Consider the following 229,398-nt stretch of genomic DNA (forward strand, 5'->3'; position numbering starts at 1 on the left):
CACCATGCGGCAGCGAATCAAGGCGATGCGCGGCAAGATCCACGGCGGACTTGCCGGGCATGTCGACGAAGTGTTGCGCGAACGCTATCAATCGCAGGTTGGCATGTTCACGTACACAGGGCTGAGCGAGCAGCAGGTCGACAGGCTGCGCGATGAACATGCGATCTATCTGCTGCGCTCGGGACGGATGTGCGTCGCGGGCCTCAATCAGCAGAATGTCGACTATGTGGCGTCCGCAATCGCATCGGTAGCCGCGAATCCCGGCGCGAAGGAATAATCAAGACGTTCGTCCGACAAATCGATCGTGCTGGTACGCCCGCGTTGCGTCGTCAGGCCGCTGCAAGGAACTGATCGAGCTGGACGGCCGTCACGCCGACCCCACCGCAGACGATCACGAGCACCTTGCTGAAACCGTTCAGTACGGCCGCGTGGTCGTAGACCGGCGCGAGACTCGCGCCACATGCGGGTTCGACCAGCACGCGGTGATCGTCGAGAAAGCGCTTGCATGCCGTGACGGCGGCGTGGTCCGTGACTGTGACAGGCCGGATGTCCGCGGTCATTGCAAGGGCGAAGGCCTGCTCCGAAACCTGCTTCGCCCCCAGCGATGTTGCGACGCTCCGAATCGCGTCCAGTTCGATTCGCCTGCCTGCCTTAACCGACTGCACGAGCGAGTCCGCACCTTCCGTCTCCACTGCGATGATGGGAACGTGTGCGAGCCCGTTGCGGCGCAGACCTTCGTGGACGCCACAAAGCAGCCCGCCGCCGCCCACCGAAAGCACCACTGCGTCGGGTTCTTCGCCGGCTGCAACGATTTCGTCGATGATCGTCGCGTGGCCGGTCCATAGCAGTGGATCGTCGAACGGATGGATGAATGCATCCGTTTCACCGACCAGTGAAAGTGCCTTGCCATTCGCTTCCTGCCACGTCGCGCCGTGCACGATCACTTCGGCGCCTTCCAGTGCGATCAGGTCTTTCGCCCGCTGAGTGGTGGTTTGCGGAACGATCACAACGGCAGGCAGACCAAGCCGCCGCGCGGCATACGCTACTGCGATGCCCGCGTTACCGCCAGAAGAAGAAATGAAGCGCCGCTTGCCCCGGCGTGCATACTCTTCGCACGCGTAGCCGATTCCGCGAATCTTGAATGATCCTGCAGGCTGCAGTGCGTCGAGCTTGAGAAGGACGGAGGCGCCGGCGGCGAGGCTAAGAGGCTGGGAGGTGAGTAACGGTGTTTGAATATGGAGCGGCATTGGAAATCCGGAAAACAAGGCGTACCTGAGCGTACCTGAAATGCCCGATCGATGCGTCGCCATGGTAACGGGGCGATTCCGGCAGTCGACCGTGGGAGCAGGTTCTGCCATGAGCGGCCGACCCAAAACCGGCCCGCTTTTTATCTGGCTCAGCGTAGACTGGCGGAACGTCGGCGCAAGACTCGCCGCTCGCCGCCTTGAAGCGCCAGTTCCCGGCGGGGCTACCTTCAGCTCGCATCCGTGTCGTCAAACGTCGTTCATCTGAAAGGATTTGCACGATGGCGAAGATCTCTCCTGGAGTGGGTCCGCGGTTTCCACAGGTTGTCGTCCTCTTCGGGGCCACAGGTGATCTGGCGCGACGCAAGCTGTTGCCCGGTCTGTTCCATCTTTCGAGTGCGGGTTTCATTCCGGGTTGCCGGATCATCGCGGTCGCACTCGAGGACATCGCCCCCGATGCTTTTCGCCAGATAGCACGCGAATCGCTCAATGAGTTTTCTTCCCGCAGGATCGTCGAGGCGGAATGGGATACCTTCGCGGGCAACCTCGATTATCTGCCGCTAGGCGCAGGCGCGAGCGCCCTCAAGGGAGCGGTCGAGAGGGCTGAGCAGACATTCGAAGGCGAGTGCCGACGCCTGCACTATCTGAGCGTACCGCCGAGCGCTGCGTTGTCCGCCGTGCGGATGCTGAGTGAGGCGGGTCTTGTCGAGCGCTCGCGGATCATCATGGAAAAGCCCTTTGGCACCGATCTGGTGAGTTCGGTATCGCTGAATGCGAAGCTGCACGAAGTGTTCGAAGAAGAGCAGATTTTCCGGATCGACCACTTCCTTGGGAAAGAGCCCGCACAGAACATTCTCGCGTTCCGCTTCGCGAACGGTCTTTTCGAACCTATCTGGAATCGCAACTTCATCGACCACGTTCAGATCGACGTCCCGGAGACGCTCGGGCTCGGCAAGCGCGCGGGATTCTACGAGCAGACGGGCGCGTTTCGCGACATGGTGGTCACGCACCTGTTCCAGATCCTCGCGTTCATGGCGATGGAGCCGCCGACATCGCTTGAGCCTTCGCCGATCAGCGAAGAAAAGAACAAGGTATTTCGCAGCATGCTGCCCATCCAGCCGGGCGACGTCGTGCGCGGACAGTACACAGGGTATCGGGCGGAGGAGGGCGTCGGCGCCGAATCGGAAACGGAGACCTTCATCGCGCTGAAATGCTCGATCGATAACTGGCGCTGGGCCGGCGTGCCGTTCTATCTGCGCACCGGGAAGCGCATGGCGGAAGGGCAACGGATCATTTCCATCGCGTTTCGCGAGCCGCCAAAGAGTATGTTCCCGGCGGGATCAGGCGTCGGCGCGCAAGGCCCCGATCATCTGACATTCGACCTGGCTGACGCATCGAAGATGTCGCTTTCGTTTTACGGCAAACGTCCGGGTCCTGGCATGCGGCTGGACAAACTGAGTCTCCAGTTCGCAATGCATGACACGGGGCTGATTGGCGATGTGCTTGAAGCGTACGAGCGGTTGATCCTCGACGCCATGCGCGGAGATCGCACGCTGTTCACGACGGCTGAGGGCATCGAGCGGTTGTGGCAGGTGTCGACCGCATTGCTCGAATCGCCTCCACCGGTTCGCTTCTATGCGCCGGGGTCATGGGGGCCGAATGCGATCCATCAACTCGTCGCACCGCGTGCGTGGCGGCTTCCGTTCGAGCGGGCCTGGCGGGATCCAAACAAGGCGGGGAACTGACATCATTCGAGATGCCGGCGAGATGTTGTGAGAGGGGTGTGTGTGCCAGGAAACCGGTTCGAACTGCGGGACAGTTCTCACGATACTTCGGTCCGGTCACCCTTCCGGCTGCGAGCCGGAAGGTGACGATCAACGCGGTGCCTGACAGGAGCCGGGGAGCCGCGTTGATCGACTACGACAGGCGCAACCGCCGCCTTTAACCCTGAGCCGCGGCCAGCGCGGCGTTCAGCGTTTTGCTCGGACGCATGACGGCGTCGAGCTTTTCGGCGTCCGGACGATAGTAGCCACCGATGTCTGCCGCTTCGCCTTGCACAGCCGACAGTTCGCCGACGATGGTCTGCTCGTTCCCGGTCAGTTGCTTCGCCAGCGGCGCGAACTGTGCGGCGAGCGCTGCGTCATCGGTCTGCGCCGCGAGTTCCTGGGCCCAGTACATCGCGAGGTAGAACTGGCTGCCACGGTTGTCCAGCTGCCCGGTCTTGGGCGACGGATTCTTGTTGTTCTCCAGCAGCTTGCCCGTGGCGGCATCCAGCGTCGTGGCCAGGATCCTGGCCTTGCCGTTGCCGGTCTTGATGCCGAGTTCTTCCAGCGACACAGCCAGCGCCAGGAATTCACCCAGCGAATCCCAGCGCAGGTGGTTTTCTTCCACCAGTTGCTTGACGTGCTTCGGCGCCGAGCCGCCTGCACCGGTTTCGTACATGCCGCCGCCAGCCATCAGCGGGACGATGGAGAGCATCTTGGCGCTGGTGCCCAGTTCCATGATCGGGAACAGGTCGGTCAGGTAATCGCGCAGGATGTTGCCTGTGACCGAGATCGTATCGAGACCGCGGATCACGCGTTCCAGCGTGTAACGCATCGCGCGCACCTGCGACATGATCTGGATGTCGAGGCCTTCGGTGTCGTGATCCTTGAGGTAGGTCTCGACCTTCTTGATCATCTCGGCTTCGTGCGGACGGTACGGGTCGAGCCAGAACACGGCCGGCATGCCGGAGTTGCGCGCGCGCGTCACGGCGAGCTTGACCCAGTCGCGGATCGGCGCGTCCTTGACCTGGCACATGCGCCAGATGTCACCTTGCTCGACGGTCTGCACCAGCAGTACTTCGCCCGTTGCATTGTCGACGATGCGGGCTTCGCCGGCTTCCGGCACTTCGAACGTCTTGTCGTGCGAACCGTATTCTTCAGCCTGCTGCGCCATCAGCCCGACGTTGGGCACCGTGCCCATCGTCACCGGGTCGAAGTTGCCGTTCGTCTTGCAGAAGTTGATGATCTCCTGATAGATGCGGGCAAACGTGCTTTCCGGGATCACCGCCTTCGTGTCCTTCGGACGGCCGTCGGCGCCCCACATCTTGCCGCCGATACGGATCATTGCCGGCATCGACGCGTCGACGATCACGTCGTTCGGTGCGTGCAGGTTGGAGATGCCCTTGGCCGAATCCACCATGGCCAGTTCCGGGCGATGTTCGTGACAGGCGTGCATGTCCCGGATGATTTCCTCGCGCTTGGAGCTCGGCAGCGATTCCAGCTTGTCGTACAGGTTGACGAGACCGTTGTTGACGTTCACGCCCAGTTCGTCGAACAGCTTGCCGTGTTTCTCGAAGGCTTCCTTGTAGAAGATCTTCACTGCGTGGCCGAAGACGATCGGGTGCGAGACCTTCATCATCGTTGCCTTCACGTGCAGCGAGAACATCACGCCGGTTTTGCGGGCGTCTTCCATCTGTTCTTCGTAGAAGTCGCACAGCGCGTTCTTGCTCATGAACATGCTGTCGATGATTTCGCCGTCCAGCAGCGGCACCTTCGACTTCAGCACGATCGTCTTGCCGCTCTTCGTGACCAGTTCCATATTCACGTCGCGGGCGCCGTTCACGGTCATGGATTTTTCGCCATGATAGAAGTCGCCATGCTTCATGTGCGCCACGTGCGTGCGCGAAGCCATGCTCCATTCACCCATGCTGTGCGGGTTCTTGCGCGCGTAGTTCTTCACGGCGGCGGGTGCGCGGCGATCCGAGTTGCCTTCGCGCAGCACCGGATTCACGGCGCTGCCGAGGCATCGGGAGTAGCGCTGGCGAATCGCTTTCTCGGCTTCGGTCTTCGGCTCTTCCGGGAAATCCGGCACCTTGTAGCCCTTGCCCTGCAGTTCCCTGATCGCGCCGACCAGCTGGTGCACGGACGCGCTGATGTTCGGCAGCTTGATGATGTTGGTGTCCGGCAGCAACGTCAGACGGCCGAGTTCGGCCAGGTTGTCCGGCACGCGTTGTTCTTCGGTCAGAAACTCCGGGAACTCACCCAGGATGCGGCCAGCCACCGAGATATCGCTGGTGGTGACGTTGATTCCAGCCGGCGCGGTGAACGTGCGGATGATGGGCAGGAATGCACGGGTCGCCAGCAGGGGCGCTTCGTCGGTGAGGGTGTAGATAATCGTGGGTTGCTGGGTACTCATCGCGTGTCTCTAGAACAGAAAACAGGGTGGGAAAAGCCGCCGGCCGCGCACACGCCGGCACCAATGACCGAATTTTGCCTGATTTTGCATTCGCAAGGACTTTGCCTCGCACTGCAAACGCAAAACGCAAATTTTACCTGCAGACGGGGTTGGGCGTGTGAAAGTGTCGTGTGGTGTCGGCGTTGCGTATCGCTGCGCTCAGCGCCCCAACCGGTTTTCGATCCTTCCTATCAACCGTCCGGTCCAGCCACGGATCAGTCTGTCTGACGCTACGACCGGTATCGAATACGCGATAACCTGATACACCGTGTTCCGTTTCACCTTGGAGACCTTCGCCGGATCGAGCCACGCGTCGTTATCGACCAGCAGCAATAGCGTCTCCAGCCCGATCACAATGGGCCACAAACAGGCCAGCCGCAGCCGCACCGAATGCGCCGGAATGGCGAGCGTGTATTCGACCGCCTCGCGAAAATGATCGATCGTCTTGCGGACAAGTTCGAACATGAGCGGCTGCGCGCGAACTGAATGCTCCGGCAGCAGCAGATCCTGCGGACTCAGACCGAACGGGTCCAGCATCGTCGACGGAATGTAGCAGCGGCCGATACGCAGATCCTTGCCGCAATCGCGCAGCACGTTGGTCAGTTGCAGCGCCTTGCCGAAACGTACGCCACGATTCAACGTCGTATCGGGCTGGCCTTTGAGTGTGCCTGGGATATGCGCCCAGGTCATCTTCGTCCAGAATTCCCCGACGCATCCCGCCACCAGATACGTGTACCGGTCGAGCTCCGCGAATTCGCGTAACGCGACAATCTGCCCCGATGACTCATCTGGGAACGTACGGAGATCGAATTCCATGCCTTCGGTCAGCGTCGACACGATCTCACGCACCGCGTCCCGATCGGACTCGCTCAATTGCGCGAGTACGGCCAGAGCAGGGCCGAGCGACTCGAGCAGAACCTTTTCGTCTGAATGCGTCTGCTGCGCCGCTACTTCCACGGCCATGCGGTGCAGGAGCGCATCGTCGTCTGCGGCGCCATTGACCTGCGCGCGAAGCGCCAGCAGCATCTCCAGTCTTTGCCCGGGCGGAATCAGCGATGTATCCGCAATCGTGTCCGCAGCACGCGCCAGAAGGTACGCGAGGCCGACCGGATCGCGCATTTCGATCGGCAGTACGCGCAGCGTGAGGTAGAAGGAACGTGAGACGCCCTTCAGGAGCGGACCGAGAAGGAAGGCCCGGGCAGGGTTACGCATAGAGGTGGGTTCGGGTCGGTATTGGAAAATCAAACGCTGCCGGATTGTACCTGGCAAACTGCTTTCGTTCGCTCTTTCCGCGACCGGCCCGCCCGACCCGTCAACGCGACGGCACCCCCTCGCGCCATTCGCCCCAGTGCGTGGCGATGTCCTGCACGAGCGGATTGCCGGCTCGATAGAGATTCTCGATAGCCGGCCCGAAGCCACCCTGCGCCGCATAGTTGAGGAGGTTATCGGAAGCACTCTGGCCGTCATAAGGCCGATCAAAATCCGAACCCGAACGGAGCGCCGCGACGCGACTCAGATCGACACGCCCGGTGCTCGCCGCGCGCTTGAGCGCCTCATACGTTGCGTTGTCTTCCTGCTGGGTCGTGCAGTACGTGCCCTGGCCATCGGTCAGTAACTTCGTCCAGTACCGCGCGCGCTCGCCGATGTATTTACCCGACCACCAGGTATCGCCCGCCAGCGTGTCGCACTGGATCACCTTCGGCGGCTGGTTGGCCGGCGCGTAGTTGAACTTCGCGCGCGCGTTCTGCGCATCGGGGCTATCCAGCAGCGTCACGTTTTGCGAAAGCTTGTACGCCGTATCGGCAAGCGTCGCGTTCAGCGCGAAGACTTCAGTGCGGTAATCGAGCGGCGGCTTGTCCGTGGGCGATTTCGTGTTGATGCCAAGGAAGCCGCTGGGCCAGCTATCAGGCTTTTCGCGGGCGTCGATTTCCCACTGAATGCCGAAATCAACCAGGTACTTCGCCCATGCCGCCGATCCGAGCGTGCCCTGCGCCGGATCGATTCCCGCGATGCCCGCAATCATGAAGTACGTGCGGCGCAGGTTGAATTTATCGGAGAAGGTGAGCGCCATCAGCGATGCGGCCGCGTTCGAGTGTCCCATCCCCGTCGTCATGACGCAGATGTCCTGGCGGTTGCAATGCACTTCGGGGTAGTCGGGAGAGAGTCCGGGCACCTTGATGGCTTTCCATGGACCGAGGTGGTCGAGCCACACCTGTCCTTCCGGTCCGAACATCGAGATGATCATCACTTTCACGTCGTGGCCGCCACCGGCGGGGCGGCCGAAGGCCTCGGAATCCTGCGCGACACCCGGCAAACACACACCGAATGTGCAGGCTGCGACGAATGTTGCCGCGATTGCGGTCCGTGCGACAGGTGTCCCGTGCGGGTCGCGGTGAACCAGGGCTTTCTTGAACTGCGTTATCACGTTCATCGGGCGGCTCCCTCAGGTTGGAAGGCGGATGCATGAGCGGGCGGTTGGACGTCGCATCCGGGACGCTGTGTCCATCCATGTTCCCGGTTGAGGAGTATAGGACGCAAAAAATCATATGGTTCACTGGATGATTCGATGGCTACGCGACACGGCATGGGCCATGCGCCACGCTTCACCGCCTGGTCAATTCTGCTCATGGATGTGCGCTGATGCGGCATGCATAGTACGAAAAAACATTGTGTCCGCTTCGGCCAGGCAAACGTCGCATTCCGGAACTCCCGAGAGCAGGTCCAGAACATACTGGCTAACGCGTTAAGCGCATGGCAGCATGGCAGCGTTGTCTGCACGTTCGCTTAACCAGAATTAAGCGTTAAAAACATTCTTGCTGCCGCCAAAGGAGACCTCCATGAACCTGCGCCATACGATGCGGTGGCCGGGCTACGTCGCAATATTGTTCCTGATGTCGTTTCTGGCCATGCCCATGTTCGCGCAGGCAGACGACGAAGCAGCGGCAAGCGCCGTCGTGCCACCCCCCGCGTCAAAGCCTAAGACAGACTGGGCGGAGCGATTGCGCGAAGCCACGGTCAAGGAGGGGCAACCCATTCTGCTCGTCGTGCATTCGGCTAAAGACTGCGTGTATTGCACGCGATGGAAAGGATCGCTGGGCGGAAAGGGTGAATTCGAATCGTGGGCGCAAAACCGGCCCGACGTTCATCTGGTCATCGTGGAACGCGGGGCCATCGCGAGTGCCGAACGCGCGGAAGACTACCCCGACACCATGCAATGGCTGTTCAAACGAAATGTGGAACGCACGCAGCTTCAGCCAGGCACACCGATGTTCGAAGTCTTTGTGGTGAAGAAAATGGTCTGGCGTTCCTATGGTTATCATTCCTGGGCGCGCGACGTGTTTCCGGCGCTAAAGGATCTGGATAGTCGCCGGTCATCCGCCGTGTCTGCGACAGACCCGGGTGGTGAGGTGTTATCGAACGCGTCGCGCTAGCGTCAAACGGGAGCTTCACGCGTCACGTGACGTTATCGGGTACACGTACCGTCGATCGACGACGGGCAGGATTCGCGTGGCCGGAAAATGGAAACGCATTCATTCATTTCAGGGCCTGGTTTTCGACGCTCTGCCAGCCGCCACCCAACGACTGGAACAGTGCAGCCGTATCGGCCAAGCGATCGGCCTGCGCGCGGGTCCGGTCGATCGAAGTCTGTAGCACCTGGCGCTGCGTGTCGAGAAGCCCAGACTGGCTGACTCCGCCCGCAGCATATTGCGCATGCGCGATGTCGAAGCTCGCTTGCGCCTGCTGCGCGGCGTCGTCGCGCGCCTGCAGTTCGCGTGCGTCTTCATTTAGCGCTGTCAGCGTATCCGCGACCTGTTGCAGTGCCTGGAGCACCGTTTGCTGATAGCCGGCGAGCGCGGCGTCATAGGCGGCCTGTGCCGAACGCTTCTTTGCCCGCAGCTCGCCGCCGCGGAAAACAGGTTGCGTGAGATTCAGCCCAATGTTCCAGATGTTCAATCCGCTCACCACGTCCTGCACATTTGTGCGCTCCGAACCGATCCCCGCTGAGAGCGAAAACTGCGGATACAGATTGGCCGTCGCCACGCCCACGTTCGCGCTCGCCTGATGCAACAGAGCCTCAGATGCACGGATGTCGGGGCGTTCGCGTGCGAGCGTCGACGGCAGCGTGAGCGGCACAGTGTCGGGCAGATGGAGCGAATCCAGCGTGAGTTCGGCGAAGTCCGCTTTCGATGGCGCCACGCCAAGCAGGATCGCAAGTTGATGATCGGCCTGGGCGAGTTGCGTCCTGAGCGGCGGCAGCGATGCGCGCGTCTGGGCCAGCAGCGTGCGCTGGGTGCGCACGTCGAGTTGCGAAACGCCACCCGCCGCGAAGCGTGCCTCGATGATGGCAAGCTGGTTTGTCTGCGTGTCGGCGAGCTGCTGGGTGAGCGCAATCTGTTGTTGCAACGATGCGCGTCGCACGGCGGTCGAGACGACATTGCCCGCAATCGAAAGCCGCGCTGCGTCAAGTTCGTACCCCGCGTAATCGACCTGCGCCATGGTCGCCTCGAGCGCGCGACGGTTGACGCCAAAAATATCGAACGCGTATGACACGCTAACGGACGCATTGAACAGCGAAAACGGCCCCGGATTCTGCACGTGCGGAATGCCGAATGCAGCGAGATCGACCTGTTGCCGCGTGCCGGAGAGGGTCGCATCGACGCTCGGGAACTGCGTCGAGCCGAACTGTGCGTTGTAGTCTTCACGCGCTTCGACCAGTTTTGCACGGGCCTGTGTGAGAGTGGGGCTTTGCTGCAAGGCCTCGTCGACGATACGGTTGAGCGCATCCGAATGGAATTGCTCCCACCACATCGGCGTGGCGTGCGCGGCCGTAGTCAATGTTTGCGACGATCCTGCCGCGCCACTGGCAGCTGCGGTCGTAGCAGGCAGCGTTTCGCGCGTATAGGTCTCAGTGTCTGGCGCGGCGGGAGCGCGAAAATCCGGGCCGACGGTGCAGCCGCACAGCGCGATGGCGCACAGGAATGCGAGGGGTTTCATCGACGTTTCTCCTAGTCGAGCGTGCGCCGATAGAAGCGCAGCGCAATCGCCATCACGATCACCGTAAAGAGTGCCACCGGCCACACGGAAGGCCAGAGGTCCGCCCATCCATTGCCTTTGAGCAGGATGCCGCGAATCAGCCGGTTAAAGTAGGTGAGAGGCAGCAGGTTGCCAAGGAACTGCGCCCATTTCGGCATGCCCGCGAACGGGAACATGAAGCCCGAGAGCAGGATGTTCGGCAGGAAATAAAACACGGTCAGCTGCATCGCCTGCAACTGGTTTTGCGCAAGCGAAGATAGCGTGATGCCAACCGTCAGATTTGCCGCAATAAACAGCAGCACTGCAAGGTAGATGGCAATCGGGCTGCCCACGAATGGCACGTGAAACACGTAACGCGTCGCGGCGAGAATGATCGACGCCTGAATGAGGCCGATGATCACGTAAGGCACGATCTTGCCGGTCATGACTTCAATCGGCAAAACGGGCGTCGCGAGCAGGTTTTCCATCGTGCCGCGCTCGCGTTCACGCGTGATTGCGAGGCCGGTCATCATCACGAGCGTCATCGTCAGGATCACGCCCATCAAACCGGGCACCACGTTGTATTGCGTGATGCCCTCGGGGTTATACAGGCTGTGAACCTGCACATTGAATGCCGCCGGGCTGCCGTTCAGATGCGCGAGCGGTCCGGTGATGTCCTTGTCTGCGACCGGCTGCACGAGGCCCGGCAGCGCGGCAACTGCGGTGTTCGTCGCGGTTGGATCGGTGGCGTCGGCTTCGACCAGCAATGATGGATGCTCACCGCGTAGCAGACGTCGCGAGAAATCGGCGGGCACATTCAGCACGAACTGCACGCGACCCTGCGCGAGCGCACGGCGGCCGGCTTCCTCGTCGGGCAGCGTTTCGACGATGTTGAAATAGTCGGAGTTCTTCATCGCTTCGACGAAACTGCGCGAGAACGCGCTCTGCTCACCGATGATGAGCGCGGTGGGCAGATGCTTCGGGTCGGTGTTGATCGCAAAGCCGAACAGTGCGAGCTGGATGACCGGCACACCGATGATCATGCCGAACGTGACGCGGTCGCGGCGCAACTGGAGGAATTCCTTGAGGACGATGCTCCACCAGCGCGTCAGCGAAAACAGGTTGAGTGTGCTCACGATGGCGCTCCGAAGTTGTCCTTCGAGTGACTCATCAGATAGATGAACACATCTTCAAGACCGGTTTCGATGGGTTCGATGCGCAGTGTTGTGCCTGCCGTCGCCTGTTTGATTGCGTTTTCAAGCGCGGCATGGTCGCGACCGCTTGCATGCAGCGAAGAGCCGAATACGACGGTCTGGTCGACGCCGGGCGTCGCGCGCAGTTGTTCGGACAGTGTGCTCAGGTGCTCGCCGTGGATCGCCCACGTCGCGAGATCCTGCGATTCGATCACTTCGGTCGACGTGCCCTTCGCGAGCAGTCTTCCATACGCGATATAGCCGAGCTTGTGACAACGTTCCGCTTCATCCATGTAATGCGTGCTGACCAGCACGGAAATGCCGCGTGCCGCGAGACGATGCAGTTCTTCCCAGAAATCGCGTCGTGCGGTGGGGTCGACGCCAGCAGTCGGTTCGTCGAGCAGCAGCAGTCTCGGCTCGTGCAGCATGCATGCCGCCAGCGCGAGCCGTTGTTTCCAGCCGCCTGACAGAGAACCCGTCAGCTGTTTCGCGCGGCTTTGCAGCCCGAGGGATTCGAGCGAGCGGTCGACAGCTTCGCGCCGGTTGCGCATCTGATAGACGCGTGCGACGAAGTCGAGATTCTCGCGAATGGTCAGGTCGTCCCAATACGAAAACTTTTGCGTCATGTAGCCGACGTTGCGCTTGATCTGCGCGCTCTCGCGCCGGATGTCGTAGCCGAGACACGTGCCGCTGCCGGAATCGGGCGTGAGCAAACCGCACATCAGGCGGATCGACGTTGTTTTGCCGCTGCCGTTCGGCCCGAGAAAGCCGAAGATCTCACCACGCGCGACCTGCAACGACACATCGTTGACGACGTGCTTGTCGCCGAAGTGCTTGTTCAGGTTCTGCACGTCGATCACAGGGTCCTGCGTGGAGGTGCTCATTGCAGTGACACCGTGACGGGCTGGCCCGGATGAAGTTTAGTTGCATCGGCAACCGATGGATGCGCTTCGACGAGAAACACCAGCTTCGCCCGTCTTTCGTTGCTGTAGATAACCGGCGGCGTGTATTCGGCCTGGTTCGATATGAAGGTCACTTTCGCGGGTATGTCTGCTGCGCAACCGTCGCAATGGACGGTCAGAGTCCGGCCGGTTGCGAGCTGGCCGACCATCGCCTCAGGAACAAAAAAGCGCACTTTCACGTTTTGCGGTGGCAGCATCTGTACGACCGGACTACCCGCCTGCACCCATTCGCCGAGGCGATAAAGCGTGTCGTAGACGAGACCTTCAGCAGGTGCGTTCACACGTTTCTGATCGAGCTTCCATTGCGCCTGTGCAACGGTGGCCTGCGCGGCGGCAACCTGCGCGGTCTGCGCGGTGATCTGCTGCGAACGGCCGGGCAGTCGTGCGACGTCCACCTGACTGGTGAGCTCGCGTACCTGGGCGGCGGTGGCATCGGCGTTGGCGCGTGAATCGTCCAGCTGCGCCCTGGCAATACCGCCAGCACGGAACTGTGCTTCGTCGCGCGTCAATTGCAGGGACGCCTTGCGTGCATTCGCGATGGCTTCGGCAAGTTGCGCCCGGTTGACGTTGACCTCGGGCGCGCGCTTGCCGGTCTGGATATCCGCGAGCTGTGCGCGCGCGGCAGCGAATTGCTGCTGGGCCTGCTGGAGCGCCGCGGCTTCATCGGTCGATTCGAGCGTGAAGAGCGGCGTGCCTGCCTGTACGGTCTCGCCGCGCGTGACTGACAACTGCGTCAGTTTGCCCGACTGCGTCGAGCCGAGATAGACGAATTCGCCCTCGACGTAACCCTGATATGCGTTGCTCTCGTGGTGTGAGCATGCCGACAGCACAACCGCGGCAAACACCAGCGAAAGCGGGACGCAGTAAATGCGGCTCATAACATGCTCCGTGACGAAGGGCGCGCTTGCAAGGGCGCCCGCTGCGGCAGCATGCCGCCTGGAAAGTGGGTGAGAGGACAAACCTGTTGAAAGGTCGACCCGGCTCGATGGAAACTATTTTCTTAGTTTTAGTTTCCTGGGTCAATCGAAACAATCGAAATCCGGACGGATCGAATGGAATTGAGTGCCGAGGTAGCGCGCGGGCAGGAAGACGAACGGTTTTCGTCCGTTCTGTTTTAAGCGAACTTTGAAATAAGGTTATTGAACAGGATCGCAGCCCGTGTCGTCTTAACGGAGATGTGGAACGTCGATAACCGGGGATGAAGTTCGAATCGTTTAGCTCAAGCGCGGAATGTCCGGTGATCCGCATTCCTGCAATTGGCCTTGAACGTTCGGGGAAGTAATGGAAGGAGGCAAACCTGATCCCGCGCTACTTGAAGCGTTTGGGCGTCGATGGGATGTCGACTTTCTGGAACCGCCGCTCGCGCGGCCGTGATGCTGCGCGATCCTGCTGGCGCTTTTACTGCCCGTTGCTGAGCCCCGCGGCTTTCGCGCGCTGTGCTGCGACGATGCGGCCGGCGCGGATCGCGTTATCTGGATAGTCGAGCCAGTCCAACGGATCGTAGCCCGCGGCGCGCCACGCCACGAGGTCTGCGCGGACCTGAGCGCGCGTCAGCGGACCTGATGGGTCATAAGAGCCCGACGGAGTTTGCGCGAGTGCCGACCCAAGACAGAACGCGCCGACGAGCACCCCTGACGTAATACGAATAGCCGATTTCATGACATCACCTCGAGCGGTGACAACCGCCCTTTCATGTTAGGTGATGCGTCGAACAGAGCAAAGGCGGCGGGTCGTGTGAAGAGGGCATCGCGCAATGCGATGAGTGAGCGATGCCTGTGCCCGTAGTCGCATCGGCGCGGGTCGCTGACTGGTATACCACCCATGAACGACGACACGCTTTAGCTGCGCGGACCCGGCCACAAGCTGCCAATCGCCGCGATCCCGAGCGCGCCAGCTGACTGCGCCTGAGCGATGTGTACAGGCTCCATGCCGCCGAGTGCGTACGCAGGCGTCGATGTCAGCGCAAGCAGATCAGCGAACGCGTCCCAACCTAGTGGCGCGGCATCTGGATGGGTCCGTGTTTTCAGCACCGGCGAGAGCGTGACGAAATCCGCGCCAAGCACTTCGGCCTGAGACAGTTGCGCGGCATTGTGACAGGCGGCGGAAAACAGAATGTTGCCTGAAACAGGGCGTTTTCTTTGCATCATCAGGTGCCGGCTCCCGATGTGAATTCCATCCGCACCTAGCGTGTCGGCAACGAAGGCAATGTGATTCACGATCATCCTGGCGCTAAACGTACGACAGACATCCAGCGCCTGTGTTGCCAGCGCTGCATATTGGTCGGCGCTCATCGTTTTGCTACGCAGTTGCACGAGCGCAATGCCCGACTGGAGCGCCTGCTCCAGTCGATCGAGGAAGAAGTCCGCTTCGAATGCAGCCGGCTCGGGCGTGATCAGATATCGGTCCGGCAGGTTAAGAGTGGTTTTCATCCAGGCATCGCCAGGTTTCGCAAGCGCACAGTGTAAAGGCAGACAGCAACCCGATATCGGCCGTCGCCAGTGTTGTCTGGTAATGCCCGATACATCGAAGCGGTTTGGTAGTATCTGGCTTTATATCCGCGCGTTTTTGCCATGCTTGCACTCAAGCTCACGCTGGTACCTTTGTTTCTGCTGTTCGTTTCGATGTCGGGCAAATGGTGGGGCCCATCGATCGCGGGATGGCTTGCCGGTCTGCCTGTCGTTGCCGGTCCCATTCTTTATCTTCTTGTCCTTGAACACGGCCCCGCGTTCGGCGTGCGTGCCGCGACGCTGTCGCTTTCAGCGATTCTCGCCTCCGAAGCATTCAATTTCGCCTATGCATGGACGTGCCGCTCGCGCCCATGGCCGACCGCGCTACTGGTTGCACTGGCAACCTGGTTCGTCGCCGCCTGCGTCCTGTCGCTTCTGCCCGTGTCGCCAGTATGGGCGGTGTGCGTTGCGCTGGCCGCAGTCCTTTTTGGTCAATCCTTCCTGCCGCGCAGTGCTGCCGTTGCGGCTGGGGCACCGCCTGATCGCACCGATCTGACGGGAAGAATGCTCGCCGGTGCGGCGCTTACGCTATTCGTCACTGCGCTATCGGGACGGGTTGGCGCGACGTGGAGTGGATTGCTTGCGGTTTTCCCGTTACTTGGGATTGTGCTGTCGGTCTCGTCGCATCGTGCTCATGGATCTGAATTCGTTGTCTCGCTGCTGCGTGGCATGGTGCTGGGCCGCTTTTCGTTCGCTGCGTTCTGTCTGTTCCTTTCGCTCGCGTTAAACCATCAAGATCCGACTACAACATTTGCCGAAGCGGCGGTGCTTGCGATGTTCGTGCAGTGGTGCACTAAACGCATAGGCAAGCCCGGCTCGCATGGAAGCACGGCCGTACCGGAATGAGCCGGCCTTTAAAGCAGATATAACCGGCGCTAAAGCCAGTCTGACGACAGCAGAATCCGCGCGCTGGCGATGCCAGACTCCTCGTCGTTTGTGGCGGGAGGCGTCCGACGCAACGCACGTTATGGTGCTTTCTCGCGCGTCTCCTTGATGAAATCGACGAATGCCCGCAGCGGTGCGGGCATGTAACGTCGGCTCGGGTAGTAGAGCAATGGCCCGGTAAAGTGATACGACCAGTCTTCGAGCACGGGTTCGAGTGCTCCGCTATCGATCTCCGGTCGCAGCCACTCCTCAAACAGAAACACAATGCCCAGGCCCGCAACGGCTGCACTGACGCTGACATCCGAGGCCGCGGCCGTCACGATCAGCGGGCCGGTGGGGTCCACTCGTACGATCTTCCCGCGTCGTTCGAATTCCCACAGGGTCATCGCACCGCTGGTGAAGCGCTGGCGTATGCACGCATGCGAGAGCAGATCGCGCGGATGTAGCGGACGTCCTTTGCGGTCGAGATAGGCGGGCGAGGCGGCGGCCACAAAACGTTGCATGCGGGGGCCGAGTGGCACCGCGATCATGTCCTGTTCGACGCGTTCCTCATAGCGCACGCCGGCATCGCAACCCGCGGCCAGCACGTCGACGAAAGTGTCGTCCACGGTAATTTCGAGCTTGATATCCGGATGCGCGAGCAGGAACGCCTCGATGACCGGCGACAGAAAAAGCCGCGCGACGACCGCAGGCACGTTCAGCCGTAACGTGCCGCGCGGACTGTCACGAAAGCCGTTGACGACGTCCATCGCGGCTTCGACCTCGCCCAGCGCTGGCACCAGTCGTTCGAGCATCTGCGTGCCGGCCTCGGTCAACGTGACGCTGCGTGTCGTGCGTTGTAACAACAGAACGCCAAACTGCGCTTCAAGACGGCGCACGGCCGTGCTGAGCGCTGACGCCGAAAATCCGCTTGCACGCGCCGCTTCCCGGAAGCCCCGATTGCGCGCCACGGCCACAAAGGCTGCGAGGTCACCCAGTTCCACCGCCATGATTCGGTCCCTTTAAAGTCTGCACGAGACGCCGACCTTTGCCGCTCGCCTTCCCGCCGGATTGTGCGGATTTTTGCACAACCCGTGCGTAGTGTATGCACTTATCGTACAGCTGGCCAACGCCTATAGTGACCTCACTACGGTGAAGGCAAGGAGGCATTGAAATGACGTCGCATACGAATCTCGGGGGCACTTTTAAACTGGCCGGCGGCGCGCTCAACGTGAACCGCGTCGGATATGGCGCGATGCAGCTGGCGGGTCCGCACGTCTGGGGGCCACCGAAAGATGTCGAGGGCGCGGTTGCCGTTCTGCGCGAGGCGGTGGCTGCTGGAATCAATCACATCGATACGTCCGATTTTTACGGTCCGCACGTGACTAACCAGATCATCCGGCAGGCTCTGCATCCGTATCCAGAGGGACTGGTGATCGTCACGAAGGTCGGCGCCCGTCGCGCGCCGGATCAGTCATGGCCGGTTGCGCTATCGGCAAAAGAGCTGACCGACGCCGTTCACGACAATCTGCGCAATCTGGGCCTCGACGCAATCGATGTCGTCAATCTGCGCGTGGGCGCGGTCGACAGACCGTCCTATGCGCCGCTCGAGGAGCCGCTTTCGGTGCTTGCGGATCTGAAGCGGCAAGGGCTGATTCGCCACATCGGGTTAAGCAATGTCGACCAGCAGCAATTGTCTGAAGCACAGGCGATCACCGAGATCGTCTGCGTGCAGAATCACTACAACCTCGCACGTCGGGATGACGACGGGATGATCGACGACCTCGCAGGAAAAGGCATCGCATTCGTGCCGTTTTTCCCGCTAGGGGGATTCACGCCGCTACAGTCTTCGGTTTTGGACAGTGCTGCGGCTTCGCTGCAGGCCTCGCCGATGCAGGTCGCACTCGCATGGCTTTTGCAGCGCTCGCCGAATATCCTGCTGATTCCGGGCACGTCGTCGGTTGCGCATCTGCGTGAGAACCTCAAGGCCGCTGAGCTCAAGCTTTCGCCGGAGATTCTGGCGAAGCTCGATGCGATCGGGGCGAGCATGTGAAGGATGCCGCGACGTCATGTGTTCTGGGGTTCCCTGCGTCTGGCATTATTGCAGGGTGATTCCAGGCGGCGCCTGGCGCTTTGCTCCATCCGGTTTCGACATTCAGGCCGACACATCCATGACCGCCCGTTTCAATGCCGCACTGACAGCGCTTGTCGCGGCCGCTCTGTTCGGCGCCACCACGCCGCTTGCCAAGGCACTTCTCGGCTCGCTTTCGCCATTCATGGTTGCGGGTCTTTTTTATCTGGGAAGCGGCATCGGGCTTGGCGTCTCAATGCTCATCCGGCGGACGTGGCGCTCCGCGCAAGCGCATCAGAACGAAAGCCGCATTCCAGCGGCGGACGTACCGTGGCTGCTCGGTGCGATCGTCGCGGGTGGAATCGCGGGCCCTGCGCTCCTGATGCTCGGGCTGGCTTCGACGCCGGCGGCAACGGCTTCGCTCCTCCTGAATCTGGAGGGCGTGCTGACAGCCGTCATCGCGTGGGTCGTGTTTCGCGAGAACGTCGATCTGCAGGTGTTTCTCGGGATGGTGGCGATTGTTGCCGGCGGGGTGCTGCTGTCCTGGCATCCGGGCGCAAGCGCCATCCCCGTCGGCGCGCTTCTGATCGTGTGCGCCTGCCTGTGCTGGGCCGTCGATAACAACCTGACGCGCAAGGTTTCCACCCACGACGCAACGGTCATCGCGTGCATCAAGGGGCTGGTCGCGGGTACGGTGAATCTTTCGATCGCGTTGATCGTCGGCGCACATGTGCCTTCAGCGGGAAAGATCCTTGCCGCAATGACGACGGGCTTCGCGGGCTATGGCGTCAGCCTTGTGATGTTCGTCGTCGCGTTGCGTAACCTTGGCACAGCGCGAACCGGCGCGTATTTTTCTGTAGCGCCGCTCTTCGGCGTCGCGCTCTCGCTCGCGATCTGGCCGGAACGTCCGTCGATTTTTTTCTGGCTCGCCGCGATTTTCATGGCGCTCGGTGTGTGGCTACACATTCGTGAGCGTCACGCGCATCTTCATACGCATGAGCCGCTCGAGCATACGCACCCGCATCGCCATGATGAGCACCATCAGCATGCGCATTCGTTTCCGTACGATGGGGAAGAACCGCATGTTCATCCCCATCGTCACGTGAGCGTCACGCACTCACACGCCCACTATCCGGACATTCACCATCGTCACACGCACTGAGTGCGCGGCGGGCGATGCTGTAACCATCACGAAAGCGCGGCGTCAGGCTGTCGCCGCAACCGCCGCTCTCAACCCGAGCAGATAGCTGTCAACGCCAAAGCCGCAAATCTGTCCTTTGACGATTTCGCCGAATACTGACTGGTGGCGGAACGCTTCACGCGCATGGATATTGGACATGTGGATTTCGACGATGGGCACGGTGAGAATCGCCAGCGCATCGCGGATGCCGTAGCTATAGTGCGTCCACGCGCCGGCGTTGATGAGCACGCCGTCGGCCTTGTCGGTGAACGCCTTGTGGATGCGCAGGCACATGTCGCCTTCGCTGTTGGTCTGATACGTCTCCACTTCAACGCCAAGCTCCTTGCCCAGCGCCTGCAGCCTGTTGTCGATTTCTTCAAGCGTGATGGTGCCGTACTGCGCAGGATCGCGTTTGCCAAACATGTTGTGGTTGATGCCGTGAAGCATGACGAACGTTTTCATGAGCCTTCCTTCAGGTGGTCCAGGGACGTCGATGACGTCAGTGAGCAGGGCTTGTATCGACGATCGAACCCGTGTTTGCCGCTTCAGCGATCGCTTCCGTAATCCGCAGATTCTGCAGGCCGTCACGCACGCTCACCAGCGGCTCGGCTTCGCCGCGAATGACGCGCGTGAAGTGCTCGATCTGCAGCTTGAGCGGGTCATCGCGTGTCATATCGGCGACGCTGGTTTCGAACGGCTTCCACCACGAACGGTCTTCCGCCTTGCCATAGGTTTTCATCCGCATCGTGGGCACTGAAAGCGAACCGAACGTTCCCGCGATCACGTAGCAATCTTCGTCCGGGTACGTTGGGTAGGCCTTGTTTTCCTGCGACGTCTGCTCCCAGCTGCGCGCGCTGGCTGCGGTATCGGACAACATGAAACTGCCGAGCGCGCCGCTTGCGAAGCGCAGGTTGATCGAGACCGTATCTTCGACCGGAAAACCGCGGGTGGCGCGCGATGAAAACGCCTGCACCGCGACGATGTCGCCGCACAGCATCCGCAGGTTGTGCACCTCGTGAATCATGTTGAGCAGGATCGGCCCCGCGCCCGGTTGCCGACGCCAGGGCGCATCGGCGAAATAGTGGTCCGGCTTGAAAAATACCGCGCTGCCCATCACGGCGACGAGCTTGCCCAGACGCCCTTCGTCGATCAGCTGCTTCGCCCGCGCCATGATCGGACTGTGCGCGCGATGATGGCCGATCAGCACCTTCACGCCCGTGCGATCCACTTCCTTCGCCAGCTTCTCGGCTTCCGCGACAGTGGGCGTGACCGGTTTTTCGAGCAACGTCGGCACCCGCGCCTGGAGGCACGTCAACGTGTGCTCAAGGTGCAGCTGGTTAGGCGTGGCGAGAATGACGCCGTCAGGGCGATCCTTCTCGAACAGCTCGTCGAGCGACCTGTAGAGCGGAACGCCTTGTTTCGCCGCAATCGCCTCTGCCGCAGGCGATGGATCGACGATGGCCGACAGCGTGCACATGTCGCTCTGCTGCGCGACGGCCATATGAGCGAGGCCGATATAACCGGCGCCGGCTACGGCAATCCGGGTCTTCTCCATTGCACTCTTCCTTTTAGATCCAGACGGTACGGCTTACGCGAGGGCTTTCTTCGTGTCCGCCATGGTTTTCGCGCGCAACTGCTCATAATCCGCTTTATCGATGGGCACCGCATTGGGCTCGCCCAGATCGGACAGCCGGATGCGGTAGCTTTCCCGTGCGGTGAATGCGGCAATCGCAGCGATGATCGTGACGCCAAAGGTGATGGCGCCGATCGTCAGTGGGACATTGTTAGAACCTGGAGGCGCGACCAGCGCGAAGAGCGCAGGCAACAGGGCCGTGATCATCGTGCCGACGTTCTGGCCGATGGCCATGGCGGTCACGCGCGAGCGCGCCGGGAACAGTTCCGGATAGAAGCTCGGAAAAATGGCGTTATAGCCCTGATAGATGATGCCCCACATGAGTATGGACATCACAATCGCAAACGGCACGTTCTTGATACTGATCGCATACAGATAGCCGAACGCAAGCAGCCCCGAACCCAGCGCACCGACAACGATCGGCAGGCGCCGGCCGATCCTGTCGGACAGGTTGCCCACGAACGGAATGACCAGCACCGCAACGATGTTGCCGATCACAGGAATCCACAGATACACGCTCTTGTGAAAGCCAATACCGTATGAAGCCTGCACCGCATACGCCGCGCCAAAGATGGTCGCGACGACCGGGATGACGTTCATGAGCGCGCAGCAGACCACGCGAAGCATGTCTGCCCAGTTATGCCGGAATGCTTCGGCGATCGGCGATTTCGGCACGGCGCCGCTAGCGTCTTCCTTCGTGAAAACCGGCGTTTCCTTTACTTCACGGCGAATGATGTAGCCTGCGACAAGCACGCCCGCGCTAAGCAGGAACGGAATGCGCCAGCCCCATGAATTGAATGCATCCTCTGGCATGTAGTACGCGAGCGGCAGGAAGACGGCGGCGGCAAGGATCTGCCCAGCCTGCACGCCTTGCAGTGTGAAGCTCGCGTAGTAACCACGTCGCCCGAATGGCGCGTGTTCGAGAATCATCGAACTTGCACCCGAGATTTCGCCGGCCACGGCAAAGCCCTGGATCAGGCGAAGCACGACGAGCAACGTGGGCGCAAGCATGCCGACCTGATGGTAAGTCGGCAGCAGGCCGACGGCCATCGTCGAGATGCCCATCAGGAACATACAGACCAGCAGCACGTTTTTCCGGCCATGCGTGTCGCCCCAATGTCCGAGTACTAGCGCGCCGATCGGCCGCGCGACGTATCCCACGCCATACGTCGCCAGCGAGGCGACGATTGCGATCTTTGGATTGCCCGACGGAAAGAACAGCTGGGGGAAAATCAGGGCGGCGGCCTGAGCGTAGATAAAGAAGTCGTAGTACTCGAGCGCCGAGCCGATCCATCCGCTGGCCGTCGCCTTACGCGCCTGCGAGCGATGCTCGCGTTCGCCTGATGCTGTCTGCGTGTTCATGTTGTCTCCTGACCTGAAATGTTGGATCAGCTTCTATGGCTGCTTGATATTCCTCGTTGCAACGAAACCTTATAAGACGGGATTTACCCGACAAACTTATTTCAACTTCCAGCTCAAGGTTTTCCCTGGGTCCAGACTGGCGGGAGGCGCTCAAAAAAGCGCCGGCACGCCGTTTAGCCTGGGGATAACTGGAAGAGCACCCGGACAACGGCGGTCAACACAGCGTGATGGCGCGTCCGGGTGCGTCTCCGTGATGTCATTGTGTGAACCGGCATCGCTTGCGTGATGGAGCGGTTACGGCTAGGGTAATGTGCTTCTGAACGGACACAATGCGGCCAGATGGAAAATCAGAATGCGCTCACAGCCACGAATGATTCCTTCCTGCGCGATCTGCAGCTGTTCTGCAATATCGCGCGAAAGGGGAGCTTTGTCGCCGCGTCGACCGAAATGGGGCTGTCGCCTTCGCATGTCAGCAAGCGCATCGCAATGATGGAGGCGAGTCTTGGCGTCAAACTCTTCCAGCGGACCACGCGAAGAGTCAGCGTGACCAGCGACGGCGAGGCTGCCTTGCAGTGGGCGCAGAAAATTCTCGACGACGTGCAGGGCATGGCCGATACCTTCGCCAACCGTCGCAGCGAATTGCGTGGCGTGCTGCGTATCAGCACGAGCCTGCGGCTGGGGCGTAACCATGTATCGCCGATTCTTTCGATGCTGCGAACGCTCCATCCCAATCTCGAACTCTGGCTGGAACTGCTCGATCGACGCGCCGATGTCGTCGGCGAAAACTTCGACATCGACATTCGTGTGGGTGAAGTGCAGGAGCCGCACCTGATCGCGCACAAGATCGTGGAGAGCACGCGCATTCTGTGCGCCGCGCCGGCGTATCTCGAACGCCGCGGCGTACCGGCCGAGCTGACTGACCTTGCCCAGCACGACTGTCTGCTGTTTCGGGGGCGCGACGACCGTTTCGGCGTCTGGCGCCTCACCGGGCCGCATGGCGAAAAGAGTGTGAAGGTGACGGGCACGGTCGCGTCGAATCACAGCGACATCGTCGTGCAGTGGGCACGCGACGGCTTCGGCGTCGTCATGGTGTCGATATGGGACGTTGCGGACAGCCTGCGCTCGGGTGAACTGGTGCGCGTGTTACCGGATTACGTGCAGTCGGCCGATGTGTGGGCCGTGACGTCGGAACGGCTGTCGTCATCCGCGAAGATTCAGGTCTGCATCGACTTCCTTAAGGCGCAGTTGACCAACGGTCCGTACGCGCTGGTTACGCGGGGCGTTGGCGGGTTGTAAGCCCTGCGGGCAACAAACGCCCTCATACCTGCACCCACCTGCACCCAGCCGGCAAAACCGTGCTGCCGACGCCTCGACACGCATTCGGATAACATTAACGGTTCAGCGGCTTGTTTCTCCAGGCCCGCAGACGGATCGCGGCCTGACATTCCTCACTATCTGGAACCCGACATCGTGACATCGACCTATACCGATACCCGACTCCTGATCAACAACGAATGGTGCGACGCCGCAAGCGGCAAGACGCTTGACGTCATCAATCCCGCAACTGGCAAACCCATTGGCAAGGTTGCGCATGCCGGCATTCCCGATCTCGACCGCGCGCTGGCCGCCGCACAAAGCGGTTTCGAAGCATGGCGCAAGGTCCCCGCCAACGAGCGTGCCACCACGATGCGAAAGGCCGCTGGCTTCGTGCGCGAACGTGCTGCAGACATCGCGCGCCTGATGACGCTGGAACAGGGCAAGCCGTTTGCGGAAGCGCGCGTCGAAGTGCTCGCCGCAGCCGACATCATCGAATGGTTTGCCGACGAAGGCCGTCGCGTGTATGGCCGCATCGTGCCGTCGCGCAATCTTTCGGCGCAACAGATGGTGTTGAAGGAACCGATCGGCCCGGTAGCCGCGTTCACGCCGTGGAATTTCCCGGTCAACCAGATCGTGCGCAAACTGAGCGCCGCACTGGCGAGCGGCTGCTCGTTCCTCGTGAAAGCGCCGGAAGAAACCCCCGCTTCGCCGGCAGGCCTGCTGCAGGCATTCGTCGATGCAGGCGTGCCGCCGGGCACGGTGGGTCTGGTTTTCGGCGATCCGGCCGAGATTTCCAGCTACCTGATTCCGCATCCGGTCATCCGCAAGGTGACCTTCACCGGCTCGACGCCGGTCGGCAAGCAACTGGCCGCACTCGCTGGCCAGCACATGAAGCGCGCGACGATGGAACTGGGCGGTCACGCGCCCGTCATCGTCGCTGACGATGCGGACGTGGCGCTGGCCGTGAAAGCGGCGGGCGGCGCGAAGTTCCGCAATGCCGGGCAGGTCTGCATTTCGCCGACGCGTTTCCTCGTGCACAACAGCATTCGCGAAGAATTCGCCCGCGCACTGGTGAAGCACGCTGAAAGCCTGAAACTGGGCGATGGTCTCGCCGAAGGCACAACGCTCGGGCCGCTCGCCAATGCGCGTCGTCTGACGGCGATGAGCAAGGTGGTCGACGACGCGCGCGCGACGGGCGCCACGGTCGCGACCGGCGGCGAGCGCGTGGGCGCCGAAGGCAACTTCTTTGCGCCGACCGTGCTGACCAACGTGTCGCTCGAGTCCGACGTGTTCAACAACGAGCCGTTTGGCCCGATCGCGGCAATCCGCGGTTTCGACACGCTCGAAGAAGCGATCGCTGAAGCGAATCGCCTGCCGTATGGGCTTGCGGGTTATGCGTTCACGAAGTCGTTCCGCAATGTTCACCTGCTGTCGCAGCAGATGGAAGTCGGGATGCTGTGGATCAATCAGCCTGCAACGCCGTCGCCGGAAATGCCGTTTGGTGGCGTGAAGGATTCAGGCTACGGTTCCGAAGGCGGCCCGGAAGCGATGGAGGCTTACCTCGTGACCAAGGCTGTTTCGGTGATGGCTGTATAACTCGCGCTTTGTCTGCATTGCCGCCGCCTGACGCTTTCCACCAGCCCGGGCGGCGAAGTGAATCTGCTTGACGGCGGCCACTTCGTGCCCGATGAAACGTGCGATGAAGTGGCCGCTTTGACGAAACGGTTTCTGAACACCCGCGCTGAAGAACGCCGTTGCTGGTCGAACCGCAATGGCAACCGTGCAGGAGAGCGATAATGTCCCGTGCTCTTGGTATCGCGCGCGTCATGCTGTTGGCCGCGTTGTTCTCGCATACATGTGTTGCGCGATCCGCCGAGCCGGTAGCGCAAACCGCGTCGACATCGAACGCGAAGGCTGAAACGCCGAAGACGCTGAAAGAAAGACTCAGCGACAAGGCGAGTGACGAGCAGCGCGTTGATAACTGCAAGGTTCCAGTGGAGCTCAGGGGTTCGAAATCAAGACCCGACGCCTGCAGCCATCCGTAACGCCGGGTCCATCGATGAAAGAAGACTGCGTTGCAAAACCGCGCAGCGTGAATATGAAACCATGAGTTCGAATCCAGACACGGTTGCGCTGACAACGGGCAGCGTCGTCATCGGCGAAGATGGTCTCGCGCGTCCGCCGTGGGCCGCTGTCGACCCGCTGTTGCAGCACTATTACGACACCGAGTGGGGTATGCCGGTTCGCGACGAGCGGGGCATGTTCGAACGGCTCGCGCTGGAAGGCTTCCAGTCAGGTCTGTCATGGCTGACGATCCTGCGAAAGAGAGAGGCATTCCGTGCCGCGTTTCGCAACTTCGATCCGGACACTGTCGCTGCATTCACGCAGACCGATGTCGAAAGGCTGCTGGCCGATAGCGGCATCATCCGTAATCGTGCGAAGATTCTGGCCACGATCGGCAATGCCGCTGCGACCATCGCACTGCGGGAGGACGGTTGCCTGGTCGATTTCATCTGGTCGTTTCAACCTCGCACCACGCCCGAGCCTCGTACTATTGCTGACGTTCCGACGACTTCGGACGCATCGACAGCCTTGAGCCTGGCATTGCGCAAACGTGGCTTCGCGTTTGTCGGCCCGACCACGATGCACGCGCTGATGGAAGCGACGGGCATCATCGATACACATTTGCTCGATAGCCATCGTCGCGGCAGTTCTGGCGTCTGGCCACGATCTTCCTGAACCTGCGGAGCTGCCCCTATGACTGATCTTTCGTCGACAACCGAAATCGAAACCACGCCGAACCCTGAGTTTGCCGTGATTCTTCTGCATGGACTCGGTGCCGATTCGAGCGACTTCGTGCCGCTCGCGCCTGAACTGAGCATTGCTGGTTTGCCCGGCGTGCGCTTTGTGTTCCCGAACGCGCCCGAGATCGCGGTCACCGCGAACAACGGCTATGTGATGCGCGCGTGGTACGACATTCTGTCGTTCCAGGGCGTCAACCGGCAGGTCGACGAAGCGGGCATCGAAGCGTCGCGTACGACCGTGCGTCAGCTGATAGCCGCGCAAAATGCGCGCGGCATTCCCACTTCGAAGATCTTTCTTGCAGGATTTTCGCAAGGCGGCGCGATGACATATTCAGCGGGGCTTACGCATCCTGAAGCGCTTGCGGGACTGATCGTGATGTCGGGCTATGTGCCGTCGCCCGGCTTTATTGAAAGCAGTTTTGGCGCGGCAAATCGCGACACGCCGATTTTCGCCGCACACGGCACGCACGACGACGTGCTGCCAGTTCGCCTCGGCGAAGCCGCGCGTGACTTCGCCATCGCGCAGGGCTGCAAGGTCGAATGGCACGCATACCTGATGCCGCATTCGGTGTGCGCGGAAGAGATCGAGGCGATGCGCACGTGGTTAGGGGCGCGCATCGCAGCGCTTGCCTGAGGCATTGCTAAAGCACTTTTTAAAGCGTCCCGCAGAGCGTCTTTTCGTATAGCGCGAGCATCGCCGGTGCGTCGACACCGATGCAGACCTTGCATGCAGGTCGGCTGTCCCAGTCGGGTGCGGGCACGGGCATCGTCAAAGGCTTCTGGATCGTCTGGCCAACCGCGATGCCATCTGTCAGCACGCGCACGGGACCGCTGCGCGTGGTGTACAGATGAGGCGCGAGCACATACGCGACCGCCGACGGGTCGTGCACATAGGTGCCGGACAGTTGCGCGCTCTTCTCGTGGAAGGCTTCGTAATGACGCGACACGTCCCACACGAAACGCCCCGCATCGCCGCCACGATCGCGAATCGACGCGAGATACGCGGTCGTCATGATGGTGTTCTGCGTGACGTCGAGTCCGACAATCGCTACCGGCCACGCCGCGCCCAACACCACATCCGCCGCATCCGGATCGCCGAGCATGTTGGCTTCGGCTGCGGGCGTCACGTTGCCCAAGAGACCATCGGTACCGAACGCGCCGCCCATGATGACAACCTGCTTCACCAGCGTCGCGATTTGCGGGTCTTCGGCGAGCGCAAGCGCGAGATTGGTCAGCGGGCCGACTGCGATCAGTGTGACCTCGCCGGGTTGCGCGCGCACCGTATCGATGATGAAGCGATGTGCCGGACGCGGGTCGAGCGTGGTGTCGGCGCGTGCTTCCAGTTCAATGTTGCCGAGGCCGTTGTCGCCATGAATCCACGCGAGCGGCTCGGGCGCTCTGCGCCTGAGCGGCGCCGCGGCACCCCGCGCGACCGGCACGCCTGGCGCGAATTTCGCGGCCAGATAGAGCGCGTTGCGCGTGGTGGTGTCGATGGTGCCGTTGCCGAACACGCTCGTCAGGCCAAGCAGTTCGATGTCGGGATGCAGCGCCTGAAAGACGAGCGCCATTGCGTCGTCGACACCGGGGTCGGTGTCATAGATGACCTTGTGCGTGCTCATAGGTAGAACGCGTCCGGTAGCTGTTCGCGCGCGGTGGTGTCGCGCGTCGCGCCGCGCAGGTTGCCGAGACGGATCGGCAGCTCCGGGCCACCGAGTTCGATGATGACCTGCCGGCACGCGCCGCACGGTGCGATCGGGCCGTCGGTATCGCCAATGACGGCGAGCGCGGCGAACTGATCGCGTTTATAGCCAGCCGCAATCGCGCTGAAAAACGCGGTGCGTTCTGCGCAGTTGCACAGTCCATACGATGCGTTCTCGACATTGCAACCTTCGAACACATGGCCGTCGCTGGTCAGCAGGGCCGCGCCGACCTTGAACTTCGAATAGGGTGCATACGCCTTCTCGCGCGCGAAACCCGCGCGTTTCAGCAGTTCTTCCATGGTCATATCAGACTCCTCAATTGAGCGTGACGAACATGCCCGCAATGGTCGCGCTCATCAGGTTCGAGAGCGTCGCGGCCAGCACGACACGCAGCCCATAGCGTGCGACTTCCCCGCGTCGGTCATGTCTCTGCACGGTTGTCTAGACGTGGCTCCGATGCTAAACCAAACTGGCGCCGCCATGCGCGATATCATGGGGCTCGCCGTAAGGTACCCGCACGCAGACGCCCACAAATGAATTCCACACCCGAGTCTTTTTCGCGCCCGCCGCTTCGTTCCCTGACGCCGCTCGAAGCACGTGTACTGGGTGTGCTGCTCGAGAAAGAGCACACGGTTCCCGACACGTACCCGCTGTCGTTGAACGCGCTCACGTCCGGCTGTAACCAGAAAACCGCACGAAGCCCGGTGATGAACGTCACCGAAGCCGAAGTGCTCACGACGATCGATAGCCTGAAACGCCTGAGTCTGGTTTCCGAAGGCAGCAGCAGCCGCGTGCCGCGTTTCGAGCACAACATGCTGCGCGTGCTTGGCGTGCCGAGCCAGTCCGCCGCGTTACTGACAACGCTGATCCTGCGCGGACCGCAGACGGCCGCCGAACTGCGGCTGAACAGCGCGCGCCTGCATGGCTTCGCGGATATCTCGTCGGTCGAAGTGTTTCTCGATGAACTCGCTACCGGCGAACCTGCACGTGTGATCAAACTGCCGCGCACGCCCGGCGAGCGCGAAAGCCGCTGGATGCATCTGCTGTGTGGCGAAGTTGTTGTGCCGGAAGCGCCCGAGGGCGGCGCCGTCGATGAATCTATATCGCCGTCTGAGTTCGAAGCATTCAAGGCAGAGCAGAAGCAACTTCGCGAAGAGTTGAACCGGCTTCGGACGATGGTCGAGAAAATGGCAGCAGAGCTTGGCATGAGTATCGACAAGGACGCGAGCCAGCCATAAAACGCCTGGCGATCCGCTTCCCGCGCCTCGTCCCTGCATGCCGCGGCGGATTTGACAGCGCTTCCTGGAGATCAACGCATGTCCAGACTTCGAATTGCGACGTTCAATATCAACGGCATTCGGTCGCGCCTGCCTGCGCTTCTTGAGTGGCTCGAACGCGAGAAACCGGATGTCGCGTGTTTGCAGGAACTGAAATCGCCCGATAGCGGCTTTCCTGTGGATGCGCTCCGGGAAGCCGGCTATGGCGCGATCTGGCATGGGCAAAGCGCGTGGAATGGCGTCGCGATTCTGGCGAAAGGCATCGAGCCGGTTGAAAGCCGGCGCGGGCTGCCAGGCGATCCCTCCGATACCCAAAGCCGCTACATCGAAGCCGCCATCGACGGCGTAATCGTCGCGTGCCTTTATCTGCCGAATGGCAATCCGCAGCCGGGTCCGAAATTTGATTACAAGCTCGCCTGGTTCGACCGGCTGATGAAACACGCTGCGGCGCTGCTAAAAAGCGGCCATCCTGTTGTGCTGGCAGGCGACTTCAACGTCGTTCCAACCGATGAGGACATCTATAACCCGAAGTCATGGTTAAAGGATGCGTTGTTGCAACCCGAAAGCCGCGAACGATATCGAACGCTGCTCGCGCAGGGATGGACCGATGCGTTGCGTGAGCACTTCGGCGATGCACGGATCTATACGTTTTGGGATTATTTTCGCCGTCACTGGGAGACGAATTCGGGGTTGCGCATCGATCATCTGCTGTTAAGCTCCGATCTCGCGCCGCGATTGCGCGAGGCCGGTGTCGACCGTTGGGTGCGCGGCGAGCCGCATGCGAGCGACCATGCGCCCACATGGATCGAACTGGATATGGGCAAACGCACGCGGGCGTGACGTGCCGGATACGGCACCTGGACCAGGTAGCAAATCTCCTGCCTGCGCGTTGTAACCGGGTCGACGAGGGGTGCAACTGCCTGAATCCGCTTGCTTTTGGGGCGTTTAAATCACTGTTTTCAGGGGTGGATTGGCCCCGTTACCCCCCGCCTGAGGCCGCCGGCAGGGCCCGCCCGCCCCATCACAGATTTGCGCAGACGCGCCCGTATGGGTTAGGGTGTCGGTCCGGGCGCCATTTTGCGTGCGCTCGAATCACAATCACCGAACGGGATGAGTAATGAACAAACAGGAACTGATTGACGCAGTCGCAGCAGCGACCGGCGAAAGCAAGGCAGCAACCGGCAGCACGATCGACGCGATCATCGCAGCCGTGACCTCGGCTGTTGCACAGGGCGACACCGTCCAGCTGATCGGCTTCGGCTCGTTCTCGACGGGCGCTCGTGCAGCGCGCGTCGGCCGTAACCCGTCGACGGGTGCCGAAATCCAGATCGCCGCCGCGAAAACCGTCAAGTTCACGGCCGGCAAGTCGTTCAAGGAAGTCGTGAACGCGTCCTGATGGACCGTTCGTGGCGCTGCGTCTTTCAGGGCAGCGCCAGCTTCTGGCTGGCCCGTTTCTGTGGTGTTTCTGCGGTGTTCTGGCAGATGAAACGGGTCAGGCCAGCGCCCGGCTCACTGCGGCCTGTGCATGCAGCGCGGTGGTATCGAAGACGGGCAAGGTCACATCTTTCTGCGCGATCAGTAGCGCAATTTCGGTGCATCCAAGAATCACGCCACCCACGCCCTGCGCCTGCATGTTGGCGATGACGCGTTTGTAAGCTTCGCGCGACGCGTCGCGCACAATGCCGTGGCACAACTCGTCATAGATCACCTCGTGGACGAGCGCGCGTTCCGCTGTGTCAGGCACGACCACCTCGATGCCATGCTGATCCAGCATGCGACCACGATAGAAATCCTGCTCCATCGTGAAAGCGGTGCCCAGCAGGCCGACGCGACGAATACCTGCATCGCGCAGCGCTTCGGCAGTGGGATCCACGATGTGCAGGAAGGGAATGTCGAGCGTGGCCTCTACAACGGGCGCGACACGATGCATGGTGTTCGTGCAGAGCAGCACGAAATCCGCGCCGGCCTGCTGCACCTGCAGCGCTGCCTGCTTCATGTGCTCACCGAGCTCATCCCAGCGCTGCGCGTGCTGCAATGCCTTGATCTCTTCGAAACTGACCGTGACCATCACGCTGCGTGCGTTGTGGTGTCCGCCCAGCCGCTGCTTCATGTCCTGATTGATCAGGCGGTAATACTCCGCTGACGATTCCCAGCTCATTCCGCCGATCAGTCCAATTGTTTTCATGCTGGCTTACCTCGTTGGCCTCGCGCGGGCCGCGATCGTTCGAACCGACGCCAATATGGCAGTGCACGACGTGATGCTGGCATCGTGCGATGCATTCAGCCTTGCATTACTTGAGCCACTTCCGCACGTCGCTTTCCCATGCTGGATCGCCGCATCCCGAAGGATTTTCCGGTCCGAGCACGGTGATATAGCCTTTCGATTTCATGCACGACTCGTAGGCGCGGATTTTCGAGCATTGCCCTGTGCCTGCATTGCGAGAAATCGATTTGCATTGGGCCATGGTCTGATCCATCGCTGCGAAGTCGGGGTCGTCGGTGCGGGACATGGAGGGCGCATTGGCTCCGCCTGCGGAAAACTCAACGGGCCCCGTATGCGTACACGCGACGAGCGGCAACACCGCCGCCATTGCTCCAGCAACCAGAAACGACCTGCCCGATTTCATATCTGCATCTCCACGCGATTGAAGCCGTGATGATACGCCGGCGTCCGCGTACCTGACCGCAGAACGCCGGCGACGCATCGTTACGCGTCGAGCCACGCGCATACGTCGGCCGTGCGGAGTTCGCGTCCGCCGAGCACAAAGCGCGCATTGACCGGAGCGGGCGCAGCGATAACGTCCGGTCCAAAGTTGAACGCGAACGTCACGTTGCCGCGACGACGCAAGCGTAATCCTTCAGGCAGTGTCGCGATTTCGATACGCGCATCGCGCGCGGCGTCTTCGAGCAGCACGCGATGCAGCGCGTGATCGAACCACGCGCCCGCATAGCGCACGCGCCCGTTCGACACGACAGCAGGCCAGCCATCTTCGAAACTCGCCAGAACCTTTGTTTCAGCGCCCGGCTGAAGATGCTCGCGCCAATGGACGGCGGTTCCGTCGACGCCATTGATCGAGGTCGCCGGCGTCAGCGTCGGACGCAGCGATTCGACTTCGAGCACCTGAACCGGTAACGCGGATTGCAGCAGGCCAGGCGGCAGCGCAGCCGGAATCGCGAACTCCGTGGTCCGCGATCCGCTGCGCGGTCCAAACACCCATTGCGCGGACGAACGCCCGATAGCCTCCACGAGATCGTCCGTCATCACAGCGAGGCTCGGAACGACCACGAGCCTGTATTGCGAAAAGTCCGCGTTGCGCGAAACGATATCGACGTCTAGCGACATTTCGCGCAGCGCCTGGTAGTAGTCGAACGCAAGCGTCTGATAGTCGAAAGTCTTGCCGTGACGCTGGATCTCAAACATCCATTGCGTCTCATAGTCGAACACGAGCGCTACCTGTGCGCGTGATGCCGGCGCGAGATCGGACAGTACCGTCGAGTCCGCTATTTCCTTTGCCGCACGCGCGATTTCGAGTCCGCCCGGCGACAGCTGGTTGTCCGGCAGATTCAGTCCCGAATGCATCTGCTCCTGCGCATACGGACACTGACGCCAGCGGAAATACGACACCAGTTCGGCGCCGTGCGCAAACGCCTCATACGCCCACAGCCGCACCATGCCTGGCGCCGGGACAGGATTCCACGGCGCCCAGTTCACCGGACCGGCTTCCTGTTCCATGATCCAGAAGCGGCCCGCGCCGATCGCGCGATACCGGTCGTGGTCGAACGCGGAGACATCAGGATGGCCTGTGCGTGCGTAGCGCGCCTTGTCTTCTTCCGGCAACGCGATGACTTCGGTGCGTGCGAGCGGATAGCTGTCCCACGCGGCAACATCGACGCTACCATTCTCGACGAACCGGTAGTGATCGAAGGTCGTGAAAAAGCCCATGAAGTTGTGCAGCACGTCAGCGTCGGGCGCGTATTGCCGCAGTACGTCAGCCTGTTCACGATGAAAGCTGGCGACTTCATCCGACATGAAACGGCGGAAGTCGAGCAGATGAATCGGATTGGCGTCGGTGGGCGTGAGGTTCGGCAGTTCGATCGCATCGAACGATGCGTACTCCATGCTCCAGAATACGTTGCCCCACGCGCGGTTCAATGCGTCAGCGGTTTCGTAGCGGTGTGCGAGCCATGTCCTGAAGCGCGTAAGCGCAGCCTCGGAATAGCTCGGCACAGTGTCGTGACAGCCGAGTTCGTTGTCGGTTTGCCACGCGATAACCGACGGATGCCGTCCATAGCGTTGCACCATTGCAGTGACGATGCGCACGCATTCGTGGCGGTAACGCTTGCTCGACACGTCATAGTGGCGACGTGAACCAAAGTTCCAGCGCGTGCCGTCGGCGCGCACGGGCAGGATCTCGGGATGCGCGTCGACCAGCCATTTCGGCGGCGACGCTGTCGGCGTGCCGAGTATGATCTTGAGTCCGGCGGAAGCAAGCGTATCGACCGCTTCGTCGAGCCATGCCCAGTTGTATTCATTGGCGCGCGGTTCCATCCGGCTCCACGCGAATTCGGCGATACGCACATGCGTGATGCCGAGTTCGACCATTCGTTTTGCGTCGTCGGCCCACATCGACTGGGGCCACTGTTCCGGGTAATAGCAGACACCTAGCTGCATCAGGATTCTCTCAGGTAAAAGTAGTCGGTCAGCCTTTGCTTGCGCCGAACGTCAGGCCCGCGACGAAGTGCTTTTGCATCGCGAAGAACATCAAGACGGAAGGCAGCGCGGCGAGCACGGAGCCCGCCGCGACGAGATTCCACGCGGTCGTCCACTGGCCTTTAAGCGCTGCGACGCCGACGGTGATCGGCGCGGCTTGATCGCCTTGTGTGAGACACAGTGCCCAGAAGTAGTCGTTCCAGACAAACGTGAAGACGAGGATGCCGAGCGCCGCAAGCGCAGGGCGAATGAGCGGCAATACGATGCGTGCATAGACGGTCCACTCGCTCGCGCCTTCCACGCGTGCCGCTTCGATCAGCTCGAACGGCAGCTGCTTGATGAAGTTGCGCAGGAACAGTGTGCAAAAGCCCGTCTGAAATGCGACGTGAAAGATCACAAGCGCCCATACCGTGTTGTACAGACCGACCTTGAGCGCCATCTCGCGCACGGGGATCATCAGGATCTGCACCGGCACGAAGTTGCCCGCGACGAACGCAAACAGCACGGCCGTGTTGCCGCGAAAGCGATACGTCGCGAGCGCAAAGCCCGCCATCGACGCCAGCACGATCGCGCCGAGCACCGAAGGCACGGTAATCAGCACGCTGTTGGCGAAGTAGTGAAGCATCGGCGTCTGCGTAATTGCCGAACTGTAGTTGTCCCACAGTGCGAAGTGTTTGGGCCACGTCCAGTAATCGCCTTGCGAGAGCTCTTCAGAAGAGCGTATCGAGGTCAAAAGAACGGCCAGCATCGGCAGCAGCCAGACAAACAGTGCGAGCGGCAGCGACGCCTTGTATAAGGCGCGATTGAATGGTTTCCAGCGATCGACAGGAAGCGGATACATGATGAAGGTCTCCGTAGATCAACGTTCTTCGCGCAACATACGGCGCAGGTGGAACACGATGTAGACGAGCATGATCAGGAACAGCACGACCGCAATCGAAGCCGAATAGCCTTCGCGGTAGTACTTGATCGCCTGGTCGTACATGTAATAGGCGAGCACGGTGGAACTGTCGAACGGGCCGCCGCCGCTCATCACCGCGATCAGATCGAAGCTGCGCAATGCGCCGATTACGGTCAGCACGACGGCCATGAACGTAGCGGGCCTGAGTTGCGGCAGGATCACGTGCCACAGGAGCCGTGGGCCTTTCGCGCCTTCCATGCGCGCGGCTTCGACGACTTCCGGATTGATTGCCGTCAGGCCCGTGAGATACAACACCATGCAATAGGGCGTTTGGGGCCACAGCGCGGCGAAGACGATTCCGAACGTGACCGTATGCGCATCGCCCAGCACTGGAATGCCGTGTCCGATGATCAGCTTCAGCAAGCCGAACGTAGGATCGTAGAACCAGCTGAACACAAGGCCGACCACGACGCCGGACAATACAAAAGGCGCGAAGAACAGCGACTTCACGAGACGCATGCCTTTGACCTGCTGGTTCAGATACAGCGCGAACAGCAGGCCAAGCGGCGGCGCGAGCAGGAAAAGTGCAAGCCAGATCAGGTTGTTCTTCAGCGCCACGTAAAACACGTCGGCATGAAACAGCTCGACATAGTTCGCAAAGCCGACGAAGGTCTTCGGCGTCATGCCATCCCAGTCGTAGAAGCTGAGCGAGATGCTGTTGATGACCGGATAGATCACGCACAGGCTGAAGAGCGCGCACGCGGGCAGCAGGAAGAAAAACGCTGCACGGTGCTGTCGTCGCACCGTTTTGGGCGCGCGCCGGCCCCGAGCCGCCGGCAGGGTGCGGGCTGCTGAAGTAGACATTCGAATGGTCTCGTAAAGTCCGCGGAGAATGCGGATGAGCCTTGAATCCGCGCCCGACGCGCGGATGGCCGCGAGTCGGGGCGCCTGCACAAAGACGTTACTTCTTGTAGATGCGTTTGCGCGTCGCTTCGAGTCGCGTAAGCAGCGAATCGAGTTGCGACGGATCGCTATAAAACTGCTGCATCGCTTTCATGCCTTCGTCGGCCATTTCTTTCGTCATGTCGCGATCGTAGAACTGCGCGATGCCGCCTGTTGTGCCCGCAAGCGTCTGGAAGCCGACCTTCGAGATGGGATCATCCGGTTCCGCTGCCTTGCTGTTCGACGGCAACTGGCCCCAGCCGCGTGCGAGATCCGCGTTGATCTGCGGGGTTTCCATGAACGCAAGGAGGCGGCGCGCGTCGGCCTTGTTCTTTGCTTTCGCGGGAACCAGCAGCACGTTGACCGGGCCGTCTTCGGCAGTCGGTACGTTGGCGTCCACAACCGGGAAGCGGAAGAATCCGGTTTCCGGCTTGATCGAAGCCGGAATGCTTGCGGAGAAGAACGTGCCCATCAGCATCATCGAAGCCTTGCCGTTCGCGAGGAACGGCGCGATCGAATCGAGATCGTAGGAAAGCGCGTTGTCGATGAAGTAGTGCTCGTCCATCAACGTCTTCCACGTCGTGTAGACCTTCTTCACGCGCGGGTCGGTGTACGGCACATCGCCAGCCATCAGTTTCTGATGGAACGCATTGCCGTTGATGCGCAGGTCGAGATAGTCGAACCATGCGGCGAGCGTCCAGCTGTCGCGCGCGGCGACGGCGATCGGTGCGACGCCGCTGGCTTTCAGCTTCTTGCAGGCGTCGAGAAACTCGTCCCACGTTTTCGGTTCACCCTTGATGCCGGCCTTCTCGAACAGATCCTTGCGATAGAAGAAGCCGTATGCGTCGTAGCCGAGCGGCGCCGCATACTGTTTGCCCTTGTACGTCGATGCTTCCTTCACCGAAGCGTATTGCTGGCTCCAGCCGTTCTTGTTCCAGTCCGACGAGAGGTCTTCGAGCAGGCCGCGCTGCGCGTAGTACGCCATGCGCTCGCCGTCGTGCCACGACACGATATCAGGCGGATCGGTGGCGAGCCAGCCGCCCATCTGCACCTTGTACGTTTCCTCGGTGATGTACGTCACTTTCAGATCCACGTCCGGGTTTGCTTTCTTGAACTTGTCGAACGCGTCCTGCCATGTCGAGCGCTGGTTGGCGCGTGCCGACACGTTGACGTTCAATTCGCCGGCCTCGGCCGTCACGCCGGATAGCAGGGCGGTGACCATCGCGAGCGCGGCGACGGCGGTGGAAAGACGCGTCGCACGGCGGACAGGCCCGCAGTGTGCAATGCGGCTCAAGTGGCTAAAGCGGCTTGTTTTCATCTGCTGTCTCCTTGACTACGTTGTGTGCCGGCCGCATCGTGCGGACGGTCGATCCTGCCGGCTCTGCGGCCGGCGCATGCCTAAAGCAATCTTCACGCAACCTGAAGCACGGGCAGTGCCGAACCCGTGACTGTACGTTCGAGCGCAATGCCATCGGCGTCGAACAGATGGCACGCGTCAGCGGGAATGCGTATCGCGATGTGCTCGCCCGGCTGTGTCGATATATCGCCAGGGGCCTTGAAGACAAGTGCGCCGCCAGCGTAATCGACGTGGATATAGCTGTGTTCGCCGAGTTGTTCCGTAAGCGTCGTGACAGCGCGAATCGACTGACCGTCGCCATCGGTGCGCACGTGCTCGGGACGAATGCCCAGCGTCACAGGTTGATCGCGCACGAGACGCGTCCCGTCGACATGAACCGCGAGCTTCCCGTCGCCCTGCGCGAGCTTCACGACAACCCGGCCCGGCTCGATCGAATCGACGCGTGCGTCGATGAAGTTCATTCGCGGCGAGCCGATGAAGCCCGCTACAAAACGCGAGCGCGGACGATGATAAAGCTCGAGCGGCGCGCCCACCTGCGCGATGCTGCCAAACCGTTGTGTATCAGCGCCTGCATGCAGCAGCACGATGCGATCCGCGAGCGTCATCGCTTCGACCTGATCGTGCGTCACATAGACGACGCTCGCCTGCGCAAAGCGCTGATGCAGGCGAGCGATTTCGATACGCGTCTGGCCGCGCAACGCAGCGTCGAGATTGGAGAGCGGTTCGTCGAACAGAAACACGCCCGGCTCGCGCACGATCGCGCGGCCAATCGCGACGCGCTGACGTTGCCCGCCCGAGAGCGCTTTCGGCTGGCGCTCGAGCAGGGCGTCGAGTTGCAGAATGCGCGCGGCGTCACGCACCTTGCGATCGATGATGTCCTTTGGCGTCTTCGCGAGACGCAGCCCGAACGCCATGTTCTCGAACACCGTCATGTGCGGGAAAAGCGCGTAGCTCTGGAACACCATCGCGACGCCGCGCTCAGCAGCGGCGACACCGTTCATCAACGTGCCGCCGATATGCAGGTCGCCTTCGCTCAGATCTTCGAGACCGGCGATGATCCGCAGCAACGTGGATTTGCCGCAGCCCGACGGGCCGAGGAAAACGCAGAACTCGTGTTCGGCGATATCGAGATTCAGACGCCGGATCACCGGCACATGGTTGCCGTACGACTTCTCGACATTCGTAAGATTGATCGCTGACATGCTCGCTCCCTGCGATTTAAGCGCTTAAATTTCGCTGCAAAAAAATCGGCGAAGTGCTTGCCGTACGGACATTTAAGCGCTTAAATTCGGAACTGGGATTTGAAATCACGATGTCTGTCTCCGGAGTATTTTCATGAAACTTAACAAAGGCTGCGCCAGCCGCGCAACATCTGGTTGTGGTTCCCTGAATATGGGATGGCGGATCGGCAATGCCTGTGGGTTTTCCCGGATCGGGCAGTCATGGTCACGTTGACTGAAGTCGCGCGCCGCGCGCGCGTCACGGCCGCAACCGTTTCGAACGTGCTGCGCAATCGCGAGAAGGTGCGTCCCGAAACGGCCGAACGCGTGTTGAGCGCAATCCGCGAACTCGGCTACCGGCCGAACCTGAATGCGCGGGCGCTTGCAGAGGGCCGTTCATCGACGCTCGCGTTGATGCTGGGGAATATCGCGAATCCGTTCTATCCGGAGTTCGTGCTCGCGGCTGAACGTGCGGCGCGTCGAGAAGGCTATTTCCTGATGGTCTGCAACACCGACGACGATGCCGAAACCGGCCGCGCCTATCTCACCCAGGTCGCCGGCACCCTTGCTGAAGGCGTGATCGTGTTGAACACCGACATCGCGATCAACGAACTGTGTGCGTCTGCGGCGATCGGTGCGCCGATTGTGCTGAGCCTGTGGGAGCACCCGGAATCGCCGCCAGGTTTGCCGTGCGTTGCCGTCGATTTCGCGCGCGCGGGTGCGCTCGCGGCCGGGCATTTGCTGGAACTCGGGCATCGCAACATCGGCATGCTGGTCGGCGACGGCTGCGGCGGTTTGCAGGACGCGCGCGCGAATGGCTTTCGCGAGGTCGTGCGTGCCGCGGGCATCGAACCGGACGATGCGGCGGTGCTGCAGATCCGCGACACGATCGATGCGGGTTACGAAGCGTGCATTCAGTTGATGTCGAACACGCCCGGCCTCACGGCGATCTTCGCGACGAACGATCTGCTCGCGATCGGCGCGATGCAGGCGCTTGCGTCGCTCGGTCGTCAGGTGCCTGAGGATGTCTCCGTGATCGGCATCACCGATATTCAGCTCGCACACCAGGTGCGTCCAGCGCTGACCACGGTCGCGATCAATACGAGCGAGATTGCCGGGCTGTCCATCGATCTTCTGATCCGCCTGATGCAGAAGGGACGCGTCGATGCCATGCCCGCGATGCTGCAGGGGCCGCCGCCGAAGCTGATCGTCAGGCAGTCGACACGCCACGTTGCGAAGCCGGAATGAGGGCGCGTGGCGGGTTGACACGTCTCCGGCTGGCCTCCGGCTTCCGCAAGCATGGCTTGATGCGTCTGAAAGGCCCGCCAGGCAAGGCTGTGCCATTGGTCTGTTTTCGAGAACAGTGATTTCGCCTTTAGGGTCTTTATCCCGAGGTACTACCGCTCCTACACTCGCCTCAATCGCTGCAAACACACCGGTTTGCAGCCCGGTTAAGGCAAATTATTCGGAGGTAGTTATCATGAAATCGCTCATCAAGGCTGTCGCTCTGGCTGTCGTGCTTACCGCTCCGGTTGTTTCGTTCGCACAGTCGAACGGCCCTGTCACCCGTGCTCAAGTGCGTGCTGACCTCGTTCAACTGGAAAAGGCTGGCTACAATCCGAACCTCGACTCGATCACGTATCCGGACAACATCCAGGCTGCGGAAGCCCGCGTCTCCGCTCAAAAGGCTGCTGCACAAACCAGCGGTTACGGCCCGTCGACGACTGGTTCGTCGCAGGCAGGCGTGCGTCAGGAAGTGACGGTTAGCTCGTACTCGCCGCCGGTCTACGTGGTACATTGATACGAACTGACTAAAACAGTTGTGACAGTCGAAAGCCCGCATTGGCGGGCTTTTGTCGTTTTCAGGGCCGCGAATGCGGCGATAGTGTCAGAGGCGGCTGCAGCGCGTTGAATCCGAAGGGTTGCAGAGGCCTTCGCGCATCACTGACATTTCCGTGCCGACGACATCGAACGTCTGTCGATCTTTCATCAAGCCGCGGACCCGCGGAAATCCTGCCGAAACAATAATAATCGGGGCGCAATCTGATTCGCTCAAGCGCAGCCATTCGCTGCCGTAAAAGCGTACGCATCTCGCATATTGGGACCGCAAATGTCCTGCGCGGCCTGCATTCCGCAGACGAATGCGAAAACCGATTACCTGTAGCACCCATGCTTCAGCCAATGCTTCATCAGGAGAACCGTGAAACTCTCAATCAAACTTCCATTGGCATTTGCCGCTGCACTTTTCCTGATGTTTGCGGGGGCCATGTACGGCATCTTTTCGCTGAACCGGTCGATCGGGCAATACAACACGACCGTGCAGTCGAATGTGGCTAACGAGCGTGTCGTGTCCTCGACATTGACGACGTTCAGGCTGCAGGTGCAGGAATGGAAGGACACGCTCCTGCGTGGCAAAGACCCCGCGAAACTCGACAAATACTGGACCGCTTTTGGTGAGCGTGAACGCGTTGTCGATGAGCGGGTTAAACAGTTGCAGGCCGCGCTTCCGGCTGGCAAAAGTCACACGCTGATCGACCAGTTCGCAAACGCGCATGCCGCGATGGGCATCGGTTATCGAAAGGGATTCGATGCATTCAAGGCCGCCGGCTTCGACCCGACGGTGGGCGACGCGGCTGTCGCAGGCGTTGATCGCGAGCCTGCGCGGCTGCTTGAAGAGGCTGCACGCGAGATCGCAGCGGAAAGCGCCGTCGTCTCTGCCGCGACCTCCGCCGATGCAGCGCGCGCGTCGGAAATCAGCGTCGCGCTGATGCTGGTGGCGTGTACCGGCGGCCTGATCGGCGCCGTACTGTTCAGTCGCACGATCACGCGTCCGCTCGATCATGCGGTGGGCGTCGCGCGCACCATCGCGGTTGGCGACCTGTCCACGCAGTTCGATGCGCCGGGCTCGGATGAAATCGCCATGCTGCGGGCGGCGCTGATGGACATGCAGGGCAGCCTGTCGAACGTCGTGAGTAACGTGCGTCAGAATGCGGAGGCGGTGTCGACGGCCAGTTCGCAGATCGCCGCCGGCAACCTGAGCCTGTCGTCCCGCACCGAAGAGCAGGCCGCTTCGCTGGAAGAGACGGCGGCCAGCATGGAGGAACTGACCGCGACGGTGCGTCAGAATTCCGACAACGCGAAGCAGGCCTCGTTGCTCGCCGCGCGTGCGTCCGATACGGCGGCGCGTGGGGGCGATGTGATGGTCAACGTCGTGCAGACGATGCACGGTATCGCGGAAAGCTCCTCGAAGGTCGGGGAAATCATTGGCGTGATCGACAGCATCGCGTTCCAGACCAACATCCTGGCGCTCAACGCTGCGGTCGAGGCGGCGCGGGCCGGAGAGCAGGGGCGTGGATTCGCGGTCGTCGCGGGCGAAGTTCGAACGCTGGCGCAACGCAGCGCAGCTGCGGCGAGAGAGATCAAGAGTTTGATCGGGCAATCCACTGAGCGTGTCGAAGCGGGCTCGAAACTCGTCCACGGCGCGGGCGAAATTATCGGGGAAATCGTGCGCTCGGTTCAGCAGGTTACGCAGATCGTCGGGGAAATTTCATCTGCTTCGACTGAACAGAGCACAGGCATCGAGCAGGTGAACACGGCTGTCGGCCAGATGGATGAAGTCACGCAGCAAAACGCAGCGCTGGTCGAAGAAGCATCGGCTGCGGCCCAGGCGATGGCCGAACAGGCGGCGTCGCTGCGCGAAGCGGTCGCGTTCTTCCAGATCCGGGGAGATGTCCTGCGTGCGGCATAGTGATGAGGCGTGAGTTCACATCACGCCGCCTTCACGACACCCGGCATCACGCCGCTCTTCAGGAACGCCCGCACCAGTTCATGCGCCTGATGCTTGTGCTTAACCCGACGCGCGGTCAAAGCCCGGCCGCCGCTCGCCCGTCAGCCGGAAGCGCACGAATCCGACGTGCTCGCGCAACACGTAGAACGCGTCCGCGTAAGCGAGCGGCATCTTGAGCCGGTTGATGCTCTCCTCGATATGATCGAGTTCTTTCAGCAGCGCGTCGCGTTCTGCGCCCGATGCCTTCGCCAGCGCGCCACGCTCGATGGCGATCAGCGAGCCATACCAGCGATAGATACGCGAACGCACGCGCCATCGGTAAAGCCCTGGAATCGTGCGCAACGCAGGAACGAGCAGCACCAGCGCGGGCAGCAGCACGACCAGCATCCGGTCGGCGAGGCTCGCGAGCCAGAAGGGCATACTGCGATAGAAGAAGCTCTTGCCGGAGCGGTAGTACCGGGCGGCGTCTTCGCTGATCCGGTATTCATGCGCGATCGGGCTCGGAAACTCGCCGGCGCGCTGCAACAGGCTAGCGGTGCCGTGAACCTGCTGCGCGGCCTCGATCACCAGATCGGAGACCGCGGGATGAAGACTGGAGCGCGCGACGATTTCTACCGTCGGGCTCACCAGATGAACGGTCTCGGGCGGAATTTTCCGGCCGAGGTCCAGCACGCCCGGCGGAAGATCGATCTCGTTCAGGTAGGGAAAGAGCCGCGTATAGGCAGCAGCCTCGGAAAAGTCCATCACGGAGACGCCGGGCACCCGCAACAGCCGCAGCATCATTGCCCGCGAGGCTGAATCCCCGTTAAAGATGGCGGCATCCGCGTTGCCTTCCACCACCAGTTTTGCGGCCTGCTCGCCGTCGAATGGCAACAGTGTCGTCGCGTCGCCGGGCTCGATGCCGTTCGCCCGCAGCAGCGCGAGCGAGAGCCGACGCGTGCCGCTGCCCTCACGGCCGATCGCGATGCGTTTGCCCGCGAACTCCGAGAGCCGGTCTATGCCCTTTCCCCGATAGAAGACCACGACGGGCGCGTAGAACACACTGCCGAGTGACATCAGCGACGACGTATCCACGCCATTGGTGATGCCACCCTGGACGAGCGCAAGATCGACGTGCTGTTTCGGATCCAGCAGGCGTTGCAGGTTCTGCACGGAGCCATCGGAAGTGAGCACTTTCAGCGTGATGCCGTTGCGCGCGAGGATCTGGCGATAGGCCTCGGCGGCGGGCAGCAGCGAGCTTTCCTGCGGCCCCGCGCTCATGACGATGACTTTGGGTGGCGCGGGATCGACGAGCCAGATGAAGAGCCCGACCGCGAGCGCGACCAGCACGGTGGCGGGCCCCCACACCAGGAGAAGGTCATGCCACCACGTCGCAGTGTGGTTATGGCGCCGGTGCGGGAAGTCCTGCTGGTGACGATCGCTCATAGGTCATTCCCCGGATAACTGTTATAGACCCGCCAGTCGCATCTGCAACACGCCGGTCGGGCCGGGCGTTGCCACGCCGGTGCGGTGCAAATACGGACGATAAATCAGAACGGCCTTGATGGGCGCACGGGCAGTCTGGCAGCGAGTGCGACAACATCAAAATGATGCGCTAGTCTTTCTGGAGGCCTGCCGCATGGGCAGCAGGACCACGGTCAACTCATCCACCCACCGATGCATCCATTCAGGGGATCATTTCATGAGCACGATCACGACGAAAGATGGCGCTGAGATTTTTTACAAGGACTGGGGTACGGGACGCCCCGTCGTGTTCTCGCACGGCTGGCCGTTGACCGCCGACGCGTGGGACGCGCAGATGCTGTTCCTTGCCCAAAAGGGCTTTCGGGTCATCGCGCACGATCGCCGCGGACACGGCCGCTCCAGCCAGACATGGACCGGCAACGACATGGACACCTATGCGGACGATCTCGCGGCGCTGATCGAACATCTGGATCTGAAGGACGCCATGCTCGTCGGTCATTCGACGGGCGGGGGTGAGGTCGCACATTACATCGGCCGCCACGGGACGAAGCGCGTCGCGAAGGCCGTGCTGATCTGCGCGGTGCCGCCGCTGATGGTGAAAACGGAGGCGCATCCCAACGGCGTGCCCATGGACGTGTTCGACGGTATCCGCAAGAGCGTCGTGGAGGACCGCTCGCAGTTCTACAAGGATCTGGCCATGCCGTTCTACAGTTATAACCGCGCGGGCGCGAAGGCGTCGCAGGGCGTGATCGATTCGTTCTGGGCGCAGGGCATGCTCGGCGCGATCAGCGGGCAGTACGACTGCATCAAGCAGTTCTCCGAGGTCGACTACACCGAAGACCTGAAAAAGTTCGACGTACCGGCGCTGGTGCTGCACGGCGACGACGATCAGATCGTGCCGATCGACGAGGCCGGCCGTCTGTCCGCGAAGATCATTCCCAACGCCACGTTGAAGGTCTACGCCGGCGGTCCGCATGGCATGTGTACCACCATGGCCGACAAGGTCAACGCTGATCTGCTGGAGTTTCTCCAGTCGTGATGCGGGCAGCCTGACAACGGTCGTTTATCCGTTGTTCACGCAACCGCCGGTGCCGTAACCATCGGCCCGCGCGGTTGCCCCAGAAAAGGGCGGAAAACCGGTGCGATGTGACACGTATTGTGCGTCGCACCATTTTTCCGGATTTCAAGTATAGTGATCGATCAATGGTGTCTTCCCGACTGCAGAGGGCGTCTTACAACGAGCGTCCGACGCATATGCCTTTCGCGTGGCCATGACGCACAGGCAAGGAGAGATCAGCATGTTCGATGCCGAAATTGCAGCCACACTTCTAAACCGATGGGATCGCAAGCCGGCGCGCGCCGGACGCGACGCATACCTCAACCTGTTGCGCGAAGGCAACCTCGACTTTACCCATCAATTGGGACGCGTCAGCGTCGGCGAAGCGGCCGATGACAGCGCGCTCAACATCGAGTCGCTTGTTTTCGTCGACGGCTCGCGTGCTGTGCGGATCGAGGCGCCGGATCAGGGGCCCGGCTGGACCCGCTGGGCCGCGTTCGAGCCGCCTTCCGTCCTCGTACCGGACTTCGCCTGACGCGCAGGCGTCTTTCCATTGCGCTCGCCCTAACTACGCATCATTGCGCGTGCGGCCGCCGCTGCCTGTGAACGCCCCAGATCCGGCGCCTCAAAGTGGGCAATCCTCCGATCCGCGAGACTGACTGTTACGTAGTCGGTGGGTGCTTTTGCTGCCGCGCCATCCGACGCACGGTGGTACTCGATGCGAAGCTGCGTCGCCGTCGCGACGACGCGCAGATAGCCATAGTGGCTGTCGTCGTAGTTTTCCAGTGCGACCTGATCCGTCGTCGCGGACGCAACCTGGATGACCTGCGGTGCACGAAGCGCCGGAGCGCCGTGTTTCGCGAGTTTGATCAGGCCGTGACCGCCATTTCCACACACGACGTAGGGAATCTGCGCACCGTCCGCCTGGCGCGTGCGGGTGAATCGCTGATAGTTGTGCGCGTGGCCCGACAGAAATGCATGCGGCCAGACGTCGTTCGCCCGACACACTTCGTCGATCTGCTCAAGCATTTGCACGCTCGACGCATGAGCGCCCACCGAATACGGCGGATGATGGTCCGCCATGATGAGCGCACCCGCAAACTGTTCGGTCTTGGCGCGTTTGAGCGCCGCGTCGAGAAAGTCCAGCTGGCTTGTGCCGATATGCGGGTCCGCGATCACGCCTGGATCTTCCAGCGTGTTGCTGTATAGCGCCAGAATCCGCACGAACGGCGCATCGAAGGTGAAGAACACACCGGGCTGGATCTGCGCAGTGCGCGACAGACCGCCTGCTTCGGGCGTAACCGCAAACGTCTGCGCGCAGAAGTTGCGCAGCCATGCATCAAGGCTTGTCGCGTGCGCTTCGGGTGACACCATCCCGTCATGATTGCCCGCGCATGAAAGAATCGGCGCGGGATAGTCGCGATACGGGTCGTAAAACTGGTCGTAATAGTATTTGCCCTCGCCGAAGCTATAGACAACGTCGCCCAGTAGCAGCGAGAACTGCGGGACTTCGCCAGGGCTCGCCTCGGCGAAGTCGGCGGTCATCTTGTCCGCTACCTGGTTCTGCGTATTGGGTCCGGTCGTGTTCCCGCAATCGCCCGTCGCATGAAACACGAGTTGCCCGGTTGCGGTGATACGGTCTACGGCCCGGGTGTTGCCGCCGAGCACGTCAGCCAGCGCAAGCCGTGGTTCGACGCCGCCCCTTGGCGCCGGGAACGGTAATGGAAAGAGCTGGTGCTCGGCATTGAGTTTGTCGATCTCCTTGTACGCGGCGTCGTCGGACGGATGAGGGACGCGAAACACGGTCGGATCCGCGGTGGGCTGCGGCTGCGCGAAGACCGGCTGCGCCAGGATCCGGGTGCCCAGTGGCGTCTGGGCCGTGGCCGGGCTCAGTGCGTCACGCGTTGCGGCGGACGATCCACGTGTCGTTTGTTTGCCCGCAGGGGCGGCGACCGGCTTGCGCTTCCGGCTTCCTGTTTCGCCGCTGGCTTCGCTGGTCTCCCGCTTCGTTTTGGCCTTCGTTTTCGCTTTCGCTGCTGCCTTCGATGTCGGTCTGGATGGCATACGACACTCCCAATGAAAATATCGCTGCGTGCGCAGAGGTGTTTAATCTACGCCGGTTAGAAGAGAACTATATGTCGATAGTTTGCCGTCATTCATCGATCCGTCACATCCCTCCCGAATAATCACCGCGCTCGACCATTCGAAATATCTAGAAGGCGACGTGTCCGTTACGCGGACCCGATACGCTGGTTGACCCCGGGGGTTGTACATGACTATCCGTCATCGCATTACGCTGTTGGTAGTTCTGATGTTTGTCGCGTTGTCGGCCATTGGCGGCTATGCCGTCTACCAGACGCGGCGCAGTGCCGCCGAGGTCAGGCAGGTGACGGAAGGCGTCGTGCCAGGCACGCTGGCTTCGGCCGATCTGGTTTCGCAGGTCAAGGACGTGCAGCTGGCTACGATGACGCTTGTCTATGCACCCGACGGCAACGTGGTCGCTCAGGCGCAGGACGAACTCAAGGCGAAGAAAGCCTCGCTGCAACGCGCGCTCGCGGTGCAGGATCGCGCGGCTGCCAGTCACGCGCAGAAAGGCCTGGTTTCGCAGGCGCGAGACAGCCTGGAGAACTACTTCGCGGCGATCAACGAGACGGCGAAGATGAAGGCCGCCGGCAAAAACGAACTCGCGCAGGCCTTCCTGTTCGCCAACGTCGCGCAGTATCGCGATGAACTCGAAGGCATCGTCGAGACGCTACGCGTCGAAAAGAACCGCGAGAAAGACGACGCCATCACGTCGCTCAACAACACGCTTTCGACCACCACTACCGCGATCGCGATCGTCACGGGTATTGCCGTCATTCTGCTGACGTCGATCGGTTCGCTGCTCTATCGACAGATCACCCGCCCGCTGAGCCGCATGCAGGCGATGATGAGCGAGATCGCGTCGAGCCAGGATTTCACGCGTCGCGTGCCGGTGGGACGCATGGATGAAATCGGTCATTCGATCGTCGCGTTCAACGGCATGATCGAAAAGATTCAGGAAAGCTCGGCGTTGCTCAAGCAGAAAACCGCCGACATTCAGGCGATGTTGCAGAACATGCAGCAGGGCATTCTGACCGTCGTCGACGGCGCGGTGATTCATAGCGAGTACTCGGCGTATCTGCAAGCGATCTTCGAAACTGACGATATCGCAGGGCGCGGCCTGATGGATCTGGTGTTCGCCGGCACGGATCTCGGCGCGGACGTCCTGTCGCAGATCGACGCCGCCGCTCACGCGTGCCTCGGTGAAGACTGCATCAACTTCGCGTTCAACCAGCATCTGCTGGTCAACGAAATCAATCTCCGCATGCCCGATGGTCGCGTGAAGACGCTCGACCTCCGCTGGTCTGCCATCACCGACGACACCGACACGATCGTGCGTCTGATGCTGTGCGTGCGTGACGTCACCGAATTGCGCAAGCTCGCCGCCGAAGCGGGCGAGCAGAAGCGCAGGCTGGAAATGATTGGCGAAATCCTTGCCGTGAGTGAAGAGAAGTTCCATCAGTTCATCGAGAGTTCGGCAGGCTTCGTCAGCGAGAACGAACGGATCATTCGCAAGCATTCGCAGGCGGATGGCGCGGCGATCGCCGAACTGTTCCGCAACATGCACACGATCAAAGGCAATGCGCGCACGTACAACCTGCAGTATCTGACCAACGTCGTACACGAAACGGAGCAGCGCTATCACGAACTGCGCCAGGCCGATGCCGATCGCGCGTGGGATCAGGAAGACCTGATGCAGGAACTGTCGCGTGTGCGCGAAGCGATCGAGAGTTACGCGACGATCAACGAGGTGAGCCTCGGACGCAAGGGTGCGGGTCGCCGCGGCGATGTCGAGCGCCATCTCATGGTCGACAGGGCGCACATCCGCGAAAGCCTGCATCTCCTCGAAACCGCGAACGTGGCGAGTATCGACGACCTGATTTCGATGCGCGACGCTGTGCGTCAGACGTTGCGTCTGGTGGGAACGGAAAGCGTGGGCGAGTCGCTCGCAGGCGTGCTCGACTCGTTGCCTTCGCTTGCGCAGGAACTGGGCAAGGTCGCGCCCGTGGTGCGCATCGACGACAACGGCTATCGCCTGCGTAGCCAGGCGGGCGGCACGTTGAGGAACGTATTCATGCATCTGCTGCGCAATTCGATCGATCACGGTATCGAAACCGGCGACGAGCGTATCGCGAAGGGCAAGCTGCCGGCGGGTGCTATTGATATTGAAGTCGGTGTCGACAACGACATGCTTCAGGTCACGCTCAGCGACGACGGCCGCGGCCTCGCGCTTGCGCGTATCCGCGGCATCGCGATCGAGCGCGGCTGGGTTGGCGCCGAAGAAAAACTGGACGACGAAGCCATTGCACAGCTGATTTTCCGTCCGGGTTTTTCGACCGCGCACGCGATCACGGAAGTATCTGGGCGTGGCGTCGGTATGGATGCCGTGCGGGATTTCCTCACCCGCGAAAACGGCCGCATCGAGCTGCATTTCACGGACGATCGCGAGGGTGCTGACTTCCGCCAGTTTCAGACGGTCGTGTGTCTGCCGGACACTCTTGCGGTTGATAGTCTCGGCACGGATGCGCGTCGCGACGTCAGCACATTGCAGACCGGCGCGCTCACGAGCTGAGCCGGAACACTGAGCCGAAACACCGGGCTGGCGACTTTTTTCCTTATCGCTCGATGGCAATTCAGAAGGACAGGTTGTGATTGAACAGTATTGTGTGGCGGCACTGGCCGGGGGGGCGGTGACCGGCGCGCTGGCATTCGTGGCGCACCGGCTCTACAGCATCAATGTGCGGGCGCGGCATCGATCCGAAACAGACGCGCAGATCGAGACGCGCGCGAACGCCGACGCGCAGCAGCGCGCGTTGATCGATCAGGGCGCGCACGAAAAGCAGCAGCTCGAAGCGCTCGTCGCACAGTTGCGTGAAGAACTCGCGCAGCAGTCCGGCGTAGCGGAAGACATCCGCGCGTCAATGCACGCGGCGACGGAAGACCGGCATCAATGGGCCGCGCTCGCGGAACAGATCGGCAGCGAAGCCTCGCGTCTGAAGAGCCTGGGCGCGACGTTCGAGCGCTGGCACGAACAGATGATCTCGCTGATGACGCAAAACCAGGACATGCACGCGAAGAATCAGGAACTGTCTTCGATCGTCAGGCATGTGGTGATCGTCTCGCTGAACGCATCGATCGAGGCCGCGCGTGCTGGCCCGGCCGGGCGCGGCTTCGCGGTCGTGGCGAGCGAGGTGCGAGCGCTGGCGGCGCGCTCGGAAGAACTGTCGAAGAGCTATCGCGACAGCCTGTATCGAAGCGATCTCACGACAACCGGCACGTTCCAGGACATTCAGGCCGGCGGAAAAATGATTACGGCATCGCTTGGCAGCGTCGCATCGCTGGCCAGCCAGTTCCAGTCGCGATTCGATCAGGCCTCGACGTGATCAGCCACCACGCGAAAGAAAGCTTCGAGCGCATTTTTTACAAGGCGGTCCGCGCACGGCTGCCGGTGGATGCGGGCGACGTCTGCGAAATCGTTCCGGTGGGCGAGGGTCACGCTCAGGGGAAGCCAGCGGATAACGTGGTTGTTCTGACGATCTCATCGATCGTGTTCAGGCTGCTGCTGGTGCTGCATTTCGATGAAGACGACACCACACGCGATTACTTCGTCAGGAACGCCGACGGACCATCGTTTCGCGAAGTGTTCCTGGAGATCTGCAATCTCTGCTGCGGGGCAATGAACCAGGAACTGCTTCACTATTTTCCGGATCTCGGCATGTCGACACCCTATGTGCTGAGCGCGCGCTGCCTGCCGCATCTGGAGGAGCTGAAGCCCGGGTATCTGTCCTCGTTCGCGGTCACGATCAACGGGGCTGTTCAGCTTGGCGCGACCGTCTGCGTCTGCGCGCACGCGCCGCTCGACTTCATCGCCGATGTCGCTGCTGCCGAGGAAACCAGCGGCGAACTCGAACTGTTCTGAAACACGTTGCCGCGACGGCGAATGAAAAACATTGCAACTGACGTCACAGGAAAAAGTTATGTCGAAAATTCTGGTGGTGGATGACTCAAGCACCGTGCGCGACGAGGTCGCCGGTTTTCTGCGGAAGAACGGACTGGATGTCGACACGGCCGTCGACGGCAAGGACGGTCTCGCGCGACTGAAGGCAAGCCCCGGCATCCGGCTCGTGATCAGCGACGTCAACATGCCGAACATGGACGGCCTGACGATGGTCGAGAAGATCCGTGGCGAACTCGCGAATCATTCGGTGAACGTGATCATGCTGACCACGGAAAGCAGCCCGGCGATGAAGGAGCGCGGCAAGGCGGCGGGCGTCAAGGGCTGGATTGTGAAGCCATTCAAGGGTGATGCCGTGCTGGAAACGTTCAGGAAGCTGGCTGGCTGATGTGAAGCGGGAAGGGCCGCAGCGCGACGTCGACTGCATACGCCGCCGAACCGGGGCGGCCGGCTAATGAGTTCTAGACCCCGGGTTGGTGAAACATGCCGCAGGTGCCGCGTGCCAGTCTTCAACGCGTCCCAGGCAGCAGGATCCGCTCGTTCACACGGCGGATGTCGGTGTGCCCGCAAAAGGCCATCGTGGTGTCCAGTTCCTTGTGGATGATCTGCAGGCACTGCGTAACACCGGCCTCGCCCATCGCACCCAGACCGTAGAGGAAGCTGCGGCCGATCAGCGTGCCTCTCGCGCCGAGCGCAACGGCTTTTAGCACGTCCTGTCCGCTGCGGATGCCGCCATCCATCCACACCTCGATGCGCGAGCCGACCTCACGTGCGATCTCAGGGAGCGCGGAGATCGACGACGGCGCACCATCGAGCTGGCGGCCGCCATGGTTGGAGACGATCAGCGCGTCGGCACCGCTGTCGGCGGCAAGGCGCGCGTCTTCGACATCCATGATCCCTTTCAGGATGAGCTTGCCGCCCCACAGCTTCTTGACCCATTCGACGTCTGCCCAGCTCAGCGCCGGATCGAACTGCTCGGCAGTCCATGAGCTCAGGGACGATAGATCGCCTACGCCCTTCGCATGGCCGACAATGTTGCCGAAGCTGCGCCGCGGGGTGCCGAGCATGCCGAGACACCAGCGTGGCCTGGTCGCCAGGTTCATGAGGTTCACGAGGGTTAGTTTGGGCGGCGCCGATAGCCCGTTCTTGATGTCCTTGTGACGTTGACCGAGGATCTGCAAGTCCAGCGTGAGCATCAGGGCGCTGCACCGGGCCGCCCGGGCGCGCTCAATCAACCGCACGATGAAATCGCGGTCGCGCATCATGTAGAGCTGGAACCAGAACGGCGTGCTGGTGTGTGCGGCAACATCCTCGATCGAGCAGATGCTCATCGTGGACAAGGTGAACGGGACGCCGAACTTCTCCGCGGCGCGCGCCGCGAGAATCTCGCCGTCGGCGTGTTGCATGCCGGTCAACCCGGTTGGTGCAAGCGCCACCGGCATGGCGACATCCTGCCCGACCATCTCCGTGCGCGTGCTGCGGCCCGCCATGTTGACCGCCACGCGCTGGCGCAACTTGATGCGCTGGAAGTCACTTTCATTGGCGCGATAGGTACTCTCGGTCCACGAGCCACTGTCGGCGTAGTCGTAGAACATGCGCGGCACACGCCGCTGCGCGAGCACACGCAAATCCTCGATGCAGGTGATGGCAGGCACGATCTCTCTCTCAGCGCGGGAACGGACGATGAGTATACGTGCTCGAAGCGGTCGCCCGTCATTATGGGAAACGCAAAGGCTTTTAACGCCGTTCGGTATGTTCTCAGACGCAAACGACTTGCCCGCGCGGCGATCGCGCCCGAGACGGGCCGGGCACAGTCAGATGCATTCAGCCGTGAAGCCCCATCTTGCCGCTGGCTATTGCCGCGATGCGAACGGTGAGCAATCGAGGAAGCAGTCGCGACAACCAGGTAGCGGCTCGCACGCTTGTCCGCCCCGGGTAGACGACGGCTTTCCTTCGATCGAAGGCCTGGAGTGTTTTCTGAACGACCGATTCCGGGCTATCCATGTCCTTGGGCGACACATTGGTCGACACCCCGTCAAAGAAGCGCGTTGCCGTCGGCCCTGGGCAAGCTGCCATCACGTGGACGCCCGTGCCGGCGAGCTCAAATTGCAGGGCCTCGCTGAAGAAGAGAACGAAAGCCTTGGTCGCAGCGTAGGTGGCCATATAAGGGAGTGGTTGAAAGCTCGCGTTGGAAGCGAGGTTGATGATGCCGCCGCTGCCACGTTTTGCCATAAGGCTGCCAAACAGGTGGCTAAGCGCGACAACCGCCTGAACGTTGACCTGGATCGCCGACTGTTCTTTCGCGAGATCGTGCGAGAGGAAGCTGCCGGTCAGACCAAGCCCAGCGTTATTGACCAGCAGGTCCACCTGAATGCCGCGGCGCTCGAGTTCCTCACTGATCTGCATGGCTGCATCCGGATTGCCCAGGTCGGCGTTGAGCGCGACGGATTGCACAGCGTACCTGGCGGTTAGATCTTCCGCCAGGGCTTGCAAAGCGTCGCCGGACCGGGCGACTAGCACGAGGTTCATGCCGCGTGCCGCAAGCGTCTCTGCAAAGACTTTTCCAAGCCCTTTCGATGCTCCGGTAATCAGAGCGGTCGAGCCGCGATAAACAAACATTTGCTGCTCCTTGCTGCGAGGTGAACCGGCATGAGTGCTGCGGACAACCGGGGTTCAGGAAAGGCTGACTGCGTCACGGGCCTGATTGGATAACGCTGCTTGCGGCGAAGGCGGATAGTCGGTGTAACCACGCTCACCCCCGCCGAACAGCGTGCTGCCGTCGAAGCTGGTCATCGGCAGACCATCGGCGAGCCGGCGCGGGAAGTCCGGGTTGGCGACGAATGGCCGGCCGAAGGCGACCAGGTCGGCGTAGCCGCTGGACAGAACCCACTCGGCGCGCGCCTTGTCGTAGTTGCCGGCGACGATGATGGGCCGCGTGAACCGGGCGCGGATGGCCTGGCGGAATGCTTCGGTAAATTGCGGCGCATCGTCCCAGTCCGCTTCGACCAGATGCAGATAGCCAATGCCGCGCGCCTGCAGAAACTCAGCAGCTTCGAGGGTGGTCGGCAGGATGTCAGGGCACGCCATGCCACGCGCAGTCAGAAACGGCGCGAGGCGAATGGCGGTGCGCTCCGCGCCCACTTCGTCCGCCACGGCGTTGATGACTTCCTTGAGAAAACGCAGTCGGTTTTCACGTGAGCCACCGTATTCGTCAGTGCGCACGTTGGACGTCGTACGCAGGAACTGGTCAATGAGGTAGCCATTGGCGCCGTGGATCTCGACGCCGTCAAAGCCCGCATCGATTGCATTGCGAGCGGCCTGGCGGAAATCCGCCACCACGCCCTTGATCTCGTCGCGCGTGAGTGCGCGCGGAGTCGGGGAGGCGACCATGGCGCCGACGCCGGTGGCGGGGTCGACCTTCCAGATCTGGCCGTCGAAGGGAACGGCGGAGGGCGCCACCGGCAACTCGCCGTTGTGAAAATCCGGGTGGGACATGCGGCCCACGTGCCAGAGCTGCAGGAAGATCCGGCCGCCTGCCGAGTGGACCGCGTCGGTCACGAGCCGCCATCCGGCGACCTGCTCGGGGCTGTAGATGCCCGGCGTGAAGGAATAGCCCTTGCCCTGTGGCGAGATCTGGGTCGCCTCGGTCACGATCAGGGCGGCCGAAGCACGCTGCGCATAGTAGCGGGCGTTTATCGCGTTGGGCGCGTCGCCGGGCTGGGTGCTGCGCGAACGCGTCATGGGTGCCATGACGACACGGTGAGCGAGCGGGTGGCCGGCGACGGCGATGGGCGTGAAAAGCGGCGACGCGGTAATCGACATGATGCTGATCTCCGGACTTCGTTGAGGATGTGGCACATTGTGCGGAGCCCGGTGCCGTTTGATAATTGGGATACCATTTGAATCATTTTCAAAAAAAACGGAAATATCGTGGACAACCTCGGCGACATCCGGCTTTTTGTTGAAGCGGCAAACCTGGGTGGGCTGTCGGCAGCGGGGCGCAAGCTCGGGCTCTCTCCCGCAGCCGCGAGCGCACGTCTTGTCAAACTTGAGGCGACCCTGCACACGCGGCTTTTCGAGCGCACGACGCGCCAGTTGCGGCTGACGGAGGAGGGCAGGATGTATCTGCTCCATTGTCAGCAGGCGCTTCAGTCCCTTGACGATGCTCATGCGGCGCTACAGGCGGGTCGCAGCATCGTTCGCGGAAAGATCCGGATCTCGGCGACATCGGACTTCGGCCGTCACGTTCTCAAGGGCTGGCTCGATGAGTTCAACGTGCAGTATCCGGAGGTCAGTTTCGCGATGGTGTTATCGGATTCGTTGCTGAATCTGTTGCACGAGGACATTGACCTTGCCATCCGGTTTGGCGTGCCGCCGGACAGTTCGTTTGTCGCGCGGCGCCTCGCGCCCAATCGACGCGTGCTGTGCGCGTCGCCTGAGTATGTCGCGACGCATGGGGCGCCCGAACGTCCCCAGGATCTGGAGCGTTTCGATTGCATCGTCCTGGGGTCGGCATCCGGGCTTGCAAACGAATGGCGGTTCGCGCGCGGCGCCGAGGTCGAGACTTATACCGTGCCCCTGACAGATTCTCGAGAGACCAACGACGGTGCGCTCGCTCGCGAGTGGGCGGTGGCAGGTCACGGCATCGCGATGAAATCGATATGGGACATCGGATCTGATCTGCGCTCGGGGAAATTGACGATCCTGATGCCGGAGTGGCGGTCTCCGGATGTCCCCGTGCATGCGTTGTATCAGCGTAGCCGGTACATGGCGCCGCGCGTCCGGGCGCTTCTCGACTTCCTGGTAGAGCGCTTTTCTACGGCAGCCGGCGACCTCGATGCCTGGTTGAACGTCGGCACTGCGGCAGGCTGAAAAATGCGACGATCAACGTTTCGTAAAACGAACGAAACGGGCCGTCGCCGATGACCGGCCGCTACCGTCGCGAAGAACGCGCGGCGCGCGAGCGCGCTTTCAGCATGTTGCGTTTTGTCGGACTGGAGAGCGAGCCACTAGAGGGCATGTATTGAAGGCGTCACGGTTGGCGCTTTCGCGGCGCGTAATCGGCGCGTAGCTGGCCCGCAGTGTCCGGCGTCCGCCTGGACAACAGCAATGCGATTGTCAGGAAGCAGAAGCCCGCGCCTGCATGGAACGTGACGGCTGCGCCAAAGTGATCCCACAAGGTGCCGGCTATCACGCTGGACACGAGCGTGACGACGCCGCTCAGCAGGTTGAAGAAGCCAAACGCGGTGCCGCGCAGTTGTGCGGGCGCGGTCTGAGCGACCATCGTGGCCAGCAATCCCTGTGTCATTCCCATGTGCAGGCCCCACAGCGCGACACCCACGAGCACCACGCTCCAGTGCGTACCATGCGCAAGCACCATATCTGATGCAATCAAAATAACGAGGCCCGCGACCAGCAGGCGGGCGTGGCTCATCGTGTCGGCGAGTTTCCCGAACGGATAGGCCGACAACGCATACGCGACGTTCATCGCGACCATCACGAGCGGAACCAGCGCAATCGGTACTCCGCTTCCCATGGCTCGCAACACGAGGAAGGCTTCGCTAAACCGGGCCAGTGCAAACACGCCACCCACGACGACGACCCACCAATAATTTTTGCCGAGCCGCTTCACGTTGTCCCAGCGGATCGGATTGACCCGCTTTATGCCTGGCTCCCGCGCCGGCTCTTCGATACCAAAGGTTAACAGGGCGACGGCGAGCATCCCGGGAATAACCGCGAGCCAGAACGCGAGCCGAAAGTTATCCGCCCACATCAGCATGATGACAACGGCCAGCAGCGGTCCGAGGAATGCGCCGATCGTGTCGAGCGACTGGCGAAGTCCGAATGCCGCACCTCGCAGATGCGGCGGCGTGACATCGGCCACGAGCGCGTCCCGCGGCGCCCCTCTGATGCCTTTGCCCACGCGGTCTATGACGCGCGCCGTCACCACGACACCAATGGTTGGCGCCACCGCAAATAACGGTTTGCTTAGCGCACCCAGCGCATACCCCGCGACGGCGAGCCACTTGCGGTTTCCCAGGTAATCGCTGAGGGTGCCGGAGAACACCTTGACGACGGGGGCCGTCGCCTCAGCGATGCCCTCGATGAGGCCTATTGTGGTTGCACTGGCACCAAGGCTTGCCATGAGGAACATGGGCAACAGGCTATGGATGATTTCAGATGAAACATCCATGAGCAGGCTGACGCAGCCAAGCACCCAGACACTGCGTGGCATTTGTCGCAGAACACTCGCTCGAGGCCCGGTTTGCATTGTCTTCATCCGTAAGGGAATGCGTGTCTATTGAGGGAATCGCACGGTATTCGAATCCCGACTATCGTAACGTCTCACCCAAAGCGCAACTTGTGTGAGGCAGTCATGGATCTCATCGATCTTCCAGCGAAGACCCGCGAAGCTACCATCATGGAGCTCCGTGACTTCTCCCGAAGGCTGGTTCGCGAACTCGGTTTCATGCGAACGACCCTGGCCGATAGCGATCTTGCGCCGTCGGCTGTTCACGCGATCATTGAAATCGGGGCGGCGCCGGGGATCAGTGCAAAGGACTTAGGCAACATCCTGCGACTGGATAAATCGAACACGAGCAGGCAGGTCGCCAGACTGGAGGCGAGCGGGCTTGTAGAGCGCAGGGCCGCAAAAGAAGATGCGCGCTCGTCTGATCTGTATTTGACGGACGCCGGGCAGAAACTTCGAAAAAAAATCGATCGTTTCGCGACGGATCAGGTGTCCAACGCGCTTCGACGCATGGTTCCTGCCGACCAGCAAGCGCTGGTCCGGTCTCTCGCGCTGTACGCCGACGCGCTTGCGCAGGACAACTCCACTAAAGCACCCCCAGAAGGGGGTACGGCCACGCGAATTCTGGAGGGTTACCAGCCCGGATGCGTTGGCGATATCGCGAGCTTGCACGCCCGGTTCTACTCGGCGCATTGGGGCTTTGGCGCATTCTTTGAGAAGAAGGTGGCAACCGAGCTTGGCGGGTTCGCCGACGCGTTGCCGGCTCCTGGCAAGGCGCTGTGGCTCTACACCGAAAATGGCCGGTCTCTCGCCTCTCTGGCCATCGACGGGGATGATGAAGCGGGCGTCGCCCATTTGCGATGGTTTATCGTGGACGATTCCCTGCGTGGTTCAGGTGTCGGACGGCAACTGATGTCGCAAGCAATGAGATTTGTCGACGAGCGTTTTAGCGAGACCTACCTCTGGACGTTCAAAGGTCTGGACGCAGCACGCCATCTGTACGAGTCATCTGGCTTTCGATTGACCGATGAACTAGAGGGGACACAGTGGGGAACCAGGGTCATCGAGCAACGGTTCAGTCGTCGTTCTGCCGGAACCCCGCGGTGATCTGCATTCACGCCAGCGCGAGCGGCTAGCAACCCTGCGCGAGCGGCTGGCCACCTTGCGCCCGGCCAGCGCCACCGTTCACATGTCGACGTCCACGCGAGCGCTGCTTCGATTACCCGCTCGTGGAGTCGACGGGGATTCCGGCGCCGCTGTCGGCCGCAGAGTCTCGCCTGGGTCGGCGGACGGTTCTTAACTTCCCGCTGCCTCCGCCTCCGCAGAAGAACTGATCGCCGCCATCGGACTCGAGCCCCGACACGCCCACTCCAGGCGGCATCTCGAGGCTCTCCAGGACCTCTCCTGTTTGAGCGTCGACTCGCCTCAACTCGCTCGCGTCATCTTCCCAGGTGCCGTGCCAGAGTTCTCCGTCGACCCACGTGACCCCGGTGACGAAGCGGTTGGACTCGATGGTGCGAAGAATCGCGCCTGTCTGGGGATCGATTTGATGGATCTTCCGGTCCCGATATTGCCCCACCCAGAGCGTCCCTTCAGCCCAGGTGAGCCCCGAATCACCGCCGCCGCCGGGAGCCGGGATCGTGGCGAGCACACGGCCGGTTTTCGGATCGATCTTCTGGATGCGGCCCGCGGCGATCTGAAACAGGTGCTGGCCGTCGAAGGCCGTTCCTGCGTCCGCGACGACATCGATCGAGCGCAGCGTCTTTCCGCTCGCCGGATCGAGGGCATTCAGCTTGTCTCCGGAAGCAAACCAGACTTGCTGACCGTCATACGTGACGCCATCCACGTGGTCGACACCCGGAAAGGGTCCATATTCACCGACGATTTCGGCTGCTGATCGATTCATGCTTCCTTCCTGGTTATCCGATAGTGGAATCCTGGTCCCCCAATAGCGGAACGGGGAGTAACAAGGTCGTCGCGAATCCCGGCACGGGTGGCGTCATCCAGCGACGAGCCCGCCCGCGACCAGACGGCTGCACCTTGCCTGTTGCCGCCAGTGAATCGAGTGCCCGCTGCACGGTGCGCTGGCTTGCTCCGAGCACAAGCGCGAGGCCCGAGCTCGACCACGACTCACCGTCGGCCAGGAAGGCGAGCACGGCGGCATGTTTCTCTTCGACGGGCCGCGCCAGCACGACGACCTCCCGTGCGCCGCGCGGCACCAGCGCAAACCCTCGCTTTGTCGCGCTCACGTCGGCCAGCGTTCCAAGCACGGCACGAAGCCGTCCGATTTCGACCCGCAGGCGCGCGCGATGCGACTCATCGGCGAGCTTTGCCCGGAATGCCAGCGCGACGAGCGTGTCCCTCGGCACGTCTGCCGGCCACGCTTCGCCCAGTGCGCGAGCGAGCGCGAACAACACAGGACGTGTTGCGAGCGGGACCACCGTGCGTGCGTCGCGCACGACGTGACGGCACGCGTCCACGACGAGCGCCTTCGAAGCCAGTAACGTTTCAACCTCATCGAGCAGCAGGAACCGCTCTTCGCCGCGCGCAATCAGGCGCGCAGCGGGCGTGTTCAGCACGAGCGATGCGCTTTCGACCTCCGCCATCAGCGCCGGAATACCGGCATGGCGCGCGGCGCGCTCCGCCCGGGCGAGCGCAGCGCGCGCCGTCTTCGTCTGGATGCGTCGCATCGCGATCCCCGCGACGATCAACTCGTGGGCGGCCCTCGACGCAGGCGGGAAAGGCGCGGGGTCGAGCCCGGCGAGCGCACGCCCGGCCTCGTCGAGGCGTCCGATCAGGAAGAGGCGCCGGATCTGGAGATACCGCGCATGGGCGGCGTTCGACCGGTCGCCGTGCGCTTCGAGCGTCGCGCGCGCGGCGTCGAGCGCCTTCGCAGGCCAGCCCAGGTCGCGCGAGGCGAGCGCGATCTCGGCCTCGGCGACGACACACCTCGCGCGGGCCACGGCCTCTTTTGGACCGAAGGCGCGCGCCGCACTTCGCACGAGCGCCTTCGCTCGAACGAAATCGCCGAGCTGCGCCATCGCGATGCCTCGAAGCGCGAGCGCAGCCGCGTCGTCGCGCAAGGCGACCCGGTTCAGTGCGCCGAGTGGGTCCCCCGCCGCAAGCGCACGCGCTGCGGCCGTGACTAGCGAGTCCATGGTCTGGTCGAATCCCGCCACACTTGTCACTCCCACCGTCCGATGTCCGGTACTAATCTAGCACGACCACCAACCGGTACGTCCGACCTGCACGTCGTACCGGAAACTGACCGGACGACGAAGGACACCTAACGGAGGGAAGCATGATGACGACACACACCACCGGAACACGTGAAGAGTGGCTGGCCGCGCGGCTCGAGCTGCTCAAGGCGGAGAAGGACCTGACCCGTCGCAGCGACGCGCTGGCGCAGCAGCGGCAGGCGTTGCCCTGGGTTCGGATCGACAAGGCATACCGATTCGAGACCGATGAAGGAAGCGCCTCGCTGGCAGACCTCTTCCAGGGGCGCTCGCAGCTCCTCGTCTACCACTTCATGTTCGGGCCCGACTACACGGCGGGGTGCCCGTCCTGCTCGTCGATCGCGGACGGGTTCGACGGCTTCGTCGTCCACCTGGCGAACCACGACGTCACGCTCTCAGCGGTATCGCGGGCGCCGCTTGCGAAGCTGCAGACGTACAGGCAGCGGATGGGGTGGACGTTTCCCTGGGCGTCCTCGCACGGCACCGACTTCAACTTCGACTTCAACATCTCGTTCACCGAGGAGCAACAGCGCGAGGGGAGCGTCGAATACAACTATCAGCGCGGCCGCCACGCCATGGACGCGACACCGGCCCCGGAGCCCGTGGCCCAGTTCGCGGCCACCTGCGGAACCGACGCGTCCACGTACACGCGCGACCGGCCGGGCATGAGCGCGTTGGTCCTCGAGGACGGCGTTGTGTACCACACCTATTCCACCTATGCGCGCGGAGTGGACGGCATCTGGGGCATGTACCAGTGGCTCGATCGCGCTCCCAGGGGGCGCAACGAGACGGGCATCTGGTGGCGCCGTCACGACGAGTACAACCCGCGCTGAGCCGGGTCGTGGGTGTGGTGGGCGCAACCGGCAGACGGGCGATCTCACGAAGCAAGGTCTCTGAGCGAGCCCTTTTCAGCGTCTCGGCGCTGCTCTTCGTCGCCAGCGCGGCGGTGACAATCGTCTGGTGCACGTCCATGTCGGCGATGGGCGAGATGCCGATGCCCGGCGGCTGGACGATGTCGATGGCGTGGATGCGGATGTGCGGACAGACGTGGCCCGGCGTCGCGGCATCGTTCCTCGGCATGTGGGTCGTGATGATGGTAGCGATGATGCTGCCATCTCTCGTGCCCATGTTGAGGCGCTACCGCCAGGCCGTCGGCAGGACAGGCGAGACGCGCCTCGCCCGGCTGACCGTGCTGGTGGGCGTGGGGTACTTCTTCGTGTGGACCGCGTTCGGAATGGCCGCCTTTCCGCTGGGTGTCGGGCTGACGGCGGTCGAGATGCAACTGCCGGCGCTGGCGCGTGCCGTTCCGTTCGCGGTCGGTGTGGTCGTCCTGGTCGCAGGCGCACTCCAGTTCACCGCGTGGAAGGCACATCACCTTGCCTGCTGCCGGGTGGCGCCGGGGCGCGGCCGTACATTGCCGGCGGACGCCGGCACGGCCTGGCGACACGGCCTGCGCCTCGGCCTCCACTGCAGCTACTGCTGTGCCGGACTGACCGCGATCCTCCTCGTCATCGGGATCATGGACCTGCGCGCGATGGCTGTCGTGACGGCAGCCATCACCGTCGAACGTCTCGCACCGGCCGGTGAGCGCGTCGCGCGAGCCACCGGAGCCGTGATCGTCGCGGCAGGGTTGTTGCTGATCGCGAGAGCAGCCGGGCTCGGTTGAGGCGTGCCGGGCTGAGACCTGTGTTTCTCGACATCACCTTGTCCGCGGCGGTTGCGCGGGTGGCTGGGAAAGCATCGCGGCCCCGAAATGATACGAATGAGCATTTTATCGAGCATTTAAAGACTTATAAGGATCATTCCTTCGGCTTAAAGTGAAGACTCCTACCCACCTGATGAAGGAGTAACACCATGAGCCGCATCACCGTACCTGCAGTTGAGTCCGCCACTGGCGCGACCGCCGAAGTCTATGCCCAGGTCAAGAAGGCCGCAGGCAGCATCCCGAACCTGTTCGTTGCGCTGGGGGCGCTGGCACCCGAAGCGCTCAAGGCGGTGCTGAATGCCGAAGGCGTGCTGGCTGCCGGCACGCTGAGCAAGCAGGAAGTGGAAACGATCAAAGTGCTCGTCAGTGAACTCACCGGATGCGACTACTGCGTGGCAGCACATACGATGCTGGGCAAGATGACGGGCCTGTCGCTGGAGACGCTCAAGCTGATCCGTGCGGGCCAGCCTACCGGGGACGCGAGGCGCGACGCACTGGTGCGCTTTGTGCAGAACCTGCAGCAAACCAGCGGCACGATCCGCGCAGACGAGTTCGCGGCGATCAAGGCGGCCGGCTTCACCGACGCACAACTCGCGGAGATCACGTTGGCCATCGCGTTGACCGTATTCACAAACACCTTCAACCGCATCAACGACACCGACGTGGACTTCCCGCCGGTCAAGTAAGGCGCAACGGAGCAGGCGTTCCTTGGTTGCGCCTGCTCCTCTCTAACCGAAGAGCGGGATGTGTCACGCGCCGCCTCGACGAATACATCGCAATTTCTACAGACACAGGCTGAAAGATCATGAACATTCGTTTCCGGGTGGCTGAAAAGAGCAGCGGGTCTTATCTGCATCTGGCATTTTTGAGGTGGTCCATGGTGGCCATCTTCATCTGGTTCGGGATACAGAAATTCACGCCCTATGCGGCCGACGCCATCGCGCCGCTGATCTCGCACAGCCCGTTTATGAGCTGGTTGGGCGTGTTCGGCGTGAGAGGTGAAGCCCGGGTTGTGGGGACGATCGAACTGACGACAGCGGCAGCTCTAATCGTCGGATCGGTGATTCCGGCGTTGTCCGCTTTAGGCGCTGCGATGGCGAGCGCCACCTTCCTCCTGACGACGTCCTTTGTTCTCAGCACGCCGGGTATTACTCAAATAAGCCCGACCGGTTTCCCGATCATCTCGACGCTGCTGGAGCAGTTCCTGTTGAAGGACATCGCCCTGCTGGCCGCATGCCTGACGCTGCTTCTCGCCTCGTTGTCGCCGCGTGCCACGGCTTCGTGAGGGGCTCGCAACCAGCTGCCTCAGGGCGAGGCGACCGGCCTCGTCCCGCGCATCGGACAGTGCCGAAGTTTCTTCTCATTCCGGTACACGCGCCGAGCGGCGCCAATCCCCCGGTGTCATGCCCATGCGTTGCGTGAAGGCACGCCTGAAGGCTGCCAGGGATTGATAGCCCACGACTTCGGCCACGGTTTCGGTGGAAGTCGACGGCTTCTTCAATTCGTTGGCCGCCAGGGTCATGCGGATATCGGTCAGCAAATCATTGGCCGAACGCCCCACCTTGTCCTGAAACTGACGAACCAGGGTTGCACGCGACATATTGCAAAGCCGCGCCAGGTCGGGGAGGGTCCACGGATGCGCAGGCTCATTGAACATGGCCGTCAGCGCGGGCGCAAGGCGTGGATTGGCGGCGAGGGCCAACAGGCCGAAAGGCACTGCATTCGACTCGCTGGCCGTGCGCAATGTCAGCGCGAAAAGCGCCGCTGAAAGGGCGTTGAGCATCGCATGGCCGCCCAGGTTAAACGTCGTCGATTCTGCGCGAATCAAACCGACCAGGGTAGCCAACTGGACAGCAGTCGCGTTCTGCTTTGCTGTATCGTCTTGCGCAGATGTTCGCACCACGAGCGTGGCGGGGAAATAGTCGCGCATCAAGCGATCGTGCGGGGGCGTGAGGACGAAGCGTCCGCAGAGCATGTCGAGGTGTTCGCCGGTTCCAGCGTTTTCACTGACTTCCACGTTCAGGCTTTCGCGCGTGCTGGCCGGCGAAGGCGCTGCGCCGCTACCGTCGTGAAGCACGTGCTCCGAGCCGTGAGACAGCAGCACGATGTCACCCGCCACCAGGCGTAGTGGCGCACTGCCGTCTGGAATCTCCAGTACGGCTGACCCGCCAAGCACGACGTGATAGGGCATCTCGCCGGGATTGGCGCGCTCGTAAGCAATACGCCACGGCGCGCCGTAGGAGCAGCGGATTTCAAGCTGGCCTCTGACGGGCATCATGACAAGCAGGCGGCTAAGCCAATCCAGACGAGGCATGGCGTTCCTTGAGATGAGACGAATGAGCATTTTATTGAGTCGGGAAGGACTAATCAAGCTCACACGAGCGGCTTAAAGTGAAAGCTCCCGACCCAGCCGAAGGATTCCACTGCATGAACATCGGACCTGCTTCTTTCCCAATTGGCCTGGTTATTTTCTTTTTAAGTATTGCGGCCGCCGTTTTTGCAGGCTGGCTTGTCGACAGGCGTTGCAAGGATATCGAGCCGGCTATTTTTACCAGCACGATCATCGGATTGATCGCTGCACGCATATCGTTTGTTCTGCACTATCTGCCCAGCTACAACGGTAGTTTCCTGAAGATGGTCGATTTTCGCGACGCCGGTTTCGATACATTCTCCGGGGTCGCGGCAGGCATCGCGGTCATCGCGTTCATCTTCATGCGGCGCAGGAGTATTCGACGGCCGTTGCTTGTCGCCACTGTCGTGGGACTGGCGACGTGGGGGGCGACGAGCACGGCGACCACTCGTTTAAGCCATTCCGCCGCGGTGCCCACTGCGTCACTTGTCAACGAAGCGGGAACCACGCAGGCGCTTGCTCCGCGTGACGGAAAACCGCTCGTCATCAATCTCTGGGCAACGTGGTGCGCTCCTTGCCAGGCCGAGATGCCGGTCCTTGCGAGCGCCCAGGCAAGATACCCGGGATTGGATCTTGTCTTTGTCAATCAGGGGGAGCGGCGCGATACCGTGGATGCATTCATGGAGGCGCTGAATCTGCACATCGCCAATTCGCTGTTCGACCCCGAACTCAGCGTTGCCAAGGCTACGGATACGACCGCATACCCCACCACGCTCTTTTACGATGCGTCGGGGCGACTGTTAGAGCGTCATCTCGGCCGGTTTTCGCAAGCGACGTTTGAGGCGACCATCAGCCATTTGTATCCCGCCTCCGGTTTGCGTCCCGGTCAATGAGATTTCCCGAATGGCGGAAGTCGCGTACGCGGATTCCGCCCCGGATCACGTGCCACAAATCAATGAGTCTCACTGATCGAAGAACGATGAAGAACGATCCGTTTTCCCCGCCAGAGGCAATGCGCGCAATCGCACTTTGCGTCACGCCGTGCGTCTTGCTGTCGATGGTCATCGCAGTTGCGCTTGCAACCGTACCGCTTGACTCCACTGCAGAGCCGGTCGCCGACAGGAATCCTGACGTTGCCGCGATGCACGCTAGATTGGCGGAGGCTCAGAAAGTGTCCGGCACGGCGAACACAGTCAAGGACACAATTGCGATCCGCACATACGGAGCCGGAACCTCAGTGGTTACCGCGAGCGAGCCTGGCGGAAGACTCGGGTACGTGCGCGCGTCGAAGAACGGTCGACGTGCGCATTCGGAATCGATCGACGATGTCGCCTTTGAACCGCGCACATCGCTGAGCAGCCGTCCGTTCACCGTGCGAGAAGGGCAACAGGCGCCTGCGCTGCGCTCGACCATCGCCTACGTGGTTGACCAGACTACCGGGGAGCCGTTAGTCGACAAGAACTCCCAGGCCGTCGTACCGATCGCGTCGATCACGAAGCTGATGACGGCGATGGTCGTGCTCGATTCGAAGGCGCCGCTGTCCGAGCCGCTCGAGGTTTCCGACGAGGATCGCGACTTCGAGAAGCACTCCGGCTCGCGTCTGTCGATTGGCTCGATGCAGTCGCGTGAAGACATGTTGCACATCGCGTTAATGGCGTCGGAGAACCGCGCCGCAGCGGCGCTGTCCCGCTACTATCCGGGGGGGCGACCGGCCTTTATCGCAGCGATGAACCAGAAAGCCAGGTCGCTCGGCATGATGGACACGCATTTCGAAAACCCGGCCGGCCTGTCGAAGCTCAACGTATCGAGCGCACGCGATCTGGTGAAGATGGTCGAGGCTGCTTATCAATACCGGTTGATCCGCGAATTTTCGACGGATCCTGGTTATCAGGTGAATACCGGCAAAGGCGTTCTCAGTTACCACAACACCAATATGCTGATCCACGACCGCGGTTGGGACATCGGCTTGCAGAAGACGGGGTTCATCAACGAATCGGGAATCTGTCTGGTGATGCAGACGACGATCCGGGGACGTCCCGTCGTCATGGTGCTGCTGGATTCCGTCGGCCGGCATTCCGATTTCGCGGATGCGGGCCGGCTACGCGCCATGCTGACGGACGGCGAATCGCACCTCAGTGAGGCCGGCACGGCGCGTAGCAGAAGCTGACGTTGTCCGTAAGTCAACTGGCCGGCGGCCCGCTACCGCTCCATGGCGTGACAGCCCGGGCTGCTGCTACAGCCAGCGCCAGATGCCCGCGGCCCAACCGGTGAGTGGGAGATGGGCCCAGGTTGCGGCGAGCCAGACGATAAGGCCGCCCAAAAGCGCGTGCAAGCCGAACCCGCCCAGCCGCGCACGGCCAGTTGTGATCGCCGCGAACGGCAGGTAGCTCGTCTTCGACTCCCATGCGGGCCAGAGATCGGGCTGGAGTCGCTCCTTCTTCCGGTCCTGCAATGCGGCGCCGACAAGCGCGAGGACGACGATAGCCGCTGCGACGATGACGTTCTTCGCCACCGGGAACACGGCGACGTGGCACAGCCCCCAAAGTGCGAACGACCACATCATCGGGTGGCGCGTCACCGCGTACACGCCGCGCGCCGCCTCAGGGAACGAGCTGGGCCGACCGCCGGTGGGAAGCGCCGGGTTGCGGATCAAGGAACCCATCAGGAGGATCGACGCGATCAGCATGACCGCAGTCACAACCGCCCAGACGCCGTTTCCTACCGGCCATAGTGGTGCCGAAGGGGGCGCCTTTCGGTAAGCCAGGATCAGCCAGCCGAGCGTCAAGATCGCAACCAGCGAATAGACACCCTGGAACGCCGCTTCGCCAATTGCACGGACCAAACGCCCGCGCAGCGGATGGGACAAGAGAAAGTGGCTGCCCACGAAGGCGACTGCCGCCGCCGCAACTGCGTTGGTGCTTCCCATTGGCCCGGCTCCTCAAGTCATATCGTCGGCTGACCGTATCGCCCTCATTGTCGACAGCGCGGTACAGGAATGTCCACTGGCCCTTGACCTTGATACAGGTCTCGCCCATCCGCCACGCTTGCACGCCGGGGGTTTGTTCTTGCCAAGCGCCTTTTCAAACAGCGGCACGAGCTTGATCACCAGCGATGCACGCTCGAATGATCGGTTTAGAGCAGATCTTATCCCAACGCATTACCGCAACAAAACCTGGGCGGGTTCAAAGGTGAAGCGCAACACTGAGCTTGGTGGAACGGAAGTATCAGGTAGAGAAGCAAGTGCAAGCATGCTGGCTGCGATGCGTTACCTCTTTGGCAACACAGATTTTCCGCCTCGTCCGCGTGGTTTCGGTTCAACACCCACACGCCGATCGCGCGCGAGCACGAGCGCCGTCATCCTTTCTGCGATGGCCTCAAACGCCGGATCGTCTTGCGGCACATAAAGCCATTTTCCAAGCACTGGATGCGGCCGCAATGCGGGCATTTCATCAATGAGAGCGGCGTGGCGTTCTTGCGATGTGCACACCAGCAAGCCGTTCCACGGCTTGTCTCGATCGGCGGCAACCAGGCACAACAGACCATCGATATAGGCGGCATCGCAGCCGAACATCCGCTTGTGAATGTAGGTGGAATCGCGCTCGAACGCTTCGAAGATCCAGGCGAGCGAGTTGCGGATGGATGCGGGCATTGGTGTGAAATCCTGCGGTTTTTCAGAACGGCGAAGCGGCCATACAGTGTTGTCTCAGTGACAGTACACGGAGCTTCTCACGAAAAAAAGCTGAGGCCTGCACCAAGGACGCCGGCTGCACACACCACCGCTGCAATACCACAGACAAGCCACAAGTAAGCTCCACGAGGCCGATGCTGATGAGGTAGTGCGGTGACGCTAAGCGCGATGAGTAACCCAACCACAAGTGGCAGCATCAACGCGTTGACCACCTGCGCGGCGACGTTCAACGAAACGAGGTTCGGCGCCAGCCAGACGACATAAGCGCTGCCGGCGACGGAGGCTACATACACGCCGTAGAACCACGGCGCACTCGCAGGCCGGTCTTCAAGCGACCGCCTGTATCCCGCCACTTCACCCAGCCCCCACGCCAGAGACAGTGAGCAGACAATGGCCGCCACCATCGACGCGCCAAGAACGCCAGCACTGAAGAGGACGCGTCCAGCGTGGGGGCCCACTACTGTCGCAAGGGCGAGACTAATCTCGCCCACACTTTGTAAGGCGCGTTGTTGATCGTGTCCCGATAGCGTTGCTGCCGCGGCGACAAGAACCGCTGCCGTCAGTAGCTGCGTGAGGACCGCACCAACGGCCGTTTCGACCCGAGCCGCGGTGTAGTCTCGCGGAGTGAGTTTTTTATCCGCTACCGCCGCCTGCTGATAGAAAACCATCCATGGATTGAACGTCGCGCCAATCAGCGCGGCCGCAAGGTATCCAAACTGACGATTGTCGAGCGGGAGGTGGGTCATTTGCCGGAACAGGTCGTGGATGTCCGGGTGCGCCTTCCACGCCACAACGAAAAACGTCAATTCGAAGGCCCCAATGACAATTGCGGCCTTGTCTACGCGGTTATGCGAGCCGGTGAGCACGACGGCTATCAGGGCAACGACGGCAAGCGGCAATGTGACGGACCGCGAGACACCATACATCTCGCCTACGCCAGCGACCCCCGTGAACTCCGTCACAAGCGAGCCAAGCACGGCAATGACCAGTCCGATCGCCGATACCCAGGCCCACACTGGGCCGAAGTTCGAGCGGATGAGTTCACCGTGGCCTCGCCCGGTGAAAATGCCAAGCCGGACAGTGAGCTCCTGGACCATGTAAAGCAGAGGAATGAGTAGAGGCAGCACCACCAGAAGTTGAAGACCCCATTGCGCGCCGGCCTGCGCCGCCGTTACGACGTTCCCGGCATCGCAGTCGGCTAGCATGACGATCAGTCCAGGTCCCCATAAAGCAACCCAGCGCAGACTGGGCGAGACCTTCGGTTTCAGCAGCGAGGAACCAGCCATGCGTTCTGAAAGGAAGTGAAGGTAGTATCCGGTGACGGATTGTAGCGCGCAAGGTGCTGTCGACAGGCACGCAACATCGAAGCAGTAACGCTACACGTTCGCGCAGTGGCGGTATGTAGCCGACACCGCTGATGCACTGGCCAGCGCAGCAACGATATATCGAGGATTTGAAATGGATACGTACACCCTGTTGGGCATCGGCTTCGGACTGGGCCTGCTCATTGCGATGTGGGGGATATGGAATCTCAGAGACTCCCCAAAACCGCGAGTCGAACAACATGTCACAAAGGGCGCAGCCGGTCATCATGAGGTCGAGCGCTCATGATCCGCGCTATTGGTGCCGCAAACCATTCTCACGAGGCAAATCATGGTCCCGAGTTCTGACATTCATCTGGTCCCGGCGAAACTCACAGCATTGCGCCCCACTCAGATGACAGTGGGTTACCGCGAGGTCACCGAAAAGCGCGACCACTGGAAGACACTCGGCAAGAAGGCGCGCGGCGAGGCCATTGCTGCGCACTGGTTTCCCGCTGTGCTGGGCCCGGAGCAGCGCTATTACATCGTCGACCATCATCACCTTGGGATTGCGCTACTCGAGGAAGGTGTCAAGGAAGTGAAGGTGATGTTGCTAAGGGACCTGTCGTGGCTGGATAACACGATCTTCTGGCGCATGATGGAGCACAACCAGTGGGTCCATCCGTTCGGTGCCGATGGCTCGCGATACGACTACGAGCACCTGCCCAAGACGGTGACCGGGCTCACGGACGACCCCTACAGGAGTCTCGCCGGCGAACTGCGCCGGGTGGGCGGCTTTGCGAAGGATGCGACGCCATTTAGCGAATTCCTGTGGGCCGATTTTCTGCGCTCACGGGTACCGGTTAGCAAGATCAGCAAAAGCTTTGCGAAGGCGCTCGATCAGGCGAAGGCCCTTGCGCACACGCCTGAGGCCCGGTATCTGCCCGGCTGGTCCGGGATGACGGTCGGCCGTTGACGCGTCTGCGCGTCTTCGCCGCCGCGGGCCGGCGGCGGCCGCACTCCCGCTGGGGCGCTGTTTTAGATTTGCCAGACCGGACCCTCAGGAAAGCGATACTGATCGAGCGATGCCGCATGCATTTCGATGCTATAGCCGGGACGTTGCGGCGGCATGTAACGGCCATTGCGGATCACAACAGGATCGACGAAATGCTCATGCAGATGATCCACATATTCGAGCACCCGGTTTTCTAGCGAAGCCGACACGCAGATGTAGTCGAACAGCGAAATGTGCTGGACATACTCGCACAAGCCGACGCCGCCCGCGTGCGGACACACCGGCACGCCGTATTTCGCCGCCATCAGCAGGACGACGATCACCTCGTTCAAACCGCCCAGGCGGCAGCTATCCACCTGACAAAAGTCGATTGCGTGTGCCTGCAGCAACTGTTTGAACATCACGCGGTTATGGCAATGCTCGCCCGTCGCGACGCCAATGGGCCGAAGCCGCTGCCGGATGGCCGCGTGGCCGAGAATGTCGTCGGGGCTGGTGGGTTCCTCGATCCACCACGGATCGAATTCCGCCAGGCGCCGCATGTTCGCAACCGCTTCATCGACATCCCACACCTGGTTCGCATCCATCATCAGCTTCAGGTTGCCGCCGAGTTCTTCACGCAGGATGCGGGCCCGGCGCGCATCGTCTTCGAGATTGCCACCTACCTTCTGTTTGAAGTGCGTCCAGCCCTGAGCGACGCCTTCACGTGCGAGCCGGCGAATCTTGTCGTCATCGTAGCCGAGCCAGCCGGCCGAGGTCGTATAGGCCGGATAGCCGTGAGCGAGCATTTCCTCTTCGCGCACGCGCCGCGTCTGCGCGTGGCGGTGCAACATCGCGAGGGCTTCATGGGGTGTGATTGCATCGGTCACATAGCGGAAGTCGAGACAACGCACGAGTTCTTCCGGACTCATGTCGACGAGCAGCTTCCACACCGGCTTGCCTTCCGCTTTTGCCCACAGGTCCCAGGTGGCATTCACGACGGCCGCCGTCGCCAGATGAATGGCGCCCTTGTCCGGGCCGATCCAGCGCAACTGGCTGTCTGACGTCAACGCGCGCCAGAAAGCGCCCATGTTCGCTGCGATATCCTCGAGCGTTCTGCCAACGATCAACGGGGCGAGCGCCTGTACTGCAGTCACGCAGATCTCGTTGCCACGCCCGATCGTGAAGGTAAGGCCATGGCCTGTGAGCGCCTCCGGCGAATCGGTTTCGAGCGTCACGTAGGTGGCGGAGTAATCCGGCGCGGCATTCATCGCATCAGAGCCGTCGAGTGAACGCGAGGTGGGAAACCGGATGTCCTGAACGAACAGCTTTGTGATCGTGGTCATCTTTGCACCCTCCGGGGGCGATGATTATCGATTTCCGCCTGGCGAACGAAGACAGAGCAGCGGCCTCGTGCATGCGCTCACATACCGGCCGCTCTCCAGGCATTTGCCCGCGTTGACAACGCCGAATCCACCTCCTAGCATGCTAGCATCTTCAATGCAAATCAAGCGCGCCGTGAGCTCTTCATCCGTGGTAGCGAGTGCCGCCAGCAACCCGTATGACGCATTGCACAAGATCAAGGGCGGCGAACGAGGCAGTCTGACCGACGCGGTCGAACAGGCGCTGAGAGAAGCGATCGTGACGTTGGTGCTGGAACCCGGAATGATGATCGACAAGCTGGCGGTCTGTGAACGGATGGGTGTATCGCGCTTTCCGGTTTCCGCCGCGTTGGCAAGGCTTGCGCACGCGGGCCTTGTCGAAGTGTTGCCGCAGCGCGGCACGCGCGTCAAACCGATCTCCCTTGAGGATATCCGTCAGCATCTATTCATACGCAGGGCACTCGAAGTCGAAACGGTGCGCACGGTCGCGCTCATGCGTGATAGTGCGACGCTAGAGGCATTGGCGCTCAATCTCGATCAGCAGCGCGAAGCGGTCACGAGTGGCCAACGCCTGAGATTTCATGTACTGGATCTGGCCTTTCACGGAATCCTCTTTGACTCAGTCAACCTGCCGCGGGTGAAGGAAATCGTTGCGGTGTCGCGCAATGCGCTGGATCGCGCGAGGCAATTGCTGGCGAGTCCTGAGCGGCTCGTGCACACGCTCGAGGAGCACGAGTGTATTTTCAAGGCCATTCGCAACTGCAAGGCCGACACGGCTGCGAAAGCGATGCACGACCATCTCGATCAGGTCGTCGCCGAGTTGCGCCGGTCTGCGAACGAAAGGTCGGATCTTTTCGAACCATAGTGACCCACGCCGGCCGCGATCGGTGGCGGGTAACACTTAACCGTGTGTAATGCAGAGGAATGCGTGAACAGAACCACTGTTGTGCAGCATCACAGGATCGCTGCACATGGGATTAAAGGGGCTTTGGCAATGTGTCTGGCTTCTCGTTGCGTCTTCAGTTCTGAATGGCGGCGTACGCCCTGCGCCTTTCCGGCTCGCTTCTTCGATGCGGCCAGCGCGCATTGCGCAATCGTCGTATCCGCACCATGATCCCGCTCGTTTCCGTCAACAAGCTCAGCAAGAGCTTTCCCGGTGTCAGGGCACTTCATGAGGTCCAGTTCGAGCTCATGGCTGGCGAAGTCCACGCGTTGATGGGCGAGAACGGCGCCGGCAAATCGACGCTGATGAAAATCCTCGCAGGCGTATACACCCGGGATTCAGGCGAAATTCTCTACGACGGCCAGCCAGTTGAGTTCCTGAGCCCGCGTGAGGCGCAGGCCATGGGTGTCGGCATCATTCATCAGGAACTGCAGCTGATGAATCATTTGAGCGTCGCGCAGAATATTTTCATCGGCCGCGAGCCGCGCGGACGCCTCGGCCTCTTCCTCGACGAAGACAGGCTCAACGCACAGGCGCGCGACATTCTCGCCCGCATGCATGTGCGTCTCGACCCACGCGCCATGGTCGGCGCGCTCACCGTCGCCAGCCAGCAGATGGTCGAGATCGCCAAGGCCCTATCTTTCGATTCGCGCGTCCTGATCATGGATGAGCCGACCTCCGCGCTGAACGACGCCGAAATCGCCGAGCTCTTTCGCATCATCCGCCAGCTGAAGGAGCGGGGCGTCGGAATCATCTACATTTCACACAAGATGGATGAGCTGGAGCAGATTTCCGACCGGGTCACCGTGCTTCGTGACGGCGAATATGTGGCCACCGTCGCGGCCAGGGACACGAGCGTCGAAGCGATCATCGGCATGATGGTCGGAAGAACGTTGACCGACGTCGCACCATTTCAGAGCACCACAGACAAGGGCGAGGTCGCGCTCGAGGTGAAACATCTCACCGCTGGACCGCTGGTGAGGGACGTGAGCTTCGCGCTGCGCAAAGGCGAGATATTGGGCTTTGCCGGCTTGATGGGCGCCGGCCGCACCGAGGTCGCCCGCGCGGTGTTCGGCGCCGACCCGATCGAATCCGGCGAGATTCTGGTGAAAGGCGTGAAAGCAGCGATCAGGAAGCCGAGCGACGCCGTAGCGCGTGGCATCGGCTATCTCTCCGAAGATCGCAAGCGATTCGGCCTCGCGACGGGAATGGACGTCGAATCGAATATCGTGATGTCCAACTTGCGCAAATTCCTGTCGCTGAACTTTTTCCTGCGCCGCGCGCAGATACGCAAGACGGCTTCTCATTTCATTGAGCTGCTCGACATTCGTACGCCCTCTACGACGCAGCAGGTACGGCTTCTCTCAGGCGGCAATCAGCAGAAACTCGTCATTGCAAAATGGCTTGAGCGAGACTGTGATGTGCTCTTCTTCGACGAGCCGACGCGCGGCATCGACGTCGGCGCCAAGAGCGAAATCTACAAGCTTTTGCGCTCGCTCGCCGGGCAAGGCAAGGCGATCATAATGATCTCGTCGGAACTGCCGGAAATCCTGCGCATGAGCGACCGCATCGTTGTGATGTGCGAGGGCCGTATCACCGGCGAACTCTCCGCTCGCGAGGCGACGCAGGAACGCATCATGCAACTGGCGACGCAGCGCGAAACCCTGAAAGCGGCGTAAGCCTCAAGAGGTCAAGTACATGACACTGCCATCTGATACTGCGGCGCTGGCCGATGAGAGACGGGCCTCCGGCTTGAGGGCCCGCATCTTTGCGCCGACCGCCCTGCAAAAGCTGCTCGCCTTCGCGAGCCTGATCCTGCTGCTGGGCTTTTTCAGTTTCGCCTCGCCCGCCTTCATGCAGATGGACAATATCCTCGGCATTCTGCAGGCGACGGCGGTCAACGGCGTTCTGGCGATCGCCTGCACGTTCATCATCATTACCGGAGGCATCGATCTGTCCGTCGGCACGTTGATGACCTTCACGGCGGTCATTTGCGGTGTGTTTCTGACCAACTGGCACCTGCCGATGTGGACCGGTGTCGTTGCTGCGATTGGGACGGGCGCGTTCTGCGGAACCGTTTCGGGAACCCTCACGGCGAAAATGAAAATACCGCCGTTCATTGCCACCTTAGGCATGATGCTGCTACTGAAAGGGCTTTCGCTCGTCGTCTCGGCCGACAAGCCGATCTATTTCAATGACACTGAGAACTTTTACATGATCTCGCAGGATTCGCTGATCGGCCATGTACTGCCGAGCCTGCCCATTCCGAACGCCGTCCTGATCCTGTTTTTCCTTGCGGTCGTGAGTTCGATCACGCTTAATCGCACGGCGCTCGGCCGCTACACATTTGCGCTCGGCAGCAACGAAGAAGCCGTACGCCTTTCCGGCGTGAATGTCGATCGGTGGAAGATCGCCATTTACGGCCTGGGCGGGGCCATTTGCGGCGTTGCCGGGCTGCTGATCGCCTCGCGCCTGAATTCGGCCCAGCCGGCGCTAGGCCAGGGCTATGAGCTTGAGGCGATCGCCGCCGTCGTCATCGGCGGCACCTCACTTAGCGGTGGTTCGGGCACGATTCTGGGCACGATCATCGGCGCTTTTATCATGAGCGTGTTGACCAACGGCCTGCGCATCATGTCCGTCGCTCAGGAATGGCAGATCGTGGTGACGGGCCTCATCATCATTCTTGCGGTCTATGCCGATATCCTGCGACGCAAGAAGAGCTGACCCTGCACAGGACAAGATCAAAAACGGAGCGCCCAAAGGCTCCCGCAACGGCTGAAGGTGATAGCCCAACTTAGGAGGAGAACACCATGTTGAAAAGAAGACTTATCGGTGTCGCGATCGGCGTCGGCGCGCTCGTCGGCGGAACGGGTGTTACGTACGCGGATGAAGCCTATATTCCGCTGATCTCGAAAGGTTTTCAGCACCAGTTCTGGCAAGCCGTCAAAGCCGGCGCTGAACAATCGGCGAAGGAGCACAACGTCAGGATCACCTTCGAGGGCCCGGAAACCGAGGCTATGGTCGATAAGCAGATCGACATGCTCTCGGCCGCGCTTGCCAAGAAGCCTCAGGCGCTCGGCATCGCCGCGCTCGACAGCAAGGCGGCCATTCCGCTCCTGAAGAAGGCGCAGGCCGGCAAGATACCCGTTATCGCTTTCGACTCGGGTGTCGACAGCGACATTCCGCTGACAACCTGTGCAACGGACAATCTCGCCGCCGCCGCACTGGCCGCCGACAAGATGGCCGAGGCGATCGGCAATTCCGGTGAAGTCGGCGTGATCGTGCACGACCAGACCAGCCGCACCGGCATCGATCGCCGCGACGGCTTTCTGAATGAGATGAAGTCGAAGCATCCGAACGTCAAGATCGTCTCGGTCCAGTACGGCGGCGGAGACCATCTGAAGTCGGCTGAGATCGCCAAGACGATGATCCAGGCCAATCCCAACATCAAGGGCATTTTCGGCGCTAACGAAGGCTCGGCTGAAGGCGCGGCGATCGGCGTCAAGGAATCGGGCAAGAAACTCGTCCTGATCGGCTACGACTCCGGCAAGGAGCAAAAAGAGGACATCAACTCGGGCCTGATGGCCGGCGCCATTACGCAGAACCCCGTCGGCATCGGCAAATGCGTTGTCGACTCGGCGGTGAAGGCGATGAAGGGCCAGAAACTCCCCACGAAAGTTGACACGGGCTTCTACTGGTACGACAAGAGCAATATGAAAGATCCCAAGATCGCCGCTGTGCTCTACGATTGATTGATGGACGGCGCTTAAGGCGCCATGAGAGCGGAGGAGCTGCGGCTCCTCCTTTTTTTATGACCTGTCTTATCATGTCGGCTCCTCCACGATGACGCCCACAAGGCAGATCGACATGACCGTACACAGCAATCCGCTGTTGCAGGACTGGCAAACGCCGTGGCAGTTGCCGCCCTTCGCGCAGATCAAACCCGAACACTTCCCGCCCGCCTTCGCAACGCTGTTTGCGGAGCATCTGGCGGAAATCGATGCGCTGGTCGCAAATCCAGCCGCACCGACATTCGATAACACCGTAGCCGCGTTCGATGCCGCCGGCGTCCGGCTGGATCGCGTACGCCTGACCTTCGAAAACCTGTGTGCATCCGCGTCGCCGCCCGAACTGCAGGCAGTCGAGCGCGAGATGGCGCCGCTTCTGGCCGCACACGACAGCAAGGTGTCGATGCACGCAGGCTTTTTTGTCAGGCTGGATGCGGTTCACCGGCAGGCGGCCGCGCTGGAGTTGACCGAGGAACAGCGCCGCTTGCTGCAACGCTTGCACACCGATTTCGTGCGCACAGGCGCAATGCTGGAAGGGGACGCCCGCGTGCGCTTTGCCGCGATCGCCGAACGGCTGGCGAACCTGCATACACAGTTCGCGCAAAACATCCTGGCTGATGAATCCAGCTATCAGCTGCCGCTCACGAGCGAAGCCGATCTGGCCGGATTGCCCGATTTTCTGCGTCACGCGGCGCGCAGCGCGGCACAGGAACGCGGCGTCGACGGTTACGTCATTACCCTGTCGCGTTCGCTGGTCGAGCCATTCCTTACGTGGTCCGCGCGTCGCGATCTTCGCGAAACTGCATGGCGGGCCTGGACCAGTCGTGGCGAGACGCCGGGTCGCGACAACCGTCCGATAGCACGCGAAATACTGACGCTGCGTCAGGAGCAGGCGCGTCTGCTCGGCTACAACAGCTTTGCCGATTACGCGCTGGCTGACCGCATGGCCGGCAAACCCTCCGCAGTCTACGACCTGCTCAACCAGGTATGGGAGCCGGCGAAGGCGAGCGCCGAACTGGAGCGGCAGGCGCTAATGGCGCAAGCCATCGCGCTGGGCGAATCCACTGACATCGAACCGTGGGACTGGTATTACCTGGCCGAAAAAGTGCGCGCTGCGCGCTTTGCGCTGGACGATGCCGAGGTGAAACCGTACTTCAGCCTGGACGCCATGCTCGGTGCCATGTTCGATTGCGCAGGCCGCCTGTTCGGGGTTCAGTTCGTCGAGCAGACGGGCGTGTCGTTGTATCACCCGGATGTCCGTCTGTGGGAAGTGCGCCGCGGCGACACCCTGGTCGGTGTGTTCCTCGGCGACAACTATGCGCGTCCCAACAAGCAGGGCGGCGCGTGGATGCACGTGTATCGCAAGCAGACGCGCAACGGTGGCGATGTGATCCCCGTGGTGATCAATAACAACAATTTCGCCCGTGGCGGCGAGGGTCCCACGCTGCTCAGTTTCGATGACGTTCGCACGTTATTCCACGAATTCGGCCATGGGCTGCACGGCCTGTTGTCCAACGTAAATTATGGGCGCCTTTCGGGTACCAACGTCCCGCAAGACTACGTGGAACTGCCGTCACAGTTGATGGAAAACTGGGCCACGGTACCTGAAGTGCTGGCAAAGCATGCGCGTCACGTCACGACAGGTGAGCCGATCCCGGCAGCGCTGATCGAGCGCATCCGTGCTTCGCAAACCTTCAATCAGGGATTCACGACGGTGGCGTATACGTCGTCCACACTGATCGATCTGGCGTTGCACCTGCATGAAGATCCGGGCGGACTCGACATCGCCCGCTTTGAGACGCAGGAGCGCGAGCGTCTCGGCGTGCCGCGCGAAGTGGGTATGCGCCACCGCTTGCCGCACTTCGGCCATATCTTCGGCGGCGCGTATTACGCGGCCGGCTATTACGTCTACATGTGGGCGGAAGTGCTGGAAGCCGAGGCGTTCGATGCGTTCGAGGAATCCGGCAACGCATTCGATCCGGCGCTAGCTGAAAAACTGCAACGCTATGTCTACAGCGCGGGCGACAGCCGCGAACAGCGCGCCGCATTCCGCGCTTTTCGTGGGCGCGATCCGCAAGCCACGCCGATGTTGCGCAAGCGCGGTTTGCTGCCGGCCTGATCCGGGCCAAACGAAAACGGGCACTGCGGTGCCCGTTTTTTTGCGGAAGGCGCTAAAGCGCCGCGTCCACGCCGATCACCTCAACGGCCTTGCGCTCATAACCGCCCGTAGCGAGCAGCAGGCTGCGCGTGTAATCGTCCTTAACCTGCTGCGCGCGGATTGCATCGATGCCAGCTTCTTCGACGATCTCGCCGTTGCGCATCACCGCCACACGCGAACAGAGAAAGCCGATCACCGCGATGTTGTGACTCACCAGGATCATCGTCAGAGTGTGCTCGCGATGCAGCCGTCGCAGCAGATTGAGGATTTCGGCCTGAACGGACACGTCGAGCGCCGACGTCGGCTCGTCGAGCAGCAGCACGCGTGGCTCGACGATCAGCGCCCGCGCAATCGCAACACGCTGCCGCTGACCGCCCGACAACTGATGCGGATAGCGGAACCGGAATGCCGGACCCAGCCCGACTTCGTGCAACGCATCGACGATCCGTTCATCCTGCCGGTCGATCCCGTTGATCGTCAGGGGTTCACGCAATGTCTGGTCGACGGTGAAGCGCGGATGCAGCGAGCCGTACGGGTCCTGAAACACCATCTGCACGTCGCGGCGAAACAGGCGGTCGATCTTTTCTCCCGGCACGTGCGAACCAATCTTCATCTCGCCAGCCGCAGCGGGCGCGAGGCCGGTCAGCGCCCGCAGGATCGTCGATTTGCCTGAACCCGATTCGCCGACAAGCCCGAACACTTCGCCTTCGTCCACGTGAAAGCTCGCATCGCGCACCGCATCGAAGTAACCGCTCTTCGTTTTGAAGCGGACCGTCAGGCCTTTAACATCGATCATGCGACGACTCCCGTCGATTGTGTGAGCCACGCCGGGTCGCGCTTCAACACAGGCAGTTCATCAGGCGGGTTCACAAGCGGGGGATTCGCCGCAAGCAGCCCGCGCGTATAGGGATGCTGCGCATGCACGAGATCGCGCGCTGCGCATGTTTCCACCACGCGCCCCGCGTACATGACCACAACGCGGTCGCAGAACGACATCACCAGCGGCAGGTCATGGCTGATGAAAATCAGTCCTGTGTCGTGCTTTTCGATCATCTCGTCGAGAATGCCGAGCACCTGCATCGAAACAAGCACGTCGAGCGCGCTTGTGGGTTCATCGGCGACCAGAAGACGCGGGCCGGACGACACCATCATCGCGATCATCACGCGCTGGCCCATGCCACCGGACAACTCGTGCGGATACGCATCGGCGACCCGCTCCGGATTGCGGATATGCACGGCGGCCAGCGCAGCGACGATCTTCTCCCGCATCTCGCGGCGATTGAGTTTCTGACCGTGCAACGCGAACGCTTCGCGCATCTGCTGCGCGACCGTCATCACCGGATTCAGCGAGTATTTCGGGTCTTGCAGGATCATGCCCATTTGCCGGCCACACAGCTTCCGGCGTCTGGAAGCGGGCATCGTCAGCAGATCCTGGCCGTCGAACTTCATGGTCTTCGCGGAGTATTGCGCCGCGGGCGGCAGCAGGCCGAGCAGCGCGCGCCCGGTCAGCGATTTGCCGGAACCCGATTCGCCGACGATGCCGAGCCGTTCACCGCGCCTGAGCGTCAGCGACAGGCCGCGCACGGCATCGATCAGTTTGCCGTCGTGCCCGCGAAAGCCGATGCGCAGATCGTCAATTTCGCACAGCGTTGGCGTGGTATCGCCGGTATCCGGTTGCATGTCAGCCTCCATGACGCGGATCGAAGACGTCGCGCAGACCATCGCCGAGCAGATTGAACGCGAGGCTCACCAGCAGGATCGCGAAACCGGGAATGGTGGCAACCCACCATGAATCGAGCAGCACGTTACGGCCGGATGCGACCATGAAACCCCACTCCGGACTGGGCGGCTGCGCGCCGAGCCCAAGGAACCCAAGACCCGCGACGGTGAGAATGATGCCGGCCATATCGAGCGTCGCGCGCACGATGACCGACGACGAGCACAGCGGCACGATATAGCGCAGCAGGATGCGCAGCCGCGATGCGCCCTGCAGACGCGCGACATGGACGAAATCGGCCTGCACGAGCCGCAATGTCTCGGCGCGCGAAAGACGTGCATACGCCGGCCACGCGGTAATCGAAATCGCGACTACCGCGTTGATGACGCCCGGTCCAAGCGCGGCGGCGAAAGCCAGCGCGAGCACGATCTTCGGGAAGGCGAGCGCGACGTCGGTGAGTCGCATCAGTACGTTGCTGACCCATCCCCCGAAGAAGCCGGCCGTGGTGCCGATCAACAGGCCCACGGGAACGACGATCACCACCACGAGAATCGCGATCGAAAGCGTCAGCCGCGAGCCGTATATCAGGCGCGAGAGGATGTCGCGTCCAAGCTGGTCGGTGCCCAGCCAGTGAGACGCCGACCCCGGCGGCAGAAGCCGGTCGCCCAGTACCTGTTGCAACGGATCGTGCGGCGCGATCAGCGGTCCGATCGCGGCGACGATGAGCAGCAACGCAAGAATCACAAAGCCGAAGACCGACAGCGGATTGCCCGTGAAGCGCCGCCAGCGGCGATAAGCCAGCCCGAGCGCCGCCTGTTTGCGGGATGCGGGCGTGTCGCTCAGCAGCCAGTCTTTCCAGTGTCGGGGCGCGGCATTCATCGGCCAGTCCTGCGTTTGTGCAGCGTGATCAAGAGGGGGGCGCAAAAAAACCTCCGGGACATCAGCGGGCACGTGGATCGAATACGCGATACAGCGCGTCAGTGAGCAGATTGAGCGCGATAAACGTGACACCGATCACAAGCGTGCTGCCGAGCACGGCATTCATGTCGGCGTTCAGCAGTGCGCCCGTCAGATACGAACCAATGCCCGGCCATGCGAAGACAATCTCCGTTAGCACCGAGCCTTCCAGCAGATAGCTGTAGGTGAGCGCGATCACAGTCAGTAACGGCACGGCGATGTTGCCGAACGCGTGACGCCAGATCACGCGCCGCTCGGGCAAACCTTTCGCACGCGCAGTCGTGATGTATTCCTGGCCTAGTTGCTCGAGCATGAACGAGCGCGTCATCCGGCTCAGGTAGGCGACCGAGTAGTAGCCGAGAATCGTGGCGGGTAGCGCGATATGCGAGAACGCATTGAAGAACACGTCCCATTCGCCGGCGATCATCGAATCCACAAGCAGGCTGCCGGTGTGCGTATCGACCAGACCGTCGAACACGGGATCGACGCGCCCCGGACCCGAAACCCAGTGCAGTTTTGCGTAGAACAGCAGCAGGCCCATCAGGCCGAGCCAGAAAACAGGCACCGAACTGCCGATCAGCCCGATGAAGCGCGCGACGTGATCGATCCAGCGGTTATGACGCACGGCGGCCATCACGCCGAGCGGCACGCCAATCAGCACGCCGAGGATCGTCGACAGTGTCGCCAGTTCGAGCGTCGCGGGGAATACGCGCTGGATGTCTTCGATGACGGGATGCGCCGTCAGCAGCGACATGCCGAAATTGCCGCGCAGCACATCGTGCGCGTAGATCAGAAACTGCACCGCGAGCGGCTTGTCCAGACCGAGCTGGATGCGCGCGGCCGCATACGCAGTCGCCGACGCCCGATCGCCGAGAATCGCCAGCACCGGGTCGATCGGTACCTTGCGGCCGATCACGAACGTGACCGCCAGCAGACCCGTAAACGTGACAATGAGCGTGACGATCCAGCGAATCAGGCGCAATGTCCAGCGCATGCTGGCGCTTTGACCTGAAAGCGCGCGCATGCGGTCGAGAGTGGTGAGGGGCGTCGACATATGGGTTCCCCGGGCGAAGGCAAAACGATGGCATCTTCGCCTTCTTTCGCCTTCGCCTGATGTGTTACTGCTTGTTCAGATGTCGATACGACACGAGGTCGTTGATCGGACCCACTTCAAGACCCGTGACACCTGGGCGCGCGGCCACCTGCGAGACCTGCTGGAACATGATCACGAACGGCGAGCGCGCCAGCATCTGCTTTTGCATCGTCTGATACATCTCTGCGCGCCTGGCCGTCGAAGACTCCGCAAGCGCCGCGTTCGTCTCTTTGGTCAGATCTGGAATGTCCCACGAATTGCGCCACGCAAGCATCTTGTAGCCCGATTTGTCGGAGTTATCCGGATTCCACGCGAAGCCCTGCGCGTTGCTGTGAGGGTCGATGTAATCTGCGGCCCATTCGCCGATATAGATATCGTGCGAGCGCGAGCGGTATTTCGCAAGCGTCTGCTTGTTGTCGCCGGGGATGATCTGAACCTTGATGCCACCCTGCGCGAGATTGGCCTGCACGGCTTCCGCGATTTCACTGTACGGGTAGCCGTTACGCACATCCATCGTCACGGAGAAGCCGTCTGGAAGACCGGCTTTCGCGAGCAGTGCCTTCGCCTTTGCGACGTTCTGCTGATAGGGATTCGTGTTCAGCGTGCCGAGAAACCCCTCGGGAAGGAACGTTTCGTGCACCTTGTAGGTGGTCTTTGCGACGTTGTTCTGGATGCCGTTATAGTCGATCAGCCACTTCATGGCTTCCTGCACTTCTGGCTTCGCGAGATTCGGATTCTTCATGTTCAGGCCGAGATACAGCAGCGTGGCCTGCGGCACCGCGCTCGTATGCGCCTTGCCGGACTTCGTCAGTGCCGCCAGATCGTCCGGACTCAGGTTGCGCGCAACATCGACATCGCCGTTTTCCAGCAGCAGGCGCTGGCTCGACGCTTCCGGCACATGACGCAGCACGACGCGTTTCATCGCGAGCGGCATACGATAGCCGTCGAAGCGCTGCAACACCATGCTGTCGTTGGCCGTCCACTTCACGAGCTTATAGGCGCCGGAACCGGCCTCGTTCGTGCGCAGCCAGTCGTTACCGAGGTCGTTACCCTTCTGGTGCGACATCAGCACCTGTTTGTCGAGCACGGAAGCGGGCCACGCGCCGAGCACGTTCAGCACGAACGTCGGCGCGTATTTCTGGTCGGTCGTCACGCTGATGGTTGCGTCGTCAACTTTCTTCACGTTGGAGAGCGCGTTGTCTTTGGTGAGACCAATGCCTTGCAGCACCGCCGCCGCGCCCTTGTCGAGCAGGACCGTGCGCTGGATCGACCATGCGACGTCGTCCGCGGTCAACGCGTTGCCTGAGTGGAATTTCAGACCTGGGCGAATCTTGAACGTGAACGTCAAACCGTCGGGGCTCACGGTCCACGATTGCGCGACATCGCCGTTGAATTTCGACGGATCTTTCAGGTCGACGCGCACCAGCCGGTCGTAGGTGTTCGCCACATATTCTTCCGGTACCAGTTCGTAGACTTCGCCGGGATCGAGCGTTGTGAATTCGTCGAGGAACGTCGCCATGACGAACATGTCTTTCGGTGTGGCCGCCTGGGCGCTGCCAGCTGCCGCGAACGACAGGGTCAGGACAGAGGCGACCGCTGCCGCTGCCAGCGCATTGCGCAATACCAGTTTCATATTCGCTCCGTAAGGAATGGTGTAGAGCCTTCAAGTGAACAACAAGTGTTAGAGGATCGACAGCCGCTACATGAGACGGAGCGGACCGCTCTCGCTGTTGTCGATCATCGGCAGGACGCGTGAGCCGGGCAGCTCGTAGTGCCACCATTCGCTCTTGATGTGCGTGAAACCAGCGGCATGCATCACGCCCAGCAGCAGCAAGCGGTTGCGCTGCACGTGTTCGGGCAGGCCAGGATGGAAGTGCTCGGATTCGATCGTCATGGCGTCGAAGCCGGTGCCCATGTCGAGTTCGTTGCCGCTCGCGTCCAGTAGCGTCAGATCGATTGCGGTGCCCCGGCTGTGGTTCGAACCGAGGCCGAGGTCGGCGACATAAGTCGGATCGGGCAGGAAATCCCACAGCACCTGTTGCGCTTCTGGCGGACGGTATGCGTCGAAAATCCGCAGCGTCGTGCCGATGGTCCGCGCGATCTCGACGGCCTTGCGCAAGCCCGCTTCGGCAGGGGTGAGCAGCAGGCAATGCGCGGCCTTGTAAATCGGCTTGCCGGTCAGGTTGCGATCGGTTGCATAGACGAGGTCGATGTCGACACCGTGGCTTTCGGGCGTAACGAGGATCAGGCGGTGTGGTTCTGTCATCGGAGGGGCGCGGTTGCATCCTGCATGAAGAGGGCTGGAGATCGAACTGAACGAGTTCACGCTGCCAATAAAGCCAGCGCCAGCTTAAAAAATCAATGGGAGATGTCTATTGAATAGATTCTCGCAGGTGCCGTAATGAAAGTCGATGCCATGGCCCGCAACTGGGCGGTGGCATACCTGTTCCGCGTCATCGCTACTGCCACACTCATCCGGAGCCTGACGCGAGTAGCAATAGAACAGGCGTCACGCACAATCCGCTCACACACGCGGATTCGCCTCGAACGGGAGACTCGCATGACCCGCACTGGATACCGGATCGCTGTGATCCCGGGAGATGGGATCGGCAAGGAAGTGATGCCCGAAGCCCTGCGCGCGCTCGATGCTGTGAGCCAGCGCTTCAACATCGCGCTGGCGTATCAGCATATCGAATGGGCGAACTGCGGCTACTACGCGGAGCGCGGAAAGCGATTGCGGCACGTCTTGCGCGAATCGCTTCGCGCCTCGCGCGATTCCACTTAAGCCGGAACGTCCAGTTCCTCGATCGCGTCCACGCGGTCCGGATAGAACGCGACGTGGCCCTTGATCGATGCGACTGCGTCGTAGGGCGTCTCATACGTCCACACCGCATTGACCGACCGTTCGCCGCCCAGCGGAATCGAGTAGTACGCGCAATCGCCCTTGTATGGGCAGTAGGTGGCGTGGTCGGTGCGTTCGAGCAGCGTCATGTCCACGTCTTCTGCAGGGATATACAGCACCGCCGGATAGCGGGCTTCGCGAAGCGTTAACGCATTGCGTGTATCGGCCAGCGTGCGGCCGGCGAGCGAGACCACCACACGCGCCGGATTGCGCTCGATGGTGATGGGATGATCGGGGCCCGGAATCTTCACGGATCGGGTCGGCTGCGAGACAGTGTTGGACATGACAACCTCGTAAGGTGGGGCAATCAGGAACTGCGATTGGAGACTACTGAGCTTCAGAAGCCGGGAGGCCGATATGGCTGCGTATGTCGGTTGCGCGCTTTCCGTGAGCATAACCCTGCCTTCGGATTTGCGCTGACGGTCGCAGTAGACCGTCCCGCGGGTTCACGCTGTGAAGGATGATCGGCGAAGAATTTCCGGCAGTCCCCGGTTATGAAACGCGTTCGCGTCAAACCACTGCCTTGATGCGTAATCTAGTTGGGTATTGCCGCAAGGAAAAGGACTTTGCAGGCTGGATGGCATGCCTGAAAAGCATGGCTAACCTGTAAGGCGTGGATGGCGCGGGCCTGTAAGCCGATGCCTGACCATGCTACGCACACCCGTGTGCTGTCAGCCGGTCAGCGCACGCACACGCGGAATGACCTCTTCGGCGAATATCCGCATGTCGGTTTCGAACGGCTGGAATTGCAGCATGAACAGTTCGATGCCCGCGCGATGAAACGCGGCGATGCGCCGCGCTACAGTTTCGTAACTGCCGACAAGGCCCGCTGCCGTGCCGCCATTCGAACCGACGCGCGGCGTCTGCGCGAAGGTCTGGAACATGACTGCTTTGGGATCGATGTTCGCTTTCTGTTGCTGACGCAACGGCGTGTCCTGGGCCGCTAATGAGAAAAGGTGCGCAAGATGCTGCTCCGCTTCGGCGTCAGACTCGCGCGCGATGACAAACCCAGACAAACCGAAGCGCAAAGGCGAATGCCCCACTGGACGCGGCCGCGCGGCCACATCGGCAATCAGCTTTTCGACGTCTTCGAGCGGCTGGCCGTTGATGAACCACACGTCGCCCTTGTCGGCGACCAGATCGCGCGCAGGCGCCGATTCGCCGCCAACGTAAATGCGCGGCCGGTTGCGAAACGGATCGGCGGGGCGCAGCAGATAGTCGTCGATATGAAAGTGCTCGCCGTCAAAGCGCGTACTTTCCCCGCGCAGCAGGGAATCGACCACGGTAATCCACTCGCGGCCATACGCGTAGCGCGCGTCGTGTTCGGCAAAGCCGATGCCGGCGCGCTCCAGTTCCGGGCGATTCCATGCGTTGACGAGATTGATCGCAAAGCGGCCGCTGCTGATGTGCTCGATCTGCTGCGCCATCTTCGCGAGCACAACGGGGTGATACAGGTAAGGCTTGATCGCAGCGATGATCTCGATGCGCGCTGTCAACGCTGCGAGTGCTGCTGAAGCCGTCCATGCCTCAAGCTGATCGAGGTCCGGATTGTGCGGATTGACCGTGTGCTGCGCGACGAGCACCGAGTCGTAGCCGAGGCGCTCGGCTTCGAGCACGAGCGCCTTGTTACGCGCCCACGACGCATCATACGGTTCGTCAGGATCCTGAAGCGCGGCACGGCTGCCGTGAACGAGCGCCCAGACGCCGAAGCGGGCAGGGGATGTCGACATGAAGCAGAAACCTCCGCGAAATAGCCTTTCTATAGACGTTCAATGATGCCTGAGCGATCGCGGCAAAGTATCGCAACGCGATCTAATTTCTCTCCATATCGATCGATGAAATGCGTATTTGGACGGCGCGAAATTGTTTCTATAGTCGGGGACCCTTTGTTCGTCATGGATCCCTTCCTATGCGCTTCTCTTTTGCTGATCTCTCTCGTTTGCGACGGCTAACCGTAACGCTTCTTGTCATCGGCGGCGTGCTTTCAGCGAGCGTCGCGCAGGCGAATGAAACGGTGTCGATCAGCTATCAGCGTTCTTCGACCCTGTTCATTCTGCTTAAGCGCACGGGCGCGCTTGAAAAGAAACTCAATGCACTGGGTTATGACGTCAGCTGGCATGAATTCTCGGCGGGGCTGCTGCAATCGCTGAACGCGGGTAGCGTTGATCTTCACGCGGACGTAGCAGACGCGTTTGCACTTTTCACACAGGCGGCTAACGCGCCTCTTACGTATTACGCTGAAGAAACCTCTGCGCCAACGGCGCAGGCGATCATCGTGCCGTCCGATTCGCCCATTCACACGGTCGCGGATCTGAAGGGAAAGCGCGTTGCCGTAGCGAAAGGATCAGGCTGCAATTTTTTGCTGCTGGCGGCACTCGCTAAAGCCGGATTGACGATTAACGATATACAGGTGCGCTACCTTGAAGCGCCCGATGCGCTGGCCGCATATCGCGGCGGAAACATCGACGCATGGGTGATCTGGGACCCGTTTCTCGCCGCGCAACAGCGCGAAACGCATGCGCGTGTAGTGGCGGACGGCACAGGCGGTGTCGCGCAATACAACCGCTTCTATACCGCCACGACGTCGTTTGCCGAAAAGCATCCGGACGTGTTGCGCGCCGTGTTCGACGAATTGAACGAGACGGGCAAGTGGGTCAAGGCGCATCCGCAGGAAGCTGCACAGATTCTCGCCCCGCTGTGGGGCAACATTCCGGCGCCGACGGTCGAACTGGCGAACAGCCGGCGCAGCTATGACATCGTGCCCGTCAAACGCGACCAGCTTGGCGAGCAGCAGCGCATCGCCGACACGTATCGCTCGGCGGGCCTGATTCCCAACGCGTTGAAGGCCACGGATATCCGCATCTGGACACCGACGGCAAAATGATTGCGGCAAGATGGCGGAATGCCATCTGTCTTCACCTGTCTGTAGATATAAACGCTTTGGCCCGCGAAACGCGGGCCAAAGGTCGCTTCAGCCTTGACTCGACTCAGGCATTTCTCGCTACGCCAAAGCGCTCGTTGTTCGGCGTGCCATTCAGATAGAAATTGCCAATGGTGGCTTCGCGGATGATCGCCGGATTGTGCGATGCGAGCACGCGCGCATTGCGCCAATGCCGGTCGAAGCGGCGGGTTTCGCTGGTCGCCGACGCTCCGCCCACTTCAAACAGGAGCGTCGTCGCCTGCAACGTTTGCTCGATGACGATCTGCTGCGCCTGAAACACCTGGATTTCCAGCTGTATGTACGTGTCTTCGTTTGCGCGACCTTCCGCGCGAGCGGTTGTCACGTCGTCGAAAGTGCGGGCGAGCGCGGACGTGATGCTCTGCGTCGAATACGCGAGACTCGCGAGCCGGCCGACTACGCGATGCACGAGCGGATTGTCGCGCGGGCTGGACTCGCCTGGAATACCGAAAGTGCGTGTCCGCCCCTGCGCAAACTCGACCGCGTCGCGCAACGCTGCGCGTGTAATGCCCGCGAGGTTCGCGATGTGCAAGGTCTGGTAGTACGCAGTAAGCAGCGTGTTGCGACGCGGCTCCGATGCGTTGAAGCGGCGATAGAGGTTCTCGTCTGCAACACGCACGTGGTTGAAGCGCGTCGTGCCGCTGCCCGTGAGGCGCTGTCCGAAACCATCCCAGTCGTCGATGCGTTCGAGCCCTGGCGTATCTGCTTTTACCAGGACGCGCACGTCGCTTTGTCCGTCGTGCGCGGCAACGTCGACCCAGTCAGCGTAGAGCGTGCCTGTCGTGTAGTACTTCTCGCCATCGAGATACCAGCCAGCATCGGTGCGGCTGACACGCACACTGTTGTTCGTTACGCCCGTACGTTCGGAAACAGCGCCGCCGATAATCTGTCCCTGGACGATCTGTTTGAACCAGTGGTCGCGAAACGCTTCGTCGCCACTTTCAATCTGGAATTCGATAAAGCCGCCGTGCACGCGCAGGATCTGCGGCAGATTCGAATCCGCTTCACCAAGGCGCGTGATCAGGCCAAAGAACGACGTGAGGCTGATCCCGTCCCCGCCATATTGTCCTGGCACGCGCAGCTTTGTGAAGCCGGCCTCGCGCAGCCATTCGACAGGCGCCCAGGCCAGATCGCGGCGTTGTTCGCGCTCGACTGCGCCTTCAGCAATGCGCGCGAAAACGGGCGCAAAGCGTCGGTTCAGATCGTCGTCGCCGAAGCGTAGCGCAGCATCGGCGACTGCGGGTTGTGCGGGTTGATCGGTGAGTGCGTGGGGCGCGGCCCTTGAAGCGGAGGGACGTGCGACAGATTCAATCGTGGACATGGGTTCTCCAGAACGGAATGCGCGTGAATGCAGCGCGCACAAAAATGTCCACGGTAAGCGAGGCGGGTGCTGTGGGGCAACGAAGCATTGCTTCGATTCTTATCGCACTTCGGATTAAAGTCGCAGACCTGCGCATCCAACCCGTCGATACACATAAGAAAAGCAGCGAATATTCGAACGCGCTGGAATTTCCCGGCGAAGCGTGCTGAAGTATCTGATGCGGGCAGCGCCTCAGGTGGCTGAGACCCCGGCCCGAATACACGCGACACGCGTCATCCCCGCACCTCGCACGACGGCTTCCGGGGGCGTTTCACCGCACGCGTCAATCGCATCCGGGCAACGCGTGCGAAACGCGCAACCTGACGGCGGCGAAAGCGGTGAAGGGATCTCCCCCCGCAGCAACAGATGCCGTCGCTGACGCTCAACCGCGGGATCGGGCACCGGCACTGCCGACAACAAAGCCCGCGTATAGGGATGCGCCGGCGTCGCATAGACCTCGCGCTTCTCGCCAAACTCCATCACGCGGCCCAGATACATTACCAGCACGCGATGACTGATCGCCTTCACTACCGCAAGATCGTGCGCGACAAACAGCAATGACAACGACAACTCCCGCTGCAAATCCCGCAGCAGATTGACAATCTGCGCCTGAATCGACACATCGAGCGCCGATACCGGCTCATCGCAGATCACCAGTTGTGGCTCGCCGATCAACGCGCGCGCAATCCCGACACGCTGACATTGCCCGCCAGAAAATTCATGTGGATAGCGCCGCAGATGCTGCGCATTGAGTCCCACCCGTTCGAGCATCGTCAGCACGCGCGAGCGCACGTCGGCGCGCGACACGTCAGGTTGATGCGTCAGCAACGGTTCCGCGACGATCTGTTCGATGGTCATGCGCGGATCGAGCGACGCCAGCGGGTCCTGAAAAATCATCTGCACGTCGCGTCGCAACGGGACGATATCGCGACGCGCGCCCTGCACGGTTTCCGCGCCGCGCCAGCGCACGCTGCCACCGCTCACCGGTGCAAGTCCGACGATCGCGCGCGCGAGCGTCGACTTGCCGCAACCCGATTCGCCGACAAGGCCGACGGTCTCGCCGCGCCGTACGTCGAACGAAACGCCATTCACCGCGCGCAACGTCGCTTTGCCGGACCACGGCAGCTTGCCGCGCGGCACGTTGAAATGCACGTTCAGGTCGTTCACTGAGAGTAGCGGTTCAGTGCTTTCATCGTAAGACACGTTTTGGGTCATGACACTGCTTCCATGATTGCTTCTACCGCGCGGTGGCATGCCCGCCGCGCGCCGGGTACGTCCGCCCGCGCTTCGAGTGGAGGTGGCGATACGCGGCATGCGTCCACGGCGTACGTGCAGCGTTGCGCGAATGCACAGCCCGCACCGAGCTGTCCCGGCAACGGCGGATTGCCGGGAATGGTCCGCAGCGGACGATCGTCGTCGTCAGTGAGGCGGGGCAGGGCGTTCAGAAGACCGATCGTGTACGGATGCGTCGGGGCGGCGAACAGCGTTTGCGCGTCGGCCTGTTCGACGGTGCGCCCTGCGTACATCACCATCACGTCGTCGCACAGGCCGGCCACCACGCCCATGTCGTGCGTGATCAGGATGATCGCCGTGCCACGCTCACGGTTCAGTTCGCGCAGCAACTCAATGATCTGCGCCTGGACGGTGACGTCGAGCGCGGTGGTGGGTTCGTCGGCGATCAGGATTTCCGGTTCCGATAGCAACGCCATCGCGATCATCACGCGCTGTCGCATGCCGCCCGAAAACTCGTGCGGATACATGCCGATGCGGCGGGCGGCGTCGGGAATACGCACGGTATCGAGTGCTTCGATGGCACGGCGGCGCGCTTCGCGGCGTGTGATTCCGCGATGCAGTTGCAGCGATTCCGTCATCTGACGTTCGATCGTCAGGAACGGATTGAGCGCGGTCATCGGGTCCTGAAACACCATGCCGATCCGGTCGCCGCGAATCCTGTTCAATGCTGCGCCGTTCATCGCGAGCAGATCGTCTCCGCGATAGCGCGCCTCACCCGACACCTTGCCGTTGGACGCGAGAAGGCCGAGCAGCGCCATCACCGTCTGGCTCTTTCCCGAGCCGGATTCGCCGACGATGCCGAGCGTCCTGCCTGCCTCAAGCGAGAACGAAACCTGTTGCACCGCGTCGACCGGTGGGCCTTCGCGGCGGCTGAAGCGCACGCTCAGGTTCTTTACATCGAGTAGTGCCATTTCAACGGTCCTTTGGATCGAGTGCGTCGCGCAAACCGTCGCCGACAAAATTCACGCAGTAGAGCGTCACGCACAACATCACGGCGGGGCAGAGCAGCAACCATGGCATCGAGTCGAGCTTCTGTGCGCCGTCTTCGATCAGCACGCCCCAGCTCGTCATCGGCTCCTGTACGCCGAGCCCGAGGAACGACAGCACCGATTCAGTCAGCACAATGGTGGGCACCGTGACGGTTGCATACACAACCACCACGCCGATCAGGTTCGGCACGATATGACGCGCGATGATCGCGCGTGAGCTGACGCCTGTCGCCTTCGCTGCATCGATGAATTCGCGCGAACGCAGCGACAGCGTCTGGCCGCGCACGACGCGCGCCATGTCGAGCCACGAAAACGCGCTGATCGTCAGCACCACCAGATAGAACGCACGTCCGAACAGCGTCATCATCAGGATCGCGATCAGCATGTAGGGAATCGCGTACATCATGTCGACGATGCGCATCATGACCGCGTCGACGCGTCCGCCCAGATAACCGGCAGTCGCGCCCCATGCGATGCCGATGAACCCCGACACCAGCGTGCCGAGCAGGCCGACTTCGAGCGACACACGGCCGCCCACCAGCGTGCGCGCGAGCAGATCGCGGCCGAGTTCGTCGGTGCCGAACCAGTGGAGGCTCTGCCATGTCGGCGGGAGACTGATCGATCCCCAGTCGCTATCGACCGGATTGTTGGGCAGCAGCAACGGCCCCACAAAACACGCGATCACGATCAGAAACAGGATCACAAAACCCGCGAGTGCCGCGCGATTGCGCAGAAAGCGGAGCCACGCGACGGCAAACGGACCGCGCGAATGCGGGGCGGCATTGGCCGCACTGGCAGCAGCGCTAGCCAGAGGCGCCGCAAATGCCCGCGCGGCGCCATTGAACAGGCGGTTCATCATGTCAGTACCGGATACGCGGATCGAGCCATGCGTAGGCAAGGTCGACCAGCAGATTGAACAGGACGGCGACGGCCGTGATCAGTGCGACGAGGCCAAGCACGAGCGTGTAGTCGCGGTTGATCGCGCCGTTCACGACGAGTTGCCCCAGGCCCGGCAGCGCGAAGACGGATTCCGTGACCACCGCCGAGGTGATCGACGAAATGCACAGCGAACCGAGCAGCGACACAACCGGCATCAGCGCCGGCTTAAGCGCATGCCGCAAGACGATCGTGCGTCCCGGCAGACCCTTCGCACGCGCGGTGCGAATGAAGTTGCCGGACAGCACTTCGATCATGCTGCCGCGCATCACACGCGCAATCGTCGACACGTTGATGATGACGAGCAGCACGATCGGCAGCACGCGATAGTGCCAGTCGCCGTCGCCCCAGCCGCCGGCCGGCAGCCAGCCGTGGCCGCTGCTTGTGAGCAGGATGGCGAATATCCACACCAGCACGGGGCCGAGCACGAACGGCGGCACCACGTTGCCAAGATTGCCGAGCAGCATCACGCCGTGATCGATCACGCTGTCGCGGCGCACGGCGGCCACGGTCCCGAGCGCAACGCCCAGCACCAGCGCAATCGGAATCGATATGCCGCCGACGCCAAGGCTCACCGGAAACGCTTTCCACACCAGGTCGCCGACGGACCAGTCCGCGTAGCGAAACGATGCGCCGAGGTCGCCGTGCAGCAGCGCGCCGATATACAGCAGATACTGCTTCCACAGCGGTTCGTCGAGGTGGTACTTCGCGTTCAGGTTGGCGAGCGTCGCCGCCGACAGATGCTTCTCCGAATCAAACGGGCCGCCAGGTGTGAGATGCAACAGCAGATAGCACGCGGTGATCACCGCGAGAATCGTCGGAATCGCCCATAACGTGCGGCGCAACGTGTAAGCCAGCATGGCAGATGCTCCTCGCGGTTAGTGCCTGATGAGGTACATGTCCTGCGACTGGCGCTGGTCGACGTAGTTGATCGACGTATAGCCGCCCACGTAAGACTTCACCAGCCGCACCGCCGAATACTGGAACATCGGAATCAACGGATAGTCGTTCATCGCCATTTCGTGCGCCTGCGTGAGCATGGCTGTGCGATGCGCGTCATCCATCTGCTGGTTTGCCTGATCGACCAGCGTATCGACCTTCGGATTGCAATAACGCTGGTCGTTCTGCACGCTGTTGCAGCGGATCAGGTCGAAGTACGACATTGCGTCGTTGTAGTCGACGAACCAGCCGTCGCGCGAGGCCTGAATCTTGCCGTCGTGGCGCATCTTCAGCAGCACACGGTTCTCGACGTTTTCGAGCTTCACGTTGACGCCGAGCTTGGTACGCCATTCCGACGTGGTAAAGAGCGCGACCTTCTTGTGCAGGTCGTTGGTGTTGTACGTCAGCGTGAACGTCAGCGGCTTTGCATCGGAATAGCCCGCCTGCTTCAGCAGATCGCGTGCGTACTCGACACGCTTTGCCATCGGCCACCCCGCCCAGTCCGGCTGATAGACGGCTGCGCCCTGCGTGCCCTTCGAAATCAGCCCGTACAGCGGCAACTCGCCGCTCGCGGTGAGCTTCGACGTGAGCAGGTTGCGGTCGATCACCATCGACAGTGCCTGACGCACGCGTTTGTCCCTGAATGCGGGGTCGTCGTTGTTAAGCGAGTAGTAGTAGGTGGCGATGAAGAGTCCGGTTTTCAGTTCGCCGGTGAACTGCCGGCTCAGCATGCCGTAAACGCCTGACGGAATCGTATAGGTGTAGTCGAACTGGCCGGCCTCATACATGCGCAGCGCCGTTTCGTCGCTTTCGATCGGCAGGTACGTGACTTTCGTGATCACGACCTTGCTGGCATCCCAGTACTTGTCGCTCTTCGTCATCACGAGGCGGTTGCCCGGCTGCCAGTCGACGAGACTGTAGGCGCCGTCGCTGACGATGTTGCCTGGCCGCGTCCATTCATTGCCGAACTTCGTGACGGCTGCGCGGTTCACCGGGGCCATCGTCGACATCGCAGTCAGCTGCGGAAAGAAGGAAGTGGGTGCTTCGGTCTTGACTTCGAGCGTGTACGGATCGACTGCGCGCACGCCGAGGCTGGTTAGCGGCGCCTTGCCTGCGAGCACCGCGTTTGCATTCTTCACGAACTCGACGAGCACGGTGTATTTCGAACCCGTCTTCGGATCGACGACGCGCTGCCATGAGTACACGAAGTCGGCGGCCGTCAGCGGCTGACCGTTGCTCCAGCGCGCGTCGTGGCGCAGCTTGAAGAGCCATGTGTCGGGCGCGGTACGCGTCCACGATTCAGCAACGCCGGGCGCGACTGCACCTGCTGCATCGATGCGCGTCAAACCTTCGAAGAGATCGAGACCGATCGTATTGCCGGCCCACGATTCGATATGAGCGGGGTCGAGCGATTCGGTTTCGACGGGCATCTGCCGCGTGATTTCCTGGCTCGCGGCGAGTGTCACACCGGGCGGGACGGTCACTGCAAGGGCAAGCTGGGAAGTGGAGAAGGCGAGTGCAGTCAATGCTGCCGACAGGGCGTACTTCGATTTCATTGCGTAGTTCAAGTGGCATCCGGACAAAAAAAGGCCGGCGGTGCACGAGGCACCGCCGCCCATCCCCTTCACAGACACGAAGAGGCAAGAGGAGACCTGCATCACATCGATAAAACCGGCTGCTGCGTATCAGAAGCGATACGTTGCGCCCACCTGGAAGAAGCGGCCCATGTCCGTATACAGCGACTGGTCGTAACCGGTGATGTCCGGCGTGGCCTGCCACTCGACGTCGAACGGCGGCTTGCGGTCGAACAGGTTGTTAATGCCACCGTAGATCGTCCAGTTCTTGAAGCCGCGATACGTGGCCATCAGGTTGAACTGGCTATACGACGCCACCGACAGCGTGCCACCATCGCCAAACTCCGCTGCTACCGCGTTCGTGTACGGACCCGTGTACTGCCAGGTCAGCGACGTCGTGAACTTGCGGTAATCCCAGGTCAGGGTCGTGTTGCCCTTCCAGCGCGGATTCGATGCGCCGAACGGCTGCAGCAGCGCGAGGTTGTTGCCCGCGAAGTCCTGCGTCGGCGATCCCGGGCTGTCCAGCTTGAAGTGCCACACGTACGCCCAGTCGCCTGCCAGCGTGAACGTGCCGTACTTCGTGCCAACCGACTTGCGGAAGTTCATGTCGAAGCCATCGGTGTCCAGCGAGCCGAGGTTGACGAACTGTTGCTGGATGTAGCGAATCGTGCCGTCCGGATTGCGGACCACGATGCCCGGATTGTTCGCTGCCAGCAATGCAACCGGATCGGCAGTGCCGATCACGCCGTCGATGTGGATCTTGTAGAACGCTGCGCCGATATCGGTCGACGTATCCGGCGACAGTTCGAAGCCGATGTTGTAGTTCTTCGTGTGCTCAGGCTGCAGGTTCGGATTGCCGACCGTCTGTTCCGTCGTGAAGTGCTTGGTCGGCGTGCCGCTCGGGTCGTTCGGATCGGTCAGGTTCTGGTGGCCGAGATACACGGACTGTGCGTTTTCCACCAGCGTCGGTGCACGGAAACCACGGCTGTACGACGCGTACGTCGTCAGCATCTGCACCGGCTGGAAGCGCAGCGCAAAGCTCGGCGAGAAGGCACCGCCGAAATCGCTGTAGTGGTCGTAACGACCTGCCTGCGTGAACGTCAGGTTGTGGATGATCGGAATGTCGACCTGGTAGAACGCCGCCGCGACGTTACGCTCGCCATCCACGGTCTGAACGTTTGCAGGCGCGGTGATGCCCTGCGAGGCCAGCGTGCGCGGATTGATCAGTGAGCTTTCGTGACGGAATTCCGTACCGAAACCGAGTCCGACCGGGCCGCCCGGCAGGTTGAACAGGTTGCCCGTCGACGTCTTCGCCGTAACGGCGTCGAGCTTCGAGATGGCCTGCTGGTCGTCGTTCGAGAACGCGCCATTCAGGCCGTTCGGCGTTGCCGCGGGATTGGCGAAGTTATAGACGCCGTTTGCGAGGATGTTTTCAATGCCGTTGACGTTCAGCGCATTCTTGAACGTCGTGTCGACCGTGCTTTGCGAATGGCCATAGTCGACGCCCCAGTCCCAGTCGCCGAATTTCGAGGTCGAGTAAGAACCCTTCACGCCCGTCGACGCTCTCCAGTACGTTGAAACCGTATCGGCTTCAGCAACATTGTTCGGGAACGTCAGGTTGATCGGCGTATCCACGCCGAACGGGTTGAACGGATTCGAACCCGAGACGATGCGCGGCAACGGCGATACCGAACCGGTCGCGGGATTGAAGACGTTGGTCGTCGACGAGATCGAAGCCGGGCCCTGGTACTGCACGGTTTCGTTGCGGCTCAACATCAAGTCCGCGTAGGCCTGGGTGTCGTCGTTGATCTTGAACGTGCCATGCAGCTTCGCGTTCAGTCGCGTCGTTTCCGGCATCAGCGAAGTCACGCCGGCGGGGTTGTACGTACACGATGCGCCGCCCGTGTTTGCGGCGCTGCTTCCCGGCGGGCAGGGGCTCAGTGCAGTGGTCGTGCCGTCGGGCAGCTTCCAGAACGACTGCTGGTTCGGGCCGAGCGGGCCGGCGAGACCGCCGGGGTAGCCGGAGAAGTTCTGCTGGCTCGTCATCGGACGGTCGGCGAGCGACGAACCGCTGTCGCGATACCAGCTCGCGGCGGCCGTCACGTTGAAGCGGTCAGCGTTCAGGTCGCCGAAGCCGCCGAGCACGCTGAACTGACCTTGAGCGTCGCCCGGATGCTGGGCCTTGCCGGCCTGGCCGTCGATCTGCAGACCCTGGAAATTCTTCTTCGTGATGATGTTGATGACGCCCGCGATTGCGTCGGAGCCGTACTCGGACACCGCACCCGTCTTCACCACTTCGATGTGGTCGACAACGTTGAGCGGGATGGAGTTGACGTCGAAGAACGTATCGGTGAAGTTCACCGCCATCGCGTAGTTGGCGACGCGTTGTCCGTCGACCAGCACCAGCGTGTACTTCTCGGAGAGACCGCGTAACGCGAGGCCTGCGCCGCCCGGCGCCGAGCTGTTCATGGTCGATTGCGACCAGCTGCTCGCGGAGTTTGCGGACATGCCGCGCAGGAAGTCGGCGACGGTGGTGTAGCCGCTTTGCTGAATTTCCTTTGCGGTGACGGTTTGAACTTCGATGTTGCCGGTCTTGTCTGACGTGCGGATCAGCGATCCTGTCACTTCGACTTTTTCCAGCTTCGTGGCGGGGGGTGTTGCTGCTGTTGCGCTTGCCGCTGTGGGGGCGGCTGCGCTGTCAGGTTGGCTCTGTGCGTGTGCCAGCGGGATGAACGCTGCTGTCAACACGAGCTCGGCTCCTATGATTCTCCTGATGGCCGAGACCAATCGCTTCTGTTTCACTTGCGCTCCTTCTTGTCGTTGAGGCGACTTCTGTTGAACGATCCGAACGCACCGCGCGAGTCGCGCGTGCGTAGTCGTGCGTGGTGACCAGCGAGTTCTTCGCTGCCGATGTCTTCCGACGTCGTCTCGCACTTCCCGTCCAGGGCGCTTCGCCGATTGTGTCGGACGCGCCTTGGTTATTTAAAGCGAGCGCAGCAAAAGCATGAGATGTGCCATGCGAACCCGCGCGACCTCGCGCCGGGCCGGTAGCGAGCAATTGATTCGCATGCAAACGATTGATTGAATTAGGAAATTCTGGATACCTGACTGCTTCGCGACAGGCGGCGCGACATGGGGTCGCCGTTTCCGCGCGTTTAACACAGTGGATAAAAAGGATTAGTAAAATTGAATTAAATTAGAGTGGTTTATCTAACACCGAATGGTGCGGGAATCGCACCGTAAGAATGCGGAAATTCCGCTTTGGTGCATTGGAAATTTTTAATCCGATATATGGAAATTCACTAAAAAAGTGCGATTGAAAAGCGGTCTATTCGCGGTGTAATGTATGTAATAAAGCGACCGGAGATCCTGGTTAAATGGCTCCATGTCAGGCCACACGGTGCTTTTCACGGATGAACTATTCTGACATGTTGCGTAATGTGGAAGTAAACTATAAGTAATAACGTGGTAATATTGTTGTCTATATTGAGAATAAAAATTGCACCAGTTAATTACAAATTCTCTATCCCGCACCAAAGCGGATATCGTTGCCGCGTTTTAAATCCAGGTAAAACACTCTAATCGGGTTAACTGATAATTATCTTTTGCAAATTGATTTGTTAAATGCGTGCGCGAGCACCGCTGCGGCGAAACGGCCAGCGGCGGCCGGGCGCCGCAACTAAGCGCTTGAAATTGCACAGCAAAGCGTACGGCAGCACGCAGACAACGCGTCCGGACCGCAAGCGGCACGGTTGAACCTGGTACGGCCTTTGCATAGGTGGGGCGCCTTTTTTGCCGGCGACCCACAAGGCGGCCGGTACCCAGAAATCCACCGTTACTCGACGGCCGTTCGAGCCTTGTTCTAATCGGAGTCCGCAGTGCTGAATACCCTCATCAACTACTCGATCCAGTCCATGGGTCTGATCCCTCTCCTCGCGTTTATCTTCCTGATCGGCATCGCCATCATCATCGAGCGCTTCATGTTCTTCTCGCGCGCGGTGCGCGCCGGCAGCACGCTCGAACATGATCTGAAGCTCGTGGATGGCAGCAATCCAGACGCAGCCGCCAAGGTTGCCGCGCACTATAGCCAGACCGTGCAGGGCGAACTCGTGAAGTCGGCGATGAAGGTGAAGGGTAAGAGCGAAGCAGTGGTCGAACGCGAGATCGAAGAAACGATCATGTTCCAGATGCCGCGCCTCGACCGTAACCTGTGGGTGCTCGATACGGCGGTGACGCTCGGACCGCTGCTCGGCCTGCTCGGCACGATCATCGGCATGGTCGAATCGTTCAACGTGCTCGGCAATAGCGGTACGGCTAACCCGAACGGCGTGACAGGCGGTATTGGTCACGCGCTCACCGCTACGGCGTGCGGCCTGACGATCGCGATCATCTGCGTGATCTTCCTGAATTACTTCAACAAGCGCATCCGGATGACGGTCAACCAGTTCGACCTCATCAAGTCGCTGCTCGTTTCGCGTTTCGCTGCCTGACCCGGCACGAGGAGAGAGATCATGCGAAACCATCGCAGCCATTACCTCGGCGGTGAAGAGAAAGCACGCATCGAGATCATCCCGATGATCGACATCATGATGTTCCTGCTGGTGTTCTTCATGCTCGCTACGCTGAAGATGATCCAGGGCGCCGGCATCAAGCTGGACCTGCCGCAGTCGAGTACCGCCGAACAGTTGCAGCAGACCGTGAAGGTGTCGATCGGCGTCACGAAAACCGATCAGCTTTATCTCGACGCGAAAGAGGTTTCGCCGGAAGAGCTGACCACGCATCTGCAGGGCCTCGTTCACGACGCGAAGAAAGTTGACGTCGCCATCGCAGGCGATGAAGGTACGAGCTACAAGAATATCGTCAAGGTGATGGACCTGGTGCGCGCGGCGGGCATCAGTTCGGTTGCACTGGCAACGAACCCGACGACATGAGCTCACCGGCCATCGACATGAAAGATCCGCAACGCCGCCTGCAAGGCGCGCTATGGGCATCGAACGCGCCGACGCATCACGGTCGCATGTCCATGAAGGTCGCCATCGGCGCGGCGCTGCTGGTCGAACTGCTGGTGATTTTCGGGTTGTCGCACGTGAGTTTCCATCAGGAACCGCCACCGCCGCCGAAGGAAATGCGCGTGCAGATGGCGCCGCCTCCGCCTCCGCCGCCGCCTGAAGTGAAGAAGCTCGAGCCGCCGCCCGCGCCGGAGCCGCAGAAGGTGGTGCCGAAACACGTCGAGCCGAAGCCGTTGCCCACGCCGAAGCCGCCGCCTGCGACGCCATCGCCGGCGCCGAAGGAAGCGAACATCGCGGCCGCGGTCAATCCGTCGGCGAACGCGCCCGCGCTCGCGACCGCCAACGCGACACCCGGACCGGCTACTGCCGCGACGGGCGCAGCACCCGTCGCGCCACCCGCGCTTCATGGCGTGGTGGACGGCCGCGGACATTGCAGCTCGGTGCAGCCGCAGATTCCGCGGCGCGCGCTGGAGCAGGGCATCTCGGCGAACGTGATCGCGCATCTGGCGATCAACGCGGATGGTAGCGTCGGCGAAGTGAAAATCGTGCGTGTGACGCCACCCACCTCGGTGTTCAACGAGGCGGTGATTACGGCAGGGCGCGCCTATAAATGCGAGAAGAACGCGGAGCCGTACGTCGGCGAGGTGGAGTTCTCGTTCAAGACCGCGCCTTCCGAAGACGACCAGTAATCCGGCAATCCAGGGAAGGCCCTGTCAAGGCGCGAGCGGCGGCTATCCGCTGCCCTCGCGCGCAACCGAAGGTCCGCGCGCCGGTTACGAACCGGCGCGCATCCTCACGCAAGCAGAATGAAAATACTCGACATGATTCGAGGCCCGCGCGCGCTGCCCGACCCGCATCGATGCGTTGAGGCCGCGCTGATGCTTGCCTGCGCAGTCGTGGCCGCGATATTGCCCGCCGCGCCCGCCGTAGCGAAGAGCGCGATTGCGCAGTACGACGAGCCGAAATATCCGGCTGGCTTTACGCATTTCGATTACGCCGATCCGTCGGCGTCGTCGGATGGCGTGCTCAATTTCCAGAACTTCGACGAAGCGCAGAGCTACGATTCGCTGAATCCGTTTCTCGTGCGCGGCTCGCCGGCGCCCGACGTCCTGCATCTGATGTTCGACACGCTGATGCAGCGCAGCTGGGACGAGCTCGCTTCCGAGTACCCGTTGATCGCCGACGACGTCGAGATCGCGCCGGACGGTTTGTCGGCGGTCTTTCACATCAACCCGAATGCGCGCTTTTCGAACGGCGACCCGATCACGGCCACGGACGTCAAATTCTCGTTCGACACGCTGACGAGTCCGCAGGCTTCGCCGCTCTATAACTCGCAATTCGCCGCGATTCGCCGGGCGACCGTGCTCGATGCGTCGCGCGTGCGGTTCGATTTCAAACGCGCGGAACGCAACGCGCCGCTGATTGCTGGCGACCTGCCGGTGTTTTCAGCGAAGTGGGGCATGCAGCCCGACGGCAAGCACACGCCGTTCGACCAGCTGACGAACGTACCGCCGGTTTCGAGCGGCGCGTATCTGATCGAGCAGCGCAGGAACGACAAGCAGATCGTCTATCGTCGCAATCCGCATTACTGGGCGGCTGATCTGCCGTCGCGGCGCGGCATGTTCCACTTCGCGCGCATCACGTTCAAGCTGTATCTCGACCACTACACGCAGCTCGAATCGTTCAAGGCGGGCGATACCGATGTGGAGATCGAGTACAGCTCGATGCAGTGGGCCCGCAAATACATCGGCAAGAACTTCGACAACGGCATGCTGAAACGCGGCATGTTTCCGAATCACGGCCCGCAGATGCAGGGCCTGATGTTCAATACGCGCAAGCCGATGTTTCAGGACGCGCGCGTGCGCCACGCGCTGGCGTTCGCGTTCGACTACGACTGGCTGAACCGGATGACGTTCTACGGACAGTACAAACGTCTGAACAGCTATTTCGACGACAGTCCCTTTGCGGCTCAGGGCGAGCCGAGCGAAGCGGAGCTTGCGCTGCTCGCGCCGTACCGCGCGAGCCTGCCGGCAAGCGTGTTCGGACCGATGGTCAAACAGCCGGACACGATCGCGCCGCACACGTTGCGCGACAACCTGCGCGAGGCGCGCGATCTGCTCGCCTCCGCTGGCTGGCACGTCCAGGACGGCCAGCTACGTGATGTGCACGGCACGCCGATGTCGATCGAGATTATCGACGATCAGCCCGGCATGGACCGCGTGCTGCTTGCGTATATCCGCAATCTCCAGTTGCTCGGCATCGACGCGCATATGCGTGAAATCGATAGCGCGCTGTATCAGAAGCGCATCGATAACTTCGAATACGACATGACGACGTATATCTACCCGACCGTGACGATTCCCGGCGTCGAGCTGGAGCGGCGCTTCGGTAGCGCGGCGGCAACGCAGATCGGCGCGGAGAACTTCCCGGGCGTCCGTTCGCCGGCAGTCGATGCACTGGTTCACGCGGTATTGCGCGCGAATACGCTCGACGAACTGCAAACCGCGACGCATGCGCTCGACCGCGTTCTCATCAACGGCTACTACATGATTCCCGAGTATTACGCGCCGAATGCACGCATCGCCTTCAAAAACTCGCTCGGCGTGCCAGCGGTTTGGCCGCGCACGTATCAGGCCGAAGACTGGGTGATCGACTACTGGTACAGGAAAGCGCCTTCGGGCGCGGGCCCTGTCGCATCGGTGCAGTGAGGAGACCCGTTCATGTTTGTCTACATCCTTAAACGGCTGATGCTGATGGTGCCGACGCTCATCGGCGTCGTGACGCTGACGTTCGTCGTCACGCAGTTTGTGCCTGGCGGCCCGGTCGAGCAGATCATGACGCAGCTTCGTCACGGTTCGCGGCAGGGCGGCGAAGCGGGATCCGGCGGCGGCTATCACGGCAGTCAGGGTGTCGATCCGCAACAGGTCGAGCAGATCAAGAAGCAGTTCGGCTTCGACAAGCCGCCGGTCGAACGCTATGCGATGATGCTGAAGCACTACGCCAGCTTCGATCTCGGGCAGTCGTATTACCACCATCAAAGCGTGTGGGGTGTGATCCGCTCGAAGTTGCCCGTTTCGATCACACTCGGTTTATGGACGGTGATGCTCACCTATCTGGTGTCCGTGCCGCTTGGCATTGCGAAGGCGGTGCGCAACGGCTCGCGCTTCGATACGGTCACGAGCGTGATGGTGCTCGCGGGCTACGCGATCCCGGGCTTCGTATTCGGCGTGCTGCTGCTGATGCTGTTCGGCGGCGGCACGATGTGGCAGGTATTCCCGATGCGCGGCCTCACATCCGACAACTTCGACGATCTGAGCGCGATCGGCAAGCTGCTCGATTATCTGTGGCATATCGTGTTGCCGGTGACGGCTTCGGTGGTCGGCAACTTTGCGATCGTCACCATCCTGACGAAAAACACCTTCCTCGAAGAGATCGGCCGGCAGTACGTGCTGACCGCACGTGCAAAGGGCGCGCCGCGACGCGACGTGTTGTGGAAACACGTTCTGCGCAATGCGGCGATTCCGCTTTTGACGGGCTTGCCAGCTGCGTTCGTCGGTGCGTTCCTGAATGGCAACCTGCTGATTGAAACGCTGTTCTCGCTCGATGGCATGGGCCAGCTTTCCTACGATTCGGTGATCCGCCGCGACTATCCCGTCGTGCTCGGTTCGCTATTCCTGTTCACGCTGATCGCTCTCGTGACGAAACTTATTGCTGACGTCTGCTATGTCCTCGTCGACCCCCGCATCCAGTTCAACAGCCTGGACCGATAAGCTGAAGAGCGGCACGCTGCCGGTCTCCGTGTCGCCAGGGCGGCGCGTATGGCAACGCTTCAGGCGCCAGAAGCTCGGCTACTGGAGTCTGATCGTGTTCGTGACGCTGTTCGTCCTGAGCCTTCTCGGCGAAGTGCTGGCGAATGACCGGCCGCTCATCGTCCGTTATGAGGGCCACTACTACTTTCCGATCGTGAAGGACTATCCGGAGACGCTCTTTGGTGGCGACTTCGCCGCGCGCGCGAATTACCTCGATCCGTTCATCCGGTCGCGGCTTGCCGCAGGCAACAATTTCGCCGTCTATCCGCCGAACCACTACCACTACGACACGATCGACTATTTCGCTTCGCGTCCTTATCCGGCTTCGCCGTCGGGCACGAACTGGCTCGGCACCGACCAGTTCGGCCGTGATGTGCTGGCGCGTCTGTTGTATGGCTTCAGATTGTCGGTGCTGATGGCGATGGCGCTGACTGCGTCGGGCGTGTTCTTCGGCGTGCTTGCCGGCGCGATTCAGGGGTTCTATGGCCGACGCACCGACCTTGTCGGGCAACGGTTGATCGAGATATGGAGTTCGATGCCGGACCTGTATCTGCTGATCATCTTCGCGTCGATCTTCGAGCCGAGCCTGTTGCTGCTGTTCATTCTGCTGTCGATGTTCGGCTGGCTCGTGCTGTCCGACTACGTGCGCGCTGAATTCCTGCGTAACCGTTCTCTCGACTATGTGCGTGCAGCGCGCACGATGGGTTTGAGTAACTGGCAGATCATCTGGCGTCACTTGCTGCCGAACAGTCTCACGCCGGTCATTACCTTTCTGCCGTTCCGTATGAGCGCGGCTATTCTCTCGCTGACGAGCCTGGATTTTCTCGGCCTCGGCGTTGCGCCGCCCACGCCGAGTCTTGGCGAACTGCTTCAGGAAGGGAAGAACAATCTGGATGCATGGTGGATTTCGATGTCGGCATTTGCTGCGCTGGTGATCACGCTGTTGCTCCTGACGTTCATGGGCGATGCGTTGCGTAACGCGCTCGACACGCGCTCGCGCAATTCAGCATTCGGTGGAGGCAAGTGATGAGCACACCGCCGAACAGACCCCTGCTGGAAATCGACAGCCTGTCGATCCGTTTCGACGAAAAGGCGGTCGTACGCAATCTCGATCTGACGATCGCGCGCGGTGAACGCGTCGCGCTGGTCGGCGAATCGGGGTCGGGCAAGAGCGTCACTGCGCTTTCGATCCTGCGTCTCGTCGAACAGGCTCAGGTGAGTGGCCGCATCCTGCTCGACGGCGATGATCTGCTGAAAAAGTCAGAGCAGCAGATGCGTGGCGTGCGCGGCGCGGATGTCGCGATGGTCTTTCAGGAGCCGATGACCGCGCTCAATCCGCTGTTCACGATCGGTCAGCAGATCGCTGAAAGCCTGCGGCTTCACGAAGGGTTGCGGCCCAACGCGGCACGTACGCGCGGCATCGAACTGCTGCATCGCACGGGCATTCCCGAGCCGGAGCGTCGCATCGACAGCTATCCGCACCAGCTTTCCGGCGGCCAGCGCCAGCGCGCGATGATCGCGATGGCGCTCGCGTGCCGGCCGCGGCTGCTCCTCGCTGACGAGCCGACCACCGCGCTCGACGTCACCGTGCGCCAGCAGATCGTCGATCTGCTGATCGAACTGCAGGAACAGGAAGCCGCCGAGCGGGGCATGGCGGTGCTGCTGATCACGCACGACCTGAATCTCGTGCGGCGTTTCGCGCAACGTGTCGCGGTGATGGAGAAGGGCGTACTCGTCGAAACCGCGCCTACCGCGCGACTCTTCAGCGCGCCGCAGCATCCCTATACGAAACGACTGCTCGACAGCGAACCGCGTCGCGTGGTGGCGCCGGTGCCCGACCATGCGCGTCGCGTGCTCGAAGTGCAGGGCCTCGCCGTCGATTACCGGATTCCAGGCAAGGGGTGGCGTTCGCTCGTCGGCAACACGTTCTTCCGCGCGCTGGAGGATGTGGATCTGACACTGCGTCGCGGGGAAACGCTTGGCATCGTCGGCGAATCGGGTTCGGGCAAGTCGACGCTTGCATCGACGCTACTCGGTCTGCAACGCCCGACTGCCGGCCATGTGCATATCGATGGTCAGCCGCTCTCCACACTGCGCACCAGCAGTTCGCGCCGCGGGCTGTATTCGACGATGCAGGTGGTGTTTCAGGACCCCTTTGGCTCGCTGTCGCCGCGTATGACGGTCGAGCAGGTCGTCGGTGAATGGCTCGCCGTGCATCGCCCGGACGTGACGCCAGCGGCGCGGCGCGCACGCGTGGCGTCGCTGCTGGAGGAAGTCGGCATGCCGCCGGAGTCGATGCTGCGCTATCCGCACGAGTTTTCCGGCGGCCAGCGGCAGCGGATAGCGATTGCGCGCGCGCTAGCTGTCGAGCCGCAGTTGATGGTGCTCGACGAGCCGACCAGCGCGCTCGACGTGTCGATCCAGCAGCAGGTCCTGAATCTCCTGACCAGCCTGCAGAAAAAGTACCAGTTAAGTTATCTCTTCATTACGCACGATCTGGCGGTGATGCGCGCAATGGCGCATCGTGTGATTGTGATGAAGTCCGGTAGGATTGTGGAAGCGGGCGACACGCTCGACGTGCTGAACGCGCCGTCACATCCTTATACCCAGTCGCTGCTGGCCGCTTCGATGCTGGCGCCGCAGGAGGCTGTCCCGGAGGTACTGCAATGAGTGATACACGCTGGGCGCAGGCTGCCCGCGCGTTGAGAACAGACGCGGATTTCTGGTCATTGCGCATCGTCGACGAAGAGATCGTCGATCACGCGGTGCGCAACGACGTCGTGCAGCCGTTGCGCACGCAACGGGAACGCGGCGCGATGCTGGTCGCGTGGGTCGGCGCAGGCGCCGGTTATGCGGCGAGCGCGGACATGTCGCTTGCCGGCCTTCAGGCGGCGCTGGACATCGCGGTTCAGCGGGCGCGGGCGAGTGCGGATGTGTCGTTGATCGACCATCGCGCGGTGGCGAGGCATCCGTTGAGCGGACAGTACGCGTCGCCGAATGCGGAACACGCGCTGCCGACCCGGCGGGAGTGGCTCGATCGTCTGTCGCACGAATGCGCGGCCGCGCGGATCGACGACCGGATCGTCGAACGCACGGCATCCGTTCAGATCGTGCATGGCGAGCAGACGTATCTGACCAGCGACGGCGCGCAGATCGACCAGCGCTTTCGCATGCTGATGCCACAGATGAGCGTCGCAGCGCACGAGAAGGGCGACACGCAGGTGCGCACGCTCGGCGGCGACTACGGCACGCTTGCGCAGGGCGGCATCGAGATTCTTGATCGCTATGGTTTCAACGGCGGCGGTGCACGGCTCGCGCATGAAGCATTACACCTGCTTGCCGCGCCGAATTGCCCGTCGGGGCCGCGTGACCTGCTGTTGATGCCGGATCAGATGATGCTGCAGATTCATGAGTCGATTGGTCATCCGCTCGAACTCGACCGCATTCTCGGCGACGAACGCAACTTCGCGGGCTCCAGCTTTGTGAAGCCGGATATGTTCGGTTCGTATCGCTATGGCTCCAACCTGCTAAACGTCACGTTCGACCCGGAATTGCGGGAAGAGGCGGCTTCCTACGCGTTCGACGACGACGGCACCGAAGCGCGCAAACAGTATCTGATTCGCGATGGCATGCTTGAACGGCCGCTTGGCGGCGCGCTGTCGCAACAGCGCGCGCAGTTGCCGGGCGTCGCGAATTCGCGGGCGTCGAGCTGGAACCGCGCGCCGATCGACCGGATGGCGAACCTGAACATCGAGCCGGGTACAAGCTCGCTCGAAGAGATGATCGGCGGCATCGAGCACGGCATTTTGATGCGCACCAATACGTCATGGTCGATCGACGATCATCGCAACAAGTTCCAGTTCGGTTGCGAGTTCGGTCAGCTGATTGAAAACGGTGTGCTCACGCAGATCGTTAAACAGCCGAACTATCGCGGTGTGTCCGCGAGTTTCTGGCGCAGCCTGAGCGCGGTCGGCAATGCCGCGACGCGCGAGGTGTTCGGCACGTCAATGTGCGGCAAGGGCGAGCCGATGCAGATCGTGCGCGTCGGCCACGCATCGCCGCCCTGCGTGTTTCGCAACGTCGATGTGTTTGGAGGCGCGCAATGACAGGCTTCCCATTCGTGAACGAAACGCAATCGCCGGACTGGCATGCTCACTTCGACCTGCTTTCCGCATCGATCGAACGCCTGCTGACGGGCAGCGAAACCGCGCTGACGTGGCTGTCCGCCGAGCGGTCCGACTTTATCCGCTTCAATGGTGGAAAAGTGCGGCAGATCGGCAACGTGTCGCAAGGCAGGCTGACGCTGCGCCTGATCGACGGCGCAAGACAGGCTTACTCGACGTTCACCGTATGCGGTGATCCTGCGGCGGACCTGCGCGATATCGCCGATGTGCTCAGCACGCTGCGCGACGGTCTGTGCGATGCGCCGGATGATCCGCATCTGATGTTTGACCAGTCGCAATGGACGCAGTCGACGCGCCGCAACGGCAAACTGCCCGCGCCCGATGCGTTGCTGCGCATCGTCACTGAATCCGCACGCGGTCATGATTTCGTCGGCTTTTACGCGGGCGGAACGATGGTGCGCGGATTCGCTTCGTCCGCTGGCAGCCGCGGCTGGTATGAGGTGAGCAACTTCAGCTTTAGCTGGTCGTTGTATGACTCAAGCGGTCGCGCGATCAAGAGCAGTTACGCCGGCGATCACTGGGACGATGCGGTGTTCGCCGCGAAAGTCGAAGAAGCGGCAGAGCGGATGCCGGTGCTCGGGCGCTCGCCGCGTGCGTTGTTGCCCGGACGCTATCGCACGTACTTTGCGCCGACGGCGCTTCAGGAACTGCTCGGCACCGCGTCGTATACGTCGTTTTCGGCACGCACGCAGGCCACCGCGCGCAGCGGCTTCTACCGTCTGCATACGGGCGAAGCCGCGCTCGATCCGCGCGTCACGCTGACTGAAGACCTTGACCTGAACATCACGCCGCGCTTTAACGACGACGGTTATCAGCGCGACAGCGTCCCGCTGGTCGTCGCAGGCCGCAGCGCCGGACAACTGACGAACGCCCGCAGCGCGCGCGAATATGGCCTGGAACCGAACGGCGCGCTTGCGGAGGAAACGCCGGCCGCGCTCGCAATGGAAGCCGGCGATCTCGACACGGCCGACATCCTCGCTGCACTCGACACGGGCCTGTACGTCGGCAATCTCTGGTACGTAAATTTCTCGGACCGCATGAATTGCCGGCTCACCGGCATGACGCGCTTCGCCACGTTCTGGGTCGAAGGCGGACAGATCGTCGCGCCGGTCGACGCAATGCGCTTCGACGACAGTCTGTACCGGCTCTTTGGCAGCGAACTGGAGCGCCTCGGCGCGCAACCTGAGTTGCTGCAGAGCGACTGGACGTGGGGCGAACGGGCGACCGGCGGCATGAAACTGCCGGGCCTGCTCGCGCGCTCATTCGAACTCACTCTCTGAAGCTATGACTGAAAGAGACGCGGCATTTCAAGCCGTAAAACAGGGATCATCGACGCCCTTCGAGTTGACGCTCCGGCCGCTTCATCCGGACGACGCGCCGCAGTTGCATGCGTTGCGTCTGTGTCCGGGCGTGGTGCGCTTCAACCCGTCCAAACCTTTTCCGACGCTACAGGAAACCCGCGACTGGATCGCGAAGATCGCATCGCCGACGATGGCGATTGTGGCGACCGTTGGTGACACGCTGGTGGGCGGTGCTGAGTTGACTCCAGCCTCGTTGCGCCGCGCACATAGCGGAGGGATCGGCATCAGCGTGCATGACGACTGGCAGGGCAAGGGCGTCGGCACGAGGCTGATGGCTGAACTTATCGACGCCGCCGACAACTGGTATGGCCTGCGTCGTCTCGAACTCAATGTATTCGCCGACAACGATCGCGCGATAGGCCTTTATCGCAAATTCGGCTTTGAACACGAAGCGACGTTCCGCGGTTCGGTGCTGCGCGATGGCGAGCTGATCGACTGTCATTTCATGGGTCGGCTGCGTGAGCCGATGCCCTACGCTTCCCCATCGGTATGAACGCAAAACTCGAATCCAGCGCGGCCATTGTCACGGTCCGCAGCCGCGAACCCTCCGATATCGATGCGCTCGTGTCGATCATGAATTGCCCGGGCGCGCGCTACGGCACGGCTGCGGTGCCGTATCGCTCGCACGCTGCGATCATGGCGTGGATTGAAAAGATGCCTGCGAAAACGATTGGGCTGTGCGCTGAAGTGGATGGGCGCGTTGTCGGCGCACTGGATATCCTGCCGCGTCTGAACGGTCTTGCGCATGGTGCCGGTATTGGCATTGCGGTGCATGACGATTACGTTGGGCGCGGCGTCGGTACTGCGCTCCTGAAAGCAGCCGTCGAATGCGCGGATGGCTCGCTTGCGCTGCGTCGCCTGGAACTGACCGTGTTCGTCGATAACGCGCCGGCTATCGCGCTGTATCGCAAGTTCGGTTTTGTCGAGGAAGGCCGCTCGCGCGCGTTTGCAATGCGCGATGGCATGCTGGTAGATGCGTTTCACATGGCCCGGTACATGGATGCGCCACCGTTTGCGTCATCGTTTGCGTCACCGTTTGTGACCTCGCCCGCGACGTCGCAAACTGAGCCGCGCTAAAGGACGCCCTGCATGCCCGCGTTCTTTATCGACCGGCCGGTCTTCGCGTGGATCCTCGCGCTCGCCATCATCGTGGCGGGCGCACTTGCGCTTCCACAACTTCCGGTAGCGCAGTATCCGCGTCTCGCGCCGCCTCGTATCGTCATCGATGCGGTCTATCCGGGCGCGTCGACCGAAGTGGTGGATGGCAATGTCGGCAGCGTGATCGAGGAAAGTCTCGATGGCGCGGACGGCATGATGTATTACGAAACGTCCAGCGACGGCCTCGGCAACCTTGAAATCGTGGCGACGTTCGCGCCCGGCACCAATCCCGACATCGCGATGGTGGACGTGCAGAACCGGCTGAAGCAGGTTGAGCCGCGTCTGCCGCAGCAGGTCGTGCAGCAGGGCATCAGCGTGTTCAAGTCTGCAAACACGTTCCTGATGCTGGTCGCACTCACGTCAACCGATGGCACGCGCGATTCCGCGCAACTGGGCGACTATCTGAGCCGCTACGTGATGCGCGAACTGAAGCGCGCACCGGGCGTCGGCTCGGCGCAACTGTGGGACGCCGACGAAGCGTTGCGCATCTGGCTCGACCCGGTGAAGCTGCGCGAATTCGGACTGGGCGCGACCGAGGTCAACGCGGCGATCGCCACACAGAACGCAAGCGTGACCGCGGGCACACTGGGCGATGCACCGCTCGTCGACGGTCAGCAGCTGACTGCGCCGGTCAGCGTGAAAGGGCAGTTGCTGTCGCCGCAGGAATTCGGCCAGATCGTGTTGAAGGCGAAGCCGGATGGTTCGGCCGTGAGACTCGCAGATGTCGCGCGTATCGAGATCGGCCGCGATACGTATTCGTTCTGGTCGCGGCTCAATGGCAAGCCGTCCGCGACCGTCGGGATTCAGCTCGGCCCGCGCGGTAACGCACTCGAAACGTCAAACGCAATCCGCGCGCGTCTCGCGGAACTGTCGAAGCGTTTGCCGCCTGGCGTCGCGATTGAAATCCCGTTCGACGGTTCCCATTTCGTGCATATCGCGATCCGTGAGGTGCTGATCACGCTCGTCGAAGCCATCGTGCTGGTGTTCTTCGTGATGTGGCTGTTCCTGCGCGATCTGCGTTATACGCTGGTGCCGACCGTTGTGATTCCGGTCACGCTGATGGGTGCGTTCGTCACGATGTGGGCTTTTGGTCTGTCGATCAATGTGTTCACGCTGTTCGGGCTCGTGCTGGCGATCGGTATTCTGGTGGACGATGCCATTGTTGTCGTCGAAAGCGTGCACCGGCTGATGGACGAGGAAGGACTGTCGCCGCGCGATGCCACGGTGAAAGCGATGCAGCAGATCGGTGGCGCGATCGTCGGCGTGACAGCTGTGCTCACCGCTGTGTTTGTGCCGATGGCGTTTTTTCCGGGCAGCGTAGGCGGAATTTACCGGCAGTTCTCGATTGCGATGATTGCTTCGATGGTGGTGTCCTCGATCATGGCGCTCTCGTTGACGCCTGCGTTGTGCGCGAATCTGCTGCGCGCGCCGGCGCAATCGGTGCGCCAACGCGATGTGCGTCGCGGTCTAGCCGGTTTCGCGTCGCGTTGCGCGACACGTTTCGAACATGGCTTCGACTGTGCATCGCTGGCTTATCGTTCGCTGACTACGCGCGCGATGCGTCGCATCGGCCCACTGCTTGCTGTGTATGCCGTGCTGCTGCTTGTGTGCGGCCTGATGTACTGGCGCATGCCAGGCGGCTTCCTGCCGACCGAGGATCAGGGTCAGCTGCAGGTGATGATCCAGTTGCCGGCCGGCGCGACGCAGGCGCGCACACTCGTCGTTGTCGAGCAGGCCGAGCGGATTCTGCACGCGCAAAAAGCGGTCGCGAACGTGACCAGCGTGATCGGATGGAGCTTTACGGGAAGCGGCCAGAACGTCGCGATGGCGTTCGTCGAGCTAAAGGACTGGGACGAGCGCGGGGTCGACGCGCTGACGCTGCGCGACACGCTGAACCAGTCTTTCAGCCGGATTCTCGATGGCGATGTCGATGCGCGACTGCCGCCATCCGTGCCCGGCGTCGGCCATTCCGACGGTTTCACGTTCCGGCTGGAAGATCGCGGAGGCGTCGGCCTCGACGCGCTAAAGGTAGCGCGTGAACAACTGGCCGCGCGCGCGAAAGCAGAACCGGCGCTGGCGTCCGTGCATTTCGAAGAGTTGCCGGACGCGCCGCGTGTCGAACTCGATATCGACCGCGAGAAGGCCTATGCGTTCGGCGTGCCGTTCGCGCGGATTTCGGATGTGCTCGGCAGCACGTTCGGCTCGTACTATGTGGACGATTTCCCGGCGGGCGGACGCATGCATCGCGTGCTGGTCGCCGCCGACGCATCGACCCGGATGACCGACGCCGATCTGCTCCAGCTATCCGTGCCGAACGACTCGGGTGCGATGGTGCCGTTATCGTCGTTTGCGACGCGTCGCTGGACGGTCGGGCCGGTTGCGCTGAACCGCTACAACGGCTATCCGTCGCTCGATATCGACGGCCGTGCGGCGCCCGGCTACAGCTCGGGCGCGGCGATGGCGGCAATGGAGCGGCTCGCGGCGACGCTGCCGGTCGGCGTCGCATATGACTGGGTCGACGCGGCGCGCGAGGAAACCGACGCCGCGCGTCAGACGCCGCTGCTGATCGGGTTGTCGCTGCTCGCGGTGTTCATGGCGCTCGCCGCGCTGTACGAAAGCTGGACGATTCCGCTCGCGGTGCTGATGGTGGTGCCGCTCGGCGTGATCGGCGCGATCGCAGCCGTGCTGATGCGCGGCATGCCGAACGACGTCTACTTCAAGGTGGGCATGATCACGGTGATCGGCCTGGCGGCGAAGAATGCGATCCTGATCGTGCAGTTCGCACGCGATCTCAACACGCGTGGCGTGCCGCTCACGCGAGCAGTCATCGAGGCTGCCGGCGCGCGTTTTCGCCCGATCGTGATGACGTCCGCAGCGTTTCTGCTGGGCGTGGTGCCGCTCGTCGTTTCGAGCGGCGGTGGCGCGGAAAGCCGGCGCTCGATCGGGACAGGTGTATTCGGTGGCGTGGTGACGGCAACCCTGCTCGGTCTGGTATTCGCGCCCGTTGCGTTTCATGCGGTTGCTTCGCTGACGCAGGCACGGCCCGGTGCGATTCGACGCGCGCGCCGGATGTCGCGCGGACGCAGGCGGCAACAGGCGACGACTGTTCGCGATCCGGAATCGACATAGCCCACTGGACGTCCCGGCTACGTATTCATTTATAGTCTGCCATTGCAGCGCCTTTTCCAGTGAGATCCGTTGAACGCTCACCATGACCACGCTGGATATCGGGGCGCATCGATGAAACGACAGTCGCGCCGATCGCGCGTCAAAAATGAAAACAACCACCGAAGAACTGCTGGCGTTTGTCACGGTGATCGATGCCGGCTCGATCACCGCAGCTGCGGAGACATTGCAGCAGACCGTCTCGGGCGTCAGCCGTGCTCTAACGCGTCTGGAAAAGAAACTCGACGCGACGCTGATTCATCGCACCACGCGCCGCCTTCAGCTCACCGACGAAGGCGAACTGTTCCTCCTGCGGGCGCGCGCGATTCTTGCTGCGATGGAAGACGCGGAAGAGCTGATCGCGCGCCAGCGTCAGCGGCCTGCCGGCCGTCTGCGTGTCGACGCCGCGTCGCCGTTCATGCTCCATTGCATCGTGCCGCACATGATGGAGTTCGCCACGCAGTACCCGGAGATATCCCTTGAGCTAAGCAGCAACGAGCGGATCGTCGATCTGCTGGAGCAGCGCGTCGATATCGCGATCCGCATCGGCGCGTTGCAGGATTCGACGCTGCATGCGCGTTCGCTGGGCAGCAGCCGTCTGCGTGTGATGGCAAGTCCCGCCTACCTCGCCCAATTCGGCGAGCCTCGCACGGTTCAGGAACTGGCGGGTCACAGGCTGATCGGTTTTACCGCGCCCGAAAGCCTGAATGACTGGCCGCTCAGGGAAGAAGGACGCAGCTTCATCAAGATCGTGCCGGCCATCGAAGCGTCGAGCGGTGAAACGATCCGGCAACTGGCCGCGGCGGGCGGCGGCATTGCGTGCCTTGCCGAATTCATGACGGGCGCGGACGTTCGCGAAGGCAGGCTGCAGACGATACTCGACGATGCGCTCGTCGATGTACGTCAACCCGTCAGTGCGGTGTTCTATCAGAGCGCCGCGATGTCTGGACGAACGCGGGCGTTTCTCGACTTTCTCGCGACACGACTGGTGTTGTGAGGTCAACGTCGGCCCGATACAGGCTTGTCCTGCGCATAGCGCGCACGTAATACGGTCATCAACAGCGATAGCGCAGGATTCGTCGCATCGGGCAGGCTCGCAAGCGCCACGTCGATCCGAAGATCTGCCTGCTCTTTCAGTTCGCAATACACGACGCCCTCACGCGCCATCGACTTCAGCGATGCCGGAATCAGTGCGATGCCCTGACCGGCCGCGATCAGGCTGAGCATCACGTGATGATCGGCCGGCTCAGGCGCGCGTGGCGGATTGAATTTCCACGCCTTGAACAGTTTCTCGTAGTGATCGAACCATGCGGGATTCACGCGACGTTGTGGCCAGAACAGCGTGTCGCCGGCGAGTTCGAACAGCGAGATGCGCTTCCTCCTGCCAAGCGCATGATCGCGCGGTAGCGCAGCCACGAGTGGGTCGACGAAAAGACGTTGCACGTTCAGATCCGCCACTTCGGAGGGCAGGCCGATCAGCGCGGCGTCCAGCGCACCGCGACGCAGATCCGCGACTGACTGCTGGGAATACTGACGCTTCTGCGTGAGTTGAAGCGCGGGCTCGCGGGTCTTCAGCGCGCCTTCGAGCCAGGTGAACAGCGCGGGGTCGAGCACCGTAGTGATGCCCAGCCTGAGTTCGAGACGTTGCGCTGCGCGCTGCCGCACGCGCGTGAACATCGCTTCGGCATCGTTCAGCAGCTTGCGTGCTTCTTTCAGTAGATGCGCGCCGGTAGCCGTCAACACCACGCCGCTGCGGTCGCGCTCGAAGAGCCGCGCGCCGACCGTTTCCTCCAGCGCCTGAATCTGCCGTGTCAGCGGCGGCTGCGTAATCGAAAGACGCTCCGCTGCACGGCGAAAGCTCAATTCTTCCGCGACGGCGACGAAGTACTGCAACTGCCAGAGTTCAACGCGTGTCTGCATTCATGGAATCCGTTTGTCGTTCTGATACGCAAAAGGTATCACGTCGAAGGCATTGGCGCAGAAAAACCCGGATCGATATCTTTGTCTTCAACGGGCCCGTAATAACACGCGGTCCAGCTCCCAGAGGACACCATGAACCACGCACCCACCACGATGACCGTCGGCCGCGAATATCTCGCGATGATTGAAAACACGCCGCAGCCGTCGATCGTCGAGGCGCTCAAGGACATCGCGCCCGATCTGGCAAACCTGACGATCAGCTTCGCGTACGGCGAGATCTATTCGCGCCCCGGTCTCGATCTGCGTCAACGCCAGTTCGCCACGATTGCGGCGCTCGCTTCGATGGGTGGCGCGGAGCCGCAACTGAAATTCCACATTGCAGGCGCGCTGAACGCAGGCGGTTCGCCAGAAGAGGTCGTCGAGTTGATGACGCATCTTGTCGTCTATGCCGGCTTTCCTGCGGCGCTCAACGGTGTGTTTGCGGCGAAGGCTGTCTTCGACGAAAAGGGCGTTTCCGTCAACGCTGAACGGGTCGACGCGCGCGGTTCGCGTTATGACGAAGGCCTCGCGAGCCTGCGCGCAATCGACGGCGCTGCGGGTGAGCGTGTCGTCGATTCGCTTCGGGATATCGCGCCGGATCTCGCGCGCTTCATCATCGAGTTCGGATTCGGCGATATCTATACGCGGCCAGGTCTCGATCTTCTGTCGCGCGAACTCGCGACAGTTGCTGCGCTGGCGGCCATCGGCTCCGCCACGCCACAACTGAAGGTTCACATGCACGGTCTGCTCAACGTCGGCGGGACGCGCGAGCAGCTCGTCGAAGTGATCACGCAGATCGCTGTGTACGCCGGATTCCCGCGCGCGATCAATGCCGCGCTGGCAGCGAAAGAGGTGCTCGCCGATCGCGCCCATGCGCATCAAGCGAGTGAAAGCCTGGTAAAAAGTTAAGAGAGACGCCGCGCAGACCCATTCCCGGCCTGCGCGAGCCACTGGAACAATCTCACCAGGCGAAACACAAAAAGCCAATCTGGCGGCCGATAGAGGGATTCAATTTGCATCATTCGCGGTTGCGTCCTGTAATGACTCCTCTACCTGTCGTTTCCATCTTCCGTCCCTGTTCTGGAGAGCGCACTATCATGGCCCAACCCAACGTCGACGAAGTTGTACACGCAATCGCCGAAGAGACCAGCACGCCGGCCGAAACCGTCTCGAAGATGTACGCCGATACATGGGCGCAATACAACGACGGCGCACGAATTCACGATTTCCTGCCGGTGCTCGTCGCGAGGCGTGTACGCGAAAATCTGCGCCACCCGTCTGACGGAAAGCACTAGACAGTCAGGATAATCCGCACCAGATCGCCACGAAACGCCACGTTTTATCGGGTGTTGTCACGCAGTCGGCGCGGCGGAATCCGGTTGTTTTCTCCACATACTGAACAGATCGCCCGTCCGCAGCTGGACCTGGGCGCGTGCAGCCACGGCGGTCGACGCACCTGATGCGGCCGCCGTAGCGACGCAACAGTCACTGCACGCCGGGCACGGCGCTGGCGTTACTGGCCATATTGCTGGCCGCGCCCTGTTTCGCGAGACGCTCGGCTTTCATATGCTCGACTGTGGACGCAAAAGCCGGGCTGACATCGGGATACGAGGCGTCGGTCACGAACGCCAGACCATTCTGTTGCGCTTCGATCAACTCCTGATAAACCTCCGCGCGAGTCTTACCTTCGGCAAATGCGCTCGATGATGCGAGCAGTGCGAGCGAGAGGGACATCATGGCAAGCTTTTTCATGTTCAACTCCTGAGTGTGTTGTGCGGGATGCAACCGGATTAACACGCGCCGATCGTCGGAAATTCCCGAAAAAACGCTGAAAATCCGCTCGAAATGAAAAAAATAAAAATCTGCAGAGGAGGTCGAGCTGATCTGAAATAAACACGGCGGACTTCGTGTTAACACACCTGGCCACAGCATTTTTGAAGTGCAGCGCTGCGAAAAGAATCGGCTTTCGATGGAATAAAACGAGACCAGGGTGTGTTGGCGTGTTGATGGCTCCCGCCTCCTGTAGAAGCTCGTATGCACTCCGTTCCACACTCTCCCGATGTTGTTTCCGAAGCCGAAATTCAGGCGTTCGTCGACGGCCTGCTCGCGCCCGATCGCGCCGCGCGCATCCAGCGCTATTTGCACGAACGGCCCGACGAAGCGCGCCGCGTCGCGTTTTACGGCACACTCAACTGGCGGATGCATTCGAGCTTTCAGGAGGCTGACGATTCCGGTCGTTCGCCGCTTTCGTTGCGCGCGCTACACGTGGCGTCGCTGGCTGGCTGGTGGCGGCAGCGGGTGCGCAGAATGGCGGTGATCGCGCTGCTTCTGGTTGCGGCAGCAGCAGGGGCACTCTGTGCGTTGCGCGTGCCGCGCGCGGCGCTCGAAGCGACGGCAGTGATGGCGCTCGAACAGGCGATCGCGTCGCATACGCCGGCAGATGAGCCGCGCGACGCGTTGTTACTTGCCGCTGCGCCGGATCTTTCCCGCGTCGGGTTCCGCGCCATCGCCGTCGCGACGCTGCCCGTCGGGCCGTTCGCGCAGGCGCGCGGTTTCGTCTATTGCAACGCAGCGGGCGAGCGGGCCGTGCTGCTGTCGGTGCGGGATCTGACAGCGTCCGCGCAGCCGCAATGGCAGGCGCGGCGGGTCGGCGAGAGCCGCGTGCTGGACTGGAGCACGGGTCACATGCGGTACGTGCTCGCGGGCCGCGCCAACGCGCGTGGCCTGATGCGGGCGGCTGACCTGCTGGCCGCGCGATGACGCGCGCACCCCGCTCGAAAGAAAAAAGTGCGGCATGAGGGAATAAAGCGCTGCACACGCTGTTCACCCTATGACTGGGCATGTTGCGTTTGCGCGTGCAGCGCCGGCGCCGAAAGGAAAAGGAAGGGCGATGAGCGTCCGTGATGGTTTGATAGATCAGGTGCCGCGGCTGCGTCGTTACGCACGTGCGCTGATCAACAATCGCGAGCTGGCCGACGATCTGGTGCAGGACACGCTGGAGCGTGCGCTGCGTAATGCCGGCCAGTTCCGCCCCGACTCGGATCTGCGTGCGTGGCTCTTTACGATCATGCACAACGTATTCGTCAACCAGATTCGCAAGGCAGGCTCGCGCGCGGTCCACGTCCCGGTCGACGACAACGCCGTGCCGGAAAGCGAATTCGCTATCGCCGGCAATCAGTCCCAGTCGCTGGAAGTGCGCGATCTCGACTTTGCGTTGCAGCGTCTGCCCGACGAGCAGCGCGAAGTCGTGCTGCTCGTCGGGCTCGAAGAAATGAGCTATGCCGATGTCGCGTTGGCCCTCGGCGTGCCGATCGGCACCGTGATGTCACGACTGTCTCGGGGACGCGAGCGGCTGCGTGCGCTGATGTCGGGCAAGCAGCCGGGCGCGAAATTGAAGGTGGTGCGATGAACGAACAACCGCAGATCAGCGAGGAAGAACTGCACAGCTACGTCGACGGATCGCTGGCCGCGCATCGACGCGAGGAAATCGACCGGCTGCTGGAAACGAACGACGAACTGGCGGCGCGCGTCAGCGACTATTTTTCGCTGAATAACATGTTCCATGAACGCTACGACCGCGTGCTTAACGAGCCGGTGCCGGCGAGATTGCGTCCTTCAGTGAAGCGAAGCTGGCACGACGCACTGAACTGGCCGCAGTTCGCCGCCATGGCCGCAACGCTGGTATTGGGTGTGGGCATTGGCGTGGGCACCAATATGGGCCGGCAGGCCGCCACAGTGGCGTCAGGCGGCGCGGGCGATGCACTTGAACACCGGGTCAGCGCGGACGGTGCGGAATTGTTCGCGCGGCAGTCCGCAATCGCGCACGTGATGTACGCACCGGAAGTGATGCGGCCGGTGGAAGTGGGCGTCGATCGTGAACAGGAGCTGGTGACATGGGTATCGAACCGGATGGGCACGAACGTGCGCCCGCCGATTCTCACGCGCACCGGTTTTGAGTTGATGGGTGGACGGCTGCTGCCGGGCAGCGACGGGCCGGTCGCGCAGTTCATGTATCACGATGCAAAGGGCGAGCGCATCACGTTGTGTATTTCGCACCGCAAGGTGAGTGCGGATACAACGGCGTTCAAGCTCTACCAGGACGGACCCGTGAACGTGTTTTACTGGGTCGACGGCGACTTCGGCTATGCAGTGTCGGGCGGGATCGATCGCAAGGCGCTGCTCGAACTGTCGCACGATGTGTATGCGCAATTGACTGCGAACGGGACGGCGCCTTCCAGTGTTTCTGCGCCGAAGAGCACGGACTGATCCGTGCGACGCGTTATGTGAACCGCGTGCGCTTTAAGAAGGCGTCTAAACTTCGGACGCGGTAGCTGTTAGCGAAGCGATGAAGTCGAAAAACGCCCGCACTTTTGCGGGCGCATACTGACGCGACGGATAGATCGCATACAACGGGTACACCTCGTCGGCCCAGTCGGGAAACAGGTCGACGAGCTTGCCGCTCGCGATCAACTGCTCCGCGCCGAGCGCAAAAATCTGCGCGATGCCGTATCCCGCAAGGCACACACTATGCAACGTGCCGCCATCGTTCATCGTGAGACGCCCTCGCGCTTCGATGACGACCTTCTTCTTGCCGCGATGAAATTCCCACGGAAAGGGCCGCCCGGTTTCGGGCTCGCGAAACTTGATGCAGACGTGCGGCTCGCGTTCAAGATCCGTGGGCGCGAGCGGACGGCCGTGCCGCTTGATATACGTCGGCGATGCGACTGTGACCACACGCGTGTCCAGCAGCTTGCGGGCAATCAGCGTCGACGCACGGGGTTCGCCGAAACGCACCGCGAGATCGAAGCCATCCGCAACCATGTCGCCCAGCTGATCGCGCGTCACGAGGTCGATGTGCAGATCCGGATAACGCTCCATGAAAGTGCCGAGACGTGGCCCAAGAAAGAGCCGCGAAAAAAACGGATCGACGTTGATGCGCAAACGTCCACGTACGGCCGTAGCACCAAGTGCAGCCGAAGCCGCTGCTTCTTCAAGACCCGACAGCAACGGCAGGATCTGCGCGTAGAAACGCCGTCCTTCGTCGGTGAGCGTGACCGAGCGCGTCGTACGATCGAAGAGACGGATACCCAGCCGCGCTTCGAGCCGGGCAACCGAGCGGCTCACGCCAGATTGCGACATATCGAGCGCCTCGGCCGCCGCCGCAAAACTGCCGCTGTCGACGATCGCTGTCAACACGCCCATTCCGTTCAACACCCGCTCGTCGAAAGCCATTCGCCGTTTCCCGTTGTCGCTGCGCTGGTCGCCATGCTATCGCGAAACGCGATGGCCGGCGCATGGGCAGATAAAGTGCGTCGAGCGAGGAATAGCGGCGTCAGTGTGGTGTTTGCGTCAGTAACACACCCCAACGTTCCGGGCAGAGGAGATACCGTTCATGCATTCCCCATTACATCGTCGCGCGCGTTCGATATCGGGCACCGCGCTCGCGTCCGCGTTCGCGCTGGCGTTATCCAGTGTGCTGATATCGCCGGCGTTCGCTGCCGGACCCAAGGCTGGCGTCACTGAGGAATCGTCGTTCATGTCGGAGAACGATGAAGCGATGACGAAGATGATGAACGACATGTCGATCAAACCGACCGGCAATGTCGACGAGGATTTTGTCGCGATGATGATTCCCCACCATCAGGGCGCGATCGATATGGCGCAGGCGGAATTGCGTCACGGGCACAACGAGCAGTTGCGCCGCATTGCGCAGGAGATCGTCGTCGAGCAGCAGCAGGAGATTGTCGCGATGCGTGTCGCGCTCAACCAGCCGTTGCCGCCTTCGGCGCCTGCACCCGATCAGCAGCAGGCGCCGCATGCCGCATCCACACCCGCGCATTCGATGTCCGGCCACAGCATGGGCGCGATGAGTCACATGCACGGCGATACGCGAATGAACCCATCCATGAACATGTCTACGGAACCCTGATGAAACACACCTCCTTATTCGCGACGATGCTCACGGCCGCGGCGATGGCTGCCGCGCAGTTTGCATGGGCCGGCCAGGCGCCTGGCGCACTCGCTGATGCCGATGTGCCGGTGAGCCACCACGATCGCGTCTACGCGGCCGAGCAGTTCTCCAATACGGTTTCCATCACCGATCCTGTCGACAACACACTGGTCGGCGTGATTCGTCTGGGCGATCCGTCGCCGGGTAACTTCAGCCCGTTGTATCACGGGCAGGTGCTTGTGCACGGCATGGGTTTTTCGCCGGACCATCGCACGCTTGCAGTCGTGTCGATCGGTTCGAATTCGGTGACGTTCATCGACACGCAGACGAATGCCGTGAAGCACACAACGTATGTCGGTCGCTCACCGCACGAAGCGTTCTTCACGCCTGATGGCAGTGAAGTGTGGGTGACCGTGCGCGGTGAAAATTACGTCTCGGTACTTGACGCCAGAACGTATGAAGAGAAGACGCGCATCACGGTGCCCGCCGGTCCTGGCATGCAGATCTTCTCGCCGGATGGCAAATACGGCTATGTGTGTTCGTCGTTCAATCCTGAGCTCGATGTGATCTCGGTGGCGGACCATCAGATCGTCGGCAAGGTGCAGCAAGCGAGTCCGTTCTGTCCGAACATCGCCGCGACGCCGGACGGCAAGCAGGTGTGGTTCACACTCAAGGACGTCGGCAAGACGCAGGTATTCGACGCGCGTCCGCCGTTCGCGTTGCTGAAGACCATCGATACCGGTCCGATCACGAATCACGTGAACTTCGCGCACGACGCTAAAGGGACGTTCGCCTATATCACTGTAGGTGGCCTGAACGTGGTGAAGGTGTTCCGCACTGACGATTACACTCAGGTTGCGACGATCCCGGTCGGCAATCTGCCGCACGGTATCTGGCCTTCGGGCGATGGCACCCGGATCTACGTTGGCCTCGAAAACGCCGATGCGTTGACCGCGATCGATACGCGGACCAACAAGGTCGTCGCGACGGTGCCGATTGGACAGGCGCCGCAGGCGATCGCTTATGTGCCGAATGCGGTGCCCGACGGTGATGGCACGCAAAATACGCAGCCACTCGGCGTAGCGGGGCAGGCCGCACATCTGACGCTCGTGCCGGCAGGCGCAAACAAGGCCGGCAATGACACGATTGCGCCCACAAGCGTTGCGCTCTTCGATCAGGGTCTGCTGCAGGTATTGCAGGCGTCGGTTACGGGTCTGCAGCCGAAGCAGCCGTATGTGCTCGGCCTTGCCGACGCACCGGACGGCAGCGGCAATATCGATGCGCTCGCATCGTTCATGACGAACCCTGCGGGCTCGGCGATCGTCAACGCGATTGGACAGATCCGTCAGGTGGTCACGACGAATGGCTCAACGACGACTGACAGGCGTCGCTATCTGGTGATCGCGCCTTCGATGGCCGGCAAACCTGGCGCGCCGGTTCAGGTGCAGGGGTTGTAACAGTCGCCGCCTGAGAACGCGCGACACCGCGCCGAACGCGATGCCAAGACCGATGCTCATCTGGGCAGCAGCGCTCCACAGCGTGCTGGCTGCGTTCATCTGCGGTGGCGGCACATCGGCATAGGCCAGCGTCGCGAGCAGCGAAAACTGCATCGAGCGCCCGACGCCATAGATAAAGATGACGATCAGCACCAGCGCAAGCGGTGACGCGGGTGTGAGCAATCCAATGCCGATGATTCCGAGCGAGCGTTATCTGTCTTTTTCGACCGCAGCGTATTGCTTGTCGAGCTGGTCATAGAGCGGTTTGTTGACGAGTCGCTGACGTTCGTTGAACGGGACCACGAGCGAAGGATCTTCATCGAGGCGTCCGTTCTGTTTCAGTGAACCGAGCGCACGTTGCATGCCGAGCACCGCGCCCTGGAGCGCCGCGTTTGCGTACAGGACGATGCCGTAGCCGAGCTTGCCGAGCACATCGCGCGACTGCACGGGCGTCTTGCCGCCGATCACGATGTTGACGAGCTGCGGCGTCGTTGCAAAGAGACCCGGCAGACGCTCGATATCGGCGAGCGACTCGGTGGCTTCGATAAAGAGGATGTCCGCGCCGGCTTCGACAAAACGATGGCCGCGCTCGATCGCCGCTTCGATGCCTTCCACGGCGGCTGCATCGGTGCGCGCGATGATCTGCAGGTTGCCGTCTTCGCGCGCGTCGACTGCTGCGTGGATCTTGCCGACCATCTCGCCCGTGGAGACGACTTCCTTGCCTGCGAAGTGACCGCATTTCTTCGGCATCACCTGGTCTTCGAACTGGATCGCGTCCGCGCCGCTGCGCTCCAGCACGCGCACTGTGTGGCGGACGTTCAGCGCATTGCCGAAACCGGTATCGGCGTCGACGATCAGCGGCAGCTCGACCGCGTCGCGCACCCGCGCGGTGTGTTCGGCGATTTCGTTCAGGCCGATAAAGCCCAGATCGGGCAACCCGAGCGACATGTTCGTGACGCCCGCGCCGGTGAGGTAAAGCGCCTCGAAGCCGGCATCCTCGATGATGCGCGCGCTCATCGCATTGAACGCGCCCGGCACGAGCAGGCCCCGGCGTTCATTCACACTGCGTCGGAATGCAGCGCGGCGGCTGACAGATGATGTTGGCATGATGGTGAGTCCGGTTGAAGTTCGGTGATTCAGCCCGCGCCGCAGAATCTGTGCCAGTTGGCCGCAATCCGGGGTGGCTGCAACGATCCACCGGATTATGAACCACCCGCCCGTTGCCTGCGTGCTACAGCGCAGCGCTATCGATACGAAGGTCCGACATTCGCCCATAGAGGGAACACGCATGTTGGGAACCCGGTCTACGGGTTTACCGATGGGACCGGTACACCCGATAATGCTCCGTCATCCAGCACGACCGGTTGCTCCACGGATGATGCCGGCCTGCCTTTCCTGATGGTCGTACCTCGCGCTGTGCCCTGTGTTGCGCCCTTTGTTGTGCATTCAACTACCTCTGCGCCGTGCTGAAGACCTCGCGTTTTTTCGATCTGTTGCGCATACCCGGCTTCAAGCCGCTTGCGGGCGCAACCCTGATGCTCGGCGTGGCGATGTCGTTTACTGCCCCGTATCTGTCGCTGTTCGGTGTCGAACGCGCAGGCATGACGCCGTTCCGCCTCGGGCTTTTCATGACGCTGATCGCGGCAAGCGGCGTGCTGGCAAGCACGCTCGCCGGACGCTGGAGCGACGCAAGCGGGCGCCACCGGCCGCTCCTGCTGGCCTCGCTTGCGGCGGCGACGCTCGGCTACTTGTGTCTGTGCGTGGTCCGCGATTACCGGCTGCTGCTGGTTGTGGGTATCGTGTTCATCGGCGCGGGCAGCTCGGCGATTTCGCTGGTGTTCTCGTTCAGCCGCGCCGCGTTGCCCGTGCCCAACGAAGCAGAACGTGCGTTCGCCAGCGCCTCACTGCGCACGATTCTGTCGGGCGCGTGGGTTTTCGGGCCGGCGGTGGGCGCGCTCGTGCTGGCGGGCACCGGTTTTTACGGGCTTTTTCTGTTCGCCGCCGCCAGCTTCGCGGCGTGCGCGGCGATCGTCTCACGCACGCAGGAGCCCACCGGTCATCTGGGCGACCACACGGTGGAGGACACCGCGTCTGAGCCGTCATCGTCGATCACGGTGCCGCCGCTGAAATCGCCTTCCGAAGACGCCCATGAGGAGGGCATCGCGGCGGCCTCGCCAAACGACATCTGGCGCGCAGTCGTGGCGCTGACGCTGATCGGTCTCGCCGCGAATGCAACCATGATCGTGCTGCCGCTGTACATCGTGCACGGATTGAACGGCTCGCGCATCGACGTATCGATCATGCTCGGGCTCGGCGCATTGAGCGAAATTCCGATGATGCTCGCGCTTGGCGCACGGTCGTCCACATTGCACAAACCGAACTGGCTGGCCGCATGTGCGGCGGTGCATGCGGTGTATTTCGTCGGGATGTCGCTTGCCGGCAACGTGAGCGTGCTGATTCCGATGCAGCTGCTCAACGCGTTCGTCGTCGCGGTTACGTCGTGCCTTGGCATGACTTATGTGCAGGATCTGATGCCGGCGTCGCCGGGCAGGGCGACCGCGCTGTTCTTTAATGCGGCGAGGCTCGGGTCGATTCTGTCGGGCGTGCTGTCCGGGTTGCTCGTCGAAGCGTTCGGTTATCGCGGTACGTTCGTGTTTTGCGGCCTGCTGGCGCTAGGCGCGCTGGTGCTGTTTGCTGTTCCGGGGTGGCGATATCCGTTGATGGCGCGCGCGATCCGGCGATATATCGAGCTAAAACTCGCTGGACGGCGCGCGCCGGGGCGATAGTGGCGCATCTTCTGAACGCCGCGCCGCGCCTTGATTTACAATTGCGACACCGGGGTCATCCGGATCGCCATTGCCGACCGGATTTTTCTGACATGTTGACTGGCCCGACATCGTTTCGGAACCGGTTTTTGCCGGGAGTGCCGCGTGAAGCGAATTCACCGGGGCCGCGTCAACACCAATAAAAGGCTTCGCTGGCAATTGCGAGGCCTTTGTCTTTTCAGCGCACGCATTTTCCGCAAGGAGGGCGGTGCATCATGATGGAGCGGGAGGAACAGCGGATGTTCGACGCCGACGGAGAAGCGCGCGATCGATTGATCGTGTGGATACGCCGCCGCATGGATGAGTACGGCATCACAATGGCGGATCTGGCGGCAGCCATTGAAGCCGACGCGGCTGCAATAAAGGCGCCGATGTATCGCGATGCGTATGGGAATACCTGGGACGGTGAGGGCGACAGGCCGGAGTGGCTGACGCGCGCCATTCACGCCGGGCAGAATATCGATCATTTCAGGTGCTGAATTAAAGCGCTGCGGGCACTCGTTTTACGGAGAGACATGATGGTCACGGTCGCGCCTTCGCCCACTTTCAGTGCAGAAGAATGGGCTACACGCTGTGATCTTGCAGCACTCTATCGTTTGATTGCCCATTTCCGCATGACGGACCTCATCGATACGCATATCACTGCGCGCGTGCCCGGTCCTGAACATCATTTTCTGATTAACCGCTACGGCGTGCTGTTCGATGAAATGCGCGCTTCCGATCTGGTGAAGATCGATGGCGACGGGCGGGTGGTGGACGCGGTTAGCGCCGCGCGTGATCCGGCTTTGTATCGTGTGAATGCGGCGGGGTTTACGATTCATTCGGCGGTGCATGCTGCGCGGCCCGATCTGCATTTTGTTATTCATACGCATACTGCGGCTGGGTCGGCTGTGGCTGCGCAGAAGCAGGGGTTGCTGCCCATCAGTCAGCATGCGCTCAAGTTTTATGGGTGCCTCGCGTATCACGATTATGAAGGGATCGCGCTGGATCTCGCTGAGCGCGAGCGGCTTGTTGCTGATCTGGGTTCTTTTAATGCCATGGTTTTGAGGAACCATGGGTTGCTTGTGGGTGGTCGGTCTGCTGCTCTGGCTTTTCAGGAGATTCACTTTCTTGAGCGGGCTTGTCAGATTCAGGTTCAGGCGCTCGCTGGAGGCGCTGAGTTGCTGGTTCCTTCTGAATCTGTTTGCAGGCTGACCGCTGGGCAGTTTCAGCGCGATGATTCTGATGGGATCGCGGAGCTTGCCTGGCAGGCGGCTTTGAGGCTTGTTGCTGGGGGGGGTGGTTGATTATCGGAGTTAGGTCGGGTTTTTTTTGGCCTTTCCTTGTTGTGTTTTTGGTTTATTAGCGTCGCCCCTGTGCGGGGCGGCACCTACTTTTCTTTGTCCCACGGGACTTCCTTCGGGGCGTCTTGCCAAAGAAAAGTAGGCAAAGGAAAGGCGCTTCGATACGCCCGATTTTCAAACGCGTCTGAGTTGCGGGGAATGGCCACCCGTAGGTGTCGCCCTCATCGCTTCCCTTCCCTTGGTCCCCGCGCGATCCCGTCCCTCGCACTCTCCACGCCCGTGACAAGGCAGTCATTCACCCGACTTCGCACTGCGTGCGTCGCCGTGCGTCCGTACTTGCAAAAAAAAGCCCGCTCGCGGCGGGCTAAAGGTTACGTTGGAGTTATGCGAAATCTTTCGCAGGGGCATCTTGATGCGGTCATGTGAAACTTTCGTGAAAACCTCTCGTGAAACGCTCGCTGTTGCGCGTCGCGCCCCACGCCTCATCCCTCACAGATCGAAGAACACCGTCTCGTTCTCGCCCTGCATATGAATGTCAAAGCGATATACCGGGTTGCCCACCGCCGTTTCCCGGCGTGCAATCAACGTGTGGCGGCGGTCCGCCGGGACCGATGACAGCACCGGATCCTTTTTGTTTGCTTCCGCTTCGTCCTCGAAATAGAGGCGCGTGAACGTGTGTAGCAGCATCCCGCGCATCAGCACAATCACGTTCACGTGCGGTGCGTCGCTCCCGTCGGGCGTTCCTGGCTTGACCGTCTGCACGATGAACCGCTTTTCCGGGTCCGTTCCCGTGCCGACCCGCGCAAAGCCGCGGAAGCCCGAGCTTTTGATGTCCGCGTGCGATTTCGGGTAGTTTCCGTCAGCGTCCACCTGCGACATCTCGATCATCGCGTCGCCTATCACCTTGCCGTCGCCGTCAAAGACCTGGCCCACGATCGTGATGTGCTCGCCCGGTGTCTCGTGGTCCACAAGGGTCGTCGTGAAGAGGCTCTTCAGATCGAAGTTGTATTGCTCAGGACACAGTCCGTAGGCGAAGTACGGGCCGACCGTCTGCGAAGGCGTTTGTTTGAGGGTCATGATCAACGCTCCATCGGGGTTTCGTCGCGGCCGCGCAGCACGATGTCGAACTCGTAGCCAAGCGCAAAGCCCTCTTCAGTCGTGTCCAGCGAGAAGCGCGAAATCAGCCGCTCACGAGCCTGCTCAGGTGTGCCCTGGAAGATCGGATCGAAAGCAAGCAACGGGTCGCCAGGAAAATACATCTGCGTCACAAGGCGCGAGCCGAAGTGGTCGCCGAAGAGCGAAAAGTGAATGTGATTGGGACGCCATGCGTTCGGATGGTTGCCCCACGGATAAGCACCAGGCTTGATCGTCATGAAACGGTAGCGGCCATCGTCGTCCGTCAGGCAGCGGCCCGCGCCCAGGAAGTTCGGGTCGAGCGGCGCGTCATGCTGGTCCGTCTTGTGGACGTAGCGCCCCGCGGCGTTCGCCTGCCACACTTCGACCAGCGTATTGCGCACCGGCCGGCCACCTTCGTCGAGCACGCGGCCCGTCACGATGATGCGCTCGCCAAGCGGCGCGCCATTTCGTGCGGCGTTGCGCGTGAGGTCGTTGTCGAGCGCGCCAAGGTCTTCGGCGCCATACACCGGTACGTACTGGTCGCGCAGCCGCTCCTTCAGCGGAATCAGCGGGCGGGTCGGCCCGCGTTTCACGGAAGAACCATATCCGGGGTAGACATACGCCGGATGGGACGCGAAGTCGCGCGGCGCGAGAAGAAGAGAATCGTCCATCGGCTGTCTCCTGATGTTGATTTGATTGCTGGGTGTGTTGCGACTTTATCTAACCTGAGAGGTTATGCAAAATGACGTTTTCTTGTCTTTCGTATAACCTGTCGTTATGCAACGCAGTCTCGCGGATAGCCGCGTCAAATTCCGTCATCTCCAGTGCTTCCTTGCCGTCGCGCAGTTCGGCGGCGTGCAGAAGGCCGCGGAAAGCCTGTCGATCACGCAGCCGGCCGTCTCGAAGACGGTCGCCGAGCTCGAGTCGATTCTCGGCGTGCGGCTGTTCGAGCGCGGCCGGCATGGCGCGGTGCCCACGCGTGAAGGGCAGCTGTTCATGCCGCACGCGAGCGCCTGCGTCAGCGCGCTGCGGCAGGGCGTCGATCTGCTGGCGCGCGAAGAGGGCGCCGCGGCCGCCACGCTCGACGTCGGCATTCTGCCGACGGTCGCGAACGCGCTCGTCCCACCCGTTCTGAAACGTTTCGCGACGCAGTGGCCCCAGGTCGTCGTGCGGCTCATGACGGCGTCGAATACGGAGCTGCTCGCGCGGCTCAAGGCGGGCGCGATCGAATGCGCGATCGGGCGTCTCGCCGATCCGGAGCGGATGGTTGGCCTCAGCTTCGAGCAGCTGTATCGCGAGCCGCTGATCGCCGTCGTGCGCGCCGGGCATCCGCTCGCTACGCGCACCGCACCGCCGGCCGCGCTGCTCGAAGGTTTCCCGGTCGTGCTGCCGCAGTACGGCACGCTGATCCGTCAGTCGGCCGAAAGCCTGCTCGCAGCGTGGGGCGCGCCACCGCTAAAATCGTTTGTGGAGATGCTGTCGGTATCGGTCGGACGCGCGTTGGCTCTCGAGAACGACGCCGTCTGGTTCGTGCCCGTGAGTGCCGTCGAATACGATCTGTCGCGCGGTGAACTGGTACGCCTCGCGTTGCCGTCCGCGGGCACGGAAGAACCCGTCGGGCTGATTCTGCGCACGGATACGCAACCTTCGCCGGTTGCGCGCGCGCTGATCGACGCCGTGCGCGCCGTGACCCGGCAGCGCATCGCGCCAGCCGCCGCGAAACCGGGCACACAGAAACGCCGCAGTTCGGCCCGTTGATTGTGAGGCGGCACGCGAGCAGCGCAACCCTGCGCGCGTGAACCGTCTCTGGTACAGAATGCGGCTTGCGGGAGGTCATGCGGACGGTGTACAAACACGGTTCGAATGGCGGCGAGGCGGTTGCCGGTCGTCGCCGCGTACGGTCAGTCACGCGTTACCGCATCAGTCAAAGGAGAAAGTCATGCCCAGCGATCTGCCCAGTCCGACCGCTGCCGCCAGCGCCATTGCCGATGTCGAGCACAATCCGCTCGGCACGGCCGGTCTCGAGTTCGTGGAGTTCGCCGCGCGCGATCCGCAGGCACTCGGCCGCACGTTCACGCAGCTCGGCTTCAAGGCGATCGCCCGTCACGTCAGCAAGGACGTCACGCTGTTCCGTCAGGGCGAAATGAATTTCCTGCTGAATGCCGAGCCGGATTCGTTCGCGTCGCGCTATGCGGAGGAATACGGCACGGGCGTGTGCGCGATCGGTATTCGTGTGGCCAATGCGCAGCAGGCGTTCGATCGCGCGATTGAATTCGGTGCCTGGGAATTCGAGGGCGAGAATGTCGGCAGAAACGAACTGTGGATTCCCGCGATTCAGGGCATCGGTGATTCACATATCTACTTCGTCGACCGCTGGCGCGGACGCGGTGGGCAACAGGGCGGCCTCGGCGATATCTCGATCTTCGACATCGACTTCCGTCCGATCGACATCGACACGGCGCACGCCGATCTGAGTCACGCGGGCACGGGTCTCGTCGCGGTCGATCATCTGACGCAAACCGTCGGCGCGGGCCGCATGCAGGAGTGGCTCGACTTCTATCGCGGCCTGCTCAATTTTCGCGAGATTCACGAGTTGCACGCGAACTGGCACGTTTCGGCGGATTCGCGCGTGATGGTGTCGCCGTGCGGCGCGATCCGTATTCCGCTCTACGAGGAAGGCACGCCGCGTACGAACCTGATGCACGACTATCTGCCCGATCATCCGGGCGAAGGTGTCCAGCACATCGCGCTCGCGACCAGCGATATTTTCGCGTGTGTCGAAGCGATGATTGCGAATGGTCTGGCCTTCGTCGAGCCACCGCCGCGCTACTACGAGCAGATCGATGCGCGGCTGCCCGGACACGGGCTCGATATCGAGCGGCTGCGGCGCGGCCGCATTCTTGTCGACGGCGAAATCGGGCCTGACGGCGTGCCGTTGCTTTTCTTCCAGACGTTTATCAAACGCAACGCGGGCGAGATTTTCTTCGAGATCGTGCAGCGCCGTGGACATCACGGTTTCGGCGAAGGCAATCTCAAGGCGCTGGCAGAGGCGCGTTAAGCGCGCCTCGCGTCTTCGTCACGCATTTTGAGGGCTATTTCTTCGGCGCCGCTTCCAATGGCGGTTGCGGTACATCCGAACCCGTTGCCATCCACAGCACTTCTGCGTCTTCATCGCTGGTGGACACCGCTGCGTGACCCGTGCGGCTGTCGAAATAGAGGCTGTCGCCGGCGTTCAGGTGAGTCGGTGCGTACAGCTCGGAATAAAGGCAGACGCTGCCGCTGATCACATACAGGAATTCTTCTCCTTCGTGACGACCCCAGTCGTCGAAGGCATCCAGCGTGTGCGCCGAAATGCGGATGCGAAACGGCAGCATCGCCTTGTGCGCGAGATCGGTGGCGAGCAGTTCCATCTGATAGCCGCGATATGCGTGACGTTGACCGGCGTCCTTGCGCGTGAGCGCGCGCCGGCCGCTTGCGCTGACTTTCGGCGTCGAGCCGAACAGTTCGCCCAGATCGATCTTCAGGCCATTCACGATTTTCTGCAGCACGTCGAAAGTCGGCGACATCAGGCCGTTTTCCACTTTCGACAGCGTCGAGCGCGACACGCCGCACAGGCGGCTCGCGTTTTCGAGCGTCAGATCGTGCGCGACCCGTGCGGCACGGACGCGTCGTCCGAGATCCGGAAGGGGCGATTCGGCCGGCTTGATGGTGTGGGTATCCATGGAATGCATGACAGGGAAGCGCGCTCTCCAGCGCAATGTGTTTCCGATCATAACATTGGTGCGGCCGGGCGCCGTTTGCTGGCGTGGGGCATCCAAAATCCATCCAAAAATCTAGCCCTTTCGGAGCGTTGCTTCTGACCATTCCCGTCCCCTCGAGTCCCGATAGAGGGCAGTCATGCTGGCTGAACGATGTCCCGTCAGCGCCTGCGCGAAGTCCGGTCCATATTGATCTGTGTACAGGCGAACCGGCAAAGATCTGATCTCGTGAAAAGATGACGGGGTTTTCCCATCGGAAACTTGAATTTTTGCGAGATCTCGAAATTCTGCGAATGCGGCGCTGAGCGTATTTAGAGAGGGGGAATCCCCGGGCTTTCTTCCGCTATTGGCACGCACGAAATGGATCACACGCTTGCTAATTACACTGTCCCGGCATTGCTTTAACACGTCAGCAACGCTCATGCCAATCGCGTCCAGGCGCAAAGTCATCGGAATGAGCAGCTTGGCTCCGGTCTTCTTCTGTTCGATCCAAAGAAAGCCGTCCTTTGCCTGATCGAAGGTCATAGCCGAGACGTCTTCACGTCTCTGACCGGTGACGAGCGCAAGCAGGATAGCGTTTGCCATCCAGCAATAGCGAGGTTCCTTCCTTATCGGGTCAGCGGGCATTTCCGAAGCGTTCACGACAGAACAGGTACGCGCGCTCTTCGACGTGAACGTATTCGGCGTCCAACGAACCCTGAGGGCCCTATTGCCGACCTTCAGGAAACAGGGTGACGGCCTGGTTGTGAATATCGGCTCGATCCCTGGCCGGGTACCAGCCAGAGAACCGATGCAGCGCGCACACGGCCCAGTGAATCACGGCAACCACCTCAACTTTTCCACTTGTGTCCCTGTAAGAATTTCGGCGCTGGCCCGACTAGGCACGACGTAACCGAACCTAAAGGGACAAACAGCGTGGACGATATCAATTTCGCCTGTACGACATGTGGCCAGTGCTGCCACGATTTGCGCCTGCCGTTGTCAATCGCCGAGGCGATCGATTGGCTGAAACGTGGCGGACAGTTGGAGTTCCTCTGCGAAGCTATTCCGTGGCCGGTCGAGCCTGAACCCAACAATGCGCAGGCAGCGTACAAACGGGCGCGTTCGTCGGCCGCCATGAGCGGAACGTTACCGGTGCGCGTCTCGATCATTCTCACCGCGGCGTTCGCTGGTGCGTGTCCCAATCTGCGCGCCGACATGCTCTGCGGTATTTACGATGAACGCCCGTTGGTCTGCAGAATCTATCCGGCGGAAATCAACCCCTTCGTACCATTGGTGCCGAAAAACAAGGCCTGTCCGCCGGAAGCGTGGCAAACGAAGCCATTACAACAGCAGGGCGTCCTTCTCGATGCGACGACCTGTCAACTCGTCCGGCAGTCGCGTCTCGCCAACCAGTCGGAAGCGCCGTTGCGGATGCGGATTTGCCGTGAGCTCGGACTCGATCATGCCGCGCTGGCGAACGAGGGATTCGTCATTCATACACCGGACCGCGAACCCCTGCTAGCTGCACTGGAGCAGTGCTGCGCGTCACCGCTGCCGGATGACGAATCGGCGCAATGGACGTTCGTTTCCAATCGTCCCACGACTATGGAGACACTCGCGTCTGTCGGTGCGGTTGGTTGTCCCGACCAGTCCACCGCAGATAAAACATTCAGATATCGTGGTTTTTTCCCGTCGTCATTGGGCAACGGTCAAATGTCCGTGGACAAACGTTAGGCCACGAGCTCGAACGCGCGCCGTCAGCAGACCCGAACCGATGTCGTACAACGCGTCGAGTAACGCTCAATGAAGCCCGGGGGCCATGGACATCAGCTATCTGGTGGCGCGAACGTGGCCGAAGTGGAGTGGCCGTTGGCGGACGAGCTTTTGACGTTGTGTGAGGTACGTCGATGGTCTCTAAATGTCCGAACCCGGAAATCGAAGCCGGTCGAGCGGGCCGCTACGACGCATCAGTCTCAAGCTTCCGTAGCCGACCCGTTACCACCGCGATACCTTGAAGTTCGAGCGCAGGAGCATCGTCGCGCAAGCCGCGCGGTTCAAGGCGCCGAAGGGTTCACCCGCTTCAAGCCCACGCGCCGCGGCTGTAGTCAGCGACTCCATCGGAATACCGCCACACTTGTTACTCCCAACGTTCCATTTCCGGTGCAAAACTACCTCAAGGCCTACGACGACCGATGAGCAGCGAATGGAATCGCGCTTCAACCAGGAGGCGCGGGAAGTGGCCCAACTTAGGAGATTGCAAAAGCCATGACTACATCAGCAGAGAACGGACGGAACGGCGGACAGCCTGCCATGCACACACCACCGGTCGTGTCGCCGCAGGCGTGGGAGGCAGCCCGCGAACAGCTGCTCGTGAAGGAAAAGGCCCAGACCCGCGCCCGTGACGCCCTGGCCGCCGAGCGCCGGCGAATGCCGTGGATGGCCGTGGAGACGGCGTATGCGTTCGAGGGGCCTGCGGGCAAGGCCAGCCTGCTCGACCTGTTCGACGGTCGGCGTCAGCTGATCGTCTACCGCGCATTCTTCGAGCCGGGAGTGTTCGGCTGGCCCGACCACGCCTGCCGGGGCTGCTCCATGGTGGCCGACCAGGTCGCCCACGTCGCCCACCTGAACGCCCGTGACACCACCCTCGTCTTCGTCTCGCGTGCGCCTCAGGTGGACATCGCGCGGCTGAAGGCGCGGATGGGCTGGGAGATGCCGTGGTTCACCCTCACGGACAGTTTCGACGCCGACTTCGGCGTGGACGAGTGGCACGGCACGAACGTGTTCTACCGCGACGGCGACCGGGTGTACCGCACCTACTTCATCAACAACCGCGGCGACGAGCAGATGGGGGGCACCTGGAACTACCTCGACATCACGCCGCTGGGCCGGCAGGAGGTCTGGGAGGACTCGCCCGAGGGCTATCCTCAGACCCCGACCTACAAGTGGTGGAACTGGCACGACAGCTACGTCGCAGACGCGGCGCCCGACCAGAAGTGGGTCGAGGTGTCTGACGCCGGAGAGGCGGCGTTCCGGAACCAGGACGCGAGCACGAAGCCATGAGCCAGGCCTGTTCCGGTGGAGCCGACGGGCGGCGATGGTCGGTCTGAGGGGGCACATCAGCACACCTTGTTCGCCTGATTGTATCGCTCCCCGCTCTGTGTCTGACAGAATCCTCGGCGCGACTTTTTCTTCAAGCTGAAGGCGTTCAACACGTTCTTTTTCAGCGCGATTTGAAGCTTGAGGTTGCTTTCGCGAGTGGTCTCTGCCGAGGCGTTTGCTTGCGCCGCATCTGCTTTGGCCAGCTCGGCCCCCTCGTTGGCTTTGGCCGCCTCTGCCTTAGCCAGGGCGGTCTGTCGTTCATTTTCAACGCGCCGTTGATCGGAATAGCAGTCGCGGATTGAGCCTGCGCGTCCCGGCGAACCTGGCTGCACAACGGCGCGTCGCTCATCGCGCGCCGGCGACGGCGTTTGTCGATGAAACGGCGTGGCCAAGCGACAGGTAGCTCAGGTGCAATAGCGATTCGATGGTTGCCCAATCGGCGTCGGTGACGCTGCCGGCTTCTTCACGGGCGTCGCGAAGCAGCATCGCTTGCGCACGCAAGCGCCCGTGTTCGAGTGTCGAGTTCGCGGACACCATGTACAGCGATGCGGCAGCTTCAGCACACGCGCTGGCCAACGCGCCAGGCGGGTAACGCTCACGCTGCCGGTGCACGATCCACCATTCCAGTTCGAGCGTGGCGGTGCGCGAGACATCGAAGTTGCGGTTCCCCGTGTTGCGGATCAGGCTGAAATAGGTTTGCAGCGCCGGCAACGCTTTTTCGTAATCGCTGCGCTCGCTGCCCTCCTTGAAAGTGAATGCGGCTGACGCGCCGTAGTAAGCGCCGACGTACGACCTTAGCCACGGAAAGCGATACTGCGTGCGCAGGGTCTGCGCCAGTTCAAGAAAGAGCGCCACGTGCTGGCGGTCATAGTAAGAGCGCCACATTTTCGTTTCGAGTGTCCCCGTCGCAATGGTATCGAAGCGGCTCAGGTCACGGTGCAATGGCCAGAAGAGATCTGCGGCGGCATAGCCGATCAGCACGACAAGCATGGCCAGGATCGTCCGTCGCCAGCGTCCTGGTCCGGCTGCAAGGATCACGCGGTGCCGCAGGCCGTGGCTGCGGGCGCGACCGGTTGTGTTCATGTCGAATAGTGTCGATGTCGAACGTGCGTTGAACAATTTACGTCGCTACGCGCCCCAGCACCTCGCCCAGTTCGGCGTCTTCAAGCACTGGGGTGATTTCCAGCGCCATCAGATCACTCCACTGCCAGGCGAACTCGGTGAGTTTCTTCATATCATCTGTTTCGAGCAGATCGAACCCCCCGCCCAGATCGGCTCGCGTCCACCGGCCCACCAACCGGACGCCGTCAGGCGGGAGCCCGCCGGTTCGCTGAAAGCGTGCGATGGCTTCGGCACGCTGTTGAGTATCGGGTGTCCAGTGAAAGGTCATCATGAATTTCATGTTTGTGTCTCCTGACGGTGGCTCGTCCACCTGCTTGATTTATACGATGCGATGGCAGCATACGGATGCAATCGGGCGTGTGCACTGCGACGCAAGTCGACACAGGGAGCAGATCGGAACAGACAGTTGTCCCCATCGATCCCGAACATTTCGTTCCCCTGGAATCCAGGCCGCGGCCAGGAAGCCCAGGCTAGGTCGATTCCTGCGAAGGCGCTCCGACGCGCGATCAGAAGATCGGCCGCTAGCAGCCTTCTGACCCAAGCGAGTGCGGGCTACCGGACAATGAAGCGAGCGAGATGAAGGTGGTCGAGACTGCGGCTAGTGGGTGAGGGCAGATTGGTTGACGATCGGCTGCCCGACTTCTGGCCGCGTTTCTCATCTTCCCCCAGGGTTACTTCCGATAGGACGCTCTACGGGAAAATTTGTATGATGACCACATAACATGATCAATCGGAGCGGTAATGTTCGACAAGATTCCTGCGCGGGCGCTCAGCGATACGGTCGCCCAGCAGTTGCTGAAGCAGATCGACAAGGGCACGTTCGCCCGTGGCGGCAAGCTGCCGACGGAAGCCGTGCTGGCCGAGCAGTTCGGCGTCAGCCGGACCGTCATCCGTGAAGCGATCTCGCGCCTGAAGAACGAGGGCGTGGTCGCGCCGCGTCAGGGCAGCGGTGTCTACGTCAGCGCGCACGGCGCAATCCGTCCGCTGCGCATCGACTATGCGGAAGCAGTCGAAGCCGGCTCGGTGTTGCAGATCCTCGCGCTGCGCCGCGCGATCGAAGCGGAAGTCGCATCGGAGGCTGCGATGCGGCGCACGGCAAGCGACATGGCGGCCATCGACGCCGCACTCGCGAAGATCGATGAAGCCGTTGTGGAAGGGCACGACGGCGTCGCCGAAGACGTGGCCTTTCATCGCGCGATCGCGGTGGCCACCGGCAATCCCTATTTCCTCAAGACGCTCACGTTCCTGAACCAATACCTCGAAGCCGGTACGGTCGTCACGCGCCGCAACGAGTCGCTGCGCGAGGACTTTTCGCGGCAGGTGCGCGAAGAGCACGCGGCGATCACAGCCGCGATCCGGGCGGGCGATCCAATGGCGGCGCGCAACGCCGCGCAAACCCACATGTACAACGCCGCCCGCCGTCTCGCGGAAGCCGGCATCTGTTGAGTTGGGACTTCCGTCCGGTTCGTGAGCGGCGCAACTTTTTCCAGAGGTAAAGCATGTCGAGAAATATCGGGGTGATCGGTCTGGGCGCGATGGGGCTGGGCGTCGCGCGCTCATTGTTGCGGGCCGGTTTTCGCGTCCATGCATGCGACCTGCGCAGCGAAGTGCTGCAGGGTTTTGCAGCCGAAGGCGGGATCGCGTGCGCGAACCCGGCTGAACTTGGCGCGCAATGCGACGTGGTCGTCACGCTGGTCGTCAATGCCGCACAGACCGAGGCCGTGCTGTTCGGTCCGGACGGCGCGCTCGCTGCGATGAAGCCGGGTGGCGTGGTGATCTCGAGTGCCACGGTGTCGCCCGATTTCGCGACCGAGCTCGGCCGGCGTGTCGAGGCGGCTGGCCTGCAGATGCTGGATGCGCCCGTTTCGGGTGGTGCGGCGCGCGCCGCGTCGGGCGAGATGACGATGATGACCTCCGGCCCCGCAGCCGCCTACGCCGCCTGCGAAGACGTGCTGGCCGTGATCGCAGGCAAGGTGTACCGGCTGGGTTCGACGCACGGCGCTGGATCGAAAGTGAAGATCATCAATCAGTTGCTCGCGGGCGTGCATATCGCCGCCGCGGCTGAAGCGATGGCACTGGGTTTGCGCGAAGGCGTTGATCCGGACGCACTGTACGACGTGATCACGCACAGCGCGGGCAATTCGTGGATGTTCGAGAATCGCGTTCCGCACATCCTCAAGGGCGACTACACGCCGCTTTCTGCAGTCGACATCTTCGTCAAGGATCTCGGCCTCGTGCTCGATACGGCGCGGCGTTCCAAATTCCCGTTGCCGCTGTCGGCGGCTGCGCATCAGATGTTCATGATGGCATCGACGGCAGGGCATGGCGGTGAAGACGATTCCGCAGTCATCAAGATTTTCCCAGGCATCGACGTGCCGGCGGCGAAGTAACGGGCGGAGACTGAGATGACGGACTCTAAAAGCGGGCCCTTGCTGGGCTGCATCGCCGACGACTTCACCGGTGCCACCGATCTGGCGAACATGCTCGTGCGCGGAGGCATGCGCACCGTGCAGACGATTGGCGTGCCCGAATCCGGGGAGCATGTCGAGGCCGACGCGCTAGTGGTCGCGCTGAAGTCACGGACGATTCCTGCCGCCGACGCAGTCGCCCAGTCGCTTGCCGCACTCGAATGGCTGCGTGCGCAAGGTTGCCGCCAGTTCTTCTTCAAGTATTGCTCGACGTTCGATTCAACCGACGCCGGCAATATCGGCCCGGTCACCGATGCGTTGCTCGATGCGCTGCAGGGCAGCGGCACAACTCCAGACAACGGCTTCACGATCGCCTGTCCCGCTTTTCCGGAGAACGGTCGCACGATCTATCGCGGTCATCTATTCGTCGGCGACGCGTTGCTGAACGAGTCTGGCATGGAGAATCATCCGCTCACGCCGATGACGGACGCGAATCTCGTCCGGGTATTGCAGCGGCAGACAGCATCGAAAGTCGGGCTCGCGCGTTACGACGTGGTGGCGAAGGGCGCATCTTCTGTACGCGAATCGTTTGCCGCGTTGCGCTCTGACGGCGTGCGCATGGCCATTGCCGATGCGTTGTCGGACGCGGACCTGTACACGTTGGGCGAAGCCTGCAGCGACCTGCCGCTGGTGACAGGCGGCTCGGGCGTCGCGCTCGGCTTGCCCGCGAACTTCCGCCGCGCTGGGCTCCTTGCCGATACGACGGACGCAGGCCAGTTGCCGCGCATCGGAGGCCGCTCGGCCGTGCTCGCAGGCAGCGCGTCGAAGGCAACGAATGCGCAGGTGGCGGCCTGGCGCGAATCGCGTCCGGCATTTCGTATCGACCCGCTCGCCGCCGCGCGCGGCGAGCCCGTGACGGAGCAGGCACTGGCCTTCGCGCGCGAACATTTCGAAGCGGCCCAATCGCAGCCCGTGCTGATCTACGCCACCGCGACACCCGATGAGGTCAAGGCGGTGCAGCACGAACTCGGCGTTGCACAAGCGGGGCATCTCGTCGAAAACACGCTCGCGGCGATTGCCCGCGGCCTGCGCGAACTCGGCGTGCGCAAGTTCGTCGTGGCGGGCGGCGAGACCTCGGGCGCGGTCGTTCAGGCGCTCGGCGTGCGGACGCTGCGCATCGGCGCACAGATCGATCCGGGCGTGCCGTCCACGGCGACCATCGATTCGGCGCCGCTCGCGCTGGCGCTCAAATCGGGCAACTTCGGCGCGTCCGACTTCTTTGCGAGAGCGCTGCGTCATCTCGAAGGAGCCGAGTAATGGCGGTTCACTCGAGCAACGACGCGAAGCTCCGCGAAGAAATCTGCGATGTCGGCGCGAGTCTCTATGCGCGCGGCTATACCGTGGGCAGCGCGGGCAACATCAGCGCGCGCCTCGATGACGGCTGGCTGATCACGCCCACGGACGCCTGTCTCGGCCGCCTCGACCCCGCCGACATCGCGAAGGTCGATCTGGACGGCAATGCGATCTCCGGCGGCCGGCCGTCGAAAACGCTGGCACTGCATCGCGGCATCTACGCCCGCAACGCCGACACGCGCGGCATCGTGCATACGCATTCGACGCATCTGGTCGCGCTGACGCTCGCCGGCGTCTGGAGCGAAGCCGACGTGCTGCCGCCCATTACGCCCTACTACGTGATGAAGGTCGGCCATGTGCCGCTGATTCGCTACCGGCGTCCCGGCGATCCTCAGGTCGCGGAACAGATTGCGGCGCTCGCGGACAAGGTTCGTGGCGTGCTGATCGAACGGCTCGGGCCAGTGGTATGGGAACGGTCGGTATCTCAGGCGTCGTACGCGCTGGAGGAACTCGAAGAGACCGCGCGCCTGTGGCTGATGTCGAACCCGCGTCCCGCACCGCTTGACGAAGCTTCGCTCGAAGAACTGCGCACCGTGTTCGGCACGCGCTGGTAGTCCCCTGCGTGGCCGCAACGCCGGTCGCGCAGTTTCATGCAACACCCCACGCCTATAAAGCCGGACGACCGCCAGTGGGCGGATCGTCGACGGCACCATCCTCAAAGGAGACGATTCATGACGTCCTATCAGGCGGCCCCGGCCACCCCCATCGCGCAGACGGAAGGCAAGCCCGAGACCGCAGAAGTCGAACGCACTTATCGCAAGGTGTTCTGGCGCATCGTGCCGTTCCTGATGCTGTGCTATGTCGTGGCTTACCTCGACCGCGTCAATGTCGGCTTCGCGAAGCTGCAGATGTCGCAGGACCTGGCGTTCAGTGAAACGGTGTTCGGTCTCGGCGCAGGCGTGTTCTTCATCGGTTACTTCCTGTTCGAATTGCCGAGCAACATTCTGATGCACAAGCTCGGCGCGCGAATCTGGATTGCGCGGATCATGATCACGTGGGGCATCATGTCGGCACTCTTCGTCTTCGTGAAGACGCCCATGCAGTTCTACGTGCTGCGTTTCCTGCTTGGCCTCGCCGAAGCGGGCTTCTATCCTGGCGTGATCCTTTACCTGACGTACTGGTTTCCGTCGCACCGCCGCGCGAAGATCATCGCGGTGTTCATGTCTGCGATTCCGGTCTCGGGCATCTTCGGCAATCCGCTGTCGGGCTTGATCATGCAGTCCTTTCATGGGGACCGTGAATTTGCCGGCTGGCAGTGGATGTTCGTGATCGAGGCGGTCCCGGCAATCGCGATCGGCATCGCGACGATCCTGTATCTGGACAACGGCATCGCTCGCGCGAAGTGGTTGAGCGAGCGCGAAAAGAAACTGCTGTCCGACGAAATCGCCGCGCAGCCGCAGGAGCAGGTGAAGTCGCATTCGCTCGGCGCTGTCTTTCGCGACCCGCGCACGTGGTGGATGTCGCTGATCTATTTCGCGTTCGTAACGGGCCAGTATGGGCTGACGTTCTGGATGCCGACGCTGGTCAAATCGACGGGCGTCACGGGCGCGTTCAACATCGGTCTGCTGAGTGCGATTCCATTCCTCGCGGCGATCGTCGTGATGAACCTGATGGGACATAGCGCAGACAAACGGCGCGAGCGTCGCTGGCATCTGATCGTGCCGGCGCTGTTCGGCGCAATCGGCTTCACGATCGCCGCATCGTTCGCGAACAACACGGTGGTGTCGATCGTGTTCCTGTCGCTCGCAGCGGCAGGCGTGCTGACCTGCGCGCCGCTCTTCTGGTCGCTGCCGACGGCATTCATGTCCGGCGCCACCGCCGCAGCCGGTATCGCGATCATCAATTCGATCGGCAATCTTGCGGGTTTCGCGAGCCCCTATATGATCGGTTATCTGAAGGACCTCACGCACAGCACGCAGTCCGGTATGTATGTGCTGGCCGGGATGCTGGTGATCGGCGCCGTCGCGGTGTGGCTGACGCCGGCAAAGCTCGTCAACCGCTAGACCTCTCGTTTCATGCCGGCCGCGCAGGGCGTCCGGCATTTCAACAGATAAAGGAGTTACGTCGATGCCTCGCTTCGCCGCTAACCTGACCATGATGTACAACGAACACGCGTTCCCCGATCGCTTCGCGGCCGCCGCGCGAGACGGATTCCAGGCCGTCGAGTTCCTGTTTCCCTACGAGTTTTCCGCCGCCGAACTGAAGACGCAGCTCGACGAACATCGGCTCACGCAGGCGCTGTTCAATGCGCCGCCTGGCGACTGGGCCAAAGGCGAGCGCGGCATCGCATCGCTGCCGGGCCGTGAAGACGAATTCCGCCGCAGCGTCGATACCGCGCTCGGCTACGCACGCGTGCTTGGCAATCGCAAGCTGCATGTGATGGCCGGGCTGATCGCGCCCGGCCAGCCACGTGAACGTCATCGCGAGGTTTATCTAAAGAACCTTACTTATGCCACGAACGCCGCGCAGGCAGACGGCATCACGATCGTCATTGAACCGATCAACACGCGCGATATTCCCGGTTTTTTTCTGAATCGCCAGGACGATGCTCAGGCGATCTGTGCGGAGGTCGGTGCGCCGAACCTGCAGGTGCAGTTCGACTGCTACCACTGCCAGATCGTCGAAGGCGATCTCGCCGTGAAGTTGAAACGAGACATGCCGCGTATCGGCCATATCCAGATTGCTGGCGTTCCTGAGCGGCACGAACCGGACATCGGCGAGTTGAATTATCCGTATCTGTTCGAGCTGATCGATTCGCTCGGCTATGAAGGCTGGATCGGTTGTGAATACCGGCCGCGCGCAGGCACGTCGGACGGTCTCGGCTGGCTCAAGCCCTGGCTCTAATACACATTGCGAGGACACGTACAGCATGAAGATACTGATTACAGGTGGCGCAGGATTTCTCGGTCAACGGCTTGCGCGCGAGTTGCTGTCGCGCGGCGAACTGAAGGGCGCAAACGGGCAGCGATACCCAGTGACGGAACTGGTGTTACTCGACGTCGTGCGCCCGAGCGATTTCGGTGACGCACGCGTGCGCGCTGAAGTGGGCGATATCGCGGAACGCAGCGTACTGGAGCGCGTAATCGATACGGAGACTGCTGCGATCTTTCATCTCGCGGCCATCGTCAGCGGTCAGGCCGAAGCGGATTTCGATCTCGGCATGCGGATCAATCTCGACGCTTCCCGCTTGCTGCTCGACGTTTGCCGCGTGCGCGGTCATCGGCCGCGCGTCGTATTCACGAGTTCGGTCGCCGTGTATGGCGGCGATCTGCCGGACGTCGTGCAGAACGATACGGTGTTGAATCCGCAGTCTTCATATGGCACGCAGAAGGCCATTGCGGAACTGCTGCTGAACGATTTCGCTCGCCGTGGCTTCGTCGACGGCCGAGTGCTGCGGCTGCCGACCATCAGTGTGAGACCCGGCAAGCCGAATGCGGCCGCATCGTCATTTGCGAGCGGCATTATTCGCGAGCCGTTGAACGGTGAAACATCGGTGTGCCCGGTGTCGGGGAGCACGCGGTTGTGGCTGCTGTCGCCGCGCCAGGCGATCCGTTCGCTCATTGCCGGTTGGGAAATCGAATCGGAAGCGCTCGGCATTCATCGCACACTGAACCTGCCAGGTATCTCCGTAAGCGTCGACGATATGGTTGCGGCGTTGCGCGAAGTGGCTGGCGATGAGGTGGTCAAGCGCATCGAGTGGAAGGCGGATCCACGCGTCGAGAAGATCGTCGGCAGTTGGCCGGGGCAGTGGGATACGTCTCGTGCGACACAGTTGGGACTTAAGGGCGATCGTACCTTCGCTGACGTGATTCGCCACTACATCGAAGATGAAGGCATCCGCGTCTGATCACAAGGCGGCTTCGGCCGCTGTGATCGACGCGCGGAGCGTCGGTCGAGTACACCGAGCTTTACTTCAATTGTGTGTTGGCGACCGGCAGGATAGTGGCCATATGCCAGCCGGTCGCGTCGTGAACGAGCGTATGGCTGGTCAGGAGAGTTACCGGGACGTATAGCTGGATGACGTCGTCCGAGATGACGATGGTTCGCAGACGCGGCATATCGGCTTCGAGGGCATTGTCAACTTGCCGCCCCGAAGGAAGTCCCCTTGGGGGATGCGACGCTCGCGTTCTCGCGTCGGCTGGTGGCTGTTCTCTGCCCGGTTGTTCAGCCGGGCAGCCGCTTTTACGAACACGTGCTTCACGCCCACCAACCCCGGAATTTCGGCCTTTGCGGCCGGACAACTACCCAGTTGATCGGTGACGATCTTGCGCCGCACGGGGCTGGAGCGCAGCACACGCTTGAAAAAACATTTGGCCGCGGCTTTGTCGCGCCGCTTTTGTAGCAGGACAACGCCGTCCGGATTTACACGCCCCGGACAACAAAGAAATATGTCTCAACCTATTGAAAACAAACAAAAAAGTGAGTTTATCCACAAAGTATCCGATCATAACATTGGGCTGGCGGGGCGGACCCGGCGTCGGGGCGAACGCCCAACCCTGCCGGTCTGCGTGAGGACGCGCCAGCTTCGATCTGGTTTCTCCAGGGGACCCGGTGTTTTCCCATCGGAAACGCCAGGGGTTCGACTACATGTCTGCGTTTTCAACGACACGGCCTTCTGCACGCCAGCGGAGCATCCCCCCGGCGAGGTTGGCGACAGCGTCGAATCCTGCCTGCCGCAGAATGACCGTGGCTTGCGCTGAACGTCCGCCCGCCCGGCAGACCGTTACGATCGGGCGGTCCTGCGCGAGTTCACCGGTGCGGCCCGCCAGGTCGCCGAGCGGAATCAGTCTGGCTTCGGCAATGCGCCCGAGTGGCCCGGTGAACTCGGCGGGCTCGCGCACATCGACGATCTGGACCGCGCCAAGATTTTCCTCGAGCCATTGCGGATTGATTTCCCAGATGCCGGCAAAGGTGTACGTCAGCGGCGCCCAGCCGGGTTCGGCTTGTTGCGTGGGGGCGCTCGCTGCGACGCCGCATTTCAGGTTGGCCGGCACCGCGATATCGATCTGCCTCGGATGCGGCAGGCGCAGATTCGTCATGTAGCCGGTGAAATCGTCCTCGCACAGTTCACCGCCGAGGCGCGGATTGAAGCGTCGCTCCTCGCCGACACTCGTGACGGTCAGGCCGCGATAGTCGTGAGCCGGGTAAAGCAGACATGTCTCGGGCAGCGTGAAAATCTGGTCGTGTATTGCCCGGAACATGGCGTGCGCGTCGCCCTTCTGGAAGTCTGTCCGGCCCGTGCCCCTGATCAACAGGCAATCGCCGGTCAATGCCATGGTCTCATCGTCGAGCACGAGGCTGATGCATCCATTTGTATGACCAGGTGTCGCACGTACTTCCAGGTATCGCGTGCCGAACTCACATCGGTCGCCGTCACGCAGATACCGGTCCGCACCTTCGGCGCCGCTTGCCGCCGATATCGCGATCTGGCTTCCCGTGCGCTGCTTGAGCATCCACGCGCCGGTCACATGATCGGCGTGAACGTGTGTGTCGATCGTATACAGCAGACGCAGTCCAAGCTCGTCGATCAAAGCGGTGTCGCGGCGGACCTGTTCAAAGACCGGATCAACGAGCACAGCCTCTCTCGTCGCGCTATCGGCAAACAGATAGGTGTAGGTGGACGACTGCTGGTCGAACAATTGCCGGAAGATCAACACGATTCTGCTCCCTTGATTCTGCTGGCACCGCTGCGGCCCCATGCGGGGCTCCGGTGCCTGTTCTGGACCTCGCGTCGCGCAACCTGCAGGACGTCTGCGCTTCGGGGGAACTGTCGACCGCTTATCGTGATTCACGGGGCGCGATCCGCCTGCTTATCCGTCGAAACTGCAAGACTTCAGACTTTGACATGATAATGATCATTCACGTCGAACGGCCTGAGGGGGAACACCATGTCTACGATCGATTATGAAACGCTGAAGCAACGCTTCCCGGCGTCTGGCGACATCCCGGAAGAATTCCGCCTCTCGTCGCCGATCCATCAGCGCATTTCGCTCGTAGACGGTGAGTTCATCAAGTGGGACGGTGCCTGCAAAACGGTACTGTCGCCCATTTGCGTGACGCAGCCAGACGGCTCGGTACAACAGGTCGAGATCGGCAGCTATCCGGTGATGGGCGACACAGAAAGCGAAGCTGCGCTGGATGCCGCCGTGAAAGCCTGGGATTCCGGCCGCGGAGAATGGCCCACGATGGCGGTCGCGCAGCGCATCGCCTGCATGCAGGATTTCATCAAACGCATGGTGGCGCAGCGTCAGCTGATTGTTAACCTCATCATGTGGGAAATCGGCAAAAGTCTCGCCGATTCGCGAAAGGAATTCGATCGCACGGTCGAATACATGACAGCGACGATCGAGGCGCTCAAGGAACAGGACAACAGCAATTCGCGCTTCATTATCGCGGAAGGCACGATTGGCCAGATCCGGCGTACGCCGCTTGGCGTCGTTTTATGCATGGGCCCCTACAACTACCCGTTGAACGAGACCTTTGCGACGCTGATCCCGGCGCTCCTGATGGGCAATACGGTCGTATTCAAGCCGCCTCAATACGGGACGCTGCTGTTCTATCCGTTGCTCGAAGCGTTTCGCGATGCGTTTCCAAAAGGCGTGATCAACACGATCTATGCGCCTGGCGCGGTTGTCGTGCCGCACATGCTTGCAACCGGCAAGATCAACGTGCTGGCGCTGATCGGTTCGAGCAAGGTGGCTGATCATCTGAAGAAGCAGCATCCGAAGTCGCACCGGCTGCGCGCGATTCTCGGCCTCGATGCAAAGAACGCGGCGATTGTCCTGCCCGACGCCGACCTTGAGCTGACCGTGAAGGAGTGTCTGCTGGGTGCGCTGTCATTTAACGGTCAGCGCTGCACGGCGCTCAAGATGCTCATCGTGCATGATTCGATCGTCGAAGCGTTTCTTGCGCGCTTTTCTGAAGCGCTCGGCAAGCTCAAGATCGGTATGCCGTGGGAGTCGGGTGTCAACATCACGCCGCTGCCGGGTTTGCACAGAACCGCCTACATGACGGATGCCATCGACGACGCAAAGGCCAAAGGCGCGCACGTGGTGAACGATGGCGGCGGCACGTTTTGCCAGACGCTGTTCTATCCGGCGGTCGTTTATCCCGTCAAGGAAGGCATGAAGCTTTACCGCGAGGAGCAGTTCGGGCCGCTCATTCCGGTGACAACCTTTAGCGACATCGAAACCGCACTGGAATACGTCATTACCTCCGATCATGGCCAGCAAGTCAGTATCTTTGGATCGGACCCGGCGCGGATCGGCGAGCTTGTCGATCCGCTCGTCAATCAGGTCTGTCGCGTGAATCTGAACTGCCAGTGCCAGCGCGGCCCTGACGTGTTTCCGTTTGCGGGCCGAAAGGATTCGGCGGAAGGAACGTTGTCGGTGACTGACGCGTTACGCGCATTCTCGATCCGCTCGATGGTGGCCGCTAAACAGACCGACGACAGCAAGGCGCTGCTCGACGCCATCGTGAACGATCATCAGTCGAAGTTCGTGAACACGGGTTTCATTTTCTGACGCCTTGGGAAGCGCACCGGGCCCCATTCCGGCCACAACCCCTTCGTGCCACGCCGCTTTTGGTACGATGCAGCCTTTTCAAGCTGATGGCAGGCCCGCGTGGACCGCAGAAACACGTCATTTGTTCGCGACTATTGTTTAACGCAATTCGCCCGGATCAAGCCGGTCGTCGCTGACCGGCTTCAACGCCTGCGTCACCCGACGCGTCGCGGCGTCGCGCTTACGCTCGCTGCGTTTCCCGCGCTCATCCTGCTTTATGTGCTGGTGTTGATCCCGTTCACACCGGGCATCGGCGATATCCGCAAGGCGAAAGTCGAGCAACCCGCGCGCGTGTTTTCCGCCGACGGCAAGCTGCTTGCCGAGTTCAAGCCGAGCAACCGCGAATGGGTCAAGCTCGCCGATATCTCGCCGCATGTGATCGATGCACTGATCGCGACCGAAGACCATCGCTTCTACGAACATCACGGTCTGGACTGGCGGCGCACCGCGTCGGCGGCGCTGCATACGTTTTCGGGCGAGCGTCAGGGCGGCTCGACCATCACGCAACAGCTTGCGCGCAACCTGTATCCCGACGAAGTGGGCCGTGCGCCCACGCTTACGCGAAAACTCAAGGAAGCGATCACCGCGTTCAAGATCGAAGCGGTCTACACGAAGCCTGAGATCCTGGAGACGTATCTCAACACGGTGCCGTTTCTCTACAACGCGTACGGCATCGAGATGGCGGCGCGCACCTACTTCGACAAATCCGCCGACGATCTCGACGTGCTGGAAAGCGCGACGCTCGCCGGCATGCTGAAGGGCAACAGCTACTACAACCCGGTCATCAATCCCGACCGCGCGCTCCAGCGACGCAATATCGTGCTCGCGCAGATGGTGAAGTACGGACGCCTGTCGCAATCTTCGTATACGTCGCTTGCGAAGCGTCCGTTGCGCATCGATTTCGAACGGCAGATCGAGCCGCCCGGTCCCGCGCCGCACTTCGCGCAGCAGCTTCGCAAATGGCTGATCTCGTGGGCCGACCGTAACGATTACAACGTCTATTCCGACGGTCTGGTGGTGCGCACCACGATCGACTCGCGTCTCCAGACGATGGCGACGCAGGCCGTCGTGCTGCAGGGGAACTCACTGCAGGGCATCGCGAATTCGGCGTGGGGCGCGCGTGCGGGCTGCGCGAATGGCCGCGATCTGATGCAGACCTTCGTGCGCGAGACGCCTGACTATCGCGCGGCAAAAGATTCAGGGCTCAACGATGCTGATGCGCTTAAGCGCCTCGCGTCCGACCGGCATTTCATGCAGGCGCTGTGCGATAGCAAGACACGCGTGCAGGCCGATTTTCTCGCAATCGATCCACGTAACGGGCAGATCCGGGCATGGGTCGGCAGCCGCGATTTCGGCCAGGATCCGTTCGATCACGTGCAGCAGGCGCGCCGGCAGCCCGGCTCGACGTTCAAGCCGTTCGTGTACGGCGCGGCCTTCGAAAATGGCGCGAGCCCCGATGACACGTTCATCGACCAGCCGGTTGAAATCCCGCTCGCAGGTGGCGAAATCTGGAAACCGTCCGACAACGAACCGCCCACCGGTCGGCCGATGAGCTTGCGTGACGGCCTGACGTATTCGCGCAACCGGATCACCGCGCAACTCGTGCAGGAGGTAGGACCGGCGAAAGTTGCACGTCTCGCGCGCGCAATGGGCGTACGCGACAGCAAGCTCGATGTCGTGCCTTCGCTCGGGCTGGGCACGAGCCCGGTGACGCTGAAGGAAATGGTGTCGGCTTACGCGACGATCGCCAATCGCGGCGGCTATATCGAGCCCGTGATGGTGACGCGCATCGAGGACCGCAATGGCGAAGTACTGGCCGACTTCGCGCCGGCATCCGCCCATCAGGAGCTGCCTGTCGATGCGGATCAGACGCTGCTCGACGTCATGCGTGACGTGGTGAATCGCGGCACCGGTTCGACCATTCGCACGCGTTTCGGCATTCGTGGCGATGTCGCGGGCAAGACGGGCACGACGCAGGACAACGCCGATGGCTGGTTCATCCTGATGCATCCGCAACTGGTCGCGGGCGCCTGGGTCGGCTTTAACGACAGCCGCGTCACGCTACGCAGCGATTACTGGGGGCAGGGCGCGCATAGCGCGTTGCCGATCGTCGGCGATTTTTACCAGCGCGCATTGCGCTCGCGTGTGATCGACCCGCAGGCGCGTTTTCCGAAGGAGGAGCCTGGCACGCTGTCTGTGTGGCTCGGGAAGGCTCGCGGATGGGTTCAGCAGCTTTTCTCGCCCGCGCCGAAGCCTGAAACGGCGAGCGGCGCGCGCCACACGCCGCGTCCGCGTGCGGCGGTGACGCCGCCTTCGCCAGCCGCCGGGGTTTCGTCGCCCGCTGTTGCCAGCGCGGTATCGGCGGCCTCTGCGACGCGGGCGCTACCTCCGCTTTTGCCGCCGGTCGTCACCAGCGCGCCTCAGGAAACCGGCGCATTCGGCACCGGAGAGCCCGCTTCGACGCCGACGCCCACACCGGATGTGCCGTCTCCCGACATGAGCACGACACCGGGCGCAACGTCGGGCGCAACGCCGGGCGATCAGACGAAATCACCTGCTGGTGCGAGCTCTGGCGAATGATGTCGACCACAACCCGCTCTTGACGCGCGAAGCGTCCGCCGCACGCCTCGCGTCGCTCGACAGAATCGCCGACGCCACGGGCCGCCTGCGCCAGCCGTATCGGGTACGATATCCAGACGATGAATTCCGCTTCTGTTCCCGCATCCGGTCCCGTCAGGCGCCGCATTGCACACCTGGATATGGACGCGTTCTACGCGTCCGTCGAGCTGTTGCGCTATCCCGAACTGCGCGGGCAGCCGGTTGTGATCGGCGGCGGACGCAACGCGGTGCCCGAGACGCTCGAAGACGGCAGCCGGCGTTTTCGCAAGCTGCGTGATTACGCGGGGCGCGGCGTCGTCACGACATCGACCTACGAGGCGCGTGCGCTCGGCGTGTTCTCGGCGATGGGCATGATGAAGGCCGCGCAGCTCGCGCCCGATGCGATTCTGCTTCCCACCGATTTCGATTCTTACCGGCACTACTCGCGTCTCTTCAAGAACGCGGTGGCAACGTTTACATCGCAGATCGAAGATCGCGGCATCGATGAAATCTATATCGATCTCACCGACGTACCCGGCGAACCCGTCGACATCGGCACGCGCATCAAGCAGGCGGTGCGCGACGCCACCGGCCTGACGTGCTCGATCTGCATTGCGCCGAACAAGCTGCTTGCCAAGATCGGCTCGGAACTCGACAAACCGGACGGTCTCACGCTCCTGACCATTGACGACGTACCGAAACGGATCTGGCCATTGCCTGCGCGAAAAGTAAACGGCATTGGCCCGAAAGCGAGCGAAAAACTGGCGGGCATCGGCATCGTGACGGTCGGCGATCTGGCGGCCGCCGCGCCCGAATTGCTGCAGACGCACTTCGGCCGGAGCTATTCCGCGTGGCTTGCCGATGTCGCGCAGGGCATCGATGAGCGTCAGGTTGTCGTGAGTTCCGAGCCGCGCTCGATGAGCCGCGAAACCACGTTCGAGCGCGATTTGCATCCGCGCCGCGACCGGTCGACGCTTTCCGAGGCGTTTACCGGCCTGTGCATGCGGGTCGCGGACGACCTGCGGCGCAAGGGCTATACTGGACGAACCGTGGGAATCAAGTTGCGGTACGACGACTTCAAGACGGTAACGCGCGATCTGACGATTCCTGTGCCGACGGCGGATGCAACGGAAATTCGCCGCGCTGCAACAGAATGTCTGAAGCGTGTGCCGCTCGACAGAAGGTTACGTCTGCTCGGCGTGCGCGTCTCTGCGTTGTCGCCGGCAGGCAGTGAACCCGTCGCGCCGTTACCGGTTCAAGGCGAGTTGCCTTTCTCGACAGAGAACTACGGCAGATGATTTTCAAAGCAGTTATCAAGGGATTTAAGAGGAAGAGGCGATGGCGAGGCAGGTGATTTACCACGGCACGCCTTCACAGGTCATTAATATCCCGGCCTTTCTGAAGGGCGGTGTTGTCATGGCGCTGGTGGGCGCGATCGATCTTTTTGTGTCGGGTGATTTTCCATTCCAGTGGTCTCTCGTGCTGGTGCAGGCGGCGGCGATCATGATCGGCGTCGCGTTGCCGTTTCTCAAGACTGCATCCACAGAGATCGTCATCGATACCGAGCGGATTACGTGGACGCAGGGCATTTTCGAACGTCGTGTGTCGAGTCTCGAACTGTCGCGCATTCGCAGCGTGACGGTAGTTTATCCGCGGTGGCAACGTGCGTTCGGCACCGGTTCGATCGTGCTCGATACGGGCGACGGACGGCGTCCGATGCGGCGCCTGCCGGGCATCCGCCACGCCGACGAACTGCGCAGGAAGCTCGAAGCGGCGATCGCCGCTTCGCCTGAGATCAAGGACGAAAACCTTCGCTACGCGTAAGGCTCATCGTCACATCGGCGGTGACAGGCTCGCGCCTGTCACACGCCAGATTTGCCCTTAAATTTCCCCTTTGACGTGTGCCGGATCGTCGGCGCCCTGAATGCCGGGCGGCACCGCCTTTTCGTTGATCCATGCGTTGAGCAGCGTCGACGTGACGGCCAGTATCACCGGTCCCATAAAGAGCCCGACGATGCCGAACGCGAACATCCCACCCAGCACGCCTGACAGGATCAGCAGCATCGACAGGTTCACGCCGCGCTTGATGAGCATCGGGCGCAGCACGTTGTCGAGCATCGCGATCATGATCGACCAGATGAGCAGCAGGATCGCGACCAGATGCGACGAGTGGAAAAAGAGCCACGCGACAGAGCCGAGCAGCGGCAGCAGCGGCCCGATCTGCGCGAGACACAGCATCAGCATCACGGCCGTCAGGATGCCCGCACCGGGCACACCCGCCACCCATAAGCCAATGCCGCCGAGCGCGGACTGCGTGACCGCTGTCACCACAATGCCGAGCGCCACGGCGCGCACGGCGAGGGCGGCGAGCTTGATCGCGCCTTCGCCGCGCTGTGCAGCGATGCGGCTGGCAAAGCGCGTCATGAACGCGGCTGCCTTCTCACCGTTCGTGTAGAGAATGCCGGCGATGATGATCGTGATGAACATGTGAATCACGAACACGCCGACGACGGCCGCATGACCGAGCATCCAGCGTGCGCCGATGCTGACATAAGGCTCGACTTTCGCGAGCAGGCCGCCCGGGCCCGCATCCGACAGGGTCTGCCATTCACTCCCAATGCGCGCGCCAATCACCGGAATGCTTTCGACCCAGCCGGGCGGCGGGGGCAACGCGTAACTGGGCAGGCTCTTGATGGCGGCCATGATCTCGCTGCCATGCAACGCGAGCGTCGAGATCGCCTCATACAACGGCACCACGATCACGATCAGCAGGCAGAGCAGCATGAACGTGGTCGCAATCCACCGGCGGTTGCCGCAGCGTCGCTGCACAGCAAGCATCAACGGCCAGGTGGCGACCACGATCGTGGTCGCCCAGATAAGGCCCGGAATGAACGGGCTAAGAACATAAAGACTGCCGACCGTCAGTGCAATCAGGACGACGATTACAAGCAGGGTTCGGGCAATGTCTATCGGATCGCGTTGGTTCAAGTTACCCTCCTGAACAGGTTAGTTGCGCCGCGCCTGTTTGCGCGAGCCGTGCGGTGCGTACCGTATCGTAGCGGTATTGGCACCCGTGCGGCGGTCCTTTATACCAGGTCAGCCCGGGCCGCCGACGAACCAGCGATAGTAAGGGTTCTCAGGGTCGGCGTGCATGACTTTGCCGATGTCGGTTTGCGAGGCGTCACGATCGCCGCGATACGCATCGAGGCCCGCGTCGTAGAACGTCTGCAATGTGCTGCTGGCGTCGATGGCCTGTTGTGTTTCTGCCAGGCGCGTTTGCGCAGTTCAGGTTCAGTGAGATTTAAGGAAGGAGGGGGTCGTGATACGCAAGACGCTCAATGCGTCCCGGTTGCAGACTGAGGTCAGCCGGCGCATTCATCGCATTCATGAAATTGTCGAGGACGGCGTGAAGATTCGCGTGCCGCGTCCGCAGAAGACCGAACCCGACGCGTCCGGCTGCAACTGGACCATGAAACACTTCGGCGGCGCGATCGGTTACGAACGCGATATCGATTCGGTGCTCAAGGCAGTTCGCGCCGAATACAACCTCTCGGACGTGGAAGAGAAAGACGGGTCCGGTCTCTTTCCCGGTTTATCTGATTCCGGTTGAACGGTGCGGCCAGTGGGCGCTCCCGCGCGATGCGGGAGCGTCGGGTTGCATCGTTTCCTTAGTGGGGCGTGGGCTGGGTGCTGTTGCTGGATCCGCCGCCATGCGAAGGCGACGGTCCGGACGGATGAGCGCCGCCACCACCTTGCCCCGGTGGTGGTCCTGGGAGCGGGCGCACGCCACCTTGCGGGGCCCCTGGCGGCGGTCCCGGAGGGTGGCCCCCGCCGCCTTGCCCGGGCGGCGGGCCTCCGTGCCCCGGTGGCGGCCCCGCTTGCCCTAGCGGCGGGCCTCCGTGCCCCGGTGGCGGCCCCGCTTGCCCCGGTGGCGGTCCTCCGTGCCCCGGTGGCGGGCCCCCTTGCCCGGGCGGCGGTCCTCCGTGCCCGGGTGGTGGTCCGCCTTGCTCCTGCGGTGGCCCGCCGTGTCCGGGCGGCGGCCCCGGCGGGTGACCGCCATAGCCGGGTGGCCTGCCATACTGCGAAGGCGGCCGGCGCTCCCATCGCGGCTCGTCGTGATACCACGGACGATCGCGGTAGTAGCGGCCCCAGTACGTGCCAATCCCGAACGTGACGATCGGCACGCCGATCGAGGGGCCATACGTCATCACGGGCACGTCGCTGCCCTGATACGGATAGCTGAGACTCGCGCCGTAGACCCAGCCGCGCAGGTCCGACACCGCGACGTCGCACCACGAATAGCCGCTGACGCAGCCCATCACCTGCACGGGCACGCTGTCCTCCAGCTGGGCGACGACCGGATAGTCCTGCCCCGGACCCGCAAACAGATACACCGGACTATTCGTATACGCCTCAACCGGCTGCGCAGACGAAACACCCGGCAACATCAGCAGACTGGCCACGCCTGCACAAAGGCCGCTGACAAACTGCTTTCGCATGGCTCCTCCCGGATGGCGAGCGTTAAAGCGCGCTTAAGGGTCGAAGGTGTCGAAGGTATCGAAGGCGGTGAGGGCGACGTCCACAGCTTTCAGGTAACGGTCGTAGCCCGCTTCAATCAGCGCGTAGCGAACCCGGGCGAGTTCGCGACGTGTGGCGTCATCCTTGTGCCCTTGCAGCACGCCGGCAAGCACGCGCCCGCGCGCGGCGAACAGATCGGCCCATGGCAGCGGTTCGGCGCGCGTGTAGTGCTCGATGGCTGCGACGTAGCGCAACGTGCCTGCTGCGTCACCTGCGCACAACGTGGCTTCGATCGCGTCGCGATAGAACCACAGATGATTGTGGCCCACCGCGCCGCGCTTAAGCAGGTCCATGCCTTCGGCAAGCCATTGCGCGCGCTCTGCATCGTCCTCGACTGCGCGGCTCAGTGCGCCGAGAATCTTCGGGCCGGTGAACTGCGTGCCGACCTCGCGCGAGATCGCCAGCGCTTCGCGTAGCATTTCAATGGCTTCGTGGCGCTTTCCTTCATCGAGCAGCCCGCGTGCCTGCATCTCCAGCGACTGCGCCTCGAAGCGGCGCGCGCCCAGTTGATGTGCGAGTTGCATGCCACGTGCGAGATGGATCTGCATCGTCGGGATGTCGCCCAGTTCGTAGCTCGCAAACACACCCATGGTCTCGCCGAGCATCTCCGCTCTTGGCTGCCCGACGAGCGCCGCAACGCGCGCCGCAGCGGCGCCGTCTTCGAGCGCAAGCCGAGCTTCGTTCAGGTAGACGCGGCTGAATCCCACCATCGAGCGATGCGCGACTTCGATGCGTCCATAACCGTGTTCGCGGGCCAGCGCCACGCAGCGGCTGAAGTGATCGAACGCCGTGCGCATGTGGCCCTGCGCATACGCTGCATCGGCCAGGCCGCCGAGCGCGCGCGCCTCCGCTTCCGGCGAGCCCGAGCGACGTGCATACGCCAGCCCCTGTTCGTGTCCGGCGCGGCATTCGTCGATCCGGCCGAGCGGAAAGAAAATGTTGCCGCGCAGGTGATAGAGGCGCGCCAGTTCGGGCACCAGATCGAGCCGCCCGGCAATCTGCCCGGCGGCGTCGGTCAGGGCGAGGGCTTCGGTGAGGCCTTCGTTGACCCGCAGTCCTTCCGCGAGTCCAAGCTGCGATTCGCACAGGCTCGCTTCGTCCGGCGCGGCAGCCACGGCCGCGCGATACGTCGCGATCGATCCGCCGATGTCGCCAAGGTCGCGCTGCAATTCCCCTTTCAAACAAATGAGCGCATGCCTGTCGGTCTCTCTCTGCGCGATGACGAGGCCGCGCTCGACGAGACGTAGCGCCGAATCGGCGAGATACGCGGCGCGTTGCGCAATCGCGGCTTCGAGCAGCGCGCGCGGCGCACGATCGTCGCCGGCGCGGTCGAGATGCTGCGCATGCAAGACCGGATCGCTCGTCGCGAACCATTCGGCGGCGCGCTGATGCAGCTCGCGGCGGCGTGCGCGCAACGACGTCGAATACGCGCCTTCCTGAATGAGCGCATGGGCGAAGAGGTAATCGTCGCCCTCGGGTAGCACGAGCGCATTGGCGACGAGGCCGTCGCAGACATAGTCGGGCGCATCGATGAGCCTGCGCAGCAGCGCGAGATCGAAGCGCTGGCCGATCACGGCGGCCGCCTGAAAAGCCTGCCTGTCGAGTGGCGCGAGCCGGTCCATGCGCGCGAGCACAAGACTCTGGATTGTCGCGGGCACCGCTTCGCCGCTGCCTTCCTCTGCATTGCGCAACAACTGTTCGAGAAAGAGCGGATTGCCGCCCGCGCGATCGATGCAGGCGAGCGCGATCCGCTGTGTCGCATCGATGAAACTACCGGCGAGACTTAACGCTTCATCGCCGCGCAGCGGACCGAGATCGATCGTGACGAGCGGCGTGCCGCGACAACTCGCCCGCCACGCGGCATCGAGCGGATCGCCTTCGGCGCGTGATGTCATCACGAGCAGGCCCGGTCCGTTCGCGATGGCTGTCGCGAACGCGGACAGATAGCTGGGCATCTGCGGATCGGCCCAATGAATATCCTCGACGACGATCATCGTCGGCTCGCGCTGGCACGTATGCGCGGTCAGCGTCGTCACGACCGCGCGCTGGCCCCGGGTGCGCGCGGCGTTGTCCATCGCGTCATACAGCGTGCGCCATTCACCCGCCTGAGGGACATCGAGCATGTCGTGAAGAAACACCCGTTGCGCGGGTTCGATGACGCCGGAGGAAACGGCATGCGCGATCACTTCAGTGCGGTCATTCAGGCTCGATGCGGGCACGAGTCCAAGCAGGCTGCCCACGATCGCACGCACCGGCCCTTGCTCCTTGCCCATGCCGAAGTCGAGCACGAGGCCGCGGTGGATACCGAAGCCCTGTGCCGCCGCGAACCGGCGCATCTCGTCGACGAGACGCGTTTTGCCGATGCCCGCATCGCCGCGCACGTAGATGATCTGTCCCGCGCGCTGATCGACGCACGCGTGAGTGATGCTGCGGAACTGCTCCAGCTCCGCCTTACGCCCGACGAATTGAGTGCGGCTTGCCGCTGTTGCGTCAGCGGCGATGCCGAGCAGGCGCCATACGCGCACCGGCGCATCGATGCCCTTGAAGTGCCGCTCGCCGACGGCGTCGGTCGACACGCAGCCGCCGAGGGTGCGCTGCACACTGTCGGAGAGCAGGGTTTCGCCGGGGCCGGCGGCAGCGACGAGGCGCGCGGCGAGATTCACCGAATCGCCAAGCACGGTGTAGTCCTGTGCGTCCGCGCGTTCGAGCGTGCCCGCGACCACCTCGCCGCTGGCGATGCCAACATGCGCCTGCAATGGACGCGGCGTTTTTTCACTGAACCCCGCAAGCGCTTCATGGATGTCGAGTGCGGCCCGGGCAGCGCGTAACGGATCGGTATCGTGCGCGCGCGGCGCGCCGAAGATGGCCATCACGGCATCGCCGATGTGCTTGTCGATCGTGCCGCCATAGCCGAGCACGATACCGTCGACGAGCGCCGTATAACGCCCGGTCAGTTCGCGGAGTTCTTCGGGGTCGAGTGTTTGCGAGAGGGCGGTAAAGCCGCACAGGTCTGCGAAAAGAATCGTCACCTGACGGCGTTCGCCCGAAGGCGCGACCGATGCGGGTGGTGCAGACGGTGCAGACTGTGCAACAGGTGCCGCGGCGGTCGCGGCGCCGTTTCCGGCAATCGCCGCCAGCATGCGCTTGCGATGCCCTAACGAGAGCACGCCAAGCTCCTTCAGGTCCGCGTCGGTAAGTTGCGGCAGCATCGACAGATCGATATCGTTCCCGGCAAACGCGCTTGCGTATTGCCCAAGCCCTAATGCATCGAGCCACTGACCGATATCCATCGCCGTCGCCTGAAGCGGAGTTGAAAGCGGAGTTAAAAGCGGCCTGCGCCCGCCTTCCGGTGCAGGGAGATGCGGGGAGAAGCGGGGAGGTCTGTCACAGTCTAGTCTACGTCGGGCACTTTTAAGCAGGTATGTGAAGCGCGCCGGCAAATTGACACGTTCCAGCGCAGCGGCGGATACTCGTCGGGCCAGGAGTCGACCCGCAGTCATCGGGAGAGCGCCCGTGAAGTCAGGCACAACCGCTTCCGCCACGGATGCACGCGGCCGCCCGCGCGTCGCGGGACTGATCGGTGATCTGACGGCCGGCGCCGTGTCGACACTGGTCATGCTCTGCTACGCGATGAGCCTCGGCACGATGATCTTCAGCGCCGATCTCGCGCGTTACGCCGAACTGGGCGTGCCCACTGCGCTCGTCAGCTGCGTGGTCACGGCACTCGTGATCGCGCTCACCAGTTCAATGCGGGCGAACATCGGCGGCCCCGATAGCAACGCGACGGCGTTTCTCGTCGGCGTCGCGGCCGGTGTGGCGAGCAGCGTGCGCGCCAATGGCGGCTCGCCGAGCACGATCCTGCTGACGGTGCTGATCGCGATCGCGCTGTGTTCAGTTGTGACCGGCATCATTCTCTATGCCATTGGTTCGTCGAAGCGCAGCCGCTCGCTGCAGTTCCTGCCCTATCCGGTGATGGGTGGCTTTCTTGCCGGCACAGGCTACCTGCTGCTTGCCGGTGCGTTTCGGGTGATGACCGGCGAGGCGCCGCAATGGAACACGTTATCCGCGCTGCTCATGCATCTTCACTGGCTTGCGTGGGTGCCGGCGGTGATTGTCGGCGGACTCTTGACCATTCTGTGGCGTCTATGGAATCACGCGGCTGTGTTGCCGCTCACGCTCGCCTTCGGCATCGCGCTTTTCTATCTGCTGCTGCACGTTGCGGGCGTATCGATCGACGACGCGCGGCAAACGGGCCTGCTGCTGCCGCATGTGCCGCTGCACGCGATCCAGCTTCCTGAACTGCATCTGGGTGCGTCGCTGGCGCACGGCGCGATCGACTGGTCGGCGATCGGCGCACATCTGCCCGAGACGCTGGTCGTGACGTCGGTATCGGCGATCACGATCCTGATGAATTCGACTGCGCTCGGTGCGGAAACCGGCGAGGACGTCGACCTGAACCGCGAGATGCGCGCAGCGGGTATCGCGAATATCGCGAGCGGGATGCTCGGCGGCATGGTCGGCTATCAGTCGTTCAACCGCTCACTGCTGAATGTGCGCGCCGGTGCGACGAGCCGCATGGCCGGCGTATCCGCTTCGCTCGCATGTCTTGTTGTACTCGCCATTTCGCCGGATCTCGTTGCGCTCTTTCCAGTGCCCGTTCTCGTCGGCCTGCAGTTTTTCATGGGGCTGCGGCTATTGATCCAGTGGCTTTTCATCGCGTATGGCCGGCTCAACTGGCACGAGTATCTGCTCGTGCCGGTCATTCTCGGCGTGGTGGCGTTTTATGGTGTGGTTGCGGGCGTCGTGGTGGGCGTGATCGCGGCCTGCGTGATGTTTGCGCTGCTGTACGGCCGCGTCAGTTGTGTGCGCATGGAATTTGATGCGAGTACGCGGACGTCGAACGTCGAGCGCAGCATCGAGGCAACGCAGCGCCTGCACGAACTCGGTCCGCAGGTGTGCGGCGCGTGTCTGCAAGGGTTTCTGTTCTTCGGTACGGCGAACTCGATTTTGCAGCGCATGCGTGAGCGGCTCGCGGCGCGCGGCGTAGCATCGGTCCGCTTTGTCGTGCTCGATTTTGCCGCGACCAACGGCATGGATGCATCGGTATCGATCAGCTTCGTGAAGTTGAGGCAGATGTGCGCGTCGAACAATGCGGATCTCGTGCTGACCGCGTTGCCCGCGCGCTCGCATGATCTGCTCGCGAAAACAGGCACGCTGAACCTGCGGATTCATCAGTTCGCGACGCTGGACGCGGGCCTCGAATGGGTCGAAGGACGATTGCTATCCACGCATGCACACGAACTGACGAGCGGCGGCGATGATTTCGAAGCGACGCTCGCGCCGCACTTTTCGCCGCAGGCGCTCGATACGCTGATGGCCTGTCTCGAAGTGCGCGATCTCGAAGCGGGGCAGGCGCTGTTCCGTCGCGGCGAGGCGGGCGATGCGATGTATCTCGTCGAACGCGGACGGGTGACGGTTTCGTTGCCGCTCGCGGATGGCCGCTCCATACGTCTGCGCTCGTTCGGGCCTGGGACGATCGTCGGTGAAATGGCGGTGTACACGCAAAAGGCGCGCAGTGCGGATGTATTCGCCGAAGGGACTGCGCGTGTGCGGCGGCTTTCGCTCGCTGCATTGCGCACGCTCGAGCAGAACGATCCCGTCACGGCGCAGCAGTTTCATCGTTTCGTCGTGAAGGTGATGGCTTCACGGCTCGCTGTTGCCGATGAGGCGGTGCGTGCGGCGCATTAGGCTTCGTCGTGCAAGGCACAGGACGGTGATATAAAGCGCGTCGTGCGCGACTCGATGAAGTCGCGCCTGGCCTCACAGGAGACACACTGTGTTCAAGCAATGCGAATGGCTGAACGTGGCTGCGACATGGGTTCTGGAAGGCGACCTGCTGTGTGTCACGCGACCTGGATGGGTGTTTTCCTATAAGAAACACAATGCACACAGGCAGGCCGGGCATCCGGGCGGGCGGGTGGCTCCAGGCGATCGTGCCCGGAAAAGGGCGCGCTGACGGAGAACCTCCGCGTGCTCGTGGCTATGGCTGGCTCGGGCGTACCCGGGGTTGCCGGCATAAAATCCGGCGTGTATAGTTTCCGAACTTACTTTTGTTTCGTATTGGAAATCAAAGGATTCATGCCATGAACGCTTCGACCATCCTCGCCGACCTCGGCATTACCCATCTGGCTGAAACCGGTGACATCGCCGTGCATTCGCCGATCACCGGCGACCTGATCGGGCGCGTGGCCAGCAACACCACCGCCGAAGTCGACACCGCCCTTGCCAATGCGAAGCAGGCCTTTACTGCATGGCGCGATGTGCCGGCGCCGCGTCGCGGCGAACTGGTGCGCCTGCTCGGCAACCGTCTGCGTGAGAAGAAGCAGGCGCTCGGCAGCATCATCACGCTCGAGACGGGCAAGATCCTCCAGGAAGGCCTCGGCGAAGTGCAGGAAATGATCGACATCTGCGACTTCGCGGTCGGCCTGTCGCGTCAGCTGTATGGTCTGACGATCGCATCGGAGCGTCCGGGCCACCGGATGGCCGAGTCGTGGCATCCGATGGGTACCTGCGTCGTGATCTCGGCTTTCAATTTCCCGGCGGCCGTGTGGTCGTGGAACGCGGCGCTCGCGCTCGTGTGCGGCAACGCCGTGATCTGGAAGCCGTCGGAGAAAACGCCGCTGACGGCGCTCGCTGTCAACCAGATCCTGGCCGAAGCGCTGAAGGAATTCGGCGACGCGCCCGCCGGGCTCACCGCCGTGATCAACGGTGGGCGCGAAGTGGGCGCGAAGCTCGTGGCCGATCCGCGCGCGTCGGTGGTCAGCGCGACAGGCAGCACGGAAATGGGCCGCACGGTCGGCGTCGAAGTCGCGAAACGCTTCGGCCGCTCGCTGCTCGAACTCGGCGGCAACAACGCGGGCATCGTCGCGCAGACGGCCGATCAGGAACTGGCGCTGCGCGGCATCCTGTTCTCGGCGGTCGGCACGGCGGGTCAGCGCTGCACGTCGCTGCGGCGTCTCTTCGTGCATGAGAGCGTGTACGAGCAGACCGTAGAACGTCTGAAGCAGCTTTACGCGAAGGTGCCGATCGGCAATCCGCTCGAAAAGGGCACGCTGATGGGGCCCCTGATCGACAAACAGTCGTTCGCGCGCATGCAGGAAGCGCTGCAGCAGGCGGCAAGCGAAGGCGGCAAGGTGACGGGCGGCGAGCGCGTCGACGTGAAGGGTTTCGAGAACGGCTATTACGTGCGCCCGGCGCTGGTCGAAATGCCGTCGCAAACGGCGGTCGTGCTGAAGGAAACCTTCGCGCCGATCCTGTACGTGCTGCGCTACAAGGATTTCGCTGAAGCCGTCAAAGCGAACAATGCGGCGATGCATGGCCTGTCGTCGTGCGTGTTCACGACCGATCTGCGCGAAGCGGAACGGTTCGTGTCGGATGCCGGCAGCGACTGCGGTATCGCGAACGTCAACATCGGACCGAGCGGCGCGGAAATCGGCGGCGCGTTCGGCGGCGAAAAGGAAACAGGCGGCGGCCGTGAGTCGGGCTCGGACGCGTGGAAGGCTTACATGCGTCGCGCGACGAACACGGTGAACTACTCGTCGGCACTGCCGCTCGCGCAGGGTATCGACTTCAACATCGGCTGAGCGTCGACAGGTCGCGCTGGCTGTGCAGGTGATGTGAACGCCCGGGCGCTGGCGCGCGTCCGGCACGCAGGCTTATCGTGGAGTGAGATGTGATTTCGAGAGTCGTGGTCGTCGGCGGTGGCGTCATTGGCAGTTCGATTGCGTACTTTCTGCGTGCTTCCGATCCAACGGTCGACGTCACGGTGATCGAGCGCGATCCGACGTATGCGCGCTCGTCGTCGGCGTTGTCGGCGGCTTCGATCCGTCAGCAGTTTTCCACGCCGCTTTCGATCCAGATGTCGCTCTATGGCATCGAGTTCCTGCGTTCAATCGGCGAGCGGCTCTGCATCGACGGCGCGAAGCCGTCGATCGATCTGCACGAAGGCGGCTATCTGTTTCTCGCGACGCGTGCGGGCGTCGGAACGCTGCGTGAGAATCACGCGTTGCAGCAGAGTCTCGGCGCGAACATCAGTCTGCTTGATCGCGACGCGCTACAGACGCGTTTCCCGTGGCTGAATACGGATGATCTTGCCGCGGGCGCTTACGGCGAAACCGGCGAAGGCTGGTTCGACGGCTACGGCCTCGTGCAGGCGTTGCGCAAGAAAGCGCAGGCGCTGGGCGCGCGCTACGTCGCGGCGGAAGTCACGGCGATGCGCCGGGACGGAAAACGCGTGACGGAAGTCGTCACATCGAGCGGCGAAACGTACGCCTGCGACGTAGTCGTGAATGCGGCGGGCGCATGGTCGCGCAAGGTCGCGGCGATGGTCGGCATCGATATTCCCGTTTTCGCGCGACGTCGCAGCATTTTCAATGTGAGTTCACCGGCGCAACTGGAGCACTGTCCGCTGCTGATCGATCCGACGGGCGTGTATTTCCGTCCGGAAGGGAAGTCGTTCATCTGCGGCACTTCACCTTCGGCGGACAATGATCCCGACGATCTTCCGCTTGATGAGGTCGATCACGCGCTCTTCGATGAAGTGATCTGGCCGACGCTCGCGCATCGCGTGCCGCAGTTCGAAGCACTGCGCGTGCAGAACTGCTGGTCCGGCTATTACGAGTACAACGTGTTCGACCAGAACGCGATTATCGGCTATCACCCTGACGTCGATAACTGCATCTTCGCGAATGGCTTCAGCGGCCACGGTCTGCAGCAAGGGCCCGCGACGGGGCGTGGCATCAGTGAACTGATCCTGCACGGCAGATACACGTCGCTCGATCTGTCGTCGCTCAGCTTCACGCGTGTGCTGGAGAACCGGCCGATCGTGGAGAAGAATGTGGTTTAGGTGTAAGACGGAAATCTGTTGTGACGGGGCGGCCCTTCGGGCTACCCCAACCACCTCCGCGGCAACATCAACATCCCATGCCCGCCATGCCACCACACATGGCCGGCAACAACCCACGCCGCGAGCCACGCCGCGCCGACGACCAGCAGATCGCAGCGGCCGCTGTTCCACCAGTTAAGCGAATGACGCCCGGCGATCCATGGCACGCCGAGCGGATTGGGCCAGTCGGCGAGCAGATGCATGAGGCCGCCGCACGCGAATCCGAATAGCGGAGCCGCGAACATGCGATGCCCGAGCAGGTGATACGACCACGCGAGCAGCGCGAGCCAGCCGATGCCCCAATGCGTGATCGTGCGGTGCGTGATCCAGAGCCGCCGCGAGCGCGACCACCACGCGACTTCGAGCCAGTCCGGCGCCGTGCCGCCGGCAACACCGCCAGTGAACGCGAGGAACGTCCACAGGTAATACGGACCGCTCGCATGCGCGTGAGCGACGAGCGCTGCAGCAATGAGGCCGGCAGCCCAGCCCGTAGCGTGATGTGCCTTGCTTGATGCCATCGATATCCGCGCCGCGTGAGGAAGAAGGGCGGCTATGTTCGCAGATGCACGCGCCAAACGGAAGCCTTCGCACGCAATACGCGTGCGCGATCCGGCATCGTCAACAGCAACGACCGCTTACGACTAAACCGCGCAGCGCGCGATGTCGAAACGCAGTTCCGGTTCAGGCGGATCTTCCGGCGAATCGTCGGGACGCAGCACCTTGATTACCGAGCCGTGAGCTGACGGCGTCAGCGTGACGAAATACGAGCTGTGCGAACTGGACCCGATCGTGAGTTCAGTCGAGCCATTGGCCCCGGACGTCTCCACACGCGAAAGCCGGCTCATGAGACAGCTGGCGATATCGGCGGTGGAACGTTGCGACGATACGTACATCATCGGGCCGGCGGAACTCGTCTTTGGCATGCTGCCAGAAGAGCTGCACGCGGCGAGGACAGCAACAGGAAGAAGCAGAAGAAGTCTTTTCATTGATCCAGTCGTCAGCGTCCCCGTTGATGCGCGGGAACATGGGGCGCGGGCGGAGCTGCCATCACATGCTCCGCGACGAAGGCCGTCGTTCAGCGCTCGCGCATGTCGCATGCTGTGCGACATCACGCAGAACAGGAAGGCGGCTACCGTAAAGTATACGCGCCGTTATCGAAGGAATCGACCCATGTGTCGATAAACGGCCACGTATAAAAGACGTGCATAAAAAAACGCGCGCGTGGCGGGAGCACGCGCGCGTTTCGGCAGACCGGGCCAGCGGCCCGATCTGCATGCAACATCAGAAGCGGTGACGCAGACCGATCGCAACAGCAGTCTGGTTCGCCGTGGACGACGGCGTCAGCGTGTTGATCGCTGCCACGTTCGCGCCGAAGTTGCCGAGTTCACCCGATGCGTGCTGGTACACGCCTTCCAGGTACACGTCGGTGCGCTTCGAGAGCGAGTAGTCGCCTTCCAGCGACACCGTGTGCCACTTCGGATCGCCCGAGCCGTTCGAACCCGACACCTTGCCGTTCGTGAACGTGTAGGCGGCCGCGAGGCTCAACGCCGGCGTGAACGCGTACTTGCCGTTGATTTCGTAGTTGTCCATGTGCAGGTTCGTGCCGGCGAGACCGCCGATGAACGTGCCGCCTACGTTTGCACTCTGCAGGTTGTCGAGCTGCGTGTGCGTCCACACGAGGCCGACCGTCGCCGGGCCGTACGCGTAGTTCGCGCCGACGCCATACGTGCGTTGCAGTGCGGCTGCGAGGTTCGCGTCGCCGTTACCAGTCGACACAGCGCCGCCCGTGTTGTTGCTGCCTGAGTTGTTCAGCTGCAGGTAGGCAGCCGCGACGCTCAACGGGCCGTTTGCGTATGATGCGCCGACGCTCCACGCGCGGTTGTTCGAGAACTGGCCGGCGGCATTGCTGAAGCCATACAGGCCGCCGAATTGCAGACCAGCGTAGTTCGCGCTTGTGTACTTGACCGCGTTCCTGACGGAGAACGAGTTGTCGAGGTTGTCGTTGTCGAGCGGGTGCCCGGCCAGGTTGTTGCCGTAGCCCGCGCCCGCAGCCGACAGCGGCGCGAGATAGTCGACGACGGAATCATACTGACGGCCGAGCGTCAGCTGACCGTATTGATCGCTCTTCAGGCCGACATAAGCCTGCCGGTTGAACATCGTGTTGTTCTCGGAGAACGCGCCGTTGTTCAGGTTGAAGCCGCTTTCCAGGGTGAAGATGGCGTGCAGACCGCCGCCCAGATCTTCGCTTCCGCGCAGGCCAAAGTACGTGTTCGAGACCGAACCGCTGCCTTGTTGCCAGTTGCTGTGGCCAGCCTGATTGTTCGTGTACACGAGGCCGGCGTCGAGCGTGCCGTACAGGGTGACGCTGCTTTGCGCCTCGGCCGTCGCCGCGAACGCGCCGAGAATGCCCGCAACGATAAGGGTTTTTTTCATGCTTTTAACTCCGGGACAGTGCATAGGGAATCGCATCCAGTTCGACCAGCGATGAAACGGGTCCACTGACGATCCGCTGCGAAGTGTATTCGTCTGCTGACAGATTTTTATCCCATTCGGCGCAATAGTGATTTCCGGAAAGCGTAATGACAGCTGTAAATGCCGCAACTACGGATTTACAAACGGATTTTCGGTTTCGATAATCAGCCGGACAGGATGTTTTAATTCGAACGCCGTTGCTCAGCCGCGACGGGAGGCGCTGTGCAGCCCGCTGCCTTCACCCGCGCATTATCGATTTCAGTGAAAAGTTCACATGTGTTCGCGCAAAGTATTATTACGGTTTATGACATTTTTGTTGGCGCCGGTGCAGGTTTTAACTTGCTCCACCTCGGACCATGAGGTTGTCTCTGTTATTCTTTAGCACGGCTTTCGGGTCGTGTTTTTTTGCATATTGCCAGTAATAAATTTTAATTAATGCGATATGCGCAATTCATCGTTCCGTTATTGGATCCGCTTTCGGTCCCGCAATGGGAATGCCTTGTCCGGTTGGCCTGGAGGCGCGTTCAGCCGCCGCGATGCGGGTAAAATCCGGCGCTTGTCTGCCGAAATGTCCCTGAACGTGAGTAAACCAGTCATGCCCGAAAAGTCGCTTCCATCGTCCGATCTGCCCGCTGAAACCGAAACGGCCGTGCCCGAAGTCCAGCAGGATCCGCGTCTGTGGCGCGACGACGGCTGGACGGCGCGCGTCATCAAGAACGGCGACGACGACGGCTGGGCAGTGGAAATGATCAAGGACGGCGAGCCGGAACCCGCGCTCGTCGGACCGTGGACGATGGGTCGCGACAAGAAGAATCCGAAGCCGCTCGATACCTCCGCGTTCAATACGCTGGTGAAGACGGCATCGGAGGTGTTGCGGCGTCACGAGCAGCAGTTGCACGCACTGCTGCACAAGAGCGTGAACGTTGCCTCCGCATCCGGCGACGACGAACTGGAGATCACGCTTGACATCGTTCCTTCGGAAGACGATCCCTATGCGCTATTGACGGCGCTCGACCCGTTCGGCGAACAGCTCGCGCAGGTAAAGGTCGCGCCGAACTTCAAGCTCACCAAGGCGAGCGCGGCAACGTGGGTGGAGAACGACTTTCGCCGGCCAGGCTGAGTGTGGGCGCTTTTTACCGGGGCGCCGCGCTCCCGCTCAGCTCCGCTTGCAGAAGATGGCGGTCAGGTGCGGTCCGGCGTGGTGAACGATGGCGGTGCTGCCGAGGCCGTCGAGCACGGCCTGCACTTTTGCATCGCTAGCGAATACAACGACGCCGTAAGCCGATTTCGCCAGCGGCTCGCCATCGCCGTTGCGGAACATCGGATCGTCCTTCTCGAAGCCAACCACGGCAAATACGGGGAAGCCGAACGCCGTGAGCTTTGCGCCGCGCGACGGCCAGAATGCGTTAATCGAGTTGCTCTCGACGCGCATCGGTTTCGGATCGATCAGTTGCTGGTCGGCGAGGTCTGCGAAAAAGCGGTGTGCGGAAGTGTTGCAGGCAAGCGCCGCGTCGAGGTCGGATGCACGTGAAAAGGTCGGCAGAATCGCGAGAAAAAGGGCAAGAAGTGCAGGGATGATGCGTTTCATGAGAATCCGGGTGGTGCGTTCGCAATCCGCCGGCGCCAATCGCGGCGGGGGTTGCGCAGCGGCCATGACACTCATGGTGGCGCAACAGGTACCGAACTTTACCGGGAATCTCAAAATCGTGCTTTCAGGGGCAAACGGAAACGACGATTTCGCGCAACGAAACAGTGACGTAAACAGCAAGGATTTCATAACCCGTATATATTTCCGGGTTATGAATCAACGCTCCCCTATCCGCCAGAACGTTCCCGCGCCCCGCACCTGGGACGCGCGGCTCGCCCGCCGGCTGGTGACGCCGCTCATCGACACCCGGATCACCCCCAATCATCTCACCACGCTGCGCCTCCTGATCGGCCTGGCTGGCGCACTGTGCCTTGCTCGCGGCGACTTCGCCTGGTCGAACGCGGGCGCTTTGCTGATCGTGCTGTCGAACTTCGTCGATCACACCGATGGCGAACTCGCGCGCATCAGCGGCAAGACGAGTCGAATCGGTCATTTTTACGACCTCGCGAGCGACGCGCTTGTGACCGTGCTCCTGTTCCTCGGGATGGGCATCGGTATGGGCGCGATCGGTGGCCACGGTCGCGATCTGATCGTGCCGTCGGCGCTCCTGGGTGGCATCGCGGGCGTGTCTGTCGCCGTGATCTTTTTCCTGCGCATGCGGATCGAGGAAATGGCGGGTAAGGCGGGCACGAAGCAGGCTTCGGCCGGCGGCTTCGAGACCGAAGACGTGCTTTATCTGTTGCCGCTCGTCACGCTGACGTCCGGCACGTCGCTGTTCATCATTGCCGCATCGATCGGCGCGCCGCTCTTTGCCGTGTGGGTGATGTTCGATTACCGCCGCGTGGCGCGCCGTGCGCAGCCCGACGCGCAAGCCAGTCAGGTGTGGGTTAGCCGATGAGTACGCATGCAGGGGACGACGTGATGGAGCCCGTCACGTTCGAAAGTTCACGGGCCGCCGGCTCGCATCGCGCGACGCCTGACGCCGATCGCGCCGTCGCGAGTCGCACGCACGGATTTGACAACGCGCGCCTGCGCAAGGATTTCGCGGATCAGGGCGCATTCCTGTATCTCGACGATTTCCTCGCCCCCGAAGTAACGGAGCAACTCGTCGCGAGCGCCCGCGGGCTGCTCGACGAGGTGAACCGCAATTACCTGCCGGGTCACAAGCAGGGCGGCAGCGTGAGCCGTCATACGATTGACCGTCTCGCGCCGTTCATCGCGGAACTGTATCGCTCGAAGGAACTGATCGGCTGGCTCGAACAACTGTCCGGCGACAAGCTGATGGTGTCGCCCGCCGACGATCCGCATGCCTACGCGCTGTACTACTACACGCGTCCGGGCGATCACATCGGCTGGCACTATGACACTTCGTACTACGACGGCCGCCGTTACACGCTGCTGCTCGGCGTGATCGACGAATCGACTTGCCGTCTCGACTACGAACTCCATACCCGCGACGAAAGCAAAGCCGACGTGCCGGGCTCGGTGCAGATTCCGCCGGGCGGTCTGGTGTTCTTCGACGGCGACAAGCTGCGTCATCGCATCTCGCCGATGGGCGCGAATGAAATGCGCGTCTCGCTGACGTTCGAATACGTCACCGATCCGAACATGCGGCCGTGGAAGCGTTTTATTTCGAACATGAAGGACGCGATCGCGTATTTCGGCTTCCGCCAGGTCTTCAGACAGCTGATGAAGCGCAACGGAGACGCTGCGTGACGCGCGCCGCCATGATCCTGCTGTCGATCGGAACTGCGCTCTTCGTCGCGCTGCTCGCGTGGCACGGTTTCGGCTCGGTCGCCTCGACGCTGCTCGCGGCGGGCTGGGGCCTTGCGATTGTCGCCGCTTTTCACGTGCTGCCGCTCGTTCTCGATGCGGGCGCGATCTCCGTACTGTTCAAGCCGCGTCAGGATCATATGACGCACCGCGATGCCGTCTTCGCGCGCTGGATCGGCGAATCGGTGAACAGCCTGCTGCCGGCGGGCCAGATCGGCGGTCCTGTCGTGATGGTGCGGCAACTCTCGCAGCGCGGCATGCGCATGCGCGACGCGGCGGCCGCGGTCACCGTCAGCACGACCTTGCAGGCGCTCGCGCAGATCGTTTTTGCGGTCGTCGGCCTGCTGCTGTTTAGCGCCTACGCCACGCATGGTCCGCTGCGCGAACTGCGTACCGCGACGTTGATCGGGACCGGCGTGCTCGGCGGCATGGTCGTGATGTTTTACTTCGCGCAGCGGCGCGGTCTGTTCGGCCGCTTGCTGCGCACCGTGTCGAAAGTGTTTGGCAAGCGTGACTGGTCCGCGTTGACTGACAGCGCCGACTCGATCGATGCCGCCGTGCACGCGCTCTATCGCGAGCGCGGTCGCGCTGCGGCGAGCTTCGCGCTGAGTTTTGTGGGCTGGCTCGTGGGCACGGTCGAAGTGTGGCTCGCGTTGCGCTTTCTCGGCCATCCGGTCGACTGGATCGATGCGATGCTGCTCGAAAGCATCGGTCAGGCCATCCGCGGCGCGGCCTTCGCGATTCCCGGCTCGCTCGGCGTGCAGGAAGGCGGCTATCTGCTGCTGGCGCCGCTCGTTGGTCTGCCGCCCGATGCGGCGCTGGCGCTGTCGCTGACCAAACGCGCACGCGAACTCCTGCTCGGTCTGCCGGGCCTGCTGTACCTGCATTTCAGCGAACGAAACTGGCAGCGCCGTCGTGCGACGCGCGTGCCTGTCGCCGATTAACCGTTTTTTAGCGTTTTTACAAAAAAGGGCCGCCCATGCGCGCGATCATCCTTGCTGCAGGTCTTGGCCTGCGTCTCCAGCAACCGGCTGGCGATCAGTTTCCGAAGTGCCTGTTGCAATTCGACGGCGTGACCCTGCTCGAGCGTCATCTGCAGATGCTTGACGCCGCCGGCGTTCACGATGTCGTGCTCGCGCTCGGCTTCCAGCCGGAACTTGTCGAGGCAGAACTGACGCGCATCGGCTGGCCGCATCCGGTCGAGATCGTGTTGAACCCGCGCTATGACCTCGGCAGCGTGCTGACCGTGCATACCGTTGCTGACGCGCTCACGCGTGGCGGCGACGTGCTGGTGATGGACGCCGACGTGCTCTACGACGAACGCATCCTGAGCGAGCTCGTGGCGGGCGAATCGGTCAACCGTCTGCTGATCGACCGCGATTTCGAAACCGGCGACGAGCCGGTCAAACTGTGTCTGCAGGATGGCGTGCCGGTCGAACTGCGCAAGCAGCTGGCTGTGGGCCTGCAATTCGACACGATCGGCGAATCGGTTGGCTTCTTCCGCTTCCGCGAAGAAACCGCGCGCCGTTTCGCTGAAATCGTTGCGGGCTACATCGACAGCGGCCGCGCGAACATGCCGCACGAAGAAGCGGTGCGCGACCTGCTGCTCGAACGCAGCCAGGTGTTCGATACCGCCGACGTGACGGGTGCGCCGTGGATCGAGATCGACTTCCCGAACGACGTCGCCCGTGCGGGCCGCGAGATTCTGACGCAGTTGCGTCCGTTCTTCAGCCTCGCCCGTCAGACCACGCCTTAAAGCCCTTAGCGCATGAACGCATGAATGCATGAACGCGCGCCGCGCCGCGCGTTCATGCACCTCCCGTCGCAAAGGCTGCCGCTTGCGCCGGCATATCAGTGATTGCGTCAGCGCGAGTATCTTGCGTGGTGCCGGATTGACAGCATCACGCAAGCGAGCGATGCGATAATCGCGGCTTTGCGTCTGCGGTTTTTCCGCCTGCCGTCCTTCTGCCAATGCCTCTTGCCCTAGGCACGTTCATTGTTCCACTGATCGTCGCGTGTGCGATGTTCATGGAAAACGTCGACGCCACGGTCATCGTGACGTCACTCCCGGCTCTCGCGCGCGACCTCGGTCACGATCCCATTACGCTCAAGCTCGCGGTCACCGCGTACGTGATCGGCCTTGGCGTGTTCATTCCGATCTGCGGCTGGGTCGCAGACCGCTTCGGTTCGCGCACCGTCTTTCGTACGGCGATCGGCATTTTTATCGTCGGCTCGCTGATGAGCGCGGCGTCGACGTCGCTCGCGATGTTTGTCGTCGCGCGCTTCGTGCAGGGCATCGGCGGCGCGATGATGGTGCCGGTCGGGCGGATCATCATTTTCCGCTCGGTGCCGAAGTCGGACTTCATTCGGGCCGTCAACTATCTCACGGTGCCCGCGTTGCTCGGGCCTGTGGTCGGGCCGCCGCTCGGCGGTTTCATCACCACGTATCTCCACTGGCGGCTGATTTTTTTCATCAACATTCCGATCGGGATCTTCGGTATCTGGCTTGCGAACCGGCATATCGCGAACGTGCGCGAGGCGCATCCGGGGCGGCTCGACTGGACGGGTTTCGTGCTGTCGGCGGGCGGCGCGTCGCTGTTCATGCTTGGGTTGTCGCTCGTCGGTGGAGAGCTGGTTTCGGGCGAGACGTCGACCGTCATGTGCCTGGCCGGCGCGCTTCTGCTGCTGGTCTACTGGTTCTATGCGCGACGCGTCGAGTTGCCCGTGCTCGATCTGCGCTTTCTGCGCATTCCGAGTTTTCACGCGAGCGTGGTGGGCGGTTCGCTGTTTCGCATCGGGCTTGGCGCGGTGCCGTTTCTGCTGCCCCTTGCGCTACAGGAAGGGCTCGGGCTGACCGCTTTCGCGGCGGGCGCGATCACGTGCGCGTCTGCGTTCGGCTCGATCTTCATGAAGACGTTTGCGTCGGGCGTGCTCGCGCGCTTCGGCTTTCGTCGTGTGTTGATGGTCAATGCGGCAATCGCGGGACTCGTGATCGCCATCTACGGGCTCTTCGTGCCTGGTACGCCGCACTGGCTGATCTGGTGTGTGGTGCTGGTCGGTGGCGTGTTTCCTTCGCTGCAGTTCACGAGCCTGAACTCGCTGGCGTACGCCGATATTCCAAGCCGCGACATTGGCCGCGCGACGAGTGTGGCGAGCGTGATCCAGCAGATTTCGCTCGGGCTCGGCGTGACCATCGCGGGCCTCGTGCTGCAGATTTCGCACGATCTTCAGGGGCATGCGACGATCGTCTGGTCGGATTTCTGGCCGGCGTTTCTCGTCGTCGGACTGTTCTCGGTGTGCTCGATACCCATCACGGCGCGGCTTCCGCACGGTAGCGGCGACGAAATCGCGCGTGGAAGCCGGGGCAGCACATAACTGACGTTGCGTTGTCCGTACAACGGTCAACTGTTGCGCTGCGATGGCGGCGGCGCGCGGGACAACAGCACGTTCGTTCGCACGTGTGCCTTGAGCGCTTTGCCCGTCACGTTGGTCGACGATGCCGTCACGATCGCAACTCTTACGCTACCCGTTGACCTGCTTGACGATTGACCCGCCTTCATGCGTTGCCTTGCACTGGATGATGTTTAGCGCACTGCGCCATCCGTGGAGCGCCGTCGAGCGCTTCGCAAACCCCGGACTGCCGTGATATAAGCGCAGAACCGACTTGTTCATCGCTGCATCGGAAGTTGACCTGGGGGATAAGCAATGAAGCTGTTTAACAATGCGAAATCGTCGGCAACGGGCTTTGCGCTGGTTGCGCTGGTATCGGCTTCGACGGCCTTTCTCGAGACCACGCCGGCCGTTGCGAAGGGCGTCGTCAAACCACAACCGGCCGTACTGAACGCGTCGGCGATCGCGGTCGCCGACAAGTACAGCGCGGATGCTGCCGAACAGATCTTCAAGGAAGGCGGCAACGCGGTCGATGCTGCTGTCGCGATCGCCTTTACGCTTGCCGTGACGTATCCGGAGGCGGGCAACATTGGCGGTGGCGGCTTCATGTCGCTGTACGTGAACGGCAAGCCGTATTTCATCGACTATCGCGAGCGCGCGCCGCTCGCCGCGACCCGCAACATGTACCTCGATGACCAGGGCAACGTCATCAAGGGCAAGAGCCTCTTTGGCTACTACGCCGTCGGCGTGCCGGGCACGGTGGCGGGCATGTGGGAAGCGCAGCACCGCTTCGGCCGGCTGAGGTGGAAGCAGGTTCTCGCACCGGCGATCAAGTACGCAACGGACGGTTTCGAAGTCGACGAGCAGCTCGACAAACGTCGCGAAGCAGCGTCGAAAGATTTCGACGGCAAGACCAACTTCGACACGTATTTTGGCAACCTGAAGCAGGGCGTCAACTTCAAGCAGCCTGATCTGGCCGCGGTGCTGACGCGCATCGCGCACGATGGCCCGAAGGACTTCTATAACGGCAAGACTGCTGATCTGATTGCGGCATCGATGCGCGGCCATGGCGCGATCACGAAGCGGGACCTGCAGGACTATCGCGCTGTATGGCGCAAGCCGATCGAAGCGAACTGGAATGGCTACCACGTGATTACGGCGCCGCCGCCGAGCTCGGGCGGTATTGGCCTTGTGCAGCTGTTGAAGATGAAGGCGGATCTCGCGCCGGACTTCAAGGACGTGTCGTTGAATTCGGCGCAATACGTGCATCTGATTGCGGAGATCGAGAAGCGCGTATTTGCTGACCGCGCGCAATACCTGGGCGACCCGGATTTCTACAAGGTACCGGTCGCGCAGTTGACTGACGACGCCTACATTGCAAAGCGCGCTGCCGAGGTGAACCCGACTACGCCATCGGACACGAAGAGTGTGCAACCGGGCCTTGGCACATCGATGCCGGAGAAGGCGGAGACGACGCACTTCTCGGTGGTGGACAAGTGGGGCAATGCGGTGTCGAACACGTACACGATCAACGGCTACTTTGGCTCGGGCGTCGTGGCGGAGGGGACGGGCATTGTGTTGAACGACGAGATGGACGACTTTGCGGCGAAGCCTGGCGTGCCGAACATGTTTGGCGTGGTGGGGAGCGACGCGAACTCGATCGAGCCGAAGAAGCGCCCGTTGTCGTCGATGTCGCCGACGATCTTGACGAAGGACGGCAAGGTATCGCTGGTGATTGGCACGCCTGGAGGCTCACGCATTTTCACGTCGATTTTCCAGGTGATCAACAACGTTTACGACTTCAGGATGCCGTTACCGGAAGCGGTGTCCGCGATGCGCTTCCACCACCAGTTGTTGCCACCGAACACGATTTTCTGGGAGCCGTACAAGCCGATCGATGGCGAGCTGGCGAAGGAGATCGAGGCGAAGGGCTACGTGCTGAAGGGTCAGGACTTTAGCGGCGACATCCAGGCGATCAAGATCAACGGCGACACCCCGGAACCCGTTTCCGACCCACGGGGGCGAGGCGTAACGCGGGTAGTTCAGTAAGCGTCGTGGCTGAAACGACGCAACAGGACGGGCATCGAAATAGATGCCCGTTTTCATTGGAAAAGCAGCACATCACACGAAATACCGCACGGCGACGCACCAAGTGCGAAGCCGATGAATGAGCGCTGTGTCACGAGCGATGCTGTGCGAGGGAACAGACCGTGCGCGGACCCATACCGCGTGAAGTGCGATGACGACACTTCATGGGGTGCCATTCCCCGGCAGCGACACACCTGGAACGGACGAGTTTTCGGCGCCTTTCTTTTGCCTACTTTTCTTTGGCAAGGACGCCCCGAAGGAAGTCCCCTTGGGGGACAAAGAAAAGTAGGTGCCGCCCCGCACAGGGGCGACGCCAATAGACCGACACGAATACAAGGAAAGGCCAAAACAAACCCAAACCAAAACGAAACCTAAAGCTTCAAAATCCGCTCAAAAAACCGACACCACGCGGCAGCGTGATCCGCATCATCAGAAGAAGATAGAGATGACGATAAAGAAGAAAAAGCCTCATCCCCAGCCCGCCGGCAGGCAAAAACAAACCGTTCAAGCGCTTCGCGATCAGCGAACTCAAGTTCATGCTGCGCAGCAACAACCACAACCCGCGCGGGTCCGCGCCTGACTCTGGGAATGCCGGAATCATCATATCCAGCGATATCCCGTGCAACTTTCACCTGGTAGTCACGGGCCAAGTCGCTCTCCTCAGCAGCTGATCGATCTCCCCAGTATAGGCAACGAAACGGCTAACTGGCCTGCTCAACCGGTGTCAACGCCAACTCAAGCTTTTGCGCGCCACGCAGCACGGCCACCGAAACGACCCGATCGATCCGCGAAGCACCGAGCGCGCGCTGCAATCCATCGACGCTATCCACTTCCACGCCGTCAACCGCAACAATCGTATCGTCCATGCGCACGCCGGCCGCCGCCGCCGGACTGCCTTTGACGACCTCCATCACATGTACCCCGCTGACCAAATTCAGCCCGAAATACCGCTGCACACGCCGCGAGATGGGCGTTGTCGTGCCGGCCACGCCGATATAGGCGCGCCGCACGCGCCCATACGCGAAGATCTGCATGATCACCCACTTCGCCGTATCGATCGCCGTCGCGAAGCAGATCGCCTGCGCGCCGGGGATGATCGCGGTGTTCACGCCAACCACCTGGCCCGCCGAATTAATCAGCGGGCCGCCCGAGTTGCCCGGGTTCAGCGCGGCGTCGGTCTGGATCACGTCGTAGATCATGCGTCCGGAGTTCGAGCGCAACGAGCGGCCGAGCGCCGATACCACGCCGGTCGTGACCGTCTGCGCAAGCCCGAGCGGATTGCCGACCGCGATCGCGATCTGCCCGACGCGCAGCTTGCCGGATTCGCCCAGCTCGACGTGCGGCAACGGTTCGGGCGAGCCGATCCGCAGCACCGCGAGATCGCTGTCCGGATCGTCGCCGAAGAGATCGGCGTCGAATTTCGCGCCGTCGGCGAGTGTCACGCGAATATGCGTCGCGCCGTGCACGACGTGGCTGTTGGTCAGCAGATAGCCGTCAGGCGTGAAGAGAAATCCCGAGCCAGTGCCACCGCGCGTGCCGCGGCCGTGGCCATGATGGCCATTAGCGTCGCCCGGCAGGCGCCGTTCGACCGAAATGAACGCGACGGCCTGCTGCACGCGTTCGAGTGCGCCGATGACCGTGCGGGAGTACGCGTCGAGCAGCGCGTCGTCGTCGGCGAGGGGGAGCGCAGCGGTAGCGTCGGCCGCATCGGGCGCGCCGGGCGGCAGATCATCGATGAAACGGGGACGGCTTCCCATGATGAAGCTCCAGATAGATGGATACGCAGATGCAGGGTCGCGCCGCCGTTTTTCAAGAGCCCTGAAGAGCGCGTGCACAGGCGCCTGTGAGACACTTCCCTGACGCCTGCCTTGCAGCGGTCTTCAGGGACCCGCGGGGCGGCTCAGCGAGCCGTGGCGCGAGGACGGCAAGACTCAACGGACCTGCCATGCCGCCACGCCGCAGCGGCCCGCAGCGCCAAAGGAGCACGACAGCATGAACCAGCCAGCGAACCCGTCCACCCCGAACGCGCCGCGTGTCGAATCGCTGAGCGCGATCACGCTCGCGACGCACGACATGGCGCGCGCGGTGGCGTTCTACGAGGCGCTCGGTTTTCCTCGCCGGTTCGGTGGTCCTGACGAGGCATTTACATCATTCGCGCTGGGCACGTCATTCCTGAACCTGATTGCCGACACGCGCGGTCCGATCAACTGGTGGGGGCGCGTGATCATCCATGTGTCGGACGTAGACGGCATGTACCGGAAGGCGGAAGCCGCCGGCCTCAAGCCGGAATTCGCGCCATCCGATGCGCCGTGGGGCGAGCGATACTTTCATATCGTCGACCCGGACGGGCACGAGTTGAGCTTTGCGCGTCCGCTGCAAGGCGACAACACATAGATCCGTCTTCGCTGTCCGCCCGTTTCGAAACGCAGGAAAAGCGGCTGTCGGCAGGCTTCTGATCGTCGCCAGAAACTCGCTATGATGTCCCTTTGCCGTTTGCAAATGACTCAGGACAGGGCCTCGGCCGCTGGCCTCGCCGCATACGTCAAGACGAACCACCGCCGCACCGTATGACAGCCACGCCGGGGTAACACGCTTGACACCTCGCGCTTCGATAATCGACCCGCCGACGCTGCACGCATCTGGCGTGCAGCCCCCGTTTTGCAGCCTGCTTCCGTCGCACAGGAGAATGACGATGAAAGAACATGACATGGCCCACGACGCCGCGGCATTCGCGGAACGTCAGCGCCGTTTCGAAGAAGACCTCATCGATGCATACGACGAGGAACTCGAAATGGAAGTGGACGATCGCATCATCGACGGCGCGGACGGCCTGACCGCTGAAGCCCGCGAAGCGCGCAAGCACTATTTCCGCGAGCTGTTCCGCCTGCAAGGCGAACTCGTCAAACTGCAGGACTGGATCGTGCACACGGGTCACCGGCTCGTCGTGATCTTCGAAGGCCGGGATGCAGCGGGCAAGGGCGGAGCGATCAAGCGCATCACGCAGCGTCTGAACCCACGCGTGTGCCGCGTGGCCGCGCTGCCTGCGCCGAACAACCGCGAACGCACGCAGTGGTATTTCCAGCGCTATACGCAGCATCTGCCTGCCGGCGGTGAAATGGTGCTGTTCGATCGTAGCTGGTACAACCGGGCGGGCGTTGAGCGCGTGATGAATTTCTGCTCCGACGACGAGTACGAAGAGTTTTTCCGCTCAGTGCCGGAGTTCGAAAAGATGCTGGTGAGAAGCGGCATCCAGATCGTCAAATACTGGTTTTCGATCACCGACGAAGAGCAGGAAATCCGCTTCCAGAACCGCATTCACGATCCACTCAAGCAATGGAAGCTGAGCCCGATGGACCTGGAAAGCCGCCGTCGCTGGGAAGCCTATACGCAGGCGAAAGAAGTCATGCTACATCGCTCGCACATTCCCGAAGCGCCGTGGTGGGTCGTGCAGGCCGTCGACAAGAAGCGCGCGCGTCTGAACTGCATTCACCATCTGCTGAGCCAGGTGCCGTATCACGAGATCGAGCATCCGACGATCTCGCTGCCCGACCGCGTGTTCAACACGGAGTACATCCGCCAGCCGGTGCCTGCTTCAATGATCGTGCCGGAAATCTACTGATTCGACCGGGCATAAAAAAGGCGGCGCGCAGTTCAATATGCGCGCCGCCTTTTTCGTTATGTCGATGCCGCTTTAGAACACGTGGCGGAACACCCAGTAAAGGCCGCCCGCCAGCACGATCGAAACCGGCAGCGTCAGCACCCATGCCATCACGAGGCTGCGCACGGTGTTCCATTGCAGGCCGGAACCGTTGGCGGCCATCGTACCCGCCACACCGGACGACAGCACGTGCGTCGTCGAAACCGGCAGACCGTACACGTCCGCCGCGCCGATCGTCAGCATCGCGACCAGTTCGGCGGATGCACCTTGCCCGTACGTCAGATGCTGCCTGCCGATCTTTTCGCCGACGGTCACGACGATCCGCTTCCAGCCGACCATCGTGCCGAGCCCCAGCGCGATCGCGACCGCGACCTTCACCCACGTCGGAATGAACTTGGTGGCGTGGTCGGTCTGCTTCTTGAAGTTGTCGATGGCCTTGAGGTCGTCGGCGGCGAAGGCGGGTTGCTTCGCCTTTTCCATCAGACGGATCGCTTCGGACGCGACGTACATGTTGTTACGCACGTTATCGACCATGTCCTTCGGCACGCTGGCCATCGAACCCGACGAGCCGACCTGCTGGCCGATCTGGTCGATCAGCTGTTTCAGCGCCGGCACCGTCGCGGGCGCGAGCTGGCGCGTCTGCACGAAGGCTTCCACGTCGCCCCGCGGATTCGCCGACAGCGGCGCGCCGTTCGTGTACTTCGCGAGCGTCGTGGACGTCTGTTGCGCGACGGCGAGGAACGTCTGCGTTTCGGAGGTCGTCACGGCCTTGTTCAGTGCGAATGAAGCGGGCACCGTGCCGATCAGGATCAGCATGATGAGGCCCATGCCTTTCTGGCCATCGTTGGAACCGTGCGCGAACGAAACGCCCGTACAGGTGAGGATCAGCAGGCTGCGGATCCAGAACGGCGGCGGCTTTTTGCCCTTCGGTTCCGCGTAGAGCGCCGGCACGCGCACGACAGCCTTCAACACGAGCAGCAGCAGTGCGGCCGCCAGAAATCCGATCAGCGGCGAAAACAGCAGCGCCTTGCCGACGCCGAGCGCCTGGTTCCAGTCCACGCCGCTCGTGCCCGACGAACCATGAATCAACTGGTTCATCAGGCCGACGCCGATGATCGAGCCGATCAACGTATGCGAACTCGACGACGGCAGCCCGAAATACCACGTACCCAGATTCCAGATGATCGCGGCGATCAGCAGCGCGAACACCATCGCGAAACCCGCGCTACTGCCGACCTGCAGGATCAGCTCGACAGGCAGCAGCTGCAGGATGCCGAACGCGACCGCGCCGCTCGACGTCAGCACGCCGAGAAAATTCCATGTGCCCGACCAGACGACGGCAAGATTCGGCGTCAGCGAATGCGTATAGATGACGGTCGCGACGGCGTTCGCGGTGTCGTGAAAGCCATTGACGAACTCGAACCCCAGCGCGATCAGCAACGCAACGCCGAGCAGGAAGTACGGCACAAAAGCGTTGGGGCGAAGCGGCTGCAGATCGTCGATCAGATGCGTGGCGACGTAAAAGGCGCCCACGGCGATGACCAGCATGAAGACGATGAGGCTCGCGCTCCGGCCTCGTCCAGCTGCTGCTTCCGGTTGCGGATAGGAGAGTTCTGGCATGGGCTTGCCCTGGAGAGATCGGTTGGGGGGACTTTCGATCGTGCAGGGCGTGTATGTCCGGCTGATGACAGAACGGTGTCGGTATGCCCCTTAAATCGTGCCGAAGAGCGCGCGCGGGCGATCTTTCAGCGTGCCCGCAAGCAACCGCAGCGCGCTCACCAGCTGGTCGCGGCTCGACGCGCACGCGAGATTGATCCGCACGCCGTGCTCGATCTCCGAGCGGTCGACTGCAAAGGCCGACGACGGCATCACGATCACGCCGCGCGCCTTCGCATTGGCCGCGAAATCGTCGGCGCGCCACGGTGGCGGCAGCCTGAGCCAGACAAACATGCAGGCCGGATCGGACTCCAGCAGTTCCTGAGGCAGCAGTTCGCGCGCGAGGTCGTGCCGTGCGCGGATTTCGGCGAGTTGTGCATTCATGATGTGGCGCGCGGTGCCGTCCTCGATCCATATCGACGCGATCAGCATCGACATCGGCGCAGGCATCCACGCGGTGGTGCGCACGGCCTCCGCACAAAGCGCGGAGCTATCCGGTGGACTCAGCAAATACCCAAGACGCAGGCCCGGCGCCAGGATCTTCGACGTCGCGGCGATGTGAAACGTCAGTTCGGGGCAGAGACTTGCGATGGCCGGCAGACGCTGGGACACAAGCGGACCATAAACGTCGTCTTCGATGATGGTGACGCCGTGCCGGCGCGCGACATCGACAAGTGCCATCCGGCGTTCGAGGCTCATCGTCGTGACGGTCGGGTTCTGCAGGTTCGGCACGGTGAAGATTGCTTTCACCCGCGTGCGGCGGCAGAGGCGGTCGACTTCATCCGTCAGCAGCCCGTCGCGGTCGCTCGGCACGCCGACAATCTCGAACTGGAACACGGGCGCGAGCGCCTTCAGGCCGTAGTACGTGAGCTGGTCGGCGAGGATGACGCCGTCCGTGCCGATCAGGCTGTTCAGCACGGCGTAGAGGCCGTGCTGCGCGCCGCTCGTCACCACGACATGATCCGGCTCCGGCGTGAAGCCGGGCGCGGCCATCCACTTCGCGCCGGCGGCGCGCGCCCACAGCGGCCCCTGCGGCGGCTGGTATTCCTGTAGCGAGGGATAGCGCGGATCGCGCGGCAACTCGGCAAGCGTACGCGCGAGGCAATTCAGGAATTCGCCCGTCGCCGGACGGTTCACGGTCAGATCGACGGCCGCGTTGTTCACGGCGCGTGCCGGTTCGACGCTCGGCATCGCGCCACCCGTCACGAGCGAGCCGCGCCGTTTGCTGCCGATCACGAGGCCACGCAGCTGGAGTTCCCTGTACGCGCGCGATACCGTCGACACGTTGATACCCAGCTCCGTCGCAAGCTGGCGCTGCGGCGGCAGCCGGCTGCCCGGCGGATAGACGCCGCTGCGGATCTCATCCTCGATCGAACTCGATACCTCGACATACGTGGCGCGTTTTGCTCGCGTTGGCGAACGCGTCGCTGTTTCTGACGCGCCTGCGCCATTGTCGGCCCGCGTTGCTGGTTTGTCCGAAGCCATTCTCTTGCGCGTCTCCATACAAAACCGGTTTTGTCCGCAGCTTCGCGGCAAGTGTCCCGATTCTATACCAGTTAAGGCGCGCTACAACGTCCTGAAGGGTGGCAAAGAGTGCGCCAGCATCGCGCCAGGGAAAATCCCATGCCACACAATCAGTATTTTAATTGCACACAAAAAATTCTTGTGTGATTCTAGAGTCATGGTTTGTCTGGTGCGTGGACGCGACCGCCGGTCGTCGAGCGTCGCACCGGTATGCGGGGGGAAAGGGAATGGCGGAGATTGCCATCGTCGGCGCCGGATTTATCGGGCTTGCGAGCGCTGCCTGGCTGATGCGCGACGGCCATCGCGTCACGTTGTTCGACCCTTCGGGCGTCGGGCAGGGCGCGTCGTTTGGCAACGCGGGAACGTTCGCGCACTACGCGTGCATTCCGGTGAACAACCCGTCCGTGTTTCGCGATCTGCCGCGCTTTCTGCTATCGAGCGAAAGTCCGTTCCGCCTGCGCTGGCGCTATCTGCCGCACCTCGCGCCGTGGCTGGTCCGTTTCCTCATGAGTTCGACGCCGCATCGGTACGAGGCGAGCGCCCGCGCGCTGGCCGCGCTGCTTGGGCACGCGCAGGCCGGTTACGGGCCACTCCTCGCCGGGCCTGAACTCCAGCAGTTCGTGCGGCCACGCGAATGCCTGTACCTGTATTCGAACGGTGCGTCGTTCGATGCGGCGCGTCGTGCGCTGGATCTTCGACAGAAGCTCGGCGTCAGCTTCGACGTGCTGGCCGCGGATGACATCCGGCAACTCGAACCCGCGCTCGCGCCGATCTTCGAGCGCGGCGTGCTGTTCAGCGACAGCTGGCATTTCTCGAATCCGCAAGGCTTTCTGCAGACGCTCTTCGAACACCTCGCCGCTGGCGGACTGACGCTCAAACGCTCGACGGTGAGCGCCGTACAACCGGCGGCCGATGGCGCGTCGCTGGTTGTCGAAGGCGGCACGCAACGTCGCTTCGATTACGTGGTGATCGCTACCGGCGCGCGCTCCGCGACGTTCGCGCAGCAGTGCGGCGATCGCGTGCCGCTGGATACCGAGCGTGGCTATCACGTGCGTTACCCCGGCGCCACGCAGCTGATTTCGCGGCCGGTCGGCTGGGCCGAACGCGGCTTTTACATGACGCCGATGAGCGATGGCATCCGCGTCGCAGGCACGGTCGAACTGGGTGGATTCAGCGATACGCGCAACCGCTCGCTGCTCGATCTGCTGACGTTTTCTTCGAAGCGCGCGCTACCGGGGCTCGATTCACCGGATAGCAGCTGGCTCGGGTTTCGTCCGACGCTACCCGACGGTCTGCCGGTGCTCGGCCGGTCGCGGGCCAGTGAGCGCGTGATCTACGCGTTCGGTCACCAGCACCTGGGGCTGACGCTCGCGGGCGTGACGGGCCAGATCGTGGCCGATCTGGTGGCACGGCGAGCGCCGCCACTCGACCTCGCGCCTTACGCAGCGGCGCGTTTCTAACGATCGAAGGAACCGCGCGAAAGCGCCGCATCGGATTGCTGCCATCGCAGGACGACCTCGACGTGTCGCGCGTCGGGCCAGTCGATACCACCACGCGCGACGTTTATATCGTAAAGGAGCGCATCATGAATCGCCGCTATTGGCTTTTGAGTCTGGCAGTCTGCGCGCTGGGTGCGCAGATACCGCCTTCGTGGGCTGCCGATCCCGACGTTGTCAAAATCGGTTTTGTCGGGCCATTGACGGGCCCGGTTGCGCGTGTCGGCAAGGATCTGCAATACGGCGCGCAGCTCGCGCTCGACGAGGAGAACGCGAAGCATCCGACCGTCGCGGGCAAGCCCGTCAAGTTCGTGCTCGACGTGCAGGACGATCAGGGCGACCCGCGCGTCGCGATCCAGGTCGCGCAGAAGCTGGTCGATGATGGTGTTGTAGGCGTGATCGGCCATTACAACTCGGGTTGCAGCATTCCCGCGTCGACGGTCTACCATCAGGCGAACGTCGCGATGATCACGCCTGGCTCGACCAACCCGCAACTGACCAAACAGGGCTTCAAGAACGTGTTCCGCACGATGGGTCATGACGGTGTGGGCGGCATTGTCGCGGGGCATTTCGTTGTCGAGCAGCTGAAGGCGAAGCGCATCGGCATCATCGACGATCGCACGGCGTTCGGTCAGGGCCTCGCGGATGCGTTCGAAAAAGGCGCGAAGGAGGCGAACGGTAACATCGTCGATCGCGAGTTCACGAACGACAAGGCCGTCGACTTCCGCGCGATCCTGACGACGTTGAAGAGCAAGAATGTCGACGTGATTTTCTTTGGCGGTCTGGATGAGCAGGGCGCCATGCTCGTCAAACAGATGCGTTCACTGGGTATGACGGCCCAGCTGTTCGGTGCGGGCGCGCTGAAGAGCAATGCCTTCCTGCAGATTGCCGGCACATCGGGCGAACGCACGCAGGATCTGGAGCCGGGTCCCGCGCTGGACAAGCTGCCCGCTGCTCAGGAATTCGGCAAGCGGTACAAGGCGCGCTTTAACCAGGACGTCGAGTTATACGCGCCGTTCGCGTACGACGCGGCGCTGGCGATGATCAAGGCCATCCACGACGCGAATTCGCTCGACCGGCAGAAAATTGTCGATAGCCTGGCGAAGGTGTCGGTGACAGGCGTCACGGGCAAGATCTCGTTCGATCCCTATGGCGATCTGATCAAGCCGCCTTATACGCTGTTCGAAGTGCAGCAGGGACAGTGGAAGAGCCAGAAGACGATTGGCGGCACCTGATTTTCGGGTGCATCGAAGCGGCGGCTGCGTTTTCGCGGCCGTCCGCTTCAAGCCGGCTGTAACAGATCGCGCGTCCGTTTTTGCATCGAAAAGGCCGTTCCGACATCGTTGTCGAACGGTCTTTTTCTTTTTGCGCGCGTGTGCCTGGATGCAATCCCTTCTGATGCATAACGTTATGCGTGTAGCTTTGCGTGGCGACGCGTTGACAACCGATAGCGATTACGAAGACGTCTCGTGAAAAATCGCGCGGCCTTGCGTCATGTCGCGCAAGGCATCGCGCGCGCCGTCGATTGCGGTGACGGGCATGCGGATGGTCAGCTGCACGGCCATGCCGTAAGCGCTTTCGGCGAGTGCGTGATTTTCCTGCTCGATCCAGCGGCGCACACGCGCTTCGTCCGGGTAGCCGATCTCGACGGTCAGCGACGCCTGGGCGATGCGCTCGACGCGCGGGGCATCCTGAAGCGCCGTCGCGATTGCATCGGTATAGGCCCGCACGAGCCCGCCCGCGCCAAGTTTGACGCCGCCGTAATAGCGCACGACCGCGGCAAGCACACCGTCCAGGTCGTGATGCCGCAGCACCTCCAGAATCGGCCGGCCCGCGGTGCCCGAAGGCTCGCCATCATCGGACATGCCGGATTGCCCGCCTGCCAGCAAGGCCCAGCACACGTGCGTGGCGCCCGGGTGCGCCTCGCGCAGACGACGCAGTTCGGCCATCGCCGCATCGCGGTCCTCGACGGGAATGGCGTGCGCGATAAAGCGGCTCTTGCGGATTTCGAGTTCGGCAGTGAGGGCGTCGGGAAGCGTGTAGGTGGGCAAGGCGAGGGCGTGCTGCGAAGAGAGGGAAACGTCGGCCGTAAAGAAAGGTTCAGGCGTCATGGTAACGGATCGCCTGCGCGCGGGCGTTCTACCGGATCGTCACAACGCTTTGGCGAATTTCGCAACGGTGTCTTGCATGAACGCGTAGTGACGTTATCCGGGACGAACCGCATAATGGCTTCTGTGGCGGATCTAGCTCCCGGCTGGGGCGAAACCGGGTTCCTCACCTGGTCGATCCGTCATCTCTCTTTCGTCCATTGCGTCCATTTTGTCCTCTATCACGCTCACGGCCGAGCGGCATTCTTCGATCAAACCCCGGAACGTCGTGGTGCTGAGTGTGCCTGCCGGCACGCTATCAGGTGTGCCGTCCAGCGGCGCGCCGAAGGCGAGAATGAGCGTGGCGGGCGTCTCCCGCGCGCGCACGCGTCGCACGAGATTGCGTAGATAAGGCGGCGATTCTGCCGCGTCGAGCGAAATCACAGACATCACCGGTACTCGATTGACATCGAGCGTGGCCGCATCGCCGCGACGGAAGCGCTCGTACGTCGTCGAGACGCAGGCTATCCGGTAGCGCGTCAGCAACTGCACTGCCATCGCAGTCGCGACTTCATCGAACGCGCCACGCCCGGAGATGCACAGCACGGGCTCCGCGCGTAACGCGACTGTCGATGCCTTCGCCTCATCGTCAGATGTCGCGGTGGCATCGGGAAGCGCAAGCACATCCTGCACGCCTTCCACCGCTTCGAGATTTTCGACGATATCGACCAGCGCCTCGTTGATCCGCGTGAGCTGTTCCGAATGCAGCACGCCGCGCAGCGCATCGTTGCGTGCGAGACGAAGCCCTTCGAGCACCACCTGATCGTAGTAATCGATCAGCGACATCTCGCCGAGCAGCCGCTCGGCCTGCACGATGGCTTCATGCAGATCGTTCGCCAGCAGCCGTTGATAGAAATTCTGCGCAGGCGTCAGCGCCGGCTGGTCGCCCAGCAGCACGGTCAGGAAATTGAGCCGGTCGGCGTAGCGGCCGAGTGTGACGACGCACAACGTGAGCGGCGTCGACAGCACGAGGCCCACCGGGCCCCACAGCCAGCTCCAGAAAATCGCCGCGACGATCACCGCGAGCGGCGACAGCCCCGAACGATGTCCATACAGGAACGGCTCGGCGATCTGCCCGGCCACGACATCGACGACGATGAACAGCACGAGCGTCCACACGGCCATGGTCCATTGCGGCTGGATGGCGGCCGCGAGACACACGGCCAGCGCCGCCGCAATCCAGATTCCGATATACGGGACGAACCGGAGCAGGGCGGCGATCACGCCAAACAGCAGCGCACCCGGTACGCCGAGCAGCGCGAGTCCGATCGCGATCACCGCACCGACGCCGAGATTCAGACCCAGCTGCGCGATGAAATAGCGGCTCAGACGAACCGCGGCGTCATCGATCGCGGTGGTCGCGCGATGCAGGTCGCTGGATCCGAAGAGGCTGATCAGGCGATCGCGCAGATCCTCGCGTTGCAGCAGGATAAAGATCGTCACGACCAGCACGATGAAGGTCGTCTCGATCGGCGCGATCGCGGGAGAAAACGCGCGTTGTGCAAGCTCGAGCGGCGTCGGTACAGGCTCGTGGACCTCGACCGGCATCGGCACGGCGGGCGTGCCGCGGGCGGGCCGGCCGGTTACGCGCGGCGCCGGTCGCGAAGGCGCGACGCGTTGCAGCGTGCTCGCGGCCCGGCTGAGCCATACGTCGGCGCGGCCGACCGTCTTCTCCTGCACGGTTTCGATCTTGCGCTCGATCGCCTGCTGATACTGGGGCAGGTCGGCCGCGAGCTGGACGATCTGCGCGCCGATCAGCGCGCCCGCGCCCAGCAGTACCGCGAGCGCGAGAAATACCGCGATGAAGATCGACGGCAGCTGGCCCATATGCAGGCGCCGCAACGTGGTGACGAGAGGCGCGAGCAGGAAGCTGAGCAGGACCGACAGAATGATCGGAATGAGGACGGCGCGCCCGAAGTACAGCCCGCAGACCACCACGACGCCTGTGACGACCGACGCCAGACCGTGCAGCGTCGGCGTACGCGGCGGATACACGCGATTGGGCCTTCCGTGTGGCGGCAACGGGAGTTTCATGGATCAGGGTTCCGGGTGACAGGATGCATCGCCGCGCGAAGGCGGCATTAGCAAATAAACAGGGAAGTCGCAGCAATCCGCATGCCCGATGGTGTTCAGCCGGCGCGTCCGGAACGCCCGGCGCCGGCGGGGAACGATCGATGCGATCGCGACGATCAGTGCGTCCTTCGAGTATGCGCTGTGATGCGGGGCGGGGCCAACAGGATTGACCCCACCCTGGGCGCGTTCACGGGCAATGCCATCTGACGGCTTCAGACCTCGCTGCCGGCCGTGCTCGCCGGATCGGCGCTGCGCCCATCGGCCGCTGCTTTTTCCTCTTCACGCCACTGCTGCCGCGAGCGGTACATCTTTTGCAGTGCGAGCCTCGCCATCTTGACCCAGCCTGACGGACGAGGATCGGCCAGCATGCTGAGTGCGCGCGCGTAATCGAGCGTCAGACCGGGCGTCCAGGCCATCGTCGTCGCGCGTTTGCGGATCTGCGCGGCCACCCAGAGTTCGGGTGTGGTCAGCACGCGCACGAAGGGCCGCCAGCCACCCTTCCGGTGCCACACCCGGGCCGACGCGCCTTCGATCGCGGCTTCCAGCGCGCGCGAGACGGTGCTCGAGCAGTTACGGTGCGTGAGGTTGTAGGTCGCGTCCTGCCGGTACGCCTGCCAGAACCGGCGCAGCCGCTCGGGATCGTAATTGCGGATGCGGACCTGGATCGTCGATGGACACCATGCTTTCGATTCGGTCGCGTAGTCGGGCTGAAACACGCCGGGCACGTCGTTCTCGGGCGTAGCGCGGAGGATGCGCGTGAAGTCATCAGGCGAACGGTCGATTTCGACGCCCGGATACAGGCTGATATAGATGCCTTCGGGTGATTCGAGCGCGGCGTGGCCGGTCGAGATCACGCCGTTGCGATCCACCGCGGCGATATAGCGGTCGACGATCAACTGACGCCGCGCTTCCGACTTCGACGACCCGACGGGCGTCCACACGTGCACGGTCAGCGCGGGCTCGTCGGGCGCGGGCGGCCCATCCCATTCGACGACACGGTGCTTCTGCCGCTCGACCGGTGTCGCGCTCGCCACCTGTGCGGCAGCTTCGCGTTCAACGGCCGGATTTGCCGCGAGTCGCCGCACGCGTGAGGCAAGCAGGATCATGTTCCAGCCGGCGAACACCAGGCCGAGCCCAAGGCAATACGGCACCGTACCCACATACCAGGTGGGAAACGGCTGATAGAAAAAGATCGCAAGCGCGATTTCGACGATGCCGCCCGCTATCGCAAGACGCCACGTGCGATAGCGCACGACTTTCGCGGAGACGATCTGCAGCAGGCCGTCGGCGAGAAAGAGCGTGCCGAAAATCATCGAGAGGATGAAATTGCCGTGGTGATGGCCGGCCAGAATCAGCAGGGCAGCGACGCTGAACGCCGTGCCCTTCACATAGCGCAGCGTGCGCTGGCCGCCCATGCCGGTCCATGCGACGGCCAGCGTTGCCAGCCCTTCCAGCAATAAAAGAAGCGCAAACGGCGTGATCGGGAAATACAGCGCGTTGTCGAGCGCGTCGATGAAGACGACGACGCCGACGATCACGCTGATCCAGCCCATCATCATCAATGGCCGCCAGCGTGTGCGCAGATAGTCGACACCCAGCAGGATCATCACCAGACGAACCATCGCAATCCTTCAGAAACCGTGTCAGTTGCGGGACAGTACACGCGGGCGCCCTGTATTTCACATGGCGACGTCAGGTAAGGCCGGATCAAGTCTTCGCTTGATATTAGCGGTTCGGTTCAGCGAGAACAAATGCGGGTGGCTGCCACGATCATCGTCAGGCCGGAGGGGCCGGGTCGCCGGTCGTCGCATCTGCTATCCTCATTCACGGAGACGTTTTGCAAGCCACAACTTGAATCGTCATAGGATCGCGAATCGCGCCTGATGCAGATCAGCCATCTATTCCGTCGTCTGCAGACGCTCATCGGTTCGCCGCGGATGGTGATCGCGGGCGGCGTAGTGACGGCGTTCGGCATGCTGGGCATCTGCGCTGTTCTGCTGTATGAAGGTCGTCAGGATGCGCTCGCGCATGCGACTGAATCCTCGCGCAACACACTGCTCGTGATCGAGCGCGACATCGCGCGCAACGTCGAACTTTACGATCTCTCGTTGCAGGCAGTGGTCGATAACGTCCGTCAGCCCGACGTCATGTCGTTGCCGGATCAGCTACGCAACGAGCTGTTGTTCGACCGTGCCGCCACCGCCAAAGACCTGGGTTCGATGCTCGTGCTCGACAGGGCGGGCAACGTCATCATCGATTCAGGCTCGGAGATTCCGCGTCGGGGCAACTTTGCCGACCGAAACTATTTCACCGTCCACCGCGATAACCCTGACGTAGGCCTTTATCTGAGCCCGCCGTACGAATCGCGTTTGCGCGGCGGCGACCCAAGCATTGCGCTAAGCCGTCGCATCAATAATCCCGATGGTTCGTTTGCCGGCGTCGTAGTCGGCGCGGTCCGGCTCGAGTATTTCCGGCGGCTGCTGTCTGGCCTTCAGCTTGGCCCGCACAGCACGATGGCGCTTATTCACGCGAACGGGCAGTTGATCATGCGCGCGCCTTACGACCCGAAGATCATTGGGCGCGATCTGAATGGAACCGGTCCGTTCGAGCGGATGATCGCGCAGCCCGAAGGGCAGTTTGTCGATCAGGCGTCGATCGACGGTATCCGTCGCGTCTACACATACAAACGGCTGACCGGTCTGCCGCTGATCATGGAAGTGGCGCCCGCCGAGGCCGATATTTACGAGGCGTGGAAGGGACGGGCCGCCCGGATCGCGATTCTGATGACCGTGTTCGGCCTGACGTTTATCGGACTGTCGGTGCTGCTGGCGTCGTCGCTTGCAAAGAAGGCGCAGGCGGAACTGATGCTGACGATGCTGTCGCGAACCGACAGCCTGACCGGCCTGAACAACCGCCGCGCCCTTGATGATCTGCTGGCCCGCGAATGGCAGCGTGCACGACGCTCGAAGGAATCGCTGTCGATACTCTTCGTCGATGTGGATTACTTCAAGGCCTATAACGACGCATATGGCCACCAGGCCGGCGACGACGCGCTCGCGGCGGTTGCGCGCTGCATCTCGGCCAATATCCGTCGCCCCGGCGACAGCGCGGCGCGCTACGGCGGCGAGGAATTCGTGATCGTGTTGCCGGATACGTCCGGGCCCGGTGCACTCGGCGTGGCGGAGACCATTCGCATGAAAGTGGCGGCGCTCGGGGTCGAACACGCGACGAGCCAGCAGGGGCGCCTCACGGTAAGCATCGGCGTCGCGACGTGGCAGGGCAAGAAAACCGATACCGTCTACCACGTCATCCGGGCCGCCGACGAAGCGCTTTACACCGCGAAAGCCTCGGGCCGCAACACGATATCCGCGACCATTCTGGCGTGAGCCTGAGCCCTGGCATCGGCGAGCCCGCCCGCTCAACTGTCGACGATCGTACTCAGGTTGTTGCGCACCCTTTGCAGCAGTGAAATAAGCTGCTGCGCTTCCTCATCGCTAAAGCCGTTTAACGCTTCGGCCGCAACCTCATCGCCCACGATGCGCGCCCTGCCGAGCGTCTGTTCCGCCTTTTCGGTCATCCGGATCTGCCGTTCGCGGCGATCCTGCGGATTCATCGAACGCTCGATCCAGCCGCCTTCCGCCATCCGGTCGAGCAGGCGCCCCGCCGAAATGGGTGCGACTTCAAGCAGATCGGCGAGTCGCGCCTGATTGACGTCGCCGTAATGCGACAGGTAGGCGAGCGCGCGGCACTGGGCGCGCGTGAGATCGATCGACGACTTCGCGAGGTCGTCGAAGCGCTTGCCAGCAAGGCGCCCGACATCCGACACCAGAAAGCCGAAGCGCTGTTCAAATGGGGTTTTCATCGGCCAATTATACGAAAGCTTGCGGCATCAAAGCGGCGCGCGGAGCTATCGTCTCTACCCATTGCGAGGCAGACGGCGATCTATATAATAAGCATGCTTACTATTTATGACGCTTCGCGTGATTCCTCCTCATGTCATCTGAAACACATCCGGACAGCGCCGCCGAACCGCTCAACCGGCCCATGATCACGATCTCGATCATGCTCGCGACGCTCATCCAGACGCTCGACAGCACGATCGCCAACGTTGCGCTGCCTCATATGCAGGGCGCGCTGTCCGCGTCGCAGGATGAAATTACGTGGGTGCTGACGTCGTACATCGTTGCGGCGGCGATCGCCACGCCGCTGACCGGCTGGCTGTCCGACCGCCTCAGCGTGAAGCGGCTGCTGGCGCTGTCGATTGCGGGCTTCACGGTGGCTTCGGCGTTGTGCGGGCTATCCGAAACGTTGACGCAGATTGTCGGGTCGCGGCTGTTGCAGGGCATTTTTGGCGCGTCGCTGGTGCCGCTGTCGCAATCGATCCTGCTCGACATCAATCCACGCGAGAAGCAGGGGCAGGCGATGGCGGTGTGGGGCATGGGCGTGATGGTGGGGCCGATTCTCGGGCCGACGCTCGGGGGATGGCTCACCGACAGCTATAACTGGCGCTGGGTATTCTTTATCAACGTGCCGATCGGCGCGTTCGCGCTCTTTGGCGTCTTGACGTTTTTACCTTCGCGGCCTGCAAAACACGATGCGAAATTCGATGCGTTCGGCTTCGCGACGTTGAGCCTTGCGATCGGCGCGTTTCAGGCGATGCTCGATCGCGGTGAACAACTCGACTGGTTCGGCTCGCTGGAAATCCGTATCGAGGCGCTACTGGCTGCACTCAGCTTCGCATTCTTTCTCGTGCACACCGCAACGGCTGGCGCAAAGTCGTTCTTTCGCTACGAGTTGCTGAAGGACCGCAATTTCGCCACAGGTACGTGCTTCATCTTCGTGATCGGCGCGGTGATGTACGCGACGCGTGCGTTGCTGCCGCCGATGTTGCAGAACCTGATGAACTATCCGGTCGCAACGACGGGCCTTGTGACGGCGCCGAGCGGCGCCGGTACGATGATCGCGATGCTGTTTGCTGGCCGGCTGCTCAAACGCGTGGACGCGCGCGTGCTTCTACTGGCAGGCTTCCTGATTTCGGCGTTTGCGCTGTGGCAGATGATGCACTACACGATCGTGCTATCGGCGTCCGATATCATCTGGCCGGGCGTGATTCAGGGCTTTGGGCTCGGCCTCGTGTTCGTGCCGCTGAGCGCACTGGCATTCTCGACGCTCACAGCCAGCCTGCGCGCGGACGGCACTGCAACATATAGCCTCGCGCGCAATATCGGCAGCAGTATTGGTATTTCGATCGTGCAGACGCTGGTGACGCGCAATACGCAGGTCGCGCACGCCGGCCTCGCGGCGAACGTCACGGTATTCAATCCCGCGATCCGGCCGATGCTCGACAGTGGTTCGAACTACAACATGGCGGTGCTGGACCAGATGATCAACCAGCAGGCTTCAATGATCGCGTATCTGAACGACTTCAAGCTGATGTTTGTTGCGACGCTGCTGGTCGTGCCGCTGATTTTGCTGATCCGTCCGGCGAAGGCGCCGGCAGGCGCAATGGCCCACGTAGCGATGGATTGAGCGCGCGCGCACCTTTAGCGGGTCAGGCGCGATCGGGTCAATCCCGGTATATTGATCGGGTTGTGCGCGATCTGGAGCCGGCCCCGGTCCCGGTCCCGGTCCCGGTCCGCGCGCACTGAATCGACCGATACCAGGCGCCACGCGCGCCCCAGGCAGGAGACACCATGTTCGACCTGACGACCCTCAGCACCTTCGTAGCCGTGGTGCTCGGCCTGTTCCTGATTCCCGGGCCGGCCGTGCTGCTGGTCTTGACCCGCACCGTGCAGGGTGGTCGCAAGACCGGCATTCTCACCGGGCTTGGCATTGCAAGCGGCGATTTCGTTCACACGTTGTGCGCGTCGGTCGGACTGTCCGCGTTGCTGATGACATCGGCACTCGCGTTTAACGTCGTCAAACTGGTGGGTGCCGCTTACCTCGTCTATCTCGGCGTGCGCGCGCTGGTGGAAAAGCCGTCAGACCCGACGCTGCCGAAAGTGGCGGCCGTCACGCCCTCACGCGCTTTCTTTCAGGCGATCCCCGCGGAAGTGCTGAACCCGAAGACCGCGCTCTTCTTTCTCGCGTTTCTGCCGCAGTTCGTGCACCCGGAGCATGGCTCGTCGTTCGTGCAGTTCACGGTGCTCGGGTTGATCTTTGTGGGCTTGAGCGCGGCTTATACGACGGCCATCGTGCTGACTATCCGTCCGCTCGGAAAGCTCGTGAAGCGTCTGTCGTGGTTAAGCCGCTGGCAGGGCAAGATCGTCGGCACGATCTTCATTTCGCTCGGACTGAAGGTGGCGACGCAGCATCGCTAACCGCCCGCGGCTCGCAGATTAACCATCGGCCAGCATCAGTTGCCAGGAAACGCCGAAGCGATCGTCTTGAACCACGCCTAACGTCTGCTAAACGCCTACGCGATAGCGTGTGGCCTGCCGGTAAACCTCGCCAGGTCGCAACACCACACGCTCGCGCTCGCTTTCTTCCATGTTGATCTGGTTCGGGAACGCGCCGGGCTCGACACACAGCCCGGCGTGCTTGCGATACACCGCGCCATTGCGACCCACGATACCTTCCACATAGTTGCCCGTGTAGAACTGCAGACCGCGCTCATTGGTCGAGACGGTGAGCTCGCGGCCGCTGCCTGGTTCGTACACGCGCGCCACCTGGCGTACCGGACGCAACGTTGCCTCGGGCGCGGGCATATCGTCCAGCACGTAGCAATGATCGAAGCCGCCGGCGCGTGCAAGCTGCGCATGCGGCCAGTCGAGCCGTGCGCCGACCGGCGCGCTCTGCCGGAAGTCGAAGGCATTGCCGGCCACTTCCGCGCGACGGCTGGGGATCAGCTCCGTGTCCACTTCGAAGAACGTGTCGGCCTCGATCGTCATCACGTGGCCGCGAATGTCGGTATCCGGCTGGCCCGTCAGATTGAAATACGGGTGACTCGTGAGGTTGAGCGGCGTGGGTGCATCCGAAACCGCTTCGTAGTCGATGGCGAGCGTGCCGTCGTCGTCGAGCGTGTAGCGCACCTGAACCGTCACGTTGCCCGGAAAGCCCGCGTCACCTTCCGCGGATTCCAGCCGCATGACGAGCGCGCCATTATCTTCGCTGACGTCCCACATCGCCCGGTGGAATCCCGCTGCGCCGCCGTGCAGCAGGTTAGGGCCGTCATTGCGATCGAGTGTGTATTCGATGCCGTCGAGCGTGAAGCGCGCATGTGCGATGCGGTTTGCCCAGCGGCCAACCAGCGCGCCCATATACGTCGAGGCCGCGAAGTATTCGGCGGGCGTGTCGTGGCCGAGCAGGATATCGTCCAGACGTCCTGTGCGATCGGGCGCGTGCCACGAGACAAGCGTCGCCCCGAGATCGCTGATCGCGACCTTCATGCCATGTGCGTTGCGCAGCGTAAAGAGCTGCACAGGGTCGCCGCTCGCGAGCGTGCCCCATGAGGCGGAAGAAAGATGGGCGCTATTGATCATGTCGTCGAAAAATGTGAGGTGGGGGTACAACCCGGAATCAACCCGGCGCAGCCGACGACTTCGCGCGTTCCTGATACTCGCGCGGCGTGCAGCCGAGTTCGCGACGAAACACCGCGTACATGTATTGCAGTGACGTGAACCCGCAGCGGATCGCGACTTCCGCGCTCGACGCGTCGCGCTTCGCAAGCATGGTTTTAGCGGCATCGAGTTTGTGACGCAGGATTTCCTGATGCACGGTGCACTGCAACTCGCGGCGGAAATACTCTTCAAGCGATGAGCGTGATACACCGACATAATCGGCGACCTGTTCGGTACGGATGCCCTGACAGGCGTATTGGCGGATGAAGTGCCGTGCGCGCATCACGTACGGACTCGAAAGCGGTTGATGCTTTGTCGATTCAAGCACATTGATGCCGACAGGCGGCACCAGGATGCGACGTCCCGGAAAACGCGCACCATGCAGCATCTGATGCAAGAGATGCGCGGCGGTACGGCCCATCTCCTCGGTGCCCTGAATCACCGAAGAGAGTGGAATACGCGTGAGCGTACGCGTCAACGGATCGTTGTCGATGCCGATGATCGCGACTTCCTCCGGCACGGAGATGCCGGCCATCAAACACGCCTGCAACAGATGTCGTGCGCGCGCGTCGGTAACGGCAATGACGCCGATGGGCTTGGGCAATTCCTTGAGCCACGCCGCGAGTTGCTCGCTTGCCTGATTCCAGATCGGTGCGCTTGTCGGCAGGCCACGATAGATCTCGATATCGAGGCCTTCCGCATCGAGCAGATGCGTGAACGCGAGTTCGCGCTGCTGCGCCCAGCGGTTCTCGGGGGCTTCGGGCAGGCTGTAGAACGCGAAACGCTGCAGGCCTGCTCCAATCAGATGCGTGAATGCAAGCGAAACGAGCTTGGCGTTATCGGTCGCGATATAGGGAAGGCCGGGCGGATACTGCGTCGCGTCTTCATACGATGAGCCGACGGCGACGACTGGCAGCGCACAGTCGCTTAGCGCCTCGCAAACGGCGGGATCGTCGAAATCCGCGATGATGCCGTCGCCGTCGAACCGCTCGATGCCCGCCAGCCGGCAGCGAAAATCGTCTTCGAGGAACAGGTCCCAGGCGACGCGCGTCGACAGCAGATAGTTGCCGATGCCCGTAATGATCTCGCGGTCATACACCTTGTTCGCATTGAACAGGAGCGCGATGCGGTGAGTCTTCTGGGGTGTCAGGGCTCGGGTCATCACTCGGATGGCGTGCGATGTAACGACATTCGCGAACCATTGTCTCCTGTTGGGCACGGCGGCCAGGCCCGCGCCGGTTTTAAGTGTCCGGTTATTTTAGGCCCGGAAACCCGCGCCTGGGCGACCGATTCACGTTACCCGCGAGAAACATCACACAAGCTGCGCAATTTCGCAATTGCCGGGCTGTGTCGCGCACGGCAGCATGGCGTCACCCCTGCATCAACCGGCCCGATGTGACGGGCAATTCCGGTTGCGGCGCAACATGACATCAGGAGACACCATGTCCATTTTCGAACACATTCCCGCAGTGCAATATGAAGGTCCGCAATCAGACAATCCGCTCGCTTACCGGCATTACGACCGGAAAAAAGAGGTGCTCGGCAAGACGATGGAAGAGCATCTGCGGGTTGCCGTCTGTTACTGGCACACGTTCGTGTGGCCGGGCACCGACATCTTCGGGCAGGGCACGTTCAAGCGCCCGTGGCAGCAACCGGGCGATGCGATGGAGCGTGCGCAGCAGAAGGCAGATGAAGCATTCGAGTTTTTTACGAAGCTTGGCGTGCCGTACTACACGTTCCATGACACTGACGTTGCGCCGGAAGGCACGAGCCTCAAACACTACGTCGAGAATTTCTCGCGCATGAGCGACTATCTCGCGCGCAAGCAGCAGGACACCGGCATGAAGCTGCTGTGGGGTACGGCGAACCTGTTTTCGCATCCGCGCTATGCGGCGGGTGCGGCCACGAGCCCGAATCCTGAAGTGTTTGCCTATGCTGCAACGCAGGTATGTCACGCGCTCGACGCGACGCTCAAGCTCGGTGGCGACAACTATGTGCTGTGGGGCGGCCGTGAAGGCTATGACACGCTGCTCAACACCGATCTCGTTCGCGAGCGCGACCAGTTTGCGCGCTTCCTGAACATGGTGATCGAGCACAAGCATCGGATTGGCTTCAAGGGCGCGCTGCTGATCGAACCGAAGCCGCAGGAGCCGACGAAACATCAATACGACTACGACGTCGCGACCGTACACGGCCTCCTGCGCCAATACGGCCTGCAGGATGAGATTCGCGTGAATATCGAAGCCAATCACGCGACGCTCGCCGGGCACTCGTTTCATCACGAGATCGCAACGGCGTTTGCGCTCGGCATATTCGGCAGTCTCGACGCGAATCGCGGTGATCAGCAAAACGGCTGGGATACGGACCAGTTTCCGAACAGCGTCGAGGAAATGACGCTCGCGCTCTACGAAATCCTGCGTCATGGCGGCTTTACGACGGGCGGCATGAACTTCGACGCCAAAGTACGGCGGCAGAGCGTCGATGCAGAAGACCTGTTCTATGGCCACGTCGGTGCGATCGATGTGCTGGCGCTCGCGCTGGAACGTGCCGCGGTGCTGGTCGAGAACGACCGGCTGCAGAAATTCCGTCAGCAGCGTTACGCGGGCTGGGACACGGAATTTGGCCGCAAGATCCTGTCGGGTGGGTATTCGCTGTCGACGCTGGCAACGGATGCGGCTGCTCGCGGCGTGAATCCGCAGCATGTCAGCGGCCACCAGGAGCGGCTTGAGAACATCGTGAATGAGGCGATTTACGGGCCCCGCTAAATAGATCGCATGCGCTTTCAAAGCCGCTAAAAAACGTTAGCGCGACCCGTCAAATTCGCAATGAATGACGGGTCGGCAAGGCGCACACTTGCGCGAAAAAGGATGGAGACAATGTTCATCGGTATTGACCTTGGCACGTCGGGCGTCAAGGCCGTGCTGCTCGATCGTGACGGACGCGTGCGCTCTACGGCGGGACAAGCGCTCACTGTCAGCCGCCCGCATCCGCGCTGGTCGGAGCAGTCGCCTGAAGACTGGTGGAGCGCCACAACGGCCGCAATCGGCAATCTGCTTGCGCAGGTTCGCGTGGAAGGCATCGACACGGCGCGCATCGAAGCGATCGGCCTTACTGGACAGATGCATGGCGCGGCGCTGCTTGACGCGCAAGGCGACGTACTGCGTCCGGCGATCCTGTGGAATGACGGACGCTCGGACGCCGAATGCATCGAACTCGAAGCTGCGGTTCCGCAATTGCATGCGATCGCTGGCAATCTGGCGATGCCCGGGTTTACCGCACCCAAGCTGCTTTGGGTACGCAAGCATGAACCCGACGTCTTCGCGCGCATCGCTCAGGTGCTGTTACCGAAAGATTATCTGCGTTACCGGCTGACTGGCGACTTCGCGACCGATCCATCGGATGCTGCCGGCACGTTGTGGCTCGATGTCGCGAGGCGCGACTATAGCGACGCGTTACTTGACGCTTGCGGCTTGACCCGCGCGCAGATGCCAAAGGTGTTCGAAGGCAACCGCATGACAGGCACGCTAAAGCCGGAACTTGCGCGTGATTGGGGATTGAGCGAGATTCCGGTTGTTGCGGGCGGCGGTGATAACGCGGCGGGCGCGGTCGGCGTCGGTATCGTCAAGCCTAAGCAGGCCATGCTTTCGCTCGGCACGTCAGGCGTGTATTTCGCGGTATCGGATGGCTTTCTGGCGAATCCCGCGTCGGCGGTACACAGCTTCTGTCATGCGTTGCCTCAGACGTGGCACATGATGTCGGTGATGCTTAACGCGGCGGGATGTATCGACTTTTGCGCGCGTCTTACGGGGTATGCGGATGTGCCGGCGTTGCTGGCGGACGCCGAGGCAAACGCCGGCAGCCGTCGCGCGTGGTTCCTGCCGTATCTGACGGGCGAGCGCACGCCTCACAACAACGTCAACGCAAAGGGCGTCTTTTACGGCATGACGCCGGAAACGACGCGCGCCGATCTCGCGAACGCGACGCTAGAAGGTGTCGGCCTTGCGCTGCTCGACGGCATGGACGCATTGCATGCCGCGGGGCTCGTGCCCGACGAAATCACAGTGATAGGCGGCGGTTCGCGCAGCGCGTACTGGACGCAGATGCTCGCCGACATTACCGGCCGTCCGTTGACATTGCGCTCAGGCGGCGAGGTCGGGCCCGCGCTCGGCGCTGCGCGCCTCGCGCATCTGGCCGTCGAACCGTCTGCGTTACTCGAAGCGGTTTGTCCCACGCCTGAAGTGGTCGCGGTTCGCGAGCCGGATGCGACACGCCACGCGTGGTATCGCGACGAGCGTCGTCCCACTTTTCACGCGCTGTATCGCGCGCTCGAACCCGTGTTTGCGACCAGTCCCTAGCGGACCGGAAGACGCAGATCGATGGTCGCGGCCAGCGTAGCCGCGACGCGAAGAGGTAGTCCCTTTGTTGTCATTTGCCCGGTCGCGCGGTCTTCCCGCGCGTGCCATCTGATGCAGCATGAAACGATCATAACGAGGAGTGAGACATGAAATTCAAAACGCGCCGTTCCGTACTCGGTTCGCTCTTGTGTGGAGCGATGGTAGCCAGCCTGTCCGTTGTCGCGCCGCTAGCGCACGCGAGCAAGGACAACCCCGAAATCGGCTTCTGTATCGACGATCTGCGTGTCGAACGCTGGTCGCGCGACCGCGATTATTTTGTGGCAGCTGCACAGAAGCTCGGTGCCAAGGTATCGGTGCAATCCGCCGATGCAAGTGAAGAACGTCAGATTGCGCAGATCGAAAACCTGATCTCACGGGGTGTCGATGTGATCGTCATCGTGCCGTTCAATTCGAAAACATTAGGCAACGTAGTGGCCGAAGCGAAGAAGGCGGGCATCAAGGTCGTATCGTATGACCGCCTGATTCTCGATGCCGATGTCGATGCGTACATCTCGTTCGATAACGAAAAGGTCGGCGAAATGCAGGCGCAGGGCGTATTCAACGCGCAACCGAAGGGCAATTACTTCCTGCTGGGCGGTGCGCCGACCGACAACAACGCGAAGATGTTGCGCGAAGGCCAGTTGAAGATCCTGAAGCCGGCCATCGACCGCGGCGACATCAAGGTCGTGGGTCAGCAGTGGGTGCCGGAGTGGAGCGCTTCGACGGCGCTTCGCATCACGGAAGATGCGCTTACCGCGAATAACAACAAGATCGATGCAATCGTCGCTTCGAACGACGGCACGGCTGGCGGCGCGATCCAGGCGTTGGCCGCGCAGAAGATGGCGGGCAAGGTGCCCGTGTCGGGCCAGGATGCGGACCTTGCCGCAGTGAAGCGCGTGATTGCCGGCACGCAGACCATGACGGTCTACAAACCGCTTAAGCTCATCGCAGGTGAAGCCGCAAAACTCGCGGTGGATCTGGCGAAGGGCACGAAGCCGGCCTTTAACTCGCAATACGACAACGGCAAGAAGAAGGTCGACACGGTGCTGCTGCAACCGACGCTTCTGACGAAGAGCAATGTCGATGTCGTCGTCAAGGATGGTTTCTACACCCAGTCGCAACTCGCGAGCCAATAAAACGTAAGACGTGCGTGGTCTTTTTCATCTTGCCGGTTAAAGGTGAAGGAGGCCCCGCACTTTGCAGCGAGGCAGACGCGAATGGCACAACCCTTACTGACGATGCGCGGTATCGTCAAATCGTTTTCTGGCGTCAAGGCGCTGGACGGCATCGATCTTGCCGTGTCCCCGGGCGAATGTGTCGGACTGTGCGGTGAAAACGGCGCGGGAAAATCGACGCTGATGAAGGTGCTCTCGGGTGTGTATCCGCACGGCACGTGGGACGGCGAAATCCTCTGGGAAGGTCGACCGCTTAAAGCGGCAAACGTGCGTGACACGGAGCGCGCGGGCATCGTCATCATTCACCAGGAACTGATGCTCGTGCCGGAGCTTTCGGTGGCCGAGAACATCTTTCTCGGCAACGAGATCACGTTGCCCGGTGGCCGCATGAACTATGCGGCGATGTATCGTCGCGCCGATGAACTGCTGCGCGAACTCGATATCACGGGCATCAACGTCGCGCAGCCGGTGATGAACTACGGCGGCGGTCACCAGCAGCTGATCGAAATTGCCAAGGCGCTCAACAAGCGCGCGAAGCTGCTGATTCTTGACGAACCTTCGTCTTCGCTGACGGCATCGGAAACGCGCATTTTGCTTAACATCGTGCGCGACCTTAAGAAACGCGGCGTTGCGTGTGTGTACATCTCGCACAAGCTCGACGAAGTCGAAGCAGTGTGCGACACGATCTCCGTTATCCGCGACGGAAAACACGTTGCGACTGAACCGATGCGCGGGCTCACAACCGAACGCATCATCGCGATGATGGTGGGTCGCGAGATCAAGAATCTGTTCCCCCGCGAACCGCATGAAGTGGGCGATGTCATTTTCGAAGCGCGCAACGTCACGTGTTTCGACGTGACGAATCCACGCCGCAAGCGCGTCAACAATGTGTCGTTCGCGTTGCGGCGCGGCGAGGTACTGGGTGTCGCCGGGCTGGTGGGAGCAGGGCGCACGGAGTTGATGCAGGCAGTGTTCGGCGCGTATCCCGGTACGAGCACGGCCTCCGTGATGCTCGAAGGCAAGCCGCTCAGAATTCGTGCGCCGATCGATGCCATTCAGGCCGGCATCGCGATGGTGCCTGAAGACCGCAAGCGTCACGGCATCGTTCCGCAGCTCGGCGTCGGGCACAACATCACGCTTGCGGTGTTGCAACGTTTCGCCAAAGGTGGCCGCATCGACGCGGCTGCTGAACTCGACACGATTCACACGGAGATACGCCGGCTGTCGATTCGTGCCGCGCATCCGATGCTGTCGATCTCCAGCCTGTCCGGCGGCAACCAGCAAAAAGCGGTGCTGACAAAGATGCTGCTGACCAACCCCAAGGTGCTGATTCTCGACGAGCCGACACGCGGCGTCGATGTCGGCGCCAAATACGAAATCTACAAGCTGATTTTTCAGCTGGCGCAGCGGGGCATGGCGATCGTGATGGTGTCGTCGGAATTGCCGGAAGTGCTTGGCATCAGCGACCGCGTGCTCGTGATCGGCGAAGGCGAGGTGCGCGGCGACTTCATCAACGATGGCCAGACGCTGACGCAGGAACACATCCTCACGGCCGCGCTGAACCCTGTGAATCCTTCCATGACCCAAACCGGAGCGAGTGCCGCATGACTCCCGACGTCACTTCCCACGGCCCAGGCGACGCAGGTTCGTCGGCCTCTTATGGCGGCGCGCAGCGCTTTCAGCAACTGTTCTCGCGCTACAAGATTCTTGCGCTGCTGCTTGCCGTCGCCGCAATCTGGATTTTCTTTTCGTTCCTGACGCGTGGCGCTTTTGTCACACCGCGCAATCTATCGAACCTGCTGCGACAGATGTCGATCACCGGCATGCTCGCATGCGGGATGGTGTTCGTCATCATCGCGGGCGAAATCGATCTGTCGGTGGGCTCGCTGCTCGGGTTGCTCGGCGGCGTCGCGGCCATACTCGATGTGAACCGTCACTGGCCGCTCGCTGTAACCGTGCCGGTGGTGATGCTGCTCGGCGTGCTGGTCGGCATGTTCAACGGCTGGTGGTCGACGTATCGACGTGTGCCGTCGTTTATCGTTGGCCTTGGTGGCATGCTTGCGTATCGCGGCATATTGCTTGGCGTGACGGGTGGCTCAACCGTCGCGCCGGTGTCCGATGGTCTCGTGTTTATCGGGCAAGGCTATCTGCCGCGAGTTGCCGGGGATGCGCTTGCCGTCGTGCTGTTTGCGCTGCTTGCGTTGTTGACGGTTCGTCAGCGGCGTAACCGGCAGCGTTATGAACTGCCGGTCGTGCCTGTGTGGCAGGACGTCGCGAAGATCGTCGGTGCGGGCGCGATTCTTTTAGCGTTCGTCGCCACGCTGGACCGTTACGGCGGCATTCCGGTTCCGGTGTTGTTGCTGCTCGCGCTGCTGGCCATCTTCACGTGGATCGCGACGCAAACCGTCTTCGGCCGACGTATCTATGCGGTCGGCTCAAACCTGGAAGCGACGCGGCTTTCGGGCGTCAACACCGACCGCGTGAAGCTCGCGATCTTTGCGTTGATGGGGCTGATGTGCGCGTTCGGCGGCATCGTCAACACGGCGCGACTTGCGGCGGGTTCGCCGTCGGCGGGATCGATGGGCGAACTCGATGCGATCGCGGCATGCTTTATCGGCGGCACCTCGATGCGCGGTGGCTCGGGCACGGTGTATGGCGCGCTGATCGGCGCGCTCGTGATGGCGAGCCTCGATAACGGCATGTCGATGCTGGACGTCGACGCTTACTGGCAGATGATCGTCAAGGGCGGCATTCTCGTGCTGGCCGTCTGGATCGACGTGGTCTCGGGATCGAACCGTCGATAGCGCTATTTAACGAGGACGTCGGTCGCCAGATGGTCCGAAGGCACGGTGTCGATCAGGATCACGTCGCCGATGGAATTGTCGGTGCGTAGCGGCAGGATCGCCTGATACGCTGGCGAGCGGTACCACTGATGCGCATGCTCTCGATCCGGGAAACGGATAATGATGAGGTCGCCGCGCCATGTTCCTTCGAGTCGCTCGTATGGACCGCCGTGCACCATGAAACGCCCGCCAAAAGGGGCGAGCGTCGCGTCGATGCGTTCAAGGTATTCGACGATGGGCGGTCCCATCGTGACTTCATGCAGATGCGCAACCGCGTAAGTAGACATGGTATTTCCTCGCTTCGTAGTCGGTGCAGGTGGCACCGGTATGAAGCGAGGATAGCGATACGCATGTTGTGATTCGATTACCTGGGAGGTAATGGCCTGCCTCAATTCCCCCGAAACACCTGGTCAAACAGCGACGGTGCAATACCACCGCGCGGACCTTGCGCCGTCCCCGTCCCCGACTGCGACGACATCGGCGTTGTCCCGCCCACAGCCTGCGTGGCTTCAGGCGTCGCCGTTTGCTGCGTCGGCTGCGTCGTTGTATCTGTCGAAACGCTCCGGGGATAAGTCGAATCCGACTGGTTCATCGGCGCGTTTTCCTGTGACTGTGCAGCCAGCGACCACACGGACGCCATAACCGCAGCTGCAACGAAAATAATAGCTTTCATGACGGCCTCACCAAGTTAAGTCGACATTTAATCGACTTAAGAATGGTAGGTCGCGAAATGGCGCAGCGCGGCAGCACTTTCCACAATAAACCGTTGCGCGGCGAGCAATCTGTGGGCTGTCTGCAGGGTGCGATAGCGCATCGCAAACCGGGCGAAAGGCCTTTGTCTTGCGCTGCACCGCGAAAGTGCTCAAGACTCGGAAAAAACGGCCGATAACTGAAACGATGAGGCCGATGAGTTTGCCTCGCTACGCCGCCCAACCAATAACGTGACGAACCTCGCCCAAACGCCGCTTTCCGATCGCCTGCGCTCGCTGATCGACACCGTTCAGCACAACGAGCGCACGTTACGCCGCTTCCAGGACGTGGAACTGCACCTGATCGGCGCGCAGGACTTTCAGTATTTCCTCGACACGCTATTCTCCCGTCTGCCGCGTGAATTCACGCTGACGAGCGTCCTGCTCTGGCTCGACGACCGCGCGCCGATGCTGCACGAACTGCTGTCGCCGGAAGCGCCTTACAGGCCTGCCAGCCACCAGCTGAAGACCGCGCGCCACATCGGCGACGCGGGTGCGCAACTGTGTCAGGGCGACCGTCCGTGGCTCGGGACGGCGCGCGAAATGGGCGAGACAGCGCGCAGCGCGTTCTTCGAAGGCCAGACGCCAGCCGCCAGCGCAATCGTGCTGCCGCTAACCAGCGCCGGCCGCGCGATGGGTTATCTGTGCCTCGGCAGCGACAACGCAGGCCGTTTCGCGGAAGGCATGGCAACCGACATCCTCGAACGCTTCGCGACGATCGTCAACGCAAGCCTCGACAACGTCGCGCACCGCGAGCGGCTCAAGCAGCTCGGCATGACGGATCCACTCACAGGTCTCGCGAACCGCCGCTATTTCGACGAGCGCCTGCGCGAGGAAACCATGCGCGCGGCGCGTTATGCGCTGCCGGTCGCCTGTCTTTTCATCGACATCGACGGCTTCAAGCAGATCAACGATACGCACGGCCATCCGACGGGCGACCGCGCGCTGGTGCTCGTGGCCGCCTGCGTGCGGCAACAGGTGCGGCTGGGTGATACGCTCGCGCGTTACGGCGGGGAAGAGTTCGCCGCGTTGCTGCAGGGCGATCTGAAGGATGCGCTGGTCGTCGCTGAACGGGTGCGCCAGGCAGTATCGACGCTTGAACTGCTCGGTGAAGACGGCACACGCATCGGCTTGACGGTGTCGATCGGCGTATCGGCGCGCACCAGCAAACGCCGCGACGACCCGGCCACGCTTGGCAATACGCTGATCGACGAAGCCGACCGCGCGATGTACAAAGCCAAGCGCAACGGCCGCAATCGCGTGCAGGCGCTCACGAGTGACTCGCCAGACGGGCTTTAAGCTTTAGCCCCATCACGCATCCGGTGGCACGCCGAGCAGTTGCAGCGCGCCACTCGTCACCGACGAAAACACCGGGCCCGCCACGGTGCCGCCATAAAACGCACGTCCCGCCGGGTCGTCGATCATCACGGCGACGATCAGGCGTGGATCGCTCATCGGCGCCATGCCGACGAAGAGCGCACGATAGCGGTTCTTTGCGTAACTTGCGCCCACCTGCTTGCGCGCGGTGCCGGTCTTGCCGCCCACCCGATACCCTTCGATCGCCGCCGCGCGGCCTGTGCCGCCCGGGCCCGTCGCCATTTCCAGCATCGAGCGGATCGACGCCGCGGTAGCAGGCATCGTCACGCGATGACCTGTGCTCCGCGGCCTGGTGTCGACGCCGGTCTGGGCGTGATCGAGCAGCAGCGTCGCGGGATGCAACGTGCCGTCACCCGCATACGCGGTGTAGACCTGCGCGATCTGCAGCAGCGATGCCGACAGACCGTAGCCGTACGCCATCGTCGCCTGCTCGATAGGACGCCAGCGTTTGTAAGGTCGCACCTTGCCGGACGCGACGCCCGGAAACGTCAGTTCCGGCGCCTGGCCAAGCCCGTATTCCTGGTACTTCGTCCAGATCGTTTCCGCGGGCAGGTTGAGCGCGAGTTTCGCGAGCGCGATGTTGCTCGATTTCTGCACGGCCTCGGCCACGGTCATGCGCCCGTGATCCGACGTGTCGTGAATCACGTTCGGCCCGATCCGGTAACTGCCCGGTGTCGTATCGATGATGCTGTGCGGCCGTACCTTGCCTTCATCGATTGAGAGGGCGACCACAAGCGGTTTGATCGTCGAGCCCGGCTCGAACGTATCGACCACGGCGCGGTTGCGCAGTTGCCGCCCCGTCAGGCGCGCGCGATCGTTCGGGTCGAACGTGGGCCAGTTGGCGAGCGCGAGCACTTCGCCATTGCGCGCGTCGAGCACCACGACGCTGCCGGCTTCCGCGCTGTGTTTTTCAACGGCCGAGCGCAATTGCGCGTAGGCGAGCTGCTGGATGCGCCGGTCGATTGTCAGCTGGACCGTCGCGCCGTTCTGCGCGGGCACGAGCGGCCGCGTCTCGGACACCACGCGGCCCAGCCGGTCGCGGATCACTTCGCGCTCGCCAGGTTCGCCGCTCAACCATGCGTCGGCGGCGAGTTCGATGCCTTCCTGGCCTTTGTCCTCGATATCCGTGAAGCCGACCACGTGTGCTGCCGATTCGCCTTCCGGATAGAAGCGCTTCGTATCGGCGATCTGCGTGATGCCCGCGAGGCCGAGTTTGTCGATTTTTTCCGCAGTGTCGGCATCGACCTGGCGCTTGAGCAGCACGAACTGTTTGTCGGCTATGAGGCGACGCCGCAGTTCCGCGACCGGCACATCGAGCATTGTCGCGAGCGGTCCGAACGCGGCTTCGTGAATCAGCTGGGGTGTGGCCCAAATCTCGTAGGTCGCGAGACTCACGGCGAGCATCGCGCCATGCCGGTCGACGATGCGTCCGCGCGTGGCGTCGAGTTCGATCGTGCGCTGATAGCGCTTTTGCCCCTGCCCGATATAGAAGTCCTGATTCGCGACCTGGATCCAGAACGCGCGCCCGACGAGCGACGCAAACGCGGCAAAGATGAGCAGGACGACCAGCTTCGAGCGCCACATCGGCAGACGGGAGGCGAGGATCGGGTTCTTCGTGGCGCCCGCGTGCGGATCGCGGTGCGGTGGCGTGTTCTTCAGGTTCATGCCGCCGATTGTAATGAGATCGTAATCTCTATGCCAGCGCCATGCGGACGGTCCTTGATCACGCAACGAGCCGGGCAGGGCTCTGCATCGAACGTGGTGCCCGCGCGATGCGGGAAACCGGAACGGCAGGTCCAGCCCTGATGCGAACCGGAAAAGAAAACGCCCGGCCGAAAATACTTTTAAAAACCCGGCCGGGCGGTTCGTTCTGTCAATGCGTCGTCCCCGACGCGGCGTGTTTCCGAGGCGCTGCCGATCTCCGGGCGCCTTCTTTTTTTGTTATTCGTGCAAGCGTCGAGTGATCAGGCCGGCAGCGAGAAGCTCGCGATCGCTTCACGCAATACGCCAACCTGGTCCTTCAGCGAGTGCGCCGCCGCTGCCGCCTGCTCGACCAGCGCCGCGTTCTGCTGCGTCACCTGGTCCATCTCACCGACTGCGCGGTTCACCTGCTCGATGCCCGCGCTCTGTTCGCGCGACGCATTGCTGATTTCCTCGAGAATCTCGTTCACGCGACGCACCGACTGCACGATCTCCGTCATCGTCGAGCCCGCATTCGCCACGAGCGATGCGCCTTCTTCCACCGTATCCGTCGATGTTTCGATCAGCGCCTTGATTTCCTTCGCGGCCGTGGCCGAGCGTTGCGCGAGGCTGCGCACTTCGGAAGCGACGACAGCGAAGCCGCGTCCCTGTTCACCGGCACGCGCTGCTTCGACCGCCGCATTCAGCGCGAGGATGTTGGTCTGGAACGCGATGCCGTCGATCACGCCGATGATGTCGCCGATCTGCCGCGAGCTGGTGGTGATCTCGCCCATCGTACGCACGACATCGTCGACGACCTTGCTGCCGCGCGTCGCAACATCGGCCGCCTGGCCGGCGAGCTGCGCGGCCTGCAATGCGCTGTCGGCGTTGTGCTTCACGTTGGCCGTCATCTCGTCCATGCTCGACGCGGTCTGCACGAGCGCGGCGGCCTGTTCTTCGGTGCGTTGCGACAGATCGGTGTTGCCCGCGGCAATTTCCGTCGCGCCGACGTTGATGTTGTCCGTACCAAGCCGCACGCGCGAAACCGTATCGACGAGACCGTTCTGCATCGTGTGAAGCGCGAACAGCAGGCTGCTATGGTCGTCGTGGCTCAGCACCGGCACGGTCGTCGCGAGATCGCCGTGCGCCATGCGCTGCGCTGCTTCGACTGCTACTTCGAGATCGCCGCCGAGCGTGCGGCGCACGCTGCGCAGCACCAGCATCATCACGACCGTCGCGACGCCGCCGAGCACGACCGTGATCGCGAGCCAGCGCAGCAGGTTCGCGTAGAACGCCGACTGCACGTCGTCCATGTACATGCCCGTCACGATGATCCAGTCCCACGGTGCGAAGCGCAGCGCGTAGCTTGTCTTCGCGACCGGTTCCTGACTGCCGGGCTTGGCCCACAGATAGTCGACGAAACCGCCGTCGGCAGCGCTAGCCGTCTTCACGATATCGGTGAACAGGTGATTGCCCTTCGGATCAGCGAACTGTCCCAGGTTCTTGCCGACCATTTCCGGCTTGAACGGATGCATCAGCATCACGGGCTGCGAGTCGTTGATCGAAAGGTAGCCGTCCTTGCCGTAGCGCATGGCGGCAACCGTGGCGAGCGCCTGCTTTTTCGCTTCTTCTTCGGTAATCGTGTGTTGCTGCGCAAGCGTGTAGTAACGGTTGACGATGTTATTGGCCTGCTGAACCAGGAAGGTCAGCTGGTCGCGCCGGTCAGCGATCATCGATTCACGGTTCTGCATCGCGCCGAATGCGCCGATCAGGATCAGACCGATCCAGAGGACGGCGATCATCGAGCCGAGTTTTTTATTGAGAGTCATCTTCTGCATGGTGTACGCGTTTTCCGTCGATCGAAGCAGGCTGGATTGAGAGGCTGGCAGACAGGCGATGCCACGAACGCGTTTACGGCATCGTGTGCTGTGCAGCACAGGAAGGGGAAACCCGTAATTGACAGACAAATAGTGGGATTTCGCAGCGGAATGGAATGCTGTTTTGCGCCGATCGTGACGTTAATCCGTGCGACTTCCGATTGAGTGCCGATAATCAGAATCTGATTTAATCGTTTGCGGCTTTATTCAGCTAATTTCGCCAGAATATGCCACATGACGCAAATGAAAATCGCACAATTTTCCCCGCAACTCCATCAATTGCCATAAGGCTCGCAGCCGGAAGACGGCGCCGTTTTATTTCGTTTATAGTCGCCACTTTCAGTTCGTAAGACACCGCTTTTATATCGCCTGAAGACGATCGATTGCGGCAGATAAAAACCGGGTGGGACGCGAGATTGACGGCCCATTCATTTCAAACCCGATTCCCTTTTGCACTGGAAAAACTCATGCGAGCCATTATTCTTGCTGCGGGACTCGGCCTGCGCCTCCAGCAGCCTCCCGAGGAGCAGTTTCCAAAATGCCTGCTGCGCTTTGACGGCGTTTCGCTGCTCGAACGGCATCTCCAGTTGCTGGACGCCGCCGGTGTCGACGACATCGTGCTCGCGCTGGGTTTCCGGCCCGAACGGGTACGCGACGAACTCGAACGGCTCGGCCGCGAGCCGTATCCCGAGATCGTGCTGAATCTGGATTACCAGCTTGGCAGCGTGCTCACTGTGCACACGGTCGCCGAAGCACTCACGCGCGGCGGCGACGTGCTGCTGATGGACGCCGACGTGCTCTACGACGAACGCATGCTTTCCGCGCTCGTGGCCGGCGAAAACGTCAACCGCATGCTGCTCGATCGCGGCTTCGAACCGGGCGACGAGCCCGTCAAGCTGTGTCTGAAAGATGGCGTGCCTGTCGAATTCCGCAAGCAGCTGGCCGTCGGCCTCGAGTACGACACGATCGGCGAATCGGTCGGCTTTTTCCGCTTCCACGAGGACACTGCGCGACGTTTTGCCGAAATCGTCGCGGGCTATATCGACACGGGTCGCTCGAACATGCCGCATGAAGAAGCGGTGCGCGACCTGCTGCTCGAAGGCAATCACCCATTCGATATCGCGGACGTCACCGGCGCGCCGTGGATCGAAATCGATTTTCCCAACGATGTGGCGCGTGCCGGCAACGAAGTCCTGCCGCGCCTTCAGAGGACTGTAGGAGTCACACGATGAACGCAAGAGATCCGCTTTTCCTGACTGCTTCGCGCAGCGCCCGGTTGCGCCAGATGCTGGTCGGCAACGAACTCGAATTCCTGATGGAAGCGCACAACGGCCTGTCGGCGCGCATCGTGCGCGAAGCGGGCTTTCGCGGTATCTGGGCGTCGGGCCTCGCGATCTCCGCGCAATATGGCGTGCGCGATAACAACGAAGCCAGCTGGACGCAGGTCGTCGACACGCTCGAATTCATGGCCGACGCCAGCGATCTGCCGATCCTGCTCGACGGCGATACCGGCTACGGCAACTTCAACAACGTGCGGCGTCTGGTGCGCAAGCTGGAGCAACGCGGCGTAGCGGGCGTCTGTATTGAAGACAAGCAGTTCCCGAAAACGAACAGCTTCATCAATGGCGAGCGTCAGCCGCTCGCCGAAATGGATGAGTTCTGCGGCAAGATCAAGGCCGGCAAAGATTCGCAGACCGACGACGATTTCTCGATCGTCGCGCGCGTTGAAGCGCTGATCGCCGGCTGGGGCATGGACGATGCGCTGCGTCGCGCGGAAGCGTACCGTCAGGCGGGCGCCGATGCAATCCTGATTCACAGCAAGCTGTCACGCCCCGACGAGATTCTCGAATTCGCACGCGAATGGGCGGGCCGCGGTCCGCTCGTGATCGTGCCGACCAAGTACTACAGCACGCCGACTGAAGTGTTCCGCAAGGCCGGCATCAGCACGGTGATCTGGGCGAACCATCTGATCCGCTCGGCAACCACGGCGATGCAGGCCGTCGCGAAAGAGATCTATACGAACGAAACGCTCGTCGACGTCGAAGACCGCATCGCGCCGGTCAACGAAATCTTCCGTCTGCAGGACGCCGACGAATACTCGGAAGCCGAAAAGCGCTACCTGTCGGCATCGCGCACGTCGGGCGCGGCGGTGGTGCTTGCCGCGAGCCGTGGCGCGGGCCTCGAAGCGGTGACGACCGATCGTCCGAAGGTGATGCTGCCGATCGCGGGCAAGCCGCTCTTGCGCTGGCTCGTCGACGCGTTCAAGAAGCAGGGCGTGAATGACATCACAGTGGTCGGCGGTTATCGCGCCGATGCGATCGATACGGCGGGCGTGAAGCTCGTCGTCAACGAGCGTCATGCGGAAACCGGTGAACTCGCATCGCTGGCCTGCGCGATCGATGGTCTGCAAACCGATACGGTGATCTCGTACGGCGACCTGCTGTTCCGCAGCTACATCCTGCGCGATCTCGTCGAAAGCGAAGCGGACTTCAGCGTCGTGGTCGATTCTTCGCTGACGCAAACGGAAAACAGCAGCGTGCGCGATTTCGCGTGGTGCTCGGCTGCCGACGATCGCGGTCTGTTCGGCAACAAGGTGGTGTTGAAGCGCGTGTCCAGCGAACAGAAGGATGCGCAAAAGCCGGATGGCCGCTGGGTCGGTCTGCTGAACGTGCGCGGCGAAGGACGTGACCGCTTGAAGGCCGTCGTCGCGAAGCTGCGTGAGCAGAAGGACTTCGATTCGCTCGACATGCCGGCGCTGCTGAACGCGCTCGTCGAAGCGGGCGAACAGATCGAAGTGCAATACGTGCACGGCCACTGGCGCGGCGTGAACGACCTCGAAGATTTCCGTCGCGCGGGCGATTTTGCACATGAGCAGACGCCGTTTGCCGTGGGCGGCACGACCGGCAAGGAGGCTCGATGATCGAAGCCGCGCAGTTTGTCGAAGCGGCGCGTGAACGCGGCTTCGACTGGTACGCGGGCGTGCCGTGCTCGTATCTGACGCCGTTCATCAATTACGTGCTTCAGGATCCGTCGCTTCACTATGTGTCGGCGGCGAATGAGGGCGATGCGGTTGCGCTGATCGCAGGCGTGACGCTCGGCGCACGCAACGGCCGGCGTGGCGTCACGATGATGCAGAACTCGGGCCTCGGTAATGCGGTGAGCCCGCTGACGTCGCTGACGTGGACGTTCAAACTGCCGCAACTGCTGATCGTGACGTGGCGCGGCCAGCCTGGCGTGCCCGACGAACCGCAGCACGCGCTCATGGGTCCGGTCACGCCGGCCATGCTCGACACGATGGAAATCCCGTGGGAAACCTTCCCCACCGAAGCGGATGCGATCGGTCCCGCGCTCGACCGCGCGATCGCCCATATGGATGAAACCGGTCGTCCGTACGCGCTCGTGATGCAGAAGGGCAGCGTCGCGCCTTATGAGCTGAAGCAGGGTGCGGCGCCTCTACGCCGTACGCTGGTCGAGGCGCGCTCGACGTCGACCGGCGCGCCGCAGGATGCGTTGCCGACGCGTCACGACGCATTGCAGCGCGTGATCGCGCACACGCCGGTCGAGTCAACCGTCGTACTCGCGTCGACGGGCTTTTGCGGCCGCGAACTCTACGCAATCGACGATCGTCCGAACCAGTTATACATGGTCGGCTCGATGGGCTGTCTGACGCCGTTCGCGCTCGGTCTGGCGCTGACACGTCCGGACCTGAAAGTGGTCGCGCTCGATGGCGATGGCGCTGCGCTGATGCGCATGGGCGTCTTCGCGACGCTCGGCGCTTACGGTCCGTCCAACCTCACGCACGTGCTGCTCGACAATGGCGCGCACGATTCGACCGGCGGCCAGTCGACCGTTTCGCCGGCTGTGTCGTTTGCGGGCGTGGCGGCGGCGTGCGGCTATGCGTCGGCCGTCGAAGGCGATGATCTTTCGCTGATCGACGAGGTCCTGACGTCGGCGTCTTCAGAAGACGGCACGCGTTTCGTGCGTGTGTCCATCAAGCGTGGCACGCCCGACGGCCTGCCGCGTCCTGTCATCACCCCGCCCGATGTGAAGACGCGTCTGATGCGCCACATCGGCACGGATCAAGGAGTGCGTTGATGCTGTTGCTCAATCCCGGCCCTGTCACGCTGACCGAACGCGTGCGTCAGAGTCTGCTCCAGACGGACCTGTGCCACCGCGAAAGCGAGTTCTTCGATCTGCAGGAAGAAGCGCGCGCGCGTCTCGTCAATCTGTACGACCTCGATCCGGCGCAATGGCAGGCCGTGCTGATGACGGGTTCAGGCACGGCGGCCGTCGAAAGCATGATTGCCGCGCTCGTGCCGGACGACGGCAAGCTGCTGATCATCGAAAACGGCGTGTACGGCGAGCGGATCACGCAGATCGCGAGCCAGTACCGCATCGCGCATGAAACGGTGAAGCACGACTGGATGCAGGCGCCGGATCTCGACCGCATCACCGCGTGTCTGGATGCCGACCGTGGTTTTACCCACGTCGCCGTGATCCATCATGAAACGACGACGGGCCGTCTGAACGATCTGGCCGCACTCGGCGCGGCATGCCAGCAGCGCGGCATCCGTCTGCTGGTGGATGGCGTCAGCAGCTTCGCCGCCGAGGCGATCGACTTCGACAACGGCGGCATCGACGCCGTCGCGGCGACGGCGAACAAATGCGTGCACGGTGTGCCGGGCGCGTCGTTCGTGATCGTGCGTCGTCCGGCACTGGTGAGCGCCGCCAGCCGCACGTTCTATCTCGACCTTGGGCGTCTCGCGAAGCTTCAGGATCAGCGCAACACGCCGTTCACGCCTTCGGTGCATGCGTATTACGCGCTCGTCGAAGCGCTGCGCGAACTCGAGGACGAAGGCGGCTGGACCGCACGCCACGCACGCTACGCGGCGCTCGCCGAGCAGGCGCGCGCCGGGCTGGCCGCGCTGGGGATCGAGAGCGCGGTGCCGCCGGAGCAGTCCTCGGTGGTTTTGCGCGCGTACAGGTTGCCCACGGGCATCACGTACCCGCAACTGCACGATGCGCTGAAGGCGCGTGGCTTCGTGATCTATGCCGGGCAAGGCGGCCTGTCGGCGGAACTGTTCCGCATCTCGACAATGGGCAACATCCACCCGGCCGATATCGACCGTCTGCTGCAAGGCTTCGCCGGGCTCGTACGCTGACTGGAAGGCGTTGACGAACCAGGGCAGGGCCGCAGCAGCCCGGGCTGCGGGTCAGCAAGGCGGCCCTTAGCCGGACTGTGGTCAGTCCGGCTCGATTACCGGGTCCTTGCTGGGTGGACCATCGGGATGCTGCGGTTCGTCGTTGTGTCCTGGGGAGGGCGGTGCGAGCGGGTCGCCTTCGGGATCGCGCGTCGGGTCCGCGAGCGGGTCGGGAACCGGAGTGGTCTGCATGTCATACGTCATACCTTACCTCGTGTGCGGGGTGCGTCCGCCGGTCGCGGCGGACGCACCGCCTGCTGATCGAGGGACATCCTATCTAGCGTAGGCCAAACGCCGCCGGGATGCAGACGTATCCGTGCGGCGACGCTCATTGACTCGCGTGACGGGCGGGCTTGCGCGTCATATTCAATTGCCAGTAATGCTCCGGCGCGAATACGTCGTCGCAGCCGTGCGGGCCGCAAGCCTTCAACTGGCTGGTGTACGCATTGACCGCTTCGCGCTTGGCCAGCGCCTGGCGCGCCGGATCGATCGTATACAGCGCAACCGGATACACGGGCGTCGCGACGATGCCGCGCCGCGCAAGCTCTTCGAGTCGCGCCTCCACCACGCCCGGCTGACGCCGGTGAATCGCTTCCTCATACCCGAACCACGACAGGTGCGCGAGCCGCGGCAGCACTTCGCAGCACGCATCGGAGACGAGTTCGTGATCGCTGTCAAAGAGGCCCAGCGGCATCAGCAGCGTATCGGCCGTCGATCCATAGATGATCTCTTCGAGCGCGGCGGCGAGCTTGCTGATCGACGGCGAGTCGAGGTACTGGCCGTCGCGAAACGGCATGCGCACAGGGATCGCGTCGAGCGCGGCAAGCGCGTTGTTGTCCTCGATCGTGCGGGCGTGGACCGCTTCGTGCGCGCCGGCGAATCCGGATAGCGTGTCCCATTCGGTATGCATCTCGCGTTCAGGCGGCGCGGCGAACACGGTACAGACGGCGGCATCGGGATGCGTCGCGAGCAGCGCGCCGCAACTGAATACGGCGTCGTCGAAATGCGGAGAAACGACAAAGAGGCGCGGACTGGTTTCGCTCATGGTCTCGTGAGTGACGCAGATCGCACGATGGACGGCGCGACGCGTGTTCCCGGCAGACGGTTCCGTCAGCTTAGACCGGAATGGAGACGCCTGTGTGACCGCGTGCGGTATCTGCAAGCGGCGTGCCCGGGTGTCAAGCGGTGAGCGGCGAACCGTGGCGAGAGCGCGGCCCAGGACCGGCGCGGTGCGCTTCGGCAAACCCGTCCTACGCCAGCCCGAGCAGATCGTCCGGCGTATCCACATCGCGCAGGATGCCCGGATCGTCGACGTCCAGCCGCGTGACGTCGTGTCGCCTGAAGAAGTCGCGCGCGCCCGTATCGCCATCGAGCGCGACCAGCGCATCGAAATGTTCCGCGCCGAATCCCACGGGATGCCCGCGCTCGCCTTTATAGAACGGCGCGACCAGCGTCGCGCCTTCATCGAGCTTTCGGGCCACCGCTTCGATCGTCGAGACCGCGATGCGCGGCATATCGGCCAGCGACACGATCCAGCCTTCGGCATCGCGGCTCGCCTCGACCGCGGCCGCCAGGCTCGCGCCCATGCCGCGCTCGGCGTCGACCGAAAACACCACCTCGCAGCCTGCGTCGTTGAGCACGCGCGCAAGCGCGTCGGAACCCGGCCTGACGACGGCCAGCACGAGCGGCACGATCATCAGCAGTCGATGAGCGGCCTCATGCGCGACTGGCCGGCCGTCGGGCAGGTGCGCGAGCAGCTTGTTGCGAATGCCCTCCGGATCGAAGCGCGACCCGTAACCGGCGGCCAGCAGCACGCCAGTGGCGGACGAGGCATAACGCATGGACAGGACCGAGGGAAAGGAGATGTTCCGATTGTGCGGCGCAACGCGCCATCAGGCAAGCCGGGATCGCCGGGAATGCGCGCGAGGACACGCGCCGCCGATGCACCAAAAAAAAGCGCGGTCATGTCGCTCCGACACGACCGCGCACCAATGCGTTTCAGCGTCGTTTCATACGCGCTCTGCATTGCGCATGAAACGGCACTTCACGCTTGCGTGGAACCCGTTAACACCTTGTCGAGTGTAATCGGCAAATCGCGTATGCGCACGCCTGTCGCGTGAAAAACCGCATTCGCGATGGCCGCCGGCACACCTGTAATGCCGATTTCACCAATCCCTTTCGCGCCGAGCGAGTTGATATAAGGATCGACCTCGTCGATGAAGCTGATGTCGATCGCGTTGATATCGGCGTTCACCGGCACGTGGTACTCGGCGAGGTTCGCGTTGACGAAGCGTCCGTAGCGCGTGTCCAGGCTGGTTTGCTCTTCGAGCGCCGCGCCGATGCCCCAGACGATGCCGCCCATCAACTGGCTGTGCGCGGTCTTCGCGTTCAGGAGACGTCCTACGCCGTACACAGAGGTCATCCGCGCGACGCGAATCGTGCCGAGGTCCGCATCGACGTGCACTTCCGCGAACACCGCGCCGAATGAGTGAAACGAGAACTTCTGCCTCTCGTCGCCGGGTTTGACGCTGGCCTGCGCCTCGATGGGCTGGCCGCCCGCGCGGGCGAGGATCGCGCCGGCCGGATCGCGGCGCGACGCATCCTTCACGCTGATCACCCAGCCGTTTTCGACGGTGACCTCGTCGGGCGTTGCGCCGTGGACGGGCGAAGCCGGGTCGGCAATCGCCATTGCCACCAGCTTGCCGCGCACCTGCGTCGCCGCATCGCGCACCGCAGGCGACACGCTCGCGACCGACTGCGAACCGCCCGACACTGGCGCCTGTGGCAGCGACGAATCGCCTAGCGCGAAGTGGATGGTATCGGGCGAAAAGCCCATTGCGTCGGCGGCGACCTGGGTCATCACCGTGTAGGTGCCGGTGCCGAGATCCTGCGTGCCCGATGCGACCATCGCGGTGCCGTCCGGCAGAATCCGCGCGATCGCCGCGGCTGCGCTGCGGTTCGCCGGATAGGTGGCGGTCGCCATGCCGAGGCCGATCAGCGTGTTGCCGTCGCGCATCGAACGTGGGGCCGCCGTGCGGTGCGACCAGCCGGATTTCTCCGCGCCGATGCGGTAGCAGTCTCGCAGTGCCTTGCTCGACCACGGCTTGTGTTCCTGCGGATCTTCCTCCGCGTAGTTCTTCAGCCGCAGCGCGATCGGGTCCATCTTCAATGCCCACGCGAGCTCGTCCATCGCGGATTCGAGCGCGAACGAGCCGGTCGTTTCACCAGGCGCGCGCATGAAGGTGGGCGTGCCGACGTTCAATGGCACGAGACGGTGCGTGGTGGCCTGATTCGGCACGGCGTACAACATACGCGTGACCATCGCGCAGGTTTCGGTCCAGTCTTCGATGACGGACGTATTTGCAAACGTGTCATGCCGCATGCCGGTGAGCGTGCCGTCGCTGCGCGCGGCGATCGTGAAGTGCTGCTCGGTCATCGGCCTGCCGCCGACGGGGCCGAACATCTGCGGCCTTTCCAGCGCGAGCCGGACGGGCCGGCCCGTCTGTCTGGCCGCCATCGCGCACAACGCGACGTGCGACCACGACGAGCCTTTGCAACCGAAGCCGCCACCGACGAACGGCGAGATCACGTGTACGTTGTCGGCGGCGATGCCGAACGTACTCGATACCGCGGTTTTCGCGCCGGAGACGCCTTGTGTCGAGTCGTACAGCGTGAGAGTCGGACCGTCCCAGATGGCCATCGTCGCGTGCGGTTCCATCGGATTGTGATGTTCCATCGGCGTCGTGTAGACCGCGTCGATGCGTGTCGTGCCGCTCGCAAGGCCCGCGTCGATGTCGCCGCGCTGCGTGTCGGTTTGTCGGCCCTGCGGTCGGTCAGGCGCGTGCGCGGTGGATTTCGCGCGTGTGAAATCGAGCGTGGCCTGCGTGGTCTGATATGTGATGTGCAACTGGCGGGCGGCGTCCGTGGCCTGTTCGAGCGTCTCCGCGACGACGACCGCAACCGGCTCATTGCTGTAGTGAACCTGGTTATCCTGCAGTAGCGACAGATGACGGCCTGCGGGCGGCGTGAGCGGCGCGCGTCCGCCGTTGGGTAGCTTCATTGCATTCTGGTACGTCATCACGAGTATCACGCCAGGCATGGCCTGTGCACGTGCAACGTCGATCGAAGCGATGCTGCCGCGCGCGATCGTGCTCGTCACCAGTACCGCATGCGCGAGTCTCGCAGCAGGAAACTCGGCGGCGTAGCGCGCTTCGCCCGTGACTTTCAGCAGACCGTCGGTGCGGTCGAGCGGGTGGCCGATCATGTTCATGCGACACCTCCCGGCTGACCGGCAGCCTGTTTGAGCGCGCGAACAATGGACCGTTGCGCGAGCTGTACCTTGAACGCGTTGTCACGTTGCGGTCGCGCGTCGCGTAACGCAGCCGCTGCGGCGGATTGCAGGTTCGCGTCGCTCAACGTTTGTCCTGCGAGCATCTGCTCGGCGACGTTCGCGCGCCACGGTTTGTGTGCGACGCCACCTAGCGCGATACGCACGCTCTTCACGGTGTTGCCGTCGAGCTGCAGTGCGGCGGCCACTGAAACCAGCGCGAATGCGTAGCTCGCGCGATCACGCACCTTGAGGTAGTGCGCGTGATCGCTGAACATCGGCGGCGGCAGATCGACGGACGTAATCAGTTCGCCTGGCTGTAACGTCGTATCGAGATCGGGACGATCGCCGGGTAAGCGATGAAAATCGCCGAACGCGATCGTCCGTTCACCGCGCGGACCGCTCACGCGTACAACGGCATCGAGCGCCGCGAGCGCGACGCTCATATCCGAAGGATTCACCGCGATGCACTGCGCGCTTGCACCGAGAATCGCGTGCATGCGCGTATGGCCATCGATCGCGGCGCAGCCGCTGCCCGGTTCCCGTTTGTTGCATTGAACGAAGGCGGGATCGTAGAAGTAATAGCAACGCGTGCGCTGCATCAGGTTGCCGCCGACAGTCGCCATATTGCGCAGTTGCGCCGATGCACCGGCGAGTAACGCCTGAGTCAGCAGCGGATAACGTTGACGCACATACGTGTGATTCGCTGCATCGCTGTTACGTACCAGCGCGCCAATGCGCAGGCCGCCATCGGGCAGCGGATCGATCGTGTCGAGTCCGCGTATATGGGTTATATCGACGAGCCTGACCGGTCGCGCGACGCCACCTTTCATGAGGTCGAGCAGGTTCGTACCGCCGCCGATGAATGCCGTTCCACGCTGTTGCGCTGCGCGGACCGCGCTGGCCACATCGCTGGCGCGTTCGTAGGAGATCGCTTCCATGACGGGTCTCCTCAGGTCTGACCGTGGTTCACCGCGCGCACCGCCGCGACGATGTTCGGATAGGCGCCACAGCGGCACAGATTGCCGCTCATGCGCTCACGAATCTCTTCATCTGAAAGGTGTGGCGGCCGGAAACGCACGTCCCCAGTGACCGCGCTGGCGGTGCCGGCCTTGAATTCATCGAGTAACGCAGTCGCGGAACACAGTTGCCCCGGTGTGCAGTAGCCGCACTGGAATGCATCGTGTTTGACGAACGCCTGCTGGATCGGACTCAACGTGTCGTTGCGCGCGAGTCCTTCGATGGTCGTGATCGCTTCGCCTTCATGCATTACAGCAAGCGTGAGACACGAGTTGATGCGACGTCCTTCGACAAGCACCGTGCACGCGCCGCATTGCCCTCGATCACAGCCTTTCTTGGTGCCCATCAGGCCCGCGTATTCACGCAGCGCGTCGAGCAACGTTACGCGTGGTTCGAGATGCAGCGTGTAGTCGCGGCCATTGATGCCAAGTGTGACAGGGCGCGCGGGAACAGGCGTGCGTGCAACTGGCGGCGGCGCAGCGGGTTGCTGCTGGGCGCGCAGTTGCGGCGCGGCGCCGACTGTCGCGGCAGCGGCGGCCGATTGCAGAAAGCGGCGCCGCGATGTGTTCGGCAGGGGCGCTGAAACGGTGGATGAGTCGCTCGGTCCCGTATCGGGATTCTGACGTTCTGGGTAACTGGACATGACGTTCTGCCTGCTCCTTGAAAGGTCGGTGCAGCGTCGCGACACAGCGTGTTCCTGCACCGGGGGACATCGGTTCATTCAGCAATTTCGATGCCACTGGCGAGTGGCGCACAACACACAAAGGCGCGCGTACCGGCAAGGAAAACGTCGGGAAAAAATGGCAACGGAGCGCGTCAACGCTGCACGTTGCGCTTGATGATCGATGAAGTAAAGAGCGTCGCGCGAGGCTTTCTGGATGAAAGCGGAGTGACACATCGATGCGTCGATTTTCGTGATCGTTGCGCTCGCATCTATTTTTTACGGCTGCATCGTAGCCGTATCGAACAGCGTTGCTGCGGACGCACGGTCGGCGGATCGAACTGTTTGCAAGGACGCCTTGCGCTGCACGACAACGCATGCCCGTCGCAGCGTTTGCGCCTTCATCACAGTGTCTCGTCCGGCCGGAGCAGGGCAGTGAGGCCAATCTGGCGCTATGTTGTACGACATCCCATAATTAAAATGCTGCTCGCGGGACCTTTCCGACATCCATTGCCAGGAAAGGCACAACATCTATAGGTGTAAATGCCTAATTGAAATTCGCCGGGTCATCGCTGATAGTACGTTGTCGTACAACAAGGCGGTGTTCCGACAAGTTGTCGGTTCACCGGCGCATCTGTCAGCCATTAGAAGAACTCCCGTGCTCGATCCAGTCTCTCGCACGCTGGCTCAAGACAGCGCTGTCGCGGCGCTCCACGCGTCGCAGGGCCGCGCATTCTGGAGTGTCGCCGGGGCCCGCGCCTGTGTCGCGGCTCAATGGCCCGCAGCGCTGTAAAGGAAGGTTATGAAGAAGATTGCACTTAGTGGAGCCGGCGGCCAGCTCGGCTCGGTCGTACGGAAAGCGTTGCTCGCGCGCGACATTCCGCTGCGCTCAGCCGCAGGTTCCCGCGCGCTGACACCGCTCGTGGACGGAGAGGATGTGATGCATGGCGACCTGCGCGATCCCGCGGTCGTCGATCGCCTGCTGGAAGGCGTGGATGTGCTGATTCACTTCGCGGGCACGAGCGTGGAACGTCCGCTGCCCGAAATCATTGAAAACAACCTGCGCGGGCTGGTCGAGGTGTACGAAGGCGCCCGTCGGCACGGCGTGCGGCGTGTGGTGTTCGCGAGCTCGAACCACGCGATCGGGATGTACCCGGTCACCGAACATCTCAGCCTCGACTGCGCGTTGCGTCCGGATGGCTTCTACGGCCTGAGCAAGGTGTGGGGCGAATCACTGGCAAGGATGTACTGGGACAAGCACGGCATCGAAAGTGTCTGCGTGCGCATCGGCAGTTGCCTCGAGCGGCCGACCGAGCCGCGGCATCTGAGCACCTGGTTCGGCCACAAGGACCTGATGCATTTTCTCGACCGTTGTATCGAGGCCGAGGATGTCGGGTTCACGGTCATCTGGGGCGTCTCGGCCAACAAGCGCAGCTGGTGGGATAACCGTGGCGCCGAACACCTGGGTTACCAGCCGCAGCAGGACGCCGAGGTATACGCCGCGGAAATACTGGCCGCGCCGAACCCGCTCGACGCCCTGGGTCAGCGCTATCAGGGCGGCAGCTTCGTCGGCCTGGATTATTCGCGCGACGACATCGACTCAGACGCGTCGGGCGCTGCTGCCGGTCGGTCGAAGTGACCGCGCCGGGCAAGAACCTGCTGGCTTGTCCATCCGCTGGGCGAGCCAGTTTTACGAACGAAGAGCGGCGATGGTGGCCTCGCAGAACGGAATGCTTTGCGGGCGCTACAGAAGGCAAAGAGATTTTTACAGAGGAGTCTAAATGAAAAAAGCAATTGCAACCTCGGCCCTTGGTCTGGTCGCGCTGGGCGCACACGCGCAGAGCAGCGTGACGCTGTATGGGATTGTCGACACGGGCATTGGGTATCAGAGCAGCCAGACGTCGCTCGGTTCGACAACCGGCGGCCACTCGGTCGTCAAGATGATCAACGGCGTGTGGGCGGGTAGCCGGTTCGGCCTGAAGGGGAGTGAAGATCTGGGCGGCGGCACGAAAACGATCTTCCAGCTCGAAGAGGGCTTTAACAGCGCCAACGGTGCACAGTCGGTCCCGGGCCTCGCGTTCAATCGCCAGGCTTACGTGGGCGTGACCAATTCCTCGTACGGCACACTGACCGCAGGTCGTCAGTACACGTCGTACTACACGCTGCTTTCGCCATACAGCCCGACTACGTGGCTCACGGGTGCCTACGGCGCGCACCCGGGAGATATCGATTCGCTCGATACGCTGTACCGCGCAAACAACTCGGTGGTGTATACGTCGCCGAACATGTACGGCCTGACGGTGAGCGGGTCGTATTCGATCGGCGGCGTGCCGGGCAGCTTCAATGCCGGCTCGACATGGAGCGCGGCGGCGCAGTACCTGAACGGTCCGGTCGGTATCGCGGCGGGCTTCCAGCGCATCAATAACTCGACGCCTGGCGGCGGTGCGTGGGGCCCTGATTCGACGACATCGAACGCAGGCGCCCAGACGGCCGTGTCCGGCGTCAACAACGGATATCAGACGGCGCAGGCGCAGCAACGCGTAGCGGTGACGGGTGGTTACGCGTTCACCAAGCAGTGGGACGTCTCGTTCTCGTATTCGAACGTGCAGTACATCCCGGGCACCAACTCGAAGTTCCACGACCAGGCGACCTTCAACACGGGCGGCGCGGTGCTGCACTTCAAGCCGATTACGACGCTGGATCTGGCTGCTGGCTATAGCTACACGCGTGCAACCGAATCGAATGGCATCTCGAGCGCGGCGAGTTATCAGCAGTTCAATCTTTCGCAGTTCTACAGCCTGTCCAAGCGCACCGGGCTGTACGCGCTGGAGGCCTACACGCGTGCGAATGGCCAGACGCTGGGAACGAAGGGCGCGGGCAACATCATCAATGCTACCGCGGTTATCGGCGACGGCCAGAACGGTGCTCCGTCTTCGTCACGCAGCATGTTTGCTGCTGGCGTAGGCATCATTACCAAGTTCTGATCGCGTAGCTGGCTGGCGGCGTCCATGGACGCCGCCACGCATCACATGGCTCGTCCGCTGTAACCCGACGGGCATCTGAAGTCAGTTTCCTGCTGGCTTCAATGGTGTGGGGCGAAGAATTGTCTTCGCCCCACGCTTCCTCCTGATTTGCGCCTCCGCCGACCGTTACGTTGTGCATCGTGTTCAGCGCGACTTCTTTGTTATATGTCGTCGTACATCTAGGCCAACAAGCGAGCTGGTCTGGTTCGGGAAGCCGGTTGTCTCTGCCCGAATATCCTCGAATACGGGCGCGTCAGGTTGCGACGAACATCGGTTATGTTGTAGGATGACCGATATCAAGAGCCTTTATCCAGGAAAAGCAAAATGTCTATTACCGGCGAAATGCTGATTGGCCGCGATGCCGTGCGCGGCGACGAAAAACCTTTGCGTGCGTTTAATCCCGCCACCGGTTCCGAGATCGCCGAGCCGGTCTTCGGCACGGGTACGGTCGCGAATGTGGCGCGCGCGTGCGAACTGGCTCAAAAGGCGTTCGATCCTTACCGCCAGCTGTCGCTCGCAGTGCGTGCCGAGTTTCTCGAACGCATCGCCGACGGCATCACCGCGCTAGGTGACGCACTGATCCAGCGCGCGCACGAAGAGTCGGGCCTGCCGAAAGCGCGCCTCGAAGGCGAGCGTGGCCGCACGACCGGACAGCTCAAGCTGTTTGCGCAAGTCGTACGCGCGGGTCAATGGCTCGCCGCGACGCTTGATTCGCCGCTGCCGGAGCGCAAGCCGTTGCCGCGCTCCGACCTGCGGATGCAGAAAATTCCGCTGGGTCCGGTCGCGGTGTTCGGCGCCAGCAATTTCCCGCTCGCGTTTTCGGTGGCGGGTGGCGATACCGCTGCGGCGCTGGCGGCCGGCTGCCCGGTAGTGGTGAAGGCGCATCGCGCGCACCTCGGCACATCGGAGATGGTCGGGCGTGTGATTCAGCGCGTCGCGCAGGAAATGGATTTGCCTGAGGGCGTTTTCTCGATGATCGTCGGCGCCGGGAATTCGGTTGGCGAAGCGCTGGTCGCGCATCCCGCAATCAAGGCGGTGGGCTTCACGGGTTCGCGTGCCGGCGGTACTTCGCTGATGCGGGTCGCGGCTGCCCGTGCTGAACCGATTCCGGTTTACGCCGAGATGAGCAGCATCAATCCGGTTTTCCTGTTGCCGGACGCGCTTTCGGCGCGCGGCGACGGCATCGCACGCGGCTTTGTCGACTCGCTCGTGCTTGGCGCGGGACAGTTCTGCACCAACCCGGGCCTCGCGATTGCCGTCGATAGCGACGCGCTCAAGAGTTTCGTTGCAACGGCGTCCGAAGCACTGAACCTGAAGCCTGCCCAGACCATGCTCACGGCCGGCATTCATGCTGCGTACGAGCAAGGCGAAGGCAAGCTGGCGGCGATCAAGGGCGTGGAGGCCGTAGCGCACGGCGTCGGCGCCACGGGCCCGACGCAGGCGTGCGCGGCACTGTTCGTGACCGACGCGCAAACGTTCCTGGCAACGCCCGAACTGGAAGACGAAGTCTTCGGCCCCGCGTCGACGATCGTGCGTTGCCGGGACGAGCAGGAAATGCTGGCAGTTGCCGAGCACTTTGCCGGCCAGCTCACGGCCACCGTGCAGATGGACAGCGGCGACCTGACGACGGCGAAAAAGCTGGTTCCGATCCTCGAGCGCAAGGCAGGGCGGATTCTGATCAACGGTTTCCCGACGGGCGTCGAGGTATCGCATGCGATGGTGCATGGCGGCCCGTTCCCGGCCACGTCGGATAGCCGGGTGACGTCGGTCGGTACGACGTCGATCGAGCGCTTCCTGCGTCCGGTGTGCTATCAGGATTTCCCGGCCGGTCTGCTGCCTGAGGCGCTCGCGGATAGCAACCCGCTGGACCTGTGGCGTCGTCGCGATGGCGAAATTACGCGCAGCTAAACGGGTCACCAGGTTAGCCGGATAAAAAAATGGCCGGGAATGTATTCCCGGCCATTTTTCCGTTTAGCGTGCGCTGTTCAAATCAGTCGTTCAAATCAGCTGTTCGCTTCAGTCGCTTCGTTGGCGCGCCTCAGCCGCTCGCGACTGTTGGACAGGTGCATGCGCATGGCCGCGCGCGCGCCTTCCGCGTCGTGCCGCGTGATCGCTTCAAGGATGCTTTCGTGTTCGAGGTTCACGAGCGACAGGTAAGCGTCCGGTTCTGCGCGCGCGATTCCTGCCGAATCGAGCCGGTTCCGCGGAATGAGCGCGCTGCCCATCTGCGTGAGGATGTCGACGAAGTACCGGTTGCCGGTCGCGCGCGCCACTGAGATATGGAACTGGAGATCCGCATCGACACTGTCGCACCCATTGTGGCGCGTCGCTTCAATCGCATCGAGCGCCGTGCGCATGTGCGCGAGGTCGTCAGGCGTCGCCCGTTGAGCCGCAAGACCCGCGCATTCCGTTTCGAGGCTGATACGCAGTTCAAGTATCGACAGCACGTCGCGCAGGGTGGTGGCCGGCACCATATCGATACCCAGCTTCTCGCGCGGTGGCTCCAGTACGAAGCTGCCAATGCCGTGCCGTGTCTCGATGATCTTGCCCGCCTGCAGGCGCGAAATGGCCTCACGAATGACGGTGCGGCTCACGCTCAGGGTGACCATCAGTTGCGATTCGGTCGGCAGCTTGTCGCCGGGCTTCAGCGCGTTGGACGCAATCTGCCCGGTGACGTAATTGACGACAAACTCGGCGAGATTGCGGGCGCGTCGTGGCGGTGCCGCGGAAGCCAGTGGTGTTGCCATCGGAAACGCCCTCGAATCAAATAATTGCAGTTACATGCTGCAGTTGATTATACCGTCGTCTGACGACTGTTCATACAAGCGGGCGATCATTTCCAGCATCGCCGCGTGGCACGACATTCAGGTGCCGTTTGGGGCGCCGAACGGGCCGCCCCGCCTGTTTTTCCCGATAATTGCGGAGGTACGATAACTGCGCGACCGATTACCGCTGGCGCAGTTCGACCCGTTTGATGTCTTTCACGATCACGAGGTAACTGAACACGGTGAGCAAGGCATTCAGCCCCACGAAAACCAGCGCGCCATTGAACGATCCCGTCTTCGCAACGAGATAGCCGATCACGATCGGTGTCACGATGCCAGCCACATTGCCGAACATGTTGAAGATGCCGCCCGAAAGACCGAGCGCCTCCTTCGGCGACGTATCCGCGACGACAGCCCAGCCAAGTGCTCCGAGACCTTTGCCGAAGAACGCAAGCGACATGAGCGCGACGACGACCCAGTCCGTCGTGACGTAGTTGCAGCCGATGATGCAGACCGACAGCAGCATGCCGCCGACAATCGGCGCCTTGCGCGCAAGCGTCAGCGAATGGCCGCGCCGGATCATGGAATCGGACAGGAAGCCGCCGAGTACGCCACCCGAGAATCCACAGATAGCGGGCAGCGATGCCACCAGACCTGCCTGCAGAATCGTCATGCCGCGCGCCTGCACGAGATAGATCGGAAACCACGTCAGGAAGAAGTAGGTCAGCACGTTAATGCAGTACTGGGCGAGATAGACGCCGAGTAGCATGCGATTGGTCAGCAACTGGCGCACAAGGAACCAGCCCCCGGCACTCGCGATGTCCTGGGGTTGGGCTTTCCTGTGCCCGTTCACCACGCCGCCGCCCTGCTCGATGTGGTCCAGTTCCGCGCGCGAGACGCGTGGGTGGTCGGCGGGGTTCTTCATCACCTTCAGCCAGGTGAGGGCAAGCAGAAGCCCGGCCACGCCCATCACGACGTAGACCGCGTGCCAGCCGAATGCATGCGTGAGCCAGGCCATCAACGGCGTGAAAATAACCGCCGCGAAGTATTGGGCCGAATTGAAAATGGCCGACGCCGCGCCGCGCTCGGTCGTCGGGAACCAGCTGGCAACGACCTTGGCGTTGGCCGGAAACGCCGGCGATTCCGCAGCGCCCATCGCGAAGCGCAACACAAACAGCGCCGTGACGGCGGCCGCGGCGCTTCCCAGCAAACCGATCGAGCTTTGCAACAGCGTAAACAGCGACCACAGGAAGATACTCGCCGCGTAGACGCGCCGCGCGCCGAACCGGTCGAGCAGCCAGCCGGCCGGCAGTTGCGACAGAACGTATGCCCAGCTGAATGCGGAGAAGATGTATCCCATCCTGATCGCATCGAAGCCGAACTCGGCGCGCATCGCCGACCCGGTCACCGAGAGCGTGGCGCGGTCCGCGTAATTGAACGTCGTGATAAGAAAGATCAACAACAGAATCGCATAGCGGACTTTCGTGCGTTTCGCGACGTGAGCGGAGCTCGCGGTGCGGCTCATTTCCATGATCGTCTCCTGAATTTTCAGGCGGGGGTAGAGGCTCCCCAGCTTCGATGCCGTGGCAACCGGCAGTGGCCCGGCACTTCCTGCAATGCGGTGCGCGGTGACGTGACCGGGCACTTAAAAAGACGCCCGGCGACGCTCGCGTCCCGGGCGTTCCAGTCTGCGCCCCGGGGTGCGCATACGCGCACCCGGCGGCGAGGCGCTTACTGTGCGCCGAGCTTCTTGATGAGCGCGTCGAGCTGGCTCATTTCGTCGTCGGTCAGGTCGGTCAGCGGGGCGCGCACGGGACCTGCGCTGTGGCCTACCAGCTTCGCGCCGGCCTTCACGATGCTGACCGCGTAACCCGCGCGGCGGTTGCGGATCGCCAGATACGGCAGGAAGAATTCGTCGATCAGCTTGCCCACCGTTGCGTGGTCGTCCGCGGCAATCGCGCGGTAGAAGTTCATCGCCGTCTTCGGGATGAAGTTGAACACCGCCGACGAATACACCGGTACGCCCAGCGCCTTGTACGCCGCGGCATAGACTTCCGCGGTCGGCAGGCCGCCCAGATACGAGAAGCGGTCGCCCAGACGGCGACGGATCGTCACCATGTTTTCGATCTCGCCCACACCGTCCTTGAAGCCGATCAGGTTGGGGCAGCGGTCGGCCAGACGCTCCAGCATGTCGGCGTTCAGCTTCGAATTCGCGCGGTTATAGATGATCACGCCCATGTTCGGCGCGGACTTGCAGACCTCTTCGGCGTGCGCGGCGATGCCTTCCTGGCACGCTTCGGTCAGGTAGTGGGGCATCAGCAGGATGCCGTTCGCGCCGTGACGCTCGGCTTCCTGTGCGTACGCAATCGCAACACGCGTCGGGCCGCCGGCACCGGCGAGGATCGGCACCTTGCCCTTGCAGACTTCCGTGGCCGTACGGACGACATTCGAATAGTCGTTGTGTGTCAGCGAAAAGAATTCGCCCGTGCCGCCGGCGACGAACAGCGCCGAAGCGCCGTACGGAGCGAGCCATTCGAGGCGCTCGGCATAGGTGTCGGCGCGAAACTCGCGTTGTTCGTCAAAGTCGGTAACGGGGAAGGACAAAAGGCCTTGCGAAACGATCTGCTTCAGTTCCTGCGGTGTTGTCATGGTGAATATCCTGGGCTTCAGTTCGGGTACAGAGAGTTCTTATACGTCATCGTACAACAACAAATCGGGCACTTCAACTGTGATTTGGCGGCATAATGAAGGGTATAGGGTTTATACGGAAC

General features: G+C 62.2%; 204 protein-coding genes and 4 pseudogenes (1 of these 208 running past the window's edge). 109 read left to right on the forward strand and 99 right to left on the reverse strand.

The window, feature by feature from the left end:
- Positions 1-277, forward strand: the final stretch of a protein-coding gene (locus tag P3T21_RS01755) for an aromatic amino acid transaminase (protein ID WP_429254202.1). The gene continues 935 nt to the left of window position 1, outside the view; the window shows 277 of its 1,212 coding nt (coding positions 936-1,212); its start codon lies beyond the left edge, outside the window; its stop codon occupies positions 275-277.
- Positions 278-329: 52 nt separating this feature from the next.
- Here P3T21_RS01755 and P3T21_RS01760 read toward each other — a convergent pair whose 3' ends face one another.
- Positions 330-1,247 carry a pyridoxal-phosphate dependent enzyme gene (locus P3T21_RS01760; RefSeq protein ID WP_429254203.1) on the reverse strand — a complete coding sequence of 306 codons (918 nt, stop codon included), beginning with the start codon at positions 1,245-1,247 and terminating at the stop codon, positions 330-332.
- A gap of 278 nt (positions 1,248-1,525) precedes the next feature.
- On the opposite strand from P3T21_RS01760, the gene zwf reads away from it, so the two are divergent.
- Complete coding sequence (gene zwf / locus P3T21_RS01765) at positions 1,526-2,989, forward strand: glucose-6-phosphate dehydrogenase (RefSeq protein ID WP_429254204.1); 1,464 nt, start codon at positions 1,526-1,528, stop codon at positions 2,987-2,989.
- A gap of 196 nt (positions 2,990-3,185) precedes the next feature.
- On the opposite strand, the gene P3T21_RS01770 is transcribed toward zwf, so the two are convergent.
- The 3 genes from P3T21_RS01770 to P3T21_RS01780 form a co-directional block, all read right to left on the reverse strand.
- Positions 3,186-5,423 carry an NADP-dependent isocitrate dehydrogenase gene (locus P3T21_RS01770; protein WP_429254205.1) on the reverse strand — a complete coding sequence of 746 codons (2,238 nt, stop codon included), beginning with the start codon at positions 5,421-5,423 and terminating at the stop codon, positions 3,186-3,188.
- 198 nt (positions 5,424-5,621) lie between these two features.
- Complete coding sequence (locus tag P3T21_RS01775; protein WP_429254206.1) at positions 5,622-6,674, reverse strand: phytoene/squalene synthase family protein; 1,053 nt, start codon at positions 6,672-6,674, stop codon at positions 5,622-5,624.
- 100 nt (positions 6,675-6,774) lie between these two features.
- Positions 6,775-7,893 (reverse strand): purine-nucleoside phosphorylase, encoded by a 1,119-nt coding sequence (locus tag P3T21_RS01780; protein WP_429254207.1) that lies wholly within the window; start codon positions 7,891-7,893, stop codon positions 6,775-6,777.
- 406 nt (positions 7,894-8,299) lie between these two features.
- On the opposite strand from P3T21_RS01780, the gene P3T21_RS01785 reads away from it, so the two are divergent.
- Positions 8,300-8,893, forward strand: a complete 594-nt coding sequence (locus P3T21_RS01785) for a hypothetical protein (RefSeq protein WP_429254208.1) — start codon at positions 8,300-8,302, stop codon at positions 8,891-8,893.
- A 103-nt stretch (positions 8,894-8,996) separates the two neighbouring features.
- Here P3T21_RS01785 and P3T21_RS01790 read toward each other — a convergent pair whose 3' ends face one another.
- The 6 genes from P3T21_RS01790 to P3T21_RS01815 form a co-directional block, all read right to left on the reverse strand.
- Entirely contained in the window at positions 8,997-10,457 is a 1,461-nt protein-coding gene (locus P3T21_RS01790) for an efflux transporter outer membrane subunit (RefSeq protein ID WP_429254209.1), read from the reverse strand.
- Between the two features lie 11 nt (positions 10,458-10,468).
- Entirely contained in the window at positions 10,469-11,611 is a 1,143-nt protein-coding gene (locus tag P3T21_RS01795; RefSeq protein WP_429254210.1) for an ABC transporter permease, read from the reverse strand.
- The gene (locus P3T21_RS01800) at positions 11,608-12,552 is read right to left on the reverse strand and encodes an ABC transporter ATP-binding protein (RefSeq protein ID WP_429254211.1); all 945 of its coding nucleotides are present in this window, start codon (positions 12,550-12,552) and stop codon (positions 11,608-11,610) included. The genes P3T21_RS01795 and P3T21_RS01800 overlap by 4 nt, the downstream gene beginning before the upstream one ends.
- On the reverse strand, positions 12,549-13,508 hold the full coding sequence (locus P3T21_RS01805) for an HlyD family secretion protein (protein ID WP_429254212.1): 960 nt from the start codon (positions 13,506-13,508) through the stop codon (positions 12,549-12,551). The genes P3T21_RS01800 and P3T21_RS01805 overlap by 4 nt, the downstream gene beginning before the upstream one ends.
- Positions 13,509-14,028: 520 nt before the next feature.
- The gene (locus tag P3T21_RS01810) at positions 14,029-14,289 is read right to left on the reverse strand and encodes a DUF4148 domain-containing protein (RefSeq protein WP_429254213.1); all 261 of its coding nucleotides are present in this window, start codon (positions 14,287-14,289) and stop codon (positions 14,029-14,031) included.
- Positions 14,290-14,468: 179 nt separating this feature from the next.
- Positions 14,469-15,059 (reverse strand): thiamine phosphate synthase, encoded by a 591-nt coding sequence (locus P3T21_RS01815; RefSeq protein ID WP_429254214.1) that lies wholly within the window; start codon positions 15,057-15,059, stop codon positions 14,469-14,471.
- A 141-nt stretch (positions 15,060-15,200) separates the two neighbouring features.
- Between P3T21_RS01815 and P3T21_RS01820 the strand changes: the two genes are divergently transcribed.
- A complete protein-coding gene (locus tag P3T21_RS01820) occupies positions 15,201-15,983 on the forward strand; it encodes a hypothetical protein (RefSeq protein ID WP_429254215.1) in 783 nt (260 codons plus the stop codon).
- Positions 15,984-16,102: 119 nt separating this feature from the next.
- Here the strand turns inward: P3T21_RS01820 and P3T21_RS01825 are convergent, their stop codons facing one another.
- Entirely contained in the window at positions 16,103-17,011 is a 909-nt protein-coding gene (locus P3T21_RS01825; protein WP_429254216.1) for a LysR family transcriptional regulator, read from the reverse strand.
- Between the two features lie 164 nt (positions 17,012-17,175).
- Between P3T21_RS01825 and P3T21_RS01830 the strand changes: the two genes are divergently transcribed.
- Both P3T21_RS01830 and P3T21_RS01835 read left to right on the forward strand, forming a co-directional pair.
- Positions 17,176-18,054 (forward strand): aldo/keto reductase family oxidoreductase, encoded by an 879-nt coding sequence (locus P3T21_RS01830; RefSeq protein WP_429254217.1) that lies wholly within the window; start codon positions 17,176-17,178, stop codon positions 18,052-18,054.
- A gap of 118 nt (positions 18,055-18,172) precedes the next feature.
- The gene (locus tag P3T21_RS01835; protein ID WP_429254218.1) at positions 18,173-19,234 is read left to right on the forward strand and encodes a DMT family transporter; all 1,062 of its coding nucleotides are present in this window, start codon (positions 18,173-18,175) and stop codon (positions 19,232-19,234) included.
- A gap of 42 nt (positions 19,235-19,276) precedes the next feature.
- Here the strand turns inward: P3T21_RS01835 and aroQ are convergent, their stop codons facing one another.
- From aroQ to P3T21_RS01850, 3 genes are read right to left on the reverse strand one after another with little or no spacing between them, the layout of a single operon-like run.
- The gene (gene aroQ, locus P3T21_RS01840; RefSeq protein ID WP_429254219.1) at positions 19,277-19,714 is read right to left on the reverse strand and encodes a type II 3-dehydroquinate dehydratase; all 438 of its coding nucleotides are present in this window, start codon (positions 19,712-19,714) and stop codon (positions 19,277-19,279) included.
- A 37-nt stretch (positions 19,715-19,751) separates the two neighbouring features.
- Positions 19,752-20,807 (reverse strand): Gfo/Idh/MocA family protein, encoded by a 1,056-nt coding sequence (locus tag P3T21_RS01845; RefSeq protein ID WP_429254220.1) that lies wholly within the window; start codon positions 20,805-20,807, stop codon positions 19,752-19,754.
- 33 nt (positions 20,808-20,840) lie between these two features.
- Positions 20,841-22,247 (reverse strand): MFS transporter, encoded by a 1,407-nt coding sequence (locus P3T21_RS01850; protein ID WP_429254221.1) that lies wholly within the window; start codon positions 22,245-22,247, stop codon positions 20,841-20,843.
- 339 nt (positions 22,248-22,586) lie between these two features.
- On the opposite strand from P3T21_RS01850, the gene P3T21_RS01855 reads away from it, so the two are divergent.
- The 4 genes from P3T21_RS01855 (at position 22,587) to P3T21_RS01870 (ending at position 27,002) form a co-directional block, all read left to right on the forward strand.
- Positions 22,587-23,543 (forward strand): LysR family transcriptional regulator, encoded by a 957-nt coding sequence (locus P3T21_RS01855; protein ID WP_429254222.1) that lies wholly within the window; start codon positions 22,587-22,589, stop codon positions 23,541-23,543.
- 171 nt (positions 23,544-23,714) lie between these two features.
- Positions 23,715-25,160, forward strand: a complete 1,446-nt coding sequence (locus P3T21_RS01860) for an NAD-dependent succinate-semialdehyde dehydrogenase (RefSeq protein WP_429254509.1) — start codon at positions 23,715-23,717, stop codon at positions 25,158-25,160.
- Between the two features lie 510 nt (positions 25,161-25,670).
- Positions 25,671-26,303: a DNA-3-methyladenine glycosylase I gene (locus tag P3T21_RS01865; protein ID WP_429254223.1), complete on the forward strand. Its 633-nt coding sequence runs from the start codon at positions 25,671-25,673 to the stop codon at positions 26,301-26,303.
- 18 nt (positions 26,304-26,321) lie between these two features.
- The gene (locus P3T21_RS01870; RefSeq protein WP_429254224.1) at positions 26,322-27,002 is read left to right on the forward strand and encodes an alpha/beta hydrolase; all 681 of its coding nucleotides are present in this window, start codon (positions 26,322-26,324) and stop codon (positions 27,000-27,002) included.
- Positions 27,003-27,021: 19 nt separating this feature from the next.
- Here the strand turns inward: P3T21_RS01870 and P3T21_RS01875 are convergent, their stop codons facing one another.
- Both P3T21_RS01875 and P3T21_RS01880 read right to left on the reverse strand, forming a co-directional pair.
- Positions 27,022-27,987: a nucleoside hydrolase gene (locus P3T21_RS01875; protein WP_429254225.1), complete on the reverse strand. Its 966-nt coding sequence runs from the start codon at positions 27,985-27,987 to the stop codon at positions 27,022-27,024.
- Positions 27,984-28,373, reverse strand: a complete 390-nt coding sequence (locus P3T21_RS01880) for a cytidine deaminase (RefSeq protein WP_429254226.1) — start codon at positions 28,371-28,373, stop codon at positions 27,984-27,986. Before P3T21_RS01880 ends, P3T21_RS01875 begins: the two co-directional genes overlap by 4 nt.
- Positions 28,374-28,601: 228 nt before the next feature.
- Here P3T21_RS01880 and P3T21_RS01885 point away from each other — a divergent pair, with 228 nt between their 5' ends.
- The 3 genes from P3T21_RS01885 to P3T21_RS01895 all read left to right on the forward strand — a co-directional run bounded on the left by P3T21_RS01885 (position 28,602) and on the right by P3T21_RS01895 (position 30,741).
- Positions 28,602-29,306 (forward strand): YceH family protein, encoded by a 705-nt coding sequence (locus P3T21_RS01885; RefSeq protein WP_429254227.1) that lies wholly within the window; start codon positions 28,602-28,604, stop codon positions 29,304-29,306.
- A gap of 78 nt (positions 29,307-29,384) precedes the next feature.
- Positions 29,385-30,185, forward strand: a complete 801-nt coding sequence (locus P3T21_RS01890; protein WP_429254228.1) for an exodeoxyribonuclease III — start codon at positions 29,385-29,387, stop codon at positions 30,183-30,185.
- Between the two features lie 277 nt (positions 30,186-30,462).
- Positions 30,463-30,741 (forward strand): HU family DNA-binding protein, encoded by a 279-nt coding sequence (locus P3T21_RS01895; protein WP_429254229.1) that lies wholly within the window; start codon positions 30,463-30,465, stop codon positions 30,739-30,741.
- Between the two features lie 96 nt (positions 30,742-30,837).
- Here the strand turns inward: P3T21_RS01895 and P3T21_RS01900 are convergent, their stop codons facing one another.
- The 7 genes from P3T21_RS01900 to P3T21_RS01930 all read right to left on the reverse strand — a co-directional run bounded on the left by P3T21_RS01900 (position 30,838) and on the right by P3T21_RS01930 (position 38,458).
- Positions 30,838-31,530 (reverse strand): aspartate/glutamate racemase family protein, encoded by a 693-nt coding sequence (locus tag P3T21_RS01900; RefSeq protein WP_429254230.1) that lies wholly within the window; start codon positions 31,528-31,530, stop codon positions 30,838-30,840.
- 106 nt (positions 31,531-31,636) lie between these two features.
- Positions 31,637-31,972: a hypothetical protein gene (locus P3T21_RS01905; RefSeq protein ID WP_429254231.1), complete on the reverse strand. Its 336-nt coding sequence runs from the start codon at positions 31,970-31,972 to the stop codon at positions 31,637-31,639.
- An 80-nt stretch (positions 31,973-32,052) separates the two neighbouring features.
- The gene (locus tag P3T21_RS01910; protein ID WP_429254232.1) at positions 32,053-34,017 is read right to left on the reverse strand and encodes a beta-galactosidase; all 1,965 of its coding nucleotides are present in this window, start codon (positions 34,015-34,017) and stop codon (positions 32,053-32,055) included.
- Between the two features lie 28 nt (positions 34,018-34,045).
- Positions 34,046-34,897 (reverse strand): carbohydrate ABC transporter permease, encoded by an 852-nt coding sequence (locus P3T21_RS01915; RefSeq protein WP_429254233.1) that lies wholly within the window; start codon positions 34,895-34,897, stop codon positions 34,046-34,048.
- An 18-nt stretch (positions 34,898-34,915) separates the two neighbouring features.
- Positions 34,916-35,821, reverse strand: coding sequence for a carbohydrate ABC transporter permease (locus P3T21_RS01920; RefSeq protein WP_429254234.1), 906 nt, complete (start codon positions 35,819-35,821; stop codon positions 34,916-34,918).
- A gap of 97 nt (positions 35,822-35,918) precedes the next feature.
- Positions 35,919-37,121, reverse strand: coding sequence for an ABC transporter substrate-binding protein (locus P3T21_RS01925; protein ID WP_429254510.1), 1,203 nt, complete (start codon positions 37,119-37,121; stop codon positions 35,919-35,921).
- Positions 37,122-37,309: 188 nt separating this feature from the next.
- Positions 37,310-38,458 (reverse strand): ABC transporter ATP-binding protein, encoded by a 1,149-nt coding sequence (locus P3T21_RS01930; protein WP_429254235.1) that lies wholly within the window; start codon positions 38,456-38,458, stop codon positions 37,310-37,312.
- A 240-nt stretch (positions 38,459-38,698) separates the two neighbouring features.
- On the opposite strand from P3T21_RS01930, the gene P3T21_RS01935 reads away from it, so the two are divergent.
- From P3T21_RS01935 to P3T21_RS01945, 3 genes are all read left to right on the forward strand, one after another.
- Entirely contained in the window at positions 38,699-39,724 is a 1,026-nt protein-coding gene (locus P3T21_RS01935) for a LacI family DNA-binding transcriptional regulator (protein ID WP_429254236.1), read from the forward strand.
- A 232-nt stretch (positions 39,725-39,956) separates the two neighbouring features.
- Entirely contained in the window at positions 39,957-40,277 is a 321-nt protein-coding gene (locus P3T21_RS01940) for a DUF4148 domain-containing protein (RefSeq protein ID WP_429254237.1), read from the forward strand.
- A gap of 399 nt (positions 40,278-40,676) precedes the next feature.
- Positions 40,677-42,224 (forward strand): methyl-accepting chemotaxis protein, encoded by a 1,548-nt coding sequence (locus P3T21_RS01945; protein WP_429254238.1) that lies wholly within the window; start codon positions 40,677-40,679, stop codon positions 42,222-42,224.
- Between the two features lie 99 nt (positions 42,225-42,323).
- Here the strand turns inward: P3T21_RS01945 and P3T21_RS01950 are convergent, their stop codons facing one another.
- Positions 42,324-43,688 (reverse strand): TAXI family TRAP transporter solute-binding subunit, encoded by a 1,365-nt coding sequence (locus tag P3T21_RS01950; RefSeq protein ID WP_429254239.1) that lies wholly within the window; start codon positions 43,686-43,688, stop codon positions 42,324-42,326.
- Between the two features lie 256 nt (positions 43,689-43,944).
- Here P3T21_RS01950 and P3T21_RS01955 point away from each other — a divergent pair, with 256 nt between their 5' ends.
- Together P3T21_RS01955 and P3T21_RS01960 are read left to right on the forward strand one after the other, a co-directional pair.
- Positions 43,945-44,766, forward strand: a complete 822-nt coding sequence (locus P3T21_RS01955) for an alpha/beta fold hydrolase (RefSeq protein ID WP_429254240.1) — start codon at positions 43,945-43,947, stop codon at positions 44,764-44,766.
- 259 nt (positions 44,767-45,025) lie between these two features.
- Positions 45,026-45,319, forward strand: a complete 294-nt coding sequence (locus P3T21_RS01960; RefSeq protein ID WP_429254241.1) for a hypothetical protein — start codon at positions 45,026-45,028, stop codon at positions 45,317-45,319.
- A gap of 29 nt (positions 45,320-45,348) precedes the next feature.
- Here P3T21_RS01960 and P3T21_RS01965 read toward each other — a convergent pair whose 3' ends face one another.
- Positions 45,349-46,848: a metallophosphoesterase family protein gene (locus P3T21_RS01965; RefSeq protein ID WP_429254242.1), complete on the reverse strand. Its 1,500-nt coding sequence runs from the start codon at positions 46,846-46,848 to the stop codon at positions 45,349-45,351.
- A gap of 208 nt (positions 46,849-47,056) precedes the next feature.
- Between P3T21_RS01965 and P3T21_RS01970 the strand changes: the two genes are divergently transcribed.
- From P3T21_RS01970 to P3T21_RS01985, 4 genes are all read left to right on the forward strand, one after another.
- Positions 47,057-49,438 (forward strand): MCP four helix bundle domain-containing protein, encoded by a 2,382-nt coding sequence (locus P3T21_RS01970; protein WP_429254243.1) that lies wholly within the window; start codon positions 47,057-47,059, stop codon positions 49,436-49,438.
- Positions 49,439-49,514: 76 nt separating this feature from the next.
- On the forward strand, positions 49,515-50,249 hold the full coding sequence (locus tag P3T21_RS01975; RefSeq protein WP_429254244.1) for a methyl-accepting chemotaxis protein: 735 nt from the start codon (positions 49,515-49,517) through the stop codon (positions 50,247-50,249).
- Complete coding sequence (locus P3T21_RS01980; protein ID WP_429254245.1) at positions 50,246-50,785, forward strand: hypothetical protein; 540 nt, start codon at positions 50,246-50,248, stop codon at positions 50,783-50,785. The genes P3T21_RS01975 and P3T21_RS01980 overlap by 4 nt, the downstream gene beginning before the upstream one ends.
- 58 nt (positions 50,786-50,843) lie before the next feature.
- Entirely contained in the window at positions 50,844-51,209 is a 366-nt protein-coding gene (locus tag P3T21_RS01985; RefSeq protein WP_429254246.1) for a response regulator, read from the forward strand.
- Between the two features lie 121 nt (positions 51,210-51,330).
- Here the strand turns inward: P3T21_RS01985 and P3T21_RS01990 are convergent, their stop codons facing one another.
- From P3T21_RS01990 to P3T21_RS02000, 3 genes are all read right to left on the reverse strand, one after another.
- The gene (locus tag P3T21_RS01990; RefSeq protein ID WP_429254247.1) at positions 51,331-52,476 is read right to left on the reverse strand and encodes an alpha-hydroxy acid oxidase; all 1,146 of its coding nucleotides are present in this window, start codon (positions 52,474-52,476) and stop codon (positions 51,331-51,333) included.
- Positions 52,477-52,645: 169 nt separating this feature from the next.
- Positions 52,646-53,440, reverse strand: coding sequence for an SDR family NAD(P)-dependent oxidoreductase (locus P3T21_RS01995; RefSeq protein WP_429254248.1), 795 nt, complete (start codon positions 53,438-53,440; stop codon positions 52,646-52,648).
- A 54-nt stretch (positions 53,441-53,494) separates the two neighbouring features.
- Entirely contained in the window at positions 53,495-54,643 is a 1,149-nt protein-coding gene (locus tag P3T21_RS02000; protein WP_429254249.1) for an alkene reductase, read from the reverse strand.
- 108 nt (positions 54,644-54,751) lie between these two features.
- Here P3T21_RS02000 and P3T21_RS02005 point away from each other — a divergent pair, with 108 nt between their 5' ends.
- Positions 54,752-55,693, forward strand: a complete 942-nt coding sequence (locus tag P3T21_RS02005) for a LysR family transcriptional regulator (protein WP_429254250.1) — start codon at positions 54,752-54,754, stop codon at positions 55,691-55,693.
- Between the two features lie 160 nt (positions 55,694-55,853).
- Here the strand turns inward: P3T21_RS02005 and P3T21_RS02010 are convergent, their stop codons facing one another.
- Entirely contained in the window at positions 55,854-57,092 is a 1,239-nt protein-coding gene (locus P3T21_RS02010) for an MFS transporter (RefSeq protein WP_429254251.1), read from the reverse strand.
- A 105-nt stretch (positions 57,093-57,197) separates the two neighbouring features.
- Here P3T21_RS02010 and P3T21_RS02015 point away from each other — a divergent pair, with 105 nt between their 5' ends.
- The gene (locus P3T21_RS02015) at positions 57,198-58,178 is read left to right on the forward strand and encodes a bifunctional helix-turn-helix transcriptional regulator/GNAT family N-acetyltransferase (RefSeq protein WP_429254252.1); all 981 of its coding nucleotides are present in this window, start codon (positions 57,198-57,200) and stop codon (positions 58,176-58,178) included.
- Between the two features lie 112 nt (positions 58,179-58,290).
- Here P3T21_RS02015 and P3T21_RS02020 read toward each other — a convergent pair whose 3' ends face one another.
- Positions 58,291-58,977 carry a glutaminyl-peptide cyclotransferase gene (locus tag P3T21_RS02020; protein ID WP_429254253.1) on the reverse strand — a complete coding sequence of 229 codons (687 nt, stop codon included), beginning with the start codon at positions 58,975-58,977 and terminating at the stop codon, positions 58,291-58,293.
- A 13-nt stretch (positions 58,978-58,990) separates the two neighbouring features.
- Positions 58,991-60,229, reverse strand: coding sequence for a helix-turn-helix domain-containing protein (locus P3T21_RS02025; RefSeq protein WP_429254254.1), 1,239 nt, complete (start codon positions 60,227-60,229; stop codon positions 58,991-58,993).
- A 146-nt stretch (positions 60,230-60,375) separates the two neighbouring features.
- On the opposite strand from P3T21_RS02025, the gene P3T21_RS02030 reads away from it, so the two are divergent.
- The 4 genes from P3T21_RS02030 to P3T21_RS02045 all read left to right on the forward strand — a co-directional run bounded on the left by P3T21_RS02030 (position 60,376) and on the right by P3T21_RS02045 (position 63,297).
- A complete protein-coding gene (locus P3T21_RS02030) occupies positions 60,376-61,140 on the forward strand; it encodes a DUF899 domain-containing protein (protein ID WP_429254511.1) in 765 nt (254 codons plus the stop codon).
- Positions 61,141-61,148: 8 nt separating this feature from the next.
- Positions 61,149-61,973, forward strand: coding sequence for a DUF2182 domain-containing protein (locus P3T21_RS02035; protein ID WP_429254512.1), 825 nt, complete (start codon positions 61,149-61,151; stop codon positions 61,971-61,973).
- A gap of 188 nt (positions 61,974-62,161) precedes the next feature.
- Positions 62,162-62,698 carry a carboxymuconolactone decarboxylase family protein gene (locus P3T21_RS02040; protein ID WP_429254255.1) on the forward strand — a complete coding sequence of 179 codons (537 nt, stop codon included), beginning with the start codon at positions 62,162-62,164 and terminating at the stop codon, positions 62,696-62,698.
- Positions 62,699-62,817: 119 nt separating this feature from the next.
- Positions 62,818-63,297, forward strand: a complete 480-nt coding sequence (locus tag P3T21_RS02045) for a DUF417 family protein (RefSeq protein ID WP_429254256.1) — start codon at positions 62,818-62,820, stop codon at positions 63,295-63,297.
- Positions 63,298-63,372: 75 nt separating this feature from the next.
- On the opposite strand, the gene P3T21_RS02050 is transcribed toward P3T21_RS02045, so the two are convergent.
- Positions 63,373-64,326 carry an AraC family transcriptional regulator gene (locus tag P3T21_RS02050; RefSeq protein ID WP_429254257.1) on the reverse strand — a complete coding sequence of 318 codons (954 nt, stop codon included), beginning with the start codon at positions 64,324-64,326 and terminating at the stop codon, positions 63,373-63,375.
- Between the two features lie 113 nt (positions 64,327-64,439).
- Between P3T21_RS02050 and P3T21_RS02055 the strand changes: the two genes are divergently transcribed.
- Complete coding sequence (locus tag P3T21_RS02055) at positions 64,440-65,255, forward strand: prolipoprotein diacylglyceryl transferase family protein (protein ID WP_429254258.1); 816 nt, start codon at positions 64,440-64,442, stop codon at positions 65,253-65,255.
- Between the two features lie 86 nt (positions 65,256-65,341).
- Positions 65,342-66,529, forward strand: a complete 1,188-nt coding sequence (locus P3T21_RS02060; protein WP_429254259.1) for a serine hydrolase — start codon at positions 65,342-65,344, stop codon at positions 66,527-66,529.
- 66 nt (positions 66,530-66,595) lie between these two features.
- Here P3T21_RS02060 and P3T21_RS02065 read toward each other — a convergent pair whose 3' ends face one another.
- The 4 genes and pseudogenes from P3T21_RS02065 to P3T21_RS02080 form a co-directional block, all read right to left on the reverse strand.
- Entirely contained in the window at positions 66,596-67,288 is a 693-nt protein-coding gene (locus P3T21_RS02065; RefSeq protein ID WP_429254260.1) for an NnrU family protein, read from the reverse strand.
- Positions 67,289-67,319: 31 nt separating this feature from the next.
- A pseudogene (locus P3T21_RS02070) lies at positions 67,320-67,409 on the reverse strand (DDE-type integrase/transposase/recombinase); the annotation flags it as partial.
- A gap of 218 nt (positions 67,410-67,627) precedes the next feature.
- Positions 67,628-68,011 carry a hypothetical protein gene (locus tag P3T21_RS02075; protein ID WP_429254261.1) on the reverse strand — a complete coding sequence of 128 codons (384 nt, stop codon included), beginning with the start codon at positions 68,009-68,011 and terminating at the stop codon, positions 67,628-67,630.
- A 77-nt stretch (positions 68,012-68,088) separates the two neighbouring features.
- Entirely contained in the window at positions 68,089-69,336 is a 1,248-nt protein-coding gene (locus tag P3T21_RS02080) for an NRAMP family divalent metal transporter (RefSeq protein WP_429254262.1), read from the reverse strand.
- A 367-nt stretch (positions 69,337-69,703) separates the two neighbouring features.
- Here P3T21_RS02080 and P3T21_RS02085 point away from each other — a divergent pair, with 367 nt between their 5' ends.
- The gene (locus tag P3T21_RS02085) at positions 69,704-70,327 is read left to right on the forward strand and encodes a ParB-like protein (protein WP_429254263.1); all 624 of its coding nucleotides are present in this window, start codon (positions 69,704-69,706) and stop codon (positions 70,325-70,327) included.
- 62 nt (positions 70,328-70,389) lie between these two features.
- Here the strand turns inward: P3T21_RS02085 and P3T21_RS02090 are convergent, their stop codons facing one another.
- Complete coding sequence (locus P3T21_RS02090; RefSeq protein WP_429254264.1) at positions 70,390-71,688, reverse strand: L-fuconate dehydratase; 1,299 nt, start codon at positions 71,686-71,688, stop codon at positions 70,390-70,392.
- A gap of 139 nt (positions 71,689-71,827) precedes the next feature.
- Here P3T21_RS02090 and P3T21_RS02095 point away from each other — a divergent pair, with 139 nt between their 5' ends.
- Positions 71,828-72,589, forward strand: coding sequence for a GntR family transcriptional regulator (locus P3T21_RS02095; RefSeq protein WP_429254265.1), 762 nt, complete (start codon positions 71,828-71,830; stop codon positions 72,587-72,589).
- A gap of 89 nt (positions 72,590-72,678) precedes the next feature.
- Here the strand turns inward: P3T21_RS02095 and P3T21_RS02100 are convergent, their stop codons facing one another.
- Positions 72,679-72,933: a hypothetical protein gene (locus P3T21_RS02100; protein ID WP_429254528.1), complete on the reverse strand. Its 255-nt coding sequence runs from the start codon at positions 72,931-72,933 to the stop codon at positions 72,679-72,681.
- On the opposite strand from P3T21_RS02100, the gene P3T21_RS02105 reads away from it, so the two are divergent.
- From P3T21_RS02105 to P3T21_RS02120, 4 genes are all read left to right on the forward strand, one after another.
- Positions 72,835-74,346, forward strand: coding sequence for a sugar ABC transporter ATP-binding protein (locus P3T21_RS02105; protein ID WP_429254513.1), 1,512 nt, complete (start codon positions 72,835-72,837; stop codon positions 74,344-74,346). The genes P3T21_RS02100 and P3T21_RS02105 overlap by 99 nt on opposite strands.
- A gap of 19 nt (positions 74,347-74,365) precedes the next feature.
- Entirely contained in the window at positions 74,366-75,391 is a 1,026-nt protein-coding gene (locus tag P3T21_RS02110; protein ID WP_429254266.1) for an ABC transporter permease, read from the forward strand.
- A gap of 86 nt (positions 75,392-75,477) precedes the next feature.
- Positions 75,478-76,419 carry an ABC transporter substrate-binding protein gene (locus P3T21_RS02115; protein ID WP_429254267.1) on the forward strand — a complete coding sequence of 314 codons (942 nt, stop codon included), beginning with the start codon at positions 75,478-75,480 and terminating at the stop codon, positions 76,417-76,419.
- A 115-nt stretch (positions 76,420-76,534) separates the two neighbouring features.
- Complete coding sequence (locus P3T21_RS02120) at positions 76,535-78,574, forward strand: M3 family metallopeptidase (protein WP_429254268.1); 2,040 nt, start codon at positions 76,535-76,537, stop codon at positions 78,572-78,574.
- Between the two features lie 52 nt (positions 78,575-78,626).
- Here P3T21_RS02120 and P3T21_RS02125 read toward each other — a convergent pair whose 3' ends face one another.
- From P3T21_RS02125 to ddpX, 6 genes are all read right to left on the reverse strand, one after another.
- Positions 78,627-79,409: an ABC transporter ATP-binding protein gene (locus P3T21_RS02125; protein ID WP_429254269.1), complete on the reverse strand. Its 783-nt coding sequence runs from the start codon at positions 79,407-79,409 to the stop codon at positions 78,627-78,629.
- Positions 79,406-80,293, reverse strand: coding sequence for an ABC transporter ATP-binding protein (locus P3T21_RS02130; protein ID WP_429254270.1), 888 nt, complete (start codon positions 80,291-80,293; stop codon positions 79,406-79,408). Before P3T21_RS02130 ends, P3T21_RS02125 begins: the two co-directional genes overlap by 4 nt.
- Position 80,294: 1 nt before the next feature.
- Complete coding sequence (locus P3T21_RS02135; RefSeq protein ID WP_429254271.1) at positions 80,295-81,209, reverse strand: ABC transporter permease; 915 nt, start codon at positions 81,207-81,209, stop codon at positions 80,295-80,297.
- 61 nt (positions 81,210-81,270) lie between these two features.
- Complete coding sequence (locus P3T21_RS02140) at positions 81,271-82,311, reverse strand: ABC transporter permease (protein ID WP_429254514.1); 1,041 nt, start codon at positions 82,309-82,311, stop codon at positions 81,271-81,273.
- 94 nt (positions 82,312-82,405) lie between these two features.
- Positions 82,406-84,013 carry an ABC transporter substrate-binding protein gene (locus tag P3T21_RS02145; protein ID WP_429254272.1) on the reverse strand — a complete coding sequence of 536 codons (1,608 nt, stop codon included), beginning with the start codon at positions 84,011-84,013 and terminating at the stop codon, positions 82,406-82,408.
- 66 nt (positions 84,014-84,079) lie between these two features.
- Positions 84,080-84,646 carry a D-alanyl-D-alanine dipeptidase gene (ddpX, locus tag P3T21_RS02150; protein WP_429254273.1) on the reverse strand — a complete coding sequence of 189 codons (567 nt, stop codon included), beginning with the start codon at positions 84,644-84,646 and terminating at the stop codon, positions 84,080-84,082.
- Positions 84,647-84,940: 294 nt separating this feature from the next.
- Here ddpX and P3T21_RS02155 point away from each other — a divergent pair.
- Positions 84,941-85,117, forward strand: a pseudogene (locus P3T21_RS02155) (isocitrate/isopropylmalate family dehydrogenase); the annotation flags it as partial.
- 44 nt (positions 85,118-85,161) lie between these two features.
- Here P3T21_RS02155 and P3T21_RS02160 read toward each other — a convergent pair.
- Both P3T21_RS02160 and P3T21_RS02165 read right to left on the reverse strand, forming a co-directional pair.
- The gene (locus P3T21_RS02160) at positions 85,162-85,566 is read right to left on the reverse strand and encodes a DUF427 domain-containing protein (protein WP_429254274.1); all 405 of its coding nucleotides are present in this window, start codon (positions 85,564-85,566) and stop codon (positions 85,162-85,164) included.
- 387 nt (positions 85,567-85,953) lie between these two features.
- Positions 85,954-87,012, reverse strand: coding sequence for an LLM class flavin-dependent oxidoreductase (locus P3T21_RS02165; protein WP_429254275.1), 1,059 nt, complete (start codon positions 87,010-87,012; stop codon positions 85,954-85,956).
- Positions 87,013-87,191: 179 nt separating this feature from the next.
- On the opposite strand from P3T21_RS02165, the gene P3T21_RS02170 reads away from it, so the two are divergent.
- Positions 87,192-88,166: an aliphatic sulfonate ABC transporter substrate-binding protein gene (locus P3T21_RS02170; protein ID WP_429254276.1), complete on the forward strand. Its 975-nt coding sequence runs from the start codon at positions 87,192-87,194 to the stop codon at positions 88,164-88,166.
- Positions 88,167-88,269: 103 nt separating this feature from the next.
- On the opposite strand, the gene P3T21_RS02175 is transcribed toward P3T21_RS02170, so the two are convergent.
- On the reverse strand, positions 88,270-89,562 hold the full coding sequence (locus P3T21_RS02175) for an acyl-CoA dehydrogenase family protein (RefSeq protein ID WP_429254277.1): 1,293 nt from the start codon (positions 89,560-89,562) through the stop codon (positions 88,270-88,272).
- 23 nt (positions 89,563-89,585) lie between these two features.
- Between P3T21_RS02175 and P3T21_RS02180 the strand changes: the two genes are divergently transcribed.
- On the forward strand, positions 89,586-89,771 hold the full coding sequence (locus P3T21_RS02180; RefSeq protein ID WP_429254278.1) for a hypothetical protein: 186 nt from the start codon (positions 89,586-89,588) through the stop codon (positions 89,769-89,771).
- 22 nt (positions 89,772-89,793) lie between these two features.
- On the opposite strand, the gene P3T21_RS02185 is transcribed toward P3T21_RS02180, so the two are convergent.
- The 6 genes from P3T21_RS02185 to P3T21_RS02210 all read right to left on the reverse strand — a co-directional run bounded on the left by P3T21_RS02185 (position 89,794) and on the right by P3T21_RS02210 (position 98,134).
- The gene (locus P3T21_RS02185; protein WP_429254279.1) at positions 89,794-90,816 is read right to left on the reverse strand and encodes an ABC transporter ATP-binding protein; all 1,023 of its coding nucleotides are present in this window, start codon (positions 90,814-90,816) and stop codon (positions 89,794-89,796) included.
- A complete protein-coding gene (locus tag P3T21_RS02190; RefSeq protein ID WP_429254280.1) occupies positions 90,813-91,805 on the reverse strand; it encodes an ABC transporter ATP-binding protein in 993 nt (330 codons plus the stop codon). The genes P3T21_RS02185 and P3T21_RS02190 overlap by 4 nt, the downstream gene beginning before the upstream one ends.
- 1 nt (position 91,806) lies before the next feature.
- A complete protein-coding gene (locus tag P3T21_RS02195; protein ID WP_429254515.1) occupies positions 91,807-92,739 on the reverse strand; it encodes an ABC transporter permease in 933 nt (310 codons plus the stop codon).
- Between the two features lie 4 nt (positions 92,740-92,743).
- Positions 92,744-93,679 carry an ABC transporter permease subunit gene (locus tag P3T21_RS02200; RefSeq protein ID WP_429254281.1) on the reverse strand — a complete coding sequence of 312 codons (936 nt, stop codon included), beginning with the start codon at positions 93,677-93,679 and terminating at the stop codon, positions 92,744-92,746.
- Between the two features lie 18 nt (positions 93,680-93,697).
- Positions 93,698-95,314 carry a peptide ABC transporter substrate-binding protein gene (locus P3T21_RS02205; protein ID WP_429254282.1) on the reverse strand — a complete coding sequence of 539 codons (1,617 nt, stop codon included), beginning with the start codon at positions 95,312-95,314 and terminating at the stop codon, positions 93,698-93,700.
- A gap of 129 nt (positions 95,315-95,443) precedes the next feature.
- Entirely contained in the window at positions 95,444-98,134 is a 2,691-nt protein-coding gene (locus P3T21_RS02210; RefSeq protein WP_429254283.1) for a TonB-dependent receptor, read from the reverse strand.
- A gap of 1,076 nt (positions 98,135-99,210) precedes the next feature.
- Here P3T21_RS02210 and P3T21_RS02215 point away from each other — a divergent pair.
- The 13 genes from P3T21_RS02215 to P3T21_RS02275 all read left to right on the forward strand — a co-directional run bounded on the left by P3T21_RS02215 (position 99,211) and on the right by P3T21_RS02275 (position 115,015).
- The gene (locus P3T21_RS02215) at positions 99,211-99,822 is read left to right on the forward strand and encodes a MotA/TolQ/ExbB proton channel family protein (RefSeq protein WP_429254284.1); all 612 of its coding nucleotides are present in this window, start codon (positions 99,211-99,213) and stop codon (positions 99,820-99,822) included.
- Between the two features lie 21 nt (positions 99,823-99,843).
- Entirely contained in the window at positions 99,844-100,263 is a 420-nt protein-coding gene (locus P3T21_RS02220; RefSeq protein WP_429254285.1) for an ExbD/TolR family protein, read from the forward strand.
- Positions 100,260-101,030, forward strand: coding sequence for an energy transducer TonB (locus tag P3T21_RS02225; protein ID WP_429254286.1), 771 nt, complete (start codon positions 100,260-100,262; stop codon positions 101,028-101,030). The genes P3T21_RS02220 and P3T21_RS02225 overlap by 4 nt, the downstream gene beginning before the upstream one ends.
- Before the next feature lie 189 nt (positions 101,031-101,219).
- The gene (locus tag P3T21_RS02230) at positions 101,220-103,049 is read left to right on the forward strand and encodes an extracellular solute-binding protein (RefSeq protein WP_429254516.1); all 1,830 of its coding nucleotides are present in this window, start codon (positions 101,220-101,222) and stop codon (positions 103,047-103,049) included.
- A 12-nt stretch (positions 103,050-103,061) separates the two neighbouring features.
- Complete coding sequence (locus tag P3T21_RS02235; protein ID WP_429254287.1) at positions 103,062-104,111, forward strand: microcin C ABC transporter permease YejB; 1,050 nt, start codon at positions 103,062-103,064, stop codon at positions 104,109-104,111.
- Positions 104,065-105,177 (forward strand): ABC transporter permease, encoded by a 1,113-nt coding sequence (locus tag P3T21_RS02240; protein WP_429254288.1) that lies wholly within the window; start codon positions 104,065-104,067, stop codon positions 105,175-105,177. Before P3T21_RS02235 ends, P3T21_RS02240 begins: the two co-directional genes overlap by 47 nt.
- Positions 105,177-106,820: an ABC transporter ATP-binding protein gene (locus P3T21_RS02245; protein ID WP_429254289.1), complete on the forward strand. Its 1,644-nt coding sequence runs from the start codon at positions 105,177-105,179 to the stop codon at positions 106,818-106,820. The genes P3T21_RS02240 and P3T21_RS02245 overlap by 1 nt, the downstream gene beginning before the upstream one ends.
- Positions 106,817-108,256, forward strand: a complete 1,440-nt coding sequence (locus P3T21_RS02250; protein WP_429254290.1) for a TldD/PmbA family protein — start codon at positions 106,817-106,819, stop codon at positions 108,254-108,256. Before P3T21_RS02245 ends, P3T21_RS02250 begins: the two co-directional genes overlap by 4 nt.
- A complete protein-coding gene (locus P3T21_RS02255; RefSeq protein ID WP_429254291.1) occupies positions 108,253-109,614 on the forward strand; it encodes a TldD/PmbA family protein in 1,362 nt (453 codons plus the stop codon). The genes P3T21_RS02250 and P3T21_RS02255 overlap by 4 nt, the downstream gene beginning before the upstream one ends.
- Before the next feature lie 4 nt (positions 109,615-109,618).
- Positions 109,619-110,188, forward strand: coding sequence for a GNAT family N-acetyltransferase (locus tag P3T21_RS02260; RefSeq protein WP_429254292.1), 570 nt, complete (start codon positions 109,619-109,621; stop codon positions 110,186-110,188).
- Complete coding sequence (locus P3T21_RS02265) at positions 110,185-110,772, forward strand: GNAT family N-acetyltransferase (protein ID WP_429254293.1); 588 nt, start codon at positions 110,185-110,187, stop codon at positions 110,770-110,772. Before P3T21_RS02260 ends, P3T21_RS02265 begins: the two co-directional genes overlap by 4 nt.
- Positions 110,773-110,784: 12 nt before the next feature.
- A complete protein-coding gene (locus P3T21_RS02270) occupies positions 110,785-113,982 on the forward strand; it encodes a multidrug efflux RND transporter permease subunit (protein WP_429254294.1) in 3,198 nt (1,065 codons plus the stop codon).
- Between the two features lie 145 nt (positions 113,983-114,127).
- The gene (locus P3T21_RS02275; protein ID WP_429254295.1) at positions 114,128-115,015 is read left to right on the forward strand and encodes a LysR substrate-binding domain-containing protein; all 888 of its coding nucleotides are present in this window, start codon (positions 114,128-114,130) and stop codon (positions 115,013-115,015) included.
- A 2-nt stretch (positions 115,016-115,017) separates the two neighbouring features.
- Here the strand turns inward: P3T21_RS02275 and P3T21_RS02280 are convergent, their stop codons facing one another.
- A complete protein-coding gene (locus tag P3T21_RS02280; protein WP_429254296.1) occupies positions 115,018-115,938 on the reverse strand; it encodes a LysR family transcriptional regulator in 921 nt (306 codons plus the stop codon).
- A 132-nt stretch (positions 115,939-116,070) separates the two neighbouring features.
- Here P3T21_RS02280 and P3T21_RS02285 point away from each other — a divergent pair, with 132 nt between their 5' ends.
- Both P3T21_RS02285 and P3T21_RS02290 read left to right on the forward strand, forming a co-directional pair.
- Positions 116,071-116,886 carry a carboxymuconolactone decarboxylase family protein gene (locus P3T21_RS02285; protein WP_429254297.1) on the forward strand — a complete coding sequence of 272 codons (816 nt, stop codon included), beginning with the start codon at positions 116,071-116,073 and terminating at the stop codon, positions 116,884-116,886.
- A 188-nt stretch (positions 116,887-117,074) separates the two neighbouring features.
- On the forward strand, positions 117,075-117,272 hold the full coding sequence (locus P3T21_RS02290) for a DUF3562 domain-containing protein (RefSeq protein ID WP_429254298.1): 198 nt from the start codon (positions 117,075-117,077) through the stop codon (positions 117,270-117,272).
- Between the two features lie 190 nt (positions 117,273-117,462).
- Here the strand turns inward: P3T21_RS02290 and P3T21_RS02295 are convergent, their stop codons facing one another.
- On the reverse strand, positions 117,463-117,729 hold the full coding sequence (locus P3T21_RS02295; RefSeq protein WP_429254517.1) for a DUF4148 domain-containing protein: 267 nt from the start codon (positions 117,727-117,729) through the stop codon (positions 117,463-117,465).
- Between the two features lie 282 nt (positions 117,730-118,011).
- On the opposite strand from P3T21_RS02295, the gene P3T21_RS02300 reads away from it, so the two are divergent.
- The 3 genes from P3T21_RS02300 (at position 118,012) to P3T21_RS02310 (ending at position 120,243) form a co-directional block, all read left to right on the forward strand.
- The gene (locus P3T21_RS02300) at positions 118,012-118,737 is read left to right on the forward strand and encodes an anti-sigma factor family protein (RefSeq protein WP_429254299.1); all 726 of its coding nucleotides are present in this window, start codon (positions 118,012-118,014) and stop codon (positions 118,735-118,737) included.
- Between the two features lie 130 nt (positions 118,738-118,867).
- Complete coding sequence (locus tag P3T21_RS02305; RefSeq protein WP_429254300.1) at positions 118,868-119,386, forward strand: RNA polymerase sigma factor; 519 nt, start codon at positions 118,868-118,870, stop codon at positions 119,384-119,386.
- Complete coding sequence (locus P3T21_RS02310; protein ID WP_429254301.1) at positions 119,383-120,243, forward strand: anti-sigma factor family protein; 861 nt, start codon at positions 119,383-119,385, stop codon at positions 120,241-120,243. Before P3T21_RS02305 ends, P3T21_RS02310 begins: the two co-directional genes overlap by 4 nt.
- A 45-nt stretch (positions 120,244-120,288) precedes the next feature.
- Here the strand turns inward: P3T21_RS02310 and P3T21_RS02315 are convergent, their stop codons facing one another.
- Complete coding sequence (locus P3T21_RS02315) at positions 120,289-121,209, reverse strand: LysR family transcriptional regulator (RefSeq protein WP_429254302.1); 921 nt, start codon at positions 121,207-121,209, stop codon at positions 120,289-120,291.
- Between the two features lie 160 nt (positions 121,210-121,369).
- On the opposite strand from P3T21_RS02315, the gene P3T21_RS02320 reads away from it, so the two are divergent.
- Both P3T21_RS02320 and P3T21_RS02325 read left to right on the forward strand, forming a co-directional pair.
- Positions 121,370-121,906 (forward strand): DUF305 domain-containing protein, encoded by a 537-nt coding sequence (locus P3T21_RS02320; protein WP_429254303.1) that lies wholly within the window; start codon positions 121,370-121,372, stop codon positions 121,904-121,906.
- Positions 121,906-123,384: a YncE family protein gene (locus tag P3T21_RS02325; protein WP_429254304.1), complete on the forward strand. Its 1,479-nt coding sequence runs from the start codon at positions 121,906-121,908 to the stop codon at positions 123,382-123,384. Before P3T21_RS02320 ends, P3T21_RS02325 begins: the two co-directional genes overlap by 1 nt.
- 21 nt (positions 123,385-123,405) lie before the next feature.
- Here the strand turns inward: P3T21_RS02325 and P3T21_RS02330 are convergent.
- Both P3T21_RS02330 and P3T21_RS02335 read right to left on the reverse strand, forming a co-directional pair.
- A pseudogene (locus tag P3T21_RS02330) lies at positions 123,406-123,621 on the reverse strand (MFS transporter); the annotation flags it as partial.
- A 12-nt stretch (positions 123,622-123,633) separates the two neighbouring features.
- Complete coding sequence (locus tag P3T21_RS02335; protein ID WP_429254305.1) at positions 123,634-124,530, reverse strand: isocitrate lyase/PEP mutase family protein; 897 nt, start codon at positions 124,528-124,530, stop codon at positions 123,634-123,636.
- Between the two features lie 356 nt (positions 124,531-124,886).
- Here P3T21_RS02335 and P3T21_RS02340 point away from each other — a divergent pair, with 356 nt between their 5' ends.
- The 3 genes from P3T21_RS02340 (at position 124,887) to P3T21_RS02350 (ending at position 127,534) form a co-directional block, all read left to right on the forward strand.
- The gene (locus P3T21_RS02340; protein WP_429254306.1) at positions 124,887-126,209 is read left to right on the forward strand and encodes a sugar efflux transporter; all 1,323 of its coding nucleotides are present in this window, start codon (positions 124,887-124,889) and stop codon (positions 126,207-126,209) included.
- Positions 126,210-126,463: 254 nt separating this feature from the next.
- Positions 126,464-126,727: an H-NS family nucleoid-associated regulatory protein gene (locus tag P3T21_RS02345; protein WP_429254307.1), complete on the forward strand. Its 264-nt coding sequence runs from the start codon at positions 126,464-126,466 to the stop codon at positions 126,725-126,727.
- A gap of 36 nt (positions 126,728-126,763) precedes the next feature.
- Positions 126,764-127,534 carry a class II aldolase/adducin family protein gene (locus P3T21_RS02350; protein ID WP_429254308.1) on the forward strand — a complete coding sequence of 257 codons (771 nt, stop codon included), beginning with the start codon at positions 126,764-126,766 and terminating at the stop codon, positions 127,532-127,534.
- 486 nt (positions 127,535-128,020) lie between these two features.
- Here the strand turns inward: P3T21_RS02350 and pcaG are convergent, their stop codons facing one another.
- Positions 128,021-128,611 (reverse strand): protocatechuate 3,4-dioxygenase subunit alpha, encoded by a 591-nt coding sequence (gene pcaG / locus P3T21_RS02355; protein WP_429254518.1) that lies wholly within the window; start codon positions 128,609-128,611, stop codon positions 128,021-128,023.
- Complete coding sequence (gene pcaH / locus P3T21_RS02360) at positions 128,611-129,318, reverse strand: protocatechuate 3,4-dioxygenase subunit beta (protein WP_429254309.1); 708 nt, start codon at positions 129,316-129,318, stop codon at positions 128,611-128,613. Before pcaH ends, pcaG begins: the two co-directional genes overlap by 1 nt.
- Positions 129,319-129,424: 106 nt before the next feature.
- Between pcaH and pcaQ the strand changes: the two genes are divergently transcribed.
- A complete protein-coding gene (gene pcaQ / locus P3T21_RS02365; protein ID WP_429254310.1) occupies positions 129,425-130,405 on the forward strand; it encodes a pca operon transcription factor PcaQ in 981 nt (326 codons plus the stop codon).
- Positions 130,406-130,586: 181 nt separating this feature from the next.
- The gene (locus P3T21_RS02370) at positions 130,587-131,705 is read left to right on the forward strand and encodes a 4-hydroxyphenylpyruvate dioxygenase family protein (RefSeq protein ID WP_429254311.1); all 1,119 of its coding nucleotides are present in this window, start codon (positions 130,587-130,589) and stop codon (positions 131,703-131,705) included.
- Between the two features lie 34 nt (positions 131,706-131,739).
- On the opposite strand, the gene P3T21_RS02375 is transcribed toward P3T21_RS02370, so the two are convergent.
- Together P3T21_RS02375 and P3T21_RS02380 are read right to left on the reverse strand one after the other, a co-directional pair.
- The gene (locus P3T21_RS02375; RefSeq protein WP_429254312.1) at positions 131,740-132,369 is read right to left on the reverse strand and encodes a helix-turn-helix domain-containing protein; all 630 of its coding nucleotides are present in this window, start codon (positions 132,367-132,369) and stop codon (positions 131,740-131,742) included.
- Between the two features lie 111 nt (positions 132,370-132,480).
- Positions 132,481-133,032, reverse strand: a complete 552-nt coding sequence (locus tag P3T21_RS02380) for a tyrosine-type recombinase/integrase (protein ID WP_429254519.1) — start codon at positions 133,030-133,032, stop codon at positions 132,481-132,483.
- On the opposite strand from P3T21_RS02380, the gene P3T21_RS02385 reads away from it, so the two are divergent.
- The 3 genes from P3T21_RS02385 (at position 133,016) to P3T21_RS02395 (ending at position 135,447) form a co-directional block, all read left to right on the forward strand.
- Positions 133,016-133,297 (forward strand): SDR family NAD(P)-dependent oxidoreductase, encoded by a 282-nt coding sequence (locus P3T21_RS02385; protein ID WP_429254520.1) that lies wholly within the window; start codon positions 133,016-133,018, stop codon positions 133,295-133,297. The genes P3T21_RS02380 and P3T21_RS02385 overlap by 17 nt on opposite strands.
- Positions 133,298-133,320: 23 nt before the next feature.
- Positions 133,321-134,121 carry a YkgJ family cysteine cluster protein gene (locus tag P3T21_RS02390; protein ID WP_429254313.1) on the forward strand — a complete coding sequence of 267 codons (801 nt, stop codon included), beginning with the start codon at positions 133,321-133,323 and terminating at the stop codon, positions 134,119-134,121.
- A gap of 531 nt (positions 134,122-134,652) precedes the next feature.
- Positions 134,653-135,447, forward strand: coding sequence for a DUF899 domain-containing protein (locus P3T21_RS02395; RefSeq protein ID WP_429254314.1), 795 nt, complete (start codon positions 134,653-134,655; stop codon positions 135,445-135,447).
- A 56-nt stretch (positions 135,448-135,503) separates the two neighbouring features.
- Here the strand turns inward: P3T21_RS02395 and P3T21_RS02400 are convergent, their stop codons facing one another.
- From P3T21_RS02400 to P3T21_RS02410, 3 genes are read right to left on the reverse strand one after another with little or no spacing between them, the layout of a single operon-like run.
- The gene (locus P3T21_RS02400) at positions 135,504-135,878 is read right to left on the reverse strand and encodes a hypothetical protein (RefSeq protein WP_429254315.1); all 375 of its coding nucleotides are present in this window, start codon (positions 135,876-135,878) and stop codon (positions 135,504-135,506) included.
- Positions 135,832-136,569, reverse strand: a complete 738-nt coding sequence (locus P3T21_RS02405) for a hypothetical protein (protein WP_429254316.1) — start codon at positions 136,567-136,569, stop codon at positions 135,832-135,834. Before P3T21_RS02405 ends, P3T21_RS02400 begins: the two co-directional genes overlap by 47 nt.
- Positions 136,570-136,606: 37 nt before the next feature.
- Complete coding sequence (locus P3T21_RS02410; protein WP_429254317.1) at positions 136,607-136,888, reverse strand: DUF3303 domain-containing protein; 282 nt, start codon at positions 136,886-136,888, stop codon at positions 136,607-136,609.
- Positions 136,889-137,349: 461 nt separating this feature from the next.
- Between P3T21_RS02410 and P3T21_RS02415 the strand changes: the two genes are divergently transcribed.
- From P3T21_RS02415 to denD, 7 genes are all read left to right on the forward strand, one after another.
- Positions 137,350-138,054 carry a FadR/GntR family transcriptional regulator gene (locus P3T21_RS02415; protein ID WP_429254318.1) on the forward strand — a complete coding sequence of 235 codons (705 nt, stop codon included), beginning with the start codon at positions 137,350-137,352 and terminating at the stop codon, positions 138,052-138,054.
- A gap of 53 nt (positions 138,055-138,107) precedes the next feature.
- On the forward strand, positions 138,108-138,998 hold the full coding sequence (gene ltnD, locus P3T21_RS02420; protein ID WP_429254319.1) for an L-threonate dehydrogenase: 891 nt from the start codon (positions 138,108-138,110) through the stop codon (positions 138,996-138,998).
- Positions 138,999-139,013: 15 nt separating this feature from the next.
- On the forward strand, positions 139,014-140,333 hold the full coding sequence (otnK, locus tag P3T21_RS02425; protein ID WP_429254320.1) for a 3-oxo-tetronate kinase: 1,320 nt from the start codon (positions 139,014-139,016) through the stop codon (positions 140,331-140,333).
- The gene (locus tag P3T21_RS02430; protein ID WP_429254321.1) at positions 140,333-140,983 is read left to right on the forward strand and encodes an aldolase; all 651 of its coding nucleotides are present in this window, start codon (positions 140,333-140,335) and stop codon (positions 140,981-140,983) included. The genes otnK and P3T21_RS02430 overlap by 1 nt, the downstream gene beginning before the upstream one ends.
- 117 nt (positions 140,984-141,100) lie before the next feature.
- Positions 141,101-142,432 carry an MFS transporter gene (locus tag P3T21_RS02435; RefSeq protein ID WP_429254322.1) on the forward strand — a complete coding sequence of 444 codons (1,332 nt, stop codon included), beginning with the start codon at positions 141,101-141,103 and terminating at the stop codon, positions 142,430-142,432.
- A 64-nt stretch (positions 142,433-142,496) separates the two neighbouring features.
- Entirely contained in the window at positions 142,497-143,273 is a 777-nt protein-coding gene (otnI, locus tag P3T21_RS02440; protein ID WP_429254323.1) for a 2-oxo-tetronate isomerase, read from the forward strand.
- Between the two features lie 25 nt (positions 143,274-143,298).
- Positions 143,299-144,276, forward strand: a complete 978-nt coding sequence (gene denD / locus P3T21_RS02445) for a D-erythronate dehydrogenase (protein WP_429254324.1) — start codon at positions 143,299-143,301, stop codon at positions 144,274-144,276.
- Positions 144,277-144,337: 61 nt separating this feature from the next.
- On the opposite strand, the gene P3T21_RS02450 is transcribed toward denD, so the two are convergent.
- From P3T21_RS02450 to P3T21_RS02460, 3 genes and pseudogenes are all read right to left on the reverse strand, one after another.
- Positions 144,338-144,487 (reverse strand): hypothetical protein, encoded by a 150-nt coding sequence (locus P3T21_RS02450; protein WP_429254325.1) that lies wholly within the window; start codon positions 144,485-144,487, stop codon positions 144,338-144,340.
- A gap of 53 nt (positions 144,488-144,540) precedes the next feature.
- Positions 144,541-144,777 (reverse strand): annotated as a pseudogene (locus P3T21_RS02455) (DDE-type integrase/transposase/recombinase); the annotation flags it as partial.
- Positions 144,778-145,012: 235 nt separating this feature from the next.
- Positions 145,013-146,083 carry an MBL fold metallo-hydrolase gene (locus tag P3T21_RS02460; protein ID WP_429254521.1) on the reverse strand — a complete coding sequence of 357 codons (1,071 nt, stop codon included), beginning with the start codon at positions 146,081-146,083 and terminating at the stop codon, positions 145,013-145,015.
- Between the two features lie 234 nt (positions 146,084-146,317).
- On the opposite strand from P3T21_RS02460, the gene P3T21_RS02465 reads away from it, so the two are divergent.
- The 4 genes from P3T21_RS02465 to P3T21_RS02480 all read left to right on the forward strand — a co-directional run bounded on the left by P3T21_RS02465 (position 146,318) and on the right by P3T21_RS02480 (position 152,413).
- Entirely contained in the window at positions 146,318-147,952 is a 1,635-nt protein-coding gene (locus P3T21_RS02465; protein ID WP_429254326.1) for an NADP-dependent glyceraldehyde-3-phosphate dehydrogenase, read from the forward strand.
- A gap of 156 nt (positions 147,953-148,108) precedes the next feature.
- Positions 148,109-150,571: a transglycosylase domain-containing protein gene (locus P3T21_RS02470; protein ID WP_429254522.1), complete on the forward strand. Its 2,463-nt coding sequence runs from the start codon at positions 148,109-148,111 to the stop codon at positions 150,569-150,571.
- 119 nt (positions 150,572-150,690) lie between these two features.
- The gene (dinB, locus tag P3T21_RS02475) at positions 150,691-151,887 is read left to right on the forward strand and encodes a DNA polymerase IV (protein ID WP_429254327.1); all 1,197 of its coding nucleotides are present in this window, start codon (positions 150,691-150,693) and stop codon (positions 151,885-151,887) included.
- Positions 151,888-151,927: 40 nt separating this feature from the next.
- Positions 151,928-152,413: a PH domain-containing protein gene (locus P3T21_RS02480; RefSeq protein ID WP_429254328.1), complete on the forward strand. Its 486-nt coding sequence runs from the start codon at positions 151,928-151,930 to the stop codon at positions 152,411-152,413.
- Between the two features lie 57 nt (positions 152,414-152,470).
- On the opposite strand, the gene ydiK is transcribed toward P3T21_RS02480, so the two are convergent.
- Together ydiK and P3T21_RS02490 are read right to left on the reverse strand one after the other, a co-directional pair.
- Positions 152,471-153,577, reverse strand: a complete 1,107-nt coding sequence (ydiK, locus tag P3T21_RS02485; RefSeq protein ID WP_429254329.1) for an AI-2E family transporter YdiK — start codon at positions 153,575-153,577, stop codon at positions 152,471-152,473.
- A 108-nt stretch (positions 153,578-153,685) separates the two neighbouring features.
- Positions 153,686-153,820 carry a hypothetical protein gene (locus tag P3T21_RS02490; RefSeq protein WP_429254330.1) on the reverse strand — a complete coding sequence of 45 codons (135 nt, stop codon included), beginning with the start codon at positions 153,818-153,820 and terminating at the stop codon, positions 153,686-153,688.
- A gap of 88 nt (positions 153,821-153,908) precedes the next feature.
- On the opposite strand from P3T21_RS02490, the gene P3T21_RS02495 reads away from it, so the two are divergent.
- Entirely contained in the window at positions 153,909-154,199 is a 291-nt protein-coding gene (locus P3T21_RS02495) for a hypothetical protein (RefSeq protein WP_429254331.1), read from the forward strand.
- Positions 154,200-154,257: 58 nt separating this feature from the next.
- On the opposite strand, the gene P3T21_RS02500 is transcribed toward P3T21_RS02495, so the two are convergent.
- Both P3T21_RS02500 and P3T21_RS02505 read right to left on the reverse strand, forming a co-directional pair.
- Positions 154,258-155,088 carry an SH3 domain-containing protein gene (locus P3T21_RS02500; RefSeq protein WP_429254332.1) on the reverse strand — a complete coding sequence of 277 codons (831 nt, stop codon included), beginning with the start codon at positions 155,086-155,088 and terminating at the stop codon, positions 154,258-154,260.
- Positions 155,089-155,121: 33 nt separating this feature from the next.
- Entirely contained in the window at positions 155,122-158,457 is a 3,336-nt protein-coding gene (locus P3T21_RS02505) for an adenylate/guanylate cyclase domain-containing protein (protein WP_429254333.1), read from the reverse strand.
- A gap of 223 nt (positions 158,458-158,680) precedes the next feature.
- Between P3T21_RS02505 and P3T21_RS02510 the strand changes: the two genes are divergently transcribed.
- The 3 genes from P3T21_RS02510 (at position 158,681) to P3T21_RS02520 (ending at position 164,072) form a co-directional block, all read left to right on the forward strand.
- The gene (locus tag P3T21_RS02510; RefSeq protein WP_429254334.1) at positions 158,681-160,915 is read left to right on the forward strand and encodes a SulP family inorganic anion transporter; all 2,235 of its coding nucleotides are present in this window, start codon (positions 158,681-158,683) and stop codon (positions 160,913-160,915) included.
- Positions 160,916-161,310: 395 nt separating this feature from the next.
- Positions 161,311-162,810 carry an L-piperidine-6-carboxylate dehydrogenase gene (gene amaB / locus P3T21_RS02515; RefSeq protein ID WP_429254335.1) on the forward strand — a complete coding sequence of 500 codons (1,500 nt, stop codon included), beginning with the start codon at positions 161,311-161,313 and terminating at the stop codon, positions 162,808-162,810.
- Positions 162,811-162,899: 89 nt separating this feature from the next.
- Positions 162,900-164,072, forward strand: coding sequence for an NAD(P)/FAD-dependent oxidoreductase (locus P3T21_RS02520; protein ID WP_429254336.1), 1,173 nt, complete (start codon positions 162,900-162,902; stop codon positions 164,070-164,072).
- Positions 164,073-164,113: 41 nt separating this feature from the next.
- On the opposite strand, the gene P3T21_RS02525 is transcribed toward P3T21_RS02520, so the two are convergent.
- The 3 genes from P3T21_RS02525 to P3T21_RS02535 form a co-directional block, all read right to left on the reverse strand.
- Positions 164,114-164,629: a metal-dependent hydrolase gene (locus tag P3T21_RS02525; protein ID WP_429254337.1), complete on the reverse strand. Its 516-nt coding sequence runs from the start codon at positions 164,627-164,629 to the stop codon at positions 164,114-164,116.
- Between the two features lie 123 nt (positions 164,630-164,752).
- Positions 164,753-165,097, reverse strand: coding sequence for a sugar ABC transporter ATPase (locus P3T21_RS02530; RefSeq protein ID WP_429254338.1), 345 nt, complete (start codon positions 165,095-165,097; stop codon positions 164,753-164,755).
- A 295-nt stretch (positions 165,098-165,392) separates the two neighbouring features.
- Entirely contained in the window at positions 165,393-166,544 is a 1,152-nt protein-coding gene (locus P3T21_RS02535; protein ID WP_429254339.1) for a porin, read from the reverse strand.
- A 634-nt stretch (positions 166,545-167,178) separates the two neighbouring features.
- Between P3T21_RS02535 and P3T21_RS02540 the strand changes: the two genes are divergently transcribed.
- Entirely contained in the window at positions 167,179-167,703 is a 525-nt protein-coding gene (locus tag P3T21_RS02540) for a hypothetical protein (RefSeq protein ID WP_429254340.1), read from the forward strand.
- A 36-nt stretch (positions 167,704-167,739) separates the two neighbouring features.
- Here the strand turns inward: P3T21_RS02540 and P3T21_RS02545 are convergent, their stop codons facing one another.
- Positions 167,740-168,171, reverse strand: a complete 432-nt coding sequence (locus tag P3T21_RS02545; RefSeq protein WP_429254341.1) for a hypothetical protein — start codon at positions 168,169-168,171, stop codon at positions 167,740-167,742.
- Positions 168,172-168,382: 211 nt separating this feature from the next.
- Here P3T21_RS02545 and P3T21_RS02550 point away from each other — a divergent pair, with 211 nt between their 5' ends.
- From P3T21_RS02550 to ggt, 6 genes are all read left to right on the forward strand, one after another.
- Positions 168,383-169,069: a CDP-alcohol phosphatidyltransferase family protein gene (locus tag P3T21_RS02550; protein ID WP_429254342.1), complete on the forward strand. Its 687-nt coding sequence runs from the start codon at positions 168,383-168,385 to the stop codon at positions 169,067-169,069.
- Positions 169,066-169,887, forward strand: coding sequence for a HalD/BesD family halogenase (locus P3T21_RS02555; protein ID WP_429254343.1), 822 nt, complete (start codon positions 169,066-169,068; stop codon positions 169,885-169,887). The genes P3T21_RS02550 and P3T21_RS02555 overlap by 4 nt, the downstream gene beginning before the upstream one ends.
- Positions 169,884-170,888 carry a flippase-like domain-containing protein gene (locus P3T21_RS02560; RefSeq protein ID WP_429254344.1) on the forward strand — a complete coding sequence of 335 codons (1,005 nt, stop codon included), beginning with the start codon at positions 169,884-169,886 and terminating at the stop codon, positions 170,886-170,888. The genes P3T21_RS02555 and P3T21_RS02560 overlap by 4 nt, the downstream gene beginning before the upstream one ends.
- A gap of 35 nt (positions 170,889-170,923) precedes the next feature.
- Complete coding sequence (locus tag P3T21_RS02565; protein WP_429254345.1) at positions 170,924-171,700, forward strand: NTP transferase domain-containing protein; 777 nt, start codon at positions 170,924-170,926, stop codon at positions 171,698-171,700.
- Between the two features lie 215 nt (positions 171,701-171,915).
- The gene (locus tag P3T21_RS02570) at positions 171,916-173,319 is read left to right on the forward strand and encodes an MFS transporter (protein WP_429254346.1); all 1,404 of its coding nucleotides are present in this window, start codon (positions 171,916-171,918) and stop codon (positions 173,317-173,319) included.
- Positions 173,320-173,649: 330 nt separating this feature from the next.
- The gene (gene ggt / locus P3T21_RS02575; RefSeq protein ID WP_429254347.1) at positions 173,650-175,383 is read left to right on the forward strand and encodes a gamma-glutamyltransferase; all 1,734 of its coding nucleotides are present in this window, start codon (positions 173,650-173,652) and stop codon (positions 175,381-175,383) included.
- Between the two features lie 418 nt (positions 175,384-175,801).
- On the opposite strand, the gene P3T21_RS02580 is transcribed toward ggt, so the two are convergent.
- The gene (locus P3T21_RS02580) at positions 175,802-176,026 is read right to left on the reverse strand and encodes a hypothetical protein (protein WP_429254348.1); all 225 of its coding nucleotides are present in this window, start codon (positions 176,024-176,026) and stop codon (positions 175,802-175,804) included.
- 97 nt (positions 176,027-176,123) lie between these two features.
- Positions 176,124-177,179: a S1C family serine protease gene (locus tag P3T21_RS02585; RefSeq protein ID WP_429254349.1), complete on the reverse strand. Its 1,056-nt coding sequence runs from the start codon at positions 177,177-177,179 to the stop codon at positions 176,124-176,126.
- Positions 177,180-177,414: 235 nt separating this feature from the next.
- On the opposite strand from P3T21_RS02585, the gene P3T21_RS02590 reads away from it, so the two are divergent.
- Both P3T21_RS02590 and ppk2 read left to right on the forward strand, forming a co-directional pair.
- Positions 177,415-177,816: a VOC family protein gene (locus P3T21_RS02590; protein WP_429254350.1), complete on the forward strand. Its 402-nt coding sequence runs from the start codon at positions 177,415-177,417 to the stop codon at positions 177,814-177,816.
- Positions 177,817-178,114: 298 nt separating this feature from the next.
- Positions 178,115-179,041 carry a polyphosphate kinase 2 gene (ppk2, locus tag P3T21_RS02595; RefSeq protein ID WP_429254351.1) on the forward strand — a complete coding sequence of 309 codons (927 nt, stop codon included), beginning with the start codon at positions 178,115-178,117 and terminating at the stop codon, positions 179,039-179,041.
- A gap of 72 nt (positions 179,042-179,113) precedes the next feature.
- Here the strand turns inward: ppk2 and P3T21_RS02600 are convergent, their stop codons facing one another.
- Positions 179,114-180,700: an inorganic phosphate transporter gene (locus tag P3T21_RS02600; protein WP_429254352.1), complete on the reverse strand. Its 1,587-nt coding sequence runs from the start codon at positions 180,698-180,700 to the stop codon at positions 179,114-179,116.
- A 90-nt stretch (positions 180,701-180,790) separates the two neighbouring features.
- Positions 180,791-182,221, reverse strand: a complete 1,431-nt coding sequence (locus P3T21_RS02605) for a PLP-dependent aminotransferase family protein (protein WP_429254353.1) — start codon at positions 182,219-182,221, stop codon at positions 180,791-180,793.
- Between the two features lie 266 nt (positions 182,222-182,487).
- Here P3T21_RS02605 and P3T21_RS02610 point away from each other — a divergent pair, with 266 nt between their 5' ends.
- Together P3T21_RS02610 and P3T21_RS02615 are read left to right on the forward strand one after the other, a co-directional pair.
- Positions 182,488-183,720: an NAD(P)/FAD-dependent oxidoreductase gene (locus P3T21_RS02610; protein ID WP_429254354.1), complete on the forward strand. Its 1,233-nt coding sequence runs from the start codon at positions 182,488-182,490 to the stop codon at positions 183,718-183,720.
- 125 nt (positions 183,721-183,845) lie between these two features.
- Positions 183,846-184,991, forward strand: coding sequence for a branched-chain amino acid ABC transporter substrate-binding protein (locus P3T21_RS02615; RefSeq protein ID WP_429254355.1), 1,146 nt, complete (start codon positions 183,846-183,848; stop codon positions 184,989-184,991).
- Between the two features lie 219 nt (positions 184,992-185,210).
- On the opposite strand, the gene P3T21_RS02620 is transcribed toward P3T21_RS02615, so the two are convergent.
- The 3 genes from P3T21_RS02620 to P3T21_RS02630 all read right to left on the reverse strand — a co-directional run bounded on the left by P3T21_RS02620 (position 185,211) and on the right by P3T21_RS02630 (position 189,598).
- Positions 185,211-185,867 (reverse strand): IMPACT family protein, encoded by a 657-nt coding sequence (locus P3T21_RS02620; protein WP_429254356.1) that lies wholly within the window; start codon positions 185,865-185,867, stop codon positions 185,211-185,213.
- Positions 185,868-185,999: 132 nt separating this feature from the next.
- A complete protein-coding gene (locus tag P3T21_RS02625) occupies positions 186,000-187,937 on the reverse strand; it encodes an AI-2E family transporter (RefSeq protein ID WP_429254357.1) in 1,938 nt (645 codons plus the stop codon).
- A 251-nt stretch (positions 187,938-188,188) separates the two neighbouring features.
- Complete coding sequence (locus P3T21_RS02630; RefSeq protein WP_429254358.1) at positions 188,189-189,598, reverse strand: HdeD family acid-resistance protein; 1,410 nt, start codon at positions 189,596-189,598, stop codon at positions 188,189-188,191.
- 261 nt (positions 189,599-189,859) lie between these two features.
- Between P3T21_RS02630 and P3T21_RS02635 the strand changes: the two genes are divergently transcribed.
- Entirely contained in the window at positions 189,860-191,362 is a 1,503-nt protein-coding gene (locus tag P3T21_RS02635) for a diguanylate cyclase (protein WP_429254359.1), read from the forward strand.
- Positions 191,363-191,394: 32 nt separating this feature from the next.
- Here P3T21_RS02635 and P3T21_RS02640 read toward each other — a convergent pair whose 3' ends face one another.
- Positions 191,395-191,838, reverse strand: a complete 444-nt coding sequence (locus tag P3T21_RS02640; protein ID WP_429254360.1) for a MarR family winged helix-turn-helix transcriptional regulator — start codon at positions 191,836-191,838, stop codon at positions 191,395-191,397.
- 131 nt (positions 191,839-191,969) lie between these two features.
- On the opposite strand from P3T21_RS02640, the gene P3T21_RS02645 reads away from it, so the two are divergent.
- Both P3T21_RS02645 and P3T21_RS02650 read left to right on the forward strand, forming a co-directional pair.
- Complete coding sequence (locus tag P3T21_RS02645) at positions 191,970-193,505, forward strand: DHA2 family efflux MFS transporter permease subunit (protein WP_429254361.1); 1,536 nt, start codon at positions 191,970-191,972, stop codon at positions 193,503-193,505.
- Positions 193,506-193,669: 164 nt separating this feature from the next.
- Entirely contained in the window at positions 193,670-194,296 is a 627-nt protein-coding gene (locus P3T21_RS02650) for a LysE family translocator (RefSeq protein WP_429254362.1), read from the forward strand.
- 87 nt (positions 194,297-194,383) lie between these two features.
- Here the strand turns inward: P3T21_RS02650 and P3T21_RS02655 are convergent, their stop codons facing one another.
- Together P3T21_RS02655 and P3T21_RS02660 are read right to left on the reverse strand one after the other, a co-directional pair.
- The gene (locus P3T21_RS02655; protein WP_429254523.1) at positions 194,384-195,457 is read right to left on the reverse strand and encodes an aldose epimerase family protein; all 1,074 of its coding nucleotides are present in this window, start codon (positions 195,455-195,457) and stop codon (positions 194,384-194,386) included.
- 37 nt (positions 195,458-195,494) lie between these two features.
- Complete coding sequence (locus P3T21_RS02660; protein WP_429254363.1) at positions 195,495-196,697, reverse strand: XylR family transcriptional regulator; 1,203 nt, start codon at positions 196,695-196,697, stop codon at positions 195,495-195,497.
- A gap of 280 nt (positions 196,698-196,977) precedes the next feature.
- Here P3T21_RS02660 and xylA point away from each other — a divergent pair, with 280 nt between their 5' ends.
- From xylA to P3T21_RS02685, 5 genes are all read left to right on the forward strand, one after another.
- A complete protein-coding gene (xylA, locus tag P3T21_RS02665; protein WP_429254364.1) occupies positions 196,978-198,300 on the forward strand; it encodes a xylose isomerase in 1,323 nt (440 codons plus the stop codon).
- Between the two features lie 111 nt (positions 198,301-198,411).
- Positions 198,412-199,890 (forward strand): xylulokinase, encoded by a 1,479-nt coding sequence (xylB, locus tag P3T21_RS02670; protein WP_429254365.1) that lies wholly within the window; start codon positions 198,412-198,414, stop codon positions 199,888-199,890.
- 146 nt (positions 199,891-200,036) lie between these two features.
- A complete protein-coding gene (gene xylF / locus P3T21_RS02675; protein WP_429254366.1) occupies positions 200,037-201,065 on the forward strand; it encodes a D-xylose ABC transporter substrate-binding protein in 1,029 nt (342 codons plus the stop codon).
- An 81-nt stretch (positions 201,066-201,146) separates the two neighbouring features.
- The gene (xylG, locus tag P3T21_RS02680; RefSeq protein ID WP_429254367.1) at positions 201,147-202,712 is read left to right on the forward strand and encodes a D-xylose ABC transporter ATP-binding protein; all 1,566 of its coding nucleotides are present in this window, start codon (positions 201,147-201,149) and stop codon (positions 202,710-202,712) included.
- Positions 202,709-203,908, forward strand: coding sequence for a sugar ABC transporter permease (locus P3T21_RS02685; protein ID WP_429254368.1), 1,200 nt, complete (start codon positions 202,709-202,711; stop codon positions 203,906-203,908). The genes xylG and P3T21_RS02685 overlap by 4 nt, the downstream gene beginning before the upstream one ends.
- Positions 203,909-203,910: 2 nt before the next feature.
- On the opposite strand, the gene P3T21_RS02690 is transcribed toward P3T21_RS02685, so the two are convergent.
- Both P3T21_RS02690 and P3T21_RS02695 read right to left on the reverse strand, forming a co-directional pair.
- Positions 203,911-204,234, reverse strand: a complete 324-nt coding sequence (locus P3T21_RS02690) for a DUF1330 domain-containing protein (protein WP_429254369.1) — start codon at positions 204,232-204,234, stop codon at positions 203,911-203,913.
- A gap of 101 nt (positions 204,235-204,335) precedes the next feature.
- Positions 204,336-204,620, reverse strand: coding sequence for a hypothetical protein (locus P3T21_RS02695; RefSeq protein ID WP_429254370.1), 285 nt, complete (start codon positions 204,618-204,620; stop codon positions 204,336-204,338).
- A 268-nt stretch (positions 204,621-204,888) separates the two neighbouring features.
- Here P3T21_RS02695 and P3T21_RS02700 point away from each other — a divergent pair, with 268 nt between their 5' ends.
- A complete protein-coding gene (locus P3T21_RS02700) occupies positions 204,889-205,995 on the forward strand; it encodes a diguanylate cyclase (protein WP_429254371.1) in 1,107 nt (368 codons plus the stop codon).
- A gap of 12 nt (positions 205,996-206,007) precedes the next feature.
- Here P3T21_RS02700 and P3T21_RS02705 read toward each other — a convergent pair whose 3' ends face one another.
- Positions 206,008-207,738 (reverse strand): peptidoglycan D,D-transpeptidase FtsI family protein, encoded by a 1,731-nt coding sequence (locus P3T21_RS02705; protein ID WP_429254372.1) that lies wholly within the window; start codon positions 207,736-207,738, stop codon positions 206,008-206,010.
- A gap of 299 nt (positions 207,739-208,037) precedes the next feature.
- A complete protein-coding gene (locus P3T21_RS02710) occupies positions 208,038-209,582 on the reverse strand; it encodes a methyl-accepting chemotaxis protein (protein WP_429254524.1) in 1,545 nt (514 codons plus the stop codon).
- 515 nt (positions 209,583-210,097) lie between these two features.
- Between P3T21_RS02710 and P3T21_RS02715 the strand changes: the two genes are divergently transcribed.
- From P3T21_RS02715 to P3T21_RS02730, 4 genes are read left to right on the forward strand one after another with little or no spacing between them, the layout of a single operon-like run.
- Entirely contained in the window at positions 210,098-210,862 is a 765-nt protein-coding gene (locus tag P3T21_RS02715) for an NTP transferase domain-containing protein (RefSeq protein ID WP_429254373.1), read from the forward strand.
- Complete coding sequence (gene aepX / locus P3T21_RS02720; protein ID WP_429254374.1) at positions 210,859-212,550, forward strand: phosphoenolpyruvate mutase; 1,692 nt, start codon at positions 210,859-210,861, stop codon at positions 212,548-212,550. The genes P3T21_RS02715 and aepX overlap by 4 nt, the downstream gene beginning before the upstream one ends.
- Positions 212,547-213,725 carry a phosphonopyruvate decarboxylase gene (gene aepY, locus P3T21_RS02725; protein WP_429254375.1) on the forward strand — a complete coding sequence of 393 codons (1,179 nt, stop codon included), beginning with the start codon at positions 212,547-212,549 and terminating at the stop codon, positions 213,723-213,725. The genes aepX and aepY overlap by 4 nt, the downstream gene beginning before the upstream one ends.
- Positions 213,725-214,792, forward strand: coding sequence for a 2-aminoethylphosphonate aminotransferase (locus P3T21_RS02730; RefSeq protein WP_429254376.1), 1,068 nt, complete (start codon positions 213,725-213,727; stop codon positions 214,790-214,792). The genes aepY and P3T21_RS02730 overlap by 1 nt, the downstream gene beginning before the upstream one ends.
- A gap of 81 nt (positions 214,793-214,873) precedes the next feature.
- Here P3T21_RS02730 and P3T21_RS02735 read toward each other — a convergent pair whose 3' ends face one another.
- The 6 genes from P3T21_RS02735 to P3T21_RS02760 all read right to left on the reverse strand — a co-directional run bounded on the left by P3T21_RS02735 (position 214,874) and on the right by P3T21_RS02760 (position 220,821).
- Entirely contained in the window at positions 214,874-215,035 is a 162-nt protein-coding gene (locus P3T21_RS02735; protein WP_429254377.1) for a hypothetical protein, read from the reverse strand.
- Positions 215,036-215,159: 124 nt separating this feature from the next.
- A complete protein-coding gene (locus tag P3T21_RS02740) occupies positions 215,160-215,876 on the reverse strand; it encodes a PIG-L family deacetylase (RefSeq protein ID WP_429254378.1) in 717 nt (238 codons plus the stop codon).
- 205 nt (positions 215,877-216,081) lie between these two features.
- A complete protein-coding gene (locus P3T21_RS02745; RefSeq protein ID WP_429254379.1) occupies positions 216,082-216,672 on the reverse strand; it encodes a nucleotidyltransferase family protein in 591 nt (196 codons plus the stop codon).
- A 203-nt stretch (positions 216,673-216,875) separates the two neighbouring features.
- The gene (locus P3T21_RS02750) at positions 216,876-219,101 is read right to left on the reverse strand and encodes a xanthine dehydrogenase family protein molybdopterin-binding subunit (protein ID WP_429254380.1); all 2,226 of its coding nucleotides are present in this window, start codon (positions 219,099-219,101) and stop codon (positions 216,876-216,878) included.
- The gene (locus tag P3T21_RS02755) at positions 219,098-220,099 is read right to left on the reverse strand and encodes an FAD binding domain-containing protein (protein ID WP_429254381.1); all 1,002 of its coding nucleotides are present in this window, start codon (positions 220,097-220,099) and stop codon (positions 219,098-219,100) included. The genes P3T21_RS02750 and P3T21_RS02755 overlap by 4 nt, the downstream gene beginning before the upstream one ends.
- 11 nt (positions 220,100-220,110) lie before the next feature.
- Positions 220,111-220,821: a 2Fe-2S iron-sulfur cluster-binding protein gene (locus P3T21_RS02760; protein WP_429254382.1), complete on the reverse strand. Its 711-nt coding sequence runs from the start codon at positions 220,819-220,821 to the stop codon at positions 220,111-220,113.
- Positions 220,822-221,641: 820 nt separating this feature from the next.
- Between P3T21_RS02760 and P3T21_RS02765 the strand changes: the two genes are divergently transcribed.
- The 3 genes from P3T21_RS02765 to P3T21_RS02775 all read left to right on the forward strand — a co-directional run bounded on the left by P3T21_RS02765 (position 221,642) and on the right by P3T21_RS02775 (position 225,770).
- Positions 221,642-222,478, forward strand: a complete 837-nt coding sequence (locus P3T21_RS02765) for an NAD-dependent epimerase/dehydratase family protein (protein WP_429254383.1) — start codon at positions 221,642-221,644, stop codon at positions 222,476-222,478.
- 142 nt (positions 222,479-222,620) lie between these two features.
- On the forward strand, positions 222,621-223,823 hold the full coding sequence (locus P3T21_RS02770; protein ID WP_429254384.1) for a porin: 1,203 nt from the start codon (positions 222,621-222,623) through the stop codon (positions 223,821-223,823).
- A 363-nt stretch (positions 223,824-224,186) separates the two neighbouring features.
- Positions 224,187-225,770 carry an aldehyde dehydrogenase (NADP(+)) gene (locus tag P3T21_RS02775; protein WP_429254385.1) on the forward strand — a complete coding sequence of 528 codons (1,584 nt, stop codon included), beginning with the start codon at positions 224,187-224,189 and terminating at the stop codon, positions 225,768-225,770.
- Between the two features lie 95 nt (positions 225,771-225,865).
- Here the strand turns inward: P3T21_RS02775 and P3T21_RS02780 are convergent, their stop codons facing one another.
- From P3T21_RS02780 to kdgD, 3 genes are all read right to left on the reverse strand, one after another.
- Complete coding sequence (locus P3T21_RS02780) at positions 225,866-226,609, reverse strand: FadR/GntR family transcriptional regulator (RefSeq protein ID WP_429254386.1); 744 nt, start codon at positions 226,607-226,609, stop codon at positions 225,866-225,868.
- Between the two features lie 199 nt (positions 226,610-226,808).
- Positions 226,809-228,158 carry an MFS transporter gene (locus tag P3T21_RS02785; protein WP_429254387.1) on the reverse strand — a complete coding sequence of 450 codons (1,350 nt, stop codon included), beginning with the start codon at positions 228,156-228,158 and terminating at the stop codon, positions 226,809-226,811.
- Between the two features lie 200 nt (positions 228,159-228,358).
- Positions 228,359-229,276 (reverse strand): 5-dehydro-4-deoxyglucarate dehydratase, encoded by a 918-nt coding sequence (kdgD, locus tag P3T21_RS02790; RefSeq protein WP_429254388.1) that lies wholly within the window; start codon positions 229,274-229,276, stop codon positions 228,359-228,361.
- Between the last annotated feature and the right edge of the window lie 122 nt (positions 229,277-229,398).

Origin of the sequence: Paraburkholderia sp. GAS334, from assembly GCF_050436625.1 — a bacterium.
Classification (GTDB): domain Bacteria; phylum Pseudomonadota; class Gammaproteobacteria; order Burkholderiales; family Burkholderiaceae; genus Paraburkholderia.

What these genes read in the sequence shown, in the direction of transcription:
- P3T21_RS02380 (WP_429254519.1), bottom strand. Translation starts at nt 133,032, where the DNA reads ATGCCCGCTGACCCGATAAGGAAGGAACCTCGCTATTGCTGGATGGCA.
- P3T21_RS02025 (WP_429254254.1), bottom strand. Translation starts at nt 60,229, where the DNA reads ATGGACTCGCTAGTCACGGCCGCAGCGCGTGCGCTTGCGGCGGGGGAC.
- P3T21_RS01845 (WP_429254220.1), bottom strand. Translation starts at nt 20,807, where the DNA reads ATGGAGAAGACCCGGATTGCCGTAGCCGGCGCCGGTTATATCGGCCTC.
- P3T21_RS02225 (WP_429254286.1), top strand. Translation starts at nt 100,260, where the DNA reads ATGAGCTCACCGGCCATCGACATGAAAGATCCGCAACGCCGCCTGCAA.
- P3T21_RS02395 (WP_429254314.1), top strand. Translation starts at nt 134,653, where the DNA reads ATGACTACATCAGCAGAGAACGGACGGAACGGCGGACAGCCTGCCATG.
- zwf (WP_429254204.1), top strand. Translation starts at nt 1,526, where the DNA reads ATGGCGAAGATCTCTCCTGGAGTGGGTCCGCGGTTTCCACAGGTTGTC.
- P3T21_RS02075 (WP_429254261.1), bottom strand. Translation starts at nt 68,011, where the DNA reads ATGCCCGCATCCATCCGCAACTCGCTCGCCTGGATCTTCGAAGCGTTC.
- P3T21_RS02115 (WP_429254267.1), top strand. Translation starts at nt 75,478, where the DNA reads ATGTTGAAAAGAAGACTTATCGGTGTCGCGATCGGCGTCGGCGCGCTC.
- P3T21_RS02345 (WP_429254307.1), top strand. Translation starts at nt 126,464, where the DNA reads ATGATGGAGCGGGAGGAACAGCGGATGTTCGACGCCGACGGAGAAGCG.
- P3T21_RS02095 (WP_429254265.1), top strand. Translation starts at nt 71,828, where the DNA reads ATGCTAGCATCTTCAATGCAAATCAAGCGCGCCGTGAGCTCTTCATCC.
- pcaH (WP_429254309.1), bottom strand. Translation starts at nt 129,318, where the DNA reads ATGGACGATTCTCTTCTTCTCGCGCCGCGCGACTTCGCGTCCCATCCG.
- P3T21_RS02240 (WP_429254288.1), top strand. Translation starts at nt 104,065, where the DNA reads ATGTCCTCGTCGACCCCCGCATCCAGTTCAACAGCCTGGACCGATAAG.
- P3T21_RS01910 (WP_429254232.1), bottom strand. Translation starts at nt 34,017, where the DNA reads ATGCAGCTAGGTGTCTGCTATTACCCGGAACAGTGGCCCCAGTCGATG.
- P3T21_RS02610 (WP_429254354.1), top strand. Translation starts at nt 182,488, where the DNA reads ATGGCGGAGATTGCCATCGTCGGCGCCGGATTTATCGGGCTTGCGAGC.
- ltnD (WP_429254319.1), top strand. Translation starts at nt 138,108, where the DNA reads ATGTCGAGAAATATCGGGGTGATCGGTCTGGGCGCGATGGGGCTGGGC.
- P3T21_RS02295 (WP_429254517.1), bottom strand. Translation starts at nt 117,729, where the DNA reads ATGAAAAAGCTTGCCATGATGTCCCTCTCGCTCGCACTGCTCGCATCA.
- aepX (WP_429254374.1), top strand. Translation starts at nt 210,859, where the DNA reads ATGAACGCAAGAGATCCGCTTTTCCTGACTGCTTCGCGCAGCGCCCGG.
- P3T21_RS02160 (WP_429254274.1), bottom strand. Translation starts at nt 85,566, where the DNA reads ATGTCCAACACTGTCTCGCAGCCGACCCGATCCGTGAAGATTCCGGGC.
- P3T21_RS02320 (WP_429254303.1), top strand. Translation starts at nt 121,370, where the DNA reads ATGCATTCCCCATTACATCGTCGCGCGCGTTCGATATCGGGCACCGCG.
- P3T21_RS02625 (WP_429254357.1), bottom strand. Translation starts at nt 187,937, where the DNA reads ATGAAACTCCCGTTGCCGCCACACGGAAGGCCCAATCGCGTGTATCCG.
- P3T21_RS02060 (WP_429254259.1), top strand. Translation starts at nt 65,342, where the DNA reads ATGAAGAACGATCCGTTTTCCCCGCCAGAGGCAATGCGCGCAATCGCA.
- P3T21_RS02655 (WP_429254523.1), bottom strand. Translation starts at nt 195,457, where the DNA reads ATGATCAATAGCGCCCATCTTTCTTCCGCCTCATGGGGCACGCTCGCG.
- P3T21_RS02255 (WP_429254291.1), top strand. Translation starts at nt 108,253, where the DNA reads ATGACAGGCTTCCCATTCGTGAACGAAACGCAATCGCCGGACTGGCAT.
- dinB (WP_429254327.1), top strand. Translation starts at nt 150,691, where the DNA reads ATGAATTCCGCTTCTGTTCCCGCATCCGGTCCCGTCAGGCGCCGCATT.
- P3T21_RS02735 (WP_429254377.1), bottom strand. Translation starts at nt 215,035, where the DNA reads ATGACGTATGACATGCAGACCACTCCGGTTCCCGACCCGCTCGCGGAC.
- P3T21_RS02435 (WP_429254322.1), top strand. Translation starts at nt 141,101, where the DNA reads ATGACGTCCTATCAGGCGGCCCCGGCCACCCCCATCGCGCAGACGGAA.
- P3T21_RS01950 (WP_429254239.1), bottom strand. Translation starts at nt 43,688, where the DNA reads ATGAGCGATCGTCACCAGCAGGACTTCCCGCACCGGCGCCATAACCAC.
- P3T21_RS02045 (WP_429254256.1), top strand. Translation starts at nt 62,818, where the DNA reads ATGAACATTCGTTTCCGGGTGGCTGAAAAGAGCAGCGGGTCTTATCTG.
- P3T21_RS01995 (WP_429254248.1), bottom strand. Translation starts at nt 53,440, where the DNA reads ATGTTTGTTTATCGCGGCTCGACCGCTCTGATTACCGGAGCATCGAAA.
- P3T21_RS02040 (WP_429254255.1), top strand. Translation starts at nt 62,162, where the DNA reads ATGAGCCGCATCACCGTACCTGCAGTTGAGTCCGCCACTGGCGCGACC.
- P3T21_RS02710 (WP_429254524.1), bottom strand. Translation starts at nt 209,582, where the DNA reads ATGACTCTCAATAAAAAACTCGGCTCGATGATCGCCGTCCTCTGGATC.
- P3T21_RS01835 (WP_429254218.1), top strand. Translation starts at nt 18,173, where the DNA reads ATGACCGCCCGTTTCAATGCCGCACTGACAGCGCTTGTCGCGGCCGCT.
- P3T21_RS02590 (WP_429254350.1), top strand. Translation starts at nt 177,415, where the DNA reads ATGAACCAGCCAGCGAACCCGTCCACCCCGAACGCGCCGCGTGTCGAA.
- P3T21_RS02055 (WP_429254258.1), top strand. Translation starts at nt 64,440, where the DNA reads ATGAACATCGGACCTGCTTCTTTCCCAATTGGCCTGGTTATTTTCTTT.
- P3T21_RS01800 (WP_429254211.1), bottom strand. Translation starts at nt 12,552, where the DNA reads ATGAGCACCTCCACGCAGGACCCTGTGATCGACGTGCAGAACCTGAAC.
- P3T21_RS02450 (WP_429254325.1), bottom strand. Translation starts at nt 144,487, where the DNA reads ATGCCGCGTCTGCGAACCATCGTCATCTCGGACGACGTCATCCAGCTA.
- P3T21_RS02315 (WP_429254302.1), bottom strand. Translation starts at nt 121,209, where the DNA reads ATGGCTTTCGACGAGCGGGTGTTGAACGGAATGGGCGTGTTGACAGCG.
- P3T21_RS02120 (WP_429254268.1), top strand. Translation starts at nt 76,535, where the DNA reads ATGACCGTACACAGCAATCCGCTGTTGCAGGACTGGCAAACGCCGTGG.
- P3T21_RS01780 (WP_429254207.1), bottom strand. Translation starts at nt 7,893, where the DNA reads ATGAACGTGATAACGCAGTTCAAGAAAGCCCTGGTTCACCGCGACCCG.
- P3T21_RS02755 (WP_429254381.1), bottom strand. Translation starts at nt 220,099, where the DNA reads ATGGAAGCGATCTCCTACGAACGCGCCAGCGATGTGGCCAGCGCGGTC.
- denD (WP_429254324.1), top strand. Translation starts at nt 143,299, where the DNA reads ATGAAGATACTGATTACAGGTGGCGCAGGATTTCTCGGTCAACGGCTT.
- P3T21_RS02310 (WP_429254301.1), top strand. Translation starts at nt 119,383, where the DNA reads ATGAACGAACAACCGCAGATCAGCGAGGAAGAACTGCACAGCTACGTC.
- P3T21_RS01815 (WP_429254214.1), bottom strand. Translation starts at nt 15,059, where the DNA reads ATGAAAACCACTCTTAACCTGCCGGACCGATATCTGATCACGCCCGAG.
- amaB (WP_429254335.1), top strand. Translation starts at nt 161,311, where the DNA reads ATGAACGCTTCGACCATCCTCGCCGACCTCGGCATTACCCATCTGGCT.
- P3T21_RS02175 (WP_429254277.1), bottom strand. Translation starts at nt 89,562, where the DNA reads ATGTCCACGATTGAATCTGTCGCACGTCCCTCCGCTTCAAGGGCCGCG.
- P3T21_RS01920 (WP_429254234.1), bottom strand. Translation starts at nt 35,821, where the DNA reads ATGTCTACTTCAGCAGCCCGCACCCTGCCGGCGGCTCGGGGCCGGCGC.
- P3T21_RS02170 (WP_429254276.1), top strand. Translation starts at nt 87,192, where the DNA reads ATGCGCTTCTCTTTTGCTGATCTCTCTCGTTTGCGACGGCTAACCGTA.
- P3T21_RS02695 (WP_429254370.1), bottom strand. Translation starts at nt 204,620, where the DNA reads ATGAAAGCTATTATTTTCGTTGCAGCTGCGGTTATGGCGTCCGTGTGG.
- ggt (WP_429254347.1), top strand. Translation starts at nt 173,650, where the DNA reads ATGAAGCTGTTTAACAATGCGAAATCGTCGGCAACGGGCTTTGCGCTG.
- P3T21_RS02265 (WP_429254293.1), top strand. Translation starts at nt 110,185, where the DNA reads ATGAACGCAAAACTCGAATCCAGCGCGGCCATTGTCACGGTCCGCAGC.
- P3T21_RS02415 (WP_429254318.1), top strand. Translation starts at nt 137,350, where the DNA reads ATGTTCGACAAGATTCCTGCGCGGGCGCTCAGCGATACGGTCGCCCAG.
- P3T21_RS01925 (WP_429254510.1), bottom strand. Translation starts at nt 37,121, where the DNA reads ATGGTCACCGCCCTGCTATCCGGCGTGACGGCCGAGGCCGGCGAATTG.
- P3T21_RS01775 (WP_429254206.1), bottom strand. Translation starts at nt 6,674, where the DNA reads ATGCGTAACCCTGCCCGGGCCTTCCTTCTCGGTCCGCTCCTGAAGGGC.
- P3T21_RS02050 (WP_429254257.1), bottom strand. Translation starts at nt 64,326, where the DNA reads ATGCCTCGTCTGGATTGGCTTAGCCGCCTGCTTGTCATGATGCCCGTC.
- P3T21_RS02540 (WP_429254340.1), top strand. Translation starts at nt 167,179, where the DNA reads ATGCCCGAAAAGTCGCTTCCATCGTCCGATCTGCCCGCTGAAACCGAA.
- xylG (WP_429254367.1), top strand. Translation starts at nt 201,147, where the DNA reads ATGGCACAACCCTTACTGACGATGCGCGGTATCGTCAAATCGTTTTCT.
- P3T21_RS02270 (WP_429254294.1), top strand. Translation starts at nt 110,785, where the DNA reads ATGCCCGCGTTCTTTATCGACCGGCCGGTCTTCGCGTGGATCCTCGCG.
- P3T21_RS02555 (WP_429254343.1), top strand. Translation starts at nt 169,066, where the DNA reads ATGAGTACGCATGCAGGGGACGACGTGATGGAGCCCGTCACGTTCGAA.
- P3T21_RS02290 (WP_429254298.1), top strand. Translation starts at nt 117,075, where the DNA reads ATGGCCCAACCCAACGTCGACGAAGTTGTACACGCAATCGCCGAAGAG.
- P3T21_RS01880 (WP_429254226.1), bottom strand. Translation starts at nt 28,373, where the DNA reads ATGACCATGGAAGAACTGCTGAAACGCGCGGGTTTCGCGCGCGAGAAG.
- P3T21_RS02370 (WP_429254311.1), top strand. Translation starts at nt 130,587, where the DNA reads ATGCCCAGCGATCTGCCCAGTCCGACCGCTGCCGCCAGCGCCATTGCC.
- P3T21_RS02190 (WP_429254280.1), bottom strand. Translation starts at nt 91,805, where the DNA reads ATGGCACTACTCGATGTAAAGAACCTGAGCGTGCGCTTCAGCCGCCGC.
- P3T21_RS01955 (WP_429254240.1), top strand. Translation starts at nt 43,945, where the DNA reads ATGAGCACGATCACGACGAAAGATGGCGCTGAGATTTTTTACAAGGAC.
- P3T21_RS02535 (WP_429254339.1), bottom strand. Translation starts at nt 166,544, where the DNA reads ATGAAAAAAACCCTTATCGTTGCGGGCATTCTCGGCGCGTTCGCGGCG.
- P3T21_RS02140 (WP_429254514.1), bottom strand. Translation starts at nt 82,311, where the DNA reads ATGCGCGCGCTTTCAGGTCAAAGCGCCAGCATGCGCTGGACATTGCGC.
- P3T21_RS02605 (WP_429254353.1), bottom strand. Translation starts at nt 182,221, where the DNA reads ATGGCTTCGGACAAACCAGCAACGCGGGCCGACAATGGCGCAGGCGCG.
- P3T21_RS02750 (WP_429254380.1), bottom strand. Translation starts at nt 219,101, where the DNA reads ATGAACATGATCGGCCACCCGCTCGACCGCACCGACGGTCTGCTGAAA.
- P3T21_RS02085 (WP_429254263.1), top strand. Translation starts at nt 69,704, where the DNA reads ATGGTCCCGAGTTCTGACATTCATCTGGTCCCGGCGAAACTCACAGCA.
- pcaQ (WP_429254310.1), top strand. Translation starts at nt 129,425, where the DNA reads ATGCAACGCAGTCTCGCGGATAGCCGCGTCAAATTCCGTCATCTCCAG.
- P3T21_RS02335 (WP_429254305.1), bottom strand. Translation starts at nt 124,530, where the DNA reads ATGCCAACATCATCTGTCAGCCGCCGCGCTGCATTCCGACGCAGTGTG.
- P3T21_RS02550 (WP_429254342.1), top strand. Translation starts at nt 168,383, where the DNA reads ATGAATCAACGCTCCCCTATCCGCCAGAACGTTCCCGCGCCCCGCACC.
- P3T21_RS01855 (WP_429254222.1), top strand. Translation starts at nt 22,587, where the DNA reads ATGGAAAATCAGAATGCGCTCACAGCCACGAATGATTCCTTCCTGCGC.
- P3T21_RS01935 (WP_429254236.1), top strand. Translation starts at nt 38,699, where the DNA reads ATGGTCACGTTGACTGAAGTCGCGCGCCGCGCGCGCGTCACGGCCGCA.
- P3T21_RS01785 (WP_429254208.1), top strand. Translation starts at nt 8,300, where the DNA reads ATGAACCTGCGCCATACGATGCGGTGGCCGGGCTACGTCGCAATATTG.
- P3T21_RS01865 (WP_429254223.1), top strand. Translation starts at nt 25,671, where the DNA reads ATGAGTTCGAATCCAGACACGGTTGCGCTGACAACGGGCAGCGTCGTC.
- P3T21_RS02325 (WP_429254304.1), top strand. Translation starts at nt 121,906, where the DNA reads ATGAAACACACCTCCTTATTCGCGACGATGCTCACGGCCGCGGCGATG.
- P3T21_RS02785 (WP_429254387.1), bottom strand. Translation starts at nt 228,158, where the DNA reads ATGGAAATGAGCCGCACCGCGAGCTCCGCTCACGTCGCGAAACGCACG.
- aroQ (WP_429254219.1), bottom strand. Translation starts at nt 19,714, where the DNA reads ATGAAAACGTTCGTCATGCTTCACGGCATCAACCACAACATGTTTGGC.
- P3T21_RS01890 (WP_429254228.1), top strand. Translation starts at nt 29,385, where the DNA reads ATGTCCAGACTTCGAATTGCGACGTTCAATATCAACGGCATTCGGTCG.
- P3T21_RS02220 (WP_429254285.1), top strand. Translation starts at nt 99,844, where the DNA reads ATGCGAAACCATCGCAGCCATTACCTCGGCGGTGAAGAGAAAGCACGC.
- P3T21_RS02580 (WP_429254348.1), bottom strand. Translation starts at nt 176,026, where the DNA reads ATGATGATTCCGGCATTCCCAGAGTCAGGCGCGGACCCGCGCGGGTTG.
- P3T21_RS02260 (WP_429254292.1), top strand. Translation starts at nt 109,619, where the DNA reads ATGACTGAAAGAGACGCGGCATTTCAAGCCGTAAAACAGGGATCATCG.
- P3T21_RS02570 (WP_429254346.1), top strand. Translation starts at nt 171,916, where the DNA reads ATGCCTCTTGCCCTAGGCACGTTCATTGTTCCACTGATCGTCGCGTGT.
- aepY (WP_429254375.1), top strand. Translation starts at nt 212,547, where the DNA reads ATGATCGAAGCCGCGCAGTTTGTCGAAGCGGCGCGTGAACGCGGCTTC.
- P3T21_RS02405 (WP_429254316.1), bottom strand. Translation starts at nt 136,569, where the DNA reads ATGAACACAACCGGTCGCGCCCGCAGCCACGGCCTGCGGCACCGCGTG.
- P3T21_RS01965 (WP_429254242.1), bottom strand. Translation starts at nt 46,848, where the DNA reads ATGCCATCCAGACCGACATCGAAGGCAGCAGCGAAAGCGAAAACGAAG.
- P3T21_RS02105 (WP_429254513.1), top strand. Translation starts at nt 72,835, where the DNA reads ATGATCCCGCTCGTTTCCGTCAACAAGCTCAGCAAGAGCTTTCCCGGT.
- P3T21_RS02020 (WP_429254253.1), bottom strand. Translation starts at nt 58,977, where the DNA reads ATGAATCGATCAGCAGCCGAAATCGTCGGTGAATATGGACCCTTTCCG.
- P3T21_RS01940 (WP_429254237.1), top strand. Translation starts at nt 39,957, where the DNA reads ATGAAATCGCTCATCAAGGCTGTCGCTCTGGCTGTCGTGCTTACCGCT.
- P3T21_RS02010 (WP_429254251.1), bottom strand. Translation starts at nt 57,092, where the DNA reads ATGCAAACCGGGCCTCGAGCGAGTGTTCTGCGACAAATGCCACGCAGT.
- ppk2 (WP_429254351.1), top strand. Translation starts at nt 178,115, where the DNA reads ATGAAAGAACATGACATGGCCCACGACGCCGCGGCATTCGCGGAACGT.
- P3T21_RS02195 (WP_429254515.1), bottom strand. Translation starts at nt 92,739, where the DNA reads ATGAACCGCCTGTTCAATGGCGCCGCGCGGGCATTTGCGGCGCCTCTG.
- P3T21_RS02110 (WP_429254266.1), top strand. Translation starts at nt 74,366, where the DNA reads ATGACACTGCCATCTGATACTGCGGCGCTGGCCGATGAGAGACGGGCC.
- P3T21_RS02740 (WP_429254378.1), bottom strand. Translation starts at nt 215,876, where the DNA reads ATGAGCGAAACCAGTCCGCGCCTCTTTGTCGTTTCTCCGCATTTCGAC.
- P3T21_RS02745 (WP_429254379.1), bottom strand. Translation starts at nt 216,672, where the DNA reads ATGCGTTATGCCTCGTCCGCCACTGGCGTGCTGCTGGCCGCCGGTTAC.
- P3T21_RS02375 (WP_429254312.1), bottom strand. Translation starts at nt 132,369, where the DNA reads ATGGATACCCACACCATCAAGCCGGCCGAATCGCCCCTTCCGGATCTC.
- P3T21_RS01850 (WP_429254221.1), bottom strand. Translation starts at nt 22,247, where the DNA reads ATGAACACGCAGACAGCATCAGGCGAACGCGAGCATCGCTCGCAGGCG.
- P3T21_RS01790 (WP_429254209.1), bottom strand. Translation starts at nt 10,457, where the DNA reads ATGAAACCCCTCGCATTCCTGTGCGCCATCGCGCTGTGCGGCTGCACC.
- P3T21_RS02465 (WP_429254326.1), top strand. Translation starts at nt 146,318, where the DNA reads ATGTCTACGATCGATTATGAAACGCTGAAGCAACGCTTCCCGGCGTCT.
- P3T21_RS01905 (WP_429254231.1), bottom strand. Translation starts at nt 31,972, where the DNA reads ATGAAATCGGGCAGGTCGTTTCTGGTTGCTGGAGCAATGGCGGCGGTG.
- P3T21_RS02705 (WP_429254372.1), bottom strand. Translation starts at nt 207,738, where the DNA reads ATGAACCTGAAGAACACGCCACCGCACCGCGATCCGCACGCGGGCGCC.
- P3T21_RS01885 (WP_429254227.1), top strand. Translation starts at nt 28,602, where the DNA reads ATGAATTCCACACCCGAGTCTTTTTCGCGCCCGCCGCTTCGTTCCCTG.
- P3T21_RS01760 (WP_429254203.1), bottom strand. Translation starts at nt 1,247, where the DNA reads ATGCCGCTCCATATTCAAACACCGTTACTCACCTCCCAGCCTCTTAGC.
- P3T21_RS02080 (WP_429254262.1), bottom strand. Translation starts at nt 69,336, where the DNA reads ATGGCTGGTTCCTCGCTGCTGAAACCGAAGGTCTCGCCCAGTCTGCGC.
- P3T21_RS02480 (WP_429254328.1), top strand. Translation starts at nt 151,928, where the DNA reads ATGGCGAGGCAGGTGATTTACCACGGCACGCCTTCACAGGTCATTAAT.
- P3T21_RS02505 (WP_429254333.1), bottom strand. Translation starts at nt 158,457, where the DNA reads ATGGATATCGGTCAGTGGCTCGATGCATTAGGGCTTGGGCAATACGCA.
- P3T21_RS02205 (WP_429254282.1), bottom strand. Translation starts at nt 95,314, where the DNA reads ATGAAATCGAAGTACGCCCTGTCGGCAGCATTGACTGCACTCGCCTTC.
- P3T21_RS02615 (WP_429254355.1), top strand. Translation starts at nt 183,846, where the DNA reads ATGAATCGCCGCTATTGGCTTTTGAGTCTGGCAGTCTGCGCGCTGGGT.
- xylB (WP_429254365.1), top strand. Translation starts at nt 198,412, where the DNA reads ATGTTCATCGGTATTGACCTTGGCACGTCGGGCGTCAAGGCCGTGCTG.
- P3T21_RS02165 (WP_429254275.1), bottom strand. Translation starts at nt 87,012, where the DNA reads ATGTCGACATCCCCTGCCCGCTTCGGCGTCTGGGCGCTCGTTCACGGC.
- P3T21_RS02600 (WP_429254352.1), bottom strand. Translation starts at nt 180,700, where the DNA reads ATGCCAGAACTCTCCTATCCGCAACCGGAAGCAGCAGCTGGACGAGGC.
- P3T21_RS02585 (WP_429254349.1), bottom strand. Translation starts at nt 177,179, where the DNA reads ATGGGAAGCCGTCCCCGTTTCATCGATGATCTGCCGCCCGGCGCGCCC.
- P3T21_RS02650 (WP_429254362.1), top strand. Translation starts at nt 193,670, where the DNA reads ATGTTCGACCTGACGACCCTCAGCACCTTCGTAGCCGTGGTGCTCGGC.
- P3T21_RS01810 (WP_429254213.1), bottom strand. Translation starts at nt 14,289, where the DNA reads ATGAAATCGGCTATTCGTATTACGTCAGGGGTGCTCGTCGGCGCGTTC.
- kdgD (WP_429254388.1), bottom strand. Translation starts at nt 229,276, where the DNA reads ATGACAACACCGCAGGAACTGAAGCAGATCGTTTCGCAAGGCCTTTTG.
- P3T21_RS01805 (WP_429254212.1), bottom strand. Translation starts at nt 13,508, where the DNA reads ATGAGCCGCATTTACTGCGTCCCGCTTTCGCTGGTGTTTGCCGCGGTT.
- P3T21_RS02685 (WP_429254368.1), top strand. Translation starts at nt 202,709, where the DNA reads ATGACTCCCGACGTCACTTCCCACGGCCCAGGCGACGCAGGTTCGTCG.
- P3T21_RS02185 (WP_429254279.1), bottom strand. Translation starts at nt 90,816, where the DNA reads ATGACCCAAAACGTGTCTTACGATGAAAGCACTGAACCGCTACTCTCA.
- P3T21_RS02500 (WP_429254332.1), bottom strand. Translation starts at nt 155,088, where the DNA reads ATGCGAAAGCAGTTTGTCAGCGGCCTTTGTGCAGGCGTGGCCAGTCTG.
- xylF (WP_429254366.1), top strand. Translation starts at nt 200,037, where the DNA reads ATGAAATTCAAAACGCGCCGTTCCGTACTCGGTTCGCTCTTGTGTGGA.
- otnI (WP_429254323.1), top strand. Translation starts at nt 142,497, where the DNA reads ATGCCTCGCTTCGCCGCTAACCTGACCATGATGTACAACGAACACGCG.
- P3T21_RS01820 (WP_429254215.1), top strand. Translation starts at nt 15,201, where the DNA reads ATGCTTGCACTCAAGCTCACGCTGGTACCTTTGTTTCTGCTGTTCGTT.
- P3T21_RS02545 (WP_429254341.1), bottom strand. Translation starts at nt 168,171, where the DNA reads ATGAAACGCATCATCCCTGCACTTCTTGCCCTTTTTCTCGCGATTCTG.
- P3T21_RS02715 (WP_429254373.1), top strand. Translation starts at nt 210,098, where the DNA reads ATGCGAGCCATTATTCTTGCTGCGGGACTCGGCCTGCGCCTCCAGCAG.
- P3T21_RS01985 (WP_429254246.1), top strand. Translation starts at nt 50,844, where the DNA reads ATGTCGAAAATTCTGGTGGTGGATGACTCAAGCACCGTGCGCGACGAG.
- P3T21_RS02525 (WP_429254337.1), bottom strand. Translation starts at nt 164,629, where the DNA reads ATGGCATCAAGCAAGGCACATCACGCTACGGGCTGGGCTGCCGGCCTC.
- P3T21_RS02410 (WP_429254317.1), bottom strand. Translation starts at nt 136,888, where the DNA reads ATGAAATTCATGATGACCTTTCACTGGACACCCGATACTCAACAGCGT.
- P3T21_RS02015 (WP_429254252.1), top strand. Translation starts at nt 57,198, where the DNA reads ATGGATCTCATCGATCTTCCAGCGAAGACCCGCGAAGCTACCATCATG.
- P3T21_RS02230 (WP_429254516.1), top strand. Translation starts at nt 101,220, where the DNA reads ATGCTTGCCTGCGCAGTCGTGGCCGCGATATTGCCCGCCGCGCCCGCC.
- P3T21_RS02760 (WP_429254382.1), bottom strand. Translation starts at nt 220,821, where the DNA reads ATGTCCAGTTACCCAGAACGTCAGAATCCCGATACGGGACCGAGCGAC.
- P3T21_RS02200 (WP_429254281.1), bottom strand. Translation starts at nt 93,679, where the DNA reads ATGCTGGCTTACACGTTGCGCCGCACGTTATGGGCGATTCCGACGATT.
- P3T21_RS02430 (WP_429254321.1), top strand. Translation starts at nt 140,333, where the DNA reads ATGGCGGTTCACTCGAGCAACGACGCGAAGCTCCGCGAAGAAATCTGC.
- P3T21_RS02565 (WP_429254345.1), top strand. Translation starts at nt 170,924, where the DNA reads ATGCGCGCGATCATCCTTGCTGCAGGTCTTGGCCTGCGTCTCCAGCAA.
- P3T21_RS02350 (WP_429254308.1), top strand. Translation starts at nt 126,764, where the DNA reads ATGATGGTCACGGTCGCGCCTTCGCCCACTTTCAGTGCAGAAGAATGG.
- P3T21_RS02630 (WP_429254358.1), bottom strand. Translation starts at nt 189,598, where the DNA reads ATGGTTCGTCTGGTGATGATCCTGCTGGGTGTCGACTATCTGCGCACA.
- P3T21_RS02000 (WP_429254249.1), bottom strand. Translation starts at nt 54,643, where the DNA reads ATGTCGATTACCGCGTCGCCGCTTTTCACGCCCATCGCCGTCGCCGGC.
- P3T21_RS02065 (WP_429254260.1), bottom strand. Translation starts at nt 67,288, where the DNA reads ATGGGAAGCACCAACGCAGTTGCGGCGGCGGCAGTCGCCTTCGTGGGC.
- P3T21_RS01875 (WP_429254225.1), bottom strand. Translation starts at nt 27,987, where the DNA reads ATGAGCACGCACAAGGTCATCTATGACACCGACCCCGGTGTCGACGAC.
- P3T21_RS02250 (WP_429254290.1), top strand. Translation starts at nt 106,817, where the DNA reads ATGAGTGATACACGCTGGGCGCAGGCTGCCCGCGCGTTGAGAACAGAC.
- P3T21_RS02125 (WP_429254269.1), bottom strand. Translation starts at nt 79,409, where the DNA reads ATGATCGATGTTAAAGGCCTGACGGTCCGCTTCAAAACGAAGAGCGGT.
- P3T21_RS02730 (WP_429254376.1), top strand. Translation starts at nt 213,725, where the DNA reads ATGCTGTTGCTCAATCCCGGCCCTGTCACGCTGACCGAACGCGTGCGT.
- P3T21_RS02305 (WP_429254300.1), top strand. Translation starts at nt 118,868, where the DNA reads ATGAGCGTCCGTGATGGTTTGATAGATCAGGTGCCGCGGCTGCGTCGT.
- P3T21_RS01770 (WP_429254205.1), bottom strand. Translation starts at nt 5,423, where the DNA reads ATGAGTACCCAGCAACCCACGATTATCTACACCCTCACCGACGAAGCG.
- P3T21_RS02530 (WP_429254338.1), bottom strand. Translation starts at nt 165,097, where the DNA reads ATGAAAAGACTTCTTCTGCTTCTTCCTGTTGCTGTCCTCGCCGCGTGC.
- P3T21_RS02145 (WP_429254272.1), bottom strand. Translation starts at nt 84,013, where the DNA reads ATGAAACTGGTATTGCGCAATGCGCTGGCAGCGGCAGCGGTCGCCTCT.
- P3T21_RS01900 (WP_429254230.1), bottom strand. Translation starts at nt 31,530, where the DNA reads ATGAAAACAATTGGACTGATCGGCGGAATGAGCTGGGAATCGTCAGCG.
- P3T21_RS02635 (WP_429254359.1), top strand. Translation starts at nt 189,860, where the DNA reads ATGCAGATCAGCCATCTATTCCGTCGTCTGCAGACGCTCATCGGTTCG.
- P3T21_RS02235 (WP_429254287.1), top strand. Translation starts at nt 103,062, where the DNA reads ATGTTTGTCTACATCCTTAAACGGCTGATGCTGATGGTGCCGACGCTC.
- P3T21_RS02300 (WP_429254299.1), top strand. Translation starts at nt 118,012, where the DNA reads ATGCACTCCGTTCCACACTCTCCCGATGTTGTTTCCGAAGCCGAAATT.
- P3T21_RS02645 (WP_429254361.1), top strand. Translation starts at nt 191,970, where the DNA reads ATGTCATCTGAAACACATCCGGACAGCGCCGCCGAACCGCTCAACCGG.
- P3T21_RS01895 (WP_429254229.1), top strand. Translation starts at nt 30,463, where the DNA reads ATGAACAAACAGGAACTGATTGACGCAGTCGCAGCAGCGACCGGCGAA.
- P3T21_RS01830 (WP_429254217.1), top strand. Translation starts at nt 17,176, where the DNA reads ATGACGTCGCATACGAATCTCGGGGGCACTTTTAAACTGGCCGGCGGC.
- P3T21_RS02660 (WP_429254363.1), bottom strand. Translation starts at nt 196,697, where the DNA reads ATGACCCGAGCCCTGACACCCCAGAAGACTCACCGCATCGCGCTCCTG.
- P3T21_RS02280 (WP_429254296.1), bottom strand. Translation starts at nt 115,938, where the DNA reads ATGCAGACACGCGTTGAACTCTGGCAGTTGCAGTACTTCGTCGCCGTC.
- P3T21_RS01960 (WP_429254241.1), top strand. Translation starts at nt 45,026, where the DNA reads ATGTTCGATGCCGAAATTGCAGCCACACTTCTAAACCGATGGGATCGC.
- P3T21_RS02275 (WP_429254295.1), top strand. Translation starts at nt 114,128, where the DNA reads ATGAAAACAACCACCGAAGAACTGCTGGCGTTTGTCACGGTGATCGAT.
- P3T21_RS01970 (WP_429254243.1), top strand. Translation starts at nt 47,057, where the DNA reads ATGACTATCCGTCATCGCATTACGCTGTTGGTAGTTCTGATGTTTGTC.
- P3T21_RS02640 (WP_429254360.1), bottom strand. Translation starts at nt 191,838, where the DNA reads ATGAAAACCCCATTTGAACAGCGCTTCGGCTTTCTGGTGTCGGATGTC.
- P3T21_RS02090 (WP_429254264.1), bottom strand. Translation starts at nt 71,688, where the DNA reads ATGACCACGATCACAAAGCTGTTCGTTCAGGACATCCGGTTTCCCACC.
- P3T21_RS01825 (WP_429254216.1), bottom strand. Translation starts at nt 17,011, where the DNA reads ATGGCGGTGGAACTGGGTGACCTCGCAGCCTTTGTGGCCGTGGCGCGC.
- P3T21_RS01870 (WP_429254224.1), top strand. Translation starts at nt 26,322, where the DNA reads ATGACTGATCTTTCGTCGACAACCGAAATCGAAACCACGCCGAACCCT.
- ddpX (WP_429254273.1), bottom strand. Translation starts at nt 84,646, where the DNA reads ATGACAGAACCACACCGCCTGATCCTCGTTACGCCCGAAAGCCACGGT.
- P3T21_RS02245 (WP_429254289.1), top strand. Translation starts at nt 105,177, where the DNA reads ATGAGCACACCGCCGAACAGACCCCTGCTGGAAATCGACAGCCTGTCG.
- P3T21_RS02620 (WP_429254356.1), bottom strand. Translation starts at nt 185,867, where the DNA reads ATGACGCCTGAACCTTTCTTTACGGCCGACGTTTCCCTCTCTTCGCAG.
- P3T21_RS02135 (WP_429254271.1), bottom strand. Translation starts at nt 81,209, where the DNA reads ATGAATGCCGCGCCCCGACACTGGAAAGACTGGCTGCTGAGCGACACG.
- P3T21_RS02130 (WP_429254270.1), bottom strand. Translation starts at nt 80,293, where the DNA reads ATGCAACCGGATACCGGCGATACCACGCCAACGCTGTGCGAAATTGAC.
- P3T21_RS02765 (WP_429254383.1), top strand. Translation starts at nt 221,642, where the DNA reads ATGAAGAAGATTGCACTTAGTGGAGCCGGCGGCCAGCTCGGCTCGGTC.
- P3T21_RS02770 (WP_429254384.1), top strand. Translation starts at nt 222,621, where the DNA reads ATGAAAAAAGCAATTGCAACCTCGGCCCTTGGTCTGGTCGCGCTGGGC.
- P3T21_RS02780 (WP_429254386.1), bottom strand. Translation starts at nt 226,609, where the DNA reads ATGGCAACACCACTGGCTTCCGCGGCACCGCCACGACGCGCCCGCAAT.
- xylA (WP_429254364.1), top strand. Translation starts at nt 196,978, where the DNA reads ATGTCCATTTTCGAACACATTCCCGCAGTGCAATATGAAGGTCCGCAA.
- P3T21_RS02030 (WP_429254511.1), top strand. Translation starts at nt 60,376, where the DNA reads ATGACGACACACACCACCGGAACACGTGAAGAGTGGCTGGCCGCGCGG.
- P3T21_RS02775 (WP_429254385.1), top strand. Translation starts at nt 224,187, where the DNA reads ATGTCTATTACCGGCGAAATGCTGATTGGCCGCGATGCCGTGCGCGGC.
- otnK (WP_429254320.1), top strand. Translation starts at nt 139,014, where the DNA reads ATGACGGACTCTAAAAGCGGGCCCTTGCTGGGCTGCATCGCCGACGAC.
- P3T21_RS02690 (WP_429254369.1), bottom strand. Translation starts at nt 204,234, where the DNA reads ATGTCTACTTACGCGGTTGCGCATCTGCATGAAGTCACGATGGGACCG.
- P3T21_RS02285 (WP_429254297.1), top strand. Translation starts at nt 116,071, where the DNA reads ATGAACCACGCACCCACCACGATGACCGTCGGCCGCGAATATCTCGCG.
- P3T21_RS01915 (WP_429254233.1), bottom strand. Translation starts at nt 34,897, where the DNA reads ATGTATCCGCTTCCTGTCGATCGCTGGAAACCATTCAATCGCGCCTTA.
- P3T21_RS01930 (WP_429254235.1), bottom strand. Translation starts at nt 38,458, where the DNA reads ATGTCAGCGATCAATCTTACGAATGTCGAGAAGTCGTACGGCAACCAT.